203 protein-coding genes, 1 tRNA gene, 1 pseudogene and 1 riboswitch (1 of these 206 only partly in view) are annotated in these 226,621 nt (G+C 71.1%); of the genes and pseudogenes, 127 read left to right on the top strand and 78 right to left on the bottom strand.

Going from position 1 to position 226,621, the window contains the following annotated elements:
• The 6 genes from ACIBKX_RS02195 to ACIBKX_RS02170 all read right to left on the bottom strand — a co-directional run.
• Positions 1-978, bottom strand: partial view of an SLC13 family permease gene (locus ACIBKX_RS02195; protein ID WP_363277304.1) — the 5' portion only. 444 nt of this gene lie to the left of the window's left edge; only the first 978 of its 1,422 coding nucleotides appear in the window; the start codon lies at positions 976-978; the stop codon falls past the left edge of the window.
• A gap of 75 nt (positions 979-1,053) precedes the next feature.
• Positions 1,054-1,716: a response regulator transcription factor gene (locus tag ACIBKX_RS02190; RefSeq protein ID WP_363277303.1), complete on the bottom strand. Its 663-nt coding sequence runs from the start codon at positions 1,714-1,716 to the stop codon at positions 1,054-1,056.
• Entirely contained in the window at positions 1,713-3,176 is a 1,464-nt protein-coding gene (locus tag ACIBKX_RS02185; RefSeq protein ID WP_363277302.1) for an ATP-binding protein, read from the bottom strand. Before ACIBKX_RS02185 ends, ACIBKX_RS02190 begins: the two co-directional genes overlap by 4 nt.
• A complete protein-coding gene (locus ACIBKX_RS02180; RefSeq protein ID WP_363277301.1) occupies positions 3,163-3,489 on the bottom strand; it encodes a small secreted hydrophilic protein in 327 nt (108 codons plus the stop codon). Before ACIBKX_RS02180 ends, ACIBKX_RS02185 begins: the two co-directional genes overlap by 14 nt.
• Positions 3,490-3,570: 81 nt before the next feature.
• A complete protein-coding gene (locus tag ACIBKX_RS02175; RefSeq protein WP_249590376.1) occupies positions 3,571-3,852 on the bottom strand; it encodes an Lrp/AsnC family transcriptional regulator in 282 nt (93 codons plus the stop codon).
• Positions 3,849-4,580: a rhomboid family intramembrane serine protease gene (locus ACIBKX_RS02170; protein WP_363277300.1), complete on the bottom strand. Its 732-nt coding sequence runs from the start codon at positions 4,578-4,580 to the stop codon at positions 3,849-3,851. The genes ACIBKX_RS02175 and ACIBKX_RS02170 overlap by 4 nt, the downstream gene beginning before the upstream one ends.
• A gap of 138 nt (positions 4,581-4,718) precedes the next feature.
• Between ACIBKX_RS02170 and ACIBKX_RS02165 the strand changes: the two genes are divergently transcribed.
• The 5 genes from ACIBKX_RS02165 to ACIBKX_RS02145 all read left to right on the top strand — a co-directional run bounded on the left by ACIBKX_RS02165 (position 4,719) and on the right by ACIBKX_RS02145 (position 10,287).
• Complete coding sequence (locus ACIBKX_RS02165) at positions 4,719-4,958, top strand: hypothetical protein (RefSeq protein WP_135328915.1); 240 nt, start codon at positions 4,719-4,721, stop codon at positions 4,956-4,958.
• A 34-nt stretch (positions 4,959-4,992) separates the two neighbouring features.
• Positions 4,993-6,342 carry an NYN domain-containing protein gene (locus tag ACIBKX_RS02160; protein WP_363277299.1) on the top strand — a complete coding sequence of 450 codons (1,350 nt, stop codon included), beginning with the start codon at positions 4,993-4,995 and terminating at the stop codon, positions 6,340-6,342.
• 270 nt (positions 6,343-6,612) lie between these two features.
• On the top strand, positions 6,613-7,644 hold the full coding sequence (locus ACIBKX_RS02155; protein WP_363277298.1) for an NlpC/P60 family protein: 1,032 nt from the start codon (positions 6,613-6,615) through the stop codon (positions 7,642-7,644).
• A gap of 379 nt (positions 7,645-8,023) precedes the next feature.
• Positions 8,024-9,061: an NlpC/P60 family protein gene (locus ACIBKX_RS02150; RefSeq protein WP_363277297.1), complete on the top strand. Its 1,038-nt coding sequence runs from the start codon at positions 8,024-8,026 to the stop codon at positions 9,059-9,061.
• A gap of 38 nt (positions 9,062-9,099) precedes the next feature.
• A complete protein-coding gene (locus ACIBKX_RS02145) occupies positions 9,100-10,287 on the top strand; it encodes a hypothetical protein (protein WP_363277296.1) in 1,188 nt (395 codons plus the stop codon).
• Here ACIBKX_RS02145 and ACIBKX_RS02140 read toward each other — a convergent pair.
• Entirely contained in the window at positions 10,244-11,506 is a 1,263-nt protein-coding gene (locus ACIBKX_RS02140) for a glycosyltransferase family 87 protein (RefSeq protein ID WP_363277295.1), read from the bottom strand. The genes ACIBKX_RS02145 and ACIBKX_RS02140 overlap by 44 nt on opposite strands.
• A gap of 106 nt (positions 11,507-11,612) precedes the next feature.
• Here ACIBKX_RS02140 and ACIBKX_RS02135 point away from each other — a divergent pair, with 106 nt between their 5' ends.
• Complete coding sequence (locus ACIBKX_RS02135) at positions 11,613-12,755, top strand: glycosyltransferase family 4 protein (RefSeq protein WP_363277294.1); 1,143 nt, start codon at positions 11,613-11,615, stop codon at positions 12,753-12,755.
• 168 nt (positions 12,756-12,923) lie between these two features.
• Here ACIBKX_RS02135 and ACIBKX_RS02130 read toward each other — a convergent pair whose 3' ends face one another.
• Entirely contained in the window at positions 12,924-14,720 is a 1,797-nt protein-coding gene (locus ACIBKX_RS02130; RefSeq protein WP_363272540.1) for an AMP-dependent synthetase/ligase, read from the bottom strand.
• A 332-nt stretch (positions 14,721-15,052) separates the two neighbouring features.
• Between ACIBKX_RS02130 and ACIBKX_RS02125 the strand changes: the two genes are divergently transcribed.
• The 6 genes from ACIBKX_RS02125 (at position 15,053) to ACIBKX_RS02100 (ending at position 20,132) form a co-directional block, all read left to right on the top strand.
• On the top strand, positions 15,053-15,802 hold the full coding sequence (locus tag ACIBKX_RS02125; protein ID WP_363272559.1) for a metallophosphoesterase: 750 nt from the start codon (positions 15,053-15,055) through the stop codon (positions 15,800-15,802).
• Positions 15,803-15,917: 115 nt separating this feature from the next.
• Positions 15,918-16,355, top strand: a complete 438-nt coding sequence (locus tag ACIBKX_RS02120; RefSeq protein ID WP_363272539.1) for an SRPBCC family protein — start codon at positions 15,918-15,920, stop codon at positions 16,353-16,355.
• A gap of 50 nt (positions 16,356-16,405) precedes the next feature.
• Positions 16,406-17,536: an ArsA-related P-loop ATPase gene (locus tag ACIBKX_RS02115; RefSeq protein ID WP_363272538.1), complete on the top strand. Its 1,131-nt coding sequence runs from the start codon at positions 16,406-16,408 to the stop codon at positions 17,534-17,536.
• 73 nt (positions 17,537-17,609) lie between these two features.
• Positions 17,610-18,083 (top strand): DUF5304 domain-containing protein, encoded by a 474-nt coding sequence (locus ACIBKX_RS02110; RefSeq protein WP_363272537.1) that lies wholly within the window; start codon positions 17,610-17,612, stop codon positions 18,081-18,083.
• 54 nt (positions 18,084-18,137) lie between these two features.
• The gene (locus ACIBKX_RS02105) at positions 18,138-19,079 is read left to right on the top strand and encodes an ROK family glucokinase (RefSeq protein ID WP_363272536.1); all 942 of its coding nucleotides are present in this window, start codon (positions 18,138-18,140) and stop codon (positions 19,077-19,079) included.
• Positions 19,080-19,373: 294 nt separating this feature from the next.
• Complete coding sequence (locus tag ACIBKX_RS02100; protein WP_363272558.1) at positions 19,374-20,132, top strand: endonuclease/exonuclease/phosphatase family protein; 759 nt, start codon at positions 19,374-19,376, stop codon at positions 20,130-20,132.
• 185 nt (positions 20,133-20,317) lie between these two features.
• Here ACIBKX_RS02100 and ACIBKX_RS02095 read toward each other — a convergent pair whose 3' ends face one another.
• Both ACIBKX_RS02095 and ACIBKX_RS02090 read right to left on the bottom strand, forming a co-directional pair.
• The gene (locus ACIBKX_RS02095) at positions 20,318-20,938 is read right to left on the bottom strand and encodes a hypothetical protein (protein ID WP_363272535.1); all 621 of its coding nucleotides are present in this window, start codon (positions 20,936-20,938) and stop codon (positions 20,318-20,320) included.
• A complete protein-coding gene (locus ACIBKX_RS02090) occupies positions 20,931-21,710 on the bottom strand; it encodes an alpha/beta fold hydrolase (RefSeq protein ID WP_363272534.1) in 780 nt (259 codons plus the stop codon). The genes ACIBKX_RS02095 and ACIBKX_RS02090 overlap by 8 nt, the downstream gene beginning before the upstream one ends.
• Before the next feature lie 160 nt (positions 21,711-21,870).
• Between ACIBKX_RS02090 and ACIBKX_RS02085 the strand changes: the two genes are divergently transcribed.
• From ACIBKX_RS02085 to ACIBKX_RS02065, 5 genes are all read left to right on the top strand, one after another.
• Positions 21,871-22,617: a lysophospholipid acyltransferase family protein gene (locus ACIBKX_RS02085; RefSeq protein WP_363272557.1), complete on the top strand. Its 747-nt coding sequence runs from the start codon at positions 21,871-21,873 to the stop codon at positions 22,615-22,617.
• A 50-nt stretch (positions 22,618-22,667) separates the two neighbouring features.
• Positions 22,668-23,915, top strand: coding sequence for a MacS family sensor histidine kinase (macS, locus tag ACIBKX_RS02080; protein ID WP_363272533.1), 1,248 nt, complete (start codon positions 22,668-22,670; stop codon positions 23,913-23,915).
• Positions 23,912-24,616: a response regulator transcription factor gene (locus ACIBKX_RS02075; protein ID WP_363272532.1), complete on the top strand. Its 705-nt coding sequence runs from the start codon at positions 23,912-23,914 to the stop codon at positions 24,614-24,616. Before macS ends, ACIBKX_RS02075 begins: the two co-directional genes overlap by 4 nt.
• A gap of 132 nt (positions 24,617-24,748) precedes the next feature.
• On the top strand, positions 24,749-25,786 hold the full coding sequence (locus tag ACIBKX_RS02070) for a 6-phosphofructokinase (protein WP_363272531.1): 1,038 nt from the start codon (positions 24,749-24,751) through the stop codon (positions 25,784-25,786).
• Positions 25,787-25,936: 150 nt separating this feature from the next.
• On the top strand, positions 25,937-26,944 hold the full coding sequence (locus ACIBKX_RS02065; RefSeq protein WP_363272530.1) for a 2-hydroxyacid dehydrogenase: 1,008 nt from the start codon (positions 25,937-25,939) through the stop codon (positions 26,942-26,944).
• On the opposite strand, the gene ACIBKX_RS02060 is transcribed toward ACIBKX_RS02065, so the two are convergent.
• From ACIBKX_RS02060 to ACIBKX_RS02050, 3 genes are all read right to left on the bottom strand, one after another.
• Positions 26,941-28,830, bottom strand: a complete 1,890-nt coding sequence (locus tag ACIBKX_RS02060; protein ID WP_363272529.1) for an anthranilate synthase family protein — start codon at positions 28,828-28,830, stop codon at positions 26,941-26,943. The two genes, ACIBKX_RS02065 and ACIBKX_RS02060, sit on opposite strands and share 4 nt — an antisense overlap.
• A 111-nt stretch (positions 28,831-28,941) precedes the next feature.
• The gene (locus tag ACIBKX_RS02055) at positions 28,942-28,998 is read right to left on the bottom strand and encodes a trp operon leader peptide (RefSeq protein WP_353962302.1); all 57 of its coding nucleotides are present in this window, start codon (positions 28,996-28,998) and stop codon (positions 28,942-28,944) included.
• Positions 28,999-29,008: 10 nt separating this feature from the next.
• The gene (locus tag ACIBKX_RS02050; protein ID WP_363272528.1) at positions 29,009-29,593 is read right to left on the bottom strand and encodes a TetR/AcrR family transcriptional regulator; all 585 of its coding nucleotides are present in this window, start codon (positions 29,591-29,593) and stop codon (positions 29,009-29,011) included.
• Between the two features lie 51 nt (positions 29,594-29,644).
• On the opposite strand from ACIBKX_RS02050, the gene ACIBKX_RS02045 reads away from it, so the two are divergent.
• The 3 genes from ACIBKX_RS02045 (at position 29,645) to ACIBKX_RS02035 (ending at position 32,389) form a co-directional block, all read left to right on the top strand.
• Entirely contained in the window at positions 29,645-30,574 is a 930-nt protein-coding gene (locus tag ACIBKX_RS02045) for an SRPBCC family protein (RefSeq protein ID WP_363272526.1), read from the top strand.
• A gap of 35 nt (positions 30,575-30,609) precedes the next feature.
• Positions 30,610-31,962 carry a class II 3-deoxy-7-phosphoheptulonate synthase gene (locus tag ACIBKX_RS02040; RefSeq protein ID WP_363272525.1) on the top strand — a complete coding sequence of 451 codons (1,353 nt, stop codon included), beginning with the start codon at positions 30,610-30,612 and terminating at the stop codon, positions 31,960-31,962.
• 187 nt (positions 31,963-32,149) lie between these two features.
• Positions 32,150-32,389, top strand: coding sequence for a (2Fe-2S)-binding protein (locus ACIBKX_RS02035; RefSeq protein ID WP_363272523.1), 240 nt, complete (start codon positions 32,150-32,152; stop codon positions 32,387-32,389).
• Positions 32,390-32,447: 58 nt separating this feature from the next.
• On the opposite strand, the gene bfr is transcribed toward ACIBKX_RS02035, so the two are convergent.
• Positions 32,448-32,927: a bacterioferritin gene (gene bfr / locus ACIBKX_RS02030; RefSeq protein WP_363272522.1), complete on the bottom strand. Its 480-nt coding sequence runs from the start codon at positions 32,925-32,927 to the stop codon at positions 32,448-32,450.
• A gap of 166 nt (positions 32,928-33,093) precedes the next feature.
• On the opposite strand from bfr, the gene ACIBKX_RS02025 reads away from it, so the two are divergent.
• Positions 33,094-33,726 (top strand): sulfite oxidase-like oxidoreductase, encoded by a 633-nt coding sequence (locus ACIBKX_RS02025; protein WP_363272521.1) that lies wholly within the window; start codon positions 33,094-33,096, stop codon positions 33,724-33,726.
• A gap of 23 nt (positions 33,727-33,749) precedes the next feature.
• Here the strand turns inward: ACIBKX_RS02025 and ACIBKX_RS02020 are convergent, their stop codons facing one another.
• The 5 genes from ACIBKX_RS02020 to thiO all read right to left on the bottom strand — a co-directional run bounded on the left by ACIBKX_RS02020 (position 33,750) and on the right by thiO (position 39,062).
• On the bottom strand, positions 33,750-34,634 hold the full coding sequence (locus ACIBKX_RS02020; protein WP_363272520.1) for a deoxyribonuclease IV: 885 nt from the start codon (positions 34,632-34,634) through the stop codon (positions 33,750-33,752).
• A 110-nt stretch (positions 34,635-34,744) separates the two neighbouring features.
• Positions 34,745-36,730: a Stk1 family PASTA domain-containing Ser/Thr kinase gene (pknB, locus tag ACIBKX_RS02015; RefSeq protein WP_363272519.1), complete on the bottom strand. Its 1,986-nt coding sequence runs from the start codon at positions 36,728-36,730 to the stop codon at positions 34,745-34,747.
• A 118-nt stretch (positions 36,731-36,848) separates the two neighbouring features.
• A complete protein-coding gene (locus ACIBKX_RS02010; RefSeq protein WP_363272518.1) occupies positions 36,849-37,646 on the bottom strand; it encodes a thiazole synthase in 798 nt (265 codons plus the stop codon).
• Between the two features lie 7 nt (positions 37,647-37,653).
• Positions 37,654-37,872: a sulfur carrier protein ThiS gene (gene thiS, locus ACIBKX_RS02005; protein ID WP_363272517.1), complete on the bottom strand. Its 219-nt coding sequence runs from the start codon at positions 37,870-37,872 to the stop codon at positions 37,654-37,656.
• Positions 37,869-39,062 carry a glycine oxidase ThiO gene (thiO, locus tag ACIBKX_RS02000; RefSeq protein WP_363272516.1) on the bottom strand — a complete coding sequence of 398 codons (1,194 nt, stop codon included), beginning with the start codon at positions 39,060-39,062 and terminating at the stop codon, positions 37,869-37,871. The genes thiS and thiO overlap by 4 nt, the downstream gene beginning before the upstream one ends.
• Positions 39,060-39,173, bottom strand: a riboswitch (TPP riboswitch). (Overlaps the previous gene by 3 nt.)
• A 185-nt stretch (positions 39,174-39,358) precedes the next feature.
• Here thiO and ACIBKX_RS01995 point away from each other — a divergent pair.
• The 5 genes from ACIBKX_RS01995 to ACIBKX_RS01975 all read left to right on the top strand — a co-directional run bounded on the left by ACIBKX_RS01995 (position 39,359) and on the right by ACIBKX_RS01975 (position 43,686).
• A complete protein-coding gene (locus ACIBKX_RS01995) occupies positions 39,359-40,525 on the top strand; it encodes an NAD(P)/FAD-dependent oxidoreductase (protein ID WP_399375662.1) in 1,167 nt (388 codons plus the stop codon).
• A gap of 89 nt (positions 40,526-40,614) precedes the next feature.
• Positions 40,615-40,980 carry an Rv2175c family DNA-binding protein gene (locus ACIBKX_RS01990; protein WP_363272515.1) on the top strand — a complete coding sequence of 122 codons (366 nt, stop codon included), beginning with the start codon at positions 40,615-40,617 and terminating at the stop codon, positions 40,978-40,980.
• Between the two features lie 83 nt (positions 40,981-41,063).
• Positions 41,064-41,717 (top strand): thiamine phosphate synthase, encoded by a 654-nt coding sequence (gene thiE / locus ACIBKX_RS01985; RefSeq protein WP_363272514.1) that lies wholly within the window; start codon positions 41,064-41,066, stop codon positions 41,715-41,717.
• 131 nt (positions 41,718-41,848) lie between these two features.
• Positions 41,849-42,769: a methylenetetrahydrofolate reductase [NAD(P)H] gene (gene metF, locus ACIBKX_RS01980; RefSeq protein ID WP_363272513.1), complete on the top strand. Its 921-nt coding sequence runs from the start codon at positions 41,849-41,851 to the stop codon at positions 42,767-42,769.
• A gap of 44 nt (positions 42,770-42,813) precedes the next feature.
• On the top strand, positions 42,814-43,686 hold the full coding sequence (locus ACIBKX_RS01975; RefSeq protein ID WP_363272512.1) for a hypothetical protein: 873 nt from the start codon (positions 42,814-42,816) through the stop codon (positions 43,684-43,686).
• 10 nt (positions 43,687-43,696) lie between these two features.
• On the opposite strand, the gene ACIBKX_RS01970 is transcribed toward ACIBKX_RS01975, so the two are convergent.
• The 5 genes from ACIBKX_RS01970 to ACIBKX_RS01950 form a co-directional block, all read right to left on the bottom strand.
• The gene (locus ACIBKX_RS01970; RefSeq protein ID WP_363272511.1) at positions 43,697-45,232 is read right to left on the bottom strand and encodes an NAD(P)/FAD-dependent oxidoreductase; all 1,536 of its coding nucleotides are present in this window, start codon (positions 45,230-45,232) and stop codon (positions 43,697-43,699) included.
• A gap of 45 nt (positions 45,233-45,277) precedes the next feature.
• Positions 45,278-45,892: a DUF4126 domain-containing protein gene (locus ACIBKX_RS01965; protein WP_363272510.1), complete on the bottom strand. Its 615-nt coding sequence runs from the start codon at positions 45,890-45,892 to the stop codon at positions 45,278-45,280.
• A 369-nt stretch (positions 45,893-46,261) separates the two neighbouring features.
• Positions 46,262-46,879, bottom strand: coding sequence for a TetR/AcrR family transcriptional regulator (locus tag ACIBKX_RS01960; protein ID WP_363272509.1), 618 nt, complete (start codon positions 46,877-46,879; stop codon positions 46,262-46,264).
• 29 nt (positions 46,880-46,908) lie between these two features.
• Positions 46,909-48,993: a YhgE/Pip domain-containing protein gene (locus ACIBKX_RS01955; protein ID WP_363272508.1), complete on the bottom strand. Its 2,085-nt coding sequence runs from the start codon at positions 48,991-48,993 to the stop codon at positions 46,909-46,911.
• Positions 48,980-49,795: an ATP-binding cassette domain-containing protein gene (locus tag ACIBKX_RS01950; RefSeq protein WP_363272507.1), complete on the bottom strand. Its 816-nt coding sequence runs from the start codon at positions 49,793-49,795 to the stop codon at positions 48,980-48,982. Before ACIBKX_RS01950 ends, ACIBKX_RS01955 begins: the two co-directional genes overlap by 14 nt.
• A 163-nt stretch (positions 49,796-49,958) precedes the next feature.
• Between ACIBKX_RS01950 and ACIBKX_RS01945 the strand changes: the two genes are divergently transcribed.
• From ACIBKX_RS01945 to ACIBKX_RS01935, 3 genes are all read left to right on the top strand, one after another.
• Positions 49,959-50,486 carry an SAV_6107 family HEPN domain-containing protein gene (locus tag ACIBKX_RS01945; RefSeq protein WP_363272506.1) on the top strand — a complete coding sequence of 176 codons (528 nt, stop codon included), beginning with the start codon at positions 49,959-49,961 and terminating at the stop codon, positions 50,484-50,486.
• A 131-nt stretch (positions 50,487-50,617) separates the two neighbouring features.
• Positions 50,618-51,388, top strand: a complete 771-nt coding sequence (locus ACIBKX_RS01940; RefSeq protein WP_363272505.1) for a methyltransferase — start codon at positions 50,618-50,620, stop codon at positions 51,386-51,388.
• A 274-nt stretch (positions 51,389-51,662) separates the two neighbouring features.
• Positions 51,663-52,073 (top strand): DUF3040 domain-containing protein, encoded by a 411-nt coding sequence (locus ACIBKX_RS01935; RefSeq protein ID WP_363272504.1) that lies wholly within the window; start codon positions 51,663-51,665, stop codon positions 52,071-52,073.
• A 172-nt stretch (positions 52,074-52,245) separates the two neighbouring features.
• Here the strand turns inward: ACIBKX_RS01935 and ACIBKX_RS01930 are convergent, their stop codons facing one another.
• The 4 genes from ACIBKX_RS01930 to ACIBKX_RS01915 all read right to left on the bottom strand — a co-directional run bounded on the left by ACIBKX_RS01930 (position 52,246) and on the right by ACIBKX_RS01915 (position 57,942).
• The gene (locus ACIBKX_RS01930; RefSeq protein WP_363272503.1) at positions 52,246-54,669 is read right to left on the bottom strand and encodes a DUF3488 and transglutaminase-like domain-containing protein; all 2,424 of its coding nucleotides are present in this window, start codon (positions 54,667-54,669) and stop codon (positions 52,246-52,248) included.
• A gap of 43 nt (positions 54,670-54,712) precedes the next feature.
• The gene (locus ACIBKX_RS01925; protein WP_363272502.1) at positions 54,713-56,074 is read right to left on the bottom strand and encodes a DUF58 domain-containing protein; all 1,362 of its coding nucleotides are present in this window, start codon (positions 56,072-56,074) and stop codon (positions 54,713-54,715) included.
• A complete protein-coding gene (locus ACIBKX_RS01920; protein WP_363272501.1) occupies positions 56,074-57,093 on the bottom strand; it encodes a MoxR family ATPase in 1,020 nt (339 codons plus the stop codon). The genes ACIBKX_RS01925 and ACIBKX_RS01920 overlap by 1 nt, the downstream gene beginning before the upstream one ends.
• A 225-nt stretch (positions 57,094-57,318) precedes the next feature.
• Complete coding sequence (locus ACIBKX_RS01915) at positions 57,319-57,942, bottom strand: carbonic anhydrase (RefSeq protein WP_363272499.1); 624 nt, start codon at positions 57,940-57,942, stop codon at positions 57,319-57,321.
• Positions 57,943-58,303: 361 nt separating this feature from the next.
• Here ACIBKX_RS01915 and rsmH point away from each other — a divergent pair, with 361 nt between their 5' ends.
• The 16 genes from rsmH (at position 58,304) to ACIBKX_RS01835 (ending at position 75,996) form a co-directional block, all read left to right on the top strand.
• Positions 58,304-59,263 carry a 16S rRNA (cytosine(1402)-N(4))-methyltransferase RsmH gene (gene rsmH, locus ACIBKX_RS01910; RefSeq protein WP_363272498.1) on the top strand — a complete coding sequence of 320 codons (960 nt, stop codon included), beginning with the start codon at positions 58,304-58,306 and terminating at the stop codon, positions 59,261-59,263.
• A 47-nt stretch (positions 59,264-59,310) separates the two neighbouring features.
• A complete protein-coding gene (locus ACIBKX_RS01905; protein ID WP_363272497.1) occupies positions 59,311-59,862 on the top strand; it encodes a septum formation initiator family protein in 552 nt (183 codons plus the stop codon).
• Positions 59,863-59,867: 5 nt separating this feature from the next.
• Positions 59,868-61,829: a penicillin-binding transpeptidase domain-containing protein gene (locus tag ACIBKX_RS01900; RefSeq protein ID WP_363272496.1), complete on the top strand. Its 1,962-nt coding sequence runs from the start codon at positions 59,868-59,870 to the stop codon at positions 61,827-61,829.
• 41 nt (positions 61,830-61,870) lie between these two features.
• A complete protein-coding gene (locus tag ACIBKX_RS01895; protein WP_363272495.1) occupies positions 61,871-63,523 on the top strand; it encodes a UDP-N-acetylmuramoyl-L-alanyl-D-glutamate--2,6-diaminopimelate ligase in 1,653 nt (550 codons plus the stop codon).
• Positions 63,524-63,527: 4 nt separating this feature from the next.
• Entirely contained in the window at positions 63,528-64,940 is a 1,413-nt protein-coding gene (murF, locus tag ACIBKX_RS01890; RefSeq protein ID WP_363272494.1) for a UDP-N-acetylmuramoyl-tripeptide--D-alanyl-D-alanine ligase, read from the top strand.
• Positions 64,937-66,007, top strand: a complete 1,071-nt coding sequence (gene mraY, locus ACIBKX_RS01885; protein WP_363272493.1) for a phospho-N-acetylmuramoyl-pentapeptide-transferase — start codon at positions 64,937-64,939, stop codon at positions 66,005-66,007. The genes murF and mraY overlap by 4 nt, the downstream gene beginning before the upstream one ends.
• On the top strand, positions 66,004-67,422 hold the full coding sequence (gene murD / locus ACIBKX_RS01880; protein ID WP_363272492.1) for a UDP-N-acetylmuramoyl-L-alanine--D-glutamate ligase: 1,419 nt from the start codon (positions 66,004-66,006) through the stop codon (positions 67,420-67,422). Before mraY ends, murD begins: the two co-directional genes overlap by 4 nt.
• 81 nt (positions 67,423-67,503) lie before the next feature.
• The gene (ftsW, locus tag ACIBKX_RS01875; RefSeq protein ID WP_363272491.1) at positions 67,504-68,835 is read left to right on the top strand and encodes a putative lipid II flippase FtsW; all 1,332 of its coding nucleotides are present in this window, start codon (positions 67,504-67,506) and stop codon (positions 68,833-68,835) included.
• Between the two features lie 6 nt (positions 68,836-68,841).
• Positions 68,842-69,936 (top strand): undecaprenyldiphospho-muramoylpentapeptide beta-N-acetylglucosaminyltransferase, encoded by a 1,095-nt coding sequence (gene murG, locus ACIBKX_RS01870; RefSeq protein ID WP_363272490.1) that lies wholly within the window; start codon positions 68,842-68,844, stop codon positions 69,934-69,936.
• Between the two features lie 34 nt (positions 69,937-69,970).
• On the top strand, positions 69,971-70,759 hold the full coding sequence (locus ACIBKX_RS01865) for an FtsQ-type POTRA domain-containing protein (protein ID WP_363272489.1): 789 nt from the start codon (positions 69,971-69,973) through the stop codon (positions 70,757-70,759).
• A 275-nt stretch (positions 70,760-71,034) separates the two neighbouring features.
• Entirely contained in the window at positions 71,035-72,255 is a 1,221-nt protein-coding gene (gene ftsZ / locus ACIBKX_RS01860; protein ID WP_363272488.1) for a cell division protein FtsZ, read from the top strand.
• Positions 72,252-72,983, top strand: coding sequence for a peptidoglycan editing factor PgeF (pgeF, locus tag ACIBKX_RS01855; protein ID WP_363272487.1), 732 nt, complete (start codon positions 72,252-72,254; stop codon positions 72,981-72,983). The genes ftsZ and pgeF overlap by 4 nt, the downstream gene beginning before the upstream one ends.
• A gap of 5 nt (positions 72,984-72,988) precedes the next feature.
• On the top strand, positions 72,989-73,708 hold the full coding sequence (locus ACIBKX_RS01850; protein ID WP_363272486.1) for a YggS family pyridoxal phosphate-dependent enzyme: 720 nt from the start codon (positions 72,989-72,991) through the stop codon (positions 73,706-73,708).
• A 126-nt stretch (positions 73,709-73,834) separates the two neighbouring features.
• Positions 73,835-74,479 (top strand): cell division protein SepF, encoded by a 645-nt coding sequence (locus tag ACIBKX_RS01845; RefSeq protein ID WP_135333688.1) that lies wholly within the window; start codon positions 73,835-73,837, stop codon positions 74,477-74,479.
• Between the two features lie 70 nt (positions 74,480-74,549).
• Complete coding sequence (locus ACIBKX_RS01840) at positions 74,550-74,840, top strand: YggT family protein (protein ID WP_363272485.1); 291 nt, start codon at positions 74,550-74,552, stop codon at positions 74,838-74,840.
• Between the two features lie 46 nt (positions 74,841-74,886).
• On the top strand, positions 74,887-75,996 hold the full coding sequence (locus ACIBKX_RS01835) for a DivIVA domain-containing protein (protein WP_363272484.1): 1,110 nt from the start codon (positions 74,887-74,889) through the stop codon (positions 75,994-75,996).
• Between the two features lie 209 nt (positions 75,997-76,205).
• Here ACIBKX_RS01835 and ileS read toward each other — a convergent pair whose 3' ends face one another.
• Together ileS and ACIBKX_RS01825 are read right to left on the bottom strand one after the other, a co-directional pair.
• Entirely contained in the window at positions 76,206-79,352 is a 3,147-nt protein-coding gene (gene ileS / locus ACIBKX_RS01830; RefSeq protein WP_363272483.1) for an isoleucine--tRNA ligase, read from the bottom strand.
• Positions 79,353-79,715: 363 nt separating this feature from the next.
• Entirely contained in the window at positions 79,716-79,907 is a 192-nt protein-coding gene (locus tag ACIBKX_RS01825) for a DUF1059 domain-containing protein (protein WP_363272482.1), read from the bottom strand.
• A gap of 328 nt (positions 79,908-80,235) precedes the next feature.
• On the opposite strand from ACIBKX_RS01825, the gene ACIBKX_RS01820 reads away from it, so the two are divergent.
• The 5 genes from ACIBKX_RS01820 (at position 80,236) to ACIBKX_RS01800 (ending at position 85,037) form a co-directional block, all read left to right on the top strand.
• Positions 80,236-81,126, top strand: a complete 891-nt coding sequence (locus tag ACIBKX_RS01820; protein WP_363272481.1) for a TraR/DksA C4-type zinc finger protein — start codon at positions 80,236-80,238, stop codon at positions 81,124-81,126.
• Between the two features lie 78 nt (positions 81,127-81,204).
• Positions 81,205-81,867 carry a signal peptidase II gene (gene lspA, locus ACIBKX_RS01815; protein WP_363272480.1) on the top strand — a complete coding sequence of 221 codons (663 nt, stop codon included), beginning with the start codon at positions 81,205-81,207 and terminating at the stop codon, positions 81,865-81,867.
• Positions 81,868-81,911: 44 nt separating this feature from the next.
• The gene (locus ACIBKX_RS01810) at positions 81,912-82,853 is read left to right on the top strand and encodes an RluA family pseudouridine synthase (RefSeq protein WP_363272479.1); all 942 of its coding nucleotides are present in this window, start codon (positions 81,912-81,914) and stop codon (positions 82,851-82,853) included.
• Positions 82,850-83,338 carry a GNAT family N-acetyltransferase gene (locus tag ACIBKX_RS01805; protein ID WP_363272478.1) on the top strand — a complete coding sequence of 163 codons (489 nt, stop codon included), beginning with the start codon at positions 82,850-82,852 and terminating at the stop codon, positions 83,336-83,338. The genes ACIBKX_RS01810 and ACIBKX_RS01805 overlap by 4 nt, the downstream gene beginning before the upstream one ends.
• A gap of 109 nt (positions 83,339-83,447) precedes the next feature.
• Positions 83,448-85,037 (top strand): Na+/H+ antiporter, encoded by a 1,590-nt coding sequence (locus tag ACIBKX_RS01800; RefSeq protein ID WP_363272477.1) that lies wholly within the window; start codon positions 83,448-83,450, stop codon positions 85,035-85,037.
• Between the two features lie 14 nt (positions 85,038-85,051).
• On the opposite strand, the gene ACIBKX_RS01795 is transcribed toward ACIBKX_RS01800, so the two are convergent.
• Entirely contained in the window at positions 85,052-86,143 is a 1,092-nt protein-coding gene (locus ACIBKX_RS01795; protein ID WP_363272476.1) for a mechanosensitive ion channel family protein, read from the bottom strand.
• Between the two features lie 30 nt (positions 86,144-86,173).
• Here ACIBKX_RS01795 and ACIBKX_RS01790 point away from each other — a divergent pair, with 30 nt between their 5' ends.
• Entirely contained in the window at positions 86,174-86,743 is a 570-nt protein-coding gene (locus ACIBKX_RS01790) for a dienelactone hydrolase family protein (protein ID WP_363272475.1), read from the top strand.
• A gap of 19 nt (positions 86,744-86,762) precedes the next feature.
• On the opposite strand, the gene ACIBKX_RS01785 is transcribed toward ACIBKX_RS01790, so the two are convergent.
• The 5 genes from ACIBKX_RS01785 to ACIBKX_RS01765 form a co-directional block, all read right to left on the bottom strand.
• Positions 86,763-88,178, bottom strand: a complete 1,416-nt coding sequence (locus tag ACIBKX_RS01785; RefSeq protein WP_363272474.1) for a serine/threonine-protein kinase — start codon at positions 88,176-88,178, stop codon at positions 86,763-86,765.
• Positions 88,179-88,234: 56 nt separating this feature from the next.
• Positions 88,235-89,872, bottom strand: coding sequence for an alkaline phosphatase D family protein (locus ACIBKX_RS01780; RefSeq protein WP_363272555.1), 1,638 nt, complete (start codon positions 89,870-89,872; stop codon positions 88,235-88,237).
• Between the two features lie 152 nt (positions 89,873-90,024).
• Positions 90,025-90,843 (bottom strand): thioredoxin domain-containing protein, encoded by an 819-nt coding sequence (locus tag ACIBKX_RS01775; protein WP_363272473.1) that lies wholly within the window; start codon positions 90,841-90,843, stop codon positions 90,025-90,027.
• 41 nt (positions 90,844-90,884) lie between these two features.
• Positions 90,885-91,568 carry a hypothetical protein gene (locus tag ACIBKX_RS01770; protein WP_363272472.1) on the bottom strand — a complete coding sequence of 228 codons (684 nt, stop codon included), beginning with the start codon at positions 91,566-91,568 and terminating at the stop codon, positions 90,885-90,887.
• Positions 91,569-91,660: 92 nt separating this feature from the next.
• Positions 91,661-92,989, bottom strand: coding sequence for a DUF2252 domain-containing protein (locus ACIBKX_RS01765; protein ID WP_363272471.1), 1,329 nt, complete (start codon positions 92,987-92,989; stop codon positions 91,661-91,663).
• Between the two features lie 190 nt (positions 92,990-93,179).
• Between ACIBKX_RS01765 and dnaE the strand changes: the two genes are divergently transcribed.
• Entirely contained in the window at positions 93,180-96,719 is a 3,540-nt protein-coding gene (gene dnaE, locus ACIBKX_RS01760) for a DNA polymerase III subunit alpha (RefSeq protein ID WP_363272470.1), read from the top strand.
• 83 nt (positions 96,720-96,802) lie between these two features.
• On the opposite strand, the gene ACIBKX_RS01755 is transcribed toward dnaE, so the two are convergent.
• The gene (locus ACIBKX_RS01755) at positions 96,803-97,006 is read right to left on the bottom strand and encodes a hypothetical protein (RefSeq protein ID WP_363272469.1); all 204 of its coding nucleotides are present in this window, start codon (positions 97,004-97,006) and stop codon (positions 96,803-96,805) included.
• 235 nt (positions 97,007-97,241) lie between these two features.
• Here ACIBKX_RS01755 and ACIBKX_RS01750 point away from each other — a divergent pair, with 235 nt between their 5' ends.
• The 4 genes from ACIBKX_RS01750 to ACIBKX_RS01735 all read left to right on the top strand — a co-directional run bounded on the left by ACIBKX_RS01750 (position 97,242) and on the right by ACIBKX_RS01735 (position 101,194).
• A complete protein-coding gene (locus ACIBKX_RS01750; protein ID WP_363272468.1) occupies positions 97,242-98,483 on the top strand; it encodes an NYN domain-containing protein in 1,242 nt (413 codons plus the stop codon).
• 108 nt (positions 98,484-98,591) lie between these two features.
• Positions 98,592-99,626, top strand: coding sequence for an ABC transporter ATP-binding protein (locus ACIBKX_RS01745; RefSeq protein ID WP_399375607.1), 1,035 nt, complete (start codon positions 98,592-98,594; stop codon positions 99,624-99,626).
• A gap of 34 nt (positions 99,627-99,660) precedes the next feature.
• A complete protein-coding gene (locus tag ACIBKX_RS01740; RefSeq protein WP_399375605.1) occupies positions 99,661-100,482 on the top strand; it encodes an ABC transporter permease in 822 nt (273 codons plus the stop codon).
• A gap of 34 nt (positions 100,483-100,516) precedes the next feature.
• Positions 100,517-101,194 (top strand): DUF2567 domain-containing protein, encoded by a 678-nt coding sequence (locus tag ACIBKX_RS01735; RefSeq protein ID WP_363272466.1) that lies wholly within the window; start codon positions 100,517-100,519, stop codon positions 101,192-101,194.
• A gap of 170 nt (positions 101,195-101,364) precedes the next feature.
• Here the strand turns inward: ACIBKX_RS01735 and ybaK are convergent, their stop codons facing one another.
• The 4 genes from ybaK to ACIBKX_RS01715 form a co-directional block, all read right to left on the bottom strand.
• Positions 101,365-101,865, bottom strand: coding sequence for a Cys-tRNA(Pro) deacylase (gene ybaK / locus ACIBKX_RS01730; protein WP_363272465.1), 501 nt, complete (start codon positions 101,863-101,865; stop codon positions 101,365-101,367).
• 17 nt (positions 101,866-101,882) lie between these two features.
• Positions 101,883-102,623, bottom strand: coding sequence for an LON peptidase substrate-binding domain-containing protein (locus ACIBKX_RS01725; RefSeq protein ID WP_363272464.1), 741 nt, complete (start codon positions 102,621-102,623; stop codon positions 101,883-101,885).
• Positions 102,624-102,634: 11 nt separating this feature from the next.
• Entirely contained in the window at positions 102,635-103,642 is a 1,008-nt protein-coding gene (locus ACIBKX_RS01720; protein WP_363272463.1) for a hypothetical protein, read from the bottom strand.
• A 141-nt stretch (positions 103,643-103,783) separates the two neighbouring features.
• Positions 103,784-105,298, bottom strand: a complete 1,515-nt coding sequence (locus tag ACIBKX_RS01715) for an oxidoreductase (protein ID WP_399375661.1) — start codon at positions 105,296-105,298, stop codon at positions 103,784-103,786.
• A 278-nt stretch (positions 105,299-105,576) separates the two neighbouring features.
• On the opposite strand from ACIBKX_RS01715, the gene hisD reads away from it, so the two are divergent.
• From hisD to ACIBKX_RS01660, 11 genes are all read left to right on the top strand, one after another.
• Entirely contained in the window at positions 105,577-106,902 is a 1,326-nt protein-coding gene (gene hisD / locus ACIBKX_RS01710) for a histidinol dehydrogenase (protein WP_363272461.1), read from the top strand.
• 14 nt (positions 106,903-106,916) lie between these two features.
• Positions 106,917-108,023 carry a histidinol-phosphate transaminase gene (locus tag ACIBKX_RS01705; RefSeq protein WP_363272552.1) on the top strand — a complete coding sequence of 369 codons (1,107 nt, stop codon included), beginning with the start codon at positions 106,917-106,919 and terminating at the stop codon, positions 108,021-108,023.
• Complete coding sequence (hisB, locus tag ACIBKX_RS01700) at positions 108,020-108,613, top strand: imidazoleglycerol-phosphate dehydratase HisB (protein ID WP_363272460.1); 594 nt, start codon at positions 108,020-108,022, stop codon at positions 108,611-108,613. Before ACIBKX_RS01705 ends, hisB begins: the two co-directional genes overlap by 4 nt.
• 4 nt (positions 108,614-108,617) lie before the next feature.
• Positions 108,618-108,782 carry a hypothetical protein gene (locus ACIBKX_RS01695; protein ID WP_363272459.1) on the top strand — a complete coding sequence of 55 codons (165 nt, stop codon included), beginning with the start codon at positions 108,618-108,620 and terminating at the stop codon, positions 108,780-108,782.
• A 17-nt stretch (positions 108,783-108,799) separates the two neighbouring features.
• Positions 108,800-109,441, top strand: coding sequence for an imidazole glycerol phosphate synthase subunit HisH (gene hisH, locus ACIBKX_RS01690; protein WP_363272458.1), 642 nt, complete (start codon positions 108,800-108,802; stop codon positions 109,439-109,441).
• Positions 109,438-110,163, top strand: a complete 726-nt coding sequence (priA, locus tag ACIBKX_RS01685) for a bifunctional 1-(5-phosphoribosyl)-5-((5-phosphoribosylamino)methylideneamino)imidazole-4-carboxamide isomerase/phosphoribosylanthranilate isomerase PriA (protein ID WP_363272457.1) — start codon at positions 109,438-109,440, stop codon at positions 110,161-110,163. The genes hisH and priA overlap by 4 nt, the downstream gene beginning before the upstream one ends.
• The gene (locus ACIBKX_RS01680) at positions 110,160-110,561 is read left to right on the top strand and encodes a RidA family protein (protein ID WP_363272456.1); all 402 of its coding nucleotides are present in this window, start codon (positions 110,160-110,162) and stop codon (positions 110,559-110,561) included. The genes priA and ACIBKX_RS01680 overlap by 4 nt, the downstream gene beginning before the upstream one ends.
• A complete protein-coding gene (gene hisF, locus ACIBKX_RS01675) occupies positions 110,558-111,313 on the top strand; it encodes an imidazole glycerol phosphate synthase subunit HisF (protein ID WP_363272455.1) in 756 nt (251 codons plus the stop codon). Before ACIBKX_RS01680 ends, hisF begins: the two co-directional genes overlap by 4 nt.
• 193 nt (positions 111,314-111,506) lie before the next feature.
• Positions 111,507-112,739 carry a cytochrome P450 gene (locus ACIBKX_RS01670; protein ID WP_399375599.1) on the top strand — a complete coding sequence of 411 codons (1,233 nt, stop codon included), beginning with the start codon at positions 111,507-111,509 and terminating at the stop codon, positions 112,737-112,739.
• 98 nt (positions 112,740-112,837) lie between these two features.
• Entirely contained in the window at positions 112,838-113,488 is a 651-nt protein-coding gene (locus ACIBKX_RS01665; protein WP_363272454.1) for a helix-turn-helix domain-containing protein, read from the top strand.
• 14 nt (positions 113,489-113,502) lie between these two features.
• Positions 113,503-114,801 carry an MFS transporter gene (locus ACIBKX_RS01660; protein ID WP_363272453.1) on the top strand — a complete coding sequence of 433 codons (1,299 nt, stop codon included), beginning with the start codon at positions 113,503-113,505 and terminating at the stop codon, positions 114,799-114,801.
• Positions 114,802-114,837: 36 nt separating this feature from the next.
• Here ACIBKX_RS01660 and ACIBKX_RS01655 read toward each other — a convergent pair whose 3' ends face one another.
• Positions 114,838-115,473 carry a TIGR03085 family metal-binding protein gene (locus tag ACIBKX_RS01655; RefSeq protein ID WP_363272452.1) on the bottom strand — a complete coding sequence of 212 codons (636 nt, stop codon included), beginning with the start codon at positions 115,471-115,473 and terminating at the stop codon, positions 114,838-114,840.
• An 82-nt stretch (positions 115,474-115,555) separates the two neighbouring features.
• On the opposite strand from ACIBKX_RS01655, the gene hisI reads away from it, so the two are divergent.
• The 11 genes from hisI (at position 115,556) to lgt (ending at position 124,444) form a co-directional block, all read left to right on the top strand.
• Positions 115,556-115,936, top strand: a complete 381-nt coding sequence (hisI, locus tag ACIBKX_RS01650; RefSeq protein WP_363272451.1) for a phosphoribosyl-AMP cyclohydrolase — start codon at positions 115,556-115,558, stop codon at positions 115,934-115,936.
• Between the two features lie 78 nt (positions 115,937-116,014).
• Positions 116,015-117,517 carry an anthranilate synthase component I gene (locus ACIBKX_RS01645; protein ID WP_363272450.1) on the top strand — a complete coding sequence of 501 codons (1,503 nt, stop codon included), beginning with the start codon at positions 116,015-116,017 and terminating at the stop codon, positions 117,515-117,517.
• Positions 117,501-118,196: a TIGR02234 family membrane protein gene (locus ACIBKX_RS01640; protein ID WP_399375595.1), complete on the top strand. Its 696-nt coding sequence runs from the start codon at positions 117,501-117,503 to the stop codon at positions 118,194-118,196. Before ACIBKX_RS01645 ends, ACIBKX_RS01640 begins: the two co-directional genes overlap by 17 nt.
• Positions 118,197-118,299: 103 nt before the next feature.
• A complete protein-coding gene (locus tag ACIBKX_RS01635) occupies positions 118,300-118,536 on the top strand; it encodes an HGxxPAAW family protein (RefSeq protein WP_363272448.1) in 237 nt (78 codons plus the stop codon).
• Positions 118,537-118,669: 133 nt separating this feature from the next.
• The gene (locus ACIBKX_RS01630; RefSeq protein WP_363272447.1) at positions 118,670-119,113 is read left to right on the top strand and encodes a DUF2752 domain-containing protein; all 444 of its coding nucleotides are present in this window, start codon (positions 118,670-118,672) and stop codon (positions 119,111-119,113) included.
• 185 nt (positions 119,114-119,298) lie between these two features.
• The gene (gene trpC, locus ACIBKX_RS01625; protein WP_363272446.1) at positions 119,299-120,108 is read left to right on the top strand and encodes an indole-3-glycerol phosphate synthase TrpC; all 810 of its coding nucleotides are present in this window, start codon (positions 119,299-119,301) and stop codon (positions 120,106-120,108) included.
• A gap of 9 nt (positions 120,109-120,117) precedes the next feature.
• Entirely contained in the window at positions 120,118-120,279 is a 162-nt protein-coding gene (gene trpM / locus ACIBKX_RS01620; protein WP_399375593.1) for a tryptophan biosynthesis modulator TrpM, read from the top strand.
• Positions 120,280-120,416: 137 nt separating this feature from the next.
• Positions 120,417-121,703: a tryptophan synthase subunit beta gene (gene trpB / locus ACIBKX_RS01615; protein ID WP_363272445.1), complete on the top strand. Its 1,287-nt coding sequence runs from the start codon at positions 120,417-120,419 to the stop codon at positions 121,701-121,703.
• A complete protein-coding gene (gene trpA / locus ACIBKX_RS01610; protein ID WP_363272444.1) occupies positions 121,700-122,515 on the top strand; it encodes a tryptophan synthase subunit alpha in 816 nt (271 codons plus the stop codon). Before trpB ends, trpA begins: the two co-directional genes overlap by 4 nt.
• A gap of 63 nt (positions 122,516-122,578) precedes the next feature.
• Entirely contained in the window at positions 122,579-123,358 is a 780-nt protein-coding gene (locus ACIBKX_RS01605) for a thioredoxin domain-containing protein (protein WP_363272443.1), read from the top strand.
• A gap of 111 nt (positions 123,359-123,469) precedes the next feature.
• The gene (gene lgt, locus ACIBKX_RS01600; protein WP_363272442.1) at positions 123,470-124,444 is read left to right on the top strand and encodes a prolipoprotein diacylglyceryl transferase; all 975 of its coding nucleotides are present in this window, start codon (positions 123,470-123,472) and stop codon (positions 124,442-124,444) included.
• A gap of 261 nt (positions 124,445-124,705) precedes the next feature.
• Here lgt and ACIBKX_RS01595 read toward each other — a convergent pair whose 3' ends face one another.
• Genes ACIBKX_RS01595 through ACIBKX_RS01565 form a run of 7 tightly spaced genes read right to left on the bottom strand, consistent with a single transcriptional unit; the run spans position 124,706 to position 132,396 of the window.
• Positions 124,706-125,539 carry a CoA ester lyase gene (locus tag ACIBKX_RS01595; protein ID WP_363272441.1) on the bottom strand — a complete coding sequence of 278 codons (834 nt, stop codon included), beginning with the start codon at positions 125,537-125,539 and terminating at the stop codon, positions 124,706-124,708.
• Positions 125,536-126,759, bottom strand: a complete 1,224-nt coding sequence (locus ACIBKX_RS01590) for a CaiB/BaiF CoA transferase family protein (RefSeq protein WP_399375590.1) — start codon at positions 126,757-126,759, stop codon at positions 125,536-125,538. Before ACIBKX_RS01590 ends, ACIBKX_RS01595 begins: the two co-directional genes overlap by 4 nt.
• Positions 126,756-127,661 carry a ribokinase gene (gene rbsK / locus ACIBKX_RS01585; protein WP_363272440.1) on the bottom strand — a complete coding sequence of 302 codons (906 nt, stop codon included), beginning with the start codon at positions 127,659-127,661 and terminating at the stop codon, positions 126,756-126,758. The genes ACIBKX_RS01590 and rbsK overlap by 4 nt, the downstream gene beginning before the upstream one ends.
• Positions 127,658-129,028, bottom strand: a complete 1,371-nt coding sequence (locus ACIBKX_RS01580; RefSeq protein ID WP_363272439.1) for an ADP-ribosylglycohydrolase family protein — start codon at positions 129,026-129,028, stop codon at positions 127,658-127,660. Before ACIBKX_RS01580 ends, rbsK begins: the two co-directional genes overlap by 4 nt.
• Positions 129,025-130,179: an ADP-ribosylglycohydrolase family protein gene (locus ACIBKX_RS01575; RefSeq protein WP_363272438.1), complete on the bottom strand. Its 1,155-nt coding sequence runs from the start codon at positions 130,177-130,179 to the stop codon at positions 129,025-129,027. Before ACIBKX_RS01575 ends, ACIBKX_RS01580 begins: the two co-directional genes overlap by 4 nt.
• The gene (locus ACIBKX_RS01570; protein WP_363272547.1) at positions 130,163-131,371 is read right to left on the bottom strand and encodes an ADP-ribosylglycohydrolase family protein; all 1,209 of its coding nucleotides are present in this window, start codon (positions 131,369-131,371) and stop codon (positions 130,163-130,165) included. The genes ACIBKX_RS01575 and ACIBKX_RS01570 overlap by 17 nt, the downstream gene beginning before the upstream one ends.
• Positions 131,372-131,388: 17 nt before the next feature.
• A complete protein-coding gene (locus ACIBKX_RS01565; protein WP_363272437.1) occupies positions 131,389-132,396 on the bottom strand; it encodes an ADP-ribosylglycohydrolase family protein in 1,008 nt (335 codons plus the stop codon).
• A 269-nt stretch (positions 132,397-132,665) separates the two neighbouring features.
• Between ACIBKX_RS01565 and ACIBKX_RS01560 the strand changes: the two genes are divergently transcribed.
• The 6 genes from ACIBKX_RS01560 (at position 132,666) to ACIBKX_RS01535 (ending at position 143,180) form a co-directional block, all read left to right on the top strand.
• On the top strand, positions 132,666-133,397 hold the full coding sequence (locus ACIBKX_RS01560; protein WP_363272436.1) for a VIT1/CCC1 transporter family protein: 732 nt from the start codon (positions 132,666-132,668) through the stop codon (positions 133,395-133,397).
• 306 nt (positions 133,398-133,703) lie between these two features.
• Positions 133,704-138,281: a glutamate synthase large subunit gene (gene gltB / locus ACIBKX_RS01555; RefSeq protein WP_363272435.1), complete on the top strand. Its 4,578-nt coding sequence runs from the start codon at positions 133,704-133,706 to the stop codon at positions 138,279-138,281.
• Complete coding sequence (locus ACIBKX_RS01550) at positions 138,274-139,734, top strand: glutamate synthase subunit beta (protein WP_363272434.1); 1,461 nt, start codon at positions 138,274-138,276, stop codon at positions 139,732-139,734. Before gltB ends, ACIBKX_RS01550 begins: the two co-directional genes overlap by 8 nt.
• 293 nt (positions 139,735-140,027) lie before the next feature.
• Positions 140,028-141,329 (top strand): sugar ABC transporter substrate-binding protein, encoded by a 1,302-nt coding sequence (locus ACIBKX_RS01545; protein ID WP_363272433.1) that lies wholly within the window; start codon positions 140,028-140,030, stop codon positions 141,327-141,329.
• A 25-nt stretch (positions 141,330-141,354) separates the two neighbouring features.
• Complete coding sequence (locus tag ACIBKX_RS01540; RefSeq protein WP_363272432.1) at positions 141,355-142,350, top strand: sugar ABC transporter permease; 996 nt, start codon at positions 141,355-141,357, stop codon at positions 142,348-142,350.
• Positions 142,347-143,180, top strand: a complete 834-nt coding sequence (locus tag ACIBKX_RS01535) for a carbohydrate ABC transporter permease (RefSeq protein WP_363272431.1) — start codon at positions 142,347-142,349, stop codon at positions 143,178-143,180. The genes ACIBKX_RS01540 and ACIBKX_RS01535 overlap by 4 nt, the downstream gene beginning before the upstream one ends.
• Positions 143,181-143,225: 45 nt before the next feature.
• On the opposite strand, the gene ACIBKX_RS01530 is transcribed toward ACIBKX_RS01535, so the two are convergent.
• Positions 143,226-144,125, bottom strand: a complete 900-nt coding sequence (locus tag ACIBKX_RS01530) for a chitosanase (RefSeq protein WP_363272430.1) — start codon at positions 144,123-144,125, stop codon at positions 143,226-143,228.
• Between the two features lie 135 nt (positions 144,126-144,260).
• Between ACIBKX_RS01530 and ACIBKX_RS01525 the strand changes: the two genes are divergently transcribed.
• The 3 genes from ACIBKX_RS01525 to ACIBKX_RS01515 all read left to right on the top strand — a co-directional run bounded on the left by ACIBKX_RS01525 (position 144,261) and on the right by ACIBKX_RS01515 (position 146,131).
• Positions 144,261-144,479 (top strand): hypothetical protein, encoded by a 219-nt coding sequence (locus ACIBKX_RS01525; protein WP_363272429.1) that lies wholly within the window; start codon positions 144,261-144,263, stop codon positions 144,477-144,479.
• Between the two features lie 10 nt (positions 144,480-144,489).
• On the top strand, positions 144,490-145,590 hold the full coding sequence (locus ACIBKX_RS01520) for a hypothetical protein (RefSeq protein WP_363272428.1): 1,101 nt from the start codon (positions 144,490-144,492) through the stop codon (positions 145,588-145,590).
• Between the two features lie 184 nt (positions 145,591-145,774).
• Positions 145,775-146,131, top strand: a complete 357-nt coding sequence (locus ACIBKX_RS01515) for a hypothetical protein (protein WP_363272427.1) — start codon at positions 145,775-145,777, stop codon at positions 146,129-146,131.
• A 147-nt stretch (positions 146,132-146,278) separates the two neighbouring features.
• On the opposite strand, the pseudogene ACIBKX_RS01510 reads toward ACIBKX_RS01515, so the two are convergent.
• Positions 146,279-146,707, bottom strand: a pseudogene (locus ACIBKX_RS01510) (hypothetical protein); the annotation flags it as partial.
• Positions 146,708-146,739: 32 nt separating this feature from the next.
• Between ACIBKX_RS01510 and ACIBKX_RS01505 the strand changes: the two are divergent.
• Complete coding sequence (locus tag ACIBKX_RS01505; RefSeq protein ID WP_363272426.1) at positions 146,740-147,462, top strand: VWA domain-containing protein; 723 nt, start codon at positions 146,740-146,742, stop codon at positions 147,460-147,462.
• 24 nt (positions 147,463-147,486) lie between these two features.
• On the opposite strand, the gene ACIBKX_RS01500 is transcribed toward ACIBKX_RS01505, so the two are convergent.
• Positions 147,487-148,434, bottom strand: coding sequence for a tyrosine-protein phosphatase (locus tag ACIBKX_RS01500; RefSeq protein ID WP_363272425.1), 948 nt, complete (start codon positions 148,432-148,434; stop codon positions 147,487-147,489).
• 196 nt (positions 148,435-148,630) lie between these two features.
• Positions 148,631-149,149 carry a MarR family transcriptional regulator gene (locus tag ACIBKX_RS01495; RefSeq protein ID WP_363272424.1) on the bottom strand — a complete coding sequence of 173 codons (519 nt, stop codon included), beginning with the start codon at positions 149,147-149,149 and terminating at the stop codon, positions 148,631-148,633.
• Positions 149,150-149,309: 160 nt separating this feature from the next.
• Here ACIBKX_RS01495 and ACIBKX_RS01490 point away from each other — a divergent pair, with 160 nt between their 5' ends.
• The 4 genes from ACIBKX_RS01490 (at position 149,310) to ACIBKX_RS01475 (ending at position 153,678) form a co-directional block, all read left to right on the top strand.
• Positions 149,310-150,752: an MFS transporter gene (locus tag ACIBKX_RS01490; RefSeq protein WP_363272423.1), complete on the top strand. Its 1,443-nt coding sequence runs from the start codon at positions 149,310-149,312 to the stop codon at positions 150,750-150,752.
• Positions 150,753-150,972: 220 nt separating this feature from the next.
• Positions 150,973-151,176 (top strand): cold-shock protein, encoded by a 204-nt coding sequence (locus tag ACIBKX_RS01485; RefSeq protein ID WP_030362889.1) that lies wholly within the window; start codon positions 150,973-150,975, stop codon positions 151,174-151,176.
• Between the two features lie 94 nt (positions 151,177-151,270).
• Positions 151,271-152,821 carry a DEAD/DEAH box helicase gene (locus tag ACIBKX_RS01480; protein WP_363272422.1) on the top strand — a complete coding sequence of 517 codons (1,551 nt, stop codon included), beginning with the start codon at positions 151,271-151,273 and terminating at the stop codon, positions 152,819-152,821.
• A gap of 35 nt (positions 152,822-152,856) precedes the next feature.
• Positions 152,857-153,678: a pentapeptide repeat-containing protein gene (locus ACIBKX_RS01475; RefSeq protein ID WP_363272421.1), complete on the top strand. Its 822-nt coding sequence runs from the start codon at positions 152,857-152,859 to the stop codon at positions 153,676-153,678.
• 35 nt (positions 153,679-153,713) lie between these two features.
• On the opposite strand, the gene ACIBKX_RS01470 is transcribed toward ACIBKX_RS01475, so the two are convergent.
• Complete coding sequence (locus ACIBKX_RS01470; RefSeq protein WP_363272420.1) at positions 153,714-154,637, bottom strand: hypothetical protein; 924 nt, start codon at positions 154,635-154,637, stop codon at positions 153,714-153,716.
• Between the two features lie 215 nt (positions 154,638-154,852).
• Here ACIBKX_RS01470 and ACIBKX_RS01465 point away from each other — a divergent pair, with 215 nt between their 5' ends.
• Positions 154,853-155,689, top strand: a complete 837-nt coding sequence (locus ACIBKX_RS01465; protein WP_399375582.1) for a S1 family peptidase — start codon at positions 154,853-154,855, stop codon at positions 155,687-155,689.
• Between the two features lie 205 nt (positions 155,690-155,894).
• Positions 155,895-158,975: an endo-alpha-N-acetylgalactosaminidase family protein gene (locus ACIBKX_RS01460; RefSeq protein WP_363272418.1), complete on the top strand. Its 3,081-nt coding sequence runs from the start codon at positions 155,895-155,897 to the stop codon at positions 158,973-158,975.
• A gap of 73 nt (positions 158,976-159,048) precedes the next feature.
• Here the strand turns inward: ACIBKX_RS01460 and ACIBKX_RS01455 are convergent, their stop codons facing one another.
• Complete coding sequence (locus ACIBKX_RS01455) at positions 159,049-160,800, bottom strand: beta-galactosidase (RefSeq protein WP_363272545.1); 1,752 nt, start codon at positions 160,798-160,800, stop codon at positions 159,049-159,051.
• Between the two features lie 164 nt (positions 160,801-160,964).
• Here ACIBKX_RS01455 and ACIBKX_RS01450 point away from each other — a divergent pair, with 164 nt between their 5' ends.
• The 6 genes from ACIBKX_RS01450 (at position 160,965) to ACIBKX_RS01425 (ending at position 168,796) form a co-directional block, all read left to right on the top strand.
• The gene (locus ACIBKX_RS01450; protein ID WP_363272417.1) at positions 160,965-161,873 is read left to right on the top strand and encodes an AraC family transcriptional regulator; all 909 of its coding nucleotides are present in this window, start codon (positions 160,965-160,967) and stop codon (positions 161,871-161,873) included.
• A gap of 11 nt (positions 161,874-161,884) precedes the next feature.
• Positions 161,885-162,223 (top strand): chorismate mutase, encoded by a 339-nt coding sequence (locus ACIBKX_RS01445; RefSeq protein WP_363272416.1) that lies wholly within the window; start codon positions 161,885-161,887, stop codon positions 162,221-162,223.
• A gap of 81 nt (positions 162,224-162,304) precedes the next feature.
• Positions 162,305-164,809 (top strand): aminopeptidase N, encoded by a 2,505-nt coding sequence (pepN, locus tag ACIBKX_RS01440; RefSeq protein ID WP_363272415.1) that lies wholly within the window; start codon positions 162,305-162,307, stop codon positions 164,807-164,809.
• A gap of 98 nt (positions 164,810-164,907) precedes the next feature.
• Positions 164,908-165,756, top strand: a complete 849-nt coding sequence (locus tag ACIBKX_RS01435; RefSeq protein ID WP_363272414.1) for an NAD(P)H-binding protein — start codon at positions 164,908-164,910, stop codon at positions 165,754-165,756.
• Positions 165,757-165,965: 209 nt separating this feature from the next.
• Entirely contained in the window at positions 165,966-167,366 is a 1,401-nt protein-coding gene (locus ACIBKX_RS01430; RefSeq protein WP_363272413.1) for a pyridoxal-dependent decarboxylase, read from the top strand.
• Positions 167,363-168,796 (top strand): SidA/IucD/PvdA family monooxygenase, encoded by a 1,434-nt coding sequence (locus ACIBKX_RS01425; protein ID WP_363272412.1) that lies wholly within the window; start codon positions 167,363-167,365, stop codon positions 168,794-168,796. Before ACIBKX_RS01430 ends, ACIBKX_RS01425 begins: the two co-directional genes overlap by 4 nt.
• A 10-nt stretch (positions 168,797-168,806) precedes the next feature.
• Here ACIBKX_RS01425 and ACIBKX_RS01420 read toward each other — a convergent pair whose 3' ends face one another.
• Complete coding sequence (locus tag ACIBKX_RS01420; protein WP_363272411.1) at positions 168,807-169,199, bottom strand: hypothetical protein; 393 nt, start codon at positions 169,197-169,199, stop codon at positions 168,807-168,809.
• A 20-nt stretch (positions 169,200-169,219) separates the two neighbouring features.
• Entirely contained in the window at positions 169,220-171,025 is a 1,806-nt protein-coding gene (locus ACIBKX_RS01415) for a 5'-nucleotidase C-terminal domain-containing protein (RefSeq protein ID WP_363272410.1), read from the bottom strand.
• 161 nt (positions 171,026-171,186) lie between these two features.
• Between ACIBKX_RS01415 and ACIBKX_RS01410 the strand changes: the two genes are divergently transcribed.
• Both ACIBKX_RS01410 and pyk read left to right on the top strand, forming a co-directional pair.
• The gene (locus ACIBKX_RS01410) at positions 171,187-171,900 is read left to right on the top strand and encodes an SIMPL domain-containing protein (RefSeq protein WP_363272409.1); all 714 of its coding nucleotides are present in this window, start codon (positions 171,187-171,189) and stop codon (positions 171,898-171,900) included.
• Positions 171,901-172,023: 123 nt separating this feature from the next.
• Positions 172,024-173,460, top strand: a complete 1,437-nt coding sequence (pyk, locus tag ACIBKX_RS01405; protein WP_363272408.1) for a pyruvate kinase — start codon at positions 172,024-172,026, stop codon at positions 173,458-173,460.
• Positions 173,461-173,520: 60 nt separating this feature from the next.
• Here the strand turns inward: pyk and ACIBKX_RS01400 are convergent, their stop codons facing one another.
• Both ACIBKX_RS01400 and ACIBKX_RS01395 read right to left on the bottom strand, forming a co-directional pair.
• Positions 173,521-175,458 carry an alkyl sulfatase dimerization domain-containing protein gene (locus ACIBKX_RS01400; protein ID WP_363272407.1) on the bottom strand — a complete coding sequence of 646 codons (1,938 nt, stop codon included), beginning with the start codon at positions 175,456-175,458 and terminating at the stop codon, positions 173,521-173,523.
• Between the two features lie 244 nt (positions 175,459-175,702).
• Positions 175,703-175,785, bottom strand: a tRNA-Leu gene (locus ACIBKX_RS01395).
• 98 nt (positions 175,786-175,883) lie between these two features.
• Here ACIBKX_RS01395 and ACIBKX_RS01390 point away from each other — a divergent pair.
• Complete coding sequence (locus tag ACIBKX_RS01390; RefSeq protein ID WP_363272406.1) at positions 175,884-176,540, top strand: response regulator; 657 nt, start codon at positions 175,884-175,886, stop codon at positions 176,538-176,540.
• Positions 176,541-176,635: 95 nt separating this feature from the next.
• On the opposite strand, the gene ACIBKX_RS01385 is transcribed toward ACIBKX_RS01390, so the two are convergent.
• The 9 genes from ACIBKX_RS01385 to ACIBKX_RS01345 form a co-directional block, all read right to left on the bottom strand.
• Positions 176,636-177,352 carry an ABC transporter ATP-binding protein gene (locus ACIBKX_RS01385; protein WP_363272405.1) on the bottom strand — a complete coding sequence of 239 codons (717 nt, stop codon included), beginning with the start codon at positions 177,350-177,352 and terminating at the stop codon, positions 176,636-176,638.
• Positions 177,352-178,215: an ABC transporter ATP-binding protein gene (locus ACIBKX_RS01380; protein WP_363272404.1), complete on the bottom strand. Its 864-nt coding sequence runs from the start codon at positions 178,213-178,215 to the stop codon at positions 177,352-177,354. The genes ACIBKX_RS01385 and ACIBKX_RS01380 overlap by 1 nt, the downstream gene beginning before the upstream one ends.
• 3 nt (positions 178,216-178,218) lie before the next feature.
• Complete coding sequence (locus ACIBKX_RS01375) at positions 178,219-180,063, bottom strand: branched-chain amino acid ABC transporter permease (RefSeq protein WP_363272403.1); 1,845 nt, start codon at positions 180,061-180,063, stop codon at positions 178,219-178,221.
• A gap of 5 nt (positions 180,064-180,068) precedes the next feature.
• A complete protein-coding gene (locus ACIBKX_RS01370) occupies positions 180,069-180,998 on the bottom strand; it encodes a branched-chain amino acid ABC transporter permease (protein WP_363272402.1) in 930 nt (309 codons plus the stop codon).
• Between the two features lie 150 nt (positions 180,999-181,148).
• Positions 181,149-182,396, bottom strand: a complete 1,248-nt coding sequence (locus ACIBKX_RS01365) for a branched-chain amino acid ABC transporter substrate-binding protein (RefSeq protein ID WP_363272401.1) — start codon at positions 182,394-182,396, stop codon at positions 181,149-181,151.
• A 268-nt stretch (positions 182,397-182,664) separates the two neighbouring features.
• Positions 182,665-183,273: a Tat pathway signal sequence domain protein gene (locus ACIBKX_RS01360; protein WP_363272400.1), complete on the bottom strand. Its 609-nt coding sequence runs from the start codon at positions 183,271-183,273 to the stop codon at positions 182,665-182,667.
• Positions 183,273-183,686, bottom strand: coding sequence for a hypothetical protein (locus ACIBKX_RS01355; RefSeq protein WP_363272399.1), 414 nt, complete (start codon positions 183,684-183,686; stop codon positions 183,273-183,275). The genes ACIBKX_RS01360 and ACIBKX_RS01355 overlap by 1 nt, the downstream gene beginning before the upstream one ends.
• A 64-nt stretch (positions 183,687-183,750) precedes the next feature.
• A complete protein-coding gene (locus ACIBKX_RS01350) occupies positions 183,751-184,224 on the bottom strand; it encodes a hotdog fold thioesterase (protein ID WP_363272398.1) in 474 nt (157 codons plus the stop codon).
• A gap of 58 nt (positions 184,225-184,282) precedes the next feature.
• On the bottom strand, positions 184,283-186,577 hold the full coding sequence (locus ACIBKX_RS01345; RefSeq protein WP_363272397.1) for an FdhF/YdeP family oxidoreductase: 2,295 nt from the start codon (positions 186,575-186,577) through the stop codon (positions 184,283-184,285).
• 122 nt (positions 186,578-186,699) lie between these two features.
• Between ACIBKX_RS01345 and polA the strand changes: the two genes are divergently transcribed.
• From polA to ACIBKX_RS01320, 5 genes are all read left to right on the top strand, one after another.
• Entirely contained in the window at positions 186,700-189,441 is a 2,742-nt protein-coding gene (gene polA / locus ACIBKX_RS01340) for a DNA polymerase I (protein ID WP_363272396.1), read from the top strand.
• A 145-nt stretch (positions 189,442-189,586) separates the two neighbouring features.
• Positions 189,587-190,558: a serine hydrolase gene (locus ACIBKX_RS01335; protein ID WP_363272395.1), complete on the top strand. Its 972-nt coding sequence runs from the start codon at positions 189,587-189,589 to the stop codon at positions 190,556-190,558.
• A 125-nt stretch (positions 190,559-190,683) separates the two neighbouring features.
• The gene (locus tag ACIBKX_RS01330) at positions 190,684-192,402 is read left to right on the top strand and encodes a lytic transglycosylase domain-containing protein (protein WP_363272394.1); all 1,719 of its coding nucleotides are present in this window, start codon (positions 190,684-190,686) and stop codon (positions 192,400-192,402) included.
• Positions 192,403-192,602: 200 nt separating this feature from the next.
• Positions 192,603-192,737 carry an SPW_0924 family protein gene (locus tag ACIBKX_RS01325; protein WP_363272393.1) on the top strand — a complete coding sequence of 45 codons (135 nt, stop codon included), beginning with the start codon at positions 192,603-192,605 and terminating at the stop codon, positions 192,735-192,737.
• 56 nt (positions 192,738-192,793) lie between these two features.
• Positions 192,794-193,786, top strand: a complete 993-nt coding sequence (locus tag ACIBKX_RS01320) for a DUF3068 domain-containing protein (RefSeq protein ID WP_363272392.1) — start codon at positions 192,794-192,796, stop codon at positions 193,784-193,786.
• Positions 193,787-193,816: 30 nt separating this feature from the next.
• Here the strand turns inward: ACIBKX_RS01320 and hrpB are convergent, their stop codons facing one another.
• Positions 193,817-196,375, bottom strand: coding sequence for an ATP-dependent helicase HrpB (hrpB, locus tag ACIBKX_RS01315; RefSeq protein ID WP_363272391.1), 2,559 nt, complete (start codon positions 196,373-196,375; stop codon positions 193,817-193,819).
• A gap of 37 nt (positions 196,376-196,412) precedes the next feature.
• Here hrpB and ACIBKX_RS01310 point away from each other — a divergent pair, with 37 nt between their 5' ends.
• Positions 196,413-196,928 carry a GNAT family N-acetyltransferase gene (locus ACIBKX_RS01310; protein WP_363272390.1) on the top strand — a complete coding sequence of 172 codons (516 nt, stop codon included), beginning with the start codon at positions 196,413-196,415 and terminating at the stop codon, positions 196,926-196,928.
• Positions 196,929-196,945: 17 nt separating this feature from the next.
• Here the strand turns inward: ACIBKX_RS01310 and ACIBKX_RS01305 are convergent, their stop codons facing one another.
• Positions 196,946-197,776, bottom strand: a complete 831-nt coding sequence (locus tag ACIBKX_RS01305) for a class I SAM-dependent methyltransferase (protein WP_363272389.1) — start codon at positions 197,774-197,776, stop codon at positions 196,946-196,948.
• Between the two features lie 388 nt (positions 197,777-198,164).
• Between ACIBKX_RS01305 and rpsA the strand changes: the two genes are divergently transcribed.
• Positions 198,165-199,679, top strand: a complete 1,515-nt coding sequence (gene rpsA / locus ACIBKX_RS01300) for a 30S ribosomal protein S1 (protein WP_363272388.1) — start codon at positions 198,165-198,167, stop codon at positions 199,677-199,679.
• A gap of 188 nt (positions 199,680-199,867) precedes the next feature.
• Here rpsA and ACIBKX_RS01295 read toward each other — a convergent pair whose 3' ends face one another.
• Complete coding sequence (locus ACIBKX_RS01295; protein ID WP_363272387.1) at positions 199,868-200,839, bottom strand: right-handed parallel beta-helix repeat-containing protein; 972 nt, start codon at positions 200,837-200,839, stop codon at positions 199,868-199,870.
• A 187-nt stretch (positions 200,840-201,026) separates the two neighbouring features.
• Between ACIBKX_RS01295 and ACIBKX_RS01290 the strand changes: the two genes are divergently transcribed.
• From ACIBKX_RS01290 to ACIBKX_RS01275, 4 genes are all read left to right on the top strand, one after another.
• Entirely contained in the window at positions 201,027-201,965 is a 939-nt protein-coding gene (locus ACIBKX_RS01290) for a PAC2 family protein (RefSeq protein ID WP_363272386.1), read from the top strand.
• 23 nt (positions 201,966-201,988) lie between these two features.
• Entirely contained in the window at positions 201,989-202,591 is a 603-nt protein-coding gene (gene coaE, locus ACIBKX_RS01285; RefSeq protein ID WP_363272385.1) for a dephospho-CoA kinase, read from the top strand.
• Between the two features lie 15 nt (positions 202,592-202,606).
• On the top strand, positions 202,607-202,990 hold the full coding sequence (locus ACIBKX_RS01280) for a DUF3592 domain-containing protein (protein WP_363272384.1): 384 nt from the start codon (positions 202,607-202,609) through the stop codon (positions 202,988-202,990).
• An 82-nt stretch (positions 202,991-203,072) separates the two neighbouring features.
• Positions 203,073-203,444 carry a tetratricopeptide repeat protein gene (locus ACIBKX_RS01275; protein ID WP_363272383.1) on the top strand — a complete coding sequence of 124 codons (372 nt, stop codon included), beginning with the start codon at positions 203,073-203,075 and terminating at the stop codon, positions 203,442-203,444.
• 49 nt (positions 203,445-203,493) lie between these two features.
• Here ACIBKX_RS01275 and ACIBKX_RS01270 read toward each other — a convergent pair whose 3' ends face one another.
• Positions 203,494-203,754 (bottom strand): DUF6343 family protein, encoded by a 261-nt coding sequence (locus ACIBKX_RS01270; protein ID WP_363272544.1) that lies wholly within the window; start codon positions 203,752-203,754, stop codon positions 203,494-203,496.
• 186 nt (positions 203,755-203,940) lie between these two features.
• Here ACIBKX_RS01270 and ACIBKX_RS01265 point away from each other — a divergent pair, with 186 nt between their 5' ends.
• Together ACIBKX_RS01265 and ACIBKX_RS01260 are read left to right on the top strand one after the other, a co-directional pair.
• Complete coding sequence (locus ACIBKX_RS01265) at positions 203,941-204,939, top strand: acyltransferase domain-containing protein (protein ID WP_363272382.1); 999 nt, start codon at positions 203,941-203,943, stop codon at positions 204,937-204,939.
• Positions 204,940-204,996: 57 nt separating this feature from the next.
• Entirely contained in the window at positions 204,997-205,719 is a 723-nt protein-coding gene (locus ACIBKX_RS01260; RefSeq protein WP_399375571.1) for a class I SAM-dependent methyltransferase, read from the top strand.
• 295 nt (positions 205,720-206,014) lie between these two features.
• Here the strand turns inward: ACIBKX_RS01260 and ACIBKX_RS01255 are convergent, their stop codons facing one another.
• Complete coding sequence (locus ACIBKX_RS01255) at positions 206,015-206,476, bottom strand: RNA-binding S4 domain-containing protein (RefSeq protein WP_363272380.1); 462 nt, start codon at positions 206,474-206,476, stop codon at positions 206,015-206,017.
• Between the two features lie 170 nt (positions 206,477-206,646).
• Between ACIBKX_RS01255 and ACIBKX_RS01250 the strand changes: the two genes are divergently transcribed.
• The 4 genes from ACIBKX_RS01250 (at position 206,647) to pip (ending at position 211,896) form a co-directional block, all read left to right on the top strand.
• Positions 206,647-208,062 carry a M20/M25/M40 family metallo-hydrolase gene (locus tag ACIBKX_RS01250; protein ID WP_399375569.1) on the top strand — a complete coding sequence of 472 codons (1,416 nt, stop codon included), beginning with the start codon at positions 206,647-206,649 and terminating at the stop codon, positions 208,060-208,062.
• The gene (locus ACIBKX_RS01245; RefSeq protein ID WP_363272378.1) at positions 208,059-209,591 is read left to right on the top strand and encodes a Na+/H+ antiporter NhaC family protein; all 1,533 of its coding nucleotides are present in this window, start codon (positions 208,059-208,061) and stop codon (positions 209,589-209,591) included. Before ACIBKX_RS01250 ends, ACIBKX_RS01245 begins: the two co-directional genes overlap by 4 nt.
• Before the next feature lie 104 nt (positions 209,592-209,695).
• Positions 209,696-210,886: an MFS transporter gene (locus ACIBKX_RS01240; RefSeq protein WP_363272377.1), complete on the top strand. Its 1,191-nt coding sequence runs from the start codon at positions 209,696-209,698 to the stop codon at positions 210,884-210,886.
• A 56-nt stretch (positions 210,887-210,942) separates the two neighbouring features.
• Positions 210,943-211,896, top strand: a complete 954-nt coding sequence (gene pip, locus ACIBKX_RS01235) for a prolyl aminopeptidase (protein WP_363272376.1) — start codon at positions 210,943-210,945, stop codon at positions 211,894-211,896.
• A 24-nt stretch (positions 211,897-211,920) separates the two neighbouring features.
• On the opposite strand, the gene ACIBKX_RS01230 is transcribed toward pip, so the two are convergent.
• Positions 211,921-212,571 carry a GntR family transcriptional regulator gene (locus tag ACIBKX_RS01230; RefSeq protein WP_363272375.1) on the bottom strand — a complete coding sequence of 217 codons (651 nt, stop codon included), beginning with the start codon at positions 212,569-212,571 and terminating at the stop codon, positions 211,921-211,923.
• A gap of 236 nt (positions 212,572-212,807) precedes the next feature.
• Between ACIBKX_RS01230 and ACIBKX_RS01225 the strand changes: the two genes are divergently transcribed.
• From ACIBKX_RS01225 to ACIBKX_RS01215, 3 genes are all read left to right on the top strand, one after another.
• Positions 212,808-214,295, top strand: a complete 1,488-nt coding sequence (locus ACIBKX_RS01225) for an NCS1 family nucleobase:cation symporter-1 (RefSeq protein ID WP_363272374.1) — start codon at positions 212,808-212,810, stop codon at positions 214,293-214,295.
• Positions 214,295-215,011, top strand: coding sequence for an aspartate/glutamate racemase family protein (locus ACIBKX_RS01220; protein WP_363272373.1), 717 nt, complete (start codon positions 214,295-214,297; stop codon positions 215,009-215,011). The genes ACIBKX_RS01225 and ACIBKX_RS01220 overlap by 1 nt, the downstream gene beginning before the upstream one ends.
• 153 nt (positions 215,012-215,164) lie before the next feature.
• The gene (locus tag ACIBKX_RS01215) at positions 215,165-216,184 is read left to right on the top strand and encodes a glycoside hydrolase family 6 protein (RefSeq protein WP_399375660.1); all 1,020 of its coding nucleotides are present in this window, start codon (positions 215,165-215,167) and stop codon (positions 216,182-216,184) included.
• A gap of 35 nt (positions 216,185-216,219) precedes the next feature.
• On the opposite strand, the gene ACIBKX_RS01210 is transcribed toward ACIBKX_RS01215, so the two are convergent.
• Positions 216,220-216,633, bottom strand: a complete 414-nt coding sequence (locus ACIBKX_RS01210; protein WP_363272371.1) for a RidA family protein — start codon at positions 216,631-216,633, stop codon at positions 216,220-216,222.
• 114 nt (positions 216,634-216,747) lie between these two features.
• On the opposite strand from ACIBKX_RS01210, the gene ACIBKX_RS01205 reads away from it, so the two are divergent.
• A complete protein-coding gene (locus ACIBKX_RS01205; protein WP_363272370.1) occupies positions 216,748-217,584 on the top strand; it encodes an alpha/beta hydrolase in 837 nt (278 codons plus the stop codon).
• Between the two features lie 11 nt (positions 217,585-217,595).
• On the opposite strand, the gene ACIBKX_RS01200 is transcribed toward ACIBKX_RS01205, so the two are convergent.
• The 3 genes from ACIBKX_RS01200 to ACIBKX_RS01190 are packed head-to-tail and all read right to left on the bottom strand — an operon-like array spanning position 217,596 to position 220,966.
• Positions 217,596-218,606: a hypothetical protein gene (locus tag ACIBKX_RS01200; protein WP_363272369.1), complete on the bottom strand. Its 1,011-nt coding sequence runs from the start codon at positions 218,604-218,606 to the stop codon at positions 217,596-217,598.
• On the bottom strand, positions 218,603-219,967 hold the full coding sequence (locus tag ACIBKX_RS01195; RefSeq protein ID WP_363272368.1) for an MFS transporter: 1,365 nt from the start codon (positions 219,965-219,967) through the stop codon (positions 218,603-218,605). The genes ACIBKX_RS01200 and ACIBKX_RS01195 overlap by 4 nt, the downstream gene beginning before the upstream one ends.
• A 9-nt stretch (positions 219,968-219,976) precedes the next feature.
• Positions 219,977-220,966 (bottom strand): metallophosphoesterase, encoded by a 990-nt coding sequence (locus ACIBKX_RS01190; protein WP_363272367.1) that lies wholly within the window; start codon positions 220,964-220,966, stop codon positions 219,977-219,979.
• Positions 220,967-221,189: 223 nt separating this feature from the next.
• Between ACIBKX_RS01190 and ACIBKX_RS01185 the strand changes: the two genes are divergently transcribed.
• The 3 genes from ACIBKX_RS01185 (at position 221,190) to ACIBKX_RS01175 (ending at position 226,618) form a co-directional block, all read left to right on the top strand.
• Positions 221,190-224,213, top strand: coding sequence for a DEAD/DEAH box helicase (locus ACIBKX_RS01185; RefSeq protein WP_399375565.1), 3,024 nt, complete (start codon positions 221,190-221,192; stop codon positions 224,211-224,213).
• A complete protein-coding gene (locus ACIBKX_RS01180; protein WP_363272366.1) occupies positions 224,210-225,574 on the top strand; it encodes an SWIM zinc finger family protein in 1,365 nt (454 codons plus the stop codon). The genes ACIBKX_RS01185 and ACIBKX_RS01180 overlap by 4 nt, the downstream gene beginning before the upstream one ends.
• 75 nt (positions 225,575-225,649) lie before the next feature.
• Entirely contained in the window at positions 225,650-226,618 is a 969-nt protein-coding gene (locus ACIBKX_RS01175; protein WP_363272365.1) for a DUF4073 domain-containing protein, read from the top strand.
• The last annotated feature ends 3 nt before the right edge of the window (positions 226,619-226,621 follow it).

Genomic DNA, 226,621 nt, shown 5'->3' with positions numbered 1-226,621 from the left:
CAGCAGCGACCAGGGCACCGTCTTCAGCGCGTCCTTCAGGCGTACGGTGCCGAGCGCCGGGGAGGAGGCGACGACCGCGCCGATCAACGCGACGACGGCGGGCGGCACTTGGTGCAGAGGCTCACTGCACCAGAGCACGACGACGGTCGCCAGGAGCAGCGCGCAGCGGGTCTCGGCCGACTCCCAGGGGCCGGTGACGGGCTGCTCGCTGTGCTCCTGGAGCTGCTCGACCGTGATGTGGACAGAGCTGCCGGGACCCTTGCGGTCCGCCCGCTTCGTCGTCGTCAACAGCACGGCCTCCGCCGCGAGATGGGACGAGGCGATGGCGAGCGGCAGGCCGAGCAGCAGCCACTGCGTGAAGCCGATCCGCTCGCCCGTCGCCTCCCACAGGACCGACACCGTGATCAGATGCGCTCCCGCGCCGATCAGGGTCGCGACCGCGGAGAGCAGGATCACGGTCGGGAAGAGCAGCGCGAGCATCACGACCAGTCGCTTCCGGTCGGCGAGGACCTTGGCGAGGGCCAGGAAGACGGGCAGCGCGAGCGCGGCGCGCCCCGAGGTGGCCGGCACCGCGAACGCCGTGACGACGAGCGCCGCCGTCGTCAGATGCGTCAACTGCCGTACGCTGCGAGCCCCGCTGACCAGGAAGGCCGCCGCCCGCCCCGCCAGACCGCTGCGGGCCACGGCGGCCGCGAGCACGAAGGCGCAGATCAGCAGCCAGACCGTCTCGTCGCCGAGGGTGCCGAAGAGCGTGTCGCTGCTGATCACGCCGGTCGCGGTGAGCGCGAGGCCCGCGCCGAGCGCTATGTACGTGTCGTCGATCGGCGTACCGATCCACGCGCAGGTCGCCAGGGCGAACACGGCGAGGGTGAGACGGGCGTCGCCGCCCAGGCCGGGGAAGTTGCCGGGCACCACGAGCAGCGCGCAGAGGCTGAGCGCTGTGCAGAGGGTGATGGCTTGGCGCGGGTTCAGGGTCACACATTGAGCGTCGGGCCCGGCTGTGAGCCCTCAATGAGCCGTGGATGAAAGGAAGTTCACCCGGGGCTGGGGGGGCTACCCCGGCAGCCGGTATCCCATCCCGCGCACCGTCTCCACCCGCTCCGCGCCCAGCTTCTTGCGCAGCGCCCTGACATAGACGTCCACGATGTTGGACCCCGGGTCGAAGTCGTAGCCCCACACGTGGGAGAGGATCTGCTCGCGTGAAAGGACCTGCCCCGGATGGCGCAGGAACAGTTCGAGCAGCACGAACTCACGGGCCGTCAGATCCACTGTGCGCTCGCCCGAACGCGCCCTGCGGGTGCGCAGATCCAGCGTCAGCTCGCCGCTGCGCAGGACCGTCACCTCGGGGGCCCGCGCCGCCGTGCGCAGCCGCAGCCGCACCCGCGCGAGGAGTTCCTCGAAGCGGAACGGTTTGGTCATCCAGTCGTCGGCGCCGCCCTCAAGGCCCGCCACCGTGTCCCGGACCGAGTCGCGGGCCGTCAGCACGATGACCGGCGTGGTCACCCGCGACTCGCGCAGCTGGCGCAGGACCGTGAATCCGTCCTTGCCGGGCAGCCCGATGTCCAGGACGACCAGGTCGAAGCCGCCGGTCAGGGCGTAGTCGTAGGCCGCCTCTCCGTCGCCGACGACACTGGTGGTGAAGCCGTTGGCGCGCAGCCCCTTCTCGACGAACGAGGCGATGCGTTCCTCGTCCTCGACGATGAGTATCCGGTTCATGACTGCTCCGTTTCCTGCGGCGCCATGGCCCGCAGTACGAGTACGAAGGTGGCGCCGCCGCCTTCAGTTGTGCGCAGCTCGACCTGCCCGCCGTGCCCTTCGGCGATCGCCCGCACGATGGCGAGGCCGAGCCCGGCACCGGTGGCGCGGGAGCCGCGGCGTGCCGTGCCGCGCCGGAACCGCTCGAAGATCACCGCGGCGTCCTGCGCCTGCACGCCGGGCCCGCTGTCCGCGACGTACAGCTCGACCCGTCCGGGTGAGGTGCGAGAGCCGATGCTGACGCGCTGGCCCTGCACGGTGTGCTGCACCGCGTTCTGCGCGAGCTGCACCATCGCCTGGGTGATGCGCTGGGGGTCCAACGAGGTCTCGGCGTCGGCGACTTCGGCGAGGTGCCAGTCGCGGTCGCCCAGGGCCCGTGCCTTGACGAAGACATCGGCGGTCAGCTCGGCGAGCTGCACCGGCTCGGGGGTGACGAAGTCGGGGCGCTCCGCCTTGGCGAGAAGCAGCAGGTCCTCGACGATGCGGCTCATCCGGTCGAGCTCCTCCATCACGATCCGGACGGTCTCCTCGCGCTCGGCCGCGTTCTCGGTGGCGGTCCCCATCAGCTCCAGATGGCCGCGCACGATGGTGATGGGGGTGCGCAGCTCGTGGCCCGCGTCGTCGACGAACTCGCGCTGCGCCGCGAAGGCCCGCTCCAGGCGGTCCAGCATGCCGTTGAACGTTTCGGCGAGCGCCGCGATGTCGTCCCGTCCCTGCACCGGGATGCGCTGGGTCAGATCCTGCTCGGTGAGCTGCGCGGCCGTCGTACGCACCAGGCGTACGGGCTTGAGGATGCGGCCCGCGACCGCCCAGCCGATGCCGGTCGTCATCAGGAGCGCCACTCCGGAGATCGCGAGCAGCATCGTGAACACGTCGCCCGCCTTGGCCTGTTCGCCGGCGGGGTGGAAGGCCACGACGAACGCCGCCGGGGGATGCCCGGCGCTCGCCCCGATCTGCACCTTCGCCCAGCGGATCTCGCCCCGGTCGCGGTGCAGCGTGCCGGAGCCGTCGGAGGAGTCGAAGACGGCCTTGAGCGCGGCGGAGTCCTTGGCGAGCGGATGGTCGACGCGCAGCTCGCGGGACTGCTCCTTGGTGGCGGGCGCCCTGCCGTCACGGCCGACCAGACCGAGCAGTTCCTCGTCGGGGTCGGCGTACTGCCGCTGCAGGTAGAGACTGAGCAGCGGGTCGGGGTCGGTGAACTGCTCGCCGGTGCGCGGATCGACCCCTTCGCGTACGAAGTTGGTGAACTCCCCGGTCTCCTGGACCAGGAGGCGGTCGATGCGGTGGTCCACGTCGCGCAGGAGCACCGAGCGGGTCGTGGCGGCCACCGCGGCGAGAGCGACGGCCATCACGAAGAGCAGCCAGAGCAGGATGCGGACGCGTGCGGAGACCCAGCGGCGCGGCGGCTCAGCCGTCGTCACCGGGGCCGTCGTCGTCGTTGTCGCCCTGGGAGCCGCCTGATCCGGTGGAACCGCCGTCGTCCCCTTCGTTCCGGTCGTCGTCGTTGTCATCGCCGGAAGGATTCTCGCTGACCGGGGGCGGCTTCACCGTCTCGTCGCTGGGGGTGGGGCGCGGGGACGTGGGCGCGGTGGAGGGCGAGCCGCTCTCCAGCTCCACCTTGGGCGGCACCTTGGGCGACTCGGGGCTGTCGGTCAGGGCATAGCTGGTCGCGGCGATGCCCAGCGGTATCGCGACGACGGCGGCCAGGGCCGCCATGCGGTGGGAGAAGACCATGACAGCGAGGGTGTGGGACGTACCGCTTCGAAAGCATGAGCCGCAGATGAAGAAACCCTCATGCGGTGGACGCGGCCACGGCTAGGAGTCGAGGCCGATCGCGAACGCGGCCTCAAGGTCGTGCTGCGAGTACGTGCGGAACGCGACGTGCGTGTCCGTCGCCTCCACGCCCGGGATCTTGCTGATCTTGCCGGGGATGACGTCGGCCAGATCGTCGTGGCGGCCGACGCGGACCATGGCGATCAGGTCGTACGTCCCCGTCACGGAGAAGACCTCGCTGACGCAGTCGAGCGCGGCGATCGACTCGGCGATCTCCGGGATCCGGTCCACGCTGGTCTTGATGAGCACGATCGCGGTGATCACGGCTGACTGTCTCCCTCGGTAGCCGGTGCTGGCTTCTTCACTCTAGCCGCCCTCCTGTAGCGGCCCCACGCGTACAGAAACCCTAGGGAGAACCCGACGAGGTGGGCCAGATAGGCCACCCCGGGACCCTGTCCGCCCTGCAGCGCGGCCAGCCACTGGAGCGTCACCCAGAACGGCAGCACCACCCAGGCGGGGAACCGCAGCGGCAGGAAGAAGAGGAACGGGAAGAGGCTGGTGACCCGCGCCCTGGGGAAGAGCTTGAGGAAGGCGCCGAGCACCGCCGAGATCGCCCCCGACGCGCCCACCAGGGTCTGGTCGGACCCCGCGTGCGCGACCGCGTAGGCGAGCAGGGCGAGATAGCCGCAGCCCAGGTAGAAGAGCGCGAACTGGACGTGCCCCATCCGCTCCTCCACCATCGCCCCGAAGACGTAGAGGAAGAGCATGTTGCCGAGCAGATGCAGCCAGCTGCCGTGCACGAAGAGCGCGGTGGCCGGGGTGAGCGCGGCGCGCGGCACCCCGCCGATCAGCTCGGAGGGGACCACGCCCCAGCGCCGGAAGTAGTCCTGCTGGGCGGCGAGCAGCGCGTCACCGGTGCCGTACACGGGATTGAGCCCGGACACCGGGGAGATCAGGAAGACCAGACAGCAGACGGCGATCAGGCCGTACGTCACCGGGGCCGACTGGCCCCTGATCAGCCGGACGGCCGTCGTACCCCATGCGTTGATCATGAACAGAGCATGACGTAACGGACGCTACCCGCACAGACCGCCTCGCCGCCGTGGACGCCGCCGCATGGAGACCCTTACAGGCCTTAGGGTTACGGGCACCACGCACCATGGAATTTTGAAGGAAGGCGAACAGCCACGATGACGGTTCCCCTGCCGACCGACACGACCCGGTGGCGCTGCACGCTCTGCGGCAACCTCACGCGTTTCGACGTGACCCGCTCCTCGAAGGTCGTCGAGTATGTGCACCTCGACCTGGCCGGTGAGTCGAACGTCGAGGAACGCGAGGTGGTCAGTGAGACCATCGAGTCGGTGCGCTGCCGCTGGTGCAACGCGGTGGACAAGGTGGAACTCGTGGACAGGCCGGGCGCCGGCTCCTGAGGGAGCGGGCCCCGCACAGCTAGTGGGGTGAGCGATGGTGGAGAGCGCGAGCGGGGAGCCGGACGACGGCGCCGCTGAGGTGCTCGACCGCCCGCTGCCCGACGGGGTGCGCCGCCGGGTCGTCCAGATCGTCTCGGACGGCTTCGGCGGTCTCACGGTGAGCGAACTGCCCGCCCAGTTGCGGCAGTACGCCCGTTTCACCCCGACCCGGCGCGTGAAGTTCGCCGGCAACGCGATGGCGACCGCCCTGGAGGGCGACGCGCTCTTCCGGCAGCGCATCGGCGAACGTCTCAGAGAGGCCCAGCCCGAACTCACCGGCGCCCTGGACGCGGGCTCGCCGCCCCCGGCCGCGGATCCGCTCGATGTGGCGGCCGCGGCCTATGTGCTGCGCCCCACCGGCTGGGTGAAGCTGGTGACCGCCGCGGGCGAGGAGGCCCAGCGGGCGGACGCCGAGCGCGTCGACGACGAGACCAGGGCCGAGCTGGAGCGGCTGCGCGAGGAACTCGCGGCGGCCCGCGGCCAGACCAAGGCCGAGACGGAGCGGCTGCGCACCGAGCTCGAGGCGGCGAAGAAGGAAGCCGAATCGATGCATCGCAAGCTGCGCGGGGCGCTCAGCGACGTCAAGCGCGGCGAGGCGGCCCTGCGCAAGGCCGCTGCCGACGCCGACGCGGTGCGCGCCGAGGGCCAGGCGCAGGTGTCCGCCGCCGAGAGCGAGACCCGGCGGCTCAAGGCCAGGCTCGGCGAGACCGAGGCGGCCCTTGAGGCCAGCCGCAGGGCGGCACGTGAGGGCCGCAGCGTCGAGGACATGCGGGTGCGGCTGCTCCTGGACACGGTCCTGGAGGCCACGCAGGGGCTGCGCCGCGAACTCGCCCTGCCGCCCGTGTCGGTGCGGCCCGCCGAGACCGTGGACGCCGTCGAGCCGGGGCGGATGACGCCGAAGGACATCGCGGCCCGCGCGCTCTCCGAGAACGATCCGGCCATCCTGGACCAGCTCCTCGCGCTGCCGCAGGCGCACCTGGTCGTGGACGGCTACAACGTCACCAAGACCGGCTATCCGACGATGCCGCTGGAGAAGCAGCGCCTTCGCCTGCTCGGCTCGCTCTCGCAGCTCGCCGCGCAGACCGGCGCCGAGGTGACGTGCGTCTTCGACGGGGCCGAACTCGCCGCGCCCGTGCTGCTCGCGCCGCCCCGCGGGGTGCGGGTGCTGTTCTCCAAGCCGGGCGTCACGGCGGACGAACTGATCCGCCAGCTGGTGCGCGCGGAGCCTCCAGGGCGCCCCGTGGTCGTCGTCTCGACCGACCGCGAAGTGGCCGACGGGATCGCGAAGGCGGGGGCGCGGCCGGTCGCTTCGGTCGTCCTCCTGAAGCGGCTTTCGCGCGGCTAAGGGTGCCTGAGTAACTGCTGTTCCTTATGCCCGAATTGGGGCGACGCCTGTTGCGACGTAGCGTCAATTGCCCCTCACTGCCTGTGCGTCAAGGGTAAAGAATGCGCCGGACCGTCGACTTTTTCATGGTCAGGATTTGAACTGATCACGAGAAGGTCACTAGGGTCTCGCCTCGAACCTCCGCTCGGTTGATCACCCATCCGGGGTGACAGCGGTGGTACCCGCCCACCGGGTCTCGGTAGGCGGCTGGAGGAAGAAGGAGCCGCCTTCGTGGCGTCCCACCGTCGACCCAAGCAGCCGAGCCGCGCCCGTGTGACCGTGCTCACCGCGACCGCCGCCGCTGCCGTGGCCCTCACCTCGCAGGCCGCCAACGCCTCGCCCAGCGAGAAGCCGAGCAAGGACGAGGTCAAGTCCAAGGTCGACAAGCTCTACGAGGACGCCGGCCGGGCCACCGACCGGTACAACGGCGCCAAGGAGAAGCAGGAGAAGCTCGAGAAGGAGATCGGCGAGCTTCAGGACAAGGTCGCCCGCGGCCAGGAGGACCTCAACGACCTGCGCAGCGGCCTCGGTTCGATGGCCAGCGCGCAGTACCGCTCCGGCGGCATAGACCCCTCCGTCCAGCTCTTCCTCTCCGCCGACCCGGACGACTACCTCGACAAGGCGTCCACCATGGACCAGTTGAGCAGTCAGCAGGTCGAGGCGCTCAAGAAGGTCCAGGACAAGCAGCGGACCCTCGCGCAGGAGCGCAAGGAGGCTTCCGACAAGCTCAAGGACCTCGCCGACACGCGCAAGGAACTGGGCAAGAAGAAGAAGGAAGTCCAGAGCAAGCTCGGCGCCGCCCAGAAGCTGCTCAACACCCTGACCGCCAAGGAGAAGGCGGAGCTCGCCGCGAAGGAGCAGCGCGCGAGCCGCGATGCCGGCGACCGCGTGGACCTCGGCAAGGAGGCCCCGGCCTCGCAGCGCGGCCAGGCCGCCCTCAGCGCCGCCGCGACCCAGCTCGGCAAGCCGTACGTCTCCGGCGGCAGCGGCCCCAACTCCTACGACTGCTCGGGCCTCACGCAGTGGGGTTACAACCAGGCCGGTGTGCAGATCACCCGCACCACCTACACCCAGCAGAACGACGGCACGAAGATCGGCCGCAGCGAGCTGAAGCCGGGCGACCTGGTGTTCTTCAACAGCCTCGCGCACGTCGGCTTCTACGCGGGCAACGGCCAGGTCCTGCACGCCCCGAAGCCGGGTGCCGTGGTGCGCTACGAGTCGATGAGCACGATCGGCTCCTTCCAGTTCGGCGTCCGCATCTGAAACGACCGGCGTGCCGCCCGAACGGGCGAATTCCGCCGACTGCCGCTGACTCAACGCCCCGTCCTCGACCTGCGTCGATGGCGGGGCGTCCGGCTGAGTATGGGCGACCCCCGTCGCGTTGCGTGATAGCTTGCGCGCTGTCCGTCAGCTCCGGCCGCCGGGCCTACCGCCGGACGGGCGGGAAGTGACGCCTGTGGAGGCACGCGTAAGACCGGAACGCAGCGTCCGGCAGGGGCCCGTGAAGCAGGAACCCGCCGGAAGCCGGTCCGCGACGCGGGCCGGCAGGCCGGAGCCTCGGCCGCCGTGCCGCGGAGGACGTCAATGTCGCGCGCATTCCCCGACCGTCGGGGGCGTCAGCGGAAGAGGAGAGCGGCTTCCCTTGGGATCCCATCGTCGTCCCGCAGATTCCGGACTCGACCGGGGTGCGCGTGGCACCCGCAGCACCGTTCTTTCCGTCGCGGCGGCCACCGCTGCCGCCGCTCTCGGAGCCGCTCCCGCGGGCGCCGCTCCCCAGGACACCCCGTCCGACACCAAGGCCAAGGTGGACCGCCTCTACGAGGAGGCGGAGAAGGCCACCGAGTCGTACAACAAGGCCGACGAGCGCGCCGACACCCTGCGCACGCAGGTGGAGCGGGCCAAGGACAGCGTCGCCCGCGGCCAGGAGCGGATCAACACGATGCGCGGGGCGCTCGGCGCGCTCGCCGGGGCGCAGTACCGCTCGGGCGGCATCGACCCCTCGCTCGCCCTGATGCTCTCCGCCGACCCGGACGGCTATCTGGACAAGGCGGCGGCGCTCGACCGCATCGGCGCCCGCCAGGCCGACGAACTCACCGACCTGCGGCGGGCCCAGCGCTCCCTCACCCAGGAGCGCACGGAGGCCACCCGCAAACTCGCCGAGCTGGAGAAGAGCCGCACCGCCGTCGCCCGCCACAAGCGCACCGTCGAGCACAAGCTCGCCAAGGCGCGGCGGCTGCTCAACTCCCTGCCGTCGCAGGAGCGCGCGGCGTACGACAGGGCGTCGCGCTCGGGCCGCGGCGAGCTGCCCGACCCCGGCGGTGCCGCGCCCGCCTCGTCGCGGGCCGCGGCCGCCATCGCCGCGGCACGCTCGGCGGTCGGCAAGCCGTACATCTGGGGCGCCAACGGCCCCTCCGGCTTCGACTGTTCGGGGCTCACGCAGTGGTCGTACGCACAGGCGGGCGTCGGTCTGCCGCGTACCTCGCAGGCCCAGCGGTACGCCGGACGGCAGGTGCCGCTGGCCCAGGCGCAGCCCGGTGACCTCGTCGCCTACCGGGACGACGCCAGTCACATCGGGATGTACATGGGCAACGGCCAGGTCGTGCACGCGCCCTACCCCGGAGCGGCCGTGCGCTACGACCCGGTGGGCATGATGCCGGTGTCGTCGGTGACGCGGATCTGACCGGCGTCGCGCCGCCCGCTCGCCGTACGATCTGAGTCATGGCTGGTCGCTGGCGTGTCTGGGGGGTGCCGGCGCTCTGTGCCGCGCTGCTCGCCGGGTGCGGGGGGCCGACGGCTCCCGATGCCGCCCCCGTCGAGGTGCGGCGGCTGCTGGAGCGGCGCGCGGACGCGGTGCTCGACCGGGACGCGGCGGCGTACCGCGCGACCGGGCGCCCGGCCGAGGCCTACGACAACCTCCGCGACGTCCCGCTGGATTCGTGGGAGTACCGCCTGACCGCCTTCGACCGCGACGGCACCCGCGCCACGGCCACCGCCGAGCTGCGCTACCGGATCAAGGGCTACGACCGCGCGCCGCTCAGCACCCTGCGCTCGCTCTCGCTGAAGGAGCGCGACGGACGGTGGTACGTCGCCGCCGAGCGGCCCGCGAAGAAGGCCACCGAGCAACTCTGGGACCAGGGGCCCGTCGCGTCCGTACGGGGCACGCACAGCCTCGTCCTGGGCGTCGGGCGGGGCGAGCGGGAGACCGCGGAGCTGCGCGGCTACGCGGAGCTCGCCGACCGCGCGGTGCCGGCGGTGCGGGACGCCTGGCCGGGGAAGTGGCCGGAGCGGGTCGTCGTGCTCGTGCCCGAGTCCCTGGACGGCATGGCGGGGCTGCTGGGGGCGCCGGCCTCCGGCTACCAGGGGATCGCGGCGGTGACCACGGGGGAGGCGGGTGGCTCCGGGCGGACGCCGGCCGACCGGATCATCGTCAACCCGGAGGCGTACGGCGTGCTCGGCGACTTCGGCAAGCAGGTCGTCCTCACCCACGAGACGACCCATGTCGCCACCCGCGCGGACACCTCACCGGCCACCCCGCTGTGGCTCTCCGAAGGCCTCGCCGACTGGGTGGGCTACCGGGGCACGGGCCGCTCGGCCACGCAGGCGGCGCCCGAACTGCGGCGCGCCGTCCAGGAGTCGCGGCTGCCGGCCGCGCTCCCCGAAGACGGCGACTTCGGCTTCAGCGGGGACGCGGGGAAGCTGGCGCAGGCCTACGAAGGCGCGTGGCTGGCCTGCCGGATGATTGCCGACCAGTGGGGCGAGGAACGTCTGACGGCCTTCTACGAAGCGGTCGGCGAGCACAAGAAGAGGCCCGGTGCGGTGGAGGACGCCATGAAGGAGGTCCTCGACACCACTCCGGAGGAGTTCACGGCGCGGTGGCGTACGTATCTGCGGGAGCAGTTGGGCTGACCTCTCCGGAGAGGGCCGGTCCGCGCTCCGGGCCGCGCGGCTCGGACACCGTCCGCCGCCACAGGTTCCGGCAGGCGAGCAGGGTCGCCGCGACGAGCAGGCCATTGCGTACGAGGAGCAGGGCGACGCCCAGCGGATCACTGGTCACCACGTGCGAGAACCAGACCGGGAACTCCAGGAACGTGACGAACGAGGCGGCGAGCACCAGACGGACCGGAAGCACCATCCGGCTGGTGCGGAAGGCCAGGCACACCGCCGCGACCCCGACCAGCCAGACCAGGTACTGCGGGCTGATCACCCGGCTCGTCACCGTGAACATCAGCACGGTGACGAACGCCGCGTCCGCGACCGTCCCCGCCGACCAGGCCCGCGCCCGCAGCCGCCACACCACGAGCCAGCAGAAGGCCGCCACGGACAGCGCCTGCGCGGCCGTGCTCACCAACGGGACGTACGGGCCGAGGAACTCCACAGAGCCGTAGTTGAGCTGCACCCGCCCCGGCCAGCCGAAGTGCCGCGCGACATGGAAGACGAGCGCGCCGAGCGACTCCACCTCGGTGCCCCGGTCGCGCTGGAAGGCCAGGAAGGCGAGCGCGCCCGGCATCGTCACCAGGAAGGCGAGGGCGAGGCCGAGCGCGGTCACGACGGCCGCGCCCCAGGAGCGCCGGGTCGCCCGCCCGCGCGGGGTCCCGGCCAGGATCAGTACCGGCCACACCTTGAGCAGCGCGCCGAACCCGGCGAGCGCGCCCAGCGTGCGCGGATGCCGGGCGCCCGCGAGCAGCGCGGCGACCGCGACGGCCGTGACCAGCACGTCGTACCGGGCATAGACGGTGGGCCCGAGCAGTGCCACGCCCGCGACCCACACCCAGGCCCCGCGCGGCGACCTGCCGGGCCGCCGGCCCGCGTACAGGAGCAGCGCGCAGACGAACGCGTCGGCGAGCAGGGCGAGCACGTAGAAGGCCGTGGGATAGGCGAGGAACGGCAGCAGCGCGGGGGAGAGGATCGCGAGGGCCGCGGCGGGCGGGTACTGCCAGGTGACGTCGTCGAGCGGGAACGTGCCGGTGCGCAGGACCTCGTACCAGCCCTGGTAGATGACGGAGACGTCGCTGGTCACGTCGGGGCCGGGGGCGGTGAGCACCTTGAGGACGCAGAGCAGCAGGAGCGTCCTCGTCAGGAACCAGACGGTCAGGATCCGCGCCACGCGCATCGAGCCCCTTTTCATGTGTTTCATCGTGATTCGCGCAGTCATGATGCCGGGCGGAACCGTAGATGACCCAAGAGGCGGGGCCGTGCCGCGCGGCCGTCGGCTTTCGGTACTGTCGGCGACGATGCACAAGACCCTGATCGTCACGAACGACTTCCCGCCCAGGCCCGGTGGCATCCAGGCGTTCCTGCACAACATGGCCCTTCGCCTGGACCCCGAGCAGCTCGTCGTCTACGCCTCGACCTGGAAGCGCGGCCGCGAGGGCGCCGAGGCGACGGCCGCCTTCGACGCCGAGCAGCCCTTCAAGGTCGTACGCGACCCCACGACGATGCTCCTTCCGACCCCCCGCGTCACCCGGCGCGCCGTCTCGCTCCTGCGTGAACACGGCTGTACGTCGGTGTGGTTCGGGGCGGCGGCACCGCTCGGCCTGATGGGTTCCGCGCTGCGCAAGGCGGGCGCCACGCGGCTCGTGGCGACGACCCACGGCCACGAGGCCGGCTGGGCGCAGCTGCCCGCCTCCCGCCAACTCCTGCGCCGGATCGGCGAGTCGACGGACACGATCACCTATCTCGGTGAGTACACCCGCTCGCGGATCGCCGCCGCGTTGACGCCCGCGGCGGCCGGGCGGATGGTGCAACTGCCGCCGGGCGTCGACGAGAAGACGTTCCACCCCGGCTCGGGGGGCGACGCGGTGCGGGCCCGGCTCGGTCTGACGGACCGCCCCGTCGTGGTCTGCGTCTCCCGCCTGGTGCCGCGCAAGGGGCAGGACACGCTGATCCTCGCCATGCCGCGGATCCTGGCGCGGGAGCCCGACGCGGTGCTGCTGGTGGTGGGCGGCGGCCCCTACGAGAAGGAGCTGCGGAAGCTGGCCGCCGAGACGGGCGTCTCGGACTCGGTCCGCTTCACCGGCGCGGTGCCGTGGGAGGAGCTTCCCGCGCACTACGGCGCGGGGGACGTCTTCGCGATGCCGTGCAGGACGCGGCGCGGGGGCCTGGACGTGGAGGGCCTCGGCATCGTCTACCTGGAGGCTTCGGCGACGGGCCTTCCGGTCGTCGCCGGGGATTCTGGCGGGGCGCCGGACGCGGTGCTCGACGGTGAGACGGGGTGGGTTGTGCGGGGTGGCGTGCCCGAGGAGGCCGCGGACCGCATCGTCACCCTGCTCGGCGACGGGGAGTTGCGTCAGCGCATGGGGGAGCGGGGCCGGGAGTGGGTGGAGGAGAAGTGGCGCTGGGATCTTCTGGCCGAGCGGCTGAAGGAGTTGCTGTAGCGCCTAGTGGGATGCCGCGGGGGTTTGTCGGGCGACTGACTGCCGTCATGGGCTGGTCGCGCAGTTCCCCGCGCCCCTGAAAGCAGGGGCGCGGGGAACTGCGCGAGCAACCAGTCGCGACCGGGAGTCGCAGGAGAACACGGCCCCCCACGGCGAGTGGGCGAACCGTCAGCCCCGGTAAAGCGCCTCGATCTCGTCGGCGTAGTCCTTCGCCACCACACTCCGCTTCAGCTTCAGCGACGGAGTCAGATGCCCCGACTCCTCCGTGAACTGCGTGGCAAGAACGCGGAACTTGCGGACCGACTCCGCCTTGGACACCGCCGCGTTGCCGTCGTCCACCGCGCTCTGGATCGCCGCGAGGAGATCCGCGTCGTCACGGAGCGACGCCGCCGTGGAGCCCGCCGGTTTCCCGTTCTCCGCGGCCCAGCGGCCGAGGAACTCGTCGTCGACCGTGACCAGCGCGCCCACGAACGGGCGCCCGTCGCCGACGACCATGCACTCGGCCACGAGGGCGTGCGCGCGGATGCGGTCCTCGATGACGGCCGGGGCGACGTTCTTGCCGCCCGCCGTCACGATGATCTCCTTCTTGCGGCCGGTGATCCGCAGATACCCGTCCTCGTCGAGCGTGCCGATGTCGCCCGTGTGGAACCAGCCGTCGGCCAGCGCCTCTTCGGTCGCGCCCTCGTTGTTCCAGTACTGCGTGAACAGGTGCTCGCCGTGCAGCAGCACCTCGCCGTCGTCGGCGATCCGCACCACGGAGCCGGGCAGCGGCTGGCCGACCGTACCGATCTTCTGGCGGTCCCACGGGTTGAAGGCCGTGGCCGCGCAGGACTCGGTCAGGCCGTAGCCCTCAAGGACCGTGAAGCCGATTCCGCGGAAGAAGTGGCCGAGGCGCTCGCCGAGCGGCGCGCCGCCCGAGATCGCGTACTCGCCGCGACCGCCGAGGACGGCCCGCAGCTTGCTGTAGACCAGCTTGTCGAACGTCTTGTACTTGATCTTCAGACCCAGCGAGGGACCGCTCGGGGTGTCGAGCGCGCGGCTGTACGCGATCGCCGTGTCCGCGGCCTTGTCGAAGATCTTGCCCTTGCCGTCGGCCTGCGCCTTGGCGCGCGCCGAGTTGTAGACCTTCTCGAAGACGCGCGGGACGCCCAGGATCATGGTCGGCCGGAACGAGGCCAGCTCGTCCGTGAGGTTCTTGACGTCGGGCGCGTGGCCGAGCTTGATCGGCGCCATCAGCGCGCCGACCTGGACCAGGCGGCCGAAGACGTGCGCGACGGGAAGGAAGAGGAGCACCGAGCACTCACCGGTGCGGAACAGCGGCTTCAGGCGCTCCACCACGTTGCCGCACTCCGCGAAGAAGCTGCGGTGGGTGAGCACACAGCCCTTGGGGCGGCCTGTGGTACCCGAGGTGTAGACGATGGTCGCCGGGTCGTCGGCGCCCGCGACCGCGCTGCGCTCGTCGACGGTCTCCTCCGGGACGTCGGCGCCCGCCCGGTTCAGCTCGTCGACGCCGCCGCGCTCGATCTGCCAGACGTTCACCAGGTCGGGCAGCCGGTCGCGCACCGAGTCGACGGCGGCGGTGTGCGCGTCCGACTCGACGACGCAGGCCACGGCGCCGGAGTCGCCCAGGATCCACTGGATCTGCTCGGCCGAGCTGGTCTCGTACACGGGAACGGTGACCGCGCCCGCGCTCCAGATCGCGAAGTCGAGGAGCGTCCACTCGTACCGCGTACGGGACATCAGACCCACGCGGTCGCCGGGCCGGACGCCGGAGGCGATGAGTCCCTTGGCGGCGGCGCGCACCTCGGCGAGGAAGGTCTTGGCGGTGACGTCCTGCCAGCTGCCGTTCACCTTGCGGCCGATGACGGCGACATCCGGGTGCTGCACGGCATTTCTGCGGACGATGTCGGTCAGATTGCCGTCCGCGGGGACCTCGTACAGGGCCGGAAGGCTGAACTCGCGCAAGACTGCTGCTCCTACATAGGGCGCCGGCGCCACGACGTTGTGCGATGCGACGGTGCGGTCCAAGATCGGGCAGGTGCTCCTGGGGGGAACCTGGGGGTGAAGACGGCTGGAGCACTACTGGACTGCCCGGACGTTACCCATGGGTATGGCTTGTTCGGTAGGGGGTCCGGGCCAGATGTTCGGTGCGTCACACGACGTTGTGGTCTGAACCGCACAGTACGCCACGCACTTCCTGACTCGGAAGTAACCGCAGGTCCGCCCCTTCCTGAGGCCTCTACCCACCTTTGCCCGCTCGTTCTAGGGTGATCGCCATGCCAGGTTTCCGGATCAATGTGGTCAGTGACGTGCACGGCAACACCAAGGATCTAGCCCGCGCGGGCGAGGGCGCCGACGCCCTGATCTGCCTCGGCGACCTGGTGCTCTTCCTCGACTACGCCGATCACTCGCGCGGCATCTTCCCCGACCTCTTCGGCGAGGAGAACGCGGACGTCCTGGTGGAGCTGCGCACCGCCCGACGCTTCGACGAGGCCAGGGAGTTCGGCAGGCGCCTGTGGGCGGGCATAGACCGCGGCCCCGCCATCGAAGGGGCCGTGCGCAAGCAGTACGCCGAGCTGTTCGCCGCCTTCCCCGCGCCTACGTACGCCACCTACGGCAACGTCGACATACCGACCCTGTGGTCGGAGTACGCGGGCCCGGGCACCACCGTCCTGGACGGCCAGCGCGCCGAGATCGGCGGCCGGGTCTTCGGCTTCGTGGGCGGCGGACTGCGCACGCCCATGCGGACGCCGTACGAGATCAGCGACGAGGAGTACGCGGCCAAGATCGAGGCCGTCGGCGAGGTCGACGTGCTCTGTACGCACATCCCGCCGGACGTCCCCGAGCTCGTGTACGACACCGTCGCGCGCCGCTTCGAGCGGGGCAGTCGGGCACTGCTGGCAGCTCTTCACAAGACCCGCCCCCGGTACGCACTTTTCGGCCACGTCCATCAACCGCTCACCCGGCGCATGCGCATCGGCGCGACGGAGTGTGTGAACGTGGGTCACTTCGCGGGCACGGGCAGACCCTGGACCCTCGAGTGGTGACACGGGCCGCGGCCCGTGGAGCGGTGACGGCGGCCCATCCGGTGCGCGATAGCCTTCACGCGTCACACACGTACACCACCCCCCGCAGCGGACCGCATCTGGAGGAGCCACGGCGATGGCGGAACACACCAGCTCGAGCATCACGATCGAGGCGGCACCGGCCGAGGTCATGGGGGTGATCGCCGACTTCGCGCGCTACCCGGACTGGACGGGTGAGGTGAAGGAGGCCGAGGTGCTGTCCACCGACGACCAGGGCCGCGCCAAGGAGGTCCGCCTCGTCATGGACGCGGGCGCGATCAAGGACGACCAGACGCTGGGCTACACCTGGAGCGGCGACAACGAGGTCAGCTGGACCCTCGTCAAGTCCCAGATGCTGCGGTCGCTCGACGGGTCGTACGTCCTGAAGCCGTCCGGCAAGGGCACCGAGGTCACGTACAAGCTGATCGTCGACGTGAAGATCCCGATGCTGGGCATGATCAAGCGCAAGGCGGAGAAGGTCATCATCGACCGCGCGCTGGCGGGTCTGAAGAAGCGGGTGGAAGCCGGGGCGTAGCGCCCCGCGCCCCTCGGGGCGCCACCTGCCACGGCGTAACGTTCACCCTTATGCGCACCCTCCTGATCACCGGCCCCGGCGGCTCCGGCCGCACCACCGTCGCCGCGGCCACCGCGCTGAACGCCGCCCGCGCAGGGCGCCGCACCCTCCTGATCACCGCCGACCGCGTCGGCACCGCCCCCGCGTCGGGGCTCACCGTCGAGCGGCTGACCCCCGGCGAAGAGTTCCGCGACGACCTCCTCGCCCTGCAGAAGCGGGCCGAGTCCGCCCTCGACCTGCTCGGGGCCGGGCGGCTCGAGGGCGAGGAGCTGACCCCGCTGCCCGGCAGCGACGAGCTGGCCCTGCTGCGCGCCCTGCGCGACGCCGGACAGGCCGGGTACGACACCGTGGTCGTGGACCTCCCCCCGGCGCCCCGCGCCCTGGCCCTGCTCGCGCTCCCCGAGCAGCTCCGCCGCTATCTGCGCAGGCTGCTTCCGGCCGAACGGCAGGCCGCCCGCGCCCTGCGCCCCATGCTCGGCCGGATCGCCGGCGTCCCGATGCCCGCCGCCTGGCTGTACGAGACCGCGGCCCGCTGGGACGCCGAACTCGCCGCCGCGCAGGCCGTGATCGAGGACGCGGGCACGACCGTACGGCTGGTCGCCGAGCCGGGACCCGCAGGCGCCGACGCCGTGCGCGCCGCCACCACCGGGCTCGCCCTGCAGGGGCTGCGCACCGACGCCGTTCTCGCCAATCGCGTGCTGCCCGACGACACCGCCGACACCTGGCTCGCCGGGCTCGTCGCCCAGCAGCGCAAGACCCTGGCCGAGTGGTCGGGGACGTACGGCGGAGAACTGCGCCTCCTCCCGCACCTGGGGCACGATCCCCGTGACGCCGACGATCTGGCCGCCCTGGACGTGCCCGCACCGGGCGCCGCCCCGGAAGCCGCCGAGTGGCCCGTCACCGACGCCCTCGCCGACGACGGCGTCCTCGTCTGGCACATCCCGCTCCCCGGCGCCGTACGCGAAGAGCTCGGACTGATCCGGCGCGGCGACGAACTGGTCGTCACGGCGGGCCCGTTCCGCCGCATCGTCACCCTGCCGTCCGCCCTGCGCCGCTGCACCGTCGCGGGCGCGGGACTTCGCGAGGGGGAGCTGCGGGTGCGGTTCGCCCCCGACCCCGATCTGTGGCCGCGGACACGGTGAACGGCCTACCGCCGTTCGGGTAACGTCGAGAGTACGAATCCCATAGGCCGCCCTCCGCAGGAGTCAGTCCGTCATGAGCGATGCCACCGAGCGCGAAGTGCCCGAGCCCGAAGCGGCCGCCACCGACGCCGATGCCTGGGAGAAGGCGTGCGCCGAGGACCTCGCGGCGGAGAAGGCGCGGCGCCGCGCCCAGTACGGGCCGCCGCCCGGCTCGGCCGGCGAGGAGCTGCGCAAGCTCGTCGACGCCGTCTCGGAGAAGCTGTCCGGACTCCAGACGCCGCTGCTCGGCGCGGTCGCGCAGGGTGCCGTCGAGCAGACGGTCAAGCAGGTCGTCCAGCAGGCGAAGGCCGCCGTCGAACCGGTCATCGAGCGCAACCCCGACGTCTTCGACCACCTCGCCGCCGCGGGCTCCGAACTGCTCGCCGCCTACCGCTCCGCGGTCGAGGGCCAGGAGGGTCGCTGGACCCGTGGTGGCGACGCGGCGAGCGGCCGTCCCGAGCCGCGGGACGAGGGCTCCGGCCCCGGCGAACACATCGACCTGGACTGAACACCCCTCGGGTACGGTTGGCCGTAGCGGGGCTCGACCGAAACTGAGGGACACATGGGACTCACCATCGGCGTCGATATCGGCGGCACGAAGATCGCGGCCGGAGTGGTCGACGAAGAGGGCACCATTCTCGACACCCACAAGGTGCCCACGCCGCCGACCGCCGAAGGCATCGTGGACGCGATCTGTGCCGCCGTCTCCGGGGCCGGCAAGGGGAACGACGTGGAGGCCGTCGGCATCGGTGCCGCCGGATACGTCGACGACAAGCGCGCCACCGTTCTCTTCGCACCGAACATCGACTGGCGCCACGAGCCGCTGAAGGACAAGGTCGAGCAGCGTGTCGGCCTGCCGGTCGTCGTCGAGAACGACGCGAACGCCGCGGCCTGGGGCGAGTACCGCTTCGGCGCGGGGGCGGGCCACGAGGACGTCATCGTCATCACGCTGGGCACGGGGCTCGGCGGCGGCATCATCATCGGCAACAAGCTGCGGCGCGGGCGCTTCGGCGTGGCCGCGGAGTTCGGGCACATTCGCGTCGTCCCGGACGGTCTCCTCTGCGGCTGCGGCAGCCAGGGCTGCTGGGAGCAGTACGCCTCCGGGCGCGCTCTCGTCCGGTACGGGCGGCAGCGGGCCAACGCGACGCCGGAGGCCGCGGAGATCCTGCTGGGTCTTGGCGACGGGACCGTGGACGGCATCGAGGGCAAGCACATCAGCGAGGCGGCGCGCCAGGGCGACCCGGTCGCCGTCGACTCCTACCGCGAGCTGGCCCGTTGGGTCGGCGCGGGCCTCGCCGACCTGGCCTCGCTCTTCGACCCCTCCGCGTTCATCGTCGGCGGCGGTCTCTCGGACGAGGGAGAGCTGGTGCTCGACCCGATCCGGAAGTCGTTCCGGCGGTGGCTGATCGGTGGGCAGTGGCGGCCCCATGCGCAGGTGCTTGCGGCGCAGCTGGGGAACAAGGCGGGGCTAGTCGGTGCGGCTGACCTTGCTCGGCAGGGTTGATTTGCCGGCCTGAGGTTTCTTCTTGGCGCCCGTCGTTCCCCCTGCCGGGGCGGCGGGCGCCTTGCTGTGTCGGTACCCGGCGTTGAGCGTTGTGCCCACCCGTTCCGCCGTGCGGAACGCCTGCCCACAACGAGGGCGGGCGGGGGTGTCTGCCTGCGACGAGGACGGGCGGGGGTGTCTGCCTGCGACGAGGGCGGGCGGGGGTGTCTGCCTGCGACGAGGGCGGGCGGGGGTGCCGTGCGGGATGCCTCGCCGCAGCACGCGAGTGGCAGCGCTATCTTGATCCGCATGGCGATGACTCCGCTGCCCAACTCCCGGACCGACGCAGACGGTTCGGCCGTCATCCGTGTGCTCAGTTACAACATCCGGTCCATGCGGGACGACACCGACGCGCTTGCGAGGGTCATTTCCGCCTGTGCGCCTGACCTTGTGCTGCTGCAAGAGGCGCCCCGGTTCTTCCGGTGGCGCAAGAAGCTCGCGCGGCTCTCGAAAGCGGCCGATCTGGTGATGCTCTCCGGCGGGGCCACCGCCGCCGGACCCGCCCTGCTCTGCTCGCTGCGGGCGACCGTGGAGCGGACCGAGGACGTGCTGCTGCCGCTCACTCCAGGTCTGCACCGGCGTGGCTTCGCGACCGCCGTCGTGCGGTTCGGGGGCGCCAGGATCGGCGTACTCAGCTGTCACTTGAGCCTGCAGAGCGCCGAGCGGTACGAGCAGGGCGGGATGCTGCTCGACCGGCTCGCCGGGATGGGCGTCGAGCACGCCGTCGCCGGCGGTGACCTCAACGACCGCCCCAAGGGCCGCACCTTCCGCAGGCTCGCCTCCCGGCTGCGGGACTGCTGGGCGACGGCGCCCTGGGGTGGCGAGAACACCTCGACGCCGGACGACCCCCATCAACGTATCGACGCGATCTTCGCGACCTCAGGGGTCGAAGTGCTCGGCTGCGGCGTGCCGTTGGAGCTGCCGGGGGTCACCGAGGCGGACCTGCGGGCGGCCACCGACCATCTGCCGGTGCTCGCCGCCCTGAGGATTCCCGCCGAGCGGCAGGGCGGCTAGGGCCTGCCCGGCGGATCTTGCCTGGGACGCGCTGGCCTGGCACGCGCGTCTGCGGCGTTGTCGTCCATCGCCATCGCTCCGCGATGCCTCGATCCTCCGCCTTGCAGCTGCACGCACCAGACCACCGCTCACCAGCGGCGCAAAGACGCCGCCCACAGGAGCCGGCCAGATCCGCCGGACAGGCCCTAGACCACCGCGCCCCTGCCCGGATCGTCGTCCTCGTCGTCGTCGCCCTTCATCCGCATCACCAGCGTGGCGAAGCCGCCCAGGAAGCCGCCGATGCTCAGCGTGGCCAGCCACCACGTCATGTTCCAGCCGAGCAGCACCACGAGCAGCAGCAGCACGGGGCCGCCGATCACCGCGAGCCAGGCGAACTTGGCCGTCACGTCCGCCTCGGGCAGCGGCGGCGGCTCCGGCGGGACGAAGTGGCCCTCGTCGTCCGCGCCCAGGTCGTCGTCGGAGGCCTCCGGCGGTTCGTAGTCCCGCGGGCCGCCGACGCCGGGCGCGAAGGAGACGGAGCCGCCGAGCGGTGTCTTCGCCGGGGCGTCGTCCGGAGCGTCCTTGTCCCGCTTGCCGTCCGCCTCCGGGGCGTCGTTCGTGTCGGACTCGAGCAGGGCCAGGTCCTCGATGGACTTGAACGGCTTCGCGCCCGGTGGATCCGCGGGCTCCTGGCCGTACCCCGCGACGATCTCCTTCCAGACCGCTTCCTCGTCCAGCGGTACGCCGCCCTCGGGAGCCTGGGGAGCCTTCTCCTCGGGCTCGCGGTCCTCGTCGTGGCCCGGTTCACGTCGGTCCTGCTCAGCCACCGGTGGCCGTCCCTTCTTTGCCGACACTGGGGGCGAGCCGGCCGATGAACGCGAGGCTCTCCTCGAAAATCCGGTCCGCGTCATGGTCCAACGTCGCGACGTGGTAGCTCTGTTCCAGCAGGATCTCCGTGACGTCCGTGGACGACACCCGGCTGAGCACCCGCGCCGAGTCGACCGGCGGCACCACATGGTCCTGCGGGCTGTGCAGCAGCAGCAGCGGCTGCGTGACCTGCGGAAGCTCGCCGTCGACCCGCTGGAAGAAGCGCCGCAGGGAGTGCGCCGCGTGCAGCGGGACCCGGTCGTACCCGACCTCGTCCGAGCCCTCCTTGGCGATGTCGCTCGCGATGCCCTTCGTCGTACGCACCAGATGGCGGGCGACCGGCAGGGCGCGCGCCGCCAGGCCGTGCACCTTGTTCCCCGGGTTCACCACGACGACGCCGCGCACCGCGTCCCCGTGCTTCGCGGCGAGCCGCAGGGCCAGTGCGCCGCCCATGGAGAGCCCGAAGACGAAGACCTCGGCGCACCGCTCCAGGAGGCCGTGCAGCTCGCGCTCCACCTCCGCGTACCAGTCCTCCCAGGTGGTGACCTGGAGGTCCTCCCAGCGGGTGCCGTGCCCCGGCAGCAGGGGCAGCGAGACGGTCAGACCGCGGTCCGCGAGGAACTCGGCCCAGGGGCGCAGGGACTGCGGGGAACCGGTGAAGCCGTGACAGAGGAGGACGCCGACCTCGCCGCCCTCGTGGCGGTACGGCTCGGCTCCGGGGAGGACCGGCACTTCGGTCTCCTTCGTGAGATGGGGCTGCGGGGTTACGAGGAGTACTTCACCGTACGCGACCGGACTGACACCGACCAGGGTCGTCGAGCCCTTTGGGCTTACTGCGGGTTATGGTCTGATCCACACTTAACAGGAGGCACTCGGTTTGATCTACGGCGCAATGAAGGTCGCCATCGGAGGGCCGCTGAAGCTCGGCTTCAGGCCCTGGGTGGAAGGCCTTGAGAACGTACCCGCCGCGGGCCCGGCCATCCTGGCGAGCAACCATCTGTCGTTCTCGGACTCCTTTTTCCTGCCCGCGGTCCTCGACCGCAAGGTCACCTTCATCGCGAAGGCGGAGTACTTCACGTCACCCGGAGTGAAGGGCAAGCTCACGGCGGCCTTCTTCAAGGGCGTGGGCCAGCTGCCCGTGGACCGCTCCGGCGGGCGCGGCGCGGGCGAGGCGGCCATCAAGAGCGGCATCGAGGTCCTGGAGCGCGGCGAGCTCTTCGGCATCTACCCGGAAGGCACCCGTTCGCCCGACGGCAAGCTCTACCGTGGCAAGCCCGGCGGCCTGGCCCGCGTGGCGCTCGCCACCGGGGCGCCGGTCCTCCCGGTGGCGATGATCGACACCGAGAAGATCCAGCCGCCCGGCAAGGTGGTGCCGAAGCTCATGCGGCCCGGCATCAAGATCGGCAAGCCGCTGGACTTCCGCAGGTACCAGGGCATGGAGCACGACCGGTTCGTGCTGCGCGCGGTGACCGACGAGGTCATGTACGAGATCATGAAGCTGTCCGGCCAGGAGTACGTCGACGAGTACGCGACCGCCGCGAAGCGCCGGATGGCGGACGAGGCGAAGGCCGCGAAGGAAGCGCAGAAGGAAGCCGAGAAGAAGGCCGCGGCGGCCGAGAAGGAACGCTCGGGCGCCTGACGGCGTCGGTGCAAGGGGGAGCCGGAGCGGCTTCCCGGGGGTGGGGGGACATGGCGAGGCGCGTACGGGTCATGAGGATGTCGGTCGAGCAGCCGCTGTGGCGCGCGCTGACCGGCTACCGCGTGCTGACCATGCTCTACGCGATCGGCCTGTTCGTCGCCGCGCACGAGAACTTCGACCGCCCCTGGGTGGCCATCGGGTACTACGTGGTGCTCGCCGGATGGACGCTCGGCACGCTGCCGAAGGTCGCGGGCGCCGCGAGCTGCACCAAGCGGTTCCTGGTCATCGACCTGACGGTCGCGATCACCGGCATCCTGCTCACGCCGGTCGCCGACTCGCACCAGCGGATCGTCCACGACGGTCCCACGCTGCCGTCGATATGGACCGCGGGCGCGGTGCTCGCCTTCGCGATCAAGGGCGGTTGGCGGTGGGCGGCCTTCGCGTCGGCCCTCGTCGGCGTCGCCAACATCGCGCAGCGCGGCAGGCCCACCCAGGACACCCTGCACAACGTCCTGCTGGTCTGCATCGCCTCGATCGCCATCGGATACGTCGTCGAGGTGGCCCGCGCCTCCGAGCGCACCCTCGCCCGCGCCCTGGAGATCGAGGCGGCGACCCGCGAGCGCGAGCGCCTGGCCCGCGACATCCACGACAGCGTGCTCCAGGTCCTCGCGATGGTGCAGCGGCGCGGCAGCGCCATCGGCGGCGAGGCCGCGGAGCTCGGCAGGCTGGCGGGCGAGCAGGAGGTCGCGCTGCGCACCCTGGTGGCGGGCGGCCTGGTCCGTACGTCCCATGTGTCGGAGGACGCCTCCATGGGCGCGGTCGTCCGCGCGGTGGAGGAACCGGACGAGCCGGACGACGACGGCGAGCCCTGCGACCTGCGGTCGCTGCTCTTCCCGTACGCGGGCGCGCGGGTGACCGTCTCGGAGCCGGGCGCCCCGGTCCGCCTCCCGCCGGGCGCGGCACGGGAGCTGGCCGCGGCGGTCGGCGCGGCCCTGGACAACGTACGGCAGCACGCGGGTCCGGACGCCGCGGCCTGGATCCTCGTCGAGGACGAGCCGGACGCGGTGATCGTGACGGTGCGGGACGACGGCCCCGGCATCCCCGAGGGCCGGCTCGCCGAGGCCGAGGGCGAGGGGCGGCTCGGTGTCGCCCTGTCGATCCGGGGGCGGCTGCGGGACATCGGCGGCACGGCCGAGCTGATCTCGGTGCCGGGCCAGGGCACGGAAGTGGAACTCAGGGTCCCGCGCGAGGCACAGAGCGCGGGAAGCACACGGGGGAAGGCAGGAAAGGAACGATGACAGCGCAGCGCGAACAGCAACAGCAGCCGCCGGACGGCACGGCTCCGGTGAAGGTCATGGTCGTCGACGACCACCCGATGTGGCGGGACGCGGTCGCCCGTGACCTCGCCGAGGCGGGCTTCGACGTGGTCGCCACGGCGGGCGACGGCGAGCAGGCCGTGCGGCGCGCGGAGGCCGCGGCGCCGGACGTCCTCGTACTCGACCTGAACCTGCCGCTGAAGCCGGGCGTCCAGGTCTGCAAGGAACTCGTCGGCGCCAATCCGGCCCTGCGGGTCCTCGTCCTCTCGGCCAGCGGCGAGCACGCCGACGTCCTGGAGGCGGTCAAGTCCGGCGCCACCGGCTATCTCCTGAAGTCGGCGTCCACCGAGGAGCTGACCGACGCGGTGCGCCGCACGGCCGTCGGCGACACGGTCTTCACGCCGGGCCTCGCGGGCCTGGTCCTCGGCGAATACCGCCGTCTCGCCTCCGATCCGGCGCCCGGCACCCCGGACGAGCCGAAGGCCCCGCAGCTCACCGACCGCGAGACCGAGGTGCTCCGCCTGGTCGCCAAGGGCCTGAGCTACAAGCAGATCGCCGAGCGGCTCGTCATCTCGCACCGCACGGTGCAGAACCACGTGCAGAACACCCTGGGCAAGCTCCAGCTGCACAACAGGGTGGAGCTCGTCCGGTACGCGATCGAGCGCGGCCTCGACGACGAGTAGCCCTCATTCGGGTGAACCCGCATGATCAACTCCCTTGCGCGGAACGGGAATTGACCGTCCGCACCGTCCCTCAGTGACCTGGATCACCATTAGCGTGACCGCATCAGGTCACTGAGGCGAAGGGACTTTTCCATGGCGGCCAAGAAAATCGGAGTACTGACCGGAGGCGGCGACTGCCCCGGCCTCAACGCCGTCATCCGGGGCGTCGTCCGCAAGGGCGTGCAGGAGTACGGCTATGACTTCGTCGGCTTCCGGGACGGCTGGCGCGGTCCGCTGGAGGGCGACACCGTCCCGCTCGACATCCCGGCCGTGCGCGGCATCCTGCCCCGCGGCGGCACCATCCTCGGCTCCTCGCGCACCAACCCCCTCAAGGTCGAGGGCGGCATCCGGCGGATCAAGGAGAACCTCGCCAAGTACGAGGTCGACTCCCTCATCGCGATCGGCGGCGAGGACACCCTCGGCGTCGCCGCGCGGCTCACCGACGAGTACGGGGTCCCGGTCGTCGGCGTACCGAAGACCATCGACAACGACCTCTCCGCCACCGACTACACCTTCGGCTTCGACACGGCCGTCGGCATCGCCACCGAGGCGATCGACCGACTGCACACCACCGCCGAGTCGCACATGCGGGTCCTGGTCGTCGAGGTCATGGGCCGGCACGCCGGGTGGATCGCGCTGCACTCGGGCCTCGCGGGCGGCGCGAACGTCATCCTCATCCCCGAGCAGCGCTTCGACCTCGACCAGGTGTGCGCCTGGGTGACCTCGCGCTTCAAGGCCTCGTACGCGCCGATCGTCGTCGTCGCCGAAGGGGCCATGCCCAAGGACGGCGAGATGGTCCTCAAGGACGGCTCGCAGGACTCCTTCGGGCATGTGCGGCTCTCCGGGGTCGGCGAGTGGCTGGCCAAGGAGATCGAGGGGCGGACGGGGAAGGAGGCCCGGACGACCGTGCTCGGCCACGTCCAGCGCGGCGGCACCCCCAGCGCCTTCGACCGCTGGCTCGCCACGCGTTTCGGGCTGCACGCGATCGAGGCCGTCCGTGACGGGGACTTCGGGAAGATGGTGGCGTTGCAGGGGACGGACATCGTGCGGGTTCCCATCGCGGAGGCGACGGCGAGGCTGAAGACGGTGGATCCGAAGCTGTACTCCGAGGTGGGGGTCTTCTTCGGCTGAGGGGAGGACGCACCCGCAGGGACGCCCCGTAAGGGGCGCGGGGAACTGCGCGATCAGCCCCCACAACCCGCAGAGCACCACGACGGGACGGCCCCGGCCCACGCAGTCTTCCGGGTGCCGTCCCGGCAGGGGGTACCTACACTCGCCACCATGGAGATCCTCGCCTTCGGCGTGCAGGCCGACGAGAAGCCGTTGATCGAGAAGGCCTTCGCCGCCCACCACGACGTCCGCTGCCTGGACGTCTTCCTCACCGAGGACACCGCCCCCATTGCCGCGGGCTACGAGATCATCTCCACCAGCGTCAACGCCGACCTCGGCAACCGTGTCCTGCAGACCCTCGCCGCCGGCGGCACGCAGATGATCGCCCAGCGCTCGACCGGGTTCAACAACATCGATCTCCAGGTCGCCGAGCGCCTCGGCTTCACCATCGCCCGGGTCTCGTACTACTCGCCGTACTCCGTCGCGGAGTTCGCCTGGACCCTGGCGATGGCCGTCAACCGCCGCATCGTCCGCGCCTCCAACCGCACCCGCGACTTCGACTTCCGCCTCGACGGCCTGATGGGCCGCGACCTGCGGGGCCGCACGGTCGGCGTGCTCGGCACCGGCAAGATCGGCGAGGCGTTCACCCGGATCGCGCACGGCTTCGGCATGAACCTGCTCGGCTGGGACGTCGCGCAGAACCCGGCCTGCGTCGAGCTCGGCATGAAGTACGTCGAGAAGGAACAGCTCTTCACCGAGGCCGACCTGATCAGCCTGCACGTCCCGCTGCTTCCCGCGACCCAGCACATCATCGGCGCCGACGCGCTGCGGATGATGAAGGACGACGCGCTCCTGGTGAACTCCAGCCGGGGCGGGCTCATCGACACCGAGGCCCTCGTCGCGGAGCTGCGCGCGGGCCGCTTCGCGGGCGTCGGTCTCGACGTGTACGAGGCGGAGGCGGGCCTCTTCTTCCTCGACAAGTCCCTTGAGGTCGTCGAGGACGACACCCTGGCCCGCCTGGTGACGTTCCCGAACGTCGTGGTCACCTCGCACCAGGCGTACTACACCGTGGACGCGGTGGGCCAGATCATCGACACCACGGTGCAGAACGTCCTGGACTACCGGGAGGGCCGCCGAGGCGAGAACGTGCTGGTTCCGGCGGCCCCCAAGTCGGCTTAGACCAGGACGCCGGACAGCAGTTCCCGCACGATCGCCGTCCCGCGCAGCGAGAGCACCGACTCCGGGTGGAACTGCACGCCCGCGAAACCGGGGCCGCGCAGCGCGTGCACCTCGCCCGTGGCCTCGTCCCGGCTGACCTCCACGCCGTGGGCCGCCAGCTCCAGTGCCGCCTCGTCGTCGCAGTGCGCCACGAAGCTGTTGTAGAAGCCGACCGTCTCCGTACGCCCGAACAGGTCGATCCGGGTCTGCGCGCCCTGGTACGGGATCTCCTTGCGGACGATGTCCAGGCCCAGTTCGGCGGCGAGCAGTTCATGGCCCAGGCAGACGCCGAGCACGCCGTGCCGGTTGTCCCGGATCACGTCGGAGGCCAGCGAGCGAAGGAACGCCATCTTCGGGTCGGCGGGGTCAGCGGGGTCGCCGGGGCCGGGGCCGAGGATCAGCGGGCCCTCGTGGGCCAGCACCGCGTCCCTGAGCCCCGGCTCGTCGTAGCGCCGCACCGAGACCGTCAGGCCCGACGAGCGCAGCAGATGCGCCAGCATCGCCGTGAACGTGTCCTCGCCGTCGACCACCAGGGCGTGCCCCGTCAGCTCGGCCGTCTTTCCCCAAGCTCTCAACTTCGTTCGAGCAGGGGATGCCCCACCCTGCATCCGCAGCCAGAACGGGGCGAGCCCCGCCCGGCGCCCGTCGAGCGCCGCCCGCACGCGGGGATCGTCGGCGAGCGCCGGGCGTACCGACTCCTGCCGGGGGCGTCCGGGGCGCACACCCAGCGCGGCCAGGACGCCGGCCGCCTTCGCGTGCGTCTCCGCCACCTCGCCCGCCGGGTCGGAGCCGCGTACCAGCGTCGCGCCGACGGGGACGCGAAGGCGGCCCGTGGGGGAGATGTCGGCGGTGCGGATCAGGATGGGGGAGTCGAGGGTCTGCGCGCCGCCCGCGTCACGCCCGATGAGGGCGAGGGCGCCCGCGTAGTAGCCCCGGCCCCCGGCCTCGTGGCGCTCGATGACCCGGCAGGCGTTCTGTACCGGCGACCCGGTGACGGTCGCCGCGAACATCGTCTCCTTGAGGACCTCGCGTACGTCCAGCGACGACTTGCCCCGCAACTCGTACTCGGTGTGCGCGAGATGGGCCATCTCCTTCAGGCGCGGCCCGACGACGACGCCGCCCATGTCGCCGACCGTGCACATCATCTTGAGCTCCTCGTCGACGACCATCGACAGCTCCTCGGTCTCCTTGCCGTCGGCGAGGAAGGTGAGCAGACCGTCCGCGGTGGGGCCATCGGCCGGGTAGCGGTAGGTCCCGCTGATCGGGTTCATGACGACCGTCCCGCCGGACATCCGCACATGCACCTCCGGGCTCGCCCCGACCAGCGTCCGGTCTCCGGTGTGCACGACGTACGTCCAGTACGCGCCCCGCTCGCCCACGAGCAGCCGCCGGAAGAGCGCGAGCGCGTCGGCCCTGTCGAATCCGGGGATCTCACCCTCGTACGTACGACGGATCACGAAGTTGGCGCCCTCGCCCCGGCCGATCTCCTCGCGCAGCACCCGGCCCACGATGTCGGCGTACGCGGCGTCGTCCACGTCGAAGGCCCCGCCCTCGACCCGCACCTCGTGGTCCGGCAGCGCCGCCAGGGCGTCGGCGAGCGGGAGTTCATGGGTCTCTTCGGGCGTGAGGACGGCGAGTGGGGTGCCGTCGTCGCGCACGTCGAAGCCGCGCTCGCGGATCTGCCGGAAGGGGACGAGCGCGAGGCCCTCGGCGGGGATGTCGGCGAGGCGGTCGTACGTGCCGACGGAGCCGATCAGAACCTCGACCGTGTCGTGGTCGCGGCCGGGCGTGCGGCGGCGCAGCACGGCGAACGGACGGTCGTCGGACAGGAGCTGTGTCAGGTGCATCGGTCTGTTCCTTCTCACTCGGAGAGGAACGGCCCGGTCCGGAGGTCCTGGTCCGGAAAACACTGAAGGCCGCCCCTCGGGCGGCCTTCGCGAGTCTGGGTACGCGCAGATTCAGTGGGCCGCCGGATGAGCGGGCCACCACCAGTTACGGGTCTGCTGCGAGTACATGCCAGGCACCTTAGCGCATCATCAGGACGTCGAGGGCCTCGTCCAGATACGCGCCGAACTCGTCGCCCGCGGGCAGCGCCGACGGCACCGCGTGCCCGAGCTGGGCGTGGCCCAGATAGACCGTGTACGCGAGCAGGCCGCGCCGCCGCGCCTCCGCCTCGGGGAAGCCGAGCGCGGCGAAGAGCTCGGCGACGTACGCGACCCGGCGGTCCGTCACCCGGCGCATGACCTCGGCGACCTGGGGGTGCGAGGCGGTCGCGAGGAGGGCGACCTCCAGCGGGTCGGAGGTGGCCGACGCGATGGCCTCGGCGAAGAGCAGCCGGATCCGCCGCCGGGGGTCGGGCTCGGCCTCGACCTCCTGGATCGTCCCCTCGGTGTGGATCTCCGCCCAGCGGTTCAGGGCGGCCTCGATCAGCGCGTCACGGTTGGCGAAGTGCCAGTAGAAGCTCCCCTTGGTGGTGCCGAGACGGACGGCGAGGGGCTCCACCGCGACGGCCGCGAGCCCGCCGTCGGCGATCGCGGCGAGGGCCGCGTCCGCCCAGTCCTGAGCGCTGAGCCGGGGCTTCGCCGCCGCCTTCTTCTGCCGTTGCACCATGACCGTACGGTACCGTATGGTCAACCATACGCCAGCGTATGGAGGTGCGTGATGAGCACGGTCCACAACGAACACGAGCGCGTGATCAAGGCTCCGGCGCGCGAGGTCGGGGCGCTGCTCGACCGGCTCTCGGCCGCCGACGACCCGGTCTTCCCGACGCCCGCCTGGGAAGCGATGATCTTCGACCGCCCGCTCGGCGTGGGCGCGACCGGCGGCCACGGCCCGGTCCGTTACAGCGTCACGGAGTACGAGCCGGGCCGCCGCGTCCGCTTCGACTTCACCCCGCCGGACAACGGCTTCCACGAGCTGACCATCGAGCCGATCGGGGAGCGGCGCTGCCGCGTCCGGCACGTCCTGGAGACCCGGCCGCAGGGCGTGAACCGCGCGCTGTGGCCCACGGTCGTGCGGCCCGTGCACGACTCGATGGTCGAGGAACTCCTGGACAACTTCGAGCGTGTCGCGACGGGTTCGGTCGCGCGCCCCGTCACGTGGTCGCCCCGCGTCCGGCTTCTCAACCGCCTCCTGTGGCTGCGCCCCGAGAGCGTCGGCACCCCGGAGTCGGCCGCCCTGATCCGCGGCGCCCTGGACCGGCCCGGCTACGAGGACGCGTACCGCATGGAGCTGCTCCCCGGCCAGCCCCGCGACCCCGAGGCCTGGACCGGCATCCTGCGCGACGCCTTCCCGGTGCTCGCCCGCGAGGGCGGCGAACTGCTCCTGGCGGTGGACACGGCGGGCCTGACCGCCCGCGCCTCGATCCTGGTCGACGACCGGTACGTCACGCTCAGCACCGCGGCCCGCGCCGACACCCTGCGCGGCAGGGTCTACTGGGGCGTGGTGCGACGCGGACATCCCTTCATGGCCCGCACGATGCTGCGCCGCACCCACCGCCGGCTCGCCCTGGCGGCGCCGGACGCGGCCGAAAGGGAGCTGACGCGCCGCCGCTCGGCTGTGTCTGCTCCGTCTCACTTGGTGAGCGGGTGAATGGACCGGGGACTTCACCCCGTAATGTTGTCGAGGTGACCGTGAACGCTAAGACCACCGCAACCGGTGGCAACACCTGGCGAGACCTACCCGCGGCGCAGCAGCCTGAGTACCCCGATGCCGAGGCTCTGCGCGATGTGATCGCGGACCTCGAGTCGTATCCGCCGCTCGTCTTCGCGGGCGAGTGCGATCAGTTGCGCGCCCGCCTTGCGTCTGTGGCCAAGGGCGAGGCGTTCCTGCTCCAGGGCGGCGACTGCGCAGAGGCCTTCGACGCCGTGTCGGCCGACCACATCCGAAACAAACTGAAGACGCTGCTCCAGATGGGCGCCGTCCTGACCTACGCGGCCTCCGTGCCCGTGGTGAAGGTGGGTCGCATCGCGGGGCAGTACTCCAAGCCCCGCTCCAAGGGCACCGAGACCCGCGACGGAGTGACGCTGCCGACCTACCGGGGCGACTCGGTCAACGGCTTCGACTTCAACGAGAAGGCCCGTGTCCCGGACCCCGAGCGCCTGAAGCGGATGTACAACGCCTCCGCCTCCACGCTCAACCTGGTGCGCGCCTTCACCACCGGCGGTTACGCCGACCTGCGCCAGGTGCACGCCTGGAACCAGGACTTCGTGAAGTCGTCGCCGTCCGGCCAGCGTTACGAGCAGTTGGCGCGGGAGATCGACAACGCGCTGAACTTCATGCGGGCCTGCGGTACCGACCCGGAGGAGTTCAAGACCGTCGAGTTCTATGCCTCGCACGAGGCGCTGCTGCTCGACTACGAGTCGGCCCTGACCCGCGTGGACTCGCGCACCGGGCGGCTCTACGACACCTCGGGCCACATGGTCTGGATCGGCGAGCGGACCCGTCAACTGGACGGCGCGCACATCGAGTTCGCGTCCAAGGTGCGCAACCCGATCGGCATCAAGCTCGGCCCGACGACGACCACGGAGGAGGCGCTGCAGTACATCGAGCGCCTCGACCCGGACCGTGAGCCCGGCCGGCTGACCTTCATCGTCCGCATGGGCGCCGACAAGGTCCGGGACAAGCTCCCGGAGCTGGTCGAGAAGGTCACCGCGTCCGGCGCGACCGTCGCCTGGGTCACCGACCCGATGCACGGCAACACCTTCGAGGCGGCATCCGGCCACAAGACCCGCCGCTTCGACGACGTGCTCGACGAGGTCAAGGGCTTCTTCGAGGTCCACAAGGGCCTCGGCACCCACCCGGGCGGCATCCATGTCGAGCTCACCGGTGACGACGTCACCGAGTGCGTGGGCGGTGGCGACGAGATCTTCGTCGACGACCTCCACCAGCGCTACGAGACGGCTTGCGACCCCCGGCTGAACCGCAGCCAGTCGCTGGACCTGGCCTTCCTGGTCGCGGAGATGTACCGGGACCAGTAGTCCCGGCTACTACCGGAGTACGTACGAGTGGGGCGCGGATCGATGTGATCCGCGCCCCATCGTCGTATCCGGTCCAGGGCTTTTGCGCACAGGAAGCGGCGGGTAAGGTTAGGTTAGCCTCACCGATTAATCGGGACGGGCACTACTTGTTGAACCCGTCTGAGATCTCACCGGGGAGGTGGACCGCATGTTCGTCTGCAACTGCTTCGGCGTCACGGAAGCGCAGGTGAAGAAGCATGCGGCGGACGGTGCCTGTACCCCCCGCCAGATAGCGTCGGCCTGCAAGGCGGGCACGGACTGTGGTTCGTGCGTACGACGCATCCAGGCGCTGCTCGGCCGGGGCGCGTGCCCCACCCGTGACCTGGTGAAGGACGGCAGTGCGGCGGTGGCGCTCGCTCCGGATGCGGAGCTCCCGGAAGCCGCGTAGAACCGCGTAGAGCTTTATGGCTCGGGCTCTGGCCTGCGGCTGTCGCCTTTGCCGCTGCTCAGCTCTCCGGCTGCTCGATGAGCTGCGCGATGTAGAGCGCCTCACCGAGCTTGTCGACCAGTTCCAGCTGGGTGTCCAGATAGTCGATGTGGTGCTCCTCGTCCTCGAGGATCGACTCGAAGATGTTCGCGGACGTGATGTCGCCCTTGCCGCGCATCACCTCGATCCCGCGCTTGAGGCGGTCGATCGCCTCCACCTCGATCTGCCGGTCGGCCTGGAACATCTCGGTGACCGTCTGCCCCACACGGACGTGGAAGAGCCGCTGGTAGTTGGGCAGGCCCTCGAGGAACAGGATCCGGTCGGTGAGGACCTCCGCGTGCTTCATCTCGTCGAAGGACTCGGACCGGGTGTATTTCGCGAGCTTCGTCCAGCCGAAGTTGTCCTGCATCTTCGCGTGGAGGAAGTACTGGTTGATCGCCGTCAGCTCGGCGGTCAGCTGCTCGTTCAGGAACTCGATGACCTCGGGGTCGCCCTGCATCGCCAAGGCTCCTTCCAAGTGTGTGTCTGGCCAGGTAGCGCGCATCTTTGCACCGGTGTTCGGAGGCCGTCCAGTAAGTGCACGCTTAGTAGGAGTTGCCCGAATCGGCGTTTGGGGAGGGGCCGCCTGGTCACGTCCACTGTCCCGGGTCTGTCAGGATGGAGGCATGGGTCAGCCGGCGGATCACGCATCTCGGAGAGCAGCGGAGCCGGAGCTTCCACCGGGACAGCGGCTGCAGCGCGGCTGGCCGGTCACGCACTACGGGCCGGTGCCGAAGTTCCGCCCCGAGCGCTGGGAGTTCAGGGTCTTCGGGGCCACGGCCGACGGCGAGAAGCACTGCTGGACGCACGAGGAGTTCTCGGCTCTTCCGTACGCCACCGTGGTCGCCGATCTGCACTGCGTCACGAAGTTCAGCATGCTCGGGGCCGAATGGGGCGGCGTACCGGCCCGCGCGCTCCTGGAGATCGCACCGCCGGCGCCGCATGCCACGCATGTGATGGTCTGGGCCGAGTACGGCTTCAGCTCGAATCTGCGGATGGCCGACTTCGACTCGGACCGCGCGATTTTCGCCACGCACAAAGGCGGCGAACTCCTCACCGCGGAACACGGATTCCCGCTGCGGCTTGTCGTCCCGCATCTCTACGCCTGGAAGGGCCCCAAGTGGGTCCGCGGCATCGAGTACATGACCGCCGACCGCCGCGGCTTCTGGGAGGAGCGCGGCTATCACAACGTCGGCGATCCCTGGCGGGAGCAGCGGTACTCGTACCAGGAAGAGCCCGGGGACGGTCCCGAGCTCTAGGTCTGGCCGCTCTGGACCTGGCCTCAGCCGTCCCTGAGCTTCTTGAGCCGCTCCACGTCCGCCGCGTGGCCCTCCTTGCCGCCGGGTGTCTCGATGATCAGGGGTACGCCCTCGGTGGCGGGGTGGGCCATCAGCTCACGGAACGGCTCCTCGCCGATGTGGCCGCTGCCGATGTTCTCGTGGCGGTCCTTGTGCGCGCCGGCCACGTCCTTGGAGTCGTTGGCGTGCACCAGCTTCAGCCGGCCCTCGCCGACGGTGTCCACCAGCAGGTCCAGGGTCTGCCGCATGCCGCTCGGCCCCGTCAGGTCGTGGCCCGCCGCGAAGATGTGGCAGGTGTCCAGGCAGACGCCCAGCTTGGGGTGCGAGTCGAGCGCCTCGAAGTACGGGCCGAAGTCCCAGGTGCGGGAGCAGAGCGAGAAGCCCTGGCCGGCGGTCGACTCCAGGAGAAGGAAGGGGTCGTCGTCGTGCGTCAGCTCGTCCAGCAGCGGCAGCATCCGCTCGCGGACCTGCTTCAGGGCCACGGAGCGGTCCCGGCCGCCGGTCGCCGAGCCGGTGTGCACGACCACGCCGAGCGCGCCGATCTCACGGCCGCGGCGCAGCGAGTGGCGCATGGACTCCACGGACTTCTCCGCGGTCGCCTCGGTGTGCGAGCCGAAGTTGATCAGATACGGCGCGTGGACGTAGGCGGGGATCCCCTCGGCGGCACAGGCCGCGCGGAACTCCTCGTCCTGCTTCGGGTTCCCGGGCGGCGTCGCCCATCCGCGCGGATTGGCGACGAAGACCTGCACGGCCTCGGCGCCCATCTCACGGGCGTAGGAAAGCCCTACGGAGGCGAGCCCGCCGGCTACGGGGACGTGGCCGCCCACGGGGTTGCGGGACACGGCGATGGGGGACTTGTTGCTGCTCACGGGGTCAAGGGTGGCACGGGGGTGCGGGAGCCCGGCGAGAGGCTCCCGGTTCGGCCGCGCACACCCCGGGGAGGACCCCGTGGCTCAACCCCGGGGGAGGACCCCGTGGCTCAACGGATCTCGATGGTGATCGTCGACCCCTTGGCGGCCTCCTCGCCGCCCTCCACCGACTGGCCCTTCACCGTGTCCCCGAAGAGACCCAGCAGACCGCGGTCCTCGTCGACCTCGAAGCCCGCGTCCTTCAGCTCCTGCGTGGCCTCGTCGACGTTCATGCCCACGACGTCCGGGACCTCGATCATCTGCTGGCCCTTGGAGAGCGTCAGTGTGACCGTGTCGCCCTCGGCGAGCTGCTTCTGGCCCTCCTTGGGGGACTGCGCGGCGACATCGCCCTTGTCCTCGTCGGAGTAGACCCGCGTCGCGGCGATCTTCACCTTGAGCCCGGCGTCCGCCAGGTCGGCCCGCGCGTCGGCCTCGGACTCGCCCGTCACGTCGGGGACGTCGATCGCCGCGCCCTTGCTGACGACGAGGGCGATGGCGGAGCCCGCCTTGCGCTTGGTGCCGGGGCCCGGGTCCGTGCTGATCACGGAGCCCCTGCGGACGTCCTCGCTGAAGGCCCTGGTCGTCATGCCGGCGGCCAGACCCGCGTCCTTCAGTTCCTTCTTCGCCGCGGCCAGCGGCGTGTCCTTCAGCTCCGGGACCTTCACGATCTCCGGGCCCAGCGAGACGGTCAGCGTCACGCTGTCGTTGTCCCGGATGCGCTCGCCCGACTTGGGGTCGGTCGCCATGACCGTGCCCCGCTTGTCGGTGTCGCTGTAGGCGCGCTTGACGTCCTTGACGTCGAGCCCCGCCTCGTCGAGCCGCTTCCTGGCCTCCGCCTCGGTCTTCGCCAGGAGCGGCGGGACCTTCGTGAACTGGCCCGAGTTGATGTACCAGACGCCCGCCCCGAGTCCCAGCGCCAGCAGCACGGCGGCGACCAGCACGAACACCCCGCGGCGCGGGGTGGGACGCCTGCGGTCGGGGGCGGAGGACGGGGGAGCGGCCGGCGGGGGCGTGGTCAGGATGCTGGTGCGGTTGAGCGGATCCTGCCCCTCTCCCGGGTTCACGCCCTCGGTGGGGAGCGGCAGCTGCACCGGCCGCACCGTGCGCGGGATCACGCTCGTACGGTCTTCTGCGTTGTCGTGGTCCGTCGTGCGCGCCTGCGGCGGCACCGCGTCCAGCTGGTCCAAGGAGAGCGCGGCCCGCGCCTCCCTGGTCTGTCCCAGGAGCGCCACCGCGTCATGGGGGCGTACGTCGGGGTTGCGGGCGGTGGCCGACGCGACCAGCTCGTCGAGCTCGACGGGGAGCCCGGGGACGGCAGCCGACGGGGGCGGAACGTCCTCGTGCAGGTGCTGGTAGAGCACCTGGGCGGGCGATTCCCCGGAGTGCGGCTTGGCGCCGGTCAGCATTTCGTAGAGGACGACGCCACACGCGTACACGTCCACACGCGTGTCGGCCGTGCCGTGCTCGATCTGCTCGGGGGCGAGATACGAGACGGTGCCGAGGACCGTGCCGGTGGTGTTCGTTACGGTGTCCACCGCGCGGACCAGGCCGAAGTCGGCGACCTTGACCCGTCCGTCGTCCCCTATGAGGACGTTCTCCGGCTTCATGTCGCGGTGCACGAACCCCGCGCGGTGCGCGGCGCCGAGCGCGGCGAGGACCGGCTCCAGGATGTCGAGCGCGGCCCTGGGCTGCAGGGCGCCGCGCTCGCGCAGCACGTCGCGCAGGGTGCAGCCGGCGATGTACTCCATCGCCAGGTACACGTACGCCCCGTCGGTGCCCTGGTCGTAGACCCCCACCACGTTCGGGTGCGAGAGCCGGGCGACCGACTTCGCCTCGCGGATGAAGCGGTCGACGAAGGAGGCGTCGGCGGCGAGCGTCGGGTGCATCACCTTGAGCGCGAGCACGCGGTCGAGGCGGGTGTCCACGGCCCGGTAGACCGTGGCCATCCCGCCGACCGCGATCCGTCCGTCCACGCGATACCGGCCGTCGAGCACCTGCCCGACGATGGGGTCTCCCCGGCCGAAGGCTGGGGAAGGGTCCTGAAGGGTCGTGTCCACGGATGGAGTCTACGAGCCGCCACCGACACCGATGCCCGTGCGGTCGGCTTCAGAGCGTGACTGCAGCCGACCTGTGACGCGGGAGCCGCTTGTCAGGGACCTGCCCGCCCGCCGCCGCTCAGAAAGCCGGCCGCTCCCGGTGATCCAGCACGGCCAGGCCCTCCGCGGGAGAGGACGCCTCGGCGAAGTGCCGCCGCGGAATCCGCCCCGCCCGGAAGGCCAGCCGCCCCGCCTCCACCCCGTGCCGCATGGCCTCCGCCATGAGCACCGGCTCCTGCGCCCGCGTCACCGCGGAGGCGAGCATCACACCCGCGCACCCCAGCTCCATCGCGAGCGCCGCGTCGGACGCCGTGCCCGCCCCCGCGTCCAGGATCACCGGCACGCGCGCGTGCTCGACGATCAGCTGGAAGTTGTGCGGGTTGCGGATGCCGAGCCCGGAGCCGATGGGCGATCCGAGCGGCATGATCGCCGCACAGCCCGCGCCCTCCAGCTTCCGGGCGAGGACGGGATCGTCGTTCGTGTACGGAAGGACCGTGAAGCCGTCGTCGACCAGCGTCTCGGCGGCGTCCACGAGCTCGATCGGATCCGGCAGCAGCGTGCGCTCGTCCGCGATGACCTCCAGCTTGATCAGATCCGTGCCGAGCGCCTCCCGCGCGAGCCGCGCGGTCAGCACGGCCTCGCCCGCGGTGTAACAGCCCGCGGTGTTCGGCAGGACGCGGATGCCGAGCCGGCCGAGCACGGAGAGCACCGAGCCCTGCACGCCCGGATCGAGGCGGCGCATCGCGACGGTGGTCAGCTCCGTCCCGGAGGCGATCAGGGACCGCTCCAGGACGTCCAGGCTGGGCGCACCGCCCGTACCCATGATCAGCCGCGAGGAGAACGTGAGCCCGCCGATGACGAAGGGATCGTCTGCCATGGTCGGTTCAGCCTCCTTGGACGGCGGTGAGTACTTCGACGCGGTCGCCGTCGGCGAGCGCCGTGGTCGACCACCGCGCGCGCGGGACGACGGTTTCGTTGAGCGCCGCGGCGACACCGGAGTGCGCCGTGGTGAGCGTGGCGACGAGGGCCGCGAGCGTGGTGCCCGCGGCCACGTCGCGGACCTCCCCGTTGACGGAGACGGCGCAGTCGGCTGAGAGGGTCATGCGGGCTGCTCCAGGAGAGACGGTGCCGAGAGGGCCTGGCCGAAGCGCAGGGGAGTGAACGCCCTTGCCTCGTCGGGCAGTTCGCCGGTGGTCAGGGAGTGCGCCATGACGTCGCCGGTGACGGGCGTGAGGAGGACGCCGTTGCGGTAGTGCCCCGTGGCCAGCTGCAGTCCGGGCAGCTCGGTGGCGCCGAGCATCGGCGCGTTGTCGGGGGAGGTGGGGCGCAGGCCCGCGCGGGTCTCGGTCAGCGGCAGTTCCGTGATGCCGGGGACCAGCTCGTGGGCGTCCCGGAGCAGCTCGTACACGCCGCCCGCGGTGACCGTCGTGTCCCAGCCGAGCTCCTCGCTGGTCGCGCCGACGACCAGCTCGCCGTTCTCGCGCGGCACCAGATAGACCTGGCTGCCGCGCACGACGGCACGCACCGTACGGCTCAGGAACGGCGCGTAGCGCTCCGGCACCGTGAGCCGGAGCACTTGCCCCTTGACCGGCCGAACGGGCGGCAGAACCCCCTCAGGGACCCCTGAGAGCCGCCCGCTGAGGCTGCCCGCCGCCAGCACGGTCGCACCGGCGGCCAGAGCGGTGCCGTCGTCGAGGACGACGCCGGTCGCCTTCTCGCGTACGACGGTCAGCCGCCGGGCCCACGCGCGGTGGAAGGCCACACCGGCCCGCTCGCAGGCCACGAGCAGCGCCGCGGCGAGCCTGCGCGGGTCGACCTGGTGATCGCCGTCCACCCGCAGCCCGCCCCGCACGCCCGGCGCGAGCATCGGCTCCAGGCGGCGGCACTCGCGCCCGCTCAGCCACTCCGACTCGAGCCCCGACCGGCGCTGCAGGGCGTGCAGTTCGCGCAGATGGGCGCGGTCGTCGGCGTCGAGCGCCACGGCGAGCGTGCCGCACGCGCGGTAGCCGAGATCCCGGCCGCTCGCCTCCGACAGCTCCTCGGCGAACCGCGGATAGCGCCGCGCGGAGGCCAGATTCAGGCCGAGCAGCGTCTGCTCGCCGTAGTGCAGTTCGGTGACCGCGGCCAGCATGCCCGCGGCGACCTGCGCCGCGCCGCCGCCCGGTTCGGGGTCCACGACCGCGACGGACAGGCCGCGCTGGGCCGCCCGCCAGGCCGTGACCAGGCCGATGATGCCGCCCCCGACGACAAGGACGTCCGTCGTCTTCTGGGGTGGTGGTGTCTGTGGATGCATGGGTGTCCAGCCCCTCCCTTCGCCGGCATGACCCGGATCAGGTTCGTACGGTCGGAGGCCGTCCCAGCCTCCCTCTCAGCCCGGTGCGTCCGGGCTCCCGCGAGTGCTCTGCACCGGCCACCCTAGCCCGTCGTCCCCGGAGGCAGTAGGGGGAGCTGTCCGGGTATGGGCAGTGACGGTGTGTCAGAGATCTCCTCGCCGCGCTCTGAGGTCCGCGTCGTACGCCGTCCTACAGTGATCGGGTGAGCGAGCAGCGGAAGCAGGCAGAGCGCCGGGTGGTCGTCGTCGGCGCGGGGATGGCCGGGGTGCAGACCGCGGTGGCCCTGCGCGAGCAGGGGTTCACCGGTGCGGTCACGCTCATCGGGGCGGAACCGCACCAGCCGTACGACAGGCCGCCGCTGTCCAAGGCGGTACTGCTCGGCAAGGCGGAGGGCTCCGCCTTCGACGTCGACTTCGAGGCGCTGGGCATCGAGCTGAGCCTGGGCCACGAGGTGACGGGCCTGCGCCCTGCCGACCACCAACTGGACACCGCCACCGGACCGGTGCCCTACGACGCCCTGGTCATCGCGACCGGCGCCGAGCCGATCCTGCTGCCCGGCGTCTCCGGAGTGCCCGGCGTCCATCTGCTGCGCACCCTGGACGACGCCGAGCGGCTGCGGCCCGTGCTCGCCGAGCAGCACGACATCGTGGTCGTCGGCGCGGGCTGGATCGGCGCCGAGTTCGCCACCGCCGCGCGCGAGGCGGGCTGCGCGGTCACCGTGGTGGAGGCCGCCGAGCGACCGCTCGCGGGGGCGCTGCCCGCCGAGGTCGCCGCGCCGATGGCCGGCTGGTACGCGGACTCCGGGGCCGAACTGCGCACCCACGCGCGCGTGCGGAGCGTCGAGCCCGGCACCGTTGTCCTGGACGACGGGACCAGGCTTCCCGCGGGCGCCGTCGTCGTCGGCATCGGCGCCCGGCCCGCCACGGACTGGCTCACGGACTCCGGGATCGCCCTGGGCGCCCACCGGGAGGTCATCGCCGACGACCACCTCCGGACGTCCGAGACGGACGTGTACGCGGTCGGCGACTGCTCCTCCTTCCCTTCGGGAAGGTACGGGGAGCGCCTCCTGGTCCATCACTGGGACAACGCGCTCCAGGGCCCGCGCACGGTCGCGGCCAACATCATCGGCGAGACCCCCGCGGCGTACGACCCGGTGCCGTACTTCTGGTCCGAGCAGTTCGGCCGCTTCGTCCAGTACGCGGGACACCACGCCTCCGCCGACGCCCTGGTGTGGCGCGGCGACCCGGCGGGCGCCGCCTGGACCGTGTGCTGGCTGCGGGCGGGCGCCCTGGTGGCGGTGCTCGCGGTGGGGCGCCCCAGGGACCTGGCCCAGGGCCGCAAGCTGATCGAGTCCGGCACGCACCTCGATCCGGACAAGGCGGCGGATCCCTCCGTGCCGCTCAAGAAGGCCGTCCGGGAGTAGCGGCAGAGACGGCGGCGGGGGAGGAGCCGCCAAGGCGACGGCGGCCGCTCCCACGCCCTCTGTCGGTCCCCGGGGATACGCTTTGCCGTGTGACCGAGATTGACGCAAAGACTGATGCTCTCGTCCCCGACTGGCTCCACCTCCCCGACATCGCCGAAATGCTCGACGTCGAGGTGACGCGCGTGCGCCAGCTGGTCAAGGAAGGCCAGCTGATCGCCGTGCGCCGTGGTGAGAACCGCGCGCTCCAGGTGCCGGCCGCCTTCATCGACGGCGACAAGGTCGTCAAGGGCCTGACCGGCACCCTGACGCTCCTGAGGGACGACGGCTTCACCGACGAAGAGATGCTGGAGTGGCTCTTCACTCCCGACCCGACCCTGCCGGGCACCCCCGCGCAGGCGCTGAGCGAGAATCGCGGCACGGAGGTGAAGCGCCGCGCCCAGGCGCTCGCCGTCTGACCTGAACCGAAACCGCGCGGTGTACGGGCCGCGGCACGCTCCGAGCGGCCCGTACGCCACCGATCACCCGGGGGGAACACTCCATGGCCATCACGCCTGCCCGCGAGCAGCTCGCCGACGCCCGCCTCTACCTGTGCGTGGACGCCCGCAAGCGCCAGGGAGACCTTCCGGAGTTCCTCGACGCCGTCCTCGCGGGCGGCGTCGACATCGTGCAGCTGCGCGACAAGGGCATGGAGGCGGCCGAGGAGCTGGACCACCTCCAGGTCTTCGCCGACGCCGCGCGGCGGCACGGAAAGCTCCTCGCCGTGAACGACCGCGCGGACGTCGCGCACGCCATCGGCGCCGACGTGCTGCACCTGGGCCAGGGTGACCTGCCGGTGCCCGCCGCCCGCCGCATCCTCGGCGATGACGTGCTCATCGGCCGCTCCACGCACGCCGAGTCCGAGGCCGCCGCGGCGGCCGTCCAGGACGGCGTGGACTACTTCTGCACGGGCCCCTGCTGGCCGACCCCCACCAAGCCGGGCCGGTACGCCCCCGGCCTCGACCTGGTGCGCTACACCGCGTCGCTGGGCACGGACCGCCCCTGGTTCGCCATCGGCGGCATCGACGCGGGCAATCTGGACGAGGTGCTCGAAGCGGGCGCCCGGCGTGTCGTCGTCGTCCGGGCGATCACCGAGGCGGACGACCCGGCGGCGGCCGCCGCCGAGTTCGCCAAGCGGCTCCGGGCCGCCGTCTAGCGGCCGGACGCCCGCACGCTAGGGGCTGACGGGCGGTCGTACAGGGGGTCGCGGGGCCGTACCCCCAGACCTCTGTCCGGAAGGTGGACGGGGATTGGCCGGTAGCGGGGCCCCGTCGCTAACCTGCCCGTATGGCCCTAGGCACTGCTTCGACCAGGACAGATCGCGCACGCACCGTGCGCGACATGCTCGCGACCGGCAAGACCACGTACTCGTTCGAGTTCTCGGCGCCGAAGACCCCGAAGGGCGAGCGCAACCTGTGGAACGCCCTGCGCCGGGTCGAGGCGGTGGCCCCCAGCTTCGTCTCCGTGACCTACGGAGCGGGCGGCTCGACGCGTGCGGGCACGGTCAAGGAGACCCAGCAGATCGTCGCGGACTCGACGCTCACGCCCGTCGCCCACCTCACCGCGGTCGACCACTCCGTGGCCGAGCTGCGCAACATCATCGGGCAGTACGCGGACGCCGGGATCCGGAACATGCTCGCGGTCCGGGGCGACCCGCCCGGCGACCCCCTCGCGGACTGGGTGAAGCACCCCGAAGGCCTCACGTACGCCGCCGAACTGGTCCGCCTGATCAAGGAGTCGGGCGACTTCTGCGTGGGCGTCGCGGCCTTCCCCGCGATGCATCCGCGCTCGGAGGACTGGGACACGGACGTCCGGCACTTTGTCGACAAATGCCGCGCGGGCGCCGACTACGCGATCACCCAGATGTTCTTCTACCCGGAGGAATATCTGCGCCTGCGTGACCGCGTCGAGGCCGCGGGCTGTACGACGCCGATCATTCCGGAGATCATGCCGGTGACGAACGTGCGCATGCTGGAGCGACTGCCCCAGCTCAGCAACGCCAGCTTCCCGCCGGCGCTCAAAGAGCGCATCCTCACAGCCAAAGACGATCCGGCGGCTGTACGCTCCATTGGCATCGAGTTCGCGACGGAGTTCTGCGCACGTCTCCTCTCCGAGGGTGTGCCGGGGCTGCACTTCATCACGCTCAACAACTCCACGGCGACGCTGGAAATCTACGAAAATCTGGGCCTGCATCACCCGCAGGCCTGAACGGCCGTACCCCTGGGGCGGCGGCCTAGGGGAGAGGGGCGTACATGGGCTGGACGGTCCTCTACATCGCGTTCGGATGCGTCGCGCTGTGGCTGCTGGGCGAGGTGCTGCTGCAGTACAAGGCGCGGCTGCGCTGGCGGCTGCTGGCCTTCGGGGGCTTCCTCGGGGTGGTCGTCGGCGTCCTGATGCCGTCGGTGGTCGTCATCGGCGCCGGCGCGATCGCCTTCGCGACGGGACAGACGTACGTGACGCTGTCCTTCCGCCGCGGCTTCTCGACCGGCTGGGCCCTCGGGGGCCAGCCGGGCCTGAGCAAGCGCCGCAAGACGACGCAGCGCGCCGAGGTACAGGACCCGACGCTCCAGGTCTCCGACCTGGAGTACCAGCACCCCGACCACCCCGCGCCGCCCGAGCACGCGCCGGAGGTCGGGGTCTACGCGCCGGAGCCGATGCCGGACGACACGGGCCAGTACGGCGTGTACAGCGACTCGGCGTACGCGCAGCAGCAGTCCGCCCAGGACAGCGGCTACGGCTACGACACGTACTCCGCCGCGGGCTATGACCCCCAGCAGCCCTACGCCTACGGGGAGACCGGGCAGCAGCAGTACGCCGCGTACTCCGACCCGTACATCGGCACGCAGACGTACGGCGGCGGCCAGAGCTACGACACGTACGGCGACCAGCAGCAGTACGCGCCCTACCCCGCGGCCGACTCCTACGGAGGCGACGCCGGGACCTACAGCGAGACGCCGCCCGGCGGCGTGTGGGTGCCCCAGCAGCGCAACGCCGAGGACCCCTACGGGTCGTACGGGAGCTACGGGGGCGAACTCCCGCCCGAGCAGCCCTACCCCGACCAGGGCGGGCAGCACCTCGACGGGAACGGGTACGACGCCGGGTACAACGAGCAGTACCGGTACTGACGGCGGCGGCTCACTGCGAGCCGCGGAACTCCGGGCCCTCCACGATCAGTCCGGCGACCAGCGTGCCCGACATGCCCGCGTGCGGCAGACCGCCGCCCGGATGCGACCAGCCGCCGACCGCGAACAGACCCGGTACGCGCGTGCCGTTGGCCGGGTGCAGCAGCCGCCCGTCGCCCGCCGCCAGGGACGGGGGAGGGACCGCGCCGCCCTCGGCTCCGGTGGCCTCCGCGATGTCGGCCGGGGTGCGCACCTCGTGCCACAGCAGCCGCTCCCGGAGCCCGGGCACGGCGGCCTCGGCCCGCGTCAGGACCCGCTCCACGTCCGCTTCGGTGATCTCGGTGACTTCTGAGTGTGCGGGCACCGTGAGCGTCAGGGTGACCGCTTCGTGCCCGGCGTCGGGCGTGAGCTCGGGGTCGTCCGGGCGCAGCACCGTGACGGTCGGGGACGCGGGCACTGCGGGGCGGTCCCCGAAGAGCCGGTCCAGCTCGTCCTGCCGGTCGGCGGTGTGCAGCACCGTCCGGTGCGGCGTCCCCTCCGGCCGCGCGCCGCTCAGCGCCAGGTGGACGGTGAGCCGGCTCGGCAGTCCGGAGCGGGCGGGCACCTCACCCTCCGCCCGTATGTTCACACCGGAGGCGTCCGTCAGGCCGGGGAAGCCGGAGAGCAGCCCGTCCAGGACGCCGGGCGCGACACCGGCGACCACGAAGTCCGCCTCGTGGTGCGTCCCGTCCGCGAGCTCGACGCCCGCCGCGCGGCCGTCCTTCTCGACGATCCGGGCCACCGGGGAGCCGAACGCGAACTCGACCCTGCGGGCCAGGCACCGCTCGTACACGGCCCTGGCCAGGGCGCGCATGCCGCCGGCCACCGACCAGGCGCCGAAGGTGTGCTCCAGGTAGGGCAGCACGGCCGCGCTTGCCGGGGCCGTGCGGGGATCGAGGCCGTACGCCAGGGCGTACTGCTCCAGGAGCGCGCGCAGGCGTGCGTCCCCGCCCAGCTCCAGCTCGGCGACCTCGGTGAGGGTGGCCGCGCGGCGCTCGCGGCGCAGGAGGCGCTTGTGCGGCACCGAAGGGTAGGGCTCGCGCTCGGCGAGGACCTGCCAGTTCGGCCAGAGCGGCTCTTCCAGGAGGGGGCGGCGGGTGCGGTCCCACGCCTCACGGGCGCGGTTCATGAACGCCGACCAGAGAGCCCCCGCGCCGCTGCCGAGGGCGCCGTCGAGTGCTTCGCCGACGCCCGCGCGGGACGCGTTCGGCAGGTCCGCCGTCGTGCCGTCCGCGAAGACGTGCCGGACCGCGGGCTCCACCTGGGACAGCTCGACGCACTTCTCCAGCGGCTCCTTGCCCGTCTTCACGAACAAGTCGCGGTAGACGGCCGGGAGATGGAGCAGTCCCGGGCCGGTGTCGAACGCGAAGCCGTCCCGCTCGACGCGGCCGAGCGCGCCGCCGTACGTCCCCGACCGCTCGTGCACCACCACCCGGTGGCCCGCGACGGCCAGCCGGGCGGCCGCCGCCATCGCGCCCATCCCGGCGCCGATCACCACAATCCGTGCCATGCGAAAAACCTTAGCGGCCCGCACCGACAGTCCCGCCGGGAGCCCTCAGCGGGGCGGCCGTCCCACCTGCGCCGCGAGCCGTTTCTCCTCGCGCCGCTGGGCCCTGCGCCGCAGGAACCGCCGGATCCGTGAGACCAGGAAGACCAGCAGCAGGATGCCGATGAGCAGCAGCACGGCCGCGATGATCGCCGCCGCCTCCGGATAGAACATCGCGAAGCTGATGATCCCGCCGACCCCGAGATCCTCCGCCGTGCTCACCACGATGTTGCTGAACGGCTCGGGCGAGGTGTTGATCGCCATCCGCGTCCCGGCCTTGACGCAGTGGCTGGCCAGCGCGGTCGAGCCGCCCACCGCCCCGGCCGCCAGATCCGGCAGCGAACCGCTCTGGCCCGCGAGCAGCGCCCCGACCACGGCCCCCGACACCGGCCGGATCACCGTGTGCACGGAGTCCCACACCGAGTCGACGTACGGAATCTTGTCGGCGACGGCCTCGCAGGCGAACAGCACACCGGCGACGATCAGCACGTCGGTGCGCTGCAGCGACTCGGGCACCTCGTCGGTGACGCCGGTCGCGCCGAAGACACCGAGCAGCAGGACCACCGCGTACGCGTTGATCCCGCTCGCCCAGCCGCTGGTGAAGACCAGGGGGAGTACGGACACGGACGTGATCGTAACCAGAGCGGAACTCTCCGTCCTGGGGATGAGTGCCCAGGCCTGAGTATCCGTACCTAGGGAGGGAGATGAGTACGCGCGCGGATGGGGCCCGACCTGCGCGGACGGAAGAGTGAGGGGCACGGAGAAGGGCGCAGCGCCGGTACCGCCGACACGGGGCGGCGGAACGGTGCGGCGCCCTTGGCCGCTCCTCCCACCCCACCGAAGGTGGGAGCGAGACACGGGGGTGACTCGGGGGACTCGGGGGCTGACCGCCCCGGGGGACCGAACGGGGGGCTTCGGGGGAACGAGAAGGCGCTGGCCCGGTGCCGCCTGGAGGATCAGGCGGCACCGGGCCAGCGCTGTGTCGTGTGCCGCTCAGCGGCTTCCGCTCACCCGTCCCTGGAGCAGCCGCGAGAGCGCCGAGTGCACGTCGTCGATGGACCGCTCCGGCTGGAAGGCCTGCCAGTCGAGCGCCGCGACGAGGACCATCCCGACGAGGGCCGCCGCCGTCAGCGGGATGTCGATCTCCTCGCTCAGCTCGCCGTTCTCGACGCCCGCGCGCAGCACGTCCTCGACCACCGCGACCGCCTGCTGCCTGACCACCATCAGCGTGGACTGCCAGGCCCGGTTGGTGCGCCACAGCTCGGCGACGTACAGCTGGGTGAAGGCCGGATAGCGGTCGATGAAGACCAGGCCCGCCCGGATCATCGCGTCCAGCGCGTCGACCCTGCTGCCGCCGCGCGCGTCGGCGCTCTCGGCCGCTTCTTTCAAAGAAGCGGTGAGCAGGCCGACGCCGTGCCGCAGCAGCTCTTCGAAGAGGACCGACTTGCTCGCGAAGTTGTAGTAGACCGTGCCCTTCGCGACCCCGGCCCGCTCGGCGATCTCGTCGACCGTCGTGGCGGAGAAGCCCTGCTCGGCGATGAGCGTGACGGCCGCCTCGTAGAGCTTCTGCCGGGTGGCCTCGCGCCGGGTGCTGGTTGCGCTGCTGTCCATGGGCCCGATTCTCACAGGTCTTGCGGTGCTCACAGGCTCAGCTCCGGGTGCAGTCGGTCCAGCGTCCACACCTGCTTGCGGCGCGCGGAGAGCGCGGTGAGCGCGAGGGCGCCCAGGGTGAAGGCCGTGAGCACCGCGCACGCCTGCCAGACGGGGCCGAGACCGCCGCCCGTGATGAGCCTCCTCAGAGCGTCGACGACGTAACTCATCGGCAGGAAGGGGTGGATCGCGCCGAAGAACGACGGGCTCGTCTGGACGGGGTACGTGCCGCCCGCCGAGGTCAGCTGGAGCATCAGGACCGCGAGGACGAGGATCCGGCCCGCCGCTCCGAAGCGCGCGTTGAGCCACTGCACGATCGCCGCGAAGCAGCACGTCACCAGAGAGAGGAAGCCGACCGTCCCGGCCGCCCGCGCCATCTGAAGGCCGAGGCCCCAATGCAGCACCGACATCAGGGCGGCCGTCTGCAGTACGCCCAGGGCGGCGACCGGCAGCCAGCCCGCGAACGCGATCCGCCAGGCGGAGGCACCCGCGGCGAGCGCCCGCCGGTTCAGCGGCTGGATCAGCATGTACGCCACCATCGCGCCGACCCACAGGGAGAGCGGGATGAAGTACGGGGCGAAACCGGTGCCGTAGTTGGGCGCCTTGTGCAGCGACTGCGAGGCGAGCTGCACCGGGTCGGACATGACGTCGGTGCGCTGGTCGCGGTCCTTCTTGCCGTAGTCGGGGATCTGCTCGACGCCGTCGTGCAGTCCGCTCGCCAGCTTCCCGGAGCCGTCGGCCAGCTTGAACATGCCGCCCTTGAGGTCGCTCGCGCCCGTCTTGAGCTTGCCGACGCCCTCGTCGAGGTCCACGGAGCCGGTCTTGGCGGTGCCGAGGCCCGTGTGCAGCTTCTTGGCGCCCTTGGCGACCTTCCCCGCGCCCTCGTTGAGGTCGTTGATCTGGGTGACCGCCGTCTCCAGATCCTCGTCGAGGTGCGGGGCGCGGTCGGCGAGCGCCTGCGACTTCTTCTGGAGCGTGGCGAGGTGCTTGTCGAGCGCCTTGACGTCGCTGTTCTGGTCCTTGATCAGGGTGTTCATGTCGTCCGCGATGGCCGACACGTTCTCCGCGGACTTCTTGGCCTCCTTGAGCTTGGGGCAGGAGGGGTCCGGAAGGGGCGCGTTCTCGCAGCGGTCCGTGTAGAGCTCGCCGATGACCTTGGAGCCGTCGGCGGCGCCCTTGGCCGCCACGGGGGCGAGCTTCACCCAGGTGTCCAGGTTGTGGCGCATGGCCTTGGAGGAGTCGGCGACGAGCTGCGCGGTGTCCCCGATGGTCTTGCCGTTGTCCTTCAGGAAGGGCCGGACCTTGTCCGCGGTGCCGTTGACCTTGTCGGCCAGCTTCTGCGTGCCGTCCGCGACCTTCTTGGAGCCGTCCTTCAGGTCGCCGGCGCCCGTGTGCAGCTTCTTGATGCCGCCCGCCAGGTCGCCGCTGCCGTCCTTGGCGTCCTTGAGGCCCTTCGCGAGCTCCTTGGAGCCCTTCTTCGCCTCGCCGATGCCGCCGTCGAGCTTGTCGGCGCCCTTGGCCGCCTTCTCGGTCGCCCCGTGGATGTCGGAGAACGAGATGAAGATCTTGTCGAGGAAGGAACGCGAGGCCTTCGTGGAGGCCGCCGTGCGCACCTCGGTGAAGACCGTCCGCGAGATCTGGCCGACGATGTAGTTGTTGGCGTCGTTCGTGCGGACCTGGAGAGCACCCGTCTCCGGAGAGTCGCCCGAGCTCGACGCGATGCGCCTGCTGAAGTCGGACGGCATCGTCAGCGACAGGTAGTACGTCCCGTCCTCGACGCCCTCGCGCGCCTCGGCCGCGCTGACCTCGTGCCAGTCGAACGTCTCGCTGTCCCGCAGCCCCTCGACGATGCCGTCGCCCGCCGCGAGCTTCTTGCCCCCGGCGGTGGCGCCCTTGTCGTCGTTGACCAGCGCCACGGGGATGCGGTCCAGTCGGCTGTACGGGTCCCAGAAGGAGCACAGGTACAGCGCGCCGTACAGCAGCGGCAGCAGCAGGAGCGCGACGAGCGCGGCGCGGGGCAGCTTCCCCCTGCCGAAGCGCCGGAGTTCGAGGGAGGCCAACTTAGGCGCGCGCATCGGCCGTCTCCTTGTCGTCGGTCCGGGTCTCGGAGTCGGTGTCCGTGTCCGTGTCCGTGACCGTGTCGGTCTTGGTCTCGGCCTCGGTCTCGGTGGGCCGCGCGGTGGTCACGACGACCGCGTCTTCGGGGGCTTCGCTGCACACCGCGACCACCGTCGTGCCGCGTCTGGTGAGCGTCCTCAACAGGTCCCAGGCGGCGACCCGTTCGGCGTCCGAGAGCTTCAGGTCGATGTCGTCGACGCCGAGCAGCTTCGGCCGGCCGATCAGGGCGAGCGCCACGGAGAGCCGCAGCGCCTCGACGCGCTCCAGGTCGCGTACGGAGGTGCGACGCCCCTTGGGCAGCGACTCCATGTCGAGTCCCGCCGCGGTCAGCGCGGTGTCGATCCGCAGCCGCGTCTCGTTGGCCCGCTCGGCCCGCGGCTTCAGGAGACCTCGCAGCGAGCCGCCGAACCGCCGCTCCAGGAGCGCCCGTTCGTGCAGATGCTCGGCGACGGTCAGCGCCGGGTCGAGGTCCGTCACGCCGGGCACCGGGCCGAGACCGCTGATCCGGCGGACCGCGGCGAGCTGCTTGGGCAGCCGGAATCCGCCCACCGCCGCCTCGCCCTCGGTGGGGCGCATCCGTCCGGTGAGCGCGAGCAGCAGGCAGGTGCGGCCGGTCCCCGACGGGCCCTCGACCGCGATCAGCGCCCCGGGCTCCGCCTCGACGTCGATCCCGCGGAACGCCCAGCCCCGCGGCCCCTTCAGGCCGAAGCCCTTGGCCGTGACGGCGGCTCCGCGCCCCCCATCCGTCGGACCGTGCACGGTCCCCCCCTCGTCGCCCTCTTTTGAACTGACTGGTCAGTGCAAAAGTTAGCCCGAACCCACGATCGAGGCAAAGTCGCAGGTCAGAGCCGATTGTCAGTGGCGTACTTCACGATGTGCACATACGGCCACAGAGCCGTCACGCGACGACAGGAGGTTCGTCATGGCCAGCACTTCCGCAGCAGCCGCACGTCGGCACCGCCCCGTCGGCCCTGCCCCCTCACTGACCGGTCCGGCGAGCGACGTCCACCCCGTCCTGCGCCGGGCCACGGCCCCGCCCGCCGCACTCGAACTGCTCGCCCAGGCCCGCGCCGGACTCGACGAGGCGGCCCACCTGGAGACGCCGAACGAGCGGTACGCCACGGCGCACCTCGCCGCCCTGCGCACCGCCGCCGCCGTGCTCGCCGCCCGAGGCCGCCCCGAGGCGTCACCGCGCCGCAGGCAGCGGATCCGGAGCGCCTGGGAAGTGCTCCCGGAGATAGCACCCGAACTGACCGAGTGGAGCGCCCTGTTCGCGTCCGGTGCCGCCCGCAGGGCCCGCGCCGAGGCGGGCATACAGGGCGCGGCCACCACTCGCGACGCCGACGACCTGATGCGTGACACCGCGATGTTCCTGCGCCTGGTCGAGCGGATGCTGGTGCTGCAGCCCGTGCTGCCCCAGCCCAGGCAGGAGCCGCCGGACGCCGGGTGACGGGGCAGTCGGCCGAAGGCAATAGGGTGGGAACGCCCGCACCCTCCTCCGCCGCTTCATAGGCCGAGAGGAGGGAACCCCCCTAGCTCCGCCGCGGACCACGCGGCGGACGCGCCGAGGAGTCAACTGCCGTGTCGGACCCGATGCGCCCCCGCGCTTCTCTCCGTACCGCCGTGGTCTGGGAGGTCCTCAAGGACGCTCTCGACCGCCGGGTCAAGGCCACGGGCCGTGAGTCGCTCGACGTGCTCGACACCGGGGGAGGCAGCGGCAACTTCGCCGTGCCCGTCGCCCGCCTCGGCCACACCGTCACCGTCGTCGACCCCAGCCCGAACGCGCTCTTCGCGCTCGAGCGCCGGGCCGCCGAAGCAGGCGTCGCCGACCGCGTGCGCGGCGTCCAGGGCGACGTACACGGCCTCTTCGACGTGGTGGAGCGCGGCGGGTACGACGCCGTGCTGTGCCACGGCGTCCTGGAGTACGTGGACGACCCCGCCGAGGGCGTCGCCAACGTCGTCGGCGCCCTGCGCCCCTCCGGCGTCCTGAGCCTGCTCGCAGCGGGCCTTGGCGGAGCCGTCATCTCCCGGGCGCTCGCCGGGCACTTCACCGAGGCCCGGCAGGCGCTCGGCGACCCGGCGGGCCGCTGGGGCGAGGGCGACCCGGTGCCCCGCCGCTTCACCGCCGAGCAGCTCACCGAGCTGCTTGAGGGCGTGGGCGTACGGGTCGGCGCGGTGCACGGAGTGCGGGTCTTCGCCGACCTCGTCCCCGGCGTCCTGGTCGACACCGAGCCCGGCGCCCTGGAGGCCCTGCTCAAGCTGGAGGCCGCCGCCGCCGAGCTGTCCGCCTTCCACTCCGTGGCCACCCAGCTCCATGTGCTCGGTGAGACGGGGGAGGCCGCCGGGGCCTGACATCCGCCCTGGCCGCGCCGCTGATCAGCGGCGCAGCGGCACATGGAGTAGAGCACACACCCTCCGAACGGGGCATGGGCGCCGTATGATCGAGGCAGACCGTCCGGCATGCCGGACCGGCTGCTGGGGAATGCACGCTTCAGCGGACCGGCACGGCAGGGCGGTCCGGTTTGGCGAAGTTGGCGCAGAGGGGCGGGTTTCACGGGGGCGATTCCCTGCCTATCCTGAAGGGGACCCCCGGTCGCCCCGGCGACTGCACGATGAGGAGGACTCCGTGCCGCTCTCGGAGCACGAGCAGCGCATGCTCGAGCAGATGGAGCGAGCGCTGTACGCCGAAGATCCCAAGTTCGCGACAGCGCTCGAGGGAAGCGGGCTGCGTACGTACACCCGGCGACGGGTCTACCAAGCGGTCGCGGGCTTCCTTGTGGGTATCGCCCTTCTCATGGCCGGAATGGTCGCCCAGCAGATCTGGGTGAGCGTGGTGGGATTCCTCGTCATGCTGGGATGTGCGGTGCTCGCGGTCACCGGATGGCGCAAGGCGCCCAAGCCGGGTGAACAGCCGGCCGCAGGCGCGGCGACGGCACCAGGCGGCGCTCCCGCCCGTCGGCAGACCAGGCAGCGCCGGTCGGTGATGGACCGGATCGAGCAGCGATGGCAGCGCCGTCGCGACGAACACGGCCAGTGACTTTCTGAATCTTCCGTCGGCTGATCCTTAGTCGGCTGATCTTCCTCAGCCGACTAAGGATCAGCCGAACTTCCTCAGCCGACCTTCCTCCGGCTGGTCTCTCTCCGGCTGGTCGAGAACACGCGTAAGGGGTGCCCGCCATGGCGGGCACCCCTTACGCGTTCTCTCGGACTCAGCCCTCCTGCTGTGACGGCCGCGACGGCCTCCGCAGCGCCGCCCACCGCCGCGCCACCCGCTCGGACCAGCGGGCCCTGACCGCCGCCCAGCGCTCCGAGAGGGCCCACGCCACCCGTGCGGCCGAACGCGGTGCGAGCGTCGCCCGCAGCCGCGTCGCGCGCCCCACCGTGGCCCGCAGCCCGTCCCGTACCCGAAGCACGTCGTCGGCCAGCCCGGCCGTCGGCTGCGGCCGTGGCGCGTACAGCACCTGCTCGACCGCGGCCGCGACGCGATGGACCGATTCCGCCGGGGCCGCGGTCAGCTGCCCCACCCGGACGATCCGGGCGGCCGCCTTGCGCGGGGTCTGCGACTCGTCCGGCGTGATCCCGTGGTCCCAGGCCGTGTCGGTCACTTCGAGCCAGGCGGCGAGCGTCCGCGCCGCCGCGTCCTGCTCCGTACGGCCCGGGGCCCCCAGGCGCACCGCCCTGATCCGCTTGCGCCACAGCATGGGAAGCAGCGGCACGGCGACGACCAGCAGAGCCGCGAGCGTCACGGCGAGGATCGTGCCGATCGGCGGTCCGTCACCGCCCGAGCCGCCCGCGAGCGCCGGGGCCGTGCTCGCGCAGCCGCCCTGCTTCTGCTGGTCGGCCGGGCAGCTCGCCGAGGCCGAGGGCTCGCTGGACGGCTCGGAGGACTTCGTCGGCTCCGGCGCCGCCGGGTCGCTCGCCTCGTCGGACGGGGTGTCCGAGCGGGTGTAGTCCGGCACCGTGCCCCGGTTCGGCGTCGGCTCGAAGCGGGTCCAGCCCACGCCCTCGAAGTACAGCTCGGGCCAGGCGTGCGCGTCCCGCAGACCGACCGACATCGAGCCGTCCGCCTGCGCCGCGCCGGGCGTGAAGCCCACCGCCACGCGCGCCGGGATGCCCAGCGTGCGCGCCATCGACGCCATGGCGAACGAGAAGTGGACGCAGAAGCCCTCCTTCTGCTCCAGGAAGCGGGCGATCGCCGCCGGGCCACTGCCCGCGCGTACCTGCGTGTTGTACGTGAAGCCGCCCTCCGAGGCGAACCAGTCCTGGAGCTTGACCGCCTTCTCGTAGTCGTTCGACGTGCCCCGCGTGATCCTGCGGGCCTCCGACGACACCACCGAGGGCAGCGAGTCGGGCACCTTGGTGAACTCGCGCCGGAAGGCCTCGGGCGCCTGGGGCGCGTCGGCCAGCTGGGCGGCCGTCGGCTCCACGACCAGGCTCTTGACCTGGTACTGCGCGCCGCGCGTCGTCTGCCCGCGGTCACCGACGAGGGCGCGCCCCACCGGCTCGTACCGCCAGCGTCCGCTGATGTCGACCTCGCTCGCCGGGTACGGCATCGGCAGCCAGTTCTGCGCGTAGCTGTCGGCGGCCGAGATATTGGTCTGGATCTCCGTCCTCGGGACGTCCGGGGCGAGCCCCGGCGGGTCGTCGAGCCGCGAGGGCACGTCCTGGATGCGCCGGACGGTGGTCTTCCACGTCGTCCCGTCGAACTGGTCCAGCGAGACGATCCGCAGATACATGTCCTGGGTCGACTCGGCGTTCGTCTTGTACGAGATGACCTCGCGGTCCTCCGGCTCGTTCAGGCTGTCCTGGAGGGCGACCAGCGGATTCACCGCGGAGATCGTGCCGCCACCGCCGGAACCCGAACCTCCGGGACCGCCGGAACCGTCGAGGAGGCCGCCGTCGAGCGCGGGCAGGGCGATCGGCACCACCAGGGCGATGCCCAGTGCGACCGCGCCGATGCGCCGCCCGGTGCGGATCGGGGCGACCGCCCCGGCGTCCGTCTCCAGGCCTCCCGAGATCCGCCCCGGACCGCGCGCGGCGCCTCCGAAGACGCGCCCCCACTGCGCGAGCCGGTCCCGGCCCTCGGCCAGGAGCAGCAGCAGATAGCCGGCGGCCGCCAGGAGGAACCACAGCCATCCGGCGCCGTCCCCGGAGAGACCCGCCGCGACCGAGTACAGGGCGAGCAGCGGCAGACCCGCGGGCGCCGCCGTACGGAACGTCACCGCGAGGGCGTCCACCGCGAGGCCGATCACCAGGACCCCGCCGACCAGCATCAGCCGGATGCCGTCGCTCAGCGGCGCCGGGATCGCGTACTGCCCGACGTCGTCGCCGCCCGCCTGGAGGAGCAGGCCGAACTCCCGGAACACGTCGGGACCCGGCAGCACCCCGCCGATGGCCTGCTCACGGGCGAACACCAGGGTCAGCAGGAGCAGCGTCACCAGGGCCTGCACCGCGACCGTCACCGGCCGGGCCAGCGGCACCCGCCGGGTGAGCGCGCCCACGCCGCTCTGCAGCGCGAGCAGGATCGCCGCCTGGACGAACCAGGTGGCCGGATCGACGAGCGGGATCAGCGCTCCCGAAGCCATCAGCGTGGCCGCCGTGGCGCTGAGCGCAAGCCGCGCGCGCCCACTCATGAGCGTCCCCCCGTTGTCGTACGTATGGTCAGGGCGGCCCGGATCATGCCCAGCCCCCCGTCGTCCCCGCCGTGGGAGCCGGGCCCGCGGTGGTGCGCAGCTGGTCCGCCTGGCGCCACAGGTCCCCCAGGCCGGCGCCCGGTGGCACCGCCACGGCCGTCCAGCCCGCCTCGCGCAGCATCCGCAGCCGCTCCTCGCCGGGGCCCGCGGGCGCGCCCGCGCCCTGCGCCCAGACCGTGCTGTCCAGGACGAAGGCGACCGCGGCGCCGCTGCGCTGCCGCATCTTGGCGGCCACCGTCGCCTGCTCCTCGTCCAGGTCGCCCAGGAACGCGATCAGCAGGCCCTCGTTGCCGCCGCGCAGCACGTCGTACGCGCGTGAGAGCCCCGAGCCGTCCGAGTGGTCGACCACCGCGAGGGTGTCCATCATCAGGCCCGCCGCGTCCGCCGACTCCTGGCTCGCGCCCGCGAAGCCGTCCGCGCCCTCGCCGGGCACCGAATTGCCGGTGTCGGTCAACAGCCTTACGGAGAAGCCCCGTTCGAGCATGTGCACCAGCGCGGACGCCGTGCCCGACACCGCCCACTCGAAGGCCGAGTCGGGACCCGCGCCGCGGAAGGCGAGCGCGCGGGTGTCCAGGAGCACCGTGCAGCGGGCCCGCTGCGGCTGCTCCTCGCGGCGCACCATCAGCTCGCCGTAGCGTGCCGTGGAGCGCCAGTGGACGCGGCGCAGGTCGTCGCCGTGGCGGTAGCCGCGCGGGATCACGTCGTCCTCGCCCGCGAGCGCCAGTGAACGGTTCCGCCCGTCGCCGTACCCCTTGGCCTCACCGGAGAGCCGTACCGGAGGCAGCGCCTCCACCCGTGGGATCACCGTCAAGGTGTCGTACGTCGAGAAGGAGCGGGTCAGTTCGCACATCCCGAACGGGTCCGTGAGCCGGAGCTGGAGCGGCCCGAGCGGATAGCGCCCCCGCAGGTCCGAGCGGACCCGGTAGGACACCTCGCGGCGCCCGCCGGCCTCCACCCGGTCGAGCACGAACCTGGGGCGCGGCCCCAGGACGTACGGCACCCGGTCCTGGAGCATGAGGAGCCCCGTGGGAAGCCGTGAGACGTTGTCCATCCGCAGATGCACGCGCGCCTCCGAACCGGCCGGCACGCGCGCGGGGGAGAGCCTGCGGCTGCCCGCCACGCGGTAGCGGGTGCGGTAGAGCACCGTCGCGCAGACCAGCGGGAGCACCGCGAGCAGCAGTCCGACCCGGAGCAGATCGCCCTGCCCCAGGACATACGCGCAGATGGCGGCGGCGATGCCCGCCGCGAGGAACGAACGCCCGCGCGTGGTGAGACCCGCGAGCGCGGTCCGCAGCCCGCCCCTGCCCTCCTCGGCCTGCGCCGGCTGCGGCCCCCCTGCCGCCATCACAGCCTCCGGGCGCCGGGCGGCTGCTGACCGAAGTAGCCGCTGTTCGGCTGGGCGGCGGCCGGGACGGGCGTCCGCTGGAGGATCTCCAGGACGACCGATTCGGCCGTACGCCGGTTCAACTGGGCCTGCGCGGTGGGCAGCAGCCGGTGCGAGAGCACCGCGACGGCGAGGGCCTGCACGTCGTCAGGCAGGGCGAACTCACGGCCGCTGAGCGCCGCGGAGGCCTTCGCGGCCCGCAGCAGATGCAGCGTCGCGCGCGGTGAGGCGCCGAGTCTCAGCTCCGGGTGGTTGCGGGTCGCGGCGACCAGGTCGACCGCGTACCGCCGCACGGCCTCGGCGACATGGACCTTTCGGACCGCGTCGATGAGCTTCACGATGTCGTGCGCGTGCGCCACCGGCTGGAGGTCGTCCAGCGGCGAGACGCCGCCGTGCACGTCCAGCATCTGCAGCTCGGCCTCCGCGTTCGGATAGCCGATCGAGACGCGCGCCATGAAGCGGTCGCGCTGCGCCTCGGGCAGCGGGTAGGTGCCCTCCATCTCGACGGGGTTCTGCGTCGCCACCACCATGAAGGGGCTCGGCAGTTCGTAGGTCTGCCCGTCGATGGTGACCTGGCGCTCCTCCATGGACTCCAGGAGCGCGGACTGCGTCTTCGGAGACGCGCGGTTGATCTCGTCGCCGATCACGATCTGCGCGAAGATCGCGCCGGGCTTGAACTCGAAGTCCCGGCGCTGCTGGTCGAAGATGGACACACCGGTGATGTCCGACGGCAGCAGATCAGGCGTGAACTGGATGCGCCGCACCGAGCAGTCGATGGACCGCGCGAGCGCCTTGGCGAGCATGGTCTTGCCCACGCCCGGCACATCTTCGATCAGCAGGTGCCCCTCGGCGAGGAGCACGGTCAGCGAAAGCCGTACGACCTCCGGCTTGCCCTCGATCACACCCTCCACCGACCTGCGGACACGCTCCGCTGTGGTGGTCAGATCTGTGAGGCTCGCTCGATCGTCATAGGTCGTCACCCGGCCCTCCTCGGACACGTTCTCCGGGCCGGCGCGTCAGTCGCCGCCCGGCCCACCCCGAATCACGGACACCACGCCGAAAAGGTTCAGCGCGATGCCCCACACCGCATTCTTGTTGGGCGTACCGGGTTGTGTCACTCGCCTGTGGACAACTGGCGGCGATATGTCGGGTCTTGCGGCCTTTTGGGCGCCGTCCCGGTGGAGACGGCGCCCGGTCGGGTCCGGCTACGCAGGGTCGATCTCCCGCAGCAGACCGGTGGTCACATCGAAGACGAATCCACGTACATCGTCCTTGTGCAGCAGGAACGGTGAGGTCCGCACGCGTTCCATCGACTGCCGGACGTCCTGGTCGACGTCGCGGAAGGACTCGACCGCCCAGGCGGGGCGCTGGCCGACCTCCAGCTCGATCTCGTGCCGGAAGTCCTCGGTGAGGCTCTCCAGGCCGCAGCCGGTGTGGTGGACGAGGACCACGCTCTTGGTGCCCAGAGCGCGCTGGCTGATGGTCAGGGAGCGGATGACGTCGTCGGTGACCACGCCTCCCGCGTTGCGGATGGTGTGGCAGTCGCCCAGCTCCAGGCCGAGCGCGTCGTGGAGGTCGAGGCGGGCGTCCATGCACGCGACGACCGCGACATGGAGGACGGGGCGGGCGTCCATGCCCGGATCGGTGAAACCGGCGGCGTACTGGTGGTTCGCCTCGATGAGGCGGTCCGTGACGGTGCCGCCGGCGGCTATGTCACCGATCGGCGCTGCGGGAGAGTGGCCCGTAGGGGATGCGGAAGTCGACATGACTATGACCGTAGTCGTCACTGATCGCTCGGGCCCGCTGTGAGAAGGGACAAAGAACGTCATTGAGTCTTGTTGTGAGGTAACCCACAGGGGTGGAGCGGCTGCGGCCGAACGGGTGAGGACACCCGATCCGCCGCCCGTCGAAAGGCCTGTCCGCGACGCGCAGGCCAGTTGATTGACCGGGCGACAGGGTGGACTAAAGTGACGCGAAGTGGGAGACGTGACCTGTTCCCCGCTGGACTGTTCACCCAGGGGATTCCCGAAATCCCCTCCCATGTGCGCGGCGCGTACGTACGGCTCGGCCTCCTCCCGCTCCCGGTCGGCTGACGCCACTTCCCCGGCGCCAGCAGACCGTTCCCCTTCTCGAGCGGGCGGGGACCCGGCAGTGCGTACGACGCCACCGCGCCGGACCTGAGAGGGCCCCTTGACCGACAACAGCCGACACGTCCCGGTGATGCTCCAGCGGTGCCTGGACATGTTGGCCCCGGCCCTCGCACAGCCGGAAGCGGTCGTCGTCGACTGCACGCTCGGCCTCGGCGGACACAGCGAGGCGCTGCTCTCCACCTTCCCGTCGGCCCGGCTGATCGGCCTCGACCGCGACAAGGAGGCGCTGCGCCTCTCCGGGGAGCGGCTCGCCCCCTTCGGCGACCGGGCCACCCTGGTGCACGCGGTGTACGACGAACTCCCCGACGTGCTCGACCGGCTCGGCATCGCCAAGGTCCAGGGCGTCCTCTTCGACCTCGGCGTCTCCTCCATGCAGCTCGACGAGGCGGACCGCGGCTTCGCGTACGCCCAGGACGCGCCCCTGGACATGCGCATGGACCAGACGACCGGCATCAGCGCCGCCGAGGTCCTCAACACGTACGCCCCCGGTGAACTGGTGCGGATCCTGCGCCAGTACGGCGAGGAGAAGCAGGCCAAGCGGATCGTGTCCGCCGTCGTGCGCGAGCGCGAGAAGGAGCCGTTCAGCAACAGCGCGCGGCTCGTCGAGCTGATCCGGGACTCCCTGCCGCAGGCCGCCAAGCGCACCGGCGGCAACCCCGCCAAGCGCACCTTCCAGGCGCTGCGCATCGAGGTCAACGGCGAGCTGAGCGTCCTGGAGTCGGCCATCCCGTCGGCCGTGCAGGCGCTCGCCGTCGGCGGCCGGATCGCCGTCCTGTCGTACCACTCGCTGGAGGACCGGCTGGTCAAGCAGGTGTTCGCGGCCGGTGCCGCGTCGACCGCGCCGCCCGGTCTGCCGGTCGTGCCCGAGCGCTACCAGCCCAAGCTCAAGCTGCTCACGCGCGGCGCGGAGCTCCCCACCGAGGAAGAGGTCGCCGAGAACCGCCGGGCGGCCCCGGCACGGCTGCGGGGTGCGCAGCGCATCCGCGAGGAGGCCCTGTGAAACGCGGCCGCGAGGAGTCCCGTGAGCGGCGTCCCTGAGGAGGCCCCATGAGCAAGAAGCCCGAACTGCGGGGGCGGGCGGCCCGGCTCGCGCGGCTGCTGCCGTCGGGGCCGAGCCAGGCCGCCCGTACGCCCTTCGTGCTGCTCGTCGTGCTGTTGCTCGGCGGTGGCCTGATCACCCTCCTGATCCTGAACTCCTCGCTCAACGAAGGCTCGTTCCAGCTGAGCGAGCTGAAGCGGGAGACGACGGAACTCACCGACCAGGAGCAGGAGCTCCAGCGGGACGTGGACGCCTACTCGGCGCCCGACGCGCTCCAGCGCCGCGCCCGTGAGCTCGGCATGGTCCCCGGCGGCGACCCGGCCTTCCTGAACCCCGACGGCACCGTGCGCGGCGTGCCGGGAGCCGCCGCCCGGTCCTCGGCACAGGGGCCGCCCGAGCCGCGCCCCCAGGAAGTGGCCTCCCCGGCGCCCTCCGTCTCGATCCCGGTCCCGCCCGCCACGCCGGAGGCGACCCCGGCCGCACCGTCGCCGTCCCCGGAGACCGGCACCGCCCCGCCCACCCCCTCCGCGAAGCCCGGCCCCACGACCTCCGGCAGGTGACGTAAGTGACGGACCGTCAACCCCCGCGGCGCAGGGTGCCGGGTCCCGCGAGGCCCTCGCGACCGGCCCGCCCCGGCCCCCAGCGCAGGCCGGGGCAGGGGAGCCGCCCCGCCGCCCGCCGGCCGCACCCGGCCGCGCCCAGGCCCCGCACCATCCGGCTCGGCAGCCCGCGGCCCCGGCTGCGCATGGTGAGCCTCGGCCTGACCCTGGTGATGCTGGCCTTCGTCGTACGACTGCTCCAGGTGCAGGCCGTCGACGCCAGCGCGTACACGGCCAAGGCCGAGAAGAACCGCTACTTCAGCCATGTCCTGGCCGCCGAGCGCGGGGGCATCACCGACCGCAGCGGCGTCGAGCTCGCCGCGAGTGTCGACGCGTACGACATCACGGCCGACCCCACGATGTTCACGAAGAAGGAGATGGGCATCAAGGACGCGCCCGAGCAGGCGGCCGCGCTCCTCGCCCCGATCCTCGACAAGGACGCCGCCGAGCTGAGCAAGCAGCTCAGGAAGCCGAACACGCGCTATGTGCTGCTCGCCCGCCGGCAGACCCCACAGGCCTGGAAGCAGATCAAGGAGCTGCGCGGCGCCCTGGCCGAAAAGGCCCGTACGGACAAGAGCAGCAAGAACGTCCTGGCGGGCATCTTCCAGGACCCCAGCAGCAAGCGCGTGTACCCGAACGACAGCCTGGCCGCCGGGATACTGGGCTGGGTCAACGCCGACGGCAAGGGCGCGGGCGGCCTGGAGCAGCAGCTGAACAAGGAGCTCGCGGGCAAGGACGGCAAGATCCGTTACGCCCAGTCCGGCGGTCGCCAGGTGCCGACCGCGGGCTCCACCGAGACGCCCGCGGTGCCCGGCTCCGACGTCGAGCTGACCATTGACCGCGACATCCAGTGGGCCGCGCAGAACGCCATCTCCAAGCAGGTCGAGAAGTCACAGGCGGACCGCGGCTATGTGATGGTGCAGGACAACCGGACCGGCGAGATCCTCGCGATGGCCAACTCCCCGGGCTTCGACCCGAACGACCTCTCGCAGGCCGACGGCACGGCGATGGGCAACGCCGCGCTCCAGGACGCCTTCGAGCCGGGCTCCACCGCCAAGGTCATGTCGATGGCCGCGGTCCTGGAGGAGAACGCGGCCACGCCCGGCACGCACGTGACCGTCCCCAACCGGCTGCACCGCGGCGACCGGCTCTTCCAGGACGACATCGACCACCCGACCTGGCACCTCACGCTCAACGGCGTGCTCGCCAAGTCCTCCAACATCGGCACGATCCTCGCCACCGGCGAACTGGGCAAGACGCAGCGGGAGGCCAACAAGGTCCTCTACTCGTATCTGCGCAAGTTCGGCATCGGCAAGGAGACCGGGCTCGGCTTCCCCGGCGAGACCTCCGGCATCCTCGCCCCGGCCGACAAGTGGTCCACCTCGCAGCAGTACACGATCCCGTTCGGCCAGGGCGTCTCGATCAACGCGATGCAGGCGGCCTCCGTCTACTCCACGATCGCCAACGGCGGCGTCCGCGTAGAGCCCACCCTGGTACGCGGCACCAAGGGCCCCGACGGCCGCTTCACGCCCGCGCCCAAGCCCAAGAAGACCCGTGTGGTCAGCGAGAAGACCGCGAAGACGGTGGCGCAGATGCTGGAGTCCGTCGTCGACGACGAAGAGGGCACCGGCACCAAGGCGCGCATCCCCGGCTACCGCGTCGCGGGCAAGACCGGTACGGCCAACCGGGTCGACCCGCAGACCGGCCGCTACAAGGGCTACACCTCGTCGTTCGCCGGTTTCGCGCCCGCCGACAAGCCGCGCGTCACGGTCTACTGCGCGATCCAGAACGCCACCAAGGGCAGCTACTTCGGCGGCCAGATCTGCGGCCCCATCTACAAGGAAGTCATGCAGTTCGCCCTGAAGACGCTCCAGGTCCCGCCCACCGGCAAGGGCCCGGCCCGACTGCCCGTCACCTTCGAACCCTGAGCCCGTCCCCTTCGCACCCTGAGCCCGACCAGGACAAACCCGTGACAACGATCACCCCGCAGCCGGGGAACCAGCCCCCGCCACACCGCCCGCTTCGCCCATCGGGGGGTGCGCCCGGTACGCTCACCGCCGTGCCACACGCTGATCAGTCCCAAACCACCCAGAAGGGCGTTCCCGTGACATATCCGGGACCGCCACGGCCGGTCCAGGTCGCCGCGACGCCGCTCGCCCGGATCGCCGATCAGCTGGGCGTCGCCGCCCCCGGCACGGGGGAGGTCAGCGGCATCACGCACGACTCCCGCGCGGTCCGCCCCGGCGACATCTACGCCGCGCTGCCCGGCGCCCGGCTGCACGGCGCCGACTTCGTCGCCCAGGCCGCCGACCTCGGCGCCGCCGCGATCCTCACCGACCCCACGGGCGCCGAACGCGCGGCCGCCACGGGCCTGCCGGTCCTGGTCGTCGCCGACCCGCGCGGCGCCATGGGCGAGCTCGCGGCCACGGTGTACGGCCATCCGGGGCGCGACCTGCTGCAGATCGGGATCACCGGCACGTCCGGCAAGACCACCACGGCGTATCTCGTCGAGGGCGGCCTCAAGGGCGTGAAGTCGACCGGGCTCATCGGCACGGTCGAGATGCGCATCGGCGACGAGCGCATCAAGTCGGAACGCACGACCCCTGAAGCGACCGACCTCCAGGCGCTGTTCGCGGTGATGCGCGAGCGCGGCGTCGAGGCCGTCGCCATGGAGGTCTCCAGCCACGCCCTCGTGCTCGGCCGGGTGGACGGCTGCGTCTTCGACGTCGCCGTCTTCAACAACCTCAGCCCGGAGCACATGGAGTTCCACTCCGACATGGAGGACTACTTCCGGGCCAAGGCGCAGCTCTTCACCAAGGAGCGCTCCCGGCTCGGCGTGGTCAACCTCGACGACGAGTACGGCCGCCGGCTCGTCGACGAGTCCGAGGTCCCGGTCGTCACCTTCTCCGCGGAGGGCCACCCGGACGCCGACTGGCGCGCCGAGGACGTCGAGGTCACCCCGTTCGACTCCACGTTCGTCGTGGTCGGGCCGCAGGGCGAGCGGATCACCGCGAAGTCCCCGCTGGCCGGACCCTTCAACGTCGCCAACACGCTTGCCGCGATCGTCTCGCTGGCCGTCGCCGGGCTCGACCCGCAGCAGGCCGCCGACGGTGTCGCGGCGGTGCCCGGCGTCCCCGGCCGCCTGGAGCGCGTCGACGAGGGCCAGCCGTATCTCGCCGTCGTCGACTACGCCCACAAGACGGACGCCGTCGAATCGGTCCTGCGCGCGCTGCGCAAGGTCACCGAGAACAAGCTGCACATCGTGCTCGGCTGCGGCGGCGACCGCGACAAGACCAAGCGGATGCCGATGGGCGCGGCCGCGGCCCGGCTCGCCGACACCGCCGTACTGACCTCCGACAACCCGCGCGGCGAGGACCCCCTCGCGATCCTCGCCACCATGCTCGCGGGCGCCGCCGACGTACCGGCCCACGAGCGCGGCGAGGTCGCCGTGTTCGAGGACCGCGCCGCCGCGATCCGCGCGGCCGTCGCCCGTGCACAGCCGGGCGACACCGTGCTCGTCGCGGGCAAGGGCCACGAGCAGGGACAGGACATCGCCGGGGTGGTACGTCCCTTCGACGACCGCCAGGTGCTTCGCGAAGCTATCCAGCAAACCCAGGGATGAATTTGTGATCGCCCTCTCCCTCGCCGAGATCGCAGAAGTCGTCGGCGGGCAGACGCACGACATACCGGATCCGTCCGTCCGGGTCACCGGACCGGTCGTCAGGGACTCCCGTGAGGTGGAGCCCGGCAGCCTCTTCGTCGCCTTCGCCGGCGAGCGCGTCGACGGCCACGACTACGCGGCCGCGGTGGTCGGGGCCGGCGCCGCCGCCGTCCTCGCCTCGCGCCCCGTCGGCGTACCCGCGATCGTCGTCGACGACGTGCAGACGGCGCTCGGCGCCCTCGCGCGGCACGTCGTGGAGCGGCTCGGCGCGACCCTCGTGGCGCTGACCGGCTCCGTCGGCAAGACCAGCTCCAAGGACCTGCTCGCCCAGGTCCTGCGGACCAAGGCACCCACGGTCTGGACGCCGGGCTCGCTCAACAACGAGATCGGACTCCCGCTCACCGCGCTGAGCGCCACCGACGAGACGAAGTTCCTCGTCCTGGAGATGGGCGCGCGCGGAATCGGCCACATCCGGTATCTGACCGGCCTCACCCCGCCGAAGATCGGCCTCGTCCTCAACGTCGGCACCGCCCACATCGGCGAGTTCGGCGGACGCGAGCAGATCGCAGAAGCGAAGGGTGAGCTCGTCGAGAGCCTGCCCGCCGACGGCACCGCCGTCCTCAACGCCGACGACCCGCTGGTGCGCGCCATGGCCTCGCGCACGAAGGCCCGCGTGCTGCTCTTCGGGGAGTCCGCCGACGCCGACGTCCGTGCCGAGAATGTCCGGCTCACCGAGAACGGCCAGCCCGCCTTTACGCTGTACACACCCTCCGGGTGCAGCGACGTGACCTTGCGGCTGTACGGTGAGCACCACGTGTCGAACGCGCTTGCCGCGGCCGCCGTCGCCCATGAGCTGGGCATGTCCGCAGACGAGATCGCCCGCGCGCTCTCCGAGGCGGGCACGCTGTCCCGCTGGCGGATGGAGGTCACCGAGCGCCCGGACGGCGTGACGGTCGTCAACGACGCCTACAACGCGAACCCCGAGTCCATGCGAGCCGCCCTGCGCGCGCTCGCGGCCATGGCCAAGGGACGTCGTACGTGGGCGGTGCTCGGTCATATGGCCGAGCTCGGTGACGAAGGGCTCGCCGAACACGACGCGGTCGGACGGCTCGCTGTCCGGCTGAACGTGAGCAAGCTCGTGGCAGTCGGGGGCAGGGAAGCGTCCTGGCTCCAACTGGGCGCATACAACGAGGGTTCGTGGGGTGAGGAGTCGGTGCACGTGTCCGACGCACAGGCGGCGATCGACCTGCTGCGCAGCGAGCTGCGCCCAGGGGACGTCGTGCTGGTGAAGGCTTCCAGATCGGTCGGTCTCGAGCGCGTCGCCACGGCGCTGCTCGATGACACCGCGTCGTCCGAGGGGCAGGTCGCCGGCCGATGAGGCAGATCCTCTTCGCGGGTGTGATCGGGCTCTTCCTGACCCTGGTCGGAACCCCGCTCCTGATCAAGTTCCTGGCCCGCAAGGGCTATGGGCAGTTCATCCGGGACGACGGCCCGCGCGAGCACCACAGCAAGCGCGGTACGCCGACCATGGGCGGTATCGCCTTCATCCTGGCCACGCTCATCGCGTACTTCCTCACGAAGATCATCACGGGCTCGGAGATGACCCTCTCCGGCGTCCTGGTGCTCTTCCTGATGGCGGGCATGGGCCTGGTCGGCTTCCTCGACGACTACATCAAGATCGTCAAGCAGCGCTCGCTCGGCCTGCGCGCCAAGGCGAAGATGCTCGGCCAGTTGATCGTCGGCATCGGCTTCGCCGTGCTCGCGCTGAACTGGCCGGACAACCGCAACCAGACCCCGGCCTCCACCAAGCTGTCGTTCGTCACGGACTTCGGCTGGTCGATCGGCCCGGTGCTCTTCGTGGTCTGGGCGCTGTTCATGATCCTCGCGATGTCGAACGGCGTGAACCTCACCGACGGCCTCGACGGACTGGCCACCGGCGCCTCCGTGATGGTCTTCGGCGCGTACACCTTCATCGGTGTCTGGCAGTACCAGGAGTCCTGCGCCAACGCGAACACGCTGATCAACCCGCAGGCGTGTTTCGAGGTCAGAGACCCGCTCGACCTGGCGGTCGTGGCCTCCGCGCTGATGGGTGCCTGCTTCGGCTTCCTGTGGTGGAACACCTCGCCCGCCAAGATCTTCATGGGTGACACCGGCTCGCTCGCCCTCGGCGGCGCGCTCGCCGGCCTCGCGATCTGCTCCCGCACCGAGCTGCTGCTCGCGCTGCTCGGCGGCCTCTTCGTCCTCATCACCATGTCGGTCGTCATCCAGGTCGGCTCCTTCCGCATGACCGGGAAGCGCGTCTTCCGGATGGCCCCGCTGCAGCATCACTTCGAACTCAAGGGCTGGTCCGAGGTCCTTGTGGTGGTCCGCTTCTGGATCATCCAGGGCATGTGCGTGATCGTCGGACTCGGCCTCTTCTACGCAGGGTGGGCGGCCAAGAAGTGACCGACTGGCAGGGCAAGAACGTCACCGTCGCCGGGCTCGGCGTCTCCGGAATCCCGGCGGCCCGGGTGCTGCACGGCCTCGGCGCCGTCGTCACGGTCGTCAACGACGGCGACGACGAGCGCTCCCGTGCGCAGGCCGCGGAGTTGGAGTCCGAGGGCATCCGGGTCCGTCTCGGCGACGGCGCGACCCTGCCGCAGGGCACCGAACTCGTCGTCACCACGCCCGGCTGGCAGCCGGACAAGCCGCTGTTCGCGGCGGCCGCGGCGGCGGGCGTGGAGGTGTGGGGCGACGTGGAGCTGGCCTGGCGCCTGCGCGGCCCCGATGCCGCTCCGTGGCTGGCGGTCACCGGTACGAACGGTAAGACCACGACCGTACGGATGCTGGCCTCGATCCTGGAGGCGGCCGGTCTTCGGACCGCCGCCGTCGGCAACATCGGGGTCTCGCTGCTCGACGTGGTCACCGGCGACGAGACGTACGACGTGCTCGCCGTCGAGCTCTCCAGCTACCAGCTGCACTGGGCGCCCTCGCTCCGGGCCCACTCCGCGGCCGTCCTGAACCTGGCGCCCGACCACCTCGACTGGCACGGCTCCATGGAGGCGTACGCCGCCGACAAGGGCCGCATCTACGAGGGCAATCAGGTCGCCTGCGTCTACAACGTGGACTCCACCGACAAGCCTTCGACCGAGGACCTGGTCCGCGAGGCCGACGTCGAAGAGGGCTGCCGCGCCATCGGTTTCACGCTGAACGCGCCCGCGCCCTCGCAACTGGGCGTCGTGGACGGCATCCTGGTCGACCGTGCCTTCGTGCCGGACCGCCAGAAGCAGGCCCAGGAGCTCGCCGAGATCTCCGACGTGCAGCCGCCCGCGCCGCACAACATCGCCAACGCGCTGGCGGCGGCGGCCCTCGCACGCGCCTACGGCGTGCCCGCGACGGCCGTACGCGACGGTCTGCGCGCCTTCCGCCCGGACGCCCACCGCATCGAGCACGTCGCCGATGTCGGTGGTGTCGCGTACGTCGACGACTCCAAGGCCACCAACACCCACGCCGCGGAAGCCTCGTTGGCGGCGTACGAGTCGATCGTCTGGATCGCCGGCGGCCTCGCCAAGGGCGCCACCTTCGACGAGCTGGTCACCAAGTCGGCCAAGCGCCTTCGGGGCGTCGTCCTGATCGGCGCGGACCGCGCGCTGATCCGCGAAGCCCTCGCGCGACACGCGCCCGAGGTCCCTGTCGTCGACCTCGACCGGACCGACACTGGGGCGATGTCCGAGGCGGTACGGCAGGCGGCACGGCTCGCCGAGCCGGGGGACACCGTACTGATGGCTCCGGCCTGCGCGTCGATGGACATGTTCACGAACTACAACAAGCGTGGTGACGCGTTCGCGGACGCGGTCCGCGGACTCGGTACGAGCGCCTGACGCGGACCCCGGTGGTCCGGGGGCGCCCGGCACCCGGAGGAGGGCACGTGGCAGCGTCGTCGTGGCTGGGTGGGGGCGCCGATGGCCGGCAGTAGTGGGCGCGCGCCCGCGCGGGCGGCCAAGCGGCCCGCACCGGCCCGCGCAGCGCGAACAGGGGGATCACCGCGCCCGCCGCGCGACAATCCGCCGCGGCGGCTCTACACCAAGGCACGCCGCGCCTGGGACCGGCCGCTGACCGCGTACTACCTCATCTTCGGCAGCAGCCTGCTGATCACCGTGCTCGGCCTGGTGATGGTCTACTCGGCGTCGATGATCCAGGCGCTGCAGCTGGACCTGCCCGCCTCGTACTTCTTCCGCAAGCAGTTCGTCGCCGCCGTACTCGGCTCGATCCTGCTGCTGCTCGCCATGCGGATGCCCGTCAAGCTGCACCGGGCGCTCGCGTACCCGATCCTCGCGGTGACCGTTTTTTTGATGGTGCTCGTGCAGGTCCCCGGGATAGGGCGCAGCGTCAACGGCAACCAGAACTGGATCTATCTGGGCGGCCCGTTCCAGCTGCAGCCCAGCGAGTTCGGCAAGCTCGCCCTCGTGCTGTGGGGCGCGGACCTGCTCGCCCGGAAACACGACAAGCGGCTGCTCACGCAGTGGAAGCACATGCTGGTGCCGCTCGTCCCCGTCGCCTTCATGCTGCTCGGCCTGATCATGCTGGGCGGCGACATGGGTACGGCGATCATCCTCACCGCGATCCTGTTCGGACTGCTGTGGCTGGCGGGGGCGCCGACGCGGCTCTTCGCCGGCGTGCTCTCGGTCGCGGCGCTCATCGGTGTGATCCTCATCAAGACGAGCCCCAACCGGATGGCCAGGCTCGCCTGTATCGGCGCGACCGATCCGGGCCCCGGTGACCAGTGCTGGCAGGCCGTTCACGGCATTTATGCCCTGGCCTCGGGCGGATTCTTCGGTTCCGGTCTGGGCGCGAGTGTGGAAAAATGGGGTCAACTGCCGGAACCGCACACCGACTTCATCTTCGCCATCACCGGGGAGGAACTCGGCCTGGCGGGGACACTGTCGGTGCTCGCTCTGTTCGCGGCTCTAGGCTATGCGGGTATCCGCGTGGCCGGACGCACGGAGGACCCCTTCGTGAGGTATGCCGCGGGAGGCGTGACCACCTGGATCACGGCCCAGGCCGTGATCAACGTCGGTGCGGTGCTCGGTCTGCTGCCGATCGCCGGTGTCCCGCTCCCGCTGTTCTCCTACGGGGGTTCGGCCCTGCTGCCGACCATGTTCGCCATCGGTCTCCTCATCGCCTTCGCGCGACAGGATCCGGCGGCGAAGGCGGCCCTGGCCATGCGGCAACCTCGGGTGAGATGGAACACGATGAGACGGCGCGTCAAGGCGCGTTCGTCCGGAGAGCGGTGAATTTCGGTGCATGTCGTACTCGCCGGTGGGGGGACCGCCGGCCACATCGAGCCCGCGCTCGCCCTCGCGGACGCCCTGCGGAGGCAGGACCCGACCGTGGGCATCACGGCCCTGGGCACGGAGCGTGGACTCGAGACCCGACTCGTACCCGAGCGCGGTTACGAACTGGCGCTGATCCCCGCCGTCCCGCTGCCGCGCAAGCCCACCCCCGAGCTGATCACCGTCCCGGGACGGCTGCGCGGCACGATCAAGGCGGCCGAGCAGATCCTGGAGCGCACGAAGGCCGACTGCGTCGTCGGCTTCGGTGGCTATGTCGCGCTGCCCGGCTATCTCGCGGCCAAGCGGACCGGGACGCCGATCGTGGTGCACGAGGCCAACGCGCGGCCCGGCCTCGCCAACAAGATCGGTTCGCGGTACGCCCACGGGGTGGCCGTCGCCACCCCCGACAGCAAGCTGCGCAACTCCCGCTACATCGGCATCCCGCTGCGGCACACCATCGCAACCCTCGACCGGGCCCGGGTCCGCCCCGAGGCGCGCGCCGCGTTCGGCCTCGACCCGAACCTGCCGACGCTGCTGGTCTCCGGCGGCTCGCAGGGCGCCCGGCGGCTCAACGAGGTCGTCCAGCAGGTCGCCCCGGTCCTGCAGCGCGCCGGGATCCAGATCCTGCACGCGGTCGGCCCGAAGAACGAATTGCCGTACGTCGAGAACATGCCCGGTATGCCGCCCTACATCCCGGTACCGTACGTGGACCGGATGGACCTCGCGTACGCCGCGGCCGACATGATGCTCTGCCGCGCGGGCGCGATGACCGTCGCCGAACTCTCCGCCGTCGGACTGCCGGCCGCGTACGTCCCGCTGCCCATCGGCAACGGCGAACAGCGGCTGAACGCCCAGCCGGTGGTCAAGGCCGGCGGCGGACTGCTGGTCGACGACGCGGAACTGACGCCCGAGTGGGTGCAGGGCAATGTCCTGCCCGTGCTCGCCGATCCGCACCGTCTTTACGAGATGTCCCGGGCCGCCTCGGAGTTCGGCCGCCGGGACGCCGACGATCTGCTCGTCGGCATGGTGTACGAGGCGATCGCCTCGCGCCACCACGCGTGAGCAGGCACTAGAGGGCACACAGAAGGCAGGGACCGTGGCCGGACCGACCACCGCCGAACGGCAGAAGCTCGACTCCGGCCCGGCCCGCCCGCCGCGCTCCCGCCCGCGCCTGCCGCGGACCCGCACCCTGGTCGTCGCGGCGATCGCCCTCGTGCTGATCGCCGCGGGCTGCGTCTGGGTGCTCTACGGCTCGCAGTGGCTGCGCCTGGAGCGCGTGACGACGTCGGGGACCCGGATCCTGACGCCCGGACAGGTGCGCGAGGCGGCCGCCGCCCCGGTCGGCGCACCGCTGATTTCGGTCGATTCCGACGCCATTGAGGACCGGCTCCGCAAGAAACTCCCCCGTATCGACTCGGTCGACGTCGTCCGTTCCTGGCCGCACGGAATCGGTCTGAAAGTGACCGAACGCAAGCCGGTCCTGCTGATGGAAAAGGGCGGAAAGTTCGTCGAAGTGGACGCCAAGGGAGTGCGTTTCGCCACGGTCGGACAGGCGCCGAAGGGCGTTGCGCTCCTCGAATTGACGCCGGACCGGGAGAACGCGGCGGCGAGTCTGCGCCGTTTCGACGGCCACCGGCTGCGCCGCGAGGCGGTGCGCGTCGCCGGTGCCCTGCCGACCGCGGTGGCCCGTGACACCCGCGTCGTCAAGGTCCGTTCGTACGACTCCATCTCGCTGGAGTTGAGCGGTGGGCGAACAGTCGACTGGGGCAGCAGCGAGAAGGGCCGCGCGAAGGCGGGCACACTCACCGCCCTGATGAAAGCAGCCCCCAAGGCACGGCACTTCGACGTGAGCGTCCCCACCGCCCCTGCGTCATCGGCGAGTTGACGCGCATCTGTGCAGGCCAGCACCCTGGTTCGGCAGCGCTACGGCTGATCACATAGGGTGAAAAGAAAAACGGGAGGTTCGGCGTGTTCGTTGAACGTGCGCCACTTGTCGACTTAGTGTCCTGTTCGGAAGAGTCCAAGGAACAGACACACTGGTAACCCTAAACTTCAGCGTTAGGGTTCGGGTCGGCGTTCGGACCGTCCCATTCGGCATCAGTCGTCGCGGCGCGAGACCGCGAGGCGGCGACACGTAACTCGAGGCGAGAGGCCTTCGACGTGGCAGCACCGCAGAACTACCTCGCAGTCATCAAAGTCATCGGTGTCGGCGGCGGTGGTGTCAATGCCATCAACCGGATGATCGAGGTCGGTCTCAAGGGCGTCGAGTTCATCGCCATCAACACCGACGCGCAAGCCCTGTTGATGAGCGACGCCGACGTCAAGCTCGACGTCGGCCGTGAACTCACCCGTGGACTCGGCGCCGGTGCGAACCCGGCGGTCGGCCGCAAGGCGGCCGAGGATCACCGCGAGGAGATCGAGGAGGTCCTCAAGGGGGCCGACATGGTCTTCGTCACCGCCGGCGAAGGCGGCGGCACCGGCACCGGCGGCGCACCTGTCGTCGCCAACATCGCACGCTCCCTGGGCGCCCTGACGATCGGCGTCGTGACCCGGCCGTTCACCTTCGAGGGCCGTCGTCGCGCCAACCAGGCCGAGGACGGCATCGCGGAGCTGCGCGAAGAGGTCGACACCCTCATCGTCATCCCCAACGACCGGCTCCTGTCCATCTCGGACCGCCAGGTCTCCGTCCTCGACGCCTTCAAGTCGGCGGACCAGGTCCTGCTCTCCGGTGTCCAGGGCATCACCGACCTCATCACCACGCCGGGTCTGATCAACCTCGACTTCGCCGACGTCAAGTCGGTCATGTCCGAGGCCGGTTCGGCCCTCATGGGCATCGGCTCGGCCCGCGGCGACGACCGCGCGGTGGCCGCCGCCGAGATGGCGATCTCCTCGCCGCTCCTGGAGGCGTCCATCGACGGGGCGCGGGGCGTCCTGCTCTCCATCTCCGGCGGCTCGGACCTCGGTCTCTTCGAGATCAACGAGGCGGCCCAGCTGGTCAGCGAGGCGGCCCATCCCGAGGCCAACATCATCTTCGGCGCCGTCATCGACGACGCCCTGGGCGACGAGGTCAGGGTCACCGTCATCGCGGCGGGCTTCGACGGCGGACAGCCGCCCTCCAAGCGGGACAACGTCCTCGGCTCCGCCTCGGCCAAGCGCGAGGAGCAGCCGGCGGCCCCGGCCCGCCCCGCCGAGTCCCGCCCGGCCTACGGCGGCCTCGGCAGCGTCACGCCGCGCGAGGAGCCGACGGCGCCGGAGCCCGTGGAGCCGGCCCCGGTCAACGAGGCCCCGGCCGCGCCCGCGACGGCGCCGAGCGTCCCGACGGCCCGGCCCTACCAGGACAGCCAGGCCGAAGAGCTGGACGTGCCGGACTTCCTGAAGTGATAGGCCTGCACAGCACCGTGAGCGGCGCGCACTTCGCCTTCACCGACAGGTGGGGCGGGGTGAGCGCCGTTCCGTACGAAGAGCTCAACCTCGGCGGCGCGGTCGGCGACGACCCGCAGGCCGTGCGGACCAACCGCGCGCTGGCCGCCAGGTCCCTCGGCATCGACCCGGACCAGGTCGTCTGGATGAACCAGGTGCACGGCAACGACGTCGCGGTGGTGGACGGCCCCTGGGGCCCCGAAGCCGAGATCCCGGCCGTCGACGCCGTGGTGACCGCACGCCGGGGCGTGGCCCTCGCGGTGCTCACCGCCGACTGCACGCCCGTCCTGCTCGCCGACCCGGTCGCCAAGGTCGTGGCCGCGGCGCACGCGGGCCGTCCCGGCATGGTCGCCGGGATCGTCCCGGCCGCCGTCGAGGCGATGGTGAAGCTGGGCGCGGACCCGGCCCGCGTCGTCGCCCGCACCGGGCCCGCCGTCTGCGGGCGTTGCTACGAAGTGCCCGAGGCGATGCGCGCCGATGTCGCCGCGGTCGAGCCCGCGGCGCACGCCGAGACGAGCTGGGGCACGCCGGCGGTCGACGTGACCGCGGGGGTGCACGCCCAGCTGGAGCGGCTCGGGGTGCACGACCGGGAGCAGTCGCCGGTGTGCACCCTGGAATCCGGTGACCACTTCTCGTACCGCCGCGACAAGGCCACCGGCCGTCTCGCGGGCTATGTCTGGCTGGACTGAGGGACATGACGGACCGTAAGGCTCAACTCGCCGCGAATCTGGCGAAGGTCGAGGAGCGCATCGCCGCGGCGTGCGCGGCGGCCGGGCGCAAGCGGGAGGAGGTGACCCTGATCGTGGTCACCAAGACCTACCCGGCGAGCGATGTGCGGATCTTGTCGGAACTCGGTGTGCGTGACGTCGCCGAGAACCGCGACCAGGACGCGGCCCCCAAGGCCGCCGACTGCTCGGATCTGCCCCTTGCCTGGCATTTTGTCGGCCAGTTGCAGACCAACAAGGTCCGTTCCGTGGTCAGTTATGCCGATGTGGTGCAGTCCGTGGACCGTCCCAAGCTCGTCACGGCTCTGTCGACGGCCGCCGTGCGCGCGGAGCGCGAACTGGGCTGCCTGATCCAGGTCGCGCTCGACGCCGAGGAGCACGGGCGGGGCGAGCGCGGGGGTGTGGGGCCGGGCGGGATCGAAGAGTTGGCCGGACTCGTGGCGGAGGCTCCCGGGCTGCGTCTTGACGGTCTGATGACCGTGGCGCCGCTCACCGGACCGTACGCGGGACGGCAACAGGCGGCGTTCGAGCGGCTGATGGAATTCTCAACCCTCATGCGCGCGGCTCATCCGGCTGCGAACATGGTGTCGGCAGGGATGAGTGCGGACCTCGAACAGGCCGTGGCGGCCGGAGCGACACATGTGCGCGTCGGTACGGCGGTACTCGGAGTCCGACCCGGGCTCGGGTAACGTCGCCAAGAAGTCGGACCACAGCAGAAAATATGGTCATTCTCGCTGTTGGGCGGGGATACCTCGTGGATCTCGGGCAGTTGGTGACACGACAGCCGATCCACCACAGAGCGGAGGACTCAGAGCATGGCCGGCGCGATGCGCAAGATGGCGGTCTACCTCGGCCTCGTGGAGGACGATGGGTACGACGGTCCGGGGTTCGACCCCGACGACGAGTTCGAACCCGAGCCGGAGCCCGAGCGGGACCGCCGGCGGCACGAGCCGCCCCACCAGTCGCACCAGTCCCGCCAGGCCCATGTGTCTGATCGGGACGAATCGGTACGAGTGGTGCAGCCCCCCGCTCAGCGGGAGCCGGTCGCCCATTCCGCTTCGGTACCCGCCGAATCCGGACGTCCGGCACGTATTGCCCCCGTGGCATCCATCACACCTGAACGCCAGAGCCTGGAGAAGAACGCACCGGTGATCATGCCCAAGGTCGTGTCCGAGCGGGAGCCCTACCGCATCACCACGCTGCACCCGCGGACGTACAACGAGGCCCGTACCATCGGGGAACACTTCCGCGAGGGCACTCCGGTGATCATGAATCTGACCGAGATGGACGACACGGATGCGAAGCGACTTGTCGACTTTGCCGCCGGTCTGGTGTTCGGTCTGCATGGCAGCATTGAGCGAGTGACGCAGAAGGTGTTCCTGTTGTCGCCTGCTAACGTCGATGTAACGGCGGAGGACAAGGCTCGCATCGCAGAGGGCGGGTTCTTCAACCAGAGCTGAGACGTAACAGATGCAGTAGACGCAGAACCGGCAACGCAGCACGAGTAACAGGGGAGAGGGAACCGCGAACATGGGCGTGGTCTTGCAGGTGCTTTACATCGCGCTGATGTGTTTCCTCATCGTGCTGATCTTCCGGTTGGTCATGGACTACGTCTTCCAGTTCGCCCGCTCATGGCAACCCGGCAAGGCGATGGTGGTCATTTTGGAGGCCACCTACACTGTCACTGATCCACCGCTCAAGCTTCTGCGGCGGTTCATCCCGCCGCTGCGTCTCGGGGGCGTGGCGCTCGACCTGTCCTTCTTCGTACTGATGATCATCGTCTACATCCTGATCACCGTCGTCAGGTCGGTGTCTGTGTGAACGATACGGTCTTGCCGAATGCCGACGACTACGTTGAGGTGAAGAGATGCCGTTGACCCCCGAGGACGTGCGGAACAAGCAGTTCACGACCGTCCGCCTCCGAGAAGGCTATGACGAGGACGAGGTCGATGCCTTCCTCGATGAGGTCGAAGCCGAACTGACCCGCTTGCTCCGCGAGAACGAGGACCTGCGCGCCAAACTGGCCGCGGCCACCCGCGCCGCCGCGCAGAACCAGCAGCAGGGCGGGATGCGCAAGGGCCCCGACGGGCCGCAGGACCAGCGAGGTCCCGGCGCCCCGGTGCCCGCCGCAATATCGGGCCCGCAGCCGGTGCCGCCGCAGCAGCAGCACCCGCAGCACCAGCAGATGGGCGGTCCGCCGCAGCTGCCGGGTGGCGCACCGCAGCTGCCCGCAGGCCCCAGTGGGCACGGCCCGCAGGGTCCCGGTCCGCAGGGCCCCGGCCCCATGGGCCAGGGTCCGATGGGTGGCCCGATGGGCGGTCCCATGGGCGGCGGTCCCATGGGTGGCCCGCAGATGCCGCAGCCCGGTCAGGGCCCCGGCGGCGACAGCGCCGCTCGTGTGCTCTCCCTTGCCCAGCAGACCGCCGACCAGGCGATCGCGGAGGCCCGTTCCGAGGCCAACAAGATCGTCGGCGAGGCCCGTTCGCGTGCCGAGGGTCTCGAGCGTGACGCCCGTGCCAAGGCCGACGCCCTGGAGCGGGACGCGCAGGAGAAGCACCGTGTCGCGATGGGCTCCCTGGAGTCCGCCCGCGCCACGCTGGAGCGCAAGGTCGAGGACCTGCGCGGCTTCGAGCGCGAGTACCGCACGCGGCTGAAGTCCTACCTGGAGTCGCAGCTCCGTCAGCTGGAGACCCAGGCCGACGACTCGCTGGCTCCGCCGCGGACCCCGGCGACGGCCTCCCTTCCGCCGTCCCCGGCGCCCTCCATGGCTCCGGCCGGCGCGGGTGCCCCGTCCTACGGCGGCAACCAGTCGATGGGCGGCAACCAGCCCGCGGGCGGCCCGTCCTACGGTGGCCAGCAGCAGATGTCCCCGGCGATGACCCAGCCGATGGCGCCGGTGCGGCCGCAGGGCCCGCAGCCGATGCAGCAGGCTCCGTCGCCGATGCGCGGCTTCCTCATCGACGAGGACGACAACTGACGGGCGTATCCACGCCTTAGGCGTCGGCAGCGTTCAGGGCCGGGCCCCCAGATCTTCTGGGGGCCCGGCCCTTTTGCGTGCGCCCGCACAGCGGTGCAGAAACGTTCATCTGTACGTGGGACGCAACGCCGAAGGCCCGGCCCCGCCAAGATCTTTGGCGGGGCCGGGCCTTCGTACTGCCTTGCGAGCCGACGTAGGGCCCGGTGGGCTCAGGCCTTGCGGAGGCGGAACGTCAGGGACAGCGACTCGTCCATGAACGTCTGGCCGAATGTGTCGTCCGCCTCACCCTGACCGAAGTCCGTGGCGAGCACCTCGTCCGCGATGAGGTCGGCGTGGTCGGACAGGGCCGTGATCACCGCGGGGTCCGTGGACGTCCAGCGCAGGGCGATCCGGTCCGCGACGTCCAGGCCGCTGTTCTTGCGGGCCTCCTGGATCAGCCGGATCGCGTCACGGGCCAGACCGGCCCGGCGCAGCTCCTCCGTGATCTCCAGGTCGAGGGCGACCGTGGCTCCGGAGTCGGACGCCACCGACCAGCCCTCGCGCGGGGTCTCCGTGATGATGACCTCGTCCGGGGCCAGCGTCACCGTCTCGCCGTCGACCTCGACCGAGGCCGTGCCCTCGCGCAGGGCCAGTGACAGCGCCGCCGCGTCGGCGTCGGCGACGGCCTTGGCGACCGCCTGGACACCCTTGCCGAAGCGCTTGCCCAGGGCGCGGAAGTTCGCCTTGGCGGTCGTGTCGACGAGCGAGCCGCCCACCTCGGAGAGGGACGCCAGCGAGGAGACGTTCAGCTCCTCGGTGATCTGGGAGTGCAGCTCCGGGTTGAGCGAGTCGAAGCCGGACGCCGCGACCAGCGCGCGGGACAGCGGCTGGCGGGTCTTGACGCCGGACTCCGCGCGCGTGGCACGGCCCAGCTCCACTAGGCGCCGCACGAGCACCATCTGCTGCGAGAGCTCCGGGTCGATCGCGGACAGGTCGGCCTGAGGCCACGAGGTCAGGTGGACCGACTCCGGGGCGTCCGGGGTGACCGGCACCACCAGGTCCTGCCAGACGCGCTCCGTGATGAACGGCGTCAGCGGGGCCATCAGGCGCGTGACGGTCTCCAGGACCTCGTGCAGGGTGCGCAGGGCCGCCTTGTCGCCCTGCCAGAAGCGGCGGCGGGAACGGCGTACGTACCAGTTGGAGAGGTTGTCCACGAACGTCGACAGGAGCTTGCCGGCGCGCTGGGTGTCGTAGCTCTCCAGGGCCTGGGTGACCTGGTCGGTGAGCGCGTGCAGCTCGCTGAGCAGCCAGCGGTCCAGGAGCGGGCGGTCGGCGGGCACCGGGTCGGCGTCGCTGGGGGCCCACTTCGACGTACGGGCGTACAGCGCCTGGAAGGCGACCGTGTTCCAGTACGTCAGGAGCGTCTTGCGGACGACCTCCTGGATCGTGCCGTGGCCCACCCGGCGGGCCGCCCACGGGGAGCCGCCGGCCGCCATGAACCAGCGCACCGCGTCGGCGCCGTGCTGGTCCATCAGCGGGATCGGCTGGAGGATGTTGCCCAGGTGCTTGGACATCTTGCGGCCGTCCTCGGCGAGGATGTGGCCGAGGCAGACCACGTTCTCGTACGACGACTTGTCGAAGACCAGGGTGCCGACGGCCATCAGCGTGTAGAACCAGCCGCGGGTCTGGTCGATGGCCTCCGAGATGAACTGCGCCGGGTAGCGGCTCTCGAAGAGCTCCTTGTTCTTGTACGGGTAGCCCCACTGCGCGAACGGCATCGAACCCGAGTCGTACCAGGCGTCGATGACCTCGGGGACGCGCGTCGCGGTCTGCCCGCAGCCGTCCTTCGGGCAGGCGAAGGTGACCTCGTCGATGAACGGCCGGTGCGGGTCGAGGCCCGACTGGTCGGTGCCCGTCAGGTCGGAGAGCTCGGCGCGCGAGCCGACACAGGTCAAGTGGCCTTCCTCGCAGCGCCAGATGGGCAGCGGGGTGCCCCAGTAGCGGTTGCGGGACAGCGCCCAGTCGACGTTGTTGTTCAGCCAGTCGCCGAAGCGGCCGTGCTTGACCGAGTCCGGGAACCAGTTGGTCTTCTCGTTCTCCTGGAGGAGGCGGTCCTTGATGGCCGTGGTGCGGATGTACCAGGACGGCTGCGCGTAGTAGAGGAGCGCCGTGTGGCAGCGCCAGCAGTGCGGGTAGCTGTGCTCGTACGGGATGTGCCGGAAGAGCAGACCGCGGTCCTGGAGGTCCTCGGTGAGCTTTTCGTCGGCCTTCTTGAAGAAGACGCCGCCCACGAGCGGGACGTCCTCCTCGAAGGTGCCGTCGGGACGGACCGGGTTCACGACCGGGAGGCCGTACGACCGGCAGACCTTGAGGTCGTCCTCACCGAAGGCGGGGGACTGGTGGACCAGACCGGTGCCGTCCTCGGTGGTCACGTAGTCGGCGTTGACCACGAAGTGGGCGGGCGCCGGGAACTCGACAAGATCGAAGGGGCGCTGGTACGTCCAGCGCTCCATCTCGGCGCCGGTGAAGGTCTGGCCGGTGGTCTCCCAGCCCTCGCCGAGAGCCTTCTCGACGAGCGGCTCGGCGACGACGAGCTTCTCTTCCCCGTTGGTCGCGACTACGTAGGTGACGTCCGGGTGCGCGGCGACGGCCGTGTTGGAGACGAGGGTCCACGGAGTGGTCGTCCACACCAGGAGGGCCGCCTCGCCCGCCAGCGGACCGCCGGTGAGCGGGAAGCGGACGAAGACCGAGGGGTCGACGACCGTCTCGTAGCCCTGCGCCAGCTCGTGGTCCGAGAGGCCGGTGCCGCAGCGGGGGCACCAGGGGGCGACGCGGTGGTCCTGGACCAGGAGGTCCTTGTTGAAGATCTCCTTCAGGGACCACCAGACCGAGTCGACGTACTCCGGGTTCATCGTCCGGTAGGCGTCGTCGAGGTCGACCCAGTAGCCCATGCGGGTCGTGAGGTCGGCGAAGGCGTCGGTATGGCGGGTCACGGACTCACGGCACTTGGCGTTGAACTCGGCGATGCCGTACGCCTCGATGTCCTTCTTGCCGCTGAAGCCGAGCTCCTTCTCGACCGCGAGCTCGACCGGCAGGCCGTGGCAGTCCCAGCCGGCCTTGCGGGCGACGTGGTAGCCCCGCATGGTGCGGAAGCGGGGGAAGACGTCCTTGAAGACGCGGGCCTCGATGTGGTGGGCGCCCGGCATGCCGTTGGCGGTGGGCGGGCCCTCGTAGAACACCCACTCGGGGCGTCCCTCGGACTGCTCGAGGCTCTTGGCGAAGATCTTCTGCTCGCTCCAGAAGTCGAGCACGGCGTGCTCAAGGGCGGGCAGGTCGACCTGGGCGGGCACCTGGCGGTACTGCGGCTGCGGGTTCAACGCGCTTCCTCCGGCGGACGATTTCCGTTCCGTCGGAGGGACGAGAGCCGCTTGTCGCGCTCCCGCGGTACCACCCTCCTTGGCCCTCCGGATAGGTCGTACGTGCCGGAAAGCCCCCTCATTGGGGTCGCGATGCCGGGTCTACTCGCCTGTGCCAGGGGCTTCGGCTTTCTTCCGGCGGCTCCGGGGTGATGTTCACGTCGCGCCTGCCCCCGGGCTCACACCGTCCCCGGGTCGCTCATGGCCGCGTACGCCGCTACTCGTCCCCATCCACGCTTCTCGCTGTGCCCAGTGTACGGGGCCGTGGCGCACCCGGCCGACCGGTTTTGCCGCCGGGCGGCGGGAAGGCGGCGAGCGGGCCGCTCAGGCGTGCTGGGGGACCTCGTCCTTGAGGGAGTCGCGGACCATCTTGCGCAGCTCGGGGCTGTCCGTGTGGCCGTGGACGGAAACGGCGTGCTCGCTGGCGGCACGGACCACTTCTTCCTCTTCGCCGGAGATGGCGAGGGTGCAGTTGGTCTCGCTCGGGAATTCGCGGCAGTCGGCTGTCTTGCGCATGACGCACCTTCTTCGTTCACTGCCCGTTTTAGCGTCCATTTTAGGCCGGTACGGCCGTCTGGGGAGGGGCTCGTCGCGGTGTGCGGCCGGTGCGGGCGGGGCCGCGGTGACTGACCCGAATGGCGATATGCGGAGTGTCCGGATCCTGACCGGGGGCGCCCGGCGGATTACCGGGCGGGGAGCTGGGCACAACGCTTGCATGCCTGCCGCGCGGCGCCCGCGGGGCGGGCGAATCTGGCGGCGTGCCCCGTTGCCGCGGGCCTTGAGTCGATTTATCGTCCCAGCACGATTCGCGAGCAAGATCACAATATGTGAAGGGGCCGCGGCCATGGTGGCGAAGAAGACCGCCGTACAGCATTCGGCGCCGGGCAGATCCACGGGCGCGGCCACGCAGGGAGCGAACGGGGTGCAACCGGTGAAGGGGGCCACGACGGCGGCCAGGAAGACGGCCGCGAAGAAGGCCGCCGCCAAGAAGACGGCCGCCGAGGAGGAGGGCGCGCAGGCGGCCCCCAAGAAGACCGCGGCGAAGAAGACCGCGGCCAAGAAGGCGGTCGCCAAGAAGACCGCGGCCAAGGAGGCGGTCTCCGAGAAGGCGTCGGCGGCTGCTCCGGCGGCGGCCCCACCGGTGAAGAAGACGGCTGCCAAGAAGAGCGCCGCCAAGAAGGGCACGGCCAAGAAGAAGGCCGCGACCGCGGCCGAGGGTGCGGCTCAGGCCGCGGAGACGACGGGAGCCACGACAGTGGTCGCGAAGAAGACTCCGGGCACGGCGACGGCAGCGAAGAAGCCGACCGCGGTGCCCAAGGCGCGTGTCGCCGCCGAGCCGGGCGAGCTCGCGGTCCGGCCCGGCGAGGACCCCTGGACCCCGGCAGAGGTCGAGGAGGCGCGCGCCGAGCTGCAGAGCGAGGCCCTGCGGCTCAGCAGCGAGATCTCGTCGTCCGAGGACGCCCTGGTGGGCCTGATGCGTGACTCCGGGGACGGCGCCGGCGACGACGACGCGGACACCGGGACCAAGAACATCACGCGGGAACACGAGATGGCCCTGGCCGCCAACGCGCGCGAGATGCTCCTCCAGACGGAGCGCGCCCTGGAGCGGCTCGACGCGGGGACGTACGGAATCTGCGAGAACTGCGGCAATCCCATCGGCAAGGCGCGGATGCAGGCGTTCCCCCGCGCGACCCTGTGCGTGGAGTGCAAGCAGAAACAGGAACGGCGCTCCTGACCACGGCCTGGCCACCTGGGGGCGTACGTATGTGCCGTACCCTCGTCCCCAGTCAGGTACCTAGGTTGAGGGACTCACGTGGCAGAGGCGGAGCGCATCATCGGTACGCCGGATATTCCTGAGGGCGACGAGGCTGCTCGGGACGAGAAGGCTCCCCAGGACGAGCGGGCCGATCGGGACGAGCACGTCGCTCCGGACGAGAAGGCCGCCCGGAACGAGCAGTCCGCGCAGGACGAGGAGCAGCCCGCCTCCAAGGGCAAGCGCAAGATCCTCGTGCTGTTCGCGGTGGCCGTGCTCGCGTACGCCCTCGACCTCGTCAGCAAGATGATCGTCGTCGCGAAACTGGAGCACCACGAGCCGATCGAGATCATCGGCGACTGGCTCCAGTTCAACGCCATCCGGAACGCGGGCGCCGCCTTCGGGATCGGCGAGGCCTTCACGGTGATCTTCACCTGTATCGCGGCGGCGGTCATCGTCGTGATCGCCCGCCTGGCCCGCAAGCTCTACAGCCTGCCGTGGGCGATCGCGCTCGGCCTGCTGCTCGGCGGTGCGCTCGGCAACCTGACCGACCGGATCTTCCGCGCCCCCGGCGTCTTCGAGGGGGCGGTGGTCGACTTCATCGCGCCGAAGGGCTTCGCGGTGTTCAACCTCGCGGACTCGGCGATCGTGTGCGGCGGCTTCCTGATCGTGATCCTCTCCTTCCGCGGCCTGGACCCGGACGGGACCGTCCACAAGGACTGAGGCTGTGGTGCGGGAGTGTCGGTGGGCTCCTGCATACTCAATGGGTGAGCACGATTCCCGAGATCCGCACCCTGCCCGTACCGGACGGCCTGGAGGGCGAGCGCGTCGACGCCGCCATCTCACGCATGTTCGGGTTCTCCCGTACCAAGGCCGCGGAGCTGGCGGCGGCAGGCAAGGTGCTGGTCGACGGCAGCGTGGTCGGCAAGTCCGAGCGCGTGCACGGCGGTGCCTGGCTCGAGGTCGAGATGCCGCAGGCGCCCGCCCCGGTGCAGATCGTCGCGGAGCCCGTCGAGGGCATGGAGATCATCCATGACGACGACGACATCGTGGTGATCGTCAAGCCCGTCGGCGTGGCCGCGCACCCGAGCCCCGGCTGGACCGGGACGACCGTGATCGGCGGCCTCGCGGCGGCCGGGTACCGGATCTCCACCTCCGGCGCCGCCGAGCGCCAGGGCATCGTGCACCGCCTGGACGTCGGCACGTCCGGCCTGATGGTGGTCGCCAAGTCGGAGCGGGCGTACACGAGCCTGAAGCGCCAGTTCAAGGAGCGCACGGTCGACAAGCGCTACAACGCGCTGGTGCAGGGCCACCCCGACCCGATGAGCGGCACCATCGACGCCCCCATCGGCCGCCACCCGAACCACGACTACAAGTGGGCGGTCACCGCCGAGGGCAAGCCCTCCGTGACGCACTACGACCTCATCGAGGCCTTCCGCGCGGCCTCGCTGCTCGACATCAAGCTGGAGACGGGCCGCACGCACCAGATCCGCGTCCACATGTCGGCCCACCGGCACCCGTGCGTGGGCGACCTGACGTACGGCGCGGACCCCACGCTCGCCAAGCGCCTCGGCCTCACGCGCCAGTGGCTGCACGCGGTGCGCCTCGGCTTCGAGCACCCGGGGAACGGGCAGTGGGCGGAGTTCGAGAGCCAGTACCCGGACGACCTCCAGCAGGCGCTCGACCGCGTGCGCGCGGAGAGCTCGTGAGCACGGCGGGCGCCGTGGTCTGCCGGGTGGCCGTCGAACCGGGCGACCTGGAGGCCTGTTTCGCAGTCCGCAAGGAAGTCTTCGTCGTCGAGCAGCGGGTCCCGGAGAACCTCGAGTACGACGAGTACGACGCAGCGGCGGTGCACGTCCTCGCGGTCGGCGACGACGGGCTGCCGCTGGGCACGGGCCGGCTCCTGACCGGCGACGCGGCCGCCGCGAAGAACGGCGGGGACGCCGGGGTGGGCGCGCTTGGCCGGCTCGCCGTGACCAGGGCCGCGCGTGGTCTCGGTGTCGGTGCGGCCCTGGTGGGGGCGATCGAGGACGCGGCACGCGCCCGTGGCCTCGCGGCCGTCGACCTGCACGCGCAGACGCATGCGCTGGGGTTCTACGAACGACTCGGGTACGAGGTCTACGGCCCGGAGTTCCCCGACGCGGGGATTCCGCATCGGGCGATGCGCAAGGCGCTGGGGAACGCGCCGGCGTAGCGAGCCGGGGCGGCTTTTGCGGCGCATTGGTCCGGTTCGGGCGGGTTGCGTGGCAGGGTTGAGGTCTTGATCGCCCGATCGGCGACCCGGACCCGTCGGAGGACACCTCGTGGACCAACTGGCGCTGCTGCTCGTCCTGTTGCTCGGTGCCGTGGTGACGGTTCCGCTCGGGGAACGGCTCGGGCTGCCCGCGCCCGTCCTGATGACCATCGCCGGCATCGTGCTCGCCTTCGTCAGCTGGGTCCCGAACGTCGAGATCCCACCGGACTACATCCTGCCGCTGGTCCTGCCGCCGCTCCTGTACGCGTCCGTCCAGCGCACCTCCTGGCGGCAGTTCACGGCCAACAGACGCCCCATCTTCCTGCTCGCCGTGGCGCTCGTCTTCGTGACGACGGCGGCGGTGGCGGCGATGGCGAACGCGATCGTGCCCGGACTGCCGATCGCCGCCGCCGTGGCGCTCGGGGCGCTCGTCGCGCCGCCCGACCCGGTCGCCGCGACCGCCGTCGCCGGTTCGCTGGGGCTGCCCAGGCGGCTCGTGTCGATCCTGGAGGGCGAGGGCCTCTTCAACGACGTCACGGCGATCGTGCTGTACCACGTGGCGATCGCGGCGGCCGTCAGCGGAACGTTCTCCTGGCCCTCCGCGGTGGGGCAGTTGGTGCTCTCGGCGGTGGTCGCCGTCGCGGTGGGGCTCGCGCTCGGCTGGCTCACCAACAAGCTGATGGGCCTCCTCGGCGAGGCCACCCTGCAGACCGGCCTCACGCTGCTCGTGCCCTTCGTCAGCTATGTCCTCGCCGAGGAGCTGCTGGGCTCAGGAGTGCTCGCCGTGCTGACCACCGCGCTGTACCTCGCGGAGAACGCGGCCGACGCCGACGACGTACAAGGACGGATCACCGGGCAGACGTTCTGGCAGATCGTCGACACCCTGGTCACCGGTGTCGCCTTCGGGCTCATCGGGCTCGAACTGCACAACGTCTTCGGTACGGCGGACGGCCGCGAGCTGCGGATGCTCGGCTGGGGCGCCGCGGTCGTCGCGGTGGTCGTCGGCGTACGACTGCTGTGGCTGCTGCCCGCGACGTGGCTCGCCAAGAAACTGCACAAACGCCGGGACTACGACGAGGACATCCCGACGACCTGGCGCGAGACCGTCGTCATGTGGTGGTCCGGGATGCGCGGTGTGGCCTCCGTCGCGCTGGCGCTCGCCATCCCGCTGAAGACGGACGCCGGGGACCCCTTCCCGGCCCGCGACGAGATCATCTTCATCGCGTTCTGCGTCATCATGGCGACCCTCGTGCTCCAGGGGCTCACCCTGCCCTGGCTCGTCAAGAAGCTCGGCGTACGGGCGGACACCGACGCCGAGCGGGCCGTCGAGCGGGAGCTCGCCTTCCGCGCGGCCAAGGCGGCCAAGCGCCGGCTCAAGGAGATCGAGGAGGTCGAGGAGCTGCCGGAGGACGTACAGGAGCGGCTGCAGCGCGGGGCGTTCGACATCGGCGCCAGGATCAGCCCCGACATCGTCGACGAGGAGCGGCGCGAGCGGTACGCCAAGCGCGTCGACCGGCTCAAGGCCGTGCAGCGCATCCAGCGCGAGATGATGTCGGCCGCCCGGCACGAGGTCCTCGCGGCGCGCAGCGAGCCCGGCGCCGACCCCGAGATCGTCGACCGCGTCCTGCACCACCTCGACGTACGCAGCCTGCGGCCCTGAACCGCAGCGGCCCGTCAGCCCCGGCCCGTGCGCGGCACGACCGGCGGGGCCGTGCGCGGACGCTCGCCGTTCGGCGGCAGTTCCGCCCAGGCCGTGTTGACCCGCGGCAGCGCGTAGGGATGGTGCTCGGCCAGCCAGCTGATCAGCTGCTCGCGGACCGTGACCCGCACCGTCCAGATGTCGTCCGCGTCCTTGGCGGTGACCAGGGCCCGCACCTGGATCGTGTTCGGCGTCGTGTCCGTGACCGCGAGGCCCCAGTCCCTGCCGTCCCAGGCGCCGCACTCCCGCAGGACGTCCCGCAGCTTCTCGCGCATCAGCGGAACGGGCGCGGAGTGATCGAGCTGGAAGAAGACCGTGCCGGTCATCTGGGCGCCGCCGCGCGACCAGTTCTCGAAGGGCTTCGACACGAAGTACGACACCGGCATCGTGATCCGGCGCTCGTCCCAGGTCCGCACGGTCAGGAAGGTCAGCGTGATCTCGTCGACCGTGCCCCACTCGCCGTCCACCACCACGGTGTCCCCGAGCCGCACCATGTCGCCGAAGGCGATCTGCAGCCCCGCGAAGAGATTGCCGAGCGTGGACTGCGCGGCGACGCCCGCGACGATGCCGAGCACGCCCGCCGAAGCGAGCAGCGACGTCCCGGCCGCCTGCATCGCGGGGAACGTGAGCAGCATCGCCCCGATGGCCACGACACAGACGATCGCGGTGACCACCCGCTGGATGAGCGTGACCTGCGTCCGCACCCGGCGCACCCGGGCCGGGTCGCGGTGGGCGGCGGCGTAACGCGCGTACGACGACTCGACGACGGCCGCCGCGATGCGCACGAGGAGCCAGGCCATGGACCCGATGAGCACCAGGGTGAGCCCCCTGCCGATGCCCGCCGAATGGTCCTCGGCGATCTGCGCCTGGTCGTACGAGCCGCGCAGCAGTGCGACGCACAGGACGAGTTGGAGCGGCAGCCGGCAGCGCCGCAGCAGGCCCCAGACCGGAGCGTCGGGGTGCTTGGCGTCGGCCCGTCGCAGCAGCACATCGGCCAGCCAGCCGACGGCCAGCGTGAGCACGACCGAGCCGCCGACCACGATCAACGGACGCAGTACGTTCTCCATGCCTCAGAGGGTAGGTGGCACCATGGCCTCATGAACATCATGCTTTTCCATTCGACGTACGGGCTGCGGCCCGCGGTGCACGCGGCGGCCGACCGGCTGCGCGCCGCGGGGCACGAGGTGTGGACCCCCGATCTCTTCGACGGGCGCACCTTCGACACCGTCGAGGAAGGCATGGCCCACCAGGACGAGCTCGGCAAGGACGAGCTCCTGAAGCGGGCCGTTCTCGCGGCGGCGCCCTACTCCGAGCGGGGTCTCGTCTATGCCGGGTTCTCGTTCGGCGCCGCCACCGCGCAGACGCTCGCGCTGGGCGACGAGAAGGCCCGCGGGCTGCTGCTCCTGCACGGCACGTCGGACATTGCGGAGAACGCCACAGTGGACGAGCTGCCGGTGCAGCTGCATGTCGCCGAGCCCGATCCGTTCGAGACGGACGACTGGCTGAGCGCCTGGTACCTGCAGATGGGGCGGGCCGGGGCCGACGTGGAGATCTACCGCTACGCGGGCGCCGGGCACATCTACACCGACCCCGACCTGGACGACTACGACGCCGAGGCGGCGGAGTCGACCTGGCGGACGGCGCTGGGCTTCCTGGAGACGCTCTGAGTTCTCGCGGGAACGCGGTTCACGCGCGCGTGCAGCGGCCCGCCGGGCTGTTCGCGGGCGGCCGGCACTGCAGGCCGTAGTCGTCGCCGCGTGAGCTGATGAACCGTCCTACGCACTGGTCGCCCGCGGTCATGCCGCGTTCCGCGCAGAACCGCAGGGCGGCCCGGCCGTCGGTGAACGGACCGGGGGCGTAGATCACCCAGAAGCCCGGGCGCAGCGAGGCGTAGTCGTCGCTGTGCAGATACACCGCCTCCGGTACGTCCTTGCGCACGGCCGCCAGTCTGCGGTCGCGGGTGGCCGTGCCGGAGCTGTCCGGTTCGGAGAAGAGCTGCGCGATCCAACTGCCGGAGGCGGGCGGGGCGGTGGACGCCGGGGGAGTGCTCGGCGCGGTCGGCGCGGTGTCCTTGCCGCCGTCCCCGGCCTCGTCGCCCGTCTTCCCCGAACCGCTCCGCAGTGTGAGCACGAGCGCGGCACCTGCCACCAGGGCGAGCGCCACCGCGACGGCCCCGAACATCACGGGCCTGCGTCTGGAGCGCCGGGCGGGCGGCGGCGGTACCGCGACCGCCGCGGGCCGCGGCGAGACCTCCGTCGGCTGCCACGCGCTGCCCTCCGCGACCGCGGCGAGCATCGCGTCGAGCCGTTCCGCGTCCGGCCGCAGTGCCGGGTCCCGCGCCAGCAGGGTGCCCAGGACCGGGGCGAGCGGACCGGAGCGCACCGGTGGCGGCACCGGGTCGTCGAGGACGGCGGCGAGCGTGGCCAGCGCCGTGCCGCGACGCATCGGACTGACGCCCTCCACCGCCACGTACAGGAGCAGGCCGAGCGACCAGAGGTCGGCGGCCGGGCCCTCTTCGGTGCCGCGGACGCGCTCGGGCGCGATGTACTCCGGAGAGCCGATCAGGTCGCCCGTGACCGTGAGCCGCGTGGCGCCCCGCAGTGAGGCGATGCCGAAGTCGGTGAGCACTGCGGAGGGGGCGCCTTGGGTGCCCCGCAGCAGTACGTTGGCCGGCTTGATGTCGCGGTGCAGGATGCCCGCATCGTGGGCCGTCCGCAGCGCCGAGAGCAGCTCGCGGCCGATCCGGGCCGCCTCGCGGGGCGGAAGCGGGCCCTCCTCCAGGAGGTCCTGGAGGGTGCGCCCCGGCAGGAGCTCCATCACCAGCCAGGGGTGCGGATCCCCGGCCGTGTCGATGATCTGGTGGATCGTCACCACATGCGGATGGTTAAGCCGGGCGAGCGCGCGGGCCTCGCGCAGCACCCGCTCCCGCAGCACCCGCGACTGCTCGACGGTCAGATCGGCCCCCGTGGGCCGCACCTCCTTGACGGCCACCTCGCGGTGGAGCACGGTGTCGCGCGCCCGCCACACCGTGCCCATGCCTCCGCTGCCGAGCCGCTCCACCAGCTCGAACCGCCCGTCGATCACGTCCCCCTGGCCACTCATGACGCAAGAGTAAAGGGCGCCGGGGACAGCGGGAGACCGGGTCGGCGGGAGCCCGGTCAGCGCACCGGGGCGTCCACCCGCTCCACCTTCTGGGTGCCGCTGAGCGTGCGGTACGAGCGGGCCCACGACGACGTAGCCTCGGGGTCCGTGCGGTCGGACAGGACGTAGTAGTCCATCTGCGAGCGCTCGGCGGTCACGTCCAGGACGCCGTACCCGTGCGAGTCCATGTCCAGCCACTTCACATGGCGGTTGGCCGCCCTGATCGCGCCCACGGCGACCAGCGAGAGCGTGTGCGGGGCGACGTTCAGCATGTCGTCCACGTTGTCGGAGGTCACGGACGTGACCACGAACTCCGTGGCGGCGGACGGGGTTCTGGGGTACGTCGCCGCCTTCACCGGCACGTCGTTCGCCCACGCCATGTGGATGTCGCCGGTGAGGAAGACGGTGTTCCGCACGGCCTTGTCGACCAGGTGCGAGATGAGCTCCTTGCGGTCGTCCGTGTAGCCGTCCCACTGGTCGACGTTGACCGCCAGGCCCTCCTTGGGCAGGCCGAGCAACTCCGCGAGGGGGCCGAGCAGATGGGCCGGTACGGAGCCGAAGGCGACCGGCGAGATCATCACCGAGGTGCCGACCAGCTTCCAGGAGGCGTCGGACGAGGCGAGGCCCGCCTTCAGCCAGTCGAGCTGCGCGCGGCCCGTGATCGTACGGTCCGGGTCGTCGACGTCACCGCTGCCGACGCCGGTCTGCTGGGAGCGGAAGGAGCGCAGGTCGAGCAGGTGCAGATCGGCCAGCTTGCCGAAGCGCAGCCTGCGGTAGACGGTGCCTTCAGTAGAAGGACGTACGGGCATCCACTCGAAGTACGCCTGCTTGGCCACCGCCACGCGCCGCGCCCAGTCGCCCTCGGTCTCGGGGGAGTGGTTCTCGGCGCCGCCCGACCAGGCGTCGTTGGCGAACTCGTGGTCGTCCCAGATCGCGATCACGGGGTGCGTGGCGTGCATGGCCCGCGCGTCGGGGTCGGTCTTGTGGGCGCCGTGCCGGGTGCGGTAGTCGGCGAGGGTGGTGATCTCGTGCTTCGGCTCGTGCTGCCGTACGACGTCCTGCGCGGCGGGGTACTCGCCGGTCGGGTACTCGTAGAGGTAGTCGCCGAGGTGCAGGACCGCGTCGAGTTCGGTGCGGGCCGCGAGATGGCGGTACGCGGAGAAGTAGCCGGCCTCCCAGTTGGCGCAGGACACCACGCCGAACCGGACGCCGGGGGCGGCCGCGTCGTGCGCCGGGGTGGTGCGGGTGCGGCCCACAGGGGAGTGGGTGTCGCCCACGGAGAAGCGGAAGTAATAGGTGGTCGCCTGGCGCAGGCCCCTTACGTCCGCCTTGACCGTGTGGTCAGAGGCGGCCCGCGCGGTGGTGCTGCCGCGGCCGACGGTGCGGGTGAAGGCCTTGTCCTCGGCTATCTCCCAGCGCACCTCGGTGTCCGGCCCCTTGCCGGACCCCGGGACGGCATCCGGCACCGGCGTCACCCGCGTCCACAGCAGCACGCCGTCGGGCAGCGGGTCGCCGGAGGCCACTCCGTGGTGGAACGCGGGCCCTTCGGCCGCGTGCGCGGAGGGGGCGGCGGCGAGCGGGGCCGCGATGACCGCGGAGGCGGCAGCGGCCTTGACGACCGAGCGGCGGCGCGGGGCAGGGGAGTTGGGCGCCATGCGGGCGCTTGTTCGACTGGTCACGGGCGATCACCTTACTGATCGGTAATCGCAAAGAGCGGGCGACCTGGGAAAGTTCGCCCGCTCTTCTGGAACCCGTCGCTTCGGAGTGCGGCTTTAGTGCCGGTTCAACCTTTTGATCTGCCGCGGGGTCAGCCCTTGAGCGCCGCGTCGATCGCCTTTTTGTAGTCCTCGACCGTCGAGGGCGCGTTCTCCTTGTCGGGGCCGGTGATCTTCTTGCCGTCCATGACGAAGGAAGGCGTGCCCTCGACGCCGTCCTTGTTGTCGTCGAACTTCTTGGACATCTCGATGGCCCAGCGGTCGAACTTCCCGCTCTTGACGTCCTTCGCGAAGGTCTTGCTCTTCTTGAGCTCGGGGACCTCGTTCGCGATCTTGGTCAGATACGAGTCGTCCTTGAACTTGTCGGTGGTCTCCTCGGGGTGGTTCTCCTTGGAGAACAGCGCCTTCTTGTAGTCGAGGAACGCCTGGTCGCTCACGTTCAGGGCGGCTCCGAGCGCGCTGAGCGCGTTCTTGGAGCCCTCACCCGTGAGGTTGCGGTCCAGGAACGTGGCACCGATGAACTGGACCTTGTACTTGCCGTCCTCGAGGTCCTTCTCGACCGTCGGGCCGACCGTCTGCTCGAAGCTGGCGCAGACCGGGCAGCGCGGGTCCTCGTAGACCTTGAGGGTCTTCTTGGCGCTGTCCTTGCCGATGACGACCGTCGTGCCGTCCGTGCCCTCGGAGTTGGCGGGCTTGACCAGCTTGTCGTCCTTGGCGGCGTCCCAGTAGCCGGGCTTGTTGGCCTGCATGACGCCGTAGCCGACGCCGCCGGCGATCGCCAGGACCGCGACGACGGAGACGCCGACGATGATCGACCGCTTCCGCTTCTCCCGCTTGCGCTCGGCTTCCTGCTGGGCGCGGATCCGCTCGCGGGCCGCCGACTTGGCCGCCTGGCTGTTGCGCTTGCTCATGATCGTGTTCTCCGTAGGGGGGTGCGTGGGTGGGGACGTGCTCAGGCGAAGGCGGCCGAGCACGGCGGTCCACGCCGTCCCACGAAATGCACGAGCAGCCGGCCGTACGCGCCCCGCACCCGGCGGTCGGCGCGCGGCAGCCGGCGCACCGGCCGCGGCCGGATGCCCACCGCGGCGAACGCGATCAGGAGCGGCCGGAAGGTGGCCGCGGCCACCGCGCGCAGCAGCTGCGCCAGGGCGCGCTCGCCGCGTCGCAGCCAGGCGGCGGCCAGCAGGCCGACCCCGATGTGCGCGCCGAGCAGCAGCCAGGCGGCACCCGGATCGGCGTCGGCGAGCAGCACGGCGGCGCGGTGGCCGTCGCCCGTCACCTGGGCCAGCGGGGTGCCGACGCTGCCGCCGCCGCACAGCACGTCGAAGCCGACCGAGCGCAGCGGGCCCGCGACCGGGCCGCCCGTCTGGCCGTAACAGACGTGCTGTCCGGTGGTGAAGACCGTGTCCGCGGCCAGTTCCAGCGGGATCAGCAGGGCGGCGATCCGTCCGTAGCCCCGCTCCCGCCCCGCGAGCGCGTACGCGACGACGAAGACGGCGGCGGCGATGGCGGCGACCGTGGTCAGCGGCAGCGGGGCGCGCGAGAGCAGCACGTGCGACGCGGCGGAGAGCGTCACGACGAGTGTCGTGAACAGCGCCGCGCGCACCGTCCTGAGCTGGGTCCCGGATATGTCCATCGCGCAAGCGAGTGTGCCACGTGTTCCTGTAAGACAGCCCTAAAGGGTGCCTATGAGTCACAGAGGCGGGTCACACGGCTGCCGCCTCGCGGCTACAGGCCCGGGATCCGGCCGTTGCGGAACAGGTCGACGAAGATCTGGTGGTCCCGGCGCGCGCGGGCGCCGTACTCGTGCGCGAAGTCCACCAGCAGGTCCCCGAAGCCGTCCTCGTCGGCCGCGATGGCGGCGTCGATCGCCCGCTCCGTGGAGAACGGCACCAGGTCCGAGTGGCCGCTCTCGTCGTCCGCCGCCGCGTGCATCGTGGCCGTGGCGCGGCCCAGGTCGGCGACGACGGCGGCGATCTCGTCCAGGTCGTCGATGTCCGACCAGTCCAGGTCGACGGCGTACGGAGAGACCTCGGCGACCAGCTGCCCGGCGCCGTCCAGCTCCGTCCAGCCCAGCCACGGGTCGGCGTGCGCCTGCAGCGCGCGCTGCGAGATGACCGTGCGGTGGCCCTCGTGCCGGAAGTAGTCCCTGATCGCGGCGTCCGTGATGTGCCGCGAGACGGCCGGGGTCTGGGCCTGCTTGAGGTAGATCACGACGTCGTTCTCCAACGCGTCGCTGTTGCCCTCCAGAAGGATGTTGTACGACGGCAGACCGGCCGAGCCGATGCCGATGCCGCGGCGGCCGACGACGTCCTTCACGCGGTAGGAGTCGGGGCGGGCGAGCGAGGACTCGGGCAGCGTCTCCAGGTAGCCGTCGAAGGCGGCGAGGACCTTGTACCGGGTCGCCGCGTCCAGCTCGATGGAGCCGCCGCCGGAGGCGAAGCGGCGCTCGAAGTCGCGGATCTCCGTCATCGACTCCAGGAGGCCGAAGCGGGTCAGCGAGCGGGCGTCGCGCAGCGCGTCCAGGAGCGGGCCCTGCGCGGTGTCCAGCGTGAAGGGCGGCACCTCGTCGCTCTTGGCGCCCGTCGCGAGGTCATGGATCCGCTCGCGGTACGCCGCGGCGTAGATCCGCACCAGGTCCGTGATCTGCTCGTCGGACAGCGCCTTCGTGTAGCCGATCAGGGCCACGGAGGCGGCGAAGCGCTTGAGGTCCCAGGTGAAGGGGCCCACGTACGCCTCGTCGAAGTCGTTCACGTTGAAGATCAGGCGCCCTTGGGCGTCCATGTACGTGCCGAAGTTCTCCGCGTGCAGGTCGCCGTGGATCCACACCCGGCCCGTGCGGTCGTCCAGGAACGGGCCGCCGTGCTGCTCGCGCTCCAGGTCGGCGTAGAAGAGGCAGGCCGTCCCGCGGTAGAAGGCGAAGGCGGAGGCGGCCATCTTGCGGAACTTGACCCGGAACGCGGCGGGGTCCGCGGCGAGCAGCTCGCCGAACGCGGTGTCGAAGACGGAGAGGATCTGCTCGCCGCGCTGATCGGCGGTGGGCTGCGGGTCCGACATCGCGGGGTGCCTCCAGGTAACAGGTGGTGCCACGTGCTGCATGACATTTGGGACAGGTGTTCCGTCCTGTCCAACGCACGACGGTACCCCCGAGTGCCCGCCGCTTGTCAGTGCTCAGGATTAGACTTCCACGCTGTCCCCCCAGACTGCCCGCAGCCTGTCACTCAGCGTTCTCCGGAGGCCTTCCGCCGTGACCAAGCCGCCCTTCACGCACCTGCACGTCCACACGCAGTACTCGCTGCTGGACGGCGCCGCGCGGCTCAAGGACATGTTCAACGCGTGCAACGAGATGGGCATGACCCATGTCGCCATGTCCGACCACGGCAACCTGCACGGTGCGTACGACTTCTTCCACTCCGCGCAGAAGGCGGGCGTCACGCCGATCATCGGCATCGAGGCGTATGTGGCGCCGGAGTCCCGCCGCAACAAGCGGAAGATCAAGTGGGGCCAGCCGCACCAGAAGCGCGACGACGTGTCCGGCTCGGGTGGTTACACCCACAAGACGATCTGGGCGGCGAACAAGACGGGCCTGCACAATCTCTTCCGGCTCTCCTCGGACGCGTACGCCGAAGGCTGGCTCCAGAAGTGGCCGCGTATGGACAAGGAGACCATCTCCCAGTGGTCGGAGGGCCTGATCGCCTCCACCGGCTGCCCCTCCGGAGAGCTCCAGACCCGGCTGCGCCTCGGCCAGTTCGACGAGGCGCTCAAGGCGGCGTCGGAGTATCAGGACATCTTCGGGAAGGACCGGTACTTCCTGGAGCTGATGGACCACGGCATCGAGATCGAGCGCCGGGTCCGCGACGGTCTCCTGGAGATCGGCAAGAAGCTCGGCATCCCGCCGCTGGTGACCAACGACTCGCACTACACGTACGCCCATGAGTCCGTCGCGCACGACGCCCTGCTCTGCATCCAGACCGGCAAGAACCTCTCGGATCCCGACCGCTTCCGCTTCGACGGCACCGGCTACTACCTGAAGTCCACGGACGAGATGTACGCCATCGACTCCTCGGACGCGTGGCAGGAGGGCTGCCGCAACACGCTCCTGGTCGCCGAGCAGATCGACACCACGGGGATGTTCGAGAAGCGCGACCTGATGCCGAAGTTCGACATCCCGGAAGAGGGCTACACCAACACCACCTGGTTCAAGGAGGAAGTGCGCCGCGGCATGCTCCGCCGCTTCCCGGGTGGTGTGCCGGAGGACCGCCAGAAGCAGGCGGAGTACGAGATGGACGTCATCATCCAGATGGGGTTCCCGGGCTACTTCCTCGTGGTCGCCGACTTCATCATGTGGGCCAAGAACAACGGCATCGCGGTGGGTCCGGGCCGAGGCTCCGCGGCCGGTTCGATCGTCGCGTACGCCATGGGCATCACCGACCTCGACCCGATCGAACACGGACTGATCTTCGAGCGGTTCCTCAACCCCGAGCGCGTCTCCATGCCCGATGTCGACATCGACTTCGACGAGCGCAGGCGCGTCGAGGTGATCAGGTACGTGACGGAGAAGTACGGCGCCGACAAGGTCGCCATGATCGGCACGTACGGAAAGATCAAGGCGAAGAACGCCATCAAGGACTCCGCGCGCGTGCTCGGATATCCGTACGCGATGGGCGACCGCCTCACCAAGGCCATGCCCGCCGACGTCCTCGGGAAGGGCATCGACCTCTCCGGCATCACCGACCCCAAGCACCCGCGCTACAGCGAGGCGGGCGAGATCCGGGGGATGTACGAGAACGAGCCGGACGTGAAGAAGGTCATCGACACCGCCAAGGGCGTCGAGGGCCTGGTCCGGCAGATGGGTGTGCACGCGGCCGGCGTGATCATGTCCAGCGAGCCGATCGTGGACCACGCGCCGATCTGGGTGCGGCACACCGACGGCGTGACCATCACGCAGTGGGACTACCCCCAGTGCGAGTCGCTCGGCCTGATCAAGATGGACTTCCTGGGCCTCAGGAACCTGACGATCATGGACGACGCCGTGAAGATGGTGCGGTCCAACAAGGACATCGATCTGGAGATGCTCTCTCTCCCGCTCGACGACCCGAAGACCTTCGAACTGCTCTGCCGCGGCGACACGCTCGGCGTCTTCCAGTTCGACGGCGGCCCGATGCGTTCGCTCCTGCGCCAGATGCAGCCCGACAACTTCGAGGACATTTCCGCCGTATCGGCCCTGTACCGGCCGGGCCCGATGGGCATGAACTCGCACACGAACTACGCGGAGCGCAAGAACGGCCGCCAGGAGATCACACCGATCCACCCGGAGCTCGAAGAGCCCCTGAAGGAGACGCTGGGCCTCACCTACGGCCTGATCGTGTACCAGGAGCAGGTACAGAAGGCCGCCCAGATCGTCGCCGGCTACTCGCTCGGCGAGGCCGACATCCTGCGCCGCGTGATGGGCAAGAAGAAGCCCGAGGAGCTGGAGAAGAACTTCGCGATCTTCCAGGGCGGCGCCCGGAAGAACGGCTTCAGCGACCAGGCGATCCAGGCCCTGTGGGATGTCCTGGTCCCCTTCGCCGGATATGCGTTCAACAAGGCGCACTCCTCGGCGTACGGACTCGTCACCTACTGGACCGCCTACCTGAAGGCGAACTACCCGGCCGAGTACATGGCCGCGCTGCTCACCTCGGTGAAGGACGACAAGGACAAGTCGGCCGTCTACCTCAACGAGTGCCGCCGCATGGGCATCAAGGTGCTCCCGCCGAACGTGAACGAGTCGGTGCACAACTTCGCCGCCCAGGGCGACGACGTGATCCTCTTCGGCCTGGAGGCGGTCCGTAACGTCGGTACGAACGTGGTCGAGTCGATCATCCGCTCGCGCAAGGCGAAGGGGAAGTACACCTCCTTCCCCGACTACCTGGACAAGGTCGAGGCCACCGCCTGCAACAAGCGCACCACGGAGTCGCTGATCAAGGCCGGCGCCTTCGACACGATGGGCCACACCCGCAAGGGCCTCACCGCGCAGTACGAGCCCATGATCGACAACGTGGTCGCGGTCAAGCGCAAGGAAGCGGAAGGCCAGTTCGACCTCTTCGGAGGGGGTGACGAGGGCGGCGACGAGCCGGGCTTCGGGCTCGACGTGGAGTTCTCCGAGGACGAGTGGGACAAGACGTATCTGCTCGCCCAGGAGCGGGAGATGCTCGGTCTGTACGTCTCCGACCACCCGCTCTTCGGTCTGGAGCACGTGCTGTCCGACAAGGCCGACGCGGGCATCGGGCAGCTCACCGGCGGTGACTACTCGGACGGTTCGATCGTCACCATCGGCGGCATCATCTCCGGCCTCCAGCGCAAGATGACCAAGCAGGGCAACGCGTGGGCGATCGCCACCGTGGAGGACCTCGCGGGCTCCATCGAGTGCATGTTCTTCCCGGCGACCTACCAGCTGGTGTCGACCCAACTCGTCGAGGACGCCGTGGTGTTCGTCAAGGGACGCCTCGACAAGCGCGAGGACGTGCCGCGTCTGGTCGCGATGGAGCTCCAGGTCCCCGACCTGTCGAACGCGGGCACCAACGCACCGGTCCTGATCACCATCCCGACGGTGAAGGTCACCCCGCCGATGGTCAGCCGCCTCGGCGAGATCCTCAGCCACCACCGGGGCAACAGCGAGGTGCGGATCAAGCTCCAGGGGGCGCAGAAGACGACGGTGCTGCGGCTCGACCGGCACCGGGTGCAGCCCGACCCCGCCCTCTTCGGCGACCTGAAGGTGCTGCTCGGCCCGTCCTGCCTGGCCGGCTAGCGCACGGCCTGAGGCGGACCGCAGCACGAAGGGGGCGCACCCGGACCTCCGGGTGCGCCCCTTCATATGTGCCTGCGGGTACGTCAGTTGTGGCCGAAGCGGCGCTGGTGCTTGCGGGCGACGTCGGCGGGGCTGCCCTGCGCCTGCGACTGCGGCTGCGACTGCATGGCGTCCTTCATCCGTGCCTCGGCCTGCTGTGCGGAGGTCCTCGACTGCTCCTGGTTCTGCTCGGCGGACGAGGAGCGGTTGCGGTCGACGCCGGTCTTGCGGTGCTGTTTCTTGGCCATTGTGATCTTCCTCCTGAGGGGGATCTGGGGGCCAGATGCGACCAGACTCACATATGGTGGCAAACCACGCATTTCAGAGAATTACCGTGCGTAATAAGGCCTGTCGGGGAGCGAAGCCGAGATACGCCACGCCGAAGATCGAGTTCCGGCCGTTAACCTCCGCCGGGTCGGGCAGACTCGAAGGAAACCCGAACCATTACTTCCAGGGAATCTCCAGGGAAAGAGGGTGGATCGCGTGGACCGCTGCATCGTCCTGGTGGACGCCGGGTATCTGCTGGGTGCCGCCGCGAGTCTCCTCGCGGGCGAGCCGTCCCGGTCCCGGATCACCGTCGACCACTCCGCCCTGATCCAGGGCATCCGCGAGCGCGCCGAATCGGACACCGAGCGCCCTCTGCTGCGCATCTACTGGTTCGACGGCGCCCCCGACCGCGTACCGCAGCCGGAGCACCGCAGGCTCCGGGTCATGCCGCGCGTGACGGTCCGGCTGGGCGCGCTGACCCGCAGCGACGGACGGTGGGCGCAGAAGGGCGTCGACGCCGCCATGCACGCCGAGCTGACCGAGCTGGCCCGCAACCGAGCCTGCTCGGACGTCGTGCTGGTCACCGGGGACGGGGACCTGCTGCCCGGCATGATGGCCGCCAAGGAGCACGGCGTCGCCGTCCACCTGTGGGCCGTGCAGGCCGCCGACGGCGACTACAACCAGTCCGAGGACCTGGTCGCCGAGGCCGACGAGCGCCGCGTCCTCGACCGGGCCTGGATCACCCAGGCCGTCCGCGCCAAGGAGCTCACCGGCGTCTGCGCGCCGCCCCCCGTGCCGCGCCCCGAGATCGCCGCGATCCTCTCCGCGCCGCTCCCGGAGTCCGCGCTCGCGGCCGGCGCCCAGCGGGCCGACGAGGCCGCGGCGGGCCCGCACCCGGAGACCACGGCCAACGGCGAGAGCCCCGCCCCGCACCACATCCCCGCCGGCAAGGGCGTGCCCACCCCCAAGGACCTCGCCGCCCTGCGCGGCCCCGGCACCCCGGCCGCCGCACAGCACCCGGCCAACGCGACGCTGCGCTGGTCCTCCGACAAGGGTTGGGTCGAGCGGCCCGGCGGCGCCGCCGAGAGCCCGGAGGTCGCCGCGCTGCCGACGCTGGCCCAGCTGACCACGGCCGAGCAGCGCTGGGCCGACCGCGAGGAGGACATCACCACCGTCGGCGGCGACCCCTTCGAGGTCGGACAGGTGTTCGCGCGGCGGTGGATGGCCCGCCTGCCCGAGCAGCACAACCTGCAGAAGCTCTCGACGATGTACCCGCGCATCCCGCACCGCGTCGACGGCGAGCTGCTGCGGTACGCGGCGCGGTTCGGACTGCTCGCCCACAAGGACGACCAGATCGACGAGCACGACCGGTACGCGATCAGGGCGGGCTTCTGGCGTGAGATCGACGTCCACACGGCGGTGGAGCACGCACCGGTCGGCGACCGCTCCGGCGAGTGAGCGAGGCCGCTCCGGCGGGTGACACACGCGTACGCAGATGACTGATACGGGGCGTACGGGGCGCCCCGGGCGTCATACCGGGCACGCGACCCCGTACCCTCGTCCTTCGTGAGTACGCGCTCGGCACAGGCAGTCCGACAAGGGCTCCGACAGGGTCATGGCAGGGATGCCGTCTGCGCGGTGCGCGACCTCGTCAAGACCTATCCCGCCACCCGTGGCCGCCGCGGCACACCCGCGACACCCGAGGTGCGCGCCACCGACGGCATCAGCCTCGACGTCGTACGCGGCGAGATCTTCGGCCTGCTCGGGCCCAACGGCGCGGGCAAGTCCACCCTCGTCCGCCAGCTCACCGGCCTGATGCGGCCCGACAGCGGCGCCGTCGAGATCCTCGGCCACGACATCCTGCGCCACCCCGAGCGGGCCGCGCGGATCCTCGCCTACCTGGGGCAGGAGTCCACCGCCCTGGACGAGCTGACCGTCTCCCTCGCCGTCGAGACGACCGCGCGGCTGCGCGGCCTCGAGGTGCGCGAGGCGCGGGCCGAGCGGGACGCCGTACTCGAAGAACTCGCGCTGATCCCGCTCGCCACGCGCCCGCTGAAGAAGCTCTCCGGCGGGCAGCGCAGGCTCGCCTGCTTCGCCACCGCGCTGGTGGGGGAGCGGCCGCTGCTCGTCCTCGACGAGCCGACGACCGGCATGGACCCCATCGCGCGGCGCGCCGTCTGGAGCGCCGTCGACCGGCGCAGGGCCGAGCGCGGCACGACGGTCCTGCTCGTCACCCACAACGTCATCGAGGCCGAGACGGTCCTCGACCGGGTCGCCGTCCTCGACCACGGCAAGGTCATCGCCTGCGACACCCCCGCAGGGCTCAAGGAGCGGGTCGCGGGGGAGGTGCGGGTCGAGCTGGTCTGGCGGGAGCGGGCGCCGATCGAGGTTCCGGAGGTCGCCGCGCTCAGGTCGTCCGCCGTGGAGTCGGGGCGCCGCTGGTCGCTGCGGCTCGCCCCGGACGAGGCGCGCGCCGCCGTCGCGGCGATCACCGGCGGAGCCGCCTTCGCCTCACTCGACGACTTCACGCTGGCCACGCCCAGCCTGGAGGACGTGTATCTCGCCCTCGGCGGGAACGGGGAGGGGCTGGTCAAGGCGTGAGCAGGCGGATGGAGAGCAACAGGAAGGTCGTTCGGTGAGTGCCGTTCCCCTGGAAGCCGTTGTACGGGCCGACAGCGACGGCGGCCGGGACGTCGGCGCCGAGGCGCCCCTCGGGCCCCGCGCGCGGCTCTTCCCCGCGCTCTCGGCCGTCTACCGCGCGCAGCTGTCCCGTGCGCGGGTGGCCCGTATCCCGCTGCTCTTCGTGGCGACCTTCCAGTCCGTCGGGATCATGATCCTGATGCGGGGCGTCGTCGACGGGGGCGGCGAGGCGCGGGCCGTCGTCGCGGGGTCCTCCGTGCTCGTCGTCGCGTTCGTCGCGCTCAACCTGCTCGCGCAGTACTTCGGGCAGCTGCGGGCCGACGGCGGGCTCGACCACTACGCCACGCTGCCGGTGCCGCCCGCGGCCGTGGTGCTCGGCGCCGCGGCCGCCTACGCCTCGTTCACCGTGCCCGGCACGCTCGTCACCGCCGTCGTCGGCTGCGCCCTGTTCGGCCTTCCGCTGGCCCATCTCTGGGTGCTCGTCGCGGTGATCCCGCTGGCCGGTGCGGCGCTCGCGGGGCTCGGCGCGGCCCTCGGGCTGCTCGCGCCCCGGCCCGAACTGGCCACGTTGCTCGGCCAGTTGGGCATGTCGGCGGCGCTGCTGCTCGGTGTGCTTCCGGCCGAGCGGATGCCGGGATTCCTGCAGTACGCGCGTGATCTGCTGCCTTCGACGTACGGCGTCGAGGCCTTCGCCCGCACCTTCGGGCCGCACCCGGACTGGGCGGCCGTGGCGCTCGACCTGGCCGTGTGCGCCGGGGTCGGTGTGGCCTCGCTGGCGGTCGCCACCTGGGCGTACCGCCGGGCGGCTGTGCGGTGACGCACGTCCCAGGTACTACTGGCACCATGTGTGGGTGACTGCACCGCTGACGCCTTCCCAACCGCCCCACGGCGAGCCCTCGCACGACCCCTGGCAGAAAGCCGCCGCGCCGTCCGGGGAGCTGCTCCCGCCGGCTGACGAGGAGGACGGGCCCGGCATGAAGACCGAAGTGCGGCAGGCCGCGGTGATCGCGGTCGCGCTGGCCGTCTGCGGCGTACTCCTCGGGCTGCTCTGGCTCTGGCTCGCGCCGCGGGTGCCGCTGGTCGCGGACAGCGACGCGGTGTATCTCAAGGACACCGAGGGCGAGCAGGCGATCGGGGTCGACGGAACGTTCACTCTGCTCGCGCTTGCCTTCGGCGCGGTGAGCGGGCTCGTCGTCTTCCTGCTGCGCAAGCGGGGCGGTATCCCGCTGGTCGTCGGGCTCACGGCAGGGGCGCTGCTCGGCGCGGTGGTCGCCTGGCGGCTCGGGATCTTCCTCGGGCCCGAGACGGATGTCGTCGCGCACGCGAAGTCGGTCGGCAAGGGTGTCGTCTTCGACGCGCCGCTGGAGCTGAAGGCGAAGGGGGCGCTGCTGGCGTGGCCCGTGGCGGCGCTGCTGGTGCACCTGGGGCTGACCGCGCTGTTCGGGCCGCGGGATCCCGAGCCCTACCCCTTCGCGTACGGGGATGCCGGGCGGCCCGAGGACGGGGCTCCGGGGCAACCGGGGGCGTGACCCCCGGTTGCCGCGTAGGACGGGCCGTCGGGCGGGCCGTGGGAGGGGCCGAGGGCTAGGCAGGCCGCCTGCCGTGGTTCGCCCTGCCTCGCCTCGCCCGCCACTTCCTCTTGCGCGTCTTCTTCGACATGAGGGTGGTACTAGTCGAGGACCCGGCCCGCGTCGAGGGGCTATTCGCGCCCGATCGGGGCCAGTACCGCCGACGTGAGGGCGGCCAGGTCCGCTGGGGCCAGTTCGACCTCCAGGCCGCGGCGGCCCGCCGAGACGCAGATCGTGGTGTGCGCCGACGCCGAGTCGTCCAGGACCGTGCGCAGCCTCTTGCGCTGGCCCAGCGGGGAGATGCCGCCCCGTACGTACCCCGTGGTGCGCTCGGCGGCGGCCGGGTCGGCCATCACCGCGCGCTTGCCGGAGACCGCCGTGGCCAGCGCCTTGAGGTTCAGGGTGCCCGCCACCGGGACCACGGCAACCGTCAGCTCGCCGTCCACCTCGGCCACCAGGGTCTTGAAGACCCGGTCGGGGGAGACGCCCATCGCCTCGGCCGCCTCCTCGCCGTACGAGGGATGCGCGGGGTCGTGCTCGTAGGCATGGACCGTGTAGGCCGTGCCCGCGGCGGTCAGGGCGACCGTCGCCGGGGTGCCGCCCGTGCCCTGCTTCTTCTGCTTCTTCGCCACAGCGCTCGCGCCTTACGTCAGTTGAGACTCGTGGTGCCGCGCGTGAGGTCCGTCGCGGGCAACGACGGCAGATTACGGATGATCGCGGTCTCGGCGCGAAGGAGTTTCAGCTCCTCGCGCAGGCGCGCGGCCGTGTCGGGGGACTCCAGGAGCCGCTGCTTGGTGGGCGTGTCCAGGACCGCCGCCGCCGCGACCAGATACGACACCACCGACGGGTCGTCCGGCAGCTCGGCGCCCGTCGAAAGGGACCGCTCGCGCGCCCCGGCCAGCCGCTTCTGATAGCCGCGGAACGCCCGCAGGACGCCCGCCGCCAGCGGACCCGCTTCCTCGCCCGGCTCCTCGGGCAGCTCCTCGACCTCGGCGGTCAGGAAGGCGCCGGACGCGTCCACCGAGTGCAGCCGCACCCGGGTGGTGCCGGTGGCGAGGACCTCGAAGCCGCCGTCGGCGCGCTCCCGGATCGTCGCCGCGTCCGCCACGCAGCCCACCGCGTGGAACGACTTGAGCGGGTCGTCGCCGAACCCGGCGGCGGGCCCCTGCTCGGGCTGTGCGGTCGGGTCGGGGAGGCCCGGCGCGCTCGGCGCCACCTCCAGGCCGTCGCGGATCGCGACGACGGCGAAGAGCCGCTGGTCCTCGTCGGAGGTCTTGAGCAGCTCGCGCATCATGGCGCGATAACGCTCCTCGAACACGTTCAGCGGGAGCACGAGCCCCGGGAACAGCACCGAGTTGAGCGGGAAGAGCGGAAGCCGGACGGTGGTCACGAACCAAAAGCCTAATGGTCGCCGGGGGCCGGCCCGCCGCGCCGGGTGCGCAGCGGGGTCGTGGACGCCACCTCGATGCGCACGCCGTCGCGCAGTTCGAGGAACTGGCCGAGCGGATCGTCGGCGAGCCGGTCCCAGGGGAAGGACGTGGCGTACGGCCCGATGAGGCGCAGTTGGCCGAGGGCGTCCTGCCAGCGTTCCAGGCGGACCAGGACGTACACGAGGAGGTTGCGGACCTCCGCCGGCCAGGGATCCCCGGACGCGTACTCCCGGGACAGCTCGATGCCGAGGTCGGCCGCCGCGTCCAGGCGCTCGCGCGGCACGCTCCCGGAGGCGCTGGTCAGATAGGCGAAGGCGGCCCGCGCGGGCAGCGCCTGGATGAGCGATCCGGGCAGCGCGTCGCGTGCCGCGCTCTCGGCGAAGTCGAAGCACTGGCGGTGCGAGCCGTACCAGGCCGCCGAGAGGTACTGCAGGGCCGAGGCATGGCAGCCGTAGTGGTGCGAGGAGCGGCGTACCGCCTCGGCCCACAGCTCGTCGAAGACCGACTGCGGGGCGTGTGTGCCGCGCGCGTGGTCCAGGGCGATCCGCCAGGGCACGGGGTCGCGCGGATCGGCCTCGGCGGCGGCGGTGAGCAGCGGCGCCGACTCGCGGAGCAGCTCGGCGCGGGCGGGCGACTCCCAGCCCCGGACGACGGCCAGTTCGGCCTTGACGAGCAGCGCGTCCGGGTCGTGCGGGGCCGCGGCCTGCCAGTCGTCGAACCACTCGGAGCGGGAGCGGGCGAAGGCGGCCAGACGCGTGGTGTAACGGTCGCGGTTCTCCCACTCGTTGCCCTCGCGGGTGGTCGCGAGCAGCTTGGCGGCCGGGTCGTAGTCGCCCCGGCCCGCGGCGACCAGAGCCGGGCCGAGCCGGTCGTCGGGCACGTCGAGGAGCACCTCGTCGTCGGGGGTCAGTCCGGCGGCCAGGAGCGGGGTGTGCCTGACCATCCGGGAGGTGCGGATCAGGGCGCGCAGCAGGTGCATGGTGTGGGTATTGAAAACCGCAGGTCGGGGCAGTGCCAGGGGGTATTTGATGACGCTTTCGTATCGGTCGTTCGGTTGCCTGGGCATCGGTCAAGGGACGGCAAAATCTTGCACCCCGTCAGTTCCCGCGCGGCAACCGTTTCAGTTCCTGCGCAGCAATCGCGTCGCCCCCGCCGCGACCGTCGTCGCGAGCACCCAGCCGAGCAGGATGAGGATCGCCGCGAACCACTGCCAACCGCCGCGCAGCTGCCAGTAGCTGTCCTGGCCGAGGTTGATGACCGGGAGCAGCAGGTCGAGGGCGAACAGCGCCGGGTTCCAGTTCGGGTGCTCGCCCGGTTTGATCGCCGGGTGGTCGGCGTGCGAGAAGGCCACCGCGCTCACCGCCCACAGGACCGCCATCCAGAGCGCGGCCCGGCCAGGCCGGTAGCCGTAGGCCACCGTCCAGTCCTGGGCGAAGCCCCACAGCTTCGCCGCCACCGGCAGGGTCTCGCGGCGTCTGCGCTGCTTGGCGAGCAGCACCTCGCGGGCGTCGGCGTCCTCGCCGCCGTTGCGCAGCACCGTCGCCAGCTTCTCGTACGGCTCCGGGTTGTACTCGGCGGTCGCTGCCGCCACCCAGCTCAGCCGCCGGGAGAGCGGGAAGCTGCCCTGCGGCACCAGGTTCTCGTACGTGAAACCGCCCATCTGGAGTCCGCCGGGTCCCGGCCAGCTCGTCGACTTGTCGATGAGGTTGACGACCTTCGCGCCGGACAGCACGATCTTGCCCCGCTCGGGTGCCTCGCCGAGGAAGCGCAGCTCGGGCGTCTGGACGCGGCGCAGCGACACCTCCTGGTCGTTCTCCAGGGTGAAGCGGGCCTGGGCCAGGTCCACGGCGTCGCCGAACCGGCCGTCGTCGAGCCGGATGCCGCCCTGGCAGTCGAAGCGCTGGACGCGGGTGCCGCGCGCCGGGGTCGTGCCGCTGGACATCGGGGGGTCGCCGAGCGCGGCGGGCGTCATGTAGAGCGTGCGCTCGACGGTCATCTGCGGGGCGTTCAGCGCCCGGCGGCCGTACGGATTGGCGAGTTGGCTGCCGCGCAGGCTGAAGGAGACGCCGATCTTCGCGCCGCGCAGGCTCAGCTGGCCGTGCGACTCCATCATCTCGGCCTGTAGGTCCTGACCGACCGAGAGCCCGTCGCCCATGATCGAGTTGCCGCGCCGGTCGCGGTAGATCACCGCCTGGTTGAGCAGCAGGTCGGTGCCGATCTGGGCGTCGGTCAGGCGCATGCCGTTGTGGATCCGGCAGCGCGGCAGATGCAGGTCGCCCTCGGTGTGCAGCCGGGCCGCCTCCACGCGCGGGATCGAGCAGTTGACCAGCCGCAGGGTGGTGAACTTGGCCTCGGGGAAAAGGATTTCCTTCTCGAAGCGGCAGTGCTTCAGCTCGGCGTAGGGCAGCACCTCGCCGCCCGCGAGATCGAGTACGTCGGTGATCTGCAGGCCCGCGAGCTTCAGTGAGGAGACACGGCCGGAGAGCGCCGGGGGTCCGTCGAGCAGCAGCATGCACACGACGCGTGCGCGCACGCTCCGCTCCGCTCCCCAGGGGTGGCCGCCGTGCGGATCGTCCGCCATCGGATCGCCCGACCGCAGGTCATAGACGCTGCCGTTGCGGAAGGCCTGCCACATGCCGACCTCGGCGGCGGTCAGCCAATCCGGCGGGTCCTCGATGCCGGTGCCGTCGACCACTGCTGCCGTCCTCCCCGTACCGCGATGTGTTTGTGTCTCGTACATCTGTTCATGCCCGCTGAGTGACGGGCTGAACGCTAGTGGTGAACGGCATCTTCCGAAAAGTGGAGGGCAACGCGAAGCGTTTCAGGCAGGGCGGTGGTGGAAGGCGGGTGGGCCGGTATCAGCCAGTGATACGGGCGTCCGGCGGAGAATCAGGGTCTGAGAGAATTGGCCATGTGATCTCCCGAATCGATCTGCGCGGCGACGCCCTCCCCGAGGGCCCCGCCCTGCGCGCCCTGCTGCCCCGTGCCGACTTCGACGTCGCGGCCGCCCTGGAGAAGGTGCGGCCCATCTGCGAGGACGTGCATCATCGTGGCGACGCGGCACTGATCGAGTACGCGGCGAAGTTCGACGGAGTGCAGTTGACGCAGGTCCGCGTCCCCGCCGCCGCGCTCGCCGAGGCCCTCGAAGGCCTCGACCCGGACGTGCGCGCGGCCCTGGAGGAGTCCATCCGCCGCGCCCGCCTCGTCCACCGCGAGCAGCGCCGCGCCCCGCACACCACCCAGGTCGTGCCCGGCGGCACGGTCACCGAGAAGTGGGTGCCGGTCGAGCGCGTGGGCCTCTACGCACCCGGCGGCCGGTCCGTCTACCCCTCCTCCGTGATCATGAACGCGGTCCCGGCGCAGGAGGCCGGCGTCGAGTCCATGGCGCTCGCGTCCCCGCCGCAGGCCGACTTCGGCGGCCTCCCGCACCCCACGATCCTCGCGGCCTGCGCGCTGCTCGGCATCGACGAGGTGTACGCGGTGGGCGGCGCCCAGGCCGTCGCCATGTTCGCGTACGGCACCGAGACCTGCGCCCCGGCCAACATGGTGACCGGCCCCGGCAACATCTGGGTCGCGGCCGCCAAGCGCTACTTCACCGGACGCATCGGCATCGACACCGAGGCGGGCCCGACCGAGATCGCGGTCCTCGCCGACGACACCGCCGACCCGGCGCACGTCGCGTCCGACCTGATCAGCCAGGCCGAGCACGACCCGCTCGCGGCCGCCGTGCTCGTCACGGACTCCGTGGACCTGGCCGACGCGGTCGCCAAGGAGCTGGAGCCGCAGGTCGCCGCGACCAAGCACGTCGAGGACCGGATCGTCCCCGCGCTCGCGGGCCGCCAGTCCGCGATCGTCCTGGTCGACGGCCTGGACGAGGGCCTGCGGGTCGTCGACGCGTACGGCGCCGAGCACCTGGAGATCCAGACCGCGGACGCCGCCGCCGTCGCGGAGCGCGTCAAGAACGCGGGCGCGATCTTCGTCGGCCCGTGGGCGCCGGTCTCCCTCGGCGACTACTGCGCGGGCTCCAACCACGTCCTGCCGACCGGCGGCTGCGCCTGCCACTCCTCGGGGCTCAGCGTCCAGTCGTTCCTGCGCGGCATCCACATCGTCGACTACACGCGCGACGCGCTCGCCGATGTCGCCCACCACGTGGTGACGCTCGCCGAGGCTGAAGACCTGCCCGCGCACGGTGCTGCCATCAAGGCCCGCTTCGGATGGAAGGTGCCGGAGAGCAAGTGACCAACAACGCCCCCTTGTCCCCCTGGGACGAACTTCCCATCCGCGACGAACTGCGCGGCAAGTCCCCCTACGGCGCGCCCCAGCTCGACGTACCCGTACGCCTGAACACCAACGAGAACCCCTACCCGCTCCCCGAGCCGCTCGTCGAGCGCATCGCCGAGCGGGTCCGCGAGGCCGCCCGCGACCTCAACCGCTACCCCGACCGGGACGCGGTCGAGCTGCGCACGGAACTCGCCCGCTACCTCACCCGCACCGGCGGACACGAGGTCGGCATCGCCAACGTGTGGGCGGCCAACGGTTCCAACGAGGTCATCCAGCAGCTCCTGCAGACCTTCGGCGGGCCGGGACGCACCGCCATCGGCTTCGAGCCCTCGTACTCGATGCACGGACTGATCGCGCGCGGCACCGGCACGGGCTGGATCTCCGGGCCGCGCCACGACGACTTCACGATCGACGTCGAAGCGGCCAGCAAGGCGATCGCCGAGAACCGGCCGGACGTCGTGTTCGTCACGACGCCCAACAACCCCACGGGGAACGCCGTTCCGGCCGAGACGGTCCTCGCCCTGTACGAAGCCGCCCAGGCCGCGAAGCCGTCCATGGTCGTGGTCGACGAGGCGTACGTCGAGTTCAGCCACGGCGCATCGTTGCTCCCGCTGATCGAGGGACGGCCGAATCTGGTCATCTCCCGCACCATGTCGAAGGCCTTCGGCGCGGCCGGTCTGCGCCTCGGCTATCTCGCCGCGGCCCCCGCGGTCGTCGACGCCGTCCAGCTGGTGCGCCTTCCGTACCACCTGTCGGCCGTCACGCAGGCCACCGCGCTCGCCGCCCTGGAGCACACCGACACGCTCCTGAAATACGTCGAGCAGCTGAAGCAGGAGCGCGACCGGCTGGTGAGCGAGCTGCGGGCGATCGGCTACGAAGTGACCGATTCGGACGCCAACTTCGTGCAGTTCGGGCGGTTCGACGACGCGCACGTGGTGTGGCAGAAGATCCTCGACCGGGGCGTCCTGGTACGGGACAACGGCGTACCGGGGTGGCTGCGGGTCTCCGCGGGAACCCCCGCCGAAAACGACGCGTTCCTCGATGCGGTACGCGAACTCAAGAAGGAGCAGAGCGCATGAGCCGCGTTGGACGGGTCGAAAGAACGACCAAGGAGACCTCGGTCCTCGTCGAGATCGATCTCGACGGCACCGGCCAGGTCGACGTGTCGACCGGGGTCGGCTTCTACGACCACATGCTCGACCAGCTCGGCCGCCACGGCCTCTTCGACCTCACGGTCAAGACCGAGGGCGACCTGCACATCGACACGCACCACACCATCGAGGACACCGCCCTCGCGCTCGGCGCCGCCTTCAAGCAGGCGCTCGGCGACAAGGTCGGCATCTACCGCTTCGGCAACTGCACGGTCCCGCTCGACGAGTCGCTCGCCCAGGTGACCGTCGACCTCAGCGGCCGGCCGTACCTCGTGCACACCGAGCCCGAGACCATGGCGCCGATGATCGGCACGTACGACACGACGATGACCCGGCACATCCTGGAGTCCTTCGTCGCCCAGGCGCAGATCGCCCTGCACGTCCACGTGCCCTACGGCCGCAACGCCCACCACATCGTGGAGTGCCAGTTCAAGGCCCTGGCCCGCGCCCTGCGCTACGCCTCTGAGCGGGACCCGCGCGCCGCCGGAATCCTCCCCTCCACGAAGGGCGCGCTGTAAAGCCATGACCGGACTCACCACCATCCTGATCGTCGTCGGTCTCTTCCTGATCGGCGGCATCATCTCCTTCGTCAAGCAGGGGATGCCGAAGAGCCTGATCACGCTCCTGTCGATCGGCGCCGCCATGTGCCTGGCCGCGGGCATTCTGCGGCTCGACTACTGGAACTGAGGGGAGCTGATCCACGTATGACCGCTCCCAAGAAGGTCGTCGTCTTCGACTACGGCTTCGGGAACGTCCGTTCCGCCGAGCGCGCCCTCGCACGCGCCGGGGCCGACGTCGAGATCACCCGTGACTACGACAAGGCCATGGCCGCCGACGGCCTGCTCGTCCCCGGCGTCGGCGCCTTCGCCGCCTGCATGCAGGGGCTCAAGGAGGCGCGCGGCGACTGGATCGTGGGCCGCAGGCTCGCGGGCGGCCGTCCGGTGATGGGCATCTGCGTCGGCATGCAGATCCTCTTCGCGCGCGGCATCGAGCACGGCGTCGAGACCGAGGGCCTCGACGAGTGGCCCGGCACCGTCGAGCCGCTCAAGGCCGACATCGTCCCGCACATGGGCTGGAACACGGTCGAGGCCCCCGCGGACTCGCAGCTCTTCGCGGGCCTGGACGCCGACGCCCGCTACTACTTCGTGCACTCGTACGCCGTGCACGAGTGGGACTTCGAGGTCGGCAACCCCGCCTTCCGCGCCCCCAAGGTCGCCTGGACCACGCACGGCGAGCCCTTCGTCGCGGCCGTCGAGAACGGCGCGCTGTGGGCCACCCAGTTCCACCCCGAGAAGTCCGGCGACGCCGGCGCCCAGCTCCTCACCAACTGGATCGGAACCCTGTGAGCATCCTCGAACTCCTTCCCGCCGTCGACGTCCGCGACGGCCAGGCCGTGCGCCTCGTCCATGGCGAGTCCGGATCGGAGACCTCCTACGGCTCCCCGCTGGAGGCCGCCCTCGCCTGGCAGCGCTCGGGCGCCGAGTGGCTGCACCTGGTCGACCTGGACGCCGCGTTCGGCACCGGCGACAACCGCGAGCTGATCGCCGAGGTCGCGGGCGCCATGGACATCAAGGTCGAGCTGTCCGGCGGCATCCGCGACGACGCCTCGCTGGAGGCCGCGCTCGCCACCGGCTGCACCCGTGTGAACCTCGGCACCGCCGCCCTGGAGACCCCCGACTGGGTCGCCAAGGTCATCGCCTCGCACGGCGACAAGATCGCGGTCGGCCTCGACGTGCGCGGCACGACCCTGCGCGGCCGCGGCTGGACCCGCGACGGCGGCGACCTGTACGAGACCCTGGAGCGCCTCAACGCCGAGGGCTGCGCCCGCTATGTCGTCACCGACATCGCCAAGGACGGCACGCTGCAGGGCCCGAACCTGGAGCTCCTGAAGAACGTCTGCGCGGCCACCGACCGTCCGGTCGTCGCCTCCGGCGGTGTCTCGTCCCTGGACGACCTGCGCGCGATCGCCGAGCTCGTCCCGCTGGGCGTCGAGGGCTCCATCGTCGGCAAGGCGCTGTACGCGAAGGCCTTCACGCTGGAAGAGGCCCTCGCAGCGGTGTCGTCATGAGCGACATCGTCCGCAGGGTGAGCTCGGGCGGACCGTGGGAGGAAGCCATCGGCTGCTCCCGCGCCGTCGAGCTCCCCAACGGGCTTGTCCTGGTGTCGGGTTGCACGTCGGTGGTGAACGGCGTCATAGACGCCGGGACGCCCTACGAGCAGGCGGCCAACGCCTTCCACGTGGCCGTCGACGCGCTGAAGAAGCTCGGCCTCGGCCGCGAGCACGTCGTACGCACCCGCATGTATCTGACCCACGCGCGGGACGTGGACGAGGTCGGCAGGGCCCACAAGGAGCTCTTCGACGACGTCCGCCCCGCCGCATCCATGATCATCGTCTCCGGCTTCGTCGACCCCAGCCTGGTCGTCGAGGTCGAGGTCGAGGCCTACCGGGGAGCACAGCCGTCATGACCCTGGCCGTACGAGTCATCCCCTGCCTGGACGTGGACAACGGCCGCGTCGTCAAGGGCGTCAACTTCCAGAACCTGCGGGACGCGGGCGATCCCGTCGAGATGGCCAAGGTGTACGACGCCGAGGGCGCCGACGAGCTCACCTTCCTGGACATCACGGCGTCCTCCGGCAACCGCGAGACCACCTACGACGTGGTGCGCCGCACCGCCGAGCAGGTCTTCATCCCGCTCACGGTCGGTGGCGGCGTGCGCACCGCCGAGGACGTCGACAGGCTGCTGCGCGCGGGCGCGGACAAGGTCGGGGTCAACACGGCCGCGATCGCCCGCCCCGAGCTGATCCGCGAGATCGCCGAGCGGTTCGGCCGCCAGGTGCTCGTCCTGTCGGTGGACGCGCGGCGCACGGAGTCCGGGTCCTTCGAGGTGACGACCCACGGCGGCCGCAAGTCCGCCGGGATCGACGCCGTCGAATGGGCCCACCGGGCCGCCGAGTTGGGCGCGGGCGAGATCCTGCTCAACTCGATGGACGCCGACGGCACGAAGGACGGCTACGACATCGAGATGATCGAGGCGGTACGCAAGCACGTCACCGTCCCGGTCATCGCCTCCGGCGGCGCCGGCAAGCTGACCGACTTCCCGCCCGCCGTCGCGGCCGGCGCGGACGCGGTGCTCGCGGCGTCGGTCTTCCACTTCGGGGATCTGCGGATCGGCCAGGTGAAGGACGAACTGCGGTCGGCGGGGCATCCGGTCCGTTAGGTCCGGCCGGGGACGGGCGGAGCGGCGCTTCCGGGCGCCGCTCTCAGGCGGTGCTCTCGGGCGCTGCTCTCAGGCGCCGCTCTCGGGCGCCGCTCGAAGCCGGCCGCAGGGGCGGTGCACCCGGTGCCGCGAGCGCTCTCTTTCCGCCGGGCGCTGGGTAGCGTGACGGGCTCATCCACGGAGGGGATCACCCGTGTCTGCCCTGCCTTCCCTGCCATCCCTGTCTTCTCTGCCCACCATCGATCTGCCGGAGCTCGGCCCCGACTTCGCCGGCGATCCGTATGCCGTCTACGCGAAGCTGCGCGCACAGGGCCCCGTGCACCATGTGCGCACCCCGGACGGCCAGGAGATCTTTCTCGTCGTCGGGTACGAGGCCTGCCGCGCCGCGTTCACCGACCCCCGGCTCAGCCGGGACTGGCGGGGCGCCGGTGACGTACGCCGGGTCGTCAACGCGGACCCGGACGACCCGAGCCTCGCCCACATGGCGATGGCCGACCCCCCGGACCACACCCGGCTCCGGGGGCTCGTGGCGCGGGAGTTCACCCAGCGCCGTATCGAAGGACTGGCCCCGCGGATCCAGGAGATCGCCGACACGCTGCTCGACCGGATGACGACGGACGGCGCGCGGCGGGCCGAGCTGGTGGCCCACTTCGCCTTCCCGCTGCCGATGACCATCCTGTGCGAACTCCTCGGCGTGCCCGAGCTGGACCGGGAGTCCTTCCGCCGCTGGGGCGGCGAGATCCTCTCGCCGAGCAGCAAGGAGGCCGAGATCGCCGCGTACACCGGGCAGGCGGCGTATCTGCCGCGGCTCATCGAGGAGAAGCGCGGCAACCCCGGTGACGATCTGCTCAGCGCGCTGATCCACACGGTCGACGAGGACGGCGACCGGCTCTCGCCGGACGAACTGATCGGCATGTGCAGCCTGTTGATCATCGCCGGTCAGGAGACCACGGTGAACCTGATCGGCAACGGCCTGCGGGCACTCTTCAAGCACCCCGACCAACTCGCCCTGCTGCGCTCCGACTTGAGCCTCACCGAGGGTGCGGTCGAGGAGATGCTGCGCTACGACGGTCCGGCGGCGTCCTCCCTGGAACGGCTCGCCCTGACCGACGTCGAGATGGGCGGCGTGCGGATGCCGGCCGGGTCCATGGTGCGGTTCGTCATGGCGGACGCGGGACGTGACGCCGCGCGGTTCGCGGACCCGGACCGCTTCGACATCCGCAGGGACGCGCGCGGCCACATCGCGTTCGGGCACGGACTGCACCACTGCCTGGGCGCGCCGCTGGCCCGCCTGGAGGGCGCGATCGCGTTCCGTTCGCTCCTGGAGCGCTGTCCGGAGATCGCGGCGGACTTCGACGAGGCGGAGCTGGAGTGGGTGCCGGGTGTGGTGATCAGGGGGGTGCGGAGGCTGCCGGTGCGGTGGTGAGGCCTCCGGGACGCGGCGGTGGTGAGACCTCCGAGATGCGAAGGGAAAGTTGCGCAATTTATATTGCGCAACTTTTCCTTCGTATCTACGGTGGGGTCATGGACGACAAGCAGCAACCGGGCGAGCGGGACGAGGGGAACGAACGGCAGGAGCCGGGGTTCCGCGGGACGCGTGGGACCCGTCGGATCACCGACGTCGGCACGCTGAAGGCCTTCGGGCATCCACTGCGGCAGAAGATCTACGGGACGTTGCGCGTGGCGGGCCCGTCGACCGCCTCGCAGATCGCCGCCCAGGTGGACGAGGCGGTCTCGCTGGTCAGCTACCACCTGCGCAAGCTCGCCGAGCACGGCCTGATCGAGGCGGCCGAGGCGCAGAGCGGGGACGCGCGGGAGCGGTGGTGGCAGGCGGCGCAGGACACGCTGAGCTTCCGGCACGAGGACTTCAAGGACACGCCGGAGGGCGCGGCCGTGCACGCTTCGGTGGTCCGGGGCATGCTCGCCCACCGCCACGAGCAGTACGAGACCTATCTGGACCAGCAGACGGCCTGGGGCGAGCAGTGGCGGCTCGCGGCGGACCAGTCGGACTTCCTCGCGCGTCTGAACGCCGCCGAACTCGGCCGGCTCAACGCGGAGATCCATGCCCTGGTCAAGAAGTACGAGGAGCAGGGCAAGGCCGCCGAGGCGGCGGGCGACACCGAGGGGCGCGAGAACGTCGCCGTGCATCTGGCCAGCTTCCCGTTCCGGATCTGAGAGGGCCGTCCGCCGTGACCACGACTCCTGCTCTGCGCACGGCCGCCCCCGCCGGGGAGCGCCCCGCCGCCCACCGGGACGGCAACGTGCTGCGCTGGCTCGGCGCGTACAGCGCGTCCGCCGTCGGCGACAACATCTACTACCTCGCCCTGTCCTGGGCGGCGGTCCAGTCGGGCGGCCCCTCCCAGGCGGGCCTGGTGATGACCGTGAGCGCGCTGCCGCGGGCGCTGCTGATGCTGGGCGGGGGAGTGATCGCCGACCGGTTCGGGCCACGGCGGGTGGTCATCGGCAGTGACGCGGTGCGGTGCTTGGCGGTGTTCGCGGTAGCGGGGCTGCTGGTCCTTGCGAGCCCGGGCCTGTGGCTGCTGGCCGTGCTGGGGCTGGTCTTCGGGACGGTCGACGCGCTGTTCATGCCGGCGGTGGGGGCGCTGCCGGCGCGGATCACGGGGCGGGATCAGCTGGCGCGGGTGCAGGGGATGCGGGGCCTTGTGATCCGCCTCGCCAATGTCGTGGGGGCGCCGCTCGGGGGTCTCGGTGTGGCGCTCGGGGGCCCGGCGGCGGCGTTCGGGGTGGCGGGACTCCTCTTCGCGCTCTCCCTGCCGCTGCTGGTGGCCGTGCGCATGGGGAACCTGCCCGCCGGTGCCGGTGCCGGTGCCGGTGCCGACGGCGATGCCGACGGCGGCGACGCGTCGCGGGGCGGGCGGACGGCCTGGGGCGAGCTGAGGGACGGCCTGCGCTACATCCGCGGGCACCGCGTCCTCGCCCCCCTGATGGTCGTCGTCGCCCTCGGTGACCTGGGGTTCGTGGGGCCGCTGAACATCGGGCTGACCATCCTGGCGGACGAGCGGGGGTGGGGCGCGTCCGGGATGGGACTCGTCCTCGCGGGGTTCGGGGCGGGGGCCGGGGCGTCGGCGCTGTGGCTGACGGTGCGGGGGCGGGTGCCGCGGGCGGGTCTCGTCCTGCCGGTGACGTGCCTCGTCGGGGCGGTCGGCGTCGGCGGGATGGCGTATGTGCCGCTGCTGTGGGGTGCGGTGGGGGTGGCGTCGGCGACGGGGCTGGTGGTGGGGCTGACGGGGGCGCTGTCCGGCGCCCTCGCCCAGACCGAGTCCGCTCCCGCCTACCTGGGCCGGGTCACCGCGGTGAGCGGGCTGGTCAGCCTGGGCGTGGCGCCACTGACGTACCCGGTGACGGGCATCGCGGTGGAGGCGTGGGGGACGGCACCGGTCTTCACCGCGAGCGCGGTGACCTGCGGTCTTGCGGGGCTGTACGGGGTGTGTGCGCGGGGGTTGCGGGGGGCGGAGCTGCCGGGCTGATCCTTCCCAGGAGGCACCCGGCACGGACCCCTCAGATCAGATACCCAGCTGCTTCGACTCGTGGAGGCGGGATACCGCCTCCTTGTCTCCGTCCAGCTCCACCTTCGCCGCGTCCTGGCGGCCGTACACGAACATCAGCAGCTCGCCCGGCTCCCCCGTCACCGTCACGACCGGCGTCCCCCGGTGCGCCACCGCCGTCTGGCCGTCGGGGCGGCGCAGCACCACACCCACCGGAGCCTTGCGGCCGACCAGGCGGGCCATCCGCTCCAGGCGGGACCAGAGCGCGTCGGAGAAGACGGGGTCCAGCTCGCGCGGCGTCCAGTCGGGGCGGGCGCGGCGCACGTCCTCGGTGTGGACGTAGAACTCGACGGCGTTCGACGCCTCGTCGATCTGCTTGAGGGAGAAGGGGGAGAAGCGCGGCGGCCCGGTCCTGATCAGCTGGATCAGTTCCTCGTACGGCTTCGCGGCGAACTCGGCCTGCACCCGCTCAAGCCGGGCCGCGAGCTGCTTGATCAGGAGTCCGCCCGCGGCGTCCGCGCGCCGCTCGCGCACCACCACATGGGCTGCGAGGTCACGCGTGTTCCAGCCCTCGCAGAGGGTCGGCGCGTCGGGACCCTCCGCCTCCAACAGGTCGGCGAGGAGAAGTCGTTCACGCTTGGCATGGGTCGACATGCCACCCACCCTACGACCCGGTAGGCGGTCCGCGCAGTGGACAGGGGCCGACCGGATCACGCCGGGACGGCACAATGGCCGTATGACCGCCACGCCCCCGCCCAGCAGCCTCGACCCCGAGATCGCCGCCCGCCTCAAGCGCGGCGCGGACGGCCTCGTCCCCGCCGTCGCCCAGCAGTACGACACCGGCGAGGTCCTGATGCTGGGCTGGATGGACGACGAGGCGCTGCACCGCACCCTCACCACGGGCCGCTGCACCTACTGGTCGCGCAGCCGCCAGGAGTACTGGGTCAAGGGCGACACGTCCGGCCACTTCCAGTACGTGAAGTCCGTGGCCCTGGACTGCGACGCGGACACCGTCCTGGTCCAGGTCGACCAGATCGGCCCCGCCTGCCACACCGGCACCCGCACCTGCTTCGACACCGACACCCTCACGGTCACCTTCACCGGCACGGAGGCCTGACCGCCCCACCGGCAGCCCGCGTTCCACGGAGTGACCGGTGACACCGGCCGCCGCCCGCGCGGCCGTAAGCTCCTCCCCATGGATCTCGAGACCTTCCGCAAGCTCGCGAGCGACCGCCGAGTGATCCCCGTCAGCCGCAGGCTCCTCGCGGACGGCGACACTCCGGTCGGCCTCTACCGCAAGCTCGCCGCCGAGCGCCCCGGCACCTTCCTCCTGGAGTCCGCGGAGAACGGCCGCTCGTGGTCTCGCTATTCGTTCGTCGGCGTCCGCAGCGCCGCCACCCTCACCACCCGCGACGGCGAGGCCCACTGGCTGGGCACCCCGCCCGTCGGCGTACCCGTCTCCGGCGACCCGCTCGACGCCCTGCGCGCCACCGTGCAGACCCTGCATACCCCGCACGACCTGGCGTCCGGCATGCCGCCCTTCACCGGCGGAATGGTCGGCTATCTCGGGTACGACATCGTGCGCCGCCTGGAGAAGATCGGCCCCGGCGAGCGGGACGACCTGCGGCTCCCCGAGCTGACCATGCTGCTCACCAGCGACCTCGCCGTACTCGACCACTGGGACGGCTCGGTCCTCCTGATCGCCAACGCGATCAACCACAACGACCTGGCCACCGGCGTCGACGAGGCCTACACCGACGCGGTCGCCCGGCTCGACGCGATGGAGGCCGACCTCTCCCGGCCCGTCGCCCAGCCCCCGGCCGCACTGCCGCCCTCCGAACTCCCGGAGTACACCGCGCTGTGGGGCGGCGCGCAGTACCAGGAGGCCGTCGAGGACATCAAGGAGCGCATCCGCGCGGGCGAGGCCTTCCAGGTCGTCCCCTCGCAGCGCTTCGAAACCCCTTGCGCGGCAAGCGCGTTGGACGTCTACCGGGTGCTGCGGGCCACCAATCCGTCGCCGTACATGTATCTCTTCCGCTTCGACGGATTCGACGTCGTCGGCTCGTCCCCCGAGGCGCTCGTCAAGGTCGAGGACGGGCGCGCCATGGTGCACCCCATCGCCGGCACCCGGCCGCGCGGCGCAACGCCGCAGGAGGACCAGGCGCTCGCCGACGAGCTGCTCGCCGACCCCAAGGAGCGCGCCGAGCACCTGATGCTCGTCGACCTGGGCCGCAACGACCTGGGCCGGGTCTGCGAGCCCGGCTCCGTCGAGGTCGTCGACTTCATGTCCATCGAGAAGTACTCGCACGTCATGCACATCGTGTCGACCGTCACCGGACAGGTCGCCGAGGGCCGCACCGCCTTCGACGTACTCACCGCCTGCTTCCCCGCGGGCACTCTCTCCGGAGCGCCCAAGCCGCGCGCGATGCAGATCATCGACGAGCTGGAGCCCTCCCGCCGCGGCCTGTACGGCGGCTGCGTCGGCTACCTCGACTTCGCGGGCGACTCGGACACCGCCATCGCGATCCGCACCGCGCTGCTGCGCGACGGAACGGCATATGTGCAGGCGGGAGCCGGGGTCGTCGCCGACTCCGACCCCGTTGCCGAGGACACCGAGTGCCGCAACAAGGCGGCCGCGGTCCTCCGCGCCGTGCACACGGCGAACCGGCTGCGGCGCACGGATGGACGTGAGGGATAGTGGAGGGGTGACTTCTGCCGTACCGACGCCCCGGCCCTCCCATGCCACAGCCGCACAGGCCGACGCCGAGCCCGAGACCCGGGCCAGGCGCGGCGGCCGGCGCAGCATCGCGGCGGCCCTGCTGCTCGGGGCCGTCGGCGCGGCCCTCGCACTGCTCGCGTCCCGCCAGGCCTGGGCCCACGGCACCGTGTCGGTGGCGGGCGGCGATCTGCCGCTGACCGCCACGGGCAGCGATGTCACGGGCGTGCCCGCGGCCCTCGCGATAGTCGGCCTGGCCGGCCTCGTCGCCGTCTTCGCGGTCCGCAGGGCCGGCCGGCTGCTCGTCTCGCTGCTGCTCGCGCTGAGCGGTGCGGGCACGGTCGCCGCGGCGCTGCTGGGCGCCGGTGACAGCGGTGCGCTCGACGAGAAGGCCGCCGAGGCCTCCGGCGACGCCGCCGCCACGATCGGTGATCTCAGCCACACCGGCTGGCCGTACGCCGCGGCCGCCGCGGGCGCCCTGATCCTGGCCGCCGGTCTGCTCGCGCTGACGTACGGCAGGTCCTGGCCCGCGATGTCCGGGCGGTACGAGCGTGACGGCGCCCCCCGCCCCCGCAAGGCGGCCCCCGCCGTGGACCCGGACCGCCCCGAGGACCTGTGGAAGGCACTCGACCGCGGCGAGGACCCGACGCGCGAGACGTGACCCCCGCGCTCACGGCTTCCCCGCGAGTACGGGACAATGGAGCAGTGAGCGTTCGACTCACCCCACGCATCACCACCACGCATACAGCAACGAGGAGCAAGTCATGGCGGGCAGCAGCCACGGACACACCCCGGCCGCCTGGACCGGTGTCATCATCGCCTTCATCGGTTTCTGCGTATCGGGTGCCTTCATGGTGATGGCGAACCCGCTCGGCTTCTGGGCCGGCATGGTCATCATCGCCGTCGGCGGCCTCGTCGGCCTCGCCATGCGCGCCGCGGGCCTGGGCCAGGCGCCCCGCCGCCAGCAGGCGAAGGCCCAGCTCGCGCACTCCGAGGGCTGAGTTCTCTCGTACGGCATGAGTTCTCCCGTACGGCCGAGTTCTCTCGTACGTACGTGAAGGAGGCGGTCCGGCAGCAGCCCGGGCCGCCTTCTTCGTGTCTCCCCGCGGGCGACGCCCGGCCCCGAAGGGCAGAATGCCTCGGGTGAACGCTGAACCCGAGAGCGCGGCACCGGCCGTCGGCCGGACCCTGCGACGGCTCGCCGTGCCCGCCGGTGTGCTCGGCGCGGTCGTGGCCGCCTTCGCGTACGTCGGGACGGTCGACCCGAACGAGCCTGGCCACTACCCGGCCTGCCCGCTGCTGCAGCTCACGGGGGTCTTCTGCCCCGGCTGCGGCGGACTGCGCAGCGCCCACGCCTTCGTCCACGGCGACCTCGGCACGGCGCTCGGCGCCAACGCCCTCGCCGTCGTCGGGTATGGCGTCTTCGCAGTGGTCTGGACCCTCTGGGCGGTGCGTGCGGCACGCGGCCGGCCGCTGCGGATCGCGTTGGGAACCGCACAGCTGTACGGGATCGGCGCGCTGATCGCGGTCTTCACCCTCGTGCGCAATCTGCCGTTCGGGGCATGGCTGCATCCCTGATGTCCGGCGAAACCCCAGGCCGCGGCGGCCTTCGGGTGTCCAGGACGTGGGACTGGTGTCAACCGGATGCGGGCCCTTCGCCCTCCTGCGGATACCATCGCAGTGACCATCGGAATGCCTGATGAGGCAGCCGAACAGCTTGAGGTTCAACAGCAGCTTCACCGTCAGGGAAGGGGGCCGCTCGCGTGAGTGTGCTCGACGAGATCATCGACGGAGTCCGTGCCGACCTCGCGGAACGGCAGGCGCGCGTCAGCCTCGACGAGCTGAAGGAGCGCGCGGCGAAGGCTCCGGCGGCGAAGGACGGCGCCGCGGCGCTGCGCGGTGACGGGGTCAAGGTCATCTGTGAGGTCAAGCGGTCCAGCCCGTCCAAGGGCGCGCTCGCCGCGATCGCCGACCCGGCGGGACTCGCCGCCGACTACGAGGCGGGCGGCGCCGCCGTCATCTCCGTGCTGACCGAGGAGCGCCGCTTCGGCGGTTCGCTCGCCGACCTGGAGGCCGTCCGGGCCAGGGTCGACATCCCGGTCCTGCGCAAGGACTTCATCGTCACCTCGTACCAGCTCTGGGAGGCCAGGGCGTACGGCGCCGACCTCGCCCTGCTGATCGTCGCCGCCCTTGAGCAGCCCGCCCTGGAGTCGCTCATCGAGCGCGCCGAGTCGATCGGCCTCACGCCGATCGTCGAGGTGCACGACGAGGACGAGGCCGAGCGGGCCGTGGACGCGGGCGCGCGGGTCATCGGCGTCAACAACCGCGACCTGAAGACCCTCAAGGTCGACCGTTCCACCTTCGAGCGCGTCGCGCCGGAGCTGCCGGACAACGTCGTCAAGATCGCCGAGTCCGGTGTGCGCGGCCCGCACGACCTGATCGCCTTCGCCAACGCGGGCGCCGACGCGGTGCTCGTGGGCGAGTCCCTGGTCACCGGCCGCGACCCGAAGTCCGCGGTCTCCGACCTGGTCGCCGCGGGCGCGCATCCCGCGCTGCGGCACGGACGGAGCTGACCCCTCCCGATGACCGCCTTCGCCCGCCTCGCACCCGGCTGCCGCCCCCGCGGCTGCCGGGCGCCCGCGCGGCGTGTGCGGGGCCGCCGGGTGCGGTACCACATCGGCGCGGAGCCGGGGCAGATCCCTGGGATGCGATGGCGGAGCGGCGCCCTGAGCGCCGCGAGCTGATAGCGCCCCTTTAGGGGCGCGGGGAACTGCGCGACAAGCCCAAGACGGGCCGCAGTCGCGAGACGAACCCCAACCAGCGACGGCGCCTGGGCGTACGCACGTCAAAAAAGCCAACGCCAGCCATAGCGAGGTTTCGCATGCCCAGCCAGTTCTTCATCCCGGACCCGGAGGGTCAAGTCCCCACCACGGAGGGGTACTTCGGCGCGTTCGGAGGCAAGTTCATCCCGGAGGCCCTCGTGGCCGCCGTCGACGAAGTCGCCGTCGAGTACGACAAGGCCAAGAACGACCCCGAGTTCGCCCGCGAGCTCGACGACCTCCTGGTCAACTACACGGGAAGGCCCAGCAGCCTCACGGAGGTGCCCCGTTTCGCCGAACACGCCGGCGGAGCCCGCATCTTCCTCAAGCGCGAGGACCTGAACCACACCGGCTCGCACAAGATCAACAACGTGCTCGGCCAGGCCCTGCTCACCAAGCGCATGGGCAAGACCCGCGTCATCGCCGAGACCGGAGCCGGCCAGCACGGCGTCGCCACGGCCACCGCCTGTGCGCTGTTCGGCCTCGAATGCACCATCTACATGGGTGAGATCGACACCCAGCGCCAGGCCCTGAACGTGGCCCGGATGCGCATGCTCGGCGCCGAGGTCATCGCCGTGAAGTCCGGCAGCCGCACCCTCAAGGACGCCATCAACGAGGCGTTCCGCGACTGGGTCGCCAACGTGGACAGGACCCACTACCTGTTCGGCACGGTCGCGGGACCGCACCCCTTCCCCGCGATGGTCCGCGACTTCCACCGGGTCATCGGCGTCGAGGCCCGCCGCCAGATCCTGGAGCGCGCCGGACGCCTGCCCGACGCCGCCGTCGCCTGCGTCGGCGGCGGCTCCAACGCCATCGGCCTCTTCCACGCCTTCATCCCGGACGGCGACGTACGCCTCATCGGCTGCGAGCCCGCCGGGCACGGCGTCGAGACGGGCGAGCACGCGGCCACGCTGACGGCGGGCGAGCCCGGCATCCTGCACGGTTCTCGTTCGTACGTCCTCCAGGACGAGGAGGGCCAGATCACCGAGCCCTACTCGATCTCCGCCGGGCTCGACTACCCCGGCATCGGCCCCGAGCACGCGTACCTGAAGGACAGCGGACGCGGCGAGTACCGCGCGTGCACCGATGACGCGGCGATGCAGGCCCTGCGCCTCCTCTCGCGTACGGAGGGCATCATTCCGGCCATCGAGTCGGCACACGCCCTCGCGGGTGCGATCGAGGTCGGCAAGGAGCTGGGCAAGGACGGGCTGATCATCGTCAACCTGTCCGGGCGCGGCGACAAGGACATGGACACGGCCGCGCGCTACTTCGGCCTGTACGACACGGACGCCGCCGTCGAGGCGGACGAGGCCGGCACCGGCGCGGAGATCGAGGGGGACGCGAAGTGAGCGGGAACATCAAGCTGTTGAGCGACACCCTGGCCGCGGCGAAGTCCGAGGGCCGGGCCGCCCTCATCGCCTACCTTCCGGCCGGGTTCCCGACCGTGGACGGCGGCATCGAAGCGGTCAAGGCCGTCTTCGACGGCGGCGCGGACGTGGTCGAGGTCGGCCTGCCGCACAGCGACCCGGTGCTCGACGGCCCCGTCATCCAGACCGCCGACGACATCGCGCTCAAGGCCGGTCTGAAGATCGCCGACGTGATGCGCACGGTCCGCGAGGCCTTCGAGGCGACCGGCAAGCCGGTGCTCGTCATGACGTACTGGAACCCGATCGACCGCTACGGGGTCGAGCGTTTCACCGCCGAGCTGGCCGAGGCGGGCGGCGCGGGCTGCATCCTGCCCGACCTGCCCGTCCAGGAGTCCGCGCTGTGGAGGGAGCACGCCGGGAAGCACGGCCTCGCGACCGTCTTCGTCGTCGCGCCCAGCAGCAAGGACGAGCGGCTCGCCACGATCACGGCGGCCGGTTCGGGCTTCGTGTACGCGGCCTCCCTCATGGGCGTCACCGGCACCCGCGAGTCCGTCGGCGAGCAGGCGCAGGAGCTGGTGCGGCGCACCAAGGCCACCACCGACCTGCCGGTCTGCGTCGGCCTCGGCGTCTCGAACGCCAAGCAGGCCGCCGAGGTGGCGGGCTTCGCCGACGGCGTGATCGTCGGCTCGGCCTTCGTGCAGCGGATGCTCGACGCACCGGACGAGGCGACGGGCCTCGCCGAGGTCCGCGCGCTCGCGGGTGATCTCGCCAAGGGTGTGCGCGGGAACGCGTAACTCGTACGGGTGGACCTGGGACCGGGGAGGCACGCTCGTGCCTCCCCGGTTCGTTGGCGGGGTGTGAGTGAGAAGAACCGTGAGGGAAAGCGCGCCGCCCGCGACCGGCTGGCGGAGGAGCGAGAGCGACAGAAGTCGCGGGACAAGCGGCGCAGGGTGCTGATCGTGAGTTCAGCCGTCGTCGGCGTGCTCGCGCTGGCCGCCGTGGCGGGAGTCCTCGCCGCCAACTCGGGCGACGACGACAAGGACACGTCGGGCCCCGTCTCCGTCCCCGAGGGCGCGACCGGAAAGGATCAGCTCGCGCTCCCGGCCGGCAAGGCCGACGCCAAGTCGACCCTCACGATCTGGGAGGACTTCCGCTGCCCCGCCTGCAAGTCCTTCGAGGACCTGTACCGCACGACGATCCATGAGCTGACCGACAAGGGCCAGCTGAAGGTCGAGTATCACCTGGCCACGCTCATCGACGGGAACATGGGCGGCAGCGGCTCCCTGCGCGCGGCCAACGCGGCGGCGTGCGCCCAGGACGCCGGAAAGTTCGTCCCGTACCACGACGTGCTCTACAAGAACCAGCCCGCGGAGGCGGACGACGCCTTCGCCAAGAACGGCAGGCTGATCGAGCTGGCGGGCGAGGTCGACGGGCTCGACACGGCCTCCTTCAAGAAGTGCGTGGAGGACGGAGAGCACGACAGCTGGGTCGCCGAGTCGAACAAGGCATTCCAGGACGCGGGCCTCGGGGGCACGCCGAGCGTGCTGCTCGACGGGAAGAACATCTTCGCGGACCAGAAGAACCCGCTGACTCCGGCGAAGCTGAAGGCGCTGGTGGAGAAGGCGAACAAGGGATAGCCGGGGAGACTCTCCGGTGGCCCGTGGCGGAGACTTCCGGCCGCCTGTTATGCAGACGTAGCCGGGCTGGTTGCCTCGGGCACCACCCGGCACGGTAGCGTCGGACCTGCCATGGACCTTGCCTTCATTCCCAGCCCGTCGCGCAGTGTGGTCGATCTCGGCCCCATTCCGCTGCGCGCGTACGCGTTCTGCATCATCATCGGCGTCTTCGTCGCCGTCTGGCTCGGCAACAAGCGGTGGATCGCTCGCGGGGGCCGCCCAGGCACCGTGGCCGACATCTCCGTGTGGGCCGTGCCGTTCGGCCTCGTCGGCGGGCGTCTCTACCACGTGATCACGGACTACCAGCTGTACTTCAGCGAGGGCCGTGACTGGGTGGACGCCTTCAAGATCTGGGAGGGCGGCCTCGGCATCTGGGGCGCGATCGCGTTCGGCGCGGTCGGCGCGTGGATCGGCTGTCGCCGGCGCGGCATCCCGCTGCCCGCCTGGGCCGACGCGCTCGCCCCCGGCATCGCCTTCGCGCAGGCGATCGGCCGCTGGGGCAACTGGTTCAACCAGGAGCTGTACGGCAAGGCCACGGATCTGCCGTGGGCGCTGAAGATCACGTCGGCGGAGGACGGGCGGGTGCCGGGCACCTACCACCCCACGTTCCTCTACGAATCCCTCTGGTGCATCGGCGTCGGTTTCCTGGTCATCTGGGCCGACCGCCGCTTCAAGCTGGGACATGGCCGGGCGTTCGCCCTGTACGTGGCGTCGTACTGCGCGGGCCGCGGCTGGATCGAGTACATGCGGGTCGACGACGCGCACCATGTCCTCGGTCTCCGGCTGAACGTGTGGACCGCCATCGGCGTGTTCGTGCTCGCCGTCGTCTACTTCGTCATCTCGGCGAAGAAGCGGCCCGGGCGCGAGGAGATCGTGGAGCCGGGTGCCGCCGAGGAGTCCTCCTCCGGCGAGGGGGAGCCGTCCGAGGGTGAGGCGAAGGCTTCGCCGGAGAAGAAGACGGACGACGACGTCAAGGACAAGGCTGAGGACAAGGCCGAGGACAAGGACGAGGCGGAGGCCGAGTCCGGCTCCGCCAAGAAGAGTTAGCCGCCTTCTCTGTACGTTGATGGGGCCGCCGGATCGCTGTGATCCGGCGGCCCCATCGCTGTTGTCACAGACTCTCCCGCGCACCCCCCGATTACCCCGCAGCGGCAGGTTGGCGGTGGGTGAGGGCGAGGTCCGTCGGGCGTCTCTCCTCCCCGCCGATGCGCGTCGTTCGGCCCGTTCGTCCTTGTCGCGGATGGTTCGCGCTCGTGCTGCGGGGTGATCGGGTGGGTGGGCGGGAGAAGAGGGCGGCCCGTTGCTGGGTCAGCGTTGGCGGTGGGCCAAGGCGAGGGTGCGTCTCGCGCCCTCCACCACCGCCGTGTCGACGAACGTGCCGTCCGGGAGGGCCAACGCGCCCGATTCCGTTGTCGCCGCCTTGAGGATCTGTTCGGCGTGGTCGACCTCCTCGGGAGTGGGGAGGCAGGAGCGTTCGATCACCGGGAGCTGGCGGGGATGGATCGCGGCGCGGCCCAGGAAGCCCAGGGCGCGGCCGTGGGCGCAGGACGCGGCGAGGCCCTCCAAGTCGCGGATGTCCGGATACACCGACTGCGCGGGCGGTGCGAGCCCCGCCGCCCGCGCGGCCACCACGACGCGGGCCCGCGCCCAGTCGAGGCCCGCGTCATCGCGTACCCCCAGATCCGCGCGGAGGTCCGCCTCGCCGAGGGACAGGCCGTGCAGGGCGGGATGCGCGGTGGCGATGGCGTACGCGTGTTCAAGGCCGACGGCGGATTCCAGCAGGGCGTGCAGTGCCGGGGCGCCGCCGCCCGCCGGGGCCGAGCGCTCCGCGACACGGACGACGTCGGCGGCCGATGTCACCTTGGGCAGCCGCAGTCCCGAGACGCCGGGCAGCCGCGCGATCGCCCGGAGGTCGGCCCCGGAGAGCGGGCCGTCCAGGGCGTTCACGCGGACGTGCACCGGGACCGGGGGAGGTTCGGAGAGCAGCTCGGCGGTGGCCGACCGCGCGTACTCCTTGCGGTCGGGCCCGACCGCGTCCTCCAGGTCGACGATGACGGCGTCGGCGCCCGCGAGCAGCGCCTTCGCGACCACTGCGGGACGATCTCCGGGGGCGTACAACCAGGTCAGTGGGGTGATCTTCACAGGGCGCCCGCCTCGCGCAGTTCGGTGATCTCCCCTTCGCTCAGGCCGAGTTCGGTCAGGACGGTGTCCGTGTCCGCGCCGTGCGGGCGGCCCGCCCAGCCGATGGAGCCGGGGGTCTCGGAGAGCCGGAAGAGGACGTTCTGCATGCGCAGCGGGCCGAGTTCCGGGTCGGGGACGGTGGTGACGGTGCCCAGCGCCTCGTACTGCGGGTCCGTCATGACGTCGCGTACATCCTGGATGGGCGCCACGGCCGCCTCCGCCTTTTCGAATGCCTCGATCACCTCCGTGCGGGTGTGGCGGGCGATCCAGCCGCCGACCGCCTCGTCGAGGACGTCCGCGTGCCGGGCCCGGTCCGCGCCCGTCGCGAACCAGGGCTCGGCGATCAGTTCGGGGCGGCCCACGAGGCGCAGGACGCGTTCCGCGATCGACTGGGCGGAGGTCGAGACGGCGACCCAGCCGCCGTCCGCGGTGCGGTAGGTGTTGCGGGGCGCGTTGTTGGTGGAGCGGTTGCCGGTGCGGGCCTGGACGTGGCCCAGCTGGTCGTACCAGAGCGGATGCGGGCCGAGGACCGTGAGGATCGGCTCGATGATCGCCATGTCCACGACCTGGCCACGGCCCGTGCGGTCGCGGGCCGCGAGCGCCGTCATCACCGCGTACGCCGTCGCGAGCCCCGCGATCGAGTCGGCGAGGCCGAAGGGCGGCAGGGTCGGCGGCCCGTCCGGCTCACCGGTGATCGCGGCGAATCCGCTCATCGCCTCGGCGAGCGTGCCGAATCCGGGACGGCGGGCGTACGGCCCGAACTGGCCGAAGCCGGTGACGCGGGTCAGGACGAGGCGGGGATTGGCCGCGCTCAGCTCCTCCCAGCCCAGGTCCCATTTCTCCAGCGTGCCGGGGCGGAAGTTCTCGACGATCACGTCGGCGGTGGCGGCCAGGCGGAGGAGGGTGGCACGGCCGCCGGGGGTCGACAGATCGAGGGTCATCGTGCGCTTGTTGCGGCCGAGCAGCTTCCACCAGAGGCCGACGCCGTCCTTCGACGGGCCGTGGCCGCGGGAGGGGTCGGGGCGCGTGGGGTGCTCGACCTTGATGACCTCGGCGCCGAAGTCGCCGAGCATCGTGGCGGCGAGCGGGCCGGCGAAGAGGGTCGCGAGGTCGAGGACGCGGAGTCCGGTGAGGGGTGGTTCGGGGTGGGGTGCGGTCATGGCGGTGGGGGATGCGGTCATGACGTCGTGCCGTTCGTCTTGTTGTCGATCTCCGATCGGTACGGCATGGACGCCGATGCCCCCGGACGCTGGACGGAGAGCGCCGCCGCCGTCGACGCCCACGCGAGCGCCTCCGGGACCGAGCCGCCCTCGGCGAGTGCCACCGCGAGGGTGCCGACGAAGGTGTCGCCCGCGCCGGTCGTGTCCACGGCGGTGACGTGCGGGGCCTCCACGAGGACCGGTTCGGCGCCGCGCGCCGCGTAGAGACTGCCGCGCGCGCCCAGGGTGACGACGACCTCGGGGACCTGGGCGAGCAGCGCCTGTGCCGCCGCGTGCGGGTCGGTGATGCCGGTGAGGGTGGCCGCCTCCAGCTCGTTCGGCACCAACAGGTCGATGGAGTCGAGGAGTTCGGGCGGCAGAGGCTGCGCCGGCGAGGGGGTGAGGACGGTGCGGACGTCGTGCCGCCGCGCGGCCTGAGCCGCGGCGAGCACTCCCTCGACGGGGATCTCCAGTTGCAGCAGCAGGGTGTCGGCCGAGGCGATCAGGCCCTCGTCGCCGGGGGCGAGCGCGTTGATCGTGCCGTTGGCGCCGGGGATGACGATGATCGCGTTGCCGCCCTCGTCGTCGACCACGATGTGCGCGGTGCCGGTGGCCGTCTCGACCGTGCGAAGGAGGTCGGTGTCGACGCCGGAGTGGTCCAGTGCGGCGCGGAGTTGGGTGCCGAAGGTGTCGGCGCCTACCGCGCCGATCAGCGACACCGCGTCGGCGCCGGCGCGGGCCGCGGCGACGGCCTGGTTGGCGCCCTTGCCGCCGGGGAGGGTGCGGAACTCCCGTCCGGTGACGGTCTCGCCGCGCTGCGGAGGTTTGGCCACGTACGCGATGAGGTCCATGTTCGTGCTGCCGAGCACGGCGATGTGGGTCATGGGTGGGGGATCTCCTGGGGTTCCTGGGCGAGTTGGGTGGTGAGGTCCGCGAGGGTGTCGAAGCCGATGCCGTCGAAACCGGTGATCGAGGTGGCGAGGCGGTTCTTCAGCGGGGCCGTCCAGTGGTCCGGGAGCGCGTCCGGGTGTCCGGCGAGCAGGCCCGCGATCGACCCTGCGGTGGCGCCGTTCGAGTCGGTGTCCCAACCGCCGGACACGGCACGGGTGATGGAGCCGGTGAAGTCGCCGTCCGCGTGGGTGAGGGCGGCGGCGAGGAGGGCGGCGTTGGGGATGACGTGGACCCAGTGGTAGTGGCCGTGGGCGGCGTGGAGTCGGTCGACCACGTCGTCGAAGTCCGTTGTGCTGCTTGCCAGTTGGATGCCGTCGCGGACGGCGTCGGACAGGCGGGAGTCCGGAGGTACGACGGTGAGGCCGGTGCGCAGGCAGTGGTGGACGTCGCCGGTGCCTGCCGCTGCCTCGGCGATGGTCGCCGCCGCGAACATCGCGCCGTACACGCCGTTGGTGGTGTGGCTGAGGGTTGCGTCTCTGCGGGCCTGCTCGGCGGCGGCCCCGGGTGCGCCCGGGTTCGTCCATCCGTGGACGTCGGCGCGGATCAGGGCGCCGATCCACTCCCGGAAGGGGTTGTGGTGGGTCGCCGTGTGCGGGGGCTCGATGCCGTTGAGGAGGTTGCGGTAGGCGATGCGTTCGGCGGTGAAGGTGCGGGCTGCGGGGAGTTCGTCCAGCCAGAGCTCTGCCACGTCCGTGGTGGTGAAGTTCTTGCCGTGGCGTTGGAGGAGACGGAGGTTGAGGAGGGGGTAGTTGAGGTCGTCGTCCTCGGGCATGCCGTCGATGTTCTCGGCGAGGGAGGTTTTTGCGGAGCGCTTGTTCCAGGGGTACGCCGCTCTGAGTTCTTTGGGGACGCCCCTTTCCGTGAACCATGTGGTGAGCGGCCAGTTGCCGGTTGCCTTGGCGAGGCCCCTGATGCCGGTGAGGGGAAGCTTTTCCACCGGCTTGCCGAGTAGGCAGCCTGCGGCTCTGCCTAGCCACGCCGCGTGGAGGCGAGCCCTAAGTACGCCCTGGGGTTGCTTCGGCGGTGGCCCGGAAGCGGGGTTGTGCAGGGTGGGGGAGTCGTGCGGAACGCCTGCCCACAACCGGGGGAGGCGGGACAGTTCTGCCAGTAGTTCCTCTGCAAGGGCCCGCAGGTGAGGGGGAGATGGTGTTGGTGAGGCGCCTGCTCGGGGTGGGGCCAAGTGGCCGCCCGCCTCCAGCCAGCGGGATTGGACGGCTGTGGTGTCCCGGCCCTCCTCCTCCGCCTGGCGGAGTTCGTGGCCGATCAGGTCCTCCGGCTGGACCCAGGTGAGGCGGATCATGTCGTTGCCGTCAGGGACTCGTATGCCGACTCGTGGGTGCGGCGGCGGTGTTGGTCCTTGGTGAAGATCTCCTGGGTGACCTCGGTCAGGGTGGTCGCCGGGGCGTGGAGGTCGAGGCGGCTCGCCTCCGCCACCGTCTTGGACCACTCGGGCGGGGCCGCGGAGCCCAGCGCGCCCGCGAGCGCGCCGCTCATCGTCGCGATGGAGTCGCAGTCGCGGCCGTAGTTGACCGAGCCGAGGACCGTGCGGCGGTAGTCGCCCTCGCCGACCAGGAGCATGCCGAGGGCGATCGGGAGTTCCTCGATGGAGTGCAGCCGGGAGGGGCGGCGGGCGCCGAGGGACGGGTTGCGGTAGTCGGGGCCGACCGTGTCGAACGGGGCGACCGCGGAGCGCAGGGGGGCCAGGGCCGACTCGAAGTCCCGGTGGCGGGCGGCCACTTCGGCCACCGCCTCGATCGCGGCGCGGGTGCCGTCCTTGGCGAGGGAGAGGGCCGTGTCGACCACGGAGGCCGGTGTGGCGCCGGGGGTGCACGCCGCGGCGACGGCCGCCGCGAAGACTCCGGCGGCCTCCCTGCCGTACGAGGACTGGTGCGCGCCCGCGATGTCGAGGGCCTCGCGGTACGCACCGTACGGATGGGCCGCATTGACCAGACCGACAGGGGCCATGTACATAGCCGCGCCGCAGTTCACGATGTTCCCGGTGCCGGCCTCGCGCGGGTCGACGTGGCCGTAGTGGATGCGGGCGACGAGCCACTTCTCGGCGAGGAAGATCCGCTGGAGGGGGAGGGCTTCGGCCTCCAGCTCGGGGATCCAGCGGGGGTTCGTCATCAGGTCGGGGACCAGGTGGTCGGCGACGGAGTAGGCGTCCAGGTGGCCGCGGACGGCGGCGTACACGCGGATGAGGGCGTGCGTCAGCAAGGTGTCGTCGGTGACGTGGCCGTCGCCCTTGTGGTACGGCGCGATGGGGCGGGCCGTGCGCCAGCGGTCGGCGTTCCAGGGGCCGACGATGCCGTGTACGCGGCCGCTGTGCCGTTCGACGATCTGCTCGGGGGAGTAGCCCTCGACGGGGCCGCCGAGGGCGTCGCCGACCGCTGCTCCGACCAGGCTCGCGGTGATGCGTTCGGGGAGGCCAGGTTCACTTCGTGGCGTCATGTCGGGATTGTCCTCCCGGGGTGGCCGGTTCCGTGGCTGCCAGGTGCCCGGCGAGTTCCATCAGGTCGGTGCCCGCGAGGCGGGGGAGCGCGCAGCCGGAGAGGGTGCGGCAGGCGTCGATCCAGGCTTCGGGGACGGCGGCGGCCGTGCCGAGCGCGCCGGTCAGGGCGCCGGCGAGGGCGGGGGCGGAGTCCGCGACGCGGGACAGGCAGGCGGCGGCGGGCACGGCGTCGCGGACCCGGCCGCGGGCCGCGGTGGTCAGGGCGAGGGCGACGGGGACCGTCTCGGCGGCGGCGATGCCGTAGCTGTAGACGTGGTCGACGATCTGGTGCTCCAGGAGGGGGACGAGGCCGAAGGCGCCGTCCTGGGGCGGCTGGGTGCGGGCGAGTTTGACGGCGTGCCAGGCGTTGCGGCCGATCTCGGTGTGTTCGGGGAGCTGTTCCAGGGCGGCGTCCACGGTGGCGTCGACGTCCGCGCCGCCGAGTGCCGCCGCGATCGCCGCGGCCATCGCGCGGGCGCCGTGCACTCCGTCGCCGTCCTGGGTGTAGCGGGCGTCGAACTCGGCCAGGGCGGCGGCCTGTCCGGGGTCGCCGGGGTGGACGAGGGCGAGGACGCAGGCGCGTACGCAGGCGGCGTCGTCGAAGAAGTGGGGGTTGTCGTGGCCGGTGGCGGGTGGGCGGAGGCCTGCGGCGAGGTTGCCGAGGCCGGCGCGTACGGAGATGCGGGCGCGGAGGGGGAGTACGGCGGATTCGACCTCGGGGGCGCGGGCCGCTGCGGCGGCGATTTCCGCGGCGAGGGTGGACCATGCCAGGTCCAGGGCGGCGCGGACCCGGCGGTCCGCGGGCAGGCTGGGGTCGAGCGTCCCGTCCGCCGCGCGGAGCAGTGATTCGGCGGTGAAGGCCGCCCACTCGGCGTCGTCCGATGGGCCGAGCCGGAGGGGCTCGGGGGGCTGGTTCAGGGCGATGGGTACGGGGAGGGTGGTGGTCGCGTTCTGCTCGGCGAAGGTGTCGAGTTCACGGGTGAGTCTCCGTGTCCACTCGGGCATGCGGGCTGCGCGGTGCTTGGCCGCGGGCCAGCCGGCGGCGTCGCCTGCCGCGAGGCCGAGGAGGAGCCCCTCGATGTGCCTGACGTCTGCCCCGCCGCCGCTCTTCTCGGCACCCGGCGCTGAGGGCACAGCGGGGGCGGCGGCCATTGCGGGCTTGTCCGGGGTCACCACGTCTCCCCCTCCGGAGTGAGAAGCTCCGCCACGTCCAGCACGTGATGCCCCCGCATGGAAGGCAGGCAACTGCCACGCGCAGCGGCAATCGCCGCCCCCCACGGCAAGGGAATCGCCGAAACCCCGCAGGACGCTCCGGCCAACGCTCCCGCCACCGCCGCAGTCGTATCCGCGTCCCGCCCCATGTTGACCGCGGTCAGCACCGAGCCCCGGAAGCGGCCCGCCGCCGAGGCGTACGCGCCGAAGGCCAGGCCCACCGCCTCGGGGGCGAGGTCCGTCCAGGGGTAGCCCCCGATCACCACCGCGGAGCGCACCGCACGCTCGCCCCGGTGGGCCACCGTCACCGCCCGCCGCAGCGACCGTGCCGTCCAGCAGTCCTCCGGGATGACGGACAGCGCGGCGGCCACCACCGCGGGCACGCCCGCCCCGCCCATCGCGGCGGCGACCCCCGCCGCCACCGCCTGCCCGCCGTAGATCCCCTCCCCGTCATGGCTGACCGAGCCGTCGATCGCGACGAGGCGGGCCGCCTCGGCGGGGCGGCCCGCGGCGAAGACCCCGAACGGCGCGGCCCGCATCGCGAGGCCGTCGCTCCAGGCGTGCCGGTGCTGGGCGGAGATCGGGGCGGCGAGACCCCGGCGCAGGTTCTCCAGCGTGCCCCGCTCGCTGAACCCCGCACCCCGGAACGGCCCCTCGTCCAGATCCGCGATCCACTCGTGCCAGGCCGCCTCGACATGCGCGACGGTCAGTGCCGAGCCGTGCCGCGCCAGCAGCAGGCCCGAGAAGATCGCGTACTCCGTGTCGTCCGTGCCCGCCGGATGTTCGGCGACGTATCCGGTGATACGGCCCCAACGGGCCCTGATCTCGGACGGTTTCATGTTCTCCGCGGGTGCGCCGAGCGCATCGCCGACCGCGAGGCCGAGCAGCGCGCCGCGCGCCCGTTCGCGGAGGTCGCCGGTGTCGCCGGGCGTCGGGACCGAGGGAACGCATGCGATGGATGCCATGCCGTGCCTCCCTGTAGCGCAGGTGGAGCGAGATGGAGCGCGGTGGAGCGCGTACCGCTGGATGCGGTGCTTGGTTGCATCCATGCCACGCAAATCCGCTCACACGAGCATCCGGCAGCTCAGATCACTCCTTCGCCCGCCCCTCAGACCTCATCGCCGCCGCCTCCCCGAACCCGCGTTTCCGCAGGTAAGTAAGCCTTTCCTTGCTGGCGGCGGCATTTTTTTCGGCGTACTTTAGACAGCGTCCAAGCATTGAGGGGATCCATACTGTGGCGATCATCGAGACCGAAGCGACCCTGCACGAGGCGCACCGCGACAACCACACCCACCGCGACGTGAACGGTGGCTGGCTGCGCCCCGCGGTCTTCGGTGCGATGGACGGACTCGTGTCCAATCTGGCCCTGATGACCGGCGTCGCCGGCGGAGCCGTCTCGCAGCAGACGATCGTCGTCACGGGTCTGGTCGGCCTCGCCGCCGGAGCCTTCTCCATGGCCGCAGGTGAGTACACCTCCGTCGCCTCGCAGCGCGAGCTCGTCGAGGCGGAACTGGACGTGGAGCGCCGGGAGTTGCTGGGGCACCCGGCGGACGAGGAGAAGGAGCTCGCCGAGCTGTACGCGTCGCGCGGCGTCGAGCCGGGCCTCGCCCGCGAGGTCGCGAGGCAGCTTTCCAGGGACCCCGAGCAGGCCCTGGAGATCCACGCCCGCGAGGAACTCGGCATCGACCCCGGCGATCTGCCCTCCCCGCTGGTCGCCGCGGTCTCCTCCTTCGGTGCCTTCGCGCTCGGCGCCCTGCTGCCCGTGCTGCCCTATCTGCTCGGCGCGGCCTCGCTCTGGCCGGCCGTGCTCCTGGCGCTGATCGGCCTCTTCGCCTGCGGCGCGATAGTGGCGAAGGTGACCGCGCGGAGCTGGTGGTTCAGCGGTCTGCGGCAGCTCGCGCTGGGCGGTGCGGCGGCGGGTGTGACGTACGCCCTGGGCAGCTTGTTCGGTACCGCCGTAGGATGAGCCGATGCAGTCCTATGCGGGGTCCTGCATAAGTAGCCGTTACTCGGCGGTTTCGATTCCTTAACCACCGGGCATGAGCCGTAAGCGCTGCGGGCAATGAGGCCTGTGTCGCGCTGGGCCGTCGGTCACGGATCTGTCCGCTCAGGTCCCTTCCCTGCCGCTCTCCACACTCCCGAGCGGTGTCCACATGGTGGAATGCGCTATCCACTTTCCGAGAAGCGCTCCATCATGTAACCTGCACGAAATTTTGCCAGGGCCAACGTCGTCCCTCGCTCTGCATATGCCACGACGACGACGGGAGAGCCAATGCGTACGCACGCCTGGTCGCCCATGGATGGTCGCCCCGCCCCCCAGGGCATGTACGACCCCCGTAACGAACGCGATGCCTGTGGCGTCGGGTTCGTGGCCACCCTCACCGGTGTTGCCAGCCATGAGCTGGTCGAACAGGCGCTGACCGTACTGCGCAATCTCGAGCACCGCGGCGCCACCGGCTCCGAGCCGGACTCCGGCGACGGTGCGGGCATCCTGCTGCAGGTGCCGGACGCGTTCCTGCGCGAGGCCGCCGCGTTCGCGCTCCCCGAGGCCGGTGCGTACGCCGTCGGCATCGCTTTCCTGCCGGTCGACACCGCGGACGCCACGGACGCCGCCGTCTCACAGATCGAGACGATCGCCTCCGAGGAGGGCCTGACCGTCCTCGGCTGGCGCGATGTCCCCGTCGCCCCCGAGCTGCTCGGCGCCAGCGCCCGCTCGACGATGCCGGTCTTCCGGCAGATCTTCGTCGCCGACGGCGAGTCCACGGACCTCGCCCTCGACCGCAAGGCGTTCGTGCTGCGCAAGCGCGCCGAGCGCGAGGCCGGGACGTACTTCCCCTCGCTCTCCGCCCGTACGATCGTCTACAAGGGCATGCTGACCACCGGCCAGCTGGAGCCCTTCTTCCCGGACCTGTCCGACCGCCGTTTCGCCTCGGCCGTCGCGCTCGTCCACTCGCGCTTCTCGACGAACACGTTCCCGAGCTGGCCGCTCGCCCACCCGTACCGCTTCGTCGCGCACAACGGCGAGATCAACACGGTCAAGGGCAACCGGAACTGGATGCGGGCGCGTGAGGCGCAGCTCGCCTCGGACCTCTTCGGTACCGAGAAGCTCGACCGGATCTTCCCGATCTGTACGCCGGACGCCTCCGACTCGGCGTCCTTCGACGAGGTGCTCGAACTGCTCCACCTCGGCGGGCGTTCGCTGCCGCACTCCGTCCTGATGATGATCCCCGAGGCGTGGGAGAACCACGGCTCGATGGACCCGGCCCGGCGCGCCTTCTACCAGTACCACTCCACGATGATGGAGCCCTGGGACGGCCCGGCCTGCGTCACCTTCACCGACGGCACCCAGGTCGGCGCCGTACTCGACCGCAACGGTCTGCGCCCCGGCCGCTACTGGGTCACCGACGACGGACTCGTCGTGCTCGGCTCCGAGGTCGGCGTCCTGGACATCGACCCCGCGAAGGTCGTCCGCAAGGGCCGCCTCCAGCCCGGCAAGATGTTCCTGGTCGACACGGCCGAGCACCGCATCGTCGAGGACGACGAGATCAAGGCCGCCCTCGCCGCCGAGGCCCCGTACGAGGAGTGGCTGGAGGCCGGCGAGATCGAGCTGTCCGACCTGCCCGAGCGCGAGCACATCGTGCACACGCACGCCTCCGTCACGCGCCGCCAGCAGACCTTCGGCTACACCGAGGAAGAGCTGCGCGTCATCCTCGCGCCGATGGCCAAGACCGGCGGCGAGCCGCTCGGCTCGATGGGCACCGACACCCCGATCGCCGCGCTCTCCGAGCGCCCCCGGCTGATCTTCGACTACTTCACGCAGCTGTTCGCGCAGGTCACCAACCCGCCCCTTGACGCCATCCGTGAAGAGCTCGTCACGTCGCTGCACTCCTCGCTGGGCCCGCAGGGCAACCTCCTGGAGCCGACCGCCGCGACCTGCCGCAGCGTCACGCTGCCCTTCCCGGTGATCGACAACGACGAGCTGGCCAAGCTCATCCACATCAACGCCGACGGCGACATGCCCGGCATGAAGGCCGCGACGCTCTCCGGCCTCTACCGCGTCGGCGGTGGCGGCGACGCGCTCGCCGCCCGCATCGACGAGATCTGCTCCGAGGCCGACGCCGCCATCGAGGCCGGCGCCCGCCTCATCGTGCTCTCCGACCGGCACTCCGACGCCGAGCACGCGCCGATCCCGTCGCTGCTGCTCACCGCGGCCGTCCACCACCACCTCATCCGCACCAAGCAGCGCACCGAGGTGGGCCTGCTCGTGGAGGCGGGCGACGTGCGCGAGGTCCACCACGTGGCCCTCCTCATCGGCTACGGCGCCGCCGCGGTCAACCCGTACCTGGCGATGGAGTCCGTCGAGGACCTGGTCCGCGCGGGCACCTTCCTGCACGCCGATGAGAACGGCGAGGCCGAGACGGCCATCCGGAACCTGATCTACGCGCTCGGCAAGGGCGTCCTGAAGGTCATGTCCAAGATGGGCATCTCGACCGTCGCCTCCTACCGCGGCGCCCAGGTCTTCGAGGCCGTCGGCCTCGAAGAGGCCTTCGTGGAGCGCTACTTCAGCGGTACGACGACGAAGATCGGCGGCGCCGGTCTCGACGTCGTCGCCAAGGAGGTCGCCGCCCGGCACGCCAAGGCGTACCCGGCGTCCGGCGTGCCCTCGGCGCACCGTGCGCTTGACATAGGCGGTGAGTACCAGTGGCGCCGCGAGGGCGAGCCGCACCTCTTCGACCCGGAGACGGTCTTCCGCCTGCAGCACTCCACGCGCAACCGCCGCTACGACATCTTCAAGAAGTACACGGACCGCGTGAACGAGCAGTCCGAGCGCCTGATGACGCTGCGCGGCCTGTTCAACCTGAAGGCGGACCGCCCGTCCATCTCCATCGACGAGGTCGAGCCCGCCTCCGAGATCGTCAAGCGGTTCTCGACCGGCGCCATGTCGTACGGCTCGATCTCCCGCGAGGCGCACGAGACCCTCGCCATCGCCATGAACCAGCTGGGCGGCAAGTCCAACACCGGTGAGGGCGGCGAGGACCCGGACCGTCTGTACGACCCGGCGCGCCGTTCGTCGATCAAGCAGGTCGCGTCCGGCCGCTTCGGCGTGACGAGCGAGTACCTCGTCAACGCGGACGACATCCAGATCAAGATGGCCCAGGGCGCCAAGCCCGGCGAGGGCGGCCAGCTGCCCGGCCACAAGGTGTACCCCTGGGTCGCCAAGACCCGGCACAGCACCCCCGGCGTGGGCCTGATCTCCCCGCCGCCGCACCACGACATCTACTCCATCGAGGACCTGGCCCAGCTGATCCACGACCTGAAGAACGCGAACCCGCAGGCGCGGATTCACGTGAAGCTGGTCTCGGAGGTCGGTGTCGGCACGGTCGCCGCGGGTGTGTCGAAGGCGCACGCGGACGTCGTGCTCATCTCCGGCCACGACGGTGGCACGGGCGCGTCGCCGCTGACCTCGCTCAAGCACGCGGGCGGTCCCTGGGAGCTCGGCCTCGCCGAGACCCAGCAGACGCTGCTGCTCAACGGCCTGCGCGACCGCATCGTCGTACAGACCGACGGCCAGCTGAAGACCGGCCGTGACGTCGTCATCGCCGCGCTGCTCGGCGCCGAGGAGTTCGGTTTCGCGACCGCGCCGCTCGTCGTCTCCGGCTGCGTCATGATGCGCGTCTGCCACCTGGACACCTGCCCGGTCGGCATCGCCACGCAGAACCCGGCGCTGCGCGAGCGGTTCTCCGGCAAGGCCGAGTACGTCGTCAACTTCTTCGAGTTCATCGCCGAAGAGGTCCGCGAGATCCTCGCCGAGCTGGGCTTCCGCACCATCGAGGAGGCCGTCGGTCACGCCGAACTCCTCGACACCGAGCGGGCCGTGAACCACTGGAAGGCGCAGGGCCTCGACCTGGAGCCGCTCTTCCACGTGCCCGCGCTGCCCGAGGGCGCCGTACGCCACCAGATCACGGTCCAGGACCACGGTCTGGAGAAGGCGCTCGACAACGAGCTGATCAAGCTCTCCGCGGATGCCCTCGCGGCTTCGAGCGCGACGGACGCACAGCCGGTCCGCGCTCAGGTCGCCATCCGCAACATCAACCGCACGGTCGGCACCATGCTCGGCCACGAGGTGACGAAGAAGTTCGGTGGCGCGGGTCTGCCCGACGACACCATCGACATCACCTTCACGGGTTCGGCGGGCCAGTCGTTCGGCGCGTTCGTGCCGCGCGGTGTGACCCTCCGCCTCGAAGGCGACGCCAACGACTACGTAGGCAAGGGCCTGTCCGGCGGCCGCATCGTGGTCCGCCCGGACCGCGGCGCCGACCACCTCGCCGAGTACTCGACGATCGCGGGCAACACCATCGCGTACGGCGCGACGGGCGGCGAACTGTTCCTGCGGGGCCGCACCGGCGAGCGCTTCTGCGTCCGCAACTCCGGCGCGACGGTGGTGTCCGAGGGCGTGGGCGACCACGGCTGCGAGTACATGACCGGCGGTCACGCGGTGGTCCTCGGCGAGACGGGCCGCAACTTCGCGGCCGGTATGTCGGGCGGTGTCGCGTACGTCATCGACCTGGACCGGGACAACGTCAACTCCGGGAACCTGGGCGCCGTCGAGGCCCTGGACGACTCCGACAAGCAGTGGCTGCACGACGTCGTGCGCCGCCACGCGGAGGAGACCGGCTCGACCGTCGCCGAGAAGCTGCTCGCCGAGTGGTCCGTCTCCGTGGAGCGCTTCAGCAAGATCATCCCCAGCACGTACAAGGCAGTGCTCGCCGCCAAGGACGCCGCCGAGCGAGCCGGTCTCTCCGAGACCGAGATCACCGAGAAGATGATGGAGGCGGCGACCAATGGCTGATCCCAAGGGCTTTCTGAACCATGGCCGCGAGGTCGCGCAGACCCGCCCGGTCGGCGAGCGCGTCCGGGACTGGAACGAGGTCTACGTTCCCGGCTCCCTTCTCCCGATCATCTCCAAGCAGGCCTCGCGCTGCATGGACTGCGGCATCCCGTTCTGCCACAACGGCTGTCCGCTGGGGAACCTGATCCCGGAGTGGAACGACTACGCGTACCGCGAGGACTGGCAGGCGGCCTCCGAGCGCCTGCACGCCACGAACAACTTCCCGGAGTTCACGGGCCGCCTGTGCCCCGCTCCCTGTGAGTCGGCGTGTGTGCTCGGCATCAACCAGCCGGCCGTCACCATCAAGAACGTCGAAGTCTCGATCATCGACAAGGCGTGGGACACGGGCGACGTCGCCCCGCAGGCCCCGGAGCGGCTGAGCGGCAAGACCGTCGCGGTCATCGGATCCGGCCCCGCCGGTCTGGCCGCCGCCCAGCAGCTGACCCGTGCCGGACACACGGTCGCGGTGTACGAGCGCGCCGACCGCATCGGCGGCCTGCTGCGCTACGGCATCCCCGAGTTCAAGATGGAGAAGCGGCACATCAACCGCCGTATCGAGCAGATGCGCGCGGAGGGCACCAAGTTCCGTACGGGCGTGGAGATCGGCCGCGACATCGACGCGGCGAAGCTGCGCAAGCGGTACGACGCGGTGGTCATCGCGGCGGGCGCCACGACGGCCCGCGGTCTCCCGGTCCCCGGCCGTGAGCTCAAGGGCGTCTACCAGGCGATGGAATACCTGCCCCTGGCCAACAAGGTCCAGGAGGGCGACTACGTCACCACGCCCGTCTCCGCCGAGGGCAAGCACGTCGTCGTGATCGGCGGCGGAGACACCGGCGCGGACTGCGTGGGCACGGCCCACCGCCAGGGCGCGGCCTCGGTCACGCAGCTGGAGATCATGCCCCGTCCGGGCGAGGACCGTCCGGCGAACATGCCGTGGCCGACCTTCCCCATGCTCTACAAGGTCACCTCGGCGCACGAGGAGGGCGGCGAGCGGGTCTACTCCGTCTCGACCACCCACTTCGAGGGCGACGAGGACGGGAACGTGCAGTTCCTGCACCTCATCGAGGTCGAGTTCATTGACGGCAAGCTGACCCAGAAGCCGGGCACGGAGCGCAAGATCCCCGCCCAGCTGGTCACCCTCGCCATGGGCTTCACGGGCACGGACCGCGAGAACGGCCTGGTGGACCAGTTCGCCCTGGACCTCGACGAGCGCGGCAACGTCGCCCGCGACGCCGAGTTCCAGACGAACGTCCCCGGCGTCTTCGTCGCCGGTGACGCGGGCCGCGGCCAGTCCCTGATCGTCTGGGCGATCGCCGAGGGCCGCTCGGCGGCGCGCGGCGTCGACCGCTTCCTCACCGGCGCCAGCGACCTCCCGTCCCCGATCCGCCCCACGGACCGTTCCCTGATGGTCTGACCTGTACGGTTGTTTCCGTACGGTTGATTCCGTACACCCCTCATACGTCCCGTACAACGGCGTACGGAACTGAGCGACGCCCGCCTCGTCCCCGACCGGACCTGGGCGGGCGTCGTGGCGTTTCGGGGCCGTGCGGCGGGTGCGACATGTGCAACGCGCATTGCTTGCAACGCAAATCACGTTTCGGCCCCGCTTAGCCGAATGGGTCTAGACCGCCCCCTGCCCCTGTGACCACAATCGCTCCCACAAACGGATCGGCGCACCAACAAGCACGAACCCATGAGGGGGCCGGCATGAAGCGACGGGTCATCGCGGCAGGTATCGCCATGACGCTCGGACTGACCGCGACGGCATGCGGCAGCGATGACGGGAGCGACAGCGGCGACAGTGCCACGGACGGCAAGGGCAAGACCCTCACCGTCTGGATCATGGAGGGGACCAACCCCGACGCCAGGCCCTTCTTCAAGGAGGCCGAGAAGGCCTTCCAGAAGAAGACCGGTGCCAAGATCCACGTCGAGTACCAGCAGTGGGCCACCGCGCAGAAGAAGTTCACGACCGCGATCGAGGGCGGCGAGGACCAGGTTCCGGACGTGGCCGAGGTCGGTACCACCTGGGTGCCTCAGTTCGCCGAGACCGGCGCGCTCGTCGATGTGACCGAGGACGTCAAGAAGTCCGGGCTGGGCGATGATCTCGTCGAGGGGCTCAAGGACGCCGGCACGCTCGACGGCAAGCAGTACGGCATGCCCTGGTACGCCGGTGTGCGCTCCATCGTCTACCGCAAGGACATCTTCGAGAAGCACAAGCTGAAGGCGCCGACCACCTGGAAGGAGCTCCAGTCCGCAGCCAAGACGCTGAAGGAGAAGGAGCCGGGGATGATTCCCTTCCCGGTCGCCGGCGGCGCCGAGATGTTCGCCGCCCCCTTCATCTGGGGCGCGGGCGGCGAGCTGGCCACCGAGTCCGGCGGCAAGTGGAAGTCCGGGGTGAATTCGGCCGAGGCGATCAAGGGCATCGAGTTCTACACCGGCCTCGCCACCAAGGACAAGGTCTCCCCGGCCAAGGTCAACACCTGGACCGAGAAGGAGGTCGGCGACGCCTGGAACAAGGGCCAGATCTCCATGGCCGTCGGCGGCAACTGGACCCCCAAGGCCATCGTCGACGCGAACCCTGACCTCAAGGGCAAGCTCGCCGCCGTGCCGATCCCCGGCCAGACCGGCGGCATGAGCAAGTCCTTCCTCGGCGGCTCCTACCTGTCCACGTTCAACACGGACAAGAAGGACCTCGCCTGGGAGTTCGTGAAGATGCTGACCACCGGTGAGTTCGCCGCCAAGTGGGCCGAGCAGACCAACTACTTCCCCGGTCAGAACTCCGAGCTGAAGAAGATCGAGGCGAAGAAGGACCCGCTGGTCGAGCCGTTCGCCAAGCAGATGCTGGAGGCCGGCGCGACCGTCCCCAAGACCAAGGCGTACGGCGAGATCCAGGCCTCCAAGGTCATCCCCGGCATGGTGCAGTCCATCCTGACCGGAAAGATGTCCGTCAAGGAGGCCGCGGACAAGGCGGCCAAGGACATGGACGCGATCTTCGCCAAGGACAAGTAGGCAAGGGCAAGGGCGAGTCGGCACTGTGAAAGACACGTTTGTCGGCGACGGGCCCAAGGAAGGCAGTACCACGGCCCGTCGCCCCACCCCCCGTCCCGAACACGAAGCGGCCCTCCGCAAGAAGAAGCTCGTCGGCCTCACCCGGCCGTGGCTGCTCCTCGCACCGTCCCTCCTGGTCCTCGCCGGTCTGCTGCTCTGGCCGCTGATCCAGGTCGGCAAGCTCTCGCTGCAGGACTACGCCGTCAAGTTCGGCGGAGGCGTGGGCACTTACGTCGGCTTCGAGCACTACTCCGATCTGCTCGGCAGTGAACTCCTGTGGCAGACGGTGCTGCCCAACACGGCGTTCTTCGCGATCGCCTGCGTCGGCCTCACCGTCGCCCTCGGCACGCTCGTCGCGCTGCTGCTCAACCGGCTCGGCCCGGTCTGGCGGCTGATCTGTTCCATCGCCATCCTCGCGGCGTGGGCGATGCCCGCCGTCACCGGGACCTATGTGTGGATCTGGCTCTTCCAGCCGCAGGACGGCATGGTCAGTCAGATCGCGGGCTCGATGGGGCTCATCGATCCCGAGACCACCAACTGGTTCACCGAGCGCGGGCCGTTCTACGCGATCGCCACCCTCAACGTCGTCCACCACGGCTTCCCGTTCGTCGCCATCACCGTCCTCGCCGGACTGATGACGATCCCCAAGGAGCTGTACGAGGCGGGGGAGTTGGACGGCGCCAACGCCTGGCAGCGGTTCTGGAAGATCACCCTGCCGACGATCAAGCCGGTCTTCCTGGTGGTGACCATCCTGTCCACCATCTGGGACTTCAAGGTCTTCACCCAGATCTATCTGATGCCGGGCGGCGACGGCTCCAACGAAGAGGTCTACAACCTGGGCGTCTTCTCGTACATCGAGGCGTTCGCGAAGAACGACTACGGGACGGGGGCAGCCGCGGCCGTCCTGCTCACGCTGCTGCTCCTCGTCATCACGATCGTCTACATCCGTACGCTGTTCCGGCAAGGGGAGGAGGACCTGTGAGTGCCCGTCGTACCACCCTCGCGGGGCGCATCGGACTGCCGGTCGCGGTCGCCGCGCTCCTCGTCTTCACGCTCTTCCCCGTGTACTGGATGATCTCCACGGCACTCGACCCGAAGGCGATCACCCGCGGCTCCGACGTGCTGCCGAGCGGACTCAGCCTCGAGCACTTCAGCTTCGTGTTCGAGAAGGGCAACTTCGGTACGTACCTGCTGAACTCGGCGATCGTCGGCTTCGGCACGATCCTCGCGGCCGGGCTGCTCTCGCTCTTCGCCGCCGTCGCCGTGGCCCGCTTCAAGTTCCGGTTCCGCACCTCCGTACTGATCATGGTGTTGATCGTGCAGATGGTGCCGCTGGAGGCGCTCGTCATCCCGCTCTTCATCCAGATGCGCGACTACGAGATGCTCAACTCGCTGCTCGGACTGACCATCGTGTACGTCGCGCTCTCGCTGCCCTTCGCGATCTGGACCCTGCGCGGCTTCGTGCAGACCGTGCCGAAGGAGGTCGAGGAGGCGGCGTACATCGACGGGGCGTCCTGGTGGCGGATGTTCCGGTCGGTGCTGCTTCCGCTGGTCGCGCCGGGCCTTGTCGCCACCTCGATCTTCGCCTTCATCACGGCGTGGAACGAGTTCGTCTTCGCGTACACGTTCATGAAGGGCAGTGACAAGTACACCGCGGCCGTGGGCATCTACCAGTTCTTCGGTGAGAACTCCACGGCCTGGGGTCCCGTCATGGCCAGCTCCACGCTGGTCACCCTGCCGGTGATGATCTTCTTCGTGATCGTGCACCGGAAGCTGGGCTCGGGCCTCGCGGCGGGCGCCGTCAAGGGCTGAGTCCGGTGGGGCAGGGAGACGTTCGGGGCAGGGAGGCGTTCGAGGTCAGGGAACCTTGAACGTCTCCCCGTACACCTTCCACTCCAGCGGAGTCTTCAGGCCCAGATTGCCGTCGTAGAGGAACTGCCGCTGCGCCGTCTCGACGCGGGTCGTGTCGCGGTGGGCCTTCTTCTCCTTCATCGCCTTCGTGCGGATGTCGAGGAAGATGTCCAGGTACGCCTTCTCCTTGCCGCCCTGGGCCGGCGTGTTCGCCTCGTTCAGCGCCGCCTCGCGCAGGCCGTAGAAGCCGCGCGCGCCGGTGCCGGGGCCGTGCAGCACCATCGCGTCGTAGTAGATGAACTGGCCGAGCGTGCCGAGCCCGTCGAGCTTGGCCAGGCGCACCGCCGGGTCGAAGTAGACGCGGTCGCGCGTCCTGTCCTGGGCCTTGCGGAACGCGGGCTCGGCGGCCTCCGCCTTCCAGGCCTCGGTGAAGCCGGGGTCGAGGCCCTCGTGCGAGTCCGTGCCGTCGACCTTGCGCAGGGCGGGCAGATAGCGGGCCAGGCCGTTGTCCGGGTGGTCCTTGGTGTAGCGCTCGACGAGTGTCAGCAGGTCGTGCGTACCGGTGCAGAAGCCGATGATCCCGGCGGTGTAGCCGTTCCCGTCCCCTATGTCCTCGATGTAGCCGTACTGGCCGCGCCAGTTCAGCGTCGAGTTCTCGGCGCTCGCCACGAGCTTCTGCGCCAGCTCCTTCTTGGCGGGCGCGGCGAGGCCGGCCGGGAGGCTCGCGATCAGCTTGTCGTCGGCCCTGCGCTCGGCCGCGGACTTGTCCTGGTCGTACGGCCGCTCGGTGCCGGGCGCCCTCCCGTCGGCTCCGGAGTCGGCGCTGTCCGAGTCGCCGCCGAGGAGGTAGACGGCGACCGTGGCCACCGGGGCGACGGCGAGAAGGAGGAGACCTGCACGTTTCATTCGGCCAAGATTACGTGCGCTTTGCCGGTAGCGCGCCTTCCGGATCTTCCGGGCCCACCGGCTGCGGCCGAGCCTATTGACTAATAGTCAATCCCGCTCCAGTCTCGGGAGCCGTACCCGGTCGCGGGAGGCGATATGAGCAGCGAGGCACGGCAGCGGTTGACCGAGGAACTGCGGGGCGAACCGGCGGAATCCTTCGGGCAGTTGACCTCCGGGCAGCTGGAGTCACTGGCCGACGCGCTGCGGCGGGAGCGGGAGAGCCGGGCCGCCGGCCTGGGCGAGGCCGCCGAGGAGGCCCTGAAGCTGGTGCCCGCCCTGGCGCGCGGGCCCGTCCGCCGGATTCTCTTCCGATAGAGGAGTCAGCATGGACACGTTGCGCGGCAGGGCCGAGATCCTGAAGACCGCCCGCCTGCTGGACGTCGGGCCGGAGGCGCTCGCCTTCCTGGGGACGCTGCCCGTCGAGGACGTACGCCGCTTCCGTACGCAGTGCGTGGCGGCGCTCTTCGACGGCGCACCGGAGATGCTCGACCGGATCGCGTCCGCGACGAAGCTGGTGCCCGCCGGGGTGGCGGCCGCCATCTCGCAGAAGGCGCTGGGGCCGCGGCTCGCCGCCGGGGTCGCGGGGCGCCTGGAGCCGGCCCGCGCCGCCGACATCATCGAGAAGCTGCCGGTGTCCTTCACCGCCGAGTCCTGCGGGCATCTGGACCCGCGGCGGATCCAGGGCATCGTGGACCGGCTCGACGAGGGTCTCGTCGTACGCATCGCGGTGGCGCTCGCCGAGCGCGGCGACCATCTGACGATGGGGCGGTTCGTCGGGTATCTGCGGGACTCCGCGCTGCGGCGGATCCTGCCGCAGGTGGACGACGCGGCGGTGCTGCGGACCGGCTTCCTGATCGACGAACCGGAGCGGCTCGGGCAGATCATCGGGCTGATGGGCGGTGAGCGGCTCGCTTCGGTCATCGGCTCGGCTTCGGGGGCGGGGCTGTGGCCGGAGGCGCTCGCCGTCGCCGGGATGGTGACGGGGGAGCAGCGGGGCGAGATCGCCTCGCTCGCCGCGGCGCAGCCGCAGGACCGGCTCGACTCGCTGGTCGTGACGGTGGCGGAGCAGGACCTGTGGGAGTCGCTGCTTCCGCTGGTCGCGCTGCTCGGCGAGGAGGAGCGGCGGACGGTCGCGGCGCTGCCGTCGCTGCGGGGCGGCGATGTGCTCGGCGGTGTGGTGCGGGCGGTGGTGGCCACGGGCCTGTGGGCGGAGTTCCTGCCGCTGGTGGACGCGCTCCCGGAGGAGTCCCGCAAGGTCGTCGCCGACGCCGCGGGCGCGCTGCCCGCAGCCGACCTGGACGCGCTCGCCCTGGAGGTCGACAAGCAGGACCTGTGGGAACTGGTCATGCCGCTGGTCGAGCTGATGGACGACGCGGCGAAGACGCGGATCTTCGAACTGCCCGCGTTCCAGGAGCAGGCGGGGTAGCGCCCCGGCAGCCGTCACCCACACGGCGGACGAAGGATCGATGCGGCAGCCCCACACGGGTGACGCGGTGCATCCGGCGGCCGTCCGCGGGGGAAAGCGGAGTCGGACCCGTCGACTCCAGGTACGGGTCCGGCCATCCCCCGCCGCCGGGCACCCCGCCCGGCGCCCGACGGAAACGGACTTCATGCGCCTTCGTCACACGGCCGCCGCCGCCCTCGGCGCGCTCGCCCTCGTCGTCACCCTGCCGACCTCCGCGAGTGCCGCCACCGGCGACTTCTCCTACAAGTACGTCGGGCTCAACGGCACGCCCCAGTCGGTCACCCTCCACGACCCGGAGAGCCCCGGCTGCATCACGCTGCCCGAGGTCGCCGACCCGGACTCCTCCGAGCCCGCGTTCGCCCCGCACAACGACACGGACGAATGGGTGATGGTCTTCACCGAGCCCGACTGCACGGGTGACTCCTGGACGCTGCGTCCGCACGGGCACCCCGCCACGGACCGGCTCAAGCTGCGCTCGGTGTTCCTGACCGGCCGCCACTGAGCCGTGGCGCACTCACCCCGGTGACCACATGCGCGTCACCGGGGCTTCACCCGCCCCTGTCGGGCGCCAGCCGTTCGAAAGTTGGCCATACAACTTCGAGGCCGCATCCGAGGCGGCCCGACCGGCAGGAGGCGCACCGGCGGAGGCGAGCAGCGGCACCGAACTGCCCACCATCGCGGCGGCCGTGGCGTACGACGCGAAGGCGCTGCCGAAGAGCAGCACGAACCCGCCGAGCAGGGTGGGCAGCAGGACCGGGATCACGCCGGAAGCGGTGAGCACGGCCTCCCGCAGCGCGCGCCTGCTGGAGGTGACCACTGCCTGGGCCGGCAGCAGTCCGAGTACCGCGCCGGTCGCCGCGGTGAGGGACGACAGCTTGACGCTGCCGAGGAGCGCGGTCCGGTAGGCGCCTTGTACGGAGGCGCTGAGGTTGCCGGGGCCGAGGGCGATGAAGAGAAGGAGGAGGAGGGGGAGGGCGGCGAGGCTTGCTCCGCGGCTGCGGGGCCGTCGTGACTGAGCCGGGCACCCGTCCGGCCGGCCCGGCGTACCCTCGGGCCCTGACCGGCCCCCGCACCTCAGGGCCGGAGCACGGGAGAGCGGAGCGACGGCACATGGGACCTGCGATCAGCCTGCGGAAGGTGGAGGAGGCGGCGCCCGCCCTGGTCAGCCTCTACAAGAGCGCGGGTGTCAGCCTCCGCAAGCACGGCCTGGAGGGCGAACGCGCGGCCGTCTACCTGGTCGTGGACCACTCCGGCTCCATGCGGCCGTTCTACAGGGACGGCAGTGTCCAGGCCCTGGCCGAGCGCGTCCTCGGCCTCTCCGCGCATCTCGACGACGACGGCCTCGTCCCCACGGTCTTCTTCTCGACGGACGTCGACGCCGTCACGGACGTCGCCCTCGACCGCCACCACGGCCGGATCGACGAGATCGTCGCCGGGCTCGGTCACATGGGCCTGACCAACTATCACCTGGCGATGGACGCGGTGATCGACCACTACCTGGACAGCGGCACCGCGGCACCGGCCCTGGTCGTCTTCCAGACCGACGGTGGCCCCAGCGGCAAGTCCGCCGCCGAGCGGTACCTCTGCAAGGCCGCGAAGCTGCCGCTGTTCTGGCAGTTCATCGGCTTCGGCAACCCGCGGAGCAGGCAGTTCGACTATCTGCGCAAGCTCGACGAACTCGCCGTCCCGGGCAAGCGTGTCGTCGACAACGCCGGCTTCTTCCACGCGGGGAAGAAGCCGGCCAAGGTGCCGGACGAGGAGCTGTACGACCAGTTGGTGGGGGAGTTCCCGAAGTGGCTGGCGGCGGCGCGGGCGCGGGGCATCGTCGGCTGACCCGCGCGCCCGGAGCCGCGGGGCTCAGCCGACCAGCTGCTTGCGCAGGGCGAGGATCGTCCCCGCGTCGAGCCCGAGGCCTTTGGTCAGATAGCCGTTGAGGCTCCCGTACCGCTTCTTCGCCTCGTCCAGCGCCGCCTCCAGATATCCGGTGCGGACCTCCTGGAGCGGGATCAGCAGGTCGGGGTTCTGCATCATCCCGCTCTGCTTCAGGCCTTCGCGCACCTTCGCGTCGTACGCGGCCCGATAGGTGTTGGACGCCAGGAAGTCGCCCACGGCGGTGCGCTCGGGGACGCCGAGGGCGCGCAGGAGCAGATAACTCGTCCAGCCCGTACGGTCCTTGCCTGCCGTGCAGTGGAAGAGCAGCGGCGCCGCGTCGCCGCCGCGCGCTATGTCGCGCAGGGTCGCCGCGAACTGTCCGCGGTTGGTGCCGTCGGCGACGAAGGTGCGGTAGACGTCGCGCATGAACGCCTCCGCCTTGCCGTTGCCGAGCATCTCCTCCTGCTTGACCGGGTCCTTGGAGCCGATCACGGTCATCAGGGTCGTGAAGAGCCCGTTGTCGTTCACGGGCCGTGCGGTCGCGGTGAGCCCCGGCGGCAGCCGGTCGGGGCCGTCGTACTGGACCTCGGCGGGCACCCGGTAGTCGACGACCTTCTTCAGGCCGAGCTTCGCGAGGGTCCCCAGATCGGCGTCGGTCAGCTTGGTGAGGGCGTCGGCGCGGAACACCCGGCCGTAGCGGACCTGCTCGCCGTCGTAGGTCCGATAGCCGCCCAAGTCCCTTGTGTTGACGGCACCTTGGAGCGGTATCAGGCGTACGCCGTCCGCCGCGGGGCGGGGGTGGTGCGGCGCGTGCCGGGCGGTGCCGCGCTCGGGGGCGGTGGGTTCGGCGTGGGCCGCCCAGGCGGGCAGGGTGCCCAGGGCGAGTGCGGAGATCACGACGCCGACTGCGGTGCGCTTGCGGGCGATGTGCATGGGCCGCCTTCCGTTCGGTAGCGGTCGCTCATGGTCAATCGTCGTTCAACCAAGCGATTGTTTGGTCGCAGAAGGTAGCGGGGTGCCCGGCAAGGGGGAAGGTGTGCGCGAGGGGTTACTGACGGATCGTCAATTTAGAGGTGACAGGTGTCAATGGGTTGTAAAGGCCCCTCGGCGCGGGGGTCTTCGCCGTCCGCTATTCGGCGAGCCGGGCCGCCGCCCGGTGCTGGCGCTCCGTCGCGCCCTGAAGGAAGCGGATGACGGTCTCCAGCTCGGCGACCGTGAACTCCCCGCAGAGTTCCTCCACTTCGCGCTGCCACTGCGTGAAGATCTCCGCGAGGTCCGCCAGCTTCTCGCGGCGGATCTCGATGAGTACCCGCCGCTTGTCGGTGGGGTGCTTGACCCTGCGGACGAAGCCCTTGTTCTCCAGGCGGTCCACGAGGCCGGTCACCGAGGCCGGGGCGAGCGCGGTCTGCTCGGCGAGTTCCTTGGCGGTGAGCGGGCCGCCGCGCTCCAGGATGTCGAGAGTCTTGTTCTCCGTCGCGCTGAGGCCCTGCCGGGCCGCGACGGCGGAGTGGAACATCACCGTCGCCGCGCTGTTCGCGCGCCCGGCCGAGGTGAGGCGCTCCAGGGCGTCGGCGCGTTCCGCGGTGCTCTCCGCCGTGCCCTCCGCGGCGCGTTCCGTCGGCTTCTCGTCCGTGCTGCTGCCGCTCATGGGGCGAGCCTAGCAAATATTTAGTTCGGGCGAACGAAAGACTTGTGATCACGGTTGGGTGCGTGCAAGTGTTTCGTTAGCCCGAACGAAATAAATCCGCGCCCCGGCCTTCCGCGCCCCGGCCTTCCGCACGCCAACCTCCGGAGCCCTTGGAGCCGACATGACAGCGACCCTCGACACCACAGCCGCGCCCTCCGGGGGCGCGGCACCCCACCCCAGGCGCTGGGCGGCCGCCGTCGTGATGATGGTCGCCGCGCTGATGGACCTGGTCGACGTGACGATCGTCAACGTCGCGATCCCCTCCATCGGCCGCGACCTCGGGGCCTCCGAGAGCGCCCTGCAGTGGATCGTCTCCGCGTATCTGCTCGGCTTCGCCGCGACGCTGATCGTCGCCGGGCACCTCGGCGACCGGTACGGCCGCAAGATCCTCTTCCTCGCCGGTACGGCCGGCTTCGGCGTCGCGAGCCTGGGCTGCGGCATCGCCCAGTCGCCCGGACAGCTGGTCGCCGCCCGTGCCGTGCAGGGCGTGACGGCCGCGCTGCTCATGCCGCAGGTGCTCGGCTCGCTCCGGACGCTCTTCCGGGGCAAGGAGCGGGGCGCCGCCTTCGGCATGTACGGAGCCGTGGCGGGGTTCGCCTCGGCCGTCGGGCTGCTGCTCGGCGGCGTACTCACCGACGCCGACCTCTTCGGCCTCGGCTGGCGCTCGGTGTTCCTGGTCAACCTGCCGGTGGCGGCCGCGACCTTCGTGGCGGGACTCCTCCTCGTGCCTCAGACACGGGAGCGCTCCGCCGGGCGCCCCGACGTCCTCGGCAGTCTCGTCCTCGCCGGATCCCTCGTCGCGATCGTGCTGCCGCTGGTGCAGGGCCGGGCGGACGGCTGGCCGCTGTGGGGCTGGATCTGTGTCGCGGCGGGCGCGCTGACGCTCGTCGGCCTCGCGGTCGTCGAGGGCAGGCGCCGCTCGCACGCGACCGTGCCGCTGCTGCCGTCCCGGGCGTTCCGGCTCCCCGCCTTCTCCGTGGGCGTGGCCGTGCAGCTGCTCTTCGCGCTCGGCATGCAGGGCTTCTTCCTGGTCTTCGCGATCTGGCTGCAGGGCAGCGAGGGCTACACCCCGATGCAGGCGGGCCTCGTCACCGTCGCCTTCTCCGTCGGCGGCTTCCTGACCGCGCCCGCCGCGGACGCGCTCGCCGTGCGGTTCGGGCGCCTCGTCCTGGTCGCCGGTTCGCTGATGATGGCGGGCGGCTTCGCCTGGGTCTGGTCGGCGGTCGTCGCCTCCAGCGAGCGGCACACCGGGGCGTGGCCGCTGGTGCCGGGGCTCGTGGTGGCCGGTGCCGGGCTCGGATTCCTCGTCGTACCGCTGGTGAACGTGGTGCTCTCCGCGGTACCCGCCGACCTCGCGGGCGGGGCGTCCGGGATCTTCTCCACGGCCCAGCAGTTCGGCGGCGCACTGGGGGCCGCGGTGATCGGCACGGTCTTCTTCGACCACGCGTCCGGCGGTCTGACCGGAGCGCTCGACGCGGCGATGCCCTGGGTGGCGGCGGGCTTCGTGCTCTGCGCGGTGCTCTGTCTGGCGCTGCCCCGGCATGCGGCGGCACAGGCGGAGTGACCCAGGTCTCATGGGCGGCCCGGAACAAGGGCCGCCCATGGGCGTGTTAAAGTCATGTGTTGCAGTTTTGGTACCCATGAACATGATGTGCGCCTGACGGGAATGCTCCGAAGGCGCATTGTTTGTTTTTCCGGTCTTTCCCGGATGGGGGTCATTGCAGCGCTGGGAGATCCGCAAAACCGTGGATTTCCGTACTCTGCCCCTGTCTTAGGAGATTGACATGGCAACCGGCACCGTTAAGTGGTTCAACTCTGAAAAGGGCTTCGGCTTCATCGAGCAGGACGGCGGCGGCCCCGACGTCTTCGCCCACTACTCGAACATCGCGTCCTCGGGCTTCCGCGAGCTCCTGGAGGGCCAGAAGGTCTCCTTCGAGGTCACGCAGGGCCAGAAGGGCCTGCAGGCCGAGAACATCGTTCCCGCCTGATCGTCGTAGCGCGCGAACCTCATAGCCGGGGCCCGCACCAGAAAGGTGCGGGTCCCGGCTTGTGCTGTCCCCAGGTCCAGGAAGGCATTTCCGTATGAATCGCTCCGACCGCCCGGCGCGCCCTGCCCGCAGGCGCTCCACGAACGCACGCGGAAAGGCCCCGGTGGCCGGCGGCGGCCAGGCCAAGGGCGCCGCGAAGAAGTCAGGACGCGGCAAGCCGAGGCCCGTGCAGGGCGGCGAATTCGCGCTGCCCGAGACGATTACTCCCGCGCTTCCCGCGGTCGAGGCATTCGCCGATCTGGACATGCCCGAGGCGCTCCTGAAGACGCTGGCCGCGCAGGGCGTGACCGAGCCCTTCCCGATCCAGGCCGCCACGCTTCCCAACTCCCTCGCGGGGCGCGACATCCTCGGCCGCGGCCGTACCGGCTCGGGCAAGACCCTTGCCTTCGGCCTCGCGCTGCTCGCCCGCACCGCGGGCCGCCGCGCCGAGCCGCGCTCGCCGCTCGCCCTGGTCCTGGTGCCCACGCGTGAGCTGGCCCAGCAGGTGACGGACGCGCTGACGCCGTACGCGACGTCCGTGAACCTCCGTGTCGCCACGGTGGTCGGCGGTCTCTCCATCACCCGGCAGGCAGCCACGCTGCGCCGCGGCGCCGAGGTCATGGTGGCGACGCCCGGCCGGCTCAAGGACCTCATCGAGCGCGGCGACGCGGATCTCTCGCAGGTGCGTACGACGGTGCTCGACGAGGCCGACCAGATGGCCGACATGGGCTTCATGCCGCAGGTCACGGCGCTGCTCAAGCAGGTCGAGCCGGACGGTCAGACGATGCTGTTCTCCGCGACGCTGGACCGGAACATCGACCGTCTGGTGCGGATGTTCCTCACGGATCCGGTCGTGCACTCCGTTGACCCGTCCGCGGGCGCGGTGACGACGATGGAGCACCACGTCCTGTACGTCTCCGACGAGACCGACAAGAAGGCGGTCGCGCTGCGTATCGCCGCCCGTGAGGGGCGGGTCATCCTCTTCCTGGACACCAAGCGTGCCGTCGACCGCTTCACCAAGCGGCTGCTGGCCAATGGCGTGCGGGCCTCCGGGCTGCACGGCGGGCGTTCGCAGCCGCAGCGCAACCGGACGCTGGACCAGTTCAAGACCGGGCAGGTCACCGCGTTGGTCGCCACGAACGTCGCGGCGCGCGGCATTCATGTCGACGACCTCGACCTCGTCGTGAACGTCGATCCGCCGACGGACCACAAGGACTATCTCCACCGGGGCGGGCGCACGGCCCGTGCGGGCGAGTCGGGCAGTGTCGTCACGCTGGTCCTCCCGGAGGAGAAGCGGGACATGACGCGGCTCATGTCCGACGCGGACATCCGCCCCAACACCGCGCGTGTGACGTCCACGGACGAGGAGCTGGCGCGCATCACCGGCGCGCGGGAGCCCTCTGGGGTGCCGGTGGTGATCGAGGTGCCCCAGCAGCAGGCGGCTCCGCAGCGGGGGCGTCGCCGTCCGGCCGGGCAAGGTGGCGGCCAGGGCCAGGGCCAGCGCCGCTCCCGGTCCACCGGGGGTGGCTCCGGCACCGGCGGTGGCGGTCGTCCCCGCCGCGGTGGTGCCGGCCGGGGCGGGACCGGGCGCCGCCCGGCCGCGTAACCACAGCGAGGACAGCGGAGAGCGTGGAGGACATCATGGTTCGGACTCAGGACACCCGGCAGGAACTCCGTGCCGACTGCGCGAGTTGCTTCGGGCTCTGCTGTGTCGCCCTCACGTTCTCCAAGTCCTCGGACTTTCCCGTCGACAAGGCCGCCGGGAGTCCCTGCGGCAACCTTCAGCAGGACTTCCGTTGCGGTATTCACCGGGACCTGCGGCAGCAGGGGTACTCGGGCTGCACCGTGTACGACTGCTTCGGGGCGGGGCAGCGGGTGTCGCAGGGTACGTTCGGCGGGACCGACTGGCGGGCGGACCCCGACACCGCCCGCCGGATGTTCGAGGTCTTTCCGGTCATGCGCCAACTGCACGAACTGCTCTGGTACTTGACCGAGGCCGTGGAGCTCCCGCAGGCCCGCCCCATCCGGCCCGACCTGAAGCGGACGCTGGCAGCCACCGAGCGCCTCACCCGCGGCACCCCCGCCGACGTCGCCGCGACGGACGTCGCCGCGCACCGCGAGGAGGTCAACGCCCTGCTCCTGCGCACCAGCGAGCTGGCGCGCGCCGACATCCGGCGGAAGAAGAAGGACCGCAGGGGAGCGGATCTCTTCGGCGCCCGTCTCAAGGGAGCCGATCTGCGCGGCGTCAGCCTGCGCGGCGCCTATCTCATCGCCGCCGACCTTCGCGGCGCGGACCTCAGGCAGACGGACCTGATCGGCGCGGACTTCCGGGACGCCGACCTGCGGGGCGCGGACCTCACCGGCAGCATCTTCCTGACCCAGTCGCAGGTGAACGCCGCCAAGGGCGACGCGGCCACCAAGCTGCCGCCGGCCCTGAACCGCCCCTCGCACTGGGCGGCGTAACACGCGTAACAGGCGACAGCCAGGACACGTGCCCCTTACGCGTCGCACTCCAGGACCGTCCGGCAGAGGCCGCACCGCGCCCGGATCCGCCCCCGGGCCGGCACCCGGATCCGCTGCTGACAGGTGGGGCAGGGGAACGAGACCCGCAGCGGTCCCCGGCCGCCCCCGCCCCCTTCGTCGTACGAGAACGCATAGGGCGATCCCGCACGCGCCGCCCCCGCCGCGGCCGCCGGGCCGTGATCCTGCGCGTACCGCCGGTCCTTCGCGTACCGCCGCCGTCCCGCCCACCCCGCGGCCGTCAGCGGCGGCTGCTGTTCGTCGCGCCGGGCCTGGGCAAGTCCCTTCGTGTACGCCGTGTACGCCTGTGCGCTGGTGAACCACGTCTCCGGCGCCTCGCCGAAGGCGATGGCCCGTTTGGCGAGGACGTACCCGAACTCCTCCGGCGTGAGATAGCCGAGCTTCTGCGAGGAGGCGCCGTCCTCGCGGTAGGCGTCGAGCAGCAGCCACCCCGCGCCCAGATACGTCGTGGCCGTGTCGGTGAGGATCTCGTTGTCGCGGGTGCCGGGGAACGCCAGGTCGAGCCGGTGCAGATAGACGTGCATGACCTCGTGGGCGAGGGCCGCGCCGATGTCCCGGCGATGTGTACGGAATCGGTCGTTGAGTTCGATGAAGTACTCGGGCCCCGCGGCGAGTTCGACGTTCGCCGCGTGCTCCATCTCACGGAAGCTGACGATCATGCGGGCGTCCGGGAGCCGGAGGTGCCGGACCATCTCACGGGCCACCCGCTGCACACCCAGATGCAGGTCGTCCTCGTCGCAGAAGGCGACGTCCACGGGAGCGACGCTGGTGTCGAAAGTGTGCACGGTGTCGTACGAAAGACGTTTGTAGAGCGCGGTGATCGCGGACCGCACCGTGTCCAGATGGGGATAGCCGTGCTGCACCGGCCCGCCGTCCGCCACGCGCACACCTCCTGAAGCGTCGCTGTCCGTCCCGACTCGCCTCAACCCGCCTCCACTGTAGGGCGGATCGCCGCGACCCGAACCAGCCCTCTCAGGGCCCCGTGGCCGAAAACCGCCCCTTGCTCTATGCGGACACCGATCTCCATAATCCGCAACAACGCTTTGGCGGGCTCATGCCATCCACGCGCACTCTGTGGGGACGACAAGGGCCCGTCATGTGTGCAACCCCCCACGAACCCCCCACGAAGGGAAGCCCGTTGAACACCAAGCTGCGTGGAGTGACAAGAGCCGCCGCCCTCGGTGCCATCGCCCTCGCGACCGCCGTCAGCCTCCAGCCCGCGGCCCAGGCGGCCCCGCACCCCGGCCCCAACCCGGGTGAGCGCGTCGTCGGCGGCACCCCCGCCGAGCAGGGTGAATTCCCGTTCATGGTCCGTCTGTCGATGGGCTGTGGCGGCGCGCTGTACGCCCAGGACATCGTGCTGACCGCCGCCCACTGCGTGGACGGCTCGGGCGACAACACCAGCATCACCGCCACCGGTGGCGTCGTGGACCTCGAGAGCCCCGACGCGATCAACGTGAAGTCCACCAAGGTCCTCCAGGCCCCCGGCTACAACGGCAAGGGCAAGGACTGGGCGCTCATCAAGCTCGAGAAGCCGATCGACCAGCCCACCCTGAAGATCGCCAAGGACACCAAGTACAACGAGGGCGAGTTCGACATCGCCGGCTGGGGTGCCGACAAGGAGGGCGGCGAGCAGCAGCGTTACCTGCTCAAGGCCAAGGTCCCGTTCGTCAGCGACGCCGACTGCGAGGCCGCGTACGGCGCCGACCTCACGCCCGGCGAGGAGCTCTGCGCCGGTCTGCCCGAGGGCGGCACGGACACCTGCCAGGGCGACTCCGGCGGCCCCATGTTCCGCAAGGACGAGGCCGGCGAGTACATCCAGGTCGGCATCGTCAGCTGGGGCAACGGCTGCGCGCGGCCGAAGTTCCCCGGTGTCTACACCGAGGTGTCGACCTTCGCCGCGGACATAGAGAAGGCGGCGTCGGAGCTCTGAGCCGCTAGCCAGGGCAGAACGCACCACAGCACATGATCGAGCGCGGGGCCGGACCGGTCGGTGGTCCGGCCCCGCGTCGTGCGCGCCCCCCCCGGCGCACCTGCCGCACCGTTAGTCCAAGACCTGTCCCCCCTTTGTCCATGGGCGCACAAGTCCCGTACGGCGCAAGGTGATCGACACCGAGAACCGTCCCAGGAGGGGTGCCATGGTGTCGTCAGAAACGTCCGGGCCGAGCCGCAGAGCCGTCGTCGCCACGGGAGCGCTGGCCGGTGTCGGCGCCGCCGTGGGCCTCGGCGGCACCGCGTTCGCCGGGCCCGCGGCGGGCGAGGCCGTCATCCGCTCCGGCACGCTGGAGGTGCGCGTCGCCACCGACTTCCCGCGCATCGTGTCGTACCGGGACCGGGCCACGAACGCGGTCCTGTACGCCCAGCAGACGGCCGTCACGACGCTCCTGATCGACGAGAAGGAACACACCCCGAAGGTCACGCACCGGGCCGGCGACGACCGCGTCTCGTACGTCCTCGCCCTCACCGGCGGCACCACCGTCGCCGTCGAGATCGCCGTCGACGGACGCCAGGTGCACTGGCGGGTGACGGAGATCGCCGACACCGACGCCCTGCGCGTCGGCACCCTCCGCGTCCCCGGCCTCGCCCTGCTCTCCGTGCGCAGCGACCAGAAGGGCGGGACGCTGCTCGCCGCCAAGGTCCAGCTGGACAAGGCCAAGAGCGGCGACACCGAGGTCAGGCCCACGCCGGACAGCCCCGCGGAGGCGGCCACGGGATGCGCGTACGCGGTGGTCGCGCACGACGCCCTCGGCGGGGCGATCGAGACCAACACCGTGTACGACAAGCCCACCTCCGAGGCGGGAACGACCTGGGAGAACGGCCGGCTCTGGCGCGAGACGGTCAAGCGCGACGGCCACGTCGAGGCCCGCCTCACGCCCGGCCAGTGGACGCACCGCGCGGCGACCGCGCCCGTCGGGGACACCGAGCCGCTGCCGTACGCCACCGTGATCGTCACCGGCGACCGGAACGGCGACGGCAGGGTCGACTGGCAGGACGCCGCGATCGCCTTCCGCGACATCATGGTGAACCCGCTCGGCGCGGACGAGCAGCACCTGCGCGTCGTCCCGCACATCCCGTTCAACTTCGCCTCGCAGGCGACCAATCCGTTCCTGACGACGCTCGACAACGTCAAGCGGATCAGCCTGGCCACGGACGGGCTGCGGCAGTACACGCTGCTCAAGGGCTACCAGTCGGAGGGCCACGACTCCGCCCACCCCGACTACGCGGACAACTACAACACCCGCGCGGGCGGCCTCGACGACCTCAACACCCTGGTCCGCGAGGGCAAGAAGTGGAACAGCGACTTCAGCGTGCACGTCAACGCCACGGAGTCGTACCCCGTGGCGAACGCCTTCTCCGACACGCTCGTCGACAAGGCGAACGAGCAGTGGGACTGGCTGGACCAGAGCTACCGCATCGACCAGCGCCGGGACCTGGTCTCCGGAGACATCATCAAGCGCTTCGCGGACCTGCGCGCCCAGACGGACGACGCCCTCAACACCCTCTACATCGACGTGTTCCGGGAGTCCGGCTGGACCTCCGACCGGCTCCAGCGGGCCTTCCGCGAACAGGGCTGGACCGTCACCTCGGAGTGGGGCCACGGCTTCGAGCGGTCCTCGGTCTGGTCGCACTGGGCGACCGAGCCGGACTACGGCGGCGACACCTCACGCGGCATCAACTCCCGGCTGATCCGCTTCATCCGCAACCACCAGAAGGACGTCTTCGCCGACAAGTGGCCCACGCTGCTGGGCATCGCCCGGATGGGCAACTTCGAGGGCTGGGTCGGCAAGACGGACTGGACGTACTTCTACGACCTGATCTGGACCGACTCGCTGCCCGCGAAGTACCTCCAGGCGTACCCGATCAAGTCCTGGTCCGAGCACGAGATCGGCTTCTTCGGAGAGGGCGGTACGACCGTCTCCGACGCGGGCGGCACCCGGCGCATCACGACCGACGGCCGTGTCGTCTACGAAGGCGGCAGCTATCTGCTCCCCTGGGAGCCCCGCAAGGCCACCGATCCCGCCAAGTTGTACCACTACAACCCCAAGGGCGGCAGCGGCAGTTGGCAGCTCCCGAAGGGCTGGTCCGGCCTCTCGAAGGTGGCCCTGTACCGCCTCACCGACCAGGGCCGTGTCTTCGTCTCGGACGTCCCGGTGAGCGGCGGCAAGGTGACCCTCAAGGCCACGGCGAAGCAGCCCTACGTCCTGTACCGCTCGCGGGCGCAGCGGCTGCCCGACGCCGACTGGGGGCAGGGCACACCGCTGCACGACCCGGGCTTCACGTCCGGTTCGCTGGAGGGCTGGAAGGTGTCCGGTCCCGCAGCGGTCGAACTGAGCCCGCTCGGCGACCACGAGCTGGTGATCGCCTCGGGCGGCGCGGCGGCGGTAGGCCAGCGGCTGAGCCGTCTCAAGGCCGGTCCGTACGTCGCGTCCGTACAGGTCGAGGTGGGCGCGAAGGCGGGGGAGGAGCGCAAGGCGACCCTGGAGGTGCGCACGGCCGACGGGGTCACGGCGGCGAACTGGACGCGGACGTCCACGGCGGGCAACTACGTGGCCGCCGACCGCAAGCACGGCACGCGCTTCCAGCGGGTGTTCACGCACTTCACCGTGCCCGAGGGCGGCGGCCCGGTGGACCTGACCCTCCGTGCCGAGGCGGGGCGGGCACGGGTGCGGTTCGACAACGTACGGGTCGTCGCGGGACACGCCGCCGGGCGGCTGCCCCGCGCGGTGCTCGCCGCCGAGGACTTCGAGCACGTCCCCCAGGGCTGGGGGCCGTTCGTGAAGGGCGACGCGGGGGATGTCACCGACCCGCGTACGCATATCGCGCAACGCCACGCGCCGTACACGCAGCGGGGCTGGAACGGCAAGGCGGTCGACGACGTGATCGACGGCGCGAACTCCCTGAAGTCGCGCGGCGAGAACGCGGGACTCGTCTACCGGACGGTGCCGCACACCGTGCGCTTCGCCGCCGGGAAGCGGTACCGGGTCTCCTTCCGGTACGAGAACGAGAAGGCGGGGCAGTACGTGTGGGTGACGGCGGTGGACGCGCCGGCGCCGCGCGAACTGGAGCGCAAGGAGCTGCCGGTGGCCACGGAGCCGACGACCCTGACGTACGAGTTCACGGCCCCGGAGAAGGGCGAGGCGTGGGTCGGCCTGCGCAAGACGGGCGACGACGGGAAGGCGGAGTTCGTCCTGGACGGGTTCGAGGTGCGGGAGGCGTAGGGGACGGCTGAGAGGGGGCGGCTGAGGGAGGGGCGGGCCCCGCAGGGTCCCGCCCCTCCCTCCTTCCCTCAGCTCAGCTCAGCTCCAGCCTCTCCCCGGCCTCCTCCATCTCCAGCACCCACACCTCGTTCTCGCCCTCCCGGAGAACCGGACCGGGGACGTACAGGGACGTCTGCGGGCCCACGCCCCAGTACCGGCCGAGGTTGAAGCCGTTCAGCCAGACGAAGCCGCGCGTCCAGCCGGGGAGTTCGAGTGCGGCGTCCCCGGGGGCGGCGATCTCGATCACGCCCCGGTACAGGCCGGGGCGCCCTCCGCTCCCGCCCTCCGCGGCCGGAACGCCCCGCACGGCCGACGGCACGTCGAACGCGTCGAGCCGCAGCCCCTGCGCCCGCACCCCGTGCAGATACTGCCGCTCATGGAGGATCCCCCCGGTGATCCCTTTCGTCTCCCCCGTGCGGGGCCCGTAGTTGACCCGCCCCAGCGACTCCACCCACAGCTCCACGCGCGCGTGCCCCGCGACGGGCTCCGCCAGCACCGGCTCGGCCTCCGTGAGGGCACCGGCCGCCCGTACGCCGTCGACGTACACGACCGCCAAGTCCCGCAGCCCGCGCACGCTCAGCGGCAGCGGACGGCGCGGACCCGGCACGGTCACGGCGTAGCTGACCAGGCCGCGGTCGATGTCGAGCTCTTCGAAGGTGGGCGGTACGGCCCGCTCCACCACGGGTCCGCCGAGCGACTCCAGCACGGCGGACAGCGGCGACCACGAGCCGAGCGACGCCGATGCCGCCGTCCCCAGGGACGGCGGGGGAGGGGGCAACTCCGGCAGCGGGCCCTCCGCGTACTCGGCGAGCACCTCCCGGAAGGCCCAGAACTTCTCCGTGGGGCGGCCGAACTCGTCGATCGGCGCGTCGTAGTCGTACGACGTGACGTCGGGTTCGAGTACGCCGTCGTGCAGGGCGCCGCCGCCCCGGTTCGCCCCCGCCCAGCCCGCGAAGTTCGTGCCCCCGTGCGCCATGTAGAGGTTCACGGAGGCCCCGCACTCCAGGATCCCGCGCAGTGCGACCGCCGCGTCCGCCGCCTCCCGCGTGACATGCTCCGCGCCCCAGTGGTCGAACCAGCCGCACCAGAACTCCATGCACATCAGCGGCCCCTTGGGGCGGTGCCTGCGCAGCGTCTCGAAGGCCGCGCCCGCGCCCGAGCCGAAGTTGGCCGTGGCGAGGACACCGGGGAGCGAGCCGCCGGTGAGCATGTGGTCCTCGGGGCCGTCGGAGGTGAACAGCGGGACGCCGACGCCCGCCGCGCGCAGCAGGTCCGTGAGGTGGCGCAGATAGAGGCCGTCCGAGCCGTAGCTGCCGTACTCGTTCTCCACCTGCACCATGATCACGGGGCCGCCCCGGTCGTGCTGCCGGGGCACGACCTCTTCCAGGAGGCGGTCGAACCAGCGGTCCACGTAGCCGAGATACTCCTCGTCGCGGGTACGCGCGCGTGCCCCCACCGCACCCGTCACCCAGTGCGGCATGCCGCCGTTCTCCCACTCGGCGCAGATGTACGGTCCCGGCCTGACGATCGCCCACAGGCCCGCCGCGTGCGCCGCGTCCAGGAAGCGGCCGAGGGACGCCACGTCGCGGTACTCGCCGGGGCGCGGCTCGTGCAGGTTCCACGGGACGTACGTCTCCACGCAGTTGAGCCCCATCGCCCGCAGCATCGCGAGCCGGTGCCCCCACTGCGCCTCGTGCACCCGGAAGTAGTGCAGCGCGCCGGAGAGCAGCCGTACGGGCCGCCCGTCCAGCTCGAAATCGTCCTCGCCCACCCTGAACTCGGCCATCACTTCCCTCTCGCTCACTTACTGCTTCGCCACGATCACCTCTGGCGGGCGGCAGGGTCCATGGACAAAGATCTAGGCGGGTTGGACGCAGCGAGTGCGCAACGGCGCGGTACGCGCCGTGGCACCGGACGAATCAGCGCTCGGAACGGAAGGGGCATACGCGGATGTACCACACGTGGATGCGGTATTTCACGCCGAGCCCGGCCCACCACCGGCTCGGCCTGGCCTGCCTGGGCGTCGGCCTGCAGCACGGCCTCCTGCCGACCGTGGGCCCACGCACCCTCGACCACCATGTCGCGGTCGTGGTGAGCGCGGGCGGCGGCTGGTTCCAGAGCGCCGACGGCAGGCGTACGACGGTGACGGCGCCGGCCCTGATCTGGCTCACCCCCGGGGTGCGCCACCACTACGGGCCCGACCCGGAGACCGGCTGGGACGAGTGCTTCGTCGACTTCACGGGCCCCGCCACGGCGACGTACACCGAACTCGGCTACATCGAACCGACCCGCCCCGTGGTGCCGCTCTCCGACGCCGCGGGAGCGCGCGCCGCCGTCGGGCGCATCGCGCGCGCGGCACGGCGCGGCAATCCGCTCCTGGAGGTCGAGACGGGCGCCGCCGTCCATGAACTCCTCGTCGCCCTGCGCCGGGCCCGCGCCGACATCGCCCCCGACGGCGACCCGGTCCTCCAGGCCCTGGCCCGCGACGCCTTCCAGCCACTTTCCGTCGCGGAGCACGCGGCACGGCACGGCATGACACCGGCGGAGCTGCGCACCGCCGTCCGCCGCGGGGCGGGCTGCAGCCCCAAGGACTATCTCCTCGGGATCCGCCTCGGCCGCGCCAAGGAGCTGCTGGCCGCGACGGAACTGCCGGTCGCGGCCGTCGCGCGCCGGGTCGGCTACGACGACCCGGCCTACTTCTCGCGGCTCTTCACCCGCCGCGTGGGGATGGCGCCGGTCCGCTTCCGAGAGCAGCAGGGGCGGGCCGTCCCCGGCGGCTGGTCGCAGCAGATCCCGGACCCCGACCACCCGCCGATTTTGCGCTCTTCCGGCGTCGGCGGCCCCGGCGCGGCAACGTAGGCTCGTGAGCCATGACCACCAGCCACCACACGACCGACGCGAACGGATCCGGGGCGACGGACGAGGCCGTGCGCGAAGAGCTGTCCCGGCTGCGCGACAGCATCGACAACATCGACGCGGCCGTCGTCCACATGCTCGCCGAACGCTTCAAGTGCACCCAGCAGGTCGGCCACCTCAAGGCCAACCACCAGCTGCCGCCCGCCGACCCGGCCCGTGAGGCCCGCCAGATCGCCCGGCTGCGGGAGCTCGCGGAGAGCGCGAAGCTGGACCCGGCGTTCGCCGAGAAGCTGCTCAACTTCATCATCGCCGAGGTCATCAGGCACCACGAGACCATCGCCAAGTCCTCGTGACCTGAGCGCGGGGCGCCCGGCGGCACCGTAGATGTCCGGGCGGCCCGCACTGATGTCGGTGCCATCGGGCAGCATGGAGCCATGTCCGTACTGACGCGCGACGAAGCGCAGACCCGAGCCCAGCTCCTCGACGTCCAGCGGTACACGATCGAGCTCGATCTGACCGCGGGGGAGGAGACCTTCGACTCCCGGACCGTCATCCGGTTCACCGCCCGCGCGGCCGGCGCGGACACCTTCGTCGAGGTCAAGCCCGCCGAGCTGCGCTCCGTCACGCTCGACGGGCGGCCTCTGGACCCTGCGGACCTCGACGGAAACCGCCTGCCGCTCACCGGACTCACCGAGGGCGAGCACGAACTGCGCGTCGACGCGGCCATGCGCTACTCCCGCACGGGCGAGGGCATGCACCGCTTCACCGACCCGACGGACGGCGAGACGTACGTCTACACGCAGATGTTCATGGAAGACGTGCAGCGCGTCTTCGCCGCCTTCGACCAGCCCGACCTGAAGTCCGTCTTCGAGCTGACCGTCAAGGCCCCCGACGGCTGGACGGTCCTTGCGAACGGCGTGACGCGGGACGTGGGCGGCGGCACCTGGCAGGCCGCCGCCACCCCGCTGATCTCCACGTATCTCGTCGTCGTCGCGGCAGGCCCCTGGCACTCGGTCCGCACCGAACACCGCGGGCTGCCCTTCGGCATCCACTGCCGCCGCTCGCTGGCCCCCTTCATGGACGCTGACGCGGACGAGATCCTCGACATCACGCGCGCGTGCTACGACCGGTACCACGAAAAGTTCGAGGAGCCCTACCCCTTCGACTCCTACGACCAGGCGTTCGTCCCCGAGTTCAACGCGGGCGCGATGGAGAACCCGGGCCTGGTCACCTTCCGCGACGAGTTCATCTACCGCTCGGCCGTCACGGACACCGAGCGGCAGACCCGCGCCATGGTCATCGCCCACGAGATGGCCCACATGTGGTTCGGCGACCTCGTCACGCTCCGCTGGTGGGACGACATCTGGCTGAACGAGTCCTTCGCCGAGTACATGGGCTTCCAGACCACCGCCGAGGCCACCCGCTTCAAGGACACCTGGACCGACTTCGGGATCGCCCGCAAGGCGTGGGGGTACGACGCGGACCAGCGCCCCTCCACCCACCCCGTCGCCCCCGACCCGGACGCGGTGCCCGACACGGCGTCCGCGATGCTGAACTTCGACGGGATCTCGTACGCCAAGGGCGCCTCCGCGCTGCGCCAGCTCGTCGCCTGGCTCGGCGAGAAGGACTTCCTGGCCGGCATCAACACCCACATCGCCCGGCACAAGTTCGGCAACGCGACCCTCGCCGACTTCATCGATTCCCTCGCCCACCACACGGACCGGGACGTGCACGGCTGGGCCGAATCCTGGCTGCGCACCACCGGCGTCGACACGCTCACCTCGAAGGTCGCGCACGACGCCCGCGAGTGGAGCCTCACCGTCGACCGCGAGGGCAGCCGCCCGCACCGCATCGCCGTCGGCGTCTACGACCAGGACCTCAGCGGCGGCCGGGGCCTCGTGCTGCGCGAGCGGTACGAGACGGACGTGCCGCACTCCGGGCCCACGGCGACCCGCGACGGCGGGCGCCCCGCCCTGATCGTCCCCAACGACCAGGACCTCACCTACACCAAGATCCGCCTGGACGACGTCTCACGGGAGACGGCGCTGCGCGGCATCTCCGGAGTCCCGGACGCGCTCACCCGCGCGGTGCTCTGGAACGGGCTGCGCGATCTGGTCAGGGACGGCGAGCTCGAAGGCGCCGCCTATGTGCGGGCCGCCCGCGAGCACCTCCCCGAGGAGACCGACCTCGCAATCGTGCAGGGCGTCCTCACGTTCGCCACCGTCCAGGTCGCGGGCCGGTTCCTCGCCGACGAGGAGCGGTCCGTCGCCCTCACCACCCTCACCGAGCTGTGCCGCGACCTGATCCGGCGCACGGAGGACGGCTCCCACCCGGGCCTGCGGCTCACCGCCGTCCGCGGATTCATCGATGTGGCGACGCGGCCCGACCCGCTCCAGGAGTGGCTCGCCGAGGGCACCGTGCCCGGCGGTCCCGAGCTCGACCCGGAGCTGCGCTGGCGCGCCCTGACCCGGCTCGCCGTGCTCGGCGCCGTCGGGGAGGCCGAGATCGCCGCCGAGCTGGAGCGCGACCCCAGCGCCGCCGGGCAGGAGGGCGCGGCCCGCGCGGGCGCCGCGCTGCCCGATCCGGAGGCCAAGCGGCGGGCCTGGGAGGCCATGTTCGCCGCCGACGACCTCTCCAACTACCTCCTCACGGCCACCGCCCAGGGCTTCTGGCAGCCCGAACAGGCCGATCTCGTCAGGGAGTACGTCCCGCGCTACTTCCGGGACGCGGTCGCCCTGGCCGCCCGGCGCGGCCCCGCCATCGCCGACGTCGCGGGCCGCTGGGCCTTCCCCGTCTCCGCGGTCGACGCGCGGACGCTCCGGCTGGGCGAGGAGTGCCTGCGGGACGCCGAGCCGATTCCGGCGCTGCGGCGCAGGCTCGCGGATCAACTGGACGACCTGGCAAGGGCGTTGCGGGTGCGGGGGAGCGGGCAGGCCTAGGTCCGCGGACCTAGCCGCATCTGGTCCCAGCCGACGACCCGGAGGCTCCCTCCGCTCACCTAGGGTCGAAGCTCCGTACAAGATCCCAAGGAGCCTCCGTGATCGTCGCCACCGGTGCCACCGGAAACGTGGGCCGTTCCCTCGTCACCCAGCTCACCGCCGCCGGGACCCCGGTCCGCGCGCTGACCCGCGACCCGGAGCGCGCCGCGCTGCCCACGGCCGCCGAGGTCGCCCGCTTCGACCCGGCGGCCGAACCGGCCGCGCTCGCCCCGCTGTTCAAGGGCGCGTCCGGGCTGTTCCTGCACATGGCGGCCGTCGGCGAGCACGCCGAAGCGGTGCTCGCCGCCGCACTCGACGGCGGCGTCGAGCACGTCGTCATGCTGTCGTCCGGCATCATCCAGGAGGGCGCCGAAGAGACCCATCCCATCTACGTCGCCCACGCGGACCTGGAGGAGAAGGTGCGCGCGAGCGGCCTCGCCTGGACCTTCCTGCGGCCCAACGCCTTCGCCACCAACAGCTTCCAGTGGGCGCGGCAGATCCGCTCCGGCGACACCGTCCGCGGCCCCTTCGCGGGCGCCGTGACCGCGCCGATCCACGAGGCCGACATCGCGGCCGTCGCGGCGCGTGCCTTCGCGGACGAGGCGCACCGGGGCGCCGTCCACCGCCTCACCGGGCCCGCCGCCGTCACGACGGAGGAGCAGATCCACGACATCGGGCGGGCACTCGGCCGCGAGCTGCGGTTCGTCGAGATACCGCCGGAGGAGGTCGGCCAGGACCTGTTCCCGCACGTGCCGCCGGAGATGCTGCCGGCGATCCTGGAGTCCTTCGCCGAGGCCGTGGGCGCGGAGGCGGAGGTCACGACGACGGTGGAGGCGGTGACGGGGGTCGCCGCGCGGAGCTTTGAGCAGTGGGCGCGGGATCATCGGGGTGACTTCAGCGCCTCGTGAGAGGCGCGGGGCGGTGACCTGTGCGGCTCCGCCGCGTGGGCGCGTCAAGTCCCCGCCGTCCCGCGGCTAACACACTGCCCCCTCGACGGAGCGCTCTCCCGCAGGGCAGTCCCCCTTTCGGGTTCGGAACGTCCGCTTTCCGGGCGTGCCGACCGCGGCGGCGTACAGGCTTGGTGCCCCCGCCCGCGCGCACCCGAAGGACGTCCCCCATGAGCACTCCGCCGCCCCTCGCCGGAGGCGTCCAGGGTCCCGCCGCGCTGCGTCCGCTGCTCGGCGTCACCCTGGACGCCCTGCGCGACGGGGCGGCGGCGCGCGGCGGACCGCTGCCCGCCGGCGGGCCCGCCGCCGTCGCCCGGCGGGTGCGGGAGGCCACCGGGGACGTCCTGCCCGCGCGCGGCGACGGCGCCGAAGCGGCCCTGCGCACGCTGGTGCGGGCCGTCACCGCGGGGGCCGCCGACCCGGCCGACGCGCTGTGCGCCGCGCATCTGCACTGCCCGCCGCTCGCGCTCGCCGTCGCCGCGGACCTCGCCGCGTCCGCGCTCAATCCGTCCATGGACTCCTGGGACCAGGCGCCCGCGGCCTCCGCGCTGGAGGCGCTGGTCACCGGCGCGCTCGCGGGCGAGGTCTACGACAGCGGCGACGCCCTCGTCACCACCGGCGGCACCGAGTCCAACCAGCTCGCGCTGCTCCTCGCCCGCGAGCACGGCGGCAACGGCCCCGCCTCTGCCCCCGCCTCCGCCCCCGTGCGGCTCGTCGTCGGCGAGAACGCCCACCACTCGCTGCCCCGCGCCGCCTGGCTCCTAGGGCTGCCCGCACCCGTCGTCGTCCCCGCCCCCGGCGGCACCCTCGACCCCGCCGCGCTCGACGCGGCGCTCGGCCGGCTCGCGCCGGGACCGGTCCTGGTCGCCGCCACCGCCGGCACCACGGACGCCGGGCTCGTCGACCCGCTCGACCGGATCGCCGACCGCTGCGCCGCCCACGGAGCCCGGCTGCACGTCGACGCCGCGTACGGCGGAGGGCTCCTCTTCAGCGACGTACGCAGAGGACTGCTGCACGGGATCGAGCGGGCCGACAGCGTCACCCTCGATCTGCACAAGCTCGGCTGGCAGCCCGTCGCCGCCGGACTGCTCCTGGTCCGCGACCCGCGCGACCTGGCCGTGCTCGGCCACCACGCCGACTACCTCAACGCCGACGACGACACCGAGGCCGGTCTCCCCGATCTGCTCGGCCGCTCCCTGCGCACCACGCGCCGGCCCGACGTGCTCAAGATCGCCGTCACGCTGAAGGCCCTAGGGCGGGACGGGATCGGCTCCCTCGTCGACCAAGTCTGCGCGCAGGCCGAGGAGTTCGCCGACCTCGTCGCCGCGCACCCAGGGTTCGAGCTCTACGGCCGGCCCGCCATCAGCACCGTCCTCTTCCGGCCCGTGGGCGCCGACGACGAGCACATCGCGTACGTCAGAAGGCAGTTGCTCGGCGAGGGGCGCGCCGTCCTCGGCCGGGCCGGGCTCGACGGCCGCCGCTGGCTCAAGGCCACCCTGCTCAAACCCCGCACCCGGCCCGGCGAACTCGCCGAGATCCTGAAGCTCGTGGAAGGAACCACCCCCCGATGACCGGCCAGAACGCGCAGCCCATTTCGCCGCTCACCACCCCTGACGACCCACGGGACCTGGTCGGCATCGGCATCGGCCCCTTCAACCTGTCGCTCGCCGCGCTCGCCGAGCCCCTCACCGGACTCGACACCGCCTTCTACGAACAGCGGCCCGGCTTCCACTGGCATCCGGGGCTGCTGATCGACGGGGCGAGCCTCCAAGTCCCGTTCCTGGCCGACCTGGTGACCCTCGCCGACCCGGCGAGCCCCTGGTCCTTCCTCAACTACCTGAAGACCCGCGAGCGGCTCTTCCCGTTCTACTTCGCCGAGCGCTTCCACATCCAGCGCGCCGAGTACGACGCCTACTGCCGCTGGGTCAGCGAGAATCTGCCGGGGCTGTACTTCGGGCACCAGGTCGACGCGGTGCGCTGGAGTGCCGAACGGGCCCTCTTCGAGGTGGACTTCACGCAACTGGACGCCGAGGGGGAGGCCGAGGCGCTCGGCAGGACCTACACGAGGAACGTGGCGCTCGGCGTAGGCACGGCGCCCCATGTCCCCGAGCCGCTCAAGCCCCTCGCGGACGCCCCGACCGTCCCGGTGGTCCACTCCGCGGACTATCTGCTGCACCGCGAGCGGCTGCTCGCCGCCGAGCACATCACGGTCATCGGCTCGGGACAGTCCGGCGCGGAGATCTTCCTCGACCTGCTCAGGCGCCGGCCCGCGGGCGCCGAGAAGCTCCACTGGCTCGCCCGCACCGAGGCCTTCGCGCCCATGGAGTACTCCAAGCTGGGCCTGGAGCACTTCACGCCCGACTACACCCGCTACTTCCACGCCCTGCCCGAGTCGGTGCGCGACGGGCTCGTGCCGCACCAGTGGCAGCTGCACAAGGGCATCGACACCGACACGATCGCCGCCATCCACGACGAGCTCTACCAGCGCACCCTGCACGGCGGCTGGCCCGATGCCGTCCTCACCCCCGGCGTCTTTGTGCGCACCGCGGGCCGCGTCGGCTCCACCCGCGTCGAGCTCCACCTGGAACACCTCCAGCAGGGCACCCGCTCCCGCCTCACCACCGACGCGGTCGTCCTCGCCACCGGCTACCGCGAGCGCCCCCTCGGTCAACTCCTCGCGGGCCTGGAGTCGTTCATCCGCAGGGACTCCGCCGAACGCCCCCGCATCGACGAGCAGTACCGCCTCGTCCTCGACCCCTCGGTCACCGGCACCGTCTACGTACAGAACGCCGAACGCCACACGCACGGGGTGGGCGCCCCCGACCTGGGCCTCGCGGCCTGGCGCAGTGCGACGATCCTCAACTCCCTGACAGGGAAGGCCCCTTACCCCCTCCCGCAGCGCACGGCCTTCACCAGCTTCGGCCTCCAGACCCCCGAGGGGCAGCCCACCGGTCCCCACATCGGCGAACAGCGCGGCAATCTCGTACGCCTCAAGAGCTGACTCGTACGCCTCAAGAACTGATGTCCCCTCCCGGCTCACCGACCGGCCGGACCACCCGCCTGGTCCTCGGGCACGACCACACCGCCACACCCCGCACCACCCCGGCCGCCAGCGGATGGCTGTCGGGGTGAGCGGGGCACTCGGGCCACACGGCCGGTTTCCCCGCCGAACAGAGCGCCTCCACGGCCCAGTCCTGCGCCTGGTCCGCGAAGTCCGCCGTCAGCTCCGCGGTGCTCGCCCCGAACCGCACGACGAGCCCCGCTCCCGAGCCGTCCGGCTCGTACAGGGCGACATACGCCTCGCCCTCGTGGTCGGTCTCCTCCCGGACGTCCGGGCGCACGGCACAGGTGGTCTCCAGGTCGCGCAGGACCGGGGCGAGGGCGGCGGCGATGTCGTCGTTCATGTACGGATTAGAACACCGGCTTAGAACACCGGCGTCCCGTCCCGCGTCAGCTTCCAGTCCACCGAGGCGAACCCGCTCGGGTCGACCGTGCCCTTCGCCTGGACCCACTGGATGATCGTGTTGCGGATCTCGTCCGAGTCGGCCCACAGCTGCTTGGCGGCGGCGATGTGCGGGAAGTTGCCGCCGCCGCTCGCGCGGTAGTTGTTCACCGCGAGGACGAACTCCGCCTTCGGGTCGATCTCCTTGCCGTCGAAGCTGAGCCTCGCGATGCGGGAACCGGCGGGCTTGGCGATGTCGATCTCGTACGTCACGCCGTACAGCGCGTCGTAGTTGTAGTCCGGGATGTTGTCCGCGTTGGTCAGCTTCGCCGGGTCGACCGGGGCGTTCGCCGCCGTCTGGACGTAGTAGCGCGCCGAGAACTCCAGGTACTCCTTCAGCTGGGCGCCCGTGATGAGGCGTGCCTCCAGGGTGTTCTCGAAGGGGTAGAGGCCCGCCGCGTCCTTGATGGTGATCTCGCCCGCCGGGATCTTCGCCGTGCGCGAGAAGCACGACGCCTGCGAGAGCACCGGCAGCGCCGCGTACTGGCCGCCCTTGAGCGCCCCCTTCACCGTCTCCGCCTGGACATGGCTGATCAGGTCGATGATCGCGACATCCTTGTACGGGCCTTCGGCCGTGCTCATCGCCTGCGTCGACGTGCCGATGACCTGGTTGACGTACGCGACGACCTTCTTGTGCTCGTCGGAGAGCAGCTTGGTGATCTTCGGGTCCTCCGCCGCCGTATTGGAGTTGAGGACCTGTGCGCCCACCTTCTCCACCGTCCAGCGGCCCTTCGACCACACCAGGTCGAAGTCGAAGAGCGTGAGCCGCTGGCCCCACTTCAGCGGCTCGGAGAGGACGACCTTCTTCCCGGTCTCCTTGTTCTCCACGAAGTACTCGGGGATCTCCGTGTGCGCGTGCCCGACCAGGATCGCGTCGATGCCCGGCACCTGCTCGGCCACCAGACCGGCCGCGTTCTCGATGTACGGGAGCTGGTCACCGTACGAGGACGTGCCGCTGGAACCGGAGTGCGCCGAGACGATGACGACGTCCGCGCCCATCGACCGCAGCTTCGGCACCCACTTCGCCGCCTGCTCCTCCAGGCCGGGGAACGTCATCTTGCCCTGCACGTTCGCCTTGTCCCAGATCGCGATGCCGGGGTTGGTCAGACCGAGGACCGCCACCTTCACGTCCTTGCCGTGCGGGGTGCGCAGCCGCTTCATGAAGTACGGCGGAAAGGCCGGCTTCTGCGTCTTCGCGTCCAGCGCGTTCGCGCCGAGCAGCGGGAAGTCGCACTGCTCCTCGAAGGTGCGGAGCACCGGAATGCCGTAGTTGAACTCGTGGTTGCCCAGCGCCGCCGCGTCGTACCCGATGCCGTTCATCGCCTGCGCCATCGGATGGACCGGGCCGCGCTCGGCGGTGATCGGGTCGATCTTGGCGTAGTAGTACGAGAGCTGGGTGCCCTGGATGGTGTCGCCCGCGTCGATCAGGAGCGTGTTGCGGCGGCCCTTCTCCTCGCGGATCTCGTTCACGAGCGTGGAGATCTTCGCCAGGCCCACGTCGTTGTGGTCCTTGTCGTCGAACTCCTTGTCCGTGAAGTAGTCCCAGTTGAAGACGTTGCCGTGCAGGTCCGTCGTGCCCATGACGGTGAACGAGTACCGCTTCTTCGGCCGTACGGGCTTCCCGGGCGCCTGGGCCGTCGCGGACGGCGCGGCGGCCGTGCCCCCGGCGAGCGCCACCCCCGTGGCGGCGGCGGACTTGCCCAGGAACTTCCGGCGGTTCAGCGGCATTTCGTACTCCCCTTGGACCTTTGGTCGACCGATGTAACGCGCGTAGATTGTGTCCCTGACCGCCCCACCCGCAACAGACCCCGCAGGTTTCGATCCGGTGACTGTCCGGTGCCGCGCCGCGACGGCTGTCCGGTGCCGCCCGCCGGTGCGAGAGTGGCCGCATGGATGACACGACCCCCGTTCCCACGCCCTACGGCACCCCCGACGCACCCCGACTGGCCGTCAAGGGCGAGGCGCGCCTGGAGGTGGACCCCGAGATCGCCCGCATCGGCATCACCGTCAGCGCGCGCGGCAGCGACCGGCGCGACGCCCTGAACGACCTGACGCGGCGCAACGCCGCCGTCCTCGACCTCGTCAAGTCGTACGGCGAGGCCGTGGAGAAGCTGGAGACCGGGTCCTTCTCCATCACCCCCGAACTCACCAAGCGGGGCCGTGGCGAACGCATCCGCACCTATCACGGGCGGGTCACCGTCACCGCCGAGCTCACCGACTTCACGGCGCTCGGTGAACTCACCACGCGCATCGCCGACTTGGAGCTGACGCGGGTCGACGGGCCCTGGTGGGCGCTGCGGCCCGACTCGCCGGCCCACCGCCAGGCCCGGCAGCAGGCCGTCCGGGAGGCGGTGCAGCGGGCCCGGGAGTACGCGGAGGCGCTGGGCGCGGGCCTGGCCCATCTGGTGGAACTCGCGGACATCGGCGCGGAGAACGCCCAGCCGTTCGGCTACGGAGGCCCGTCACCCGCCATGCGCACCGTCGCGTACGGCGGCGCGGCCGACATGGGTCAGGAGGCCGCTCCCCTCGACCTCGAACCCCAGCGGCAACAGGTCTACGCACAGGTCAACGCGCGCTTCACGATGACTCCTCCGAAGCTCTAGCCGCCGCTCATCAGAGCAGTGCCCCGCCCACTTCAACACTTGTCAATAACCTTTCACGCAAAGGTTGTTGAGTAGTCACGCCCAGCCAATTCTCTACCCGTCGGTAAGGCCTAGGGTCGAACCATGCGCCGAGCGAAAATCGTTTGCACCCTGGGCCCCGCCACCGACTCGTACGACCAGATCAAGGCACTGGTCGAAGCCGGAATGGACGTGGCCCGCTTCAACCTCAGCCACGGCTCCTACGCCGATCACGAGGAGCGCTACCAGCGCGTACGCAAGGCCTCCGACGAGACCGGCCGCAGCGTCGGCGTCCTCGCCGACCTTCAAGGCCCGAAGATCCGCCTCGGCCGCTTCAGCGAAGGTCCCGTACTGCTTGAACGGGGCGACGAGTTCACCATCACCGTCGAAGAGGGCGTCCAGGGCGACCGCCAGACCTGCGGCACCACGTACAGCGGCCTCGCCGAGGACGTCACCCCCGGCGAGCGCATCCTCGTCGACGACGGCAAAGTGACCCTGGAGGTCACCGCGGTCGACGGCCCGCGTGTGACGACCACCGTCGTCGAGGGCGGCATGGTCTCCGACAACAAGGGCCTCAACCTGCCCGGTGTCGCCGTCTCCGTCCCCGCGCTCTCCGAGAAGGACGAGGCGGATCTGCGCTGGGCCCTGCGTTCGGGATTCGACGTCATCGCGCTGTCCTTCGTCCGCAGCGGACGCGACATCGAGGACGTCCACCGGATCATGGACGAGGAGGGCCGCAGGCTCCCCGTCATCGCCAAGGTGGAGAAGCCCCAGGCGGTCGAGAACATCGAGGACATCGTCGCCGCCTTCGACGGCATCATGGTCGCCCGCGGCGACCTCGGCGTCGAAATGCCCCTGGAGCAGGTGCCGATCGTCCAGAAGCGCGCCATCAAGCTCGCCAAGCGCAACGCCAAGCCGGTCATCGTCGCCACCCAGATGCTCGACTCGATGATCGACAACTCCCGCCCCACGAGGGCCGAGGCGTCCGACGTGGCGAACGCCGTGATCGACGGCACGGACGCGGTGATGCTGTCCGGCGAGACCAGCGTCGGCAAGTACCCCATCGAGACGGTCCGCACGATGGGCCGCATCGTCGAGGCCGCCGAGGAAGACATCCTCGCCAAGGGCCTCCCGCCGCTGACAGAGCGCAACAAGCCCCGCACCCAGGGCGGCGCGGTGGCCCGCGCGGCGGCAGAGATGGGCGACTTCCTGGGGGCCAAGTTCCTCGTCGCCTTCACCCAGTCCGGCGACACGGTCCGCCGCCTCTCGCGCTACCGCTCACCGATCCCGCTGCTCGCCTTCACCCCGGACCGGGCGACGCGCTCGCAGCTGAACCTGACCTGGGGCGTGGAGACCTTCCTCGGCCCGCACGTCGAATCCACCGACGCGATGGTCGACCAGGTCGACGAGCTGCTCCTGAAGATCGGCCGCTGCGAGCGGGGCGACATCGTGGTCATCACCGCGGGCTCCCCGCCCGGCGTCCCCGGCTCGACGAACCTCGTCCGCATCCACCACATCGGCGAGGACGACAGTCCCAAGTAGGCGCTGTGGACTGGTGGCCGAGGGGCCGCTCCCGCTCGGGGCGGCCCCTCGGCCATTCCCTTACGGCGTCACGATCGCGAAATCAGGGTCCGGCTTCTCCACCACGCCGAGCAGCTTGGTCAGGAGCGAGACGTCGCCCTCGACCTTGATGTCCCCGAGCCCCTTGCCGCCGAGCAGCGCGAGCAGCTGGGGTTTCGACATGGTCAGGGTGACGCCCGCGTCAGGGTCCTTCTTCTTGTCGCTCCGGTACGTCAACACGCCGTTCCGCAGGGTCAGATGCCAGACCTTGCCGAGCGCCGGAAGACTCCAGTCCATCCGCAGCTTCAGGTCCCAGGCCTTGGGGCCGTTCACGCGGATCGCCACCGAGTCGATCAACTGGTCGACCGAGAGCGCCATCAGCATGTCCGCGCTCACCACGGACGTCGGCGTCTCGCGCACGCCGTCGCGCAACTCCTGCGCGCCCACGAGATAGAAGTTCCGCCACACGGCGTTCTCCGACGCCTGCCCCAACTTCGTGTACAGCCGGGCCAGTTCGGCCTTCGCGGCCTTGTGCCCCGGATCCGCGAACACCACGTGGTTCAGCAGCGTCACCGCGAACCGCAGATCACCGCTCCGCGCGAACGCCTTCGCCTTGGCGACCGTCGCCGTACGACCCCCCATCGCCTTCACGTACCGCTTGGCCTCCTCGACCGGCGGGTGCTCCCACAGATGCGCGGGGTTCCCGTCGAACCAGCCCATGTAGCGCTGGTAGATCCCCTTCACGTTATGGCTGAGCGACCCGTAGTACCCACGATTCGCCCACACCCCCGCGAGCGCCGGCGGCAGCTCGATCTCCTCGGCGATCTCCCGGCCCGTCATCCCCGCATTGATCATCCGCAGCGTCTGGTCATGCATGTACGCATACAGATCCCGCTGCTGCTCAAGCAGCTCGACGATCGTGCCCCCGCCCCACGTCGGCCAGTGATGCGAGGCGAAGGCCACATCCACCCGCCCGCCGAACAACACCACGGACTCATTGAGGTAATGCGCCCACTGCCGGGCGTCGCGCACCTGCGCGCCCCGCAGCGTGATGATGTTGTGCATCGTGTGCGTGGCGTTCTCCGCCATGCAGACGGCACGCAGCTCGGGGAGGACGAAGTTCATCTCGGCGGGCGCCTCGGTGCCCGGCGTCATCTGGAACTCGAACTTCACTCCGTCGACGGTCTCGACCTGGCCGGTCTCCGTGATGTCCTTGGTCGGCGGTATCAGCCCGATCGACCCCAGGGACACGTTCTGGCCGAGCCCGCAACCGATCTGCCCCGTGGGGGACTTGGCCAGCTGGGCGCCGTACATGTACCCGGAGCGCCGCTGCATCGCCGTACCCGCGTACACGTTCTCGGAGACGGCGTGCTCCATGAAGCCGTGCGGCGCCAGAATCGGCACACCACCCTCGGACCCGGCCGGCAGCACGCCGCGGCAGCCGCCGAAGTGGTCGACGTGCGGGTGCGTGTAGATGAGCGCGGTGACCTTCTTGTCGCTCCTGTGCGTGCGGTAGAGCTTCAGGGCCGCGGCCGCCGTCTCCGCCGAGATCAGCGGGTCGATGACGATGATCCCGGTGTCGCCCTCGATGATCGTCATGTTCGACAGGTCGAGGCCACGCACCTGGTAGATCCGGTCGGTGACTTTGTAGAGCCCCTGCTTCGACACGAGCTGCGACTGCCGCCACAGGCTCTTGTTCGCGGACTTGGGGGCGTCGCCCTTCAGGAAGTCGTACGCGTCGCTGTCCCAGACCACGTGGCCCTCGGCGTTCTTGACGACGGCCGGGACCAGGGCGGCGACGAAGCCCTTGTCGGCGTCGGCGAAGTCGTCCCGGTCGCCGAAGTCCAGGTCGTCCTCGTCCGTCGCCGCGTACCCGGTGGGGGCGCCGTCCAGGGCGGACGCGGAATCGGGGCTGAGGGCCATGGCTGCCGCGGCGGCGCCCGCGGCGGCGACGAAAGTGCGCCGGTTCAGGGGAGTCATGGGGGCGAAGATCGCAGCGCCGTACGGGCCGGTCAAGGATTCGTCGGGGAATTGGGGCAGCTCCCAGGACCGCCGGAAAAGGGGAGTGACGCGTCCTATTGCGCGGGGATGCCGGACCGCTCCGCGCGGCCCCTCGGCGCGACCGTGAGTCACGTCACGTGGCGCTGGGCAACGAGCGGGGCAGAGCCGGGCAACAAAAAAGCGGAGGCTCACGCGAGCGTGAACATCCGCTTTCGAAACGGTGTGCCGGGTGCGGGATTCGAACCCGCAAGCCCTCTCAGGCAGAGGTGTTTGAGACCTCCGTGTATACCGTTCCACCAACCCGGCCAGGCACTGCGGGAACTATACCGGGTCACCGTGAGGCGCTGCAGCTAGGTAGGCTGGCGAGGCAGCTGTACCTGCCCGGCCCGTAACAAGGAGCCCCCGTGACTTCCCCCGAGTCGCCCCAGCCCGTAGCCGATGACGACGACAAGTCGCACGTGCCTCCGCTGACGACCCGTGTCGTCATCGCCGAGGACGAGGCTCTTATCCGGCTCGACCTCAAGGAAATGCTCGAGGAAGAGGGATACTCCGTCGTCGGCGAGGCCGGTGACGGCGAGAAAGCCGTCGAGCTGGCCCGGGAGCACAAGCCCGACCTGGTGATCCTGGACGTGAAGATGCCCGTCCTCGACGGGATCTCGGCGGCCGAGAAGATCGCCGAGGAGTCCATCGCCCCGGTCCTGATGCTCACCGCCTTCTCCCAGCGCGACCTGGTCGAGCGGGCCAGGGACGCCGGCGCGATGGCGTACCTGGTGAAGCCCTTCTCCAAGAGCGACGTCGTCCCGGCCATCGAGATGGCCGTCTCGCGCTTCACGGAGCTGAAGACGCTGGAGAAGGAGGTCGCCGACCTCAGCCAGCGCCTGGAGACCCGGAAGCTGGTGGACCGCGCCAAGTCGATCCTGCAGACCGAGTACGGCCTGACGGAGCCCGCCGCGTTCCGCTGGATCCAGAAGACGTCGATGGACCGGCGCCTGTCGATGCAGCAGGTCGCGGAGGCGGTCATCGAGGACGCCGACGAGAAGAAGGCGGCGAAGGGGCAGTAGCTCCCCCGCCCCCGGTCGGCCTCCGATTCCGTACGTACGACAAGGCCCGCACCCCGAAGCAGGGGGTGCGGGCCTTGTCGTACCCGAAAGGAGTCTCAGTCCTCGCCGAGGTACGCCTTGCGCACGGACTCGTCGTGCAGCAGGTCGCTCCCCGTACCGGACAGGACGATCTTGCCGACCTCCATGACATGGCCATGGTCGGCCAGCGAGAGCGCCGCCTGGGCGTTCTGCTCGACGAGGAGAATCGTCGTGCCCTGGGACTTGAGCTCGGCGATCGTCGCCATGATCCGCTGCATCATGATCGGCGAAAGGCCCATGGAAGGCTCGTCGAGCATCAGCAGTTTCGGCTGGGACATCAGGGCACGGCCCATCGCGAGCATTTGCTGCTCACCGCCGGAGAGCGTGCCCGCGGCCTGCTTGCTTCGCTCCCCGAGAATGGGGAACAGCTCGTAGGCGCGCTGGATGTCCTTTTCGATCCCCGCCTTGTCGCCGCGGAGATATGCGCCGAGCCGGAGATTGTTCTCGATCGTCATGCGCGGGAAAATGTGCCGCCCCTCGGGGGAGTGGGCGAGACCGAGCGCGACGATCTGATCCGCGCGGTATTTCCGCAGCGGTTTCCCGTTGAATTTGATGGAGCCGCCGACCGGCTTGAGAAGGCCGGAGAGCGTGCGCAGGGTGGTGGTCTTTCCCGCGCCGTTGGTGCCGATCAGAGTGACGACCTCGCCGGCTTCGACCTTGAAAGAGATGCCTTTGACGGCCTCGATCTTGCCGTAGGCGACTTTCAGGTCCTCGACTTCGAGCAGTGCGGTCATCAGTGGTTCTCCTCGTCGCCTGCGGAAGACGTGTCACCCTGCGTGTCGCCTTCGAAGGGTTCGCCCAGATATGCGGCGATGACGCGGTCGTCCTGCTGGACGGTCTCGCTGCTGCCCTCGACGAGCTTCTCGCCCTGGACGAGCACGGCGACCCGGTCGCACAGGTTGAAGATGAAGCGCATGTCGTGCTCGATGACGAGGACGGCGATGCCCATGTCCCGGATGGCGAAGACGAGTTCCTCGGTGGCGCGGGTCTCCTGCGGGTTCATGCCGGCGGTGGGCTCGTCGAGGAGGAGCAGGCCCGGTTCGCTGGCGAGGGCGCGGGCGATCTCCAGCTTGCGCTGCTCGCCGTAGGGCAGATTCCGCGAGAGGTGCTCCGCCTTCTCGGCGAGGCCGACGAACTCCAGGAGCTCCATCGCGCGCTCCCGGGAAGCGGCCTCCGCCTTGTGGAAGCCGGGGCCGCGCAGGAGGGCCGACCAGAGGCCTTCCTTCGTACGGGTGTGCCGCCCGACCAGCACGTTCTCCAGGACCGTCATATTGGCGAAGAGCCGGATGTTCTGGAAGGTGCGGGCCACGCCGGCCGCGGTGACCTTGAAGGACTTGCTGGGCAGGACCTTGCCCTTGTACCTGACCTCGCCCTCGGAGGGGATGTAGAGGCCGGTGAGGCAGTTGAAGAAGGTGGTCTTGCCCGCGCCGTTCGGGCCGATCAGGCCGACGATCTCGCCGCTGTTGACCTGGAGGTCGACGGAGCGCACGGCGGTCAGGCCGCCGAAGCGCATGGTCACGCCCCGGGCGTCCAGGACGGTCTCGCCGGCCGGTGTCGCGGCGGCGCTGTCCTTGCTGGTGGTGGTGTCGGTGGTCATGGCTCAGGCCCCTGTCTTGCTGAGGACTGTGGGAGGGGGCGTGTCGCCGGGCGCCAGTTCGGCCTCGTGGAACTCGAGCTGGCGGCGGCGGTTGGGGATCAGACCCTCGGGGCGGAAGCGCATGAGCAGCGCGAGCGCCAGGCCGAAGGCGAAGAGCTGGTAGTCGCCGAGGAACGACAGCTTGCTCGGGATCAGATAGAGCAGCGCGGCGCCGACCAGGGGGCCGCTGATGGTGCCCATGCCGCCGAGGACGACGGCGGCGAGCAGGAACGCGGAGTTCGGCGGGACCGTGTTGGCGAACTGGTACTGCTCGGGCGTCACGGTGTAGGTGACGTGCGCCTGCACCGTGCCCGCGAGTCCGGCGAGCGAGGCGCCGAGCGCGAAGGCGATCAGCTTCACGCGGAAGCCGTTGATGCCCATGGCGAGCGCCGCGGTCTCGTCCTCGCGGATGGCGACCCAGGCCCGGCCGATCCGCGAGTCGCCGCTGCGCCGGAACACGAGGACGACGACGAGGGTGATGAGCAGCATCAGGAAGAAGTAGTTCGCGAAGCGGCCGATGGTGAAGCCGCCGATGGTGTGCTCGACGCCGAGGTCGAACCCGAGGATCTTGAGGTTCGGGATCGAGGAGATGCCGTTCGAGCCGTTGGTGATGTCCGGGCCCGAGGTGCCGTCGGAGTTCATGGCGACGAGCCGGAAGATCTCACCGAAGCCGAGCGTCACGATGGCGAGGTAGTCGCCGCGCAGGCGCAGTGTCGGCGCGCCGATCAGCACACCGAAGATCAGCGAGGCGCCCGCGCCGACGAGGATGGCTCCCCAGAACGGCAGGTGCACGTCGAAGGGCGACGAGGGCGAGCCCGACACCATGGACGCGGCATAGGCGCCGACGCCCAGGAAGGCGACGTATCCGAGGTCGAGAAGTCCCGCGAGGCCGACGACGATGTTCAGGCCGAGGGCCACGGTCGCGAAGATCAGGATGTAGACGCCGATGGTGGCGTACTGGTCGTCGCTCTGGGTGAACGGAAAGGCCGCCGCGGCGGCGAAGGCCCCGGCCAGGGTGACGTTGCGGTGCCGCGCGGTGTAGGTGGAGACCTGGGCGACGAGCCCCGCCTTGGAGAGCGCCGCGAAGCAGAACCCGACGGTGATCAGGAAGCCGATGAAGAGTTCGTCGTACTCGGTGCCGATGCCGTAGGTGAAGACCATCAGGCCCACGGCGAGCGCCGCGATGATGATCAGGATCTCGACGTACGAGGGAAGCTTGCGCGGTGTGGGCGGAGCCTCGGCGGCGAACGCGCCCTTGAAGACCGTCATCCCGTTGCGCATGCGGTGCTTGAACTGCTCGCTGCCGCTGTCCTCGGGGTCGACCGGGTAGGTGTGCGGCCGCTTGAAGGGCAGGGCGAGGGCGCCGAGGAAGGCGGCGAGCGTGGCGACGCCGGCGACCCAGCCGCCGACCTCGAGGTTGGCGAGCCCGCCGAGCTGGTAGCTGATCGAGATCAGCGTGTACCAGGTGGTGGTGAAGGCGGCGAGCGCCGCGTACTTCAGGGCGGCGTCGGCGCTGCCGGGGGCGAGCGTGCGGACGCCCTTGACTCCGTACGAGGCGAGGCCGAAGAGCGTCGTCAGCGCGCCGGCGATCAGCACGAGCACCTGGAGGCCGCCGGGGTAGCCGTAGACGGTGAGGTCGCCGGGGAACGCCGAGGTCCAGGTCCAGGCGAGGAACGTGGAGATGACCGTGAGGGCGCCGCCGCCGGTGGCCAGGGCGCGGGCGGGGCCCACGGGGATGGCGATGAGTCCGGTGGGGGTGGTGTCCTGCTTGGGGCTCGGCGCGTCGGCCGCAGTGGTCTGTGTGGTCATGGTTGTCACGCCCTGTCCGCGACGCGCTCGCCAAGGAGACCTTGTGGCCTGACGAGGAGTACGACGATGAGGAGTACGAAGGCCCAGACGTCGGCCCAGGACTGCCCGCCGAGCTGGCTCATGCCGGGGATGTCGTTGATGTAGGCGGTGGCCATGGCTTCGGCGATGCCGAGGACGAGGCCGCCGAGCATCGCGCCGTAGATGTTGCCGATGCCGCCGAGTACGGCCGCGGTGAACGCCTTGAGGCCCCAGAGGAAGCCCATGCGGAACTGGACCTCGCCGTATCGGAAGCCGTACGCGACGGCGGCGATACCGGCGAACGCGGCGCCGATCGCGAAGGCGACGACGATGACGCGGTCGGTGTTGACACCCATGAGCTTGGCGGTGTCGGGGTCCTGCGCGGTGGCCTGCATGCCGCGGCCGACGCGGGTCTTCATCACGAACCAGCCGAGGGCGAACATGCAGATCGGGGCGGTGATCAGCAGGAAGATGTCGCCGGGCTGGATGGTGACGGAGCCGATGTGGATGGAGTCGCCGGGGATCTCGGGGAAGGTGCGGGACGACTTCGCGTTCGGGTACCAGGCCCAGACCGCCTGCTGGAGGGCCAGCGAGAGGCCGATGGCCGTGATCAGGGGTGCGAGGCGTGGCGCGCCGCGCAGCGGTCGGTAGGCGAAACGTTCCGCGCCGACCGCGATGAGGGTGGAGACGATGATGGCGCCTATGAGCATGAGGGGCAGGGCGACCCACATGCTGGTGCCGCCCGGCAGCCAGAGCCATACGGTGAGCGCGCCGAAGCCGCCGACCATGAATATCTCGCCGTGGGCGAAGTTGATGAGCTGGACGATGCCGTAGACCATTGTGTAGCCGATGGCGATCAGGCCGTACATGGATCCCAATAGCAGGCCGTTGACCAGCTGTTGCGGCAGTTCGTGCACCGCAGGTCCTCCGAGTCTTTCGGTGCCGTGCGGCCGGCTTGCGGTGGCGGTGCCCCGAGGTGGCCGGACGGCTTAGGTGACGGATGCGACGCCGCGCGGGGCGCTGTCAGGCAGCGCCCCGCGCGGAGGTGTCGTGGGCTGCGGGGTGGATCAGCCGGTGTAGGTGCCGGACTTGACGGGGCTCCAGCCCTTGGCCGGGTCCTCGGTGGACTTGACCTCGTACACGGTGAGCTGCTTGTTGGTGGCGTCGCCGTACTGGTCGAAGGAGACCTTGCCGGTCACGCCGTCGAAGGAGACGTCCTGCATGGCCTCGACGATCTTCTCGCGGGCGTCGTCGGGAAGCTTGCCGTCGTTGTCCTCGACGACCTTCTTCACGGCCTCGATGATCGCCCAGGCGGAGTCGTAGGAGTAGCCGCCGTAGGCCTCGTAGGCCTCCTTGTAGCCGGCCTTCTTGTAGTTCGCGATGAACTCCTTGGCGGACGGCAGTTTCTCGACGGGCTGGCCGACGGAGGTGGCGAGGTCGCCCTTGCCCTCCTTGCCCGCGAGCTTGACGAAGTCGGCGCTGTAGATGCCGTCACCGCCGACCAGCGGGATCTTGGCGCCGGCCTTCTTCATCTGCTTGCTGAGCGGTCCTGCCGCGGGGTACTCGCCGCCGTAGTAGACGACGTCCGCGTCGGAGTTCTTGATCTGGGTGGCGACCGCGCCGAAGTCCTTGGTGTCCGGGTTCACGTGCTCGGTGCCGACGACCTTGCCGCCGAGCTTCTTGAACTCGTCCGTGAAGGTGGCGGCCAGACCGGCGCCGTAGGTCTTCTTGTCGTCGATGACGAAGACCTTCTTCTTCTTGGCGTCGTTGTACAGGTACTGCGCGGCGAACGGGCCCTGGATGGCGTCCGTGGTCGCGGTGCGGAAGTACGCCTTGTACGGACGGACCTTCTTGCCGCCGTTCCAGTCCGGGCCCTGGGTCATGGCCGGGTTGGTGTTGGCGGGGGAGACCTGGACGAGCTTCGCGTCGTCGAAGACCTTCTGCATCGACTCGCCGACGGAGGAGTTCAGGGGGCCGACGGCGCCGAGGATGTCCTTGTTGGCGACGAACTTCGTGGCGTTGGTCTGGCCCGAAGCGGGCTGGCCCTGGTCGTCGGCGGGCTGCACCTTGAAGGTGATGCCGTCGACGTACTTCTTCTCGTTGGCCTGCTTGGCGGCGAGATCCACGGAGTTGCGGATACCGAGGCCCAGCGCGGACAGGTCGCCGGTCAGAGGCGCGTCGACGCCGATGACCACGGTGGTACCGCCGCCCGCGGAGTCTCCCTTGTCCTTGTCGTCGCGTGAGCCACAGGCGGTGAGGGTGAGTGCCCCCGCGGTGAGTGCAGCGGTGATGGCTATGAGCGAACGTTGACGCACGATCAGTCCTTTCCCCTGGCACGGCCCTCCCCTGTTGGGTGGCCGAGTCGAGCGCGGAACCGAACTGACAGGAATCCGGTGGGCGCGGTGACTGGCCGTGACTCTAAGGGTCGCTTTGTTCCTGGTGGAGTGGTCAGGCCAAAGGTGTGACGCTCTTGTTATGCCACGGAGTATTCCGGGCTGGAACCGAGGGGGCGGTTGGGGCGGAAAATGCCCCCTTCGGCGCATCCGCATGCTGAGAACTTGCAGGACTGTCGGGGGGTTTTACTCATGACACCGGAGTTCGGGGGCATGCGGCCGCCAGTGCGCGAGAAAGATCATTTGCGTACGTCGAGCCGAGGATGAAACTCTGCGTCTGCTTTGCACGGACATTACGCAGTGTTACTTCCAGGAAAGGGAGTCCGGCATTCCGTGGCACTTTCCCGCATTCGCGAATGTGCATCGTGATGCGCGCCTTGCGCGGTGTTCCGGTTTTCACCGTGAATGGGGTGTCAGGGGTGGCGGTGACCGAAAGGGCGGCCGAGGGCTGGGCGATCCGCCGCACCGACACCGGCGGCCCGGAGTCCTGGGCGATGCTGACCGCGAACGTGAACGTGCGGTCGCCGGCCTCGGGCCGTGACATCCCGCCCTCGTAGGTCACGGACACCGTCTGCGACGGATGCAGCGGGGGTGGCGGCTCCGGAGGCCTGGGGCGCGTCAGATAGAGGGTGAGCCCCGTGACGCCGACGGCCAGGGCCACGGCGGCGGCCAGGGCGGTGCGGCGGCGCCGGGTGAGGCGCGGTCGGGGCGGCTCCACCGGGCGGACGGTGACGCCGTCCGCGTACGTGGCGTGCGTGTCGTAGGTGTCGTCGCCGGGCTCGACCGGGCCGATGGCCATCACACCCACGGCCCGCCGCTCGGGGCGCCGTCGCGGTAGCGCTTCGCGCACCGTTCGCGGGCCTCGCGGGCGATCAACTCCCGCCCCGCGGCCGTCCCTTGGCGCTTGCGCTCGGCGCGGGCCAGCTCCAGCGTGTCGCGCAGGATCATGTACTGGCCGTTGGAGAGGCCCATCGACTGGTAGTCGCCGTACGTCTCCTTGCCCGAGTCGTAGATCTGGCGCCCCCACTTGGTGATCAAGAGGGTGCAGAGGTCCTCGGGGGATGTGGTGCTCGGGGAGGGGGCGGGGGTCCTGCCGGGGCTTGCGGTGTCGGTGCCGCCGCATCCGGTGAGACAGGGTGCGGCGGTCAGGACGGTGGTGAGGGCGAGCGCACAGAGCTGTTTCCGGTGCCTCGTGCACGGACGGTGCGTCATGCACAGACGCTAGACCGGAGCCGTACGCTCCGACAATGCGCCGGTGCGCTCGCCCTCAACCGCCTTACGCCGCCGAACCGTTGAGGTCCATCTCCCGCAGCATGCACGTCAGGCGCGCCGTGCACACCCGCTTGTCCTGCTCGTCGGTGATCACGATCTCGTACGTCGCCGTGGAGCGGCCCCGGTGCACGGGCGTCGCCACGCCCGTGACCAGGCCCGAGCGGGCGCCGCGGTGGTGCGTGCAGTTCAGGTCGACGCCCACGGCGAGCTTCTTGCTGCCGCCGTGCAGCATCGAACCGACCGAGCCGAGCGTCTCGGCGAGCACGGCGGACGCGCCGCCGTGCAGCAGGCCGTACGGCTGGGTGTTGCCCTCGACCGGCATCGTGCCGACGACGCGGTCCGCGGAGGCCTCGAGGATCTGGACGCCCATCCGGGTGCCCAGGTCGCCCGCGGAGAACAGGGCGGGCAGGTCGACGCCGAGCGCGGCGTACTCGTCGATGACCTCTTGCGGGAACTTCACGCTGTGCTGCTCGCCCATGGGGCCCTGCTCCGATCGTCGTCCACGGTTGTCGCCGTTGCTGTCGCTGAGCGAACGCTCAGTCGGTACCCGATTGTTCCAGGCGTACGACGACGGACTTGCTGGCAGGGGTGTTGCTGGTGTCGGCGGTGGCGTCCAGCGGGATCAGTACGTTCGTCTCCGGGTAGTACGCCGCCGCGCAGCCACGGGCCGTCGGATAGTGCACGACCCGGAAGCCGGGCGCGCGCCGCTCGACGCCGTCCCGCCACTCGCTGACCAGATCCGCGTACGAACCGTCCGCGAGGCCCAGCTCGCGGGCGTCGTCGGGGTTGACCAGGACGACCCGGCGGCCGTTCTTGATGCCCCGGTAGCGGTCGTCGAGGCCGTAGATCGTGGTGTTGTACTGGTCGTGCGAGCGCAGTGTCTGGAGCAGCAGCCGCCCCTCGGGAAGCTCCGGGAACTCGACCGGTGCCGCGGTGAAGTTGGCCTTGCCCGTGGCGGTGGGGAAGCGGCGCTCGTCGCGCGGCGCGTGCGGCAGGGCGAAGCCCGCGGGGTCCGCCACGCGCGCGTTGAAGTCCTCGAAGCCGGGGATCACGCGCGCGATGCGGTCGCGCACCGTCGCGTAGTCCTTCTCGAACTCCTCCCAGGGTGTTGCCGATTCGGGGCCGAGGACGCGACGGGCCAGGCGGCACACGATGGCCGGCTCGGAGAGCAGGTGCGGGCTCGCGGGCTCGAGGCGCCCGCGCGAGGCGTGCACCATGCCCATGGAGTCCTCGACGGTCACGAACTGCTCGGCGTGCTTCCCTTCCGGGGTGATCTGAAGATCGCGCTCCGTGCGGCCGAGCGTCGGCAGGATCAGCGCCCGCGCTCCCGTGACGGCGTGCGAACGGTTCAGCTTCGTCGACACATGGACGGTCAGCCGGGCCTTGCGCATCGCCGCCTCCGTCACCTCCGTGTCGGGCGAAGCCGCCACGAAGTTGCCGCCCATCGCGAAGAACACCTTCGCCTCGCCGTCCCGCAGCGCCTTGATGGCACGCACGACGTCCAGGCCGTGCTCGCGCGGCGGCGCGAAGCCGAACTCCTTCTCCAGGGCGTCGAGGAAGGCGGGCGCGGGCCGCTCGAAGATGCCCATCGTGCGGTCGCCCTGCACGTTCGAGTGCCCGCGCACCGGGCAGACGCCGGCGCCCGGACGGCCGATGTTGCCGCGCAGCAGAAGGAAGTTGACCACCTCGCGGATGGTCGACACCGCGTGCTTGTGCTGGGTCAGGCCCATCGCCCAGCACACGACGGTGCGCTTCGAGGCGAGCACCATGGCGAGCGCCTCCTCGATGCGCTCGCGGGTCAGGCCCGTCGCCTTCAGGGTCTCGTCCCAGTCGGCGTCCCGCGCGGCGGCGACGAAATCCTCGTACCCATGGGTGTGTTCACGGACGAAGTCCTCGTCCACCGCGCCGTCCGTCTCAAGGACCAGCTTGTTCAGGAGCCGGAAGAGGGCCTGGTCGCCGCCGAGGCGGATCTGCAGGAAGAGGTCCGTGAGGGCGGTGCCCTTGAGCATGCCCGCCGGGGTCTGCGGGTTCTTGAAGCGCTCCATGCCCGCCTCGGGCAGCGGATTGACCGTGATGATCTTCGCGCCGTTGTTCTTCGCCTTCTCCAGGGCGGAGAGCATGCGCGGATGGTTCGTGCCCGGATTCTGCCCGGCGACGATGATCAGATCCGACTTGTAGAGGTCTTCGAGCAGCACGCTGCCCTTGCCGATGCCGATCGTCTCCGTGAGCGCCGAGCCCGACGACTCATGGCACATGTTGGAGCAGTCCGGCAGGTTGTTCGTGCCCAGCTCGCGGGCGAACAGCTGGTACAGGAACGCCGCCTCGTTGCTGGTGCGGCCCGACGTGTAATAGACGGACTCGTCCGGGCTGTCGAGGGCGGCCAGCTCCTCCGCGACGATGTCGAACGCCCGCTCCCATGAGACCGGTTCGTACCGCTCGGCGCCCTCCGCCAGATACATGGGGTGGGTGAGCCGGCCCTGCTGGCCCAGCCAGTACCCACTGCGCGTCGCGAGGTCCGCGACGGGGTGCGCGGCGAAGAAGTCGGGGGTCACCCGGCGCAGCGTCGCCTCCTCGGCGACAGCCTTCGCGCCGTTCTCGCAGAACTCCGCCTTGTGCCTGTGCTCCGGCTCGGGCCAGGCGCAGCCGGGGCAGTCGAAGCCGTCCTTCTGGTTGACCCGCAGCAGCGTCAGTGCCGTGCGGCGCACGCCCATCTGCTGCTGGGCGATCCGCAGCGTATGACCGATGGCGGGCAGCCCCGCCGCGGCGTGCTGCACCTCCGCCACCTGCGGCGCGTCCTGGACCGGATCGCCCTTGGGCGGCTTGCTTGCCATGGTCGGCTCCCCTTCGAGCACATACGTGAGCTACATCTGCGATCCTCCCACGCGGCACCGACAGGGCGGCGGCGGGTGAGGGTTGGGCCGGACTGTCAGTGGGGCGTGGCAGGATCGGGGACGTGGCAGAAAAAGCAGCGAAGAAGAAGTCCGAGACCGCGACGAAGCCGAGTGGCGAGCAGCGCCCCCGCCTGCTCCTCATGGACGGGCACTCCCTGGCGTACCGGGCGTTCTTCGCGCTGCCCGCGGAGAACTTCACCACGGCGACGGGCCAGCCGACGAACGCGATCTACGGCTTCGCGTCGATGCTGGCGAACACGCTGCGCGACGAGGCGCCCACGCACTTCGCGGTGGCGTTCGACGTCTCGCGCAAGACGTGGCGCTCCTCGGAGTTCCCGGAGTACAAGGCGAATCGCTCCAAGACCCCGGACGAGTTCAAGGGCCAGGTCGAGCTGATCGGCGAGATGCTCGACGCGATGCACGCGGTCCGCTTCGCGGTGGACGGCTTCGAGGCGGACGACGTGATCGCCACGCTCGCCACCCAGGCGGAGGCGGCCGGCTTCGAGGTCCTGATCGTCACCGGCGACCGCGACTCCTTCCAGCTGATCACTGACCACGTGACGGTGCTGTACCCCACGAAGGGTGTCTCCGAGCTGACCCGCTTCACCCCGGACAAGGTCCAGGAGAAGTACGGCCTCACGCCGAGCCAGTACCCGGACTTCGCGGCCCTGCGCGGCGACCCGTCGGACAACCTGCCGGGCATCCCCGGTGTCGGCGAGAAGACCGCCGCGAAGTGGATCAACCAGTTCGGTTCCTTCGCCGATCTGGTCGAGCGCGCCGAGGAGGTCAAGGGCAAGGCCGGGCAGAACTTCCGGGACCACCTGGAGGCGGTGAAGCTCAACCGCCGTCTCACGGAGATGGTGCGTGACGTGGAGCTGCCCAAGACGGTCACCGATCTGGAGCGCGCTCCGTACGACCGCACGGCCCTCGCCATGGTCCTGGACACCCTGGAGATCCGTAACCCCTCGCTGCGCGAGCGGCTCCTCGCCGTCGACCCCGGCGCCGAGGAGGCGGAGGAGGCCCCGGCCGAGCCCGGCGTGGAGCTGGACGGTTCGGTGCTCGGCGCGGGCGAGCTGGCCCCGTGGCTCGCCGAGCACGGCAAGGCGGTCCTCGGCGTGGCCACGGTCGACACCTGGCAGCTCGGCACGGGCTCGGTCACCGAGGTGGCCCTCGCGGCGGCCGGCGGAGCGGCGGCCTGGTTCGACCCGGCCCGCCTGGACGAGGCAGACGAGAACGCGTTCGCGGCCTGGATCGCCGACCCGAAGAAGCCCAAGGTCCTGCACAACGCCAAGGGCGCGATGCGGGTCTTCCCCGAGCACGGCTGGGCGGTGGACGGCGTCACCATGGACACGGCCCTCGCCGCGTACCTGGTCAAGCCGGGCCGCCGCTCCTTCGCCCTCGACGCCCTGTCGCTGGAATACCTGGGCCGGGAGCTGGCCCCCGCCTCCGCGGCCGACGGACAGCTCGCCTTCGGTACAGAAGAGGACGACCAGGCCGAGGCCGAGTCGCTGATGGCCCAGGCCCGCACGATCCTCGACCTGGGCGAGGCGTTCGGCGAGAAGCTGAAGGAGGTCGGCGCGGCCGAGCTCCTCAAAGACGTCGAGCTGCCCACGTCCACCCTCCTGGCCCGCCTGGAGCGGCACGGCATCGCGGCGGACCGCGCCCATCTGGAGTCGATGGAGCAGCAGTTCGCGGGCGCGGTGCAGCAGGCGGTGAAGGAGGCGCACGCGGCGGCCGGGCACGAGTTCAACCTGGGCTCGCCCAAGCAGCTCCAGGAGGTCCTCTTCGGAGAGCTGAACCTCCCGAAGACGAAGAAGACCAAGACCGGATACACCACGGACGCGGACGCCCTGGCCTGGCTCGCCTCCCAGACGGAGAACGAGCTGCCGGTCATCATGCTCCGCCACCGCGAGCAGGCGAAGCTCCGCGTCACGGTCGAGGGCCTGATCAAGACGATCGCCGCGGACACCCGCATCCACACCACCTTCAACCAGACGGTGGCGGCGACGGGCCGCCTGTCCTCCACGGACCCGAACCTGCAGAACATCCCGGTCCGCACGGACGAGGGCCGCGCGATCCGCCGCGGCTTCGTGGTCGGCGAGGGCTTCGAGGCCCTGATGACCGCGGACTACAGCCAGATCGAACTGCGCGTGATGGCGCACCTCTCCGAGGACGAGGGCCTCCTGGAGGCGTTCACCTCGGGCGAGGACCTGCACACCACGGTCGCCTCCCAGGTCTTCGGCGTGGACGGCTCCGACGTCGACGCGGAGATGCGCCGCAAGATCAAGGCGATGTCGTACGGCCTTGCCTACGGCCTCTCGGCGTTCGGCCTCTCCCAGCAGCTGAACATCGAGGCGGGCGAGGCCCGTTCGCTGATGGACACCTACTTCGAGCGCTTCGGCGGCGTACGCGACTATCTGCGCCGAGCCGTCGACGAGGCCCGCGCGACGGGGTACACGGAGACGATGCTGGGCCGCCGCCGCTATCTTCCCGACCTCAACAGCGACAACCGCCAGCGTCGCGAGATGGCCGAGCGGATGGCCCTGAACGCCCCGATCCAGGGCACGGCCGCCGACATCGTCAAGATCGCGATGCTGAACGTGGACGCGGCCCTGACCAAGGCCGAGCTGAAGTCCCGCATGCTGCTCCAGGTCCACGACGAAATCGTCCTGGAGATCGCTCCGGGCGAGGCCGCCGCGGCGGAGGAGATCGTCCGCCGCGAGATGGCGGGAGCGGTGACACTGCGGGCGCCGCTGGACGTCTCGGTGGGCGTGGGCCCGGACTGGGAGTCGGCAGCGCACTGACGCCGCGCGGACTGGTCCCCTGGCCCCGCCGACGAGATTCAGCGGGGCCAGGGCGCAGCCGGCCCTGCCCTCGCCCCGCGGGGCCCCTCACCCACCTGGCCCCCGCCCCCGCGCCCCGGCCAGGTACCCCCGCCACGATGACCGCATGGCCTCTCACCTGCGAAAGCGCCGAATAGCCATCGCTACGGCACTGGTCGCCACCCTCCTCGGCCCCCTCCCCGCAACGGTCACCGCGACCGCCCCGAAAGCCGGTACGGCGCAGCTCGCGGCGCCCTGCACGGCCCGCAAGGACCCGACCCTCGCCACCCGGCTCTCCCGCGACATCCGCGCCGTCCTGGCGGCCAGGAGCGGCACCGTCTCCGTCGCCGTCCACGACCCCGACACGGGCCTGAACTGCGCCCTCGCCGAGAGCCGCCCTTACGACACGGCGAGCATCGCCAAGGTCATGATCATGGAGGCGGCCCTGCGCAGGGCCCAGGACTGGCGCCGCGGCCTCACCGCCTGGGAGCGCCGCAAGATCCGCCCGATGATCATCCGCTCGGACAACACCGCGGCCCGCCGCCTCTGGGACGACCTGGGCCAGCCGTACATCGCCCGCTTCCTGCGCCGCGCCGGCACCACGGCGACCACCCTCAACCCGTACGGCCTGTGGGGCCTGACCCGCACCACCGCTGCCGACCAGCTCCGCCTGCTCGGCGTCCTCACGACGTCCAGGGCCAAGTCCCTGCTGACGCCCGCCTCACGCGCGTACGGACTGAAACAGCTCAACGAGGTGCGCCGCGACCAGCGCTGGGGCGTGCCCGCGGGAATGCCGCGCGGCATCAGGGCGCACCTCAAGAACGGCTGGCTGCCCCGCTCCACCCACGGCTGGCGGGTGCACAGCATCGGAGCGTTCACCGCCCCTGACGCCGGCAGCCGCACCTACCGGATCGTCGTCCTCTCCCATGACAACCCCACGATGAAGTACGGCGTCCGCACCATCGAACGCATCGCGCAGGCCGTGCACCGCGCCCTCAACAAGGGCCGCGCCGCCGGGCAGGGACTGACCCCGGAGAGCGAGATCAGCGAGGTCCCCGACGGTTCGGTCCCACCCGAACAGGACTCGGCCAACCGGTGAAAACCGGGCGCGAACGGGTGCCTGGGCGCCGGAAGTTGTCGTAGTGTCGCCTGGGTCGGCCCGCAGGGGAGCACAAGAGTGCGGGTGGCGGCACGCAGAGTCGTCCAGGGGAGGGGTCCACGGTCATGGCGGCGGTATTCGGCAGGCGGTTGCGCAGGGGAGCGGTGACCACCGCGGTGGCCGCGGCGGCGGTGGCCGCGCTCGCGGCGTCCCAGGCGCCGGGCGTCACGGACGTCCCGCGCGACGAGCGGGCGGGAGCGTCCGACGCCACACCACCGCCCGCGGACTCCGCGACCGGCAACTCGCCCTACTACACGGACCTGCCGCCCCTGAACACCCCCGTCCCGCCGACCGGCGCCCCCAGCGGCGGCGACAAGGACGTCGAGGCGGGCCTCCCGGCCACCGTCCTGGACGCGTACAAGAAGGCCGAGTCCTCGCTCGCCGCCTCCAAGCCGGGCTGCAACCTCCCCTGGCAGCTGCTCGCCGCGATAGGCAAGGTCGAGTCGGGCCAGGCCCGCGGCGGCCGCGTGGACGCGAACGGCACGACGCTCAAGCCGATCCTCGGCCCGGTCCTGAACGGCAACGGCTTCGCGAAGATCACCGACACCGACGGCGGCGCGTACGACGGCGACACCACGCACGACCGCGCGGTCGGCCCCATGCAGTTCATCCCCTCGACGTGGGACACCTGGGCCCAGGACGGCAACGGGGACGGCAAGAAGAACCCGAACAACATCTACGACGCCGCGCTCGCCGCAGGCCACTACCTCTGCGCGAACGGCCGCGACCTGTCCGACGAGTCCGACGGCGGCGCCCTGCACAAGGCGATCCTGAGCTACAACCACTCGACGGAGTACCTGCGCACGGTCCTGTCGTGGCTGGAGTACTACCGCAAGGGCACCCACGAGATCCCCGACGGCACGGGCATCCTGCCGGACGACCGCAGCGACGGCAACCTGCCGGGCGTCACGCCGAGCCCGACGCCGGGCGGCTCCGGTTCGCCCTCGCCGAAGCCGGACGAGCCGAGCAAGCCGGGTACGGACAAGCCCGGTTCGGGCAAGCCGTCCGAGCCCGGCGGCGGTGGCAGCACCGGCCCGACCACCCCGCCCACCGGCGGCGGCTCCGAGAGCCCCGACCCCACCCCCTCGCCCACCGACCGCGTCTCGCGCCTGGAGGACGCCGGTACCGGCGAGCTCTCCGCGACCGCGGGCGACGCCTTCGCGGGGCGCGTGGTGGTGCGCACCGAGTCCGCGTCGGGCTCCGCCGTGGCCAAGGCCAAGGTGAAGTTCGCGATCGTCGGCGACACGGACGCCCGCTTCGACGGCGGCGCGACCAGCGCCACCGTCACCACGAGCGCCACCGGCAAGGCCACCGCCCCGGTGATCGAGGCGGGGGAGAAGAGCGGCGAGTTCACGGTGCGGGCCACCGTCGTCGGCCGCTCGCTGCCCGGCCTCGACTTCACGGCGACGGTCACCGCGCGCCAGGCCGACGCGCTCGCCAGGACCAGCGACAAGGCGCTGACCTGCGCGCCGGGCGCGGAGTTCGCCGACCAGGTGGAGGTCAAGGCGACGTACAAGGGAGCGGCGGCGGACGGTGTCGCGGCCACCGCCACGATGATCAAGTCGGCGGACGACGCCACGGCCAACGACAAGGGCCCCTACTTCAAGGACGCCGACGGAAAGCCGGTCCGCACGCTCAAGTCCCTGAAGACGGACGCGAACGGAGTCCTGAAGCTCCCGAAGATGTACGCGGACGACGCGGCAGGCGGCTATCTGCTCCGCATCACCACCGCGGGCGGCGCGACGCTCACCGTCGAACTGAAGGTGGCGGCCCCGGCGGCCTAGGCCCCGGCCGCACCCCGCGTACCGCACGTCTCCCACGCAACGCCCCCGCGCCCGATCGGCGCGGGGGCGTTCCTGTGTGTGCAACGTGTTCTCATCTCGCGGCCGCGTTGCTACGGTGCCCCAGCCCTGACGCCCTGTCAGTTCATGGTCGGTGCGTCCGGGTGTCGGAGTCATCAGCGTCCCGCCTCGGGAGGATCCGCATGCGCGCTCTCATCGCCGCCGCGACCGGTCTTGCCGTCGCCCTTGCCCTGGTCCTGACGATCACGGCCATCGGTGCCCCGCCCGGCGAGACGTCGCCGGAACCGCTCCTCACCACCGTCCCCGAGCACCCCTAAGTCCCCGAGCACCTCTAACGCCCCCGAGCACCCATAACGTAGGGAGGGCCGCCGCGATGCGCCGCAAGGCCAGCCTGATCCTGCTCGCCTTCGCCGTCTTCTTCACGGCGATGTCCCCGCTCATGCGCTGGTACGCCTTCCCGCGCCTCGCCAAGATCCCGCCCAGCCAGTACCAGGAGGCGGTCCTCGAGGCGAAGAACCCGACGCTCATCGACTACGGCTCCATGAAGGCCAAGAAGGTCGACAAGGTCACCATCGTGCAGACCCTCAAGGGCAACGTGGAGGCTTCGGAGCAGGTCGAGAAGAGCGAGGACCGCGACGTCGTGGTCTGGGACGCGCTCAGTTACGTCCAGGACGGCGAGGGAAAGATGGTCTCCAAGGTCCCCGAGCGCTACATCTTCGACGCGCACAGCCAGGAGCCGGTGAACGCCAAGGGCGAGTCGGTCGACGGCGACCCGGTCAAGCGGCAGGGCATCGAGTTCAAGTGGCCCTTCCTGACCGAGAAGCGGGACTACGAGTACTTCGACGCGCAGGCCCGCGTCACCAAGCCCATCCACTACAAGGGCACCCGGACGTTCCGCGGGGTGGAGGTCTACTACTTCGAGCAGACCATCCCCTGGACCAAGGTCCCCTTCCCCAAGACGATGCCGGTCAAGGGCATCACTCCGGAGTCCCTCGCCAAGACCGGCACCACCCGCTGGTACACGACCGTGCGCAAGTTCTGGGTCGAGCCGACCACCGGGGCGCCCGTCTACGGAGAGGAGATCCAGCGGAACGAACTGCGCGGTGGCACGCTCCTGGGCGGCCGCGACAAGGTCACCGTCTTCTCCGGCCACGTGAAGATGCGCGAGGACTACATCAAGGACACCGTCGACCTGGTGACGTCCCAGCGCGTCCTGGTCCTCATGCTCACCTCGTACCTGCCCTGGGGCTTCCTGGGCCTCGGCCTGCTCCTGCTGGCGCTCTCCCTGTGGCTGGAGGCCCGCAGCAGGCGACCCGGCGACCCGGAACCCACGGAGGCCGCAGAGCCCGAACCGGTCAACGCCTGAACCGGAACCGCTCGGGCCCGCGCCGCGCGGTCAGCCCTTCAGCCGCGCCTTCGTGAACCGCGTCGCCTCGGCCCCCACCGGATCCTCCGGCCACGGATGCTTCGGATACCGCCCGCGCAACTCCGCCCGCACCGCCCGGTACCCGTCCCGCCAGAAGGACGCGAGATCGGCGGTGACGGCGGCGGGGCGGCCCGCGGGGGACAGCAGATGGACGAGGACGGGTACGGTGCCGCCCGCGACGCGCGGGGTCTCGGCGAGACCGAACATCTCCTGCAACTTCACGGCGAGCACGGGCTGTTCGGGGTCCGCGTAGTCGATCCGGATCCTGGACCCGCTCGGCACCTCCACCCGCTCCGGGGCGAGCGCGTCGAGCCGGGTCGCCTCACCGGTCGCCCACGGCAGCAGCCGCGTCAGGGCCTGCCCGGCGTCGATACGGCCCAGGTCGGACCGGCGCCGCGCCTTGGACAGCTCAGGCTCCAGCCAATCGTCCACGCGCGCGTGGAGCGCGTTTTCCGATACGTCGGGCCAGGGCGCCCCGAGATGCCGGTGCAGGAACGCCAGCCGCTGCCGCAGTTCGCTCGCGCCGCGCGACCAGTTGAGAAGCCCGGTCCCTTCCGCCCGCAGTCCGGCAAGGAGCCCTTCGCGTACGAGACGGGGGTCGGCGTTCTTCAAGGGGCGCACGACCAGCTCGACGGCCCCCAGGCGCTCGACGTGCCGCGCGACGAGATCCCCGTCCGCCCAGACGACCTCGTCCTCGTCGGCGTACAGCGGGGCCGCCGCATCGCGCGCGACGTCCTCGTCGACGTGCCCGGCGAGCAGCACGCGCGCGTGCCCCGCGCCCACGGGCCGGTCGGCCACGGCCACGGAGATCCACTCGGCGCCTGTCAGCGCGGACGCAGGCCTCACCTCGGCGCGGGTCCCGCCGACCATGAGGTACGTTCCGCCCTCCACCCGGCGTGCGACCCGCTCGGGGAACGCCAGCGCCGCGACGAGCCCGGCGTCGTGTTCATCGCCGCCCCCGTGGCCGGGTGGGCGGGAAAGATCCCGCGCCGGAGGCGTGGACGCTGAGGTGCCCCCCGGCGCCGGCCCTGCGGCCGTGAGGCGGCGGACCTCGGCCCGCCACCGGCCCGCGTACCCGTCCCCGCCGCGCCGGGCGGAACGCCACGCCGCCGCGAGGTCGTCCCCGTACTCACGGGGAGGCTCCTCGCTCAGGAGGGCAACCACCTCCGCCGCCCGCCGGGCGCCGACGACCGGTGCCGCGTCGAGCAGGGCGCGGGCCAGCCGCGGGTGCAGACCCACCCGTGCCAGCCGCGTCCCCCGCTCCGTCACCCGCCCCGACTCCGGGGACACCGCCCCGATCGCCGTCAGGACGGCCCGCGCCGCCGCCATCGCACCGCCGGGCGGCGCGTCGAGCAGGGCGAGCCCAGAGGCGTCCGGATCGCCCCAGCAGGCCGTCTGCAGGGCGAACGCCGTCAGGTCGGCCAGCTTGATCTCCGGCGCGGGGAAACGCGGCAGCCGCCCGTCCTCCGCCTCCGCCCAGCACCGGTAGACGACCCCCGGCGCCTCACGCCCCGCGCGGCCCGCCCGCTGCCGGCCCGACGCCTGCGAAGCCCGTACCGTCGTCAACGCGCTGAGCCCCCGCGCGTGGTCCACCCGCGGCTCCCGCGCGAGCCCCGAGTCGACGACCACCCGCACCCCCGGCACCGTCAGGGACGACTCGGCCACCGACGTCGCGAGCACCACCCTGCGCGCACCGCCCGCCGAACCCGCGAGCACCGCGTCCTGCACGGCTGCCGGAGCCCGCCCGTGCACCTGGAGCACCTCTACGGAGACATCGCCCAACTGCCCCGCCACCCGCGCGATCTCGCCGACCCCCGGCAGAAAACACAGCACGTCGCCCGCCCGCTCGGCCAGCGCCCGGCGCACCGTCGCCGCCACATGCGTCAGGAGCGCCGGATCCACCCGCATCCCGTGCGGCGGCCGCACCGGACGCGCGGGCGGCGCCCAGACCACGTCCACCGGATGCGAGACCCCTTCCGCCCCGACCACCGGCGCGTCCCCCAGGAGCCGTGCCCATCCCTCCGCGTCCGTCGTCGCCGACGCGGCCACCAGCCGCAGCTCGGGCCGCAGCGCCGCCCGCACGTCCACCAGGAACGCCGCCACCGTGTCCGCGTCCAGATGCCGCTCATGGCACTCGTCGATCACGACCAGATCGACCCCGGCCAGCTCCTGGTCCCGCTGCAGCCGCTGCAGCAGCACACCCGTCGTGACGACCTCCACGCGCGTGTGCCGCCCCACCACACGCTCACCGCGCACCGTGTAGCCGACGCTCCCGCCGGCCTTCTCGCCGAGCAGCCACGCCATCCGCCGCGCGGCCGCCCGCGCCGCGATGCGCCGGGGCTCGGCGACCACGACACGACGTACCGGACCGTCCCCGACGAGCCCCGCGAGCACCAGCGGCACCAGAGTCGTCTTGCCGGTGCCGGGCGGCGCGCACAGCACGGCGACACCGTGGTCGTCGAGGGCGCCGCGCAGCGCGGGCAGGGCGGCAGTTACGGGAAGGCGCTCGAGTTCGTCGGTACGGATCACGCCCCCAGTCTCCCAACTACGCCGATACGGTGGTCCCATGCCCGAGTCCCTGCGGATCACCGGTGACGGACTCGTCCTGCGCGAGTGGACGAGCGACGACCTGCCGGTCATGGCCGAACTCTTCGACGACCCGGCCGTCGCCCACCGAACCCCGCTCGTCTCGCCCTTCGACGAGGCCGCCGCCGCCGACTACCTCCAGGCGATCCGCGACAGCGAGGGCAAGCGCATCAACCTCGCGATCACCACCGACGGCGTGCGGCCCCTGGGCGAGATCCTGCTCAGCCTCACGCGCGGCACCATCGGCTACGCGGTCGGGGCCGCACACCGCGGAGAGGGCCTTGCGGCACGCGCCACCCGGCTCCTCACGGAGTACGCCCACACGACGCTCGGCCTCTCCCGCGTCCTGCTGCAGATAGAGCCGGACAACGGCCCGAGCGTCGCCGTCGCCGACCGGCTCGGCTTCCGCCTCACGGAGGCGGAGCCGGAGCACGTGACCGGCAAGGGCGGCCGCGACTACACCCTGCTGACCTGGGCCCACGAGGCCGACGGCTAGCGCGGTTCAGCCGCGGTTCAGTCCCGCTCGCAGACGAAGATCGCCGTCCCCGGGATCAGATTCCCGCGCAACGGGGACCAGCCGCCCCACTCCTGGGTGTTCCAGGCGGGCCACTCCGGCTCCACGATGTCGACGAGACGCAGGCCGGCGGCCACGATGTCCCGCACCCGGTCACCGATCGTCCTGTGGTGCTCCACGTACACGGCGTTGCCCTGCTCGTCCTGCTCCACATAAGGAGTGCGGTCGAAATAGGAGGCCGCTACGGAGAGGCCTTCCGGGCCCGGCTCGTCGGGGAAGGCCCAGCGGATGGGGTGCGTCGCGGAGAACACGAACCGGCCGCCGGGGCGCAGCACGCGCCGCACCTCCTTGAGGACCAGTACGGGGTCGGCGACGAACGGCAGCGCTCCGTAGGCGGAGCAGGCGAGGTCGAAGGAGCCGTCCCGGAACGGCAGCACCCCGGCGTCGGCCTCCACCAGCGGCACCCCGCCGCCGATCCGCAGCGCGTGCTGCAACTGGCGGTGCGAGAGGTCCAGGGCCACCGGGCGGGCGCCCTGGGCGGCGAGCCAGCGCGAGCACTGGGCGGCGCCCGCGCCGATCTCCAGGACGTCCTTGCCCTTCAGGTCGTCCGGCGGGCCGAGCAGCTCGGCCTCCACCTCGTCGAGCCCCTCGGGGCCCCACACGAAACGGTCGTCGCCCAGGAAGGTGCCGTGCTCGATCTGGTACTCGTCCGCGTTCCTGTCCCACCAGCCACGGTTGGCACGGCTGCTCTCCGTGACGTCGGCGTCACGCCGGGTGGCTTCCGGTTCGGGCGTCTCGGGCAGCTCGGACTCTTGGATGATCGGCTCCATCGTCGTACTCTTCCGTCTGACTCGTCGCGGTCCGGGGCAGCGGGACACACCCCCGGAGGTGTCGCGGCAGAGCGCGCTGCGGCCCTTGTGGCCTCATGCGACAGCTTTTGTGCCGGGTATGCGGCGATCCGCCCCGGGTGTGCGCCTTCGCGCATTGACCCTGTCCGGCTGCCCCCGTATGCTACAAGTTGCGCTGCGAGCCTGCGCTCCTCAGACATAGCAGGCTGCGCTCGCGTCTGTTGTAGTCCCCTCGGTTGTCGAGGCGCCTTCCGTTTCTCCGGAGACGTGAAAGAGGCGCTTCCTTGGCTGTCCGGCTTATGCAGAGCGAAATCGGCTCCGGCGCTAGCAGTACCTACGACTCTCTGTCCGTACCGGAGCCCTTTCCCACATGACGAGCAGCACCGAGACCACCGCCACCACCCCGCAGGTTGCGGTCAACGACATCGGTAACGAGGAAGCCTTCCTCGCCGCGATCGACGAGACGATCAAGTACTTCAACGACGGCGACATCGTCGACGGCGTCATCGTGAAGGTCGACCGGGACGAGGTCCTGCTCGACATCGGTTACAAGACCGAAGGCGTCATCCCGAGCCGCGAGCTCTCCATCAAGCACGACGTCGACCCGAACGAGGTCGTCGCCGTTGGTGACGAGATCGAGGCCCTGGTTCTCCAGAAGGAGGACAAGGAAGGCCGTCTGATCCTGTCCAAGAAGCGCGCTCAGTACGAGCGTGCCTGGGGCACGATCGAGAAGATCAAGGAAGAAGACGGCATCGTCACCGGTACCGTCATCGAGGTCGTCAAGGGTGGTCTCATCCTCGACATCGGCCTCCGTGGCTTCCTGCCGGCCTCCCTCGTCGAGATGCGCCGCGTCCGCGACCTCCAGCCCTACGTGGGCAAGGAGCTCGAGGCCAAGATCATCGAGCTGGACAAGAACCGCAACAACGTGGTCCTGTCCCGCCGTGCCTGGCTCGAGCAGACCCAGTCCGAGGTCCGCCAGACGTTCCTCACGACCCTGCAGAAGGGCCAGGTCCGCTCCGGCGTCGTCTCCTCGATCGTCAACTTCGGTGCGTTCGTGGACCTCGGCGGCGTCGACGGTCTCGTGCACGTCTCCGAGCTCTCCTGGAAGCACATCGACCACCCCTCCGAGGTTGTCGAGGTCGGCCAGGAGGTCACCGTCGAGGTTCTCGACGTGGACATGGACCGCGAGCGCGTGTCCCTGTCGCTCAAGGCGACGCAGGAAGACCCGTGGCAGCAGTTCGCCCGCACGCACCAGATCGGGCAGGTCGTTCCCGGTAAGGTCACCAAGCTCGTTCCGTTCGGTGCGTTCGTGCGCGTCGACGAGGGCATCGAGGGTCTGGTCCACATCTCCGAGCTGGCCGAGCGCCACGTGGAGATCCCGGAGCAGGTCGTCCAGGTCAACGACGAGATCTTCGTCAAGGTCATCGACATCGACCTCGAGCGTCGCCGGATCTCGCTGAGCCTCAAGCAGGCCAACGAGTCCTTCGGTGCCGACCCGTCGGCCGTCGAGTTCGACCCGACCCTGTACGGCATGGCCGCGTCCTACGACGACCAGGGCAACTACATCTACCCCGAGGGCTTCGACCCCGAGACCAACGACTGGCTCGAGGGCTACGAGACCCAGCGCGAGGCCTGGGAGACCCAGTACGCCGAGGCGCAGCAGCGCTTCGAGCAGCACCAGGCTCAGGTCATCAAGTCCCGCGAGGCCGACGCCCAGGCCGAGGCCGAGGGCGCTGCCGCTCCGGCTTCCGCCGGCGCGCCGGCTGCCGGTGGCAGCAGCAGCGGTGGTTCCTACTCCTCGGAGTCGGACGACAACTCCGGCGCCCTGGCGTCGGACGAGGCGCTGGCCGCCCTGCGCGAGAAGCTTGCCGGCGGTCAGAGCTGACCCCAGCTCTGCGCTAGCAGGTAGTTAGAGGCGGGCCCGCACCCTTTGGGGGCGGGCCCGCCTTCTTGCGCTTCGCGCGGGTCGTGTGTCACCTGTCGGTCGGTGGGGGCTTGTCGCGCCCACGCGGCGGAGCCGCAGGATGTGACGGCCCCGCGCCCCCAAGGACTTGTCCCTTCGGGACGTTGCCCTTAGGGCGTCACGCCGATGTTCGTCAGACCCTTCCCGCCCGTCACCGTGTTGCTCGCGTACACCGTCGTCCTGCAGTTGTCGCCGTAGTTCGTCACGTTGACCGCCAGCTGCTTGTCGCCCGTCGCGCCCGTCAGATCCGACTTGTTGTCGCGGAAGACCGTGCCGCAGCCCCAGCCCGACTGCTGGGAGTGGGTCTCATAGCCGTTGTTCGTGGTGTTCTTGCCGGTGTTGTCCGCGACCACGTAGTCGTTGCCCTTCACGTCGATCCACGAGTCGTCGTAGTTGTTGCCGGTCAGGCCCTTGCCGTCGAACGTGTTGCCCGAGACCTCGCCGCCCGTCGTGCCCTCCTTGAGGTCGATCGCCTCGCCGCCGACGTCCGGGCCGATCGTGTTCCCGATGATCTGTACGTTGTCGCTCTTGTCGGAGAGCGTGTTGGCGCTGCCTACGTAGACGCCCTCTCCCATGCCCCTGCCGTCGTTCCCGGTGTCGTAGATCCGCGAGTTCTTGATGACGCCGTCGCTGCTCGACTTCCGGAAGTGGACGCCCTCCATGTCGAGGCCGTGGACCGTGACGGTGTCCACGGTGACGCCCCTCGCGGAGTCGATCATGATGCCCTTCTGGCCGCCGGTGACGGTGATGCCCTTCACCGTCCAGTACGAGGCGCCGTTCAGATGCAGCCCATAGCCGCCGCCCGCGGTGAGCACCGCCTTGGCGGAGCCGGTCAGGGTGATGCGGGAGCCCGAACTCGCCGCCGTACTCGTCTTGAAGTTGCCTGAGTACGTTCCGTCGGCGAGGTGGATCGTGTCGCCGGGGGAGGCGGCAGTGAGTGCGGACTTGAGCTCGGCTGCCGTGGAGACCTCGATGACCTCGGCGGCGTCGGCGGCCGGTGCGGCGGTGGCCGCGAAGGCCAGGCCTCCGGTGGCCGCTGTCGCGGCGAGCGCGGAGATGAGCAGGGTGCGTCGGGTGCGCATGTGGGGGTGCCCTCTCTGTTCTTGTACGTGAACCTCGGATGTCATTCTGAACGTAGAGGCGTGCCATGTCCGCGTCAAGGTATGGACCAAGGGGCGTGCCGCGCCCGCTCCGAGCGGAGGGAATGCCTTCGCCCCGGCGCGCGTTGAGCACTACGAGTCACGATGCAGAAGGCGAGGGGCGGTCACAGTGCTTGATCCGCAGGGTTTGTACTCATGGGAGCCGAAGGGGCTTGCCGTCGTCGACATGGCGCTCGCCCAGGAGTCGGCGGGCCTGGTGATGCTCTACCACTTCGACGGGTACATCGACGCGGGCGAGACCGGTGACCAGATCGTCGAGCGGCTCGTGGACAGCCTGCCCGGCCAGGTCGTGGCACGCTTCGACCACGACCGGCTCGTCGACTACCGCGCGCGCCGCCCGCTGCTCACCTTCAAGCGCGAGCGCTGGACCGACTACGAGGAGCCCACACTCGACGTGCGGCTGGTCCAGGACGCCACGGGAGCGCCCTTCCTGCTGCTCTCCGGACCCGAGCCGGACGTCGAGTGGGAGCGCTTCGCCGCCGCCGTCCAGCAGATCGTGGAGCGCCTCGGCGTCCGCCTCTCCGTGAACTTCCACGGCATCCCCATGGGCGTGCCGCACACCCGCCCCGTGGGCCTGACCCCGCACGGCAACCGCACCGACCTGGTGCCGGGCCACCGCAGCCCCTTCGACGAGGCGCAGGTGCCGGGCAGCGCCGAGGCCCTCGTCGAGTACCGCCTCCTGGAGGCGGGCCACGACGTCCTGGGCGTCGCCGCGCACGTGCCGCACTACATCGCGCGCTCCGCCTACCCGGACGCGGCCCTCACCGTCCTGGAGGCCATCACCGCGGCGACCGGCCTGGTCCTGCCGGGCGTCGCGCACGGACTGCGTACCGAGGCGCACCGCACGCAGACCGAGATCGACCGGCAGATCCAGGAGGGCGACGAGGAACTGGTCTCCCTGATACAGGGACTTGAGCACCAGTACGACGCCGCCGCGGGCGCCCAGGATCGGGGCAATATGCTCGCCGAGCCCGTGGAGATCCCGTCGGCCGACGAGATCGGCCAGGAATTCGAACGTTTCCTCGCCGAGCGGGAGGGCGACGTCTGACGTCACCCCCTAAGCTGCCGGTCATGCTGAAGGTGGGTCTGACCGGCGGTATCGGCGCCGGCAAGAGTGAAGTATCGCGGCTCCTCGTCGCGTCCGGAGCGGTGCTGATCGACGCCGACAAGATCGCCCGCGAGGTGGTGGAGCCGGGAACGGACGGTCTGGCGGCGGTCGTTGAGGCCTTCGGACCGGAGGTCCTCGCTCCGGACGGCTCGCTGGACCGGCCGAAGCTGGGCTCGATCGTCTTCGCCGACGCGGACAAGCTGGCCGTACTGAACGCGATCGTGCACCCCCTGGTCGGCTCCCGCTCGGCCGAGCTGGAGGCCTCCGCCTCGGACGACGCGGTGGTCGTACACGACGTTCCGCTGCTCGCGGAGAACGGCCTCGCGCCGCTGTACGACCTCGTGGTGGTCGTCGACGCGAGCCCCGAGACCCAGCTGGACCGCCTGGTGCGGCTGCGCGGCATGAGCGAGGAGGACGCCCGCGCGCGGATGGCAGCCCAGGCCTCGCGCGGCAAGCGCCTGGAGATCGCCGACATCGTGATCGACAACGACGGCCCGCTGGAGGGCCTGGAGCAGCGCGTCGGCGCGGTGTGGGCGGACCTGACGCGGCGGGCGGGCGCGGCCTAGAAGGGGGCTGGGGCAGTGGTCGTACTGGCGGTGTTCACCGCTGTCGGCGGCCTGGTCGCGCTGCTGGCCGGCGCCTACGGCCTGTGGCACACCCGGCGCATCACCGAATCCGGAGAGGTGGCGCGGGCCCTGGTCAAGGCGGTGCAGCCGGGGGCCACGCGGCCGACGCTGCAGTTCGAGACCGGAGACGGACGGGTCGTCGAGGTGGTGTCGCCGGTGCCGCGCAGCCGGAAGCGCCCGCTGGCTCCCGGCGACCGGGTGCGCATCGCCTACGACAGTGACGATCCCCGGGAGACGGTGCTGCTCGGCCACGAGCGCAGGGGCATCGACCGGGGCTTCGTGGGCGCGGGCGCGGCGGTGTTCGTCCTCGGGCTCGTGCTGCTGGTCGTGGCGCTGTGAGCCGCCCGCCCGCACGGGAAGCGGCGGAATACGCTTCCACGTGAAGGGCGTTGACACAGTGGAGCGAGGGAAGGAGTCACGCGTGCCCGAAAATACCCCGGAGACCCATGTCATCGACTTCCGCGCGGCGGAGCAGCTCCTTGCCGCGCGCGATCCCCGAGGCGCGGTGAAGCTGCTCGACACGGTCATCGCGGCGCACCCGGAGAACACGGCGGCGCGGCTGCTGAGGGCCCGCGCCTTCTTCGCGGCGGCCCAATTGCGCGCCGCCGAGCTGGAGTTCAGCATCGTCCTGGAGCGCGAGCCGGACAACGCGTTCGCCCACTTCGCGCTCGCCCGCACCTATGAGCGCGCGGCCAAGCCGGACCAGGCGCGGCGGCACTTCCGCCTCGCGGCGGCGCTCGACCCGCAGCCGGAGTATCTGGCGGCGGCGCGCTTCGAGGGCGGCGAGGGCTAGCCCTGCCTCGCTCTGGCCCTGCCTTGCTCCGGCATTACCTCGCTCGGCCCTACCTCGCTCGTGGCGGTTCGTACGGCGGGATGTCGCGGCCCGGCTGATAGTGCGGGCCCTGGTGGATGCGGTGCAGGACGACCACCAGGTCGGCGGTGACGACGAGGCAGAGCACGCCGCAGGCCGCCGCCCAGCCCGGCCGTCCCGCGAGCGCGAAGGCGGCGGTGCCGGCCATCGCCCAGAACAGGCCCCATACGCTGAACCAGAAGCGCATCCGCAGGGGGCTGCGCGCTGTCAGCGGTTCACTGCCCGTGCGCATCATGAGGGTCATCTCCACCCTCTCTCCCCCCGATTCTCCACCCGCTTCTCCACCGGGCGGGGTCAACCCCTCCACCCTCCAGGATCCACCCGTGGGTGGTGGTCCGGAAGGGCCGCAGGGCGCAAGATCGTAGATGTGCCGACGATGCCCATGCGTCGCCGGTGTCGCTGATCGGGGGGCAGGACTGTGCTGGACGTACTGAATGATCGTGCGAGGACGGATGAGGGCCTCGCCGCGTGGCTGCGGGATCTCGAGGGCGCGAGCGCGCCGAGTGCGGGCGCGGCGCTGCCGGACGCCGACGACCTGCCGGAGGTGCTCCTCGACCTGTCCGTGCCGCACGAGGAGGTCAATGGCCTGGTGGCGCTGCGCGGGCGGCTCCTCGCGGAGCCGGACGGGCAGTGGCTGCTCGACCGCTGCGTCGCCGCGCTGGTGCGGGACATCGGGAGACCGGGGGCGGGACCCGGGATCCCGATGCTGCCCGAGGAGTCGGGGGAGCTGGGGCGCTCCTTCTTCCTGTTCGTGTACGTGGCGGCGCTGCCGTACGTCCGGGCCTATCACCGCGCCCGCGGCATCCCGGACGACGTCTCGCGCCGCACCCTCGCCGACCTCGGCCGCCATCTGGCGGTGCACCGCAGGGCGCGCGGTGGGCGCGGGCTCAAGGCGCCGGGGTGGCTCAGCCTGCATTTCCGCGGTGAGATCTATCAGTTGGGCCGGCTGCAGTTCCAGCGCGCCGTCCTCGGTGCGCGGATGGGAGGGGCGACGGCCGGCGCGGGGCACTCGGCGGGACCGGGCGATCCCTGTCTCAACGTCCATATAGCCGACTTCCGGGGGCCGTTGACTCCGGAGGCGTGTGACCGGTCGCTGGCGCTTGCGCGGGATTTCTTCGCGCGGCACTTCCCGGAGGAGCGATATGAGACAGCCGTGTGCCACTCCTGGCTGCTCGACCCGCAGCTGAAGCGGTATCTGCCCGCGGAATCGAACATCGTCCGCTTCCAGGAGCGATTCCGGTCGGCTCAGGGCTATGAGGAGGAGCCGGACGACGGCGGCCCCATAGCCTTCATCTTCGGCGACCGGGACCTGCCCGTGGCCGAACTGCCGCGGCGGACCAGCGTGGAGCGGGCGGTGGGGGACCATCTGCGGGCGGGAGGGCATTGGTACGGAGGGCATGGCTGGTTCCCGCTGTAGCGGGCGCGGCGGAGGAGAAGGGGGGAACGGGCCCGCGGGGCGCTTCGTTGACGGGGCATGACTGCTGAGATGCGTGAGGGACACGAGGGAACGGGACCTGGAGCGATCACGCCGGACGGCTGCGCGGTGGATCTGTACACCCGGCTGACCGTCGGGGACGAGCCGGACGTCATCGAGGCCGCCGTGCCGGCCGGGGCGCACATCCTGGAACTGGGCAGCGGGGCGGGGCGGGTGACCCGGCCGCTGATCCAGCGGGGCTTCCGGGTGACGGCGGTGGACGAGTCGGCCGAGATGTTGGAGAAGGTCGAGGCGCGAGCCGGGTCGGAGGGAGTCGGCGGCCTGGTGCGGACGGTGCGCAGCGCGATCGAGTCGCTGGACCTGGACGAGACGTTCGACGTGGTGATGCTCGGCTCGTTCCTCGTGCACGAGGGCGATCTGGCGGTGCGGCGCGGCATGTTGGAGACCTGCCGGAAGCATGTCGCGGACGGCGGCTGTGTCCTGATCCAGCGGGAGGGCGCGGACTACCACACGAACCTGCCGAGGGAGCGGGTCGATCCGGGCGGCTACACCGTGCGGATCGTGTCGGCGGACCCGGTCGGCGACGGGGTGAACAGGGTGCACGCGGAGTACATCTTCCCGGACGCCCGCTGGACCCAGACCTTCCTGGCCCGCCCCCTGACGAAGGACCAGTTCGAAGAGGCCCTGGCAGAGGCGGGTCTGAAGGTCGACAAGTACCTGACGGAGGACGAGATCTGGGTACGGGCGGTGGCGGTCAGCTGAGCAGCCGGGCTGAGGGTTGGCTTCGCCGGGTTGGCTTCGCCCGGCGGTGGCTTCGCTCAACGGTGGCCGGCCCACATGAGGCCAGGCCCGGCGGTGGGCTCGCCGGACCGTGGGTGGTCGGGTCACCCGCGCCCAGCCCGGCGGTGGCCTCGCCTGAGGGGTGGCCACCGCCGGACAATGGCTCGGCCCACCCGCGGCCACTCCCACCTGGGGTCACTCCCACACGTGGCCCCGCCCGCACGTGGCCCCGCCCGGCTGGGGCTGCGGGCTGGACGGAGTTGCGGGTCGGTCGGGTCTACGCGCCCTCGAAGCCCCGTAGACGCTCCATGTCCCTGCGGTCTCGCTTGGTGGGGCGGCCTGTGCCGCGGTCGCGTACGCCGGCGGGGGCCACTGCCTCGCGGGGTGGTGGGGGAGGGCTGTTGTCGACGTAGCACTCGACGGCCACGGGGGCGCCGACGCGCTTGCGGATGAGGCGCTTGACGACCACGACGTGTTCGCGTCCGCCCGCGTGCCGCAGCCGTACCTCGTCGCCCACGTGGACGCCGTAAGCGGGCTTCACTCGCTCGCCGTTGACCCGGACATGGCCGCCCTTGCAGGCCGCCGCGCCCATCGAGCGGGTCTTGACCAGGCGTACGGACCAGATCCAGGCGTCGACCCGCACGGAACCGCCGCCCGAGCCGGAGCCCCCGCCCGAGCCCGGGCCCGCGTTGGTCGCGTCGCCGTTGCCCTTGCCGTCGCTCGCAGTCTCCGAAGCCATGCCCCGACTTTAGTGCGTGGGCGGTGGGTGGGGGGCCGGTGCGGCAGCGGTGCCGCATCGGCTCGTGCCCGGCGAGCCGTCCGGAATCACTTCGTCCCCGAGTCCGATAATTCGGGCTGATCGCCGCATAGCGGGATGAAGAGCCGGACGAAGAGCGAGGGGTGCCGACCGTGAAGCCCGAAGAGACCGTCGATGACCTGATGGACGCGTTGCGCGCCGACCTCGAGCGGCTGGCCGCGATCCCCTCGATCGCCTTCCCCGGCTTCCCGGCCGAGCCGGTGCGGGAGGCGCACGATCTGCTCGTCGAGTTGTTGCGGGGAGCGGGTGTGACCGGCATCGAGCGGCTCGAGCTGCCGGACACCGCGCCCGTGATCTACGGAGAGATCCCGCCGCCGTCCCCGGACGCGCCGACGGTCCTGCTCTACGGCCACTACGACGTGCAGCCGCCCGGTGACGAGAGTCTGTGGAAGTCGCCGCCCTTCGAGCCGACGCCGATCGAGGGGGGTCTGCGGGCGCGCGGCATCGCGGACGACAAGTCCAACGTCATCGCGCATCTGGGCATGCTGCGGGCCTACGAGGGGCGCCCGCCGGTCGGGATCAAGGTCGTCATCGAGGGGCAGGAGGAGTACGGCAGCGCCTTCGACGACTATCCGCCCACCGATCCGGAGCGGTTCGCCTGCGATGCGATGGTCGTCGCCGACCTCGGCAACCTCCGGCCCGGCACCCCCACGCTCACCACCGCGCTGCGCGGCGCCAGCGAGGTGGTCGTCGAGGTGCGCACCCTTGAAGAGCCGCGCCACAGCGGGGAGTTCGGCGGTGCGGCGCCCGACGCACTGGTCGTCCTGCTCAAGGCTCTGGCCACCCTCCACGACGTACACGGGGATGTGGCCGTCGAAGGGCTGCGGCGCGAGGACTGGAGCGGGACGAGTTATACGGAGGAGGAGTTCCGTGAGCTGGCCGGGGTGCGGGACGGGGTGCCGCTGGTCGGCAGCGGCAGCCTGGGCGAGCGGCTCTGGAGCGGCCCCGCGATCACCGTCATCGGCCTGGACGCTCCCGGCGTCGAGCACGCCGCGTCGGCCGTCGTGCCCTACGCCCGGGCCAAGCTGAACCTCCGCTTCCACCCCCGGCAGGACCCGAAGGAGGCACAGGCGAGGCTGGTCGACCATCTGCGCTCGCTCAAGCCGTTCGGCGTCCCGCTCGCCGTCACGCCCGGCGACACGGGCCCCGGCTACGAGGCGGCCACCGGCGGCCCTGCCTACCGTGCGGCGCGCGCCGCGCTCAAGGAGGCCTGGGGCGAGGAGGCCTCGTACGTCGCGACCGGCGGCTCGATCCCGCTGGTCAACGGTCTCGCGAAGGCGGCGCCCGGCGCCGAGGTGCTGCTCTTCGGCGCTCAGGACAGCATGTGCAATCTGCACGCCCCGAACGAGCGCGTCCTCTTCTCCGAGCTGCGCAACACGGTCGTCGCGATGTGCGCCTTTGTCCGCGAGTACGCCGCCGACTTCAAAGCCACAGACCTCAAAGCCGCAGATCCCAAAGCCGCCGACATCAAGGCCGCCGACATCAAGGCCGGAGGCGGCGCCGCGTGAGCGTGACCGACACCGGGGCCGAGCCCGACACCGAAGAGCCCCCGCGGAAAGGGAAGTTCACCTTCCCCAGTGCGCTGACCGTCCTCGCGGTCGTCACCGTGGCCGTCTGGCTGCTCGCCTTCCTCATCCCCGCGGGTCAGTACGACCGCAACGACTCGGGCGCCCCCGTCCAGGGCACCTACCACCGCGTCGACTCCGGCCAGTCCTTCGTCGACCGCCTGGGCGACCTCTTCCTCTCTCCCGTCAACGGCCTCTACGGCATCCAGGACGAGAAGACGTCCCTGGTCGCGCCCGACAACGTGGGCGCGCTGTACGGCAGCGCGGGAGTCTTCCTCTTCGTGCTCGCCATCGGGGCCTTCATCACGGTCGTGTTCGCGACCGGTGCCCTCGACCGGGGCATCGGCCGGCTCGCGCACCGGCTGCGCGACCGCGGGGCGCTGCTCATCGCCGGCGTCATGGTCGTCTTCTCCGTCCTCGGCACCGTCGAGGGCTTCGCCGAGGAGACGCTCGGCTTCTACGGACTGATCGTGCCGCTGATGCTCGCGCTCGGCTACGACCGGATGACCGCCGTCGGCGCGATCATCCTCGGCGCGGGCGTCGGGGTGCTGTGCTCGACCGTGAACCCCTTCGCGACGGGCGTCGCCTCGTCCGCCGCCGACATCTCGCTCGGCGACGGCATCGTGCTCCGCTTCGCGATGTGGATCGTCCTGACGGCGGTCACGGTCGCCTATGTCATCCGGTACGGCAAGCGCGTACAGAAGGATCCGGGGCGTTCCCTCTCGGGGTTCCTGCCGGGCGACCGCGAGCAGTCCGCCGCCGACGCGGGCGAGGTGCCCGAACTGACCCGCCTGCACAAGGCGGTGCTCGTCACCACCGCCCTCGTGTTCGCCTTCATGATCTTCTCGGTGGTGCCCTGGTCGAGCGCGCTCACCGGCAAGGCGGACGCCGAGCCGTACGGTTTCGAACTCGACTGGTCCTTCCCGCAGTTGGCGGCGCTGTTCCTGTGCGCGGCCGTACTCGTCGGGATCGTGGCGCGGATGGGGGAGCAGAAGCTCAGCTCGACGATCGTCCAGGGCGCGGCCGACTTCGTATCGCCCGCGCTCGTCATCCTGCTGGCCCGCGGGGTCACGACGATCATGAACAACTCGAAGATCACGGACACCGTCCTGCACTCCATCGAGGGCGTCGTGAAGGGCACATCGTCCGGACTCTTCGCGATCATCATCTTCGTCGTGAACCTGCCGCTCGCCTTCCTGATCCCCTCCACCTCCGGCCACGCGACCCTCGCCATGCCGATCCTCGCGCCGCTCGCCGACTTCGCCGGGGTCTCCCGCTCGGTCGTCGTCACGGCCTGGCAGGCGGCCAGCGGGTGGATGAACCTCTGGGTGCCGACGACGGCGGTGACCATCGGCGGTGTCGCGCTCGCGAAGGTCGGCTACGACAAATACCTGCGGTTCGTCTGGCCGCTCCTCGCCATCCTGTTCGTGCTGATCTGCGGGTTCGTGGCGCTGGGGGCGGCGGTGACGTGAGGCGTACGGGTCCATCTGCGTGAGGCGTACGGGCCCACCCGTATGGGCACCCGTACGGCCCAACGGGGCGCGCCGAGCCGGGTGATCATTCCTAGCGTGGGGGAGTGGACGAGACTCTCGCAGCCAAGCCTTCAGCCGCCGCCTACCGCAATCTGGCGGTGGCGACCATCGGCTTCACGCTCACCTTCTGGGCCTGGGACCTGGTGGCGCCACTCGGCAGCGACTTCAAGGACCGCCTTGGGCTGAGCTCCTTCGAGCAGTCGCTCCTCGTGGCGGTGCCGGTGATCGTCGGCTCGCTGGGCCGGGTGCCGGTCGGCGCGCTCACCGACCGCTATGGCGCCCGGCTGATGTTCCCGCTGGTCTCGGCGCTCACGATCGTCCCGGTGCTGCTGATCATCCCGGCCAGGAACAGCTATCTCGCGATGCTCGCGGTGGGCTTTCTGCTCGGACTCGGCGGTACGACGTTCGCGATCGGCATCCCGCTGGTCAACTCCTGGTTCCCGCCCGCCCACCGGGGCTTCGCGCTCGGCGTCTTCGGCATGGGCATGGGCGGAGTGGCGCTCTCCGGATACTTCACGCCGCGGATCGCCAAGCACGGCGAGACGCTGCCCTTCGTCGTCGTGGCGATCGCGCTCGCCGCGTACGCGCTGCTCGCCGCGGCGTTCATCACCGACCGCCCGGACCGGCCCGTGCCCACCAGTTCCCTCGGCACCCGGCTCGGGCGGGCCGGCCGGCTGCGGGTCACCTGGGAACTGTCCGCGCTGTACGCGATCGGATTCGGCGGGATCGTGGCCTTCGGGGTGTATCTGCCGACGTATCTGAAGACCTGGTACGACCTCTCGCCCACCGACGCGGGCACCAAGGCGGCCGGTTTCGCGCTCGTCACCGTCGTCTTCCGGCCCATCGGCGGCTGGCTCTCCGACCGCATCCATCCGGCCACGGTCACCTCGGTCGCCCTCGCGGTGGTCGCGCTCTTCGCCATCGTGCAGGCCTTCGACCCGGCGCTGGACCCGATGGGCACGATCTGCTTCCTGGTCATGGCGGCGGGACTCGGCACGGCGAGCGGCAGCGTCTTCGCCCTGGTCTCGCAGGTCACCCCGCAGCCGCAGGTCGGCTCCGTCACGGGCATCGTCGGCGCGATGGGCGGGCTCGGCGGGTTCCTGCCGCCGCTGGTGATGGGCGCGATCTACAGTGCGAAGGACTCGTACTCGATCGGCTTCATGCTGCTGTCCGACCTCGCGCTCGCGGGCTGCGTGTACGCGTACGGGCGGATGCGGAACGCGAAGGCGGGCTGAGGCGGCCTTCCGGGACGGGAGCATGGCCGGGTGCCGGGCGGGGTTAGGGTGCCGCGATGGGCCTCTATCCGGACATCGAACCCTACGACCACGGCATGCTCGACGTCGGTGACGGCAACCGCGTGTACTGGGAGGTCTGCGGCAATCCGCTGGGGAAACCGGCGGTGGTGCTGCACGGAGGACCCGGTTCCGGGTGTACGCCCTTCTTCCGGCGGTACTTCGACCCGGACGCGTACCGGATCGTGCTCCTGGACCAGCGGGGCGCCGGGCGCTCCACGCCGCGTGCGAGCGATCCGGCGACGGACATGAGCGTCAACACGATGCCGCATCTGATCGCCGATCTGGAGCTGCTGCGGCGCCATCTGCGGATCGAGCGGTGGCTGGTGTGGGGCGTGTCGTTCGGTTCCGTGCTGGGGCTGCGGTACGCGCAGACGCATCCCGACCGGGTCTCGGAGGTGGTCCTCACGGGGGTCGCCACGGGGAGCCGCGCGGAGGTCGCGCTGCTGACCCGCGGGCTCGGGCGGCTCTTTCCCGAGGCGTGGGAGGCGTTCCGTGCCGGGGTGCCGGAGGGGGAGCGGGACGGGGATCTCGCCGCCGCGTACGAGCGGCTGCTGGCGTCGGACGACGCGGAGGTCCGGGCCGCCGCCGCCCGGAGCTGGACCGACTGGGAGACGGCGTTCGTGCCGGCGCCGCCGAGGTCGGTGCCGCGGTACGAGGACGCCGCCTTCCGGGCCGGCTTCGCCCGGACCGTCACGCACTACTTCGCCCATGACCACTGGCTGGGCGGGGACGAGGTGGTGCTGCGGGACGCCGGTTCGCTCGGCGGGATTCCGGGGGTGATGGTGCAGGGGAGCCTGGACTTCGGGAATCTGCTGGGGGTGCCGTGGCGGTTGCGGGAGGCGTGGCCCGGCAGCGAGCTGGTCCTCGTCGACGACGCGGGGCACAACGCGGGGGCGCGGGGGATCGCGGAGGAGCTGGTGCGGGCCACGGACCGGTTCAGGACGGGCTGAGACGCGGCACCGAGGGGGTGCGCGCTACTCCTCGCCGAAGAGGTGCCGCACCGTGGAGCGGTAGTTGGTCTGCACGTGGGCCAGGGCCCGCTCCCGTGCCAGTGCGGCGTCGCCCGAGGCCACCGCCTCGTACAGATCCTGATGCTCCGTCAAAAGGTGCGCCCACTCCTCGTTGCGCCGCGTCATCCAGCGCAGCCGCCCGTCCACCGGCTCCATCACGGACGTGAGCAGGCTGTTGCCCGCCATGGCCAAGAGGCGGTCGTGGAAGCGGGTGTTGATGTCCGTGATCGCTTCCCCGTCCGCCGTCCGCGTCGCCTTCGCCGCGCTGTCGAGCAGCGCGGACAGCTCCGCGAGGCCCTCCTTTGTGGCCCGCTCCGCCGCGCGGCCCGCCGCGTAGACCTCCAACGCCTCGCGCAGCTCGAAGAGTTCGGTCACGTCGGTGCGGGTCAGTCGGCGTACGACGGTCCTGCGCGGCGTCTCGAAGGTGATGAACCCCTCGGCCACCAGCGCGCGGATCGCCTCGCGGACCGGGACCCTGGACACCCCGAGGCGGTCGGCGAGTTCCCGTTCGACCAGGCGGTCCCCCGGGCCGAGGTGCCCGGCGATGATCTCCTGCCGCAACTCGGCGAGCACGCGCTCGCGCACGGCGCCGATCGGCTGCTCCACGGTCGTCATGGGGTCCATCATTGCCGAACCCCGCATCGATTTACCGATTCGTAACCGTACGGACATTGCCGGGCGCCCTCCCCGGCGGGAGTATGGCCGCACTTTGGTATACCAAGTCTTGGTATACCAAAGCCGTCATTCCCCCTGCGCTCCGTCCCCGAGCGCCCACCCCATACCCCCGTCCCCGAGCACCCGCACCCCCGTCCCCGAGCACCGCACCTCCGTCCCCCCTCGCAGGAGGCCCCGTGTCCCTCGACCAACGCGCCGACGCCCCCGGCACGACCCCGGACTTCGTCCCCGACCCCCGGCTCACCAACGAAGACCTCGCCCCCACCGCCGAACGCAAGTGGAAGGTCTTCGACCTCTTCGCGCTCTGGATGTCCGACGTCCACAACCTCGGCAACTACACCTTCGCCGCAGGCCTGTTGGTGCTCGGACTCAACGTCTGGCAGATCTTCACCTCGCTCCTCGTCGGCTTCGTGCTCATCTATGTCGGGATGAACATGATGGGCCGCATCGGTCAGCGCCACGGCGTGCCGTTCCCCGTCGTCAGCCGCATCAGCTTCGGCGTCTGGGGCGCCAATATCCCCGCCCTCATCCGGGCCGTGATCGCCATCATGTGGTACGGGATCCAGACCTATCTGGCGTCCATCGCGGTCAACGTCATGCTCATCGCCGCCTTCCCGGGCCTGGAGTCGTGGACCGAGGGCACCTTCCTCGGCCTGCACGCCCTCGGCTGGTGTTCCTTCGTCGCCCTCTGGCTGGTGCAGGGGCTGATCATGACCCAAGGCATGGAATCCGTACGGAAGTTCCAGGACTTCTGCGGGCCCGCCATCTGGGTCGTGATGATCGCCCTCGCCGTGTGGATCCTCTGGAAGGCCGGCTGGACCATCTCGCTCACCAGCACCCCGAACCCGGTCTCCACCGGCGAGCAGGTGCGGCAGTGGTTCGGGGCCATCGGCCTCATCCTCGCCACGTACGGCACGCTGATGCTCAACTTCTGCGACTTCTCGCGCTTCGCCCCCGACTACCGCACCGTCAAGCGCGGCAACTTCTGGGGCCTGCCCATCAACTCGACGGCCTTCGTGATCCTTTCGGTCGTCGTCACCGCGGGCAGCCTCGAGGTCTTCGGCAAGGCCATCACCGACCCCGCCGAACTGGTCGCCGAGATCGGCAACACCTGGGTGCTGATCTTCGGGGCGCTCACCTTCGCCGTCGCCACGATGGGCGTGAACATCGTCGCCAACTTCGTCTCACCCGCGTACGACCTGGCCAATGTCTGGCCGCAGAAGATCACCTTCAAGATCGGCGGACTGATCTCCACGGTCGCGGCCCTGCTCGTCACACCGTGGAACCTCTACTCCAACCCGACCGTCGTCAACTACTTTCTCGGCGGCCTCGGCGCCTTCCTCGGGCCGCTGTTCGGCATCATCGCGGTCGACTACTTCTGGGTGAAGCGCGGACGCATCGACACCGAGGCCCTGTTCAAGGCCGAGCCGGGATCGGCGTACTACTACAAGAACGGCGTCAACCCGAAGGCGCTCGCGGCCTTCCTGCCGACGGCGGGCTGCGCGGCGGTGTGCGCGCTGGTGCCGTTCTTCGACTATGTCGCCCCGTACTCCTGGTTCATCGGGACCGCCACGGCCGCGCTCCTGTACGCCGTGCTATGCCGCTCCGAGCGGACGGCCGAGCCCGTGGCGGCGGAACCCTCGGCCGCCGAGGTGGAGGGCTAGTGCGCATCCTCGTCACCAACTGCAACACGACCGGGTCGATGACCGAGGAGATCGTGCGCGGCGCCCGCGACGCCGCCGCCCCCGGCACCACGATCACCGGCCTCACCCCGGCCTGGGGCCCGGAGTCCGCCGAGGGGTGGCTCGACAGCTATCTCTCGGCGGCCGCCGTCCTCGACACCTTGCGGACGTACGAGGATCCGTACGACGCCGTGGTCATGGCCGGCTTCGGCGAGCACGGACGCGAGGGCGCACGGGAGCTGCTCGACGTGCCCGTCGTCGACATCACCGAGGCCGCCGCCCATCTGGCCTGTCTGCTCGGCCGCCGCTACGGCGTCGTCACCACCCTCGACCGGGCCAGCGGCCAGATCGAGGACAGCCTGCACGCGGCGGGCGTCGCGCGGAACTGCGCGGCCGTCGTCGGGACCGGGCTCGGCGTGCTCGACCTGGGCGACGCCGAGACCACGTTCCGAGCCTTCCTCGCCGCCGCCGAGCGGGCCCGGGACGCCGGGGCGGAGGTCCTGGTGCTCGGCTGCGCCGGGATGACCGGGCTGCAGGAGAAGGTCGGCGCCGCCCTCGACATGCCGGTGGTCGACGGTGTGGCCGCCGCCGTGAAGCTCGCCGAGTCGCTCGTCGGCCTCGGGCTCACCACGAGCCGCGTCGGCGGATATGCCAAACCCCTGCCGAAGGCCCGTACTTGGGGGCCGCCGTCGGAGTGATCTTAGGGAACGATCTGCCGCACGACCGGCGGGGGACAGGGCCTCGCGGGGCTCGGACGACCGCAGACTCCGTGCAATGCGCCGGGCGGTCCGGCGCCCAGCCGCTGGAGGTGCCCGGTGTCACAGCCGGCCGTCCGACCCGACGAGGCCCGTCTGAGGCCCCGCGCCGTCGCCCTTCGCCGTACCGTCCGTCCTGTCCGTGCCCTCCGTTCCGGGCTCCTCGCCGCCGCGCTGCTCTTCGGCGCGGCGGCGAGTGCTTGCGCCGAGGCGTCCGGCGCCCCCGGAGCCGCCCCCGGCGACACCGCCTTCTGGGTCGAACCGGACAGCTCCGCGCTCCGGCAGTCCACCGTGTGGCGCCGCCAGGGCTACACCGCCCAGGCCGCGCTCATCGACCGCATCGCCACCCGCTCCCAGGCGGTGTGGCTGCACGACCCGCACCCCGGCCCCAAGACTCGCGCGGTCACGGAGGCGGCCGCCAGGGCCCGGCGCACCCCCGTGCTGGTGGCGTACTACATCCCGCACCGCGACTGCGGCGAGTACTCGCAGGGCGGGGCGGCGAGCGCGGCGGAGTACCGGCGGTGGATCGAGGAGTTCGCCGCAGGCATCGGCAACCGCCCCGCGTACGTCGTGGTCGAACCGGACGCCGTCGCGCAGGAGGTGGCCGGCTGCGCACGGGCCGACGCGAGCGAGCGGTACGCCCTGCTCGCCCACGCCGTCGGCCGGCTCAAGGCCCGCCCGCAGGTCAAGGTCTACCTCGACGCGGGCAACTCCGGCTGGATCCCCGGCGAGCACCGGCTTGTCGCCCCGCTCCGGAAGTCGGGCATCGCGAAGGCGGACGGCTTCGCGCTCAACGTCTCCAACTACCAGACGAACGCGGTCAGTTCGGCGTACGGCCACCGTCTCGTGCGCGCCCTCGGCGGCGCGAAGCACTTCGTCGTGGACAGCAGCCGCAACGGCAACGGCCCCTACACCGGCTCCGGCCTGTCCTGGTGCAATCCGCCGGGCCGCGCCCTCGGCACCCCGCCGACCACCCGCACCGGCGACCCCGCGATCGACGCCTATCTCTGGGTCAAACGCCCCGGCGAGTCCGACGGAACCTGCCGGGGCGGCCCGCGCGCCGGCCAGTGGTGGCCGCAGTACGCCCTCGGCCTGGCGAGCAGGGCGAAGGGATAGGAGCAAGAGATAGGAGCAAGGGCTAGGAGCAAGGGCTAGGCGCCCGGCGGCACCACTGCCGTGGCGGTGATCTCCACCAGCTGGCCGGGGTAGCCGAGGCACGTGACGCCGAGCAGCGTCGACGTGTGCGGGCCCGCGTGCAGATCGGACTCGCGGACGACCTCCCAGGCCTCGGTCAGGACGCCGGGTTCGTGGCCGACGACGTACACCGTGCTGGTGACCACCTGGGACAGATCGCTGCCGATCGCGCGCAGCGCCTCGTCGAGGTTGGCGATGACCTGCGCGGTCTGGCGGGGCACGTCGCCCTCCCCGACGAGGTTGCCCTCGGGGTCCAGCGGTACCGAACCCGCCATGAACGCGAGGCGGGTGCCGGCGTCGACGACGGCGGAGTGGGCGTATCCGGGCGGCGGGAAGAGGGTGGGCACGACGGTGCGGTGCGGAGTGGTCATGATCCGATCGTGCGGGAGAGCGGCGGGCCTCCGCATCCGAATTCGGCGGCGGGGCCCGGCGGACCGTCCGGTTTTCGGTTGCCGTGGCCGGAACGCGCTGTCAGGATCGCGCGCATGCCTACCCTCTCCGCGTACGACGGCACCGACCTCGCCTTTCACGAGTACGGTGACGGCGCCCCGCTCATCTGTCTGCCGGGCGGACCGCAGGACTCCGTGTATCTCGGCGAGCTCGGCGGGCTCTCCGCGCGGCGGAAGCTGATCATGCTGGACATCCGAGGGACCGGGCAGTCGGCGCTCCCCGGCGATCTCACGTCCTGCCGGTGCGACCGGCTCGTCGACGACGTCGAGGCGCTGCGCGAGCACCTCGGGCTCGACCGCGTCGACCTGCTCGGGCACAGCGCGGGCGCGAACATCGCGGTGCAGTACGCGGCCCGGCACCCGGAACGGCTGGGCAAGCTGCTCCTGATCACCCCGAGCACCAGGGCCGTCGGCGTCGCGATCCCCGGCGAGGCCCGGCGTGCGACGGCGCTCCTGCGCAGGGACGAGCCCTGGTTCCCCGAGGCCTTCGAGGCGCTGCAAGCCATCGTGTCCGGCAACGCCACCGCCGACAGCTGGCAGGCCATCGCGCCCTTCTCGTACGGCAGATGGGACGCGACCGCCCAGGCCCATCAGGCCGCCGAGGCCGGCCAGCAGAACCCGGCCGTCACCGAGGCCTTCGGCGCCGACGGTGCCTTCGACCCCGAGGCCACGCGCGCGGGGCTCGCCGCGTTCGGGGCGCCGGTGCTGCTGGTCGCCGGGGAGTTCGACCTGGGCGCGCCGCCGTCCGCCGTGGCCGAGGTGGCCGGTCTCTTCCCCGACGCCACGTTCGTCGTACGGCCGGGAGCGGGGCACTTTCCGTGGCTCGACGACGCGGAGGGGTTCGTCGGGACGATCGGGGAGTTCCTCGGCTGAGCGCGCGGGCGTCAGTTCACCTGCGCCGGTGAACTCGCTCCCGCCACCAGCAACTTCGGCTTCCCTTCGCCGTCCGCCCGCGTCGACCAGATGTCCTGCTTGCGGCCCTCCCCGCCCGGCAGGGCGTAAGCGAGGGTGTCGTCGTCCAGCCACGCCGCCTGGTCGTCGACGCCGCGGGACTCGGCGAGCGGGCGCTCGCGCATCGTGCGCAGGTCGAGGACGTACAGCCGCCAGGGGTCCGAAGTCCCCTTCCGTACCCGCTTCTTGAACGCGATGCGGGTGTTGTCGGGGGAGAGCGACGGGCACTCGACGTTCGTACGCAGCGTGCGCGCCGCCCACTTCTTCATGTCGCCCTCGACGAGGTACGTCTTGCCCTTCGTCGAGACCGTCGCATAGAAGCGGTTGTCGTCCTTCGTGAAGGTGACGCCCCAGTAGTTGACGTCGGGGGAGTGGTAACGGCGGCCGTCGAGGGTGAGGGGGATCTGCTCCATGTTCTTGATGAGATAGCCGGTGCGGGTGTCCAGGATCGACGTACGCGTGGAGAAGGACGAGCCCGCGTAGGAGTCGCCGGTCGCGAACATCGTCCACGACAGCATCCGGCCCGACGCCGAGACCCGCGCCCTGTTGGGGATGCCGGTGAGCGCGATGCGGCGCTTCTCGCGGAGCCGGTCGTCCAGGACCACCGCGTAAGACTTGGGCGGGATGCCCGAGCGGCGCTGGAGGCAGAGTGCGGTGCCCCCGGCGGCGTAGAACCGCTCACAGGAGGGGCCTCCGGTGGTGCGGGGTTCCTTGCGCGGTCCTTTGCCGGGCCGCGTCGCGGTGCGCGCGACGCGGCCCGCGCCGGCCTCCGAGCTGCGGAAGTACAGCTGCCCGGCGTCGAGCGCGAACTCCGAGGCGGTGGCGGTCGGTTCGGCGCGCCCGGCCGCGTGCAGCGTGTAGGCGACGGCCACCGTGGCGAGGACGGCGGCGGCAGCGGCCACGGCGATGACGCGGGCGCGGAGTGAGCGTGGGGGTGGGGTCATGCCTGCCTTTCGGGGGCTTCGGTGGCTCCGCCGCCGCCGGGTACTCCGGCGCGTCCGGAGCCTTCGGCGCGGGGCAGCAGCAGTGCCGCACCCGCCAGCGCCGCCGCGAGGGCGAGTACCGCGCAGGTCAGCGCCGGGCCGACGCCCCACAGCGTCCACGCCGCACCGAAGCCGGCGGCGGCGACCAGCCGGGCGAGGGCCTGGCCCGTCTGGAGCACCGCCATGCCGCTCGCCCGGCGGCCCGAGGGAAGCACGGGCGTGGCGAGCGCCATCAGGACGCCGTCGGTGGCGGCGTAGAAGATGCCGAGAAGCAGCAGTACGCCGATGAGCAGGGGCAGGCCGTCGGTGGGGCACAGCAGCAGCACGTACCCGCCGAGCAGTGCCGCGTGCCCGGCCAGGAACGGCACCCGGCGGCCCACCCGGTCGGCGATCCGCCCGGCCGGCACCGCGAGCAGCAGATAGACGGCGGCGGCGCCGAGCGGAAGCAGCGGGAACCAGCTCACCGCGAAGTCGAGCCGCCGCTGCAGCAGCAGATAGAGGAAGGCGTCGCCGATGGTGGCCGCGCCGAGCAGCGCCGCGGCGCCGAGGATCCGGCGGAAGGCGGGGACGCGGAGAAGGTCAAGAACCTTGCCCCGCTTGGTCTTTGACGGGTGGTCGGCGGCCGCCCGCACCGCCGGGACCGTGTCGTGGCGGCCCGGCACGAACGCCACGAGCATCAGTACGCCGAGCAGCCCGAAGCAGAAACTGACCACGAACACGGCGTCGTACGCGTCGGCCGTCGCCCACAGCAGCGCGAACGCGGCGAGCGGCCCGAGCAGCGCACCCGTCGTGTCCATCGCGCGGTGCACGCCGAAGGCGCGGCCGAGGGCGTCGGGCGGGCTGCTCAGCGAGATCAGCGCGTCGCGCGGCGCGGTGCGCACACCCTTGCCGATGCGGTCGGCGGCGAGCGCCGCGCCGATCCCGGCCGTGGCGCCGCCCGCGAGGAGCAGGCCGAGCCGGGAGAGCGCGGAGAGGGCGTAGCCGCCGCCCGCGACGAGCTTGTGCCGTCCGCCGCGGTCGGCGGCGTATCCGCCGAGCAGCCGCACGAACGCGGTCACGCCGTTGTAGAGGCCGTCGAGGAATCCGAACTGGAGGGGGGAGAGGCCGAGTTGGAGCACGAAGTAGAGCGGCAGGACCGCCGTGACCATCTCGGAGGAGATGTCGGTGACCAGGCTGACCGCGCCGAGGGCGAGGACGGGCCCGGCGACGCGGCCGCGCTTGGCCGGGCCCGGTGGCGGTGCGGGCCGCGCCTCTTCGGCGTCGGCCTGCGCCCCTGCCCTGCCCTTCGCCTTCGCGACCGCGTCAGTGGATGCCAGATACATCCGGGCGGCTCAGTGACACTCGTAGGACGGGCTGCTGTCCTTCGTCGAGCCGTCCGTGCCGACGAGGTCCCAGGAGAACCCGGTGTCCGTGAAGTCCAGCTTCACCACGCCGAAGGTCTTGGTGAGCCGCTTCTCGCTGTTGGGCTGCACTTCCTCGATGTCGTACGGGTTGGCGCCGCCCATTCCGGCGAGCAGCTCGACGATGCCGTTCTCGTCGGCCTCGCCGTCCGCGTTCTGCGGTGCGAACCGCTCGTAGTGGTGGTCGTGGCCGTTGAGCACCAGCTCGGCCTTGTTGTCGTGGAGCAGCTTCCAGACCGGCCTGCTGACCGGGTCGTTGCCGTGCTCGCCGGAGGAGAAGAGCGGGTGGTGCCAGTAAGCGGCCACGCACTTCTTGGAGTTGGCGGCGAGGTCGGCCTTCAGCCAGTCGATCTGCGCGTCGTCGTCGAAGCTGTTGGAGTCGAGCGCGATGAAGTGCCAGTTGTCCTTGTCGTAGCTGTAGTAGCTCTCGCCCTTCGGGTACGCGATGTCCCCGAAGTAGGACTTGTAGCCCGCGAGCGAGCCCTCCGGGTCGTACGTCTCGTGGTTGCCCGGCGTGGGGCGCGTCTTGTCCTTGAAGGCGCCCCAGGTGGTGTCGTAGTACTTCTCGAAGTCCTGGAGCCGGGCGTCGTCGTACTGGTTGTCGCCCATCGTCATGGCGAAGGACGGGTTCAGCTTCTCGACGAGCGCGGCGGTCTTGGGGTGCTCGCAGCCGCTGTCGCCCTCGGTGCACTGCTCGGCGATGTCGCCGGCGGCGACCGCGGTGAACGCGGCCTGCGTGTTCTGCGAGTTCTGCGTGTTCTGTGTGTTCTGCGCGGCCTTGCCGGTCGGTGCTGCGTCCGCCTCGTCGGCGGGGGACCAGAGCAGGACTCCGCCGACGAGGGCGAGTGCGGCGCCGGTGGCGACGGGGACGGCCCAACGGGCCTTTTTCTTGCGGGAGTTGCTGCGGGGGGTGGGCGGCATGTCCGTCTCCTAGATCGGCTCGGGGGCCGTGAGCGGTGTGGGGGACCGTTCCGCAGGCATCTTGTCGAGGCGGCATGTGCGCGTCAATAACTTGGGGTGAACTATTGTTAGGAAAGTTTCCTACCAGCGTTCATCCCGGGGTGGTCGACTTGCCTACTTCCGAGGTGGCCGAAGTGCTGACTTCCGAGGTGGCCGGCGTGCTGACTTAGGCTGGCGGTCGGGAATGACGTGCGAGTGGCCGAGGGTGAGCGAGGCGGTGAACGTGACGGCGGTGCGGGTACGGGACGCCGGTGACGCCTCCGTGCCTCCGGGCGGCCGTGAGCTGCTGAGGTCCTGCGCCGCGGTGTTCCTGCCGGCCGGGGTGCCGCGCGAGGGGCGGGTGGCCTTCTGGGCGCCGGAGGGGGAGCTTCCGGCGGGGGTGTCCGGTGCGGGCGGGGCGCTGCTGCCTGATGCGGAGGGGGTGCTGTCCGGTGCGGAGGGGGCGCTGCCCGGTGTCGTCGAGGGGGAGATTCCCGTCGTACGTCGGCACGGCAAGGGCGTCCGTACGCGCACCGTCCCCGCGCTGATCCTCCCGGTCGCCGACGCGCTGCCGCTGCTGCTGCACGCCGAGCGGGTCCAGCCGCACCCCGCCGTCGCCTGCTGGGCTGCCGCCGCCCGGCACGCCCTGCACCTGGCCGCGCGGGGCCGGCTGCTGCCCGGCCTCACCGGCGACGACCTCGACGCCTGGCGGGCCGGGCCGCTCGACGCGGACGACGTCACGCAGCTGCGTGCGATCGCCGCCGCACTGCCGGCCGAGGCGCACGCCGTACCCCTCCCCGGCAGCCGCCCCCTCCTCCTTCCGGAGCCGTCCGCCCTGGTCAGAGCCTTCGTCGACGCCGTCGTGGACGTCCTGCCCCGGACGCCCGCAGCCGCGCACGCGGTCGGCACGCCGTTCGCCGCGCGCGCCCCGCAGCGAATGCCGGGCGCGCGGGAGTGGGCGGCGGAGGTGGCGGCCGGGATGGATGCCGGGGTGCGGGTGTCGCTGCGGCTGGATCTGCGGGCGCACGAGGTGTTCGACGCCTCCGGGGAATCCGCCTCCGGGGAATCCGCCTCCGGGGAATCCGCCTCCGGGCGCCACTCCGAGGACCGCGCCGATGCCGCCGCCGCAGTGCTTCAGGTGCACAGCCTCGCCGACCCCACGCTCGTCGCGGACGCGGCTCAACTCTGGGCCGGAGCCGATCACTTCGGGCCGCGCGCCCGCGTCGACACACTCCTCGCGGTACGCCGCGCCGCCCGCGTGTGGCCGCCGCTCGCCCGGCTCCTCGAACGGCCGCAGCCGGACGTACTGCCGCTCACCGAAGGGGAGTTGTACGAGCTCCTCGGCGCCGCGGCGGCCAGGCTGGGCGCGGCGGGCGTTGCCGTGCACTGGCCGCGCGAGCTGATCCGGGGCCTGACGGCAACGGCCGTCGTGCGCCCCGCGCCGGGCACGGCGGCCGACAACTTCGACTTCTTCAAGACCGAGCAACTCCTGGAATTCCGCTGGCAGTTGGCGCTGGGCTCCGAGGGAGAGGATGATCCGCTCACCGAGGCGGAGATGGACCTCCTGGCCGAGGCGCACCGCCCCGTCGTGCGCCTCCGTGACCAGTGGGTGCTGGTCGACCCCGACCTCGTACGCAAGGCACGCAAGCGCGACCTGGGCCTGCTCGACCCCGTGGACGCGCTGTCCGTGGCGCTGACGGGTGGCGCCGAGGTGGACGGCGAGCGGGTCGAGGCCGTGCCGGTGGGCGCGCTGGCCCGCCTGCGCGAACGCCTCACGGACGACCTGCGCCCTGTGGCGCAGCCGCCCGCCCTCGCCGCGACCCTCCGCGACTACCAACTCCGCGGCCTGGCCTGGCTCGACCGGATGACGTCCCTCGGCCTCGGCGGCTGCCTCGCCGACGACATGGGCCTGGGCAAGACGGTCACGCTGATCGCCCTCCATCTGCACCGGGCCCGTCCCGAGCCTACGCTCGTGGTCTGCCCGGCGTCGCTGCTCGGCAACTGGCAGCGGGAGATCGAACGGTTCGCGCCGGGCGTGCCGGTGCGCCGCTTCCACGGCACGGGCCGCAGCCTCCAGGGCGACCTGCGGGGCGGCTTCGTCCTCACGACGTACGGCACGATGCGCACGAGCGCGTCCGAACTGGCGTCCCACGCCTGGGGTCTGGTGGTCGCGGACGAGGCCCAGCACGTCAAGAACCCGCACGCGGCGACGGCGAAGGCGCTGCGCACCATCCCCTCGGCGGCGCGGGTCGCGCTGACCGGCACCCCCGTCGAGAACAACCTCTCCGAGCTCTGGGCGCTGCTCGACTGGACCACGCCGGGCCTGCTCGGCTCGCTCAAGTCGTTCCGCGCGCGCCACGCCCGCCTGGTGGAGGGCGGCGAGACGGCGGAGAACGAGGAGGCGATTTCCCGCCTCTCCCGCCTCGTGCGCCCCTTCCTCCTCCGCCGCAAGAAGTCCGACCCGGGCATCGCCCCGGAACTCCCGCCGAAGACGGAGACGGACCACCCCGTCACGCTCACCCGCGAACAGGCCTCCCTGTACGAGGCGGTGGTGCGCGAGACCATGGCCCGCATCGAGGCGTCCGAGGGCATCGCACGCCGTGGCCTGGTCATGAAACTGCTCATGGCCCTCAAGCAGATCTGCAACCACCCGGCGCAGTATCTGAAGGACGGCGCGATCACCACGCGCGGGGGCCGTTCCCGCTCGGGCAAGCTGGAGCTCCTCGACGAACTCCTCGACACGATCCTCTCCGAGGACGGCGCGGTCCTGGTCTTCACGCAGTACGTGGAGATGGCGCGCCTGCTCGCATCGCACCTCTCCTCGCGAGGCATCGACACCCAACTCCTGCACGGCGGTACGCCGGTCCCGCAGCGCGAGGCCATGGTGGACCGCTTCCAGTCGGGCGGCGCCCCGGTCTTCCTGCTCTCCCTGAAGGCGGCCGGCACGGGCCTGAACCTGACCCGCGCGGGCCACGTCATCCACTACGACCGCTGGTGGAACCCGGCGGTCGAGGACCAGGCAACCGACCGCGCCTACCGCATCGGCCAGACCCAGCCGGTCCAGGTCCACCGCCTGATCGCCGAGGGCACGGTGGAGGACCGCATCGCCGAACTCCTCGCGGCGAAGCAGGCGTTGGCGGACGCGGTCCTCGGTGACGGCGAGGCCGCACTGACCGAACTGTCGGACGCGGAGCTGGCGGACCTGGTGGCGTTGCGGAGGGTGGGATGAGGGGCGGCGCGGGTCGCGGAACGGGGGATGCCGCCGGTGCGGGCGGCGCGCGTCGCGGAACGGGGGACGCCGCCCGCACCGGGCTGACGGGGGTCGCCCGCTCCTCCGGCGCGGGCAGGGTCTTCCCGCCGTTCCCCCGACACCCCGACCCCCAGGCCCCGTTCGCCGCGTCCTGGTGGGGCAACGCCTGGATCGAGGCGCTGGAGAGCACTTCGCTGGACGCGGGGCGACTGGCCCGGGGGCGCGCCTACGCCCGTGAGGGCCACGTGGACACCATCACGGTCTCGCCGGGCCGCATCGTGGCGTACGTACACGGAAGCCGCCCGCGCCCCTACCGGGCGGAGATCCGGATGCGCACCCTGACGCCGGAGGACTGGGCCCGCTTCCTGGACGCGGTGGCGGCGGACCCGGCGCACATGGCGGCGCTCCTGGCCAAGGAGTTGCCGAAGGCGCTGGCGGATCCGGCGAGCGAACCGCACACCCAACTCCTCCCCGGCCCGGGCGACTTGATCCCGTCCTGCAGCTGCCCGGACCACGGACGCCCCTGCAAGCACGCGGCGGCGCTGACGTACCAGACGGCGCGACTCCTGGACGCGGACCCGTTCGTACTCCTCCTCCTGCGAGGCGGGGACGAGTCGGCGCTCCTGGATGAACTGGCCCACCGCAACGCCCAGGAGGCGGCGAGGGAAGAGTCGGGGGGCACAGGCGAAGAGGCGGCATCGCCGCTCCCGGGCACGCCGGCCCGCGAGGCCCTGGCCACGGACTACCGCCCCCCGCTCCCACCCCCGCTCCGGCCCCCCGCCCACCCGGGCGAACCCCCACTGCTCCCGTCCGTCCCAGGCGCCCCGGACGCCACATCCCTGGAGTTCCTGGCGACGGACGCGACGACCCGCGCCCACGCCTACCTGACGACCGGCGCGGACCCCTTCACATGCCGGGACCCCTGGCGGGACGCGGCCCGCCTGGCCGCATCGCACCCAGGCCTGACCGGCCGCCGCAGCTTCACCCGCCAGTTCGCCGAGCTGGCAAGGGCGGTGAGGCACACCCCCGCGGACCTCTCCCGCGCGGCAGCGGCCTGGCGGCAGGGCGGTGAGGAGGGCCTGTCGGTCCTGGAATCCCCCTGGGACCCCCCGGCGGGCCCCTTCGACCGGGCGAGAGGCGCCCTGATCACGGCGGACCTCCCCCGCATGACGATCCACCGCAACCATCTCACCGACGCGTCCGGCACCCTCCAGCTCCGCTACGGCAGGGACGCCCGCTGGTACCCGTACCGAAGCGAGCCGGGCCACGACGACTGGTGGCCGGAGGGGGAGGCGGACGAGGATCCGGTGGGGGCGCTGACGGCGCTGCTCGGACCGTAATGATCTCCAACAGTCCAACAAGTGGCCGCGTCGAGTCCAACTCCCCGTTCCAGCACCCCCGTTACTCTCCCGGCCATGAAAACTCCCCCCACCCGCAGAAGCTTCCTCACCGCGAGCGGCATCGCGCTCGCCACCATTCCCTTGGGCGGCCTCACCGCCGCGCAGGCCGCCGCCGCCCGGAAGCCGAAGGGGGCGGCCCCCGTCACCGCCCTTGACGTCATCTCCGACATCCAGGGCGACCTGGCCGACTTCGGGAACGCGCTGGACGACCTGAACTCCTTCGGCGGCTCCGACGCCCTGGTCATCGCGGGCGACCTGGTCGCACAGGGCGCCGCCCAGCAGTACGAGGACCTCTACGCGACGCTCGCCGGCCACCCCCACCCGGAGCGGGTCCTTGCCGCGCTCGGCAATCACGAGCAGTACAACGCCGACCCCTTCGACACCCAGGTCAAGCGCTTCCTGGACTACACGGGCATGCCGGACGTGTACTCCCGGACGACGGCAGGCGATCTCCCCCTGCTCTTCATCGGCACGACCAAGCCCGCGGTCAACGGCACCAACCCGCCCTTCGTGACGCTGGGTTCGTCCCAGCTCTCCTGGCTGGACAGCACGCTGAAGTCGCATGCGGACAAGCCCTACGTACTGATCTTCAGCCACCACGTCCTGCCGGGCTCGGTCTCCGGCACGACGGGCCCGGACGCCGCCCGCTTCTACGACCAGGACTTCGTCGACGAGGCGGACCTGCTGACCATCCTCGGCGCCCACCCGAACGTCGTCTTCTTCTCCGGCCACACCCACTGGGACCTCAACCGCTCCGACTGGGCGGCGAAGAAGATCGTCGAGGGCGGCGACCCGAAGGGCTTCACCGTCGTCAACACCGGTTTCATTCAGACCATGTACGGCCCGGACGGCAACGGCGGCGAGAAGCCGGGCTCGGGAGCGGAGTCGCAGGGCCTGCGCGTCCTCCTCGGAGCCGACGGCAAACTCACCGTCGAGTCACGGGACTTCAAGGCCAACAAGCTGATCCGCACGCTCGCCGTCTGACGG

Origin of the sequence: Streptomyces sp. NPDC050658 (assembly GCF_044457025.1) — a bacterium.
Taxonomy (GTDB): domain Bacteria; phylum Actinomycetota; class Actinomycetes; order Streptomycetales; family Streptomycetaceae; genus Streptomyces.
The sequence above is the reverse complement of the archived record's forward strand: the minus strand, read 5'-3'. Positions and strand labels throughout refer to the sequence as shown.

What these genes read in the sequence shown, in the direction of transcription:
- ACIBKX_RS02190 (WP_363277303.1), bottom strand. Translation starts at nt 1,716, where the DNA reads ATGAACCGGATACTCATCGTCGAGGACGAGGAACGCATCGCCTCGTTC.
- ACIBKX_RS01960 (WP_363272509.1), bottom strand. Translation starts at nt 46,879, where the DNA reads ATGGACAGCAGCGCAACCAGCACCCGGCGCGAGGCCACCCGGCAGAAG.
- ACIBKX_RS01325 (WP_363272393.1), top strand. Translation starts at nt 192,603, where the DNA reads ATGCGCGCTCTCATCGCCGCCGCGACCGGTCTTGCCGTCGCCCTTGCC.
- ACIBKX_RS01210 (WP_363272371.1), bottom strand. Translation starts at nt 216,633, where the DNA reads ATGACCACTCCGCACCGCACCGTCGTGCCCACCCTCTTCCCGCCGCCC.
- ACIBKX_RS02025 (WP_363272521.1), top strand. Translation starts at nt 33,094, where the DNA reads ATGGGTCAGCCGGCGGATCACGCATCTCGGAGAGCAGCGGAGCCGGAG.
- ACIBKX_RS01205 (WP_363272370.1), top strand. Translation starts at nt 216,748, where the DNA reads ATGCCTACCCTCTCCGCGTACGACGGCACCGACCTCGCCTTTCACGAG.
- ACIBKX_RS02065 (WP_363272530.1), top strand. Translation starts at nt 25,937, where the DNA reads ATGGAGATCCTCGCCTTCGGCGTGCAGGCCGACGAGAAGCCGTTGATC.
- ACIBKX_RS01825 (WP_363272482.1), bottom strand. Translation starts at nt 79,907, where the DNA reads ATGCGCAAGACAGCCGACTGCCGCGAATTCCCGAGCGAGACCAACTGC.
- trpM (WP_399375593.1), top strand. Translation starts at nt 120,118, where the DNA reads ATGACCGCCTTCGCCCGCCTCGCACCCGGCTGCCGCCCCCGCGGCTGC.
- ACIBKX_RS01380 (WP_363272404.1), bottom strand. Translation starts at nt 178,215, where the DNA reads ATGACCACCGACACCACCACCAGCAAGGACAGCGCCGCCGCGACACCG.
- ACIBKX_RS01460 (WP_363272418.1), top strand. Translation starts at nt 155,895, where the DNA reads ATGGTGTCGTCAGAAACGTCCGGGCCGAGCCGCAGAGCCGTCGTCGCC.
- trpB (WP_363272445.1), top strand. Translation starts at nt 120,417, where the DNA reads ATGCCCAGCCAGTTCTTCATCCCGGACCCGGAGGGTCAAGTCCCCACC.
- ACIBKX_RS01845 (WP_135333688.1), top strand. Translation starts at nt 73,835, where the DNA reads ATGGCCGGCGCGATGCGCAAGATGGCGGTCTACCTCGGCCTCGTGGAG.
- ACIBKX_RS02070 (WP_363272531.1), top strand. Translation starts at nt 24,749, where the DNA reads ATGGCGGCCAAGAAAATCGGAGTACTGACCGGAGGCGGCGACTGCCCC.
- ACIBKX_RS01185 (WP_399375565.1), top strand. Translation starts at nt 221,190, where the DNA reads ATGACGTGCGAGTGGCCGAGGGTGAGCGAGGCGGTGAACGTGACGGCG.
- ACIBKX_RS01500 (WP_363272425.1), bottom strand. Translation starts at nt 148,434, where the DNA reads ATGCACATCGCCCGCAAGCGCACCGCAGTCGGCGTCGTGATCTCCGCA.
- ACIBKX_RS01550 (WP_363272434.1), top strand. Translation starts at nt 138,274, where the DNA reads ATGGCTGATCCCAAGGGCTTTCTGAACCATGGCCGCGAGGTCGCGCAG.
- ACIBKX_RS01840 (WP_363272485.1), top strand. Translation starts at nt 74,550, where the DNA reads ATGGGCGTGGTCTTGCAGGTGCTTTACATCGCGCTGATGTGTTTCCTC.
- ACIBKX_RS02105 (WP_363272536.1), top strand. Translation starts at nt 18,138, where the DNA reads ATGGGACTCACCATCGGCGTCGATATCGGCGGCACGAAGATCGCGGCC.
- ACIBKX_RS01485 (WP_030362889.1), top strand. Translation starts at nt 150,973, where the DNA reads ATGGCAACCGGCACCGTTAAGTGGTTCAACTCTGAAAAGGGCTTCGGC.
- macS (WP_363272533.1), top strand. Translation starts at nt 22,668, where the DNA reads ATGGCGAGGCGCGTACGGGTCATGAGGATGTCGGTCGAGCAGCCGCTG.
- ACIBKX_RS02170 (WP_363277300.1), bottom strand. Translation starts at nt 4,580, where the DNA reads ATGATCAACGCATGGGGTACGACGGCCGTCCGGCTGATCAGGGGCCAG.
- ACIBKX_RS01360 (WP_363272400.1), bottom strand. Translation starts at nt 183,273, where the DNA reads ATGGCCATCGGCCCGGTCGAGCCCGGCGACGACACCTACGACACGCAC.
- ACIBKX_RS01905 (WP_363272497.1), top strand. Translation starts at nt 59,311, where the DNA reads ATGAGCAAGAAGCCCGAACTGCGGGGGCGGGCGGCCCGGCTCGCGCGG.
- ACIBKX_RS01385 (WP_363272405.1), bottom strand. Translation starts at nt 177,352, where the DNA reads ATGACCGCACTGCTCGAAGTCGAGGACCTGAAAGTCGCCTACGGCAAG.
- ACIBKX_RS02135 (WP_363277294.1), top strand. Translation starts at nt 11,613, where the DNA reads ATGCACAAGACCCTGATCGTCACGAACGACTTCCCGCCCAGGCCCGGT.
- ACIBKX_RS01270 (WP_363272544.1), bottom strand. Translation starts at nt 203,754, where the DNA reads ATGCGCACGGGCAGTGAACCGCTGACAGCGCGCAGCCCCCTGCGGATG.
- ACIBKX_RS01770 (WP_363272472.1), bottom strand. Translation starts at nt 91,568, where the DNA reads ATGGACATATCCGGGACCCAGCTCAGGACGGTGCGCGCGGCGCTGTTC.
- ACIBKX_RS02100 (WP_363272558.1), top strand. Translation starts at nt 19,374, where the DNA reads ATGACTCCGCTGCCCAACTCCCGGACCGACGCAGACGGTTCGGCCGTC.
- ACIBKX_RS01415 (WP_363272410.1), bottom strand. Translation starts at nt 171,025, where the DNA reads ATGCCGCTGAACCGCCGGAAGTTCCTGGGCAAGTCCGCCGCCGCCACG.
- ACIBKX_RS01515 (WP_363272427.1), top strand. Translation starts at nt 145,775, where the DNA reads ATGCGCCTTCGTCACACGGCCGCCGCCGCCCTCGGCGCGCTCGCCCTC.
- ACIBKX_RS01790 (WP_363272475.1), top strand. Translation starts at nt 86,174, where the DNA reads ATGAACATCATGCTTTTCCATTCGACGTACGGGCTGCGGCCCGCGGTG.
- ACIBKX_RS01545 (WP_363272433.1), top strand. Translation starts at nt 140,028, where the DNA reads ATGAAGCGACGGGTCATCGCGGCAGGTATCGCCATGACGCTCGGACTG.
- ACIBKX_RS01355 (WP_363272399.1), bottom strand. Translation starts at nt 183,686, where the DNA reads ATGACGCACCGTCCGTGCACGAGGCACCGGAAACAGCTCTGTGCGCTC.
- coaE (WP_363272385.1), top strand. Translation starts at nt 201,989, where the DNA reads ATGCTGAAGGTGGGTCTGACCGGCGGTATCGGCGCCGGCAAGAGTGAA.
- ACIBKX_RS01495 (WP_363272424.1), bottom strand. Translation starts at nt 149,149, where the DNA reads ATGAGCGGCAGCAGCACGGACGAGAAGCCGACGGAACGCGCCGCGGAG.
- ACIBKX_RS02075 (WP_363272532.1), top strand. Translation starts at nt 23,912, where the DNA reads ATGACAGCGCAGCGCGAACAGCAACAGCAGCCGCCGGACGGCACGGCT.
- ACIBKX_RS01970 (WP_363272511.1), bottom strand. Translation starts at nt 45,232, where the DNA reads ATGGCACGGATTGTGGTGATCGGCGCCGGGATGGGCGCGATGGCGGCG.
- ACIBKX_RS01195 (WP_363272368.1), bottom strand. Translation starts at nt 219,967, where the DNA reads ATGTATCTGGCATCCACTGACGCGGTCGCGAAGGCGAAGGGCAGGGCA.
- ACIBKX_RS01565 (WP_363272437.1), bottom strand. Translation starts at nt 132,396, where the DNA reads ATGGCATCCATCGCATGCGTTCCCTCGGTCCCGACGCCCGGCGACACC.
- ACIBKX_RS01450 (WP_363272417.1), top strand. Translation starts at nt 160,965, where the DNA reads ATGTACCACACGTGGATGCGGTATTTCACGCCGAGCCCGGCCCACCAC.
- ACIBKX_RS01720 (WP_363272463.1), bottom strand. Translation starts at nt 103,642, where the DNA reads ATGCACCTGCTGCGCGCCCTGATCCGCACCTCCCGGATGGTCAGGCAC.
- ACIBKX_RS01305 (WP_363272389.1), bottom strand. Translation starts at nt 197,776, where the DNA reads ATGGAGCCGATCATCCAAGAGTCCGAGCTGCCCGAGACGCCCGAACCG.
- rbsK (WP_363272440.1), bottom strand. Translation starts at nt 127,661, where the DNA reads ATGACCCACATCGCCGTGCTCGGCAGCACGAACATGGACCTCATCGCG.
- ACIBKX_RS01680 (WP_363272456.1), top strand. Translation starts at nt 110,160, where the DNA reads ATGAGCGACATCGTCCGCAGGGTGAGCTCGGGCGGACCGTGGGAGGAA.
- ACIBKX_RS02060 (WP_363272529.1), bottom strand. Translation starts at nt 28,830, where the DNA reads ATGCACCTGACACAGCTCCTGTCCGACGACCGTCCGTTCGCCGTGCTG.
- gltB (WP_363272435.1), top strand. Translation starts at nt 133,704, where the DNA reads ATGCGTACGCACGCCTGGTCGCCCATGGATGGTCGCCCCGCCCCCCAG.
- hisI (WP_363272451.1), top strand. Translation starts at nt 115,556, where the DNA reads ATGACCGCCACGCCCCCGCCCAGCAGCCTCGACCCCGAGATCGCCGCC.
- ACIBKX_RS01375 (WP_363272403.1), bottom strand. Translation starts at nt 180,063, where the DNA reads ATGACCACACAGACCACTGCGGCCGACGCGCCGAGCCCCAAGCAGGAC.
- ACIBKX_RS01915 (WP_363272499.1), bottom strand. Translation starts at nt 57,942, where the DNA reads ATGACGTTCTTTGTCCCTTCTCACAGCGGGCCCGAGCGATCAGTGACG.
- ACIBKX_RS01455 (WP_363272545.1), bottom strand. Translation starts at nt 160,800, where the DNA reads ATGGCCGAGTTCAGGGTGGGCGAGGACGATTTCGAGCTGGACGGGCGG.
- ACIBKX_RS02115 (WP_363272538.1), top strand. Translation starts at nt 16,406, where the DNA reads ATGCGCACCCTCCTGATCACCGGCCCCGGCGGCTCCGGCCGCACCACC.
- ACIBKX_RS01230 (WP_363272375.1), bottom strand. Translation starts at nt 212,571, where the DNA reads ATGACGACCGTGGAGCAGCCGATCGGCGCCGTGCGCGAGCGCGTGCTC.
- ACIBKX_RS01420 (WP_363272411.1), bottom strand. Translation starts at nt 169,199, where the DNA reads ATGAACGACGACATCGCCGCCGCCCTCGCCCCGGTCCTGCGCGACCTG.
- ACIBKX_RS01430 (WP_363272413.1), top strand. Translation starts at nt 165,966, where the DNA reads ATGAGCACTCCGCCGCCCCTCGCCGGAGGCGTCCAGGGTCCCGCCGCG.
- ACIBKX_RS02180 (WP_363277301.1), bottom strand. Translation starts at nt 3,489, where the DNA reads ATGGTCTTCTCCCACCGCATGGCGGCCCTGGCCGCCGTCGTCGCGATA.
- ACIBKX_RS01175 (WP_363272365.1), top strand. Translation starts at nt 225,650, where the DNA reads ATGAAAACTCCCCCCACCCGCAGAAGCTTCCTCACCGCGAGCGGCATC.
- ACIBKX_RS01295 (WP_363272387.1), bottom strand. Translation starts at nt 200,839, where the DNA reads ATGCGCACCCGACGCACCCTGCTCATCTCCGCGCTCGCCGCGACAGCG.
- ACIBKX_RS01505 (WP_363272426.1), top strand. Translation starts at nt 146,740, where the DNA reads ATGGGACCTGCGATCAGCCTGCGGAAGGTGGAGGAGGCGGCGCCCGCC.
- ACIBKX_RS01695 (WP_363272459.1), top strand. Translation starts at nt 108,618, where the DNA reads ATGACCGGACTCACCACCATCCTGATCGTCGTCGGTCTCTTCCTGATC.
- ACIBKX_RS01180 (WP_363272366.1), top strand. Translation starts at nt 224,210, where the DNA reads ATGAGGGGCGGCGCGGGTCGCGGAACGGGGGATGCCGCCGGTGCGGGC.
- thiE (WP_363272514.1), top strand. Translation starts at nt 41,064, where the DNA reads ATGGCCATCACGCCTGCCCGCGAGCAGCTCGCCGACGCCCGCCTCTAC.
- pyk (WP_363272408.1), top strand. Translation starts at nt 172,024, where the DNA reads ATGCGCCGAGCGAAAATCGTTTGCACCCTGGGCCCCGCCACCGACTCG.
- ACIBKX_RS01930 (WP_363272503.1), bottom strand. Translation starts at nt 54,669, where the DNA reads ATGAGTGGGCGCGCGCGGCTTGCGCTCAGCGCCACGGCGGCCACGCTG.
- ACIBKX_RS01425 (WP_363272412.1), top strand. Translation starts at nt 167,363, where the DNA reads ATGACCGGCCAGAACGCGCAGCCCATTTCGCCGCTCACCACCCCTGAC.
- ACIBKX_RS01765 (WP_363272471.1), bottom strand. Translation starts at nt 92,989, where the DNA reads ATGTCGGACCCGCAGCCCACCGCCGATCAGCGCGGCGAGCAGATCCTC.
- pip (WP_363272376.1), top strand. Translation starts at nt 210,943, where the DNA reads ATGGGCCTCTATCCGGACATCGAACCCTACGACCACGGCATGCTCGAC.
- ACIBKX_RS01345 (WP_363272397.1), bottom strand. Translation starts at nt 186,577, where the DNA reads ATGGCAAGCAAGCCGCCCAAGGGCGATCCGGTCCAGGACGCGCCGCAG.
- ACIBKX_RS01570 (WP_363272547.1), bottom strand. Translation starts at nt 131,371, where the DNA reads ATGGCCGCCGCCCCCGCTGTGCCCTCAGCGCCGGGTGCCGAGAAGAGC.
- ACIBKX_RS01400 (WP_363272407.1), bottom strand. Translation starts at nt 175,458, where the DNA reads ATGACTCCCCTGAACCGGCGCACTTTCGTCGCCGCCGCGGGCGCCGCC.
- ACIBKX_RS01530 (WP_363272430.1), bottom strand. Translation starts at nt 144,125, where the DNA reads ATGAAACGTGCAGGTCTCCTCCTTCTCGCCGTCGCCCCGGTGGCCACG.
- ACIBKX_RS01255 (WP_363272380.1), bottom strand. Translation starts at nt 206,476, where the DNA reads ATGGCTTCGGAGACTGCGAGCGACGGCAAGGGCAACGGCGACGCGACC.
- ACIBKX_RS01665 (WP_363272454.1), top strand. Translation starts at nt 112,838, where the DNA reads ATGGACGACAAGCAGCAACCGGGCGAGCGGGACGAGGGGAACGAACGG.
- ACIBKX_RS02160 (WP_363277299.1), top strand. Translation starts at nt 4,993, where the DNA reads ATGGTGGAGAGCGCGAGCGGGGAGCCGGACGACGGCGCCGCTGAGGTG.
- ACIBKX_RS01525 (WP_363272429.1), top strand. Translation starts at nt 144,261, where the DNA reads ATGAGCAGCGAGGCACGGCAGCGGTTGACCGAGGAACTGCGGGGCGAA.
- ACIBKX_RS01995 (WP_399375662.1), top strand. Translation starts at nt 39,359, where the DNA reads ATGGCCGGGGTGCAGACCGCGGTGGCCCTGCGCGAGCAGGGGTTCACC.
- ACIBKX_RS01350 (WP_363272398.1), bottom strand. Translation starts at nt 184,224, where the DNA reads ATGGGCGAGCAGCACAGCGTGAAGTTCCCGCAAGAGGTCATCGACGAG.
- ACIBKX_RS02120 (WP_363272539.1), top strand. Translation starts at nt 15,918, where the DNA reads ATGGCGGAACACACCAGCTCGAGCATCACGATCGAGGCGGCACCGGCC.
- ACIBKX_RS01655 (WP_363272452.1), bottom strand. Translation starts at nt 115,473, where the DNA reads ATGTCGACCCATGCCAAGCGTGAACGACTTCTCCTCGCCGACCTGTTG.
- ACIBKX_RS01575 (WP_363272438.1), bottom strand. Translation starts at nt 130,179, where the DNA reads ATGACGCCACGAAGTGAACCTGGCCTCCCCGAACGCATCACCGCGAGC.
- pepN (WP_363272415.1), top strand. Translation starts at nt 162,305, where the DNA reads ATGTCCGTACTGACGCGCGACGAAGCGCAGACCCGAGCCCAGCTCCTC.
- ACIBKX_RS01925 (WP_363272502.1), bottom strand. Translation starts at nt 56,074, where the DNA reads ATGGCGGCAGGGGGGCCGCAGCCGGCGCAGGCCGAGGAGGGCAGGGGC.
- ACIBKX_RS01775 (WP_363272473.1), bottom strand. Translation starts at nt 90,843, where the DNA reads ATGAGCAAGCGCAACAGCCAGGCGGCCAAGTCGGCGGCCCGCGAGCGG.
- ACIBKX_RS01780 (WP_363272555.1), bottom strand. Translation starts at nt 89,872, where the DNA reads ATGGCGCCCAACTCCCCTGCCCCGCGCCGCCGCTCGGTCGTCAAGGCC.
- rpsA (WP_363272388.1), top strand. Translation starts at nt 198,165, where the DNA reads ATGACGAGCAGCACCGAGACCACCGCCACCACCCCGCAGGTTGCGGTC.
- ACIBKX_RS01850 (WP_363272486.1), top strand. Translation starts at nt 72,989, where the DNA reads ATGACGGACCGTAAGGCTCAACTCGCCGCGAATCTGGCGAAGGTCGAG.
- ACIBKX_RS02085 (WP_363272557.1), top strand. Translation starts at nt 21,871, where the DNA reads ATGAAGGTCGCCATCGGAGGGCCGCTGAAGCTCGGCTTCAGGCCCTGG.
- ACIBKX_RS01490 (WP_363272423.1), top strand. Translation starts at nt 149,310, where the DNA reads ATGACAGCGACCCTCGACACCACAGCCGCGCCCTCCGGGGGCGCGGCA.
- ACIBKX_RS02145 (WP_363277296.1), top strand. Translation starts at nt 9,100, where the DNA reads ATGGCTGGTCGCTGGCGTGTCTGGGGGGTGCCGGCGCTCTGTGCCGCG.
- ACIBKX_RS02110 (WP_363272537.1), top strand. Translation starts at nt 17,610, where the DNA reads ATGAGCGATGCCACCGAGCGCGAAGTGCCCGAGCCCGAAGCGGCCGCC.
- lgt (WP_363272442.1), top strand. Translation starts at nt 123,470, where the DNA reads ATGGACCTTGCCTTCATTCCCAGCCCGTCGCGCAGTGTGGTCGATCTC.
- thiS (WP_363272517.1), bottom strand. Translation starts at nt 37,872, where the DNA reads ATGACCCTCTCAGCCGACTGCGCCGTCTCCGTCAACGGGGAGGTCCGC.
- ACIBKX_RS01945 (WP_363272506.1), top strand. Translation starts at nt 49,959, where the DNA reads ATGGCCAGCACTTCCGCAGCAGCCGCACGTCGGCACCGCCCCGTCGGC.
- ACIBKX_RS02140 (WP_363277295.1), bottom strand. Translation starts at nt 11,506, where the DNA reads ATGAAAAGGGGCTCGATGCGCGTGGCGCGGATCCTGACCGTCTGGTTC.
- ACIBKX_RS01465 (WP_399375582.1), top strand. Translation starts at nt 154,853, where the DNA reads ATGTGTGCAACCCCCCACGAACCCCCCACGAAGGGAAGCCCGTTGAAC.
- thiO (WP_363272516.1), bottom strand. Translation starts at nt 39,062, where the DNA reads ATGCATCCACAGACACCACCACCCCAGAAGACGACGGACGTCCTTGTC.
- ACIBKX_RS01410 (WP_363272409.1), top strand. Translation starts at nt 171,187, where the DNA reads ATGGATGACACGACCCCCGTTCCCACGCCCTACGGCACCCCCGACGCA.
- hisH (WP_363272458.1), top strand. Translation starts at nt 108,800, where the DNA reads ATGACCGCTCCCAAGAAGGTCGTCGTCTTCGACTACGGCTTCGGGAAC.
- ACIBKX_RS01755 (WP_363272469.1), bottom strand. Translation starts at nt 97,006, where the DNA reads ATGGCCAAGAAACAGCACCGCAAGACCGGCGTCGACCGCAACCGCTCC.
- ACIBKX_RS01200 (WP_363272369.1), bottom strand. Translation starts at nt 218,606, where the DNA reads ATGACCCCACCCCCACGCTCACTCCGCGCCCGCGTCATCGCCGTGGCC.
- ACIBKX_RS01820 (WP_363272481.1), top strand. Translation starts at nt 80,236, where the DNA reads ATGGTGGCGAAGAAGACCGCCGTACAGCATTCGGCGCCGGGCAGATCC.
- bfr (WP_363272522.1), bottom strand. Translation starts at nt 32,927, where the DNA reads ATGCAGGGCGACCCCGAGGTCATCGAGTTCCTGAACGAGCAGCTGACC.
- mraY (WP_363272493.1), top strand. Translation starts at nt 64,937, where the DNA reads ATGAGGCAGATCCTCTTCGCGGGTGTGATCGGGCTCTTCCTGACCCTG.
- ACIBKX_RS01635 (WP_363272448.1), top strand. Translation starts at nt 118,300, where the DNA reads ATGGCGGGCAGCAGCCACGGACACACCCCGGCCGCCTGGACCGGTGTC.
- ACIBKX_RS01785 (WP_363272474.1), bottom strand. Translation starts at nt 88,178, where the DNA reads ATGAGTGGCCAGGGGGACGTGATCGACGGGCGGTTCGAGCTGGTGGAG.
- ACIBKX_RS01630 (WP_363272447.1), top strand. Translation starts at nt 118,670, where the DNA reads ATGCCTCGGGTGAACGCTGAACCCGAGAGCGCGGCACCGGCCGTCGGC.
- ACIBKX_RS01320 (WP_363272392.1), top strand. Translation starts at nt 192,794, where the DNA reads ATGCGCCGCAAGGCCAGCCTGATCCTGCTCGCCTTCGCCGTCTTCTTC.
- ACIBKX_RS02035 (WP_363272523.1), top strand. Translation starts at nt 32,150, where the DNA reads ATGTTCGTCTGCAACTGCTTCGGCGTCACGGAAGCGCAGGTGAAGAAG.
- ACIBKX_RS01590 (WP_399375590.1), bottom strand. Translation starts at nt 126,759, where the DNA reads ATGACCGCATCCCCCACCGCCATGACCGCACCCCACCCCGAACCACCC.
- ftsW (WP_363272491.1), top strand. Translation starts at nt 67,504, where the DNA reads ATGGCCGGCAGTAGTGGGCGCGCGCCCGCGCGGGCGGCCAAGCGGCCC.
- ACIBKX_RS01715 (WP_399375661.1), bottom strand. Translation starts at nt 105,298, where the DNA reads ATGTGGCAGGCCTTCCGCAACGGCAGCGTCTATGACCTGCGGTCGGGC.
- hisF (WP_363272455.1), top strand. Translation starts at nt 110,558, where the DNA reads ATGACCCTGGCCGTACGAGTCATCCCCTGCCTGGACGTGGACAACGGC.
- ACIBKX_RS01190 (WP_363272367.1), bottom strand. Translation starts at nt 220,966, where the DNA reads ATGCCGCCCACCCCCCGCAGCAACTCCCGCAAGAAAAAGGCCCGTTGG.
- ACIBKX_RS01480 (WP_363272422.1), top strand. Translation starts at nt 151,271, where the DNA reads ATGAATCGCTCCGACCGCCCGGCGCGCCCTGCCCGCAGGCGCTCCACG.
- ACIBKX_RS02165 (WP_135328915.1), top strand. Translation starts at nt 4,719, where the DNA reads ATGACGGTTCCCCTGCCGACCGACACGACCCGGTGGCGCTGCACGCTC.
- ACIBKX_RS01330 (WP_363272394.1), top strand. Translation starts at nt 190,684, where the DNA reads ATGGCGGCGGTATTCGGCAGGCGGTTGCGCAGGGGAGCGGTGACCACC.
- ACIBKX_RS01795 (WP_363272476.1), bottom strand. Translation starts at nt 86,143, where the DNA reads ATGGAGAACGTACTGCGTCCGTTGATCGTGGTCGGCGGCTCGGTCGTG.
- ACIBKX_RS01520 (WP_363272428.1), top strand. Translation starts at nt 144,490, where the DNA reads ATGGACACGTTGCGCGGCAGGGCCGAGATCCTGAAGACCGCCCGCCTG.
- ACIBKX_RS01640 (WP_399375595.1), top strand. Translation starts at nt 117,501, where the DNA reads ATGGACGTGAGGGATAGTGGAGGGGTGACTTCTGCCGTACCGACGCCC.
- ACIBKX_RS01310 (WP_363272390.1), top strand. Translation starts at nt 196,413, where the DNA reads ATGCCCGAGTCCCTGCGGATCACCGGTGACGGACTCGTCCTGCGCGAG.
- ACIBKX_RS02050 (WP_363272528.1), bottom strand. Translation starts at nt 29,593, where the DNA reads ATGGTGCAACGGCAGAAGAAGGCGGCGGCGAAGCCCCGGCTCAGCGCT.
- ACIBKX_RS01335 (WP_363272395.1), top strand. Translation starts at nt 189,587, where the DNA reads ATGGCCTCTCACCTGCGAAAGCGCCGAATAGCCATCGCTACGGCACTG.
- ACIBKX_RS02010 (WP_363272518.1), bottom strand. Translation starts at nt 37,646, where the DNA reads ATGGCAGACGATCCCTTCGTCATCGGCGGGCTCACGTTCTCCTCGCGG.
- ACIBKX_RS01955 (WP_363272508.1), bottom strand. Translation starts at nt 48,993, where the DNA reads ATGCGCGCGCCTAAGTTGGCCTCCCTCGAACTCCGGCGCTTCGGCAGG.
- ACIBKX_RS02045 (WP_363272526.1), top strand. Translation starts at nt 29,645, where the DNA reads ATGAGCACGGTCCACAACGAACACGAGCGCGTGATCAAGGCTCCGGCG.
- hisB (WP_363272460.1), top strand. Translation starts at nt 108,020, where the DNA reads ATGAGCCGCGTTGGACGGGTCGAAAGAACGACCAAGGAGACCTCGGTC.
- ACIBKX_RS01645 (WP_363272450.1), top strand. Translation starts at nt 116,015, where the DNA reads ATGGATCTCGAGACCTTCCGCAAGCTCGCGAGCGACCGCCGAGTGATC.
- metF (WP_363272513.1), top strand. Translation starts at nt 41,849, where the DNA reads ATGGCCCTAGGCACTGCTTCGACCAGGACAGATCGCGCACGCACCGTG.
- ACIBKX_RS01475 (WP_363272421.1), top strand. Translation starts at nt 152,857, where the DNA reads ATGGTTCGGACTCAGGACACCCGGCAGGAACTCCGTGCCGACTGCGCG.
- ACIBKX_RS01260 (WP_399375571.1), top strand. Translation starts at nt 204,997, where the DNA reads ATGACTGCTGAGATGCGTGAGGGACACGAGGGAACGGGACCTGGAGCG.
- ACIBKX_RS01975 (WP_363272512.1), top strand. Translation starts at nt 42,814, where the DNA reads ATGGGCTGGACGGTCCTCTACATCGCGTTCGGATGCGTCGCGCTGTGG.
- ACIBKX_RS01445 (WP_363272416.1), top strand. Translation starts at nt 161,885, where the DNA reads ATGACCACCAGCCACCACACGACCGACGCGAACGGATCCGGGGCGACG.
- ACIBKX_RS01835 (WP_363272484.1), top strand. Translation starts at nt 74,887, where the DNA reads ATGCCGTTGACCCCCGAGGACGTGCGGAACAAGCAGTTCACGACCGTC.
- ACIBKX_RS01580 (WP_363272439.1), bottom strand. Translation starts at nt 129,028, where the DNA reads ATGATCCGCCTCACCTGGGTCCAGCCGGAGGACCTGATCGGCCACGAA.